The 230,686-nt window shown below is 71.8% G+C and carries 206 protein-coding genes, 1 tRNA gene, 1 other RNA gene and 1 pseudogene (1 of these 209 only partly in view); 74 read left to right on the top strand and 135 right to left on the bottom strand.

The window, feature by feature from the left end; all coding sequences use genetic code 11:
- Both fmt and ACIPEP_RS12515 read right to left on the bottom strand, forming a co-directional pair.
- Positions 1-131, bottom strand: the beginning of a protein-coding gene (gene fmt, locus ACIPEP_RS12520; protein ID WP_402717442.1) for a methionyl-tRNA formyltransferase. Its footprint begins 805 nt before the window's first position; the window shows 131 of its 936 coding nt (coding positions 1-131); the start codon lies at positions 129-131; its stop codon lies beyond the left edge, outside the window.
- A 58-nt stretch (positions 132-189) separates the two neighbouring features.
- A complete protein-coding gene (locus ACIPEP_RS12515; protein ID WP_402717441.1) occupies positions 190-3,186 on the bottom strand; it encodes a hypothetical protein in 2,997 nt (998 codons plus the stop codon).
- Between the two features lie 53 nt (positions 3,187-3,239).
- Between ACIPEP_RS12515 and ACIPEP_RS12510 the strand changes: the two genes are divergently transcribed.
- A complete protein-coding gene (locus ACIPEP_RS12510; protein ID WP_402717440.1) occupies positions 3,240-3,698 on the top strand; it encodes a DUF4383 domain-containing protein in 459 nt (152 codons plus the stop codon).
- Here ACIPEP_RS12510 and ACIPEP_RS12505 read toward each other — a convergent pair.
- The 16 genes from ACIPEP_RS12505 to ACIPEP_RS12430 form a co-directional block, all read right to left on the bottom strand.
- On the bottom strand, positions 3,685-4,902 hold the full coding sequence (locus ACIPEP_RS12505) for a glycine C-acetyltransferase (protein WP_402717439.1): 1,218 nt from the start codon (positions 4,900-4,902) through the stop codon (positions 3,685-3,687). The two genes, ACIPEP_RS12510 and ACIPEP_RS12505, sit on opposite strands and share 14 nt — an antisense overlap.
- On the bottom strand, positions 4,902-5,951 hold the full coding sequence (gene tdh, locus ACIPEP_RS12500) for an L-threonine 3-dehydrogenase (RefSeq protein WP_402717538.1): 1,050 nt from the start codon (positions 5,949-5,951) through the stop codon (positions 4,902-4,904). The genes ACIPEP_RS12505 and tdh overlap by 1 nt, the downstream gene beginning before the upstream one ends.
- 373 nt (positions 5,952-6,324) lie before the next feature.
- Positions 6,325-8,307 (bottom strand): primosomal protein N', encoded by a 1,983-nt coding sequence (locus tag ACIPEP_RS12495; RefSeq protein WP_402717438.1) that lies wholly within the window; start codon positions 8,305-8,307, stop codon positions 6,325-6,327.
- A 9-nt stretch (positions 8,308-8,316) separates the two neighbouring features.
- Positions 8,317-9,531: a methionine adenosyltransferase gene (gene metK / locus ACIPEP_RS12490; protein WP_070416247.1), complete on the bottom strand. Its 1,215-nt coding sequence runs from the start codon at positions 9,529-9,531 to the stop codon at positions 8,317-8,319.
- 5 nt (positions 9,532-9,536) lie between these two features.
- Positions 9,537-9,800, bottom strand: a complete 264-nt coding sequence (rpoZ, locus tag ACIPEP_RS12485) for a DNA-directed RNA polymerase subunit omega (protein ID WP_022906709.1) — start codon at positions 9,798-9,800, stop codon at positions 9,537-9,539.
- 35 nt (positions 9,801-9,835) lie between these two features.
- Positions 9,836-10,750 (bottom strand): guanylate kinase, encoded by a 915-nt coding sequence (gene gmk / locus ACIPEP_RS12480; RefSeq protein ID WP_070416248.1) that lies wholly within the window; start codon positions 10,748-10,750, stop codon positions 9,836-9,838.
- Complete coding sequence (gene pyrF, locus ACIPEP_RS12475; protein ID WP_402717437.1) at positions 10,747-11,631, bottom strand: orotidine-5'-phosphate decarboxylase; 885 nt, start codon at positions 11,629-11,631, stop codon at positions 10,747-10,749. The genes gmk and pyrF overlap by 4 nt, the downstream gene beginning before the upstream one ends.
- Entirely contained in the window at positions 11,628-14,906 is a 3,279-nt protein-coding gene (gene carB, locus ACIPEP_RS12470; protein ID WP_402717436.1) for a carbamoyl-phosphate synthase large subunit, read from the bottom strand. Before carB ends, pyrF begins: the two co-directional genes overlap by 4 nt.
- The gene (carA, locus tag ACIPEP_RS12465; RefSeq protein WP_402717435.1) at positions 14,906-16,105 is read right to left on the bottom strand and encodes a glutamine-hydrolyzing carbamoyl-phosphate synthase small subunit; all 1,200 of its coding nucleotides are present in this window, start codon (positions 16,103-16,105) and stop codon (positions 14,906-14,908) included. Before carA ends, carB begins: the two co-directional genes overlap by 1 nt.
- Positions 16,105-16,647: a hypothetical protein gene (locus ACIPEP_RS12460; protein WP_071303726.1), complete on the bottom strand. Its 543-nt coding sequence runs from the start codon at positions 16,645-16,647 to the stop codon at positions 16,105-16,107. Before ACIPEP_RS12460 ends, carA begins: the two co-directional genes overlap by 1 nt.
- Positions 16,644-18,002: a dihydroorotase gene (locus ACIPEP_RS12455; protein ID WP_402717434.1), complete on the bottom strand. Its 1,359-nt coding sequence runs from the start codon at positions 18,000-18,002 to the stop codon at positions 16,644-16,646. Before ACIPEP_RS12455 ends, ACIPEP_RS12460 begins: the two co-directional genes overlap by 4 nt.
- Positions 17,999-18,970 (bottom strand): aspartate carbamoyltransferase catalytic subunit, encoded by a 972-nt coding sequence (locus ACIPEP_RS12450; RefSeq protein WP_402717433.1) that lies wholly within the window; start codon positions 18,968-18,970, stop codon positions 17,999-18,001. Before ACIPEP_RS12450 ends, ACIPEP_RS12455 begins: the two co-directional genes overlap by 4 nt.
- A complete protein-coding gene (gene pyrR, locus ACIPEP_RS12445) occupies positions 18,967-19,611 on the bottom strand; it encodes a bifunctional pyr operon transcriptional regulator/uracil phosphoribosyltransferase PyrR (RefSeq protein WP_402717432.1) in 645 nt (214 codons plus the stop codon). The genes ACIPEP_RS12450 and pyrR overlap by 4 nt, the downstream gene beginning before the upstream one ends.
- A 24-nt stretch (positions 19,612-19,635) precedes the next feature.
- Positions 19,636-20,112 (bottom strand): transcription antitermination factor NusB, encoded by a 477-nt coding sequence (gene nusB / locus ACIPEP_RS12440; protein ID WP_309779675.1) that lies wholly within the window; start codon positions 20,110-20,112, stop codon positions 19,636-19,638.
- Between the two features lie 11 nt (positions 20,113-20,123).
- Entirely contained in the window at positions 20,124-20,687 is a 564-nt protein-coding gene (gene efp, locus ACIPEP_RS12435; protein ID WP_022906721.1) for an elongation factor P, read from the bottom strand.
- Positions 20,688-20,795: 108 nt separating this feature from the next.
- Positions 20,796-22,487 carry an AarF/ABC1/UbiB kinase family protein gene (locus tag ACIPEP_RS12430; RefSeq protein ID WP_092386991.1) on the bottom strand — a complete coding sequence of 564 codons (1,692 nt, stop codon included), beginning with the start codon at positions 22,485-22,487 and terminating at the stop codon, positions 20,796-20,798.
- 339 nt (positions 22,488-22,826) lie between these two features.
- On the opposite strand from ACIPEP_RS12430, the gene ACIPEP_RS12425 reads away from it, so the two are divergent.
- Positions 22,827-23,021, top strand: a complete 195-nt coding sequence (locus ACIPEP_RS12425) for a hypothetical protein (RefSeq protein ID WP_071303732.1) — start codon at positions 22,827-22,829, stop codon at positions 23,019-23,021.
- A 1-nt stretch (position 23,022) separates the two neighbouring features.
- On the opposite strand, the gene aroB is transcribed toward ACIPEP_RS12425, so the two are convergent.
- The 9 genes from aroB to ACIPEP_RS12380 form a co-directional block, all read right to left on the bottom strand.
- Positions 23,023-24,129: a 3-dehydroquinate synthase gene (gene aroB, locus ACIPEP_RS12420; RefSeq protein WP_261647009.1), complete on the bottom strand. Its 1,107-nt coding sequence runs from the start codon at positions 24,127-24,129 to the stop codon at positions 23,023-23,025.
- Entirely contained in the window at positions 24,126-24,713 is a 588-nt protein-coding gene (locus ACIPEP_RS12415) for a shikimate kinase (RefSeq protein WP_402717431.1), read from the bottom strand. The genes aroB and ACIPEP_RS12415 overlap by 4 nt, the downstream gene beginning before the upstream one ends.
- Positions 24,710-25,930 (bottom strand): chorismate synthase, encoded by a 1,221-nt coding sequence (aroC, locus tag ACIPEP_RS12410; protein WP_071296356.1) that lies wholly within the window; start codon positions 25,928-25,930, stop codon positions 24,710-24,712. The genes ACIPEP_RS12415 and aroC overlap by 4 nt, the downstream gene beginning before the upstream one ends.
- Positions 25,931-25,975: 45 nt before the next feature.
- On the bottom strand, positions 25,976-27,622 hold the full coding sequence (gene mltG, locus ACIPEP_RS12405) for an endolytic transglycosylase MltG (RefSeq protein ID WP_402717430.1): 1,647 nt from the start codon (positions 27,620-27,622) through the stop codon (positions 25,976-25,978).
- A 100-nt stretch (positions 27,623-27,722) separates the two neighbouring features.
- Positions 27,723-28,175 (bottom strand): Holliday junction resolvase RuvX, encoded by a 453-nt coding sequence (ruvX, locus tag ACIPEP_RS12400; protein WP_402717537.1) that lies wholly within the window; start codon positions 28,173-28,175, stop codon positions 27,723-27,725.
- A complete protein-coding gene (gene alaS / locus ACIPEP_RS12395) occupies positions 28,175-30,832 on the bottom strand; it encodes an alanine--tRNA ligase (protein ID WP_071303734.1) in 2,658 nt (885 codons plus the stop codon). Before alaS ends, ruvX begins: the two co-directional genes overlap by 1 nt.
- A 44-nt stretch (positions 30,833-30,876) precedes the next feature.
- The gene (locus tag ACIPEP_RS12390) at positions 30,877-31,059 is read right to left on the bottom strand and encodes a hypothetical protein (RefSeq protein ID WP_070416260.1); all 183 of its coding nucleotides are present in this window, start codon (positions 31,057-31,059) and stop codon (positions 30,877-30,879) included.
- 130 nt (positions 31,060-31,189) lie between these two features.
- Positions 31,190-31,819, bottom strand: coding sequence for a 30S ribosomal protein S4 (rpsD, locus tag ACIPEP_RS12385; protein WP_058726527.1), 630 nt, complete (start codon positions 31,817-31,819; stop codon positions 31,190-31,192).
- Between the two features lie 241 nt (positions 31,820-32,060).
- On the bottom strand, positions 32,061-33,437 hold the full coding sequence (locus ACIPEP_RS12380) for a replication-associated recombination protein A (RefSeq protein WP_031261054.1): 1,377 nt from the start codon (positions 33,435-33,437) through the stop codon (positions 32,061-32,063).
- 128 nt (positions 33,438-33,565) lie between these two features.
- Here ACIPEP_RS12380 and ACIPEP_RS12375 point away from each other — a divergent pair, with 128 nt between their 5' ends.
- A complete protein-coding gene (locus tag ACIPEP_RS12375) occupies positions 33,566-34,381 on the top strand; it encodes a peptidylprolyl isomerase (protein ID WP_070416261.1) in 816 nt (271 codons plus the stop codon).
- Positions 34,382-34,494: 113 nt separating this feature from the next.
- Positions 34,495-35,727: a DUF349 domain-containing protein gene (locus tag ACIPEP_RS12370; protein WP_175473779.1), complete on the top strand. Its 1,233-nt coding sequence runs from the start codon at positions 34,495-34,497 to the stop codon at positions 35,725-35,727.
- A 64-nt stretch (positions 35,728-35,791) separates the two neighbouring features.
- Here ACIPEP_RS12370 and ACIPEP_RS12365 read toward each other — a convergent pair whose 3' ends face one another.
- The 5 genes from ACIPEP_RS12365 to ACIPEP_RS12345 all read right to left on the bottom strand — a co-directional run bounded on the left by ACIPEP_RS12365 (position 35,792) and on the right by ACIPEP_RS12345 (position 39,064).
- Complete coding sequence (locus ACIPEP_RS12365) at positions 35,792-36,754, bottom strand: bifunctional riboflavin kinase/FAD synthetase (RefSeq protein WP_402717429.1); 963 nt, start codon at positions 36,752-36,754, stop codon at positions 35,792-35,794.
- An 8-nt stretch (positions 36,755-36,762) separates the two neighbouring features.
- On the bottom strand, positions 36,763-37,206 hold the full coding sequence (locus ACIPEP_RS12360; RefSeq protein ID WP_070416263.1) for a hypothetical protein: 444 nt from the start codon (positions 37,204-37,206) through the stop codon (positions 36,763-36,765).
- A gap of 79 nt (positions 37,207-37,285) precedes the next feature.
- On the bottom strand, positions 37,286-37,651 hold the full coding sequence (locus ACIPEP_RS12355; protein WP_070416264.1) for a hypothetical protein: 366 nt from the start codon (positions 37,649-37,651) through the stop codon (positions 37,286-37,288).
- Positions 37,648-38,589 (bottom strand): tRNA pseudouridine(55) synthase TruB, encoded by a 942-nt coding sequence (truB, locus tag ACIPEP_RS12350; protein ID WP_071296262.1) that lies wholly within the window; start codon positions 38,587-38,589, stop codon positions 37,648-37,650. Before truB ends, ACIPEP_RS12355 begins: the two co-directional genes overlap by 4 nt.
- 28 nt (positions 38,590-38,617) lie before the next feature.
- On the bottom strand, positions 38,618-39,064 hold the full coding sequence (locus ACIPEP_RS12345; protein ID WP_402717428.1) for a hypothetical protein: 447 nt from the start codon (positions 39,062-39,064) through the stop codon (positions 38,618-38,620).
- A gap of 52 nt (positions 39,065-39,116) precedes the next feature.
- Between ACIPEP_RS12345 and ACIPEP_RS12340 the strand changes: the two genes are divergently transcribed.
- Positions 39,117-40,028 carry an A/G-specific adenine glycosylase gene (locus ACIPEP_RS12340; RefSeq protein ID WP_071296260.1) on the top strand — a complete coding sequence of 304 codons (912 nt, stop codon included), beginning with the start codon at positions 39,117-39,119 and terminating at the stop codon, positions 40,026-40,028.
- A 9-nt stretch (positions 40,029-40,037) separates the two neighbouring features.
- Here the strand turns inward: ACIPEP_RS12340 and rbfA are convergent, their stop codons facing one another.
- From rbfA to ACIPEP_RS12280, 12 genes are all read right to left on the bottom strand, one after another.
- Positions 40,038-40,505: a 30S ribosome-binding factor RbfA gene (gene rbfA / locus ACIPEP_RS12335; protein ID WP_071296259.1), complete on the bottom strand. Its 468-nt coding sequence runs from the start codon at positions 40,503-40,505 to the stop codon at positions 40,038-40,040.
- A gap of 89 nt (positions 40,506-40,594) precedes the next feature.
- Positions 40,595-43,447, bottom strand: a complete 2,853-nt coding sequence (infB, locus tag ACIPEP_RS12330; RefSeq protein WP_071296258.1) for a translation initiation factor IF-2 — start codon at positions 43,445-43,447, stop codon at positions 40,595-40,597.
- A gap of 74 nt (positions 43,448-43,521) precedes the next feature.
- Positions 43,522-43,839 carry a YlxR family protein gene (locus tag ACIPEP_RS12325; protein ID WP_083294949.1) on the bottom strand — a complete coding sequence of 106 codons (318 nt, stop codon included), beginning with the start codon at positions 43,837-43,839 and terminating at the stop codon, positions 43,522-43,524.
- Between the two features lie 66 nt (positions 43,840-43,905).
- Positions 43,906-44,901 carry a transcription termination factor NusA gene (gene nusA / locus ACIPEP_RS12320; RefSeq protein ID WP_070416270.1) on the bottom strand — a complete coding sequence of 332 codons (996 nt, stop codon included), beginning with the start codon at positions 44,899-44,901 and terminating at the stop codon, positions 43,906-43,908.
- A gap of 173 nt (positions 44,902-45,074) precedes the next feature.
- Entirely contained in the window at positions 45,075-46,826 is a 1,752-nt protein-coding gene (locus ACIPEP_RS12315) for a proline--tRNA ligase (protein WP_402717427.1), read from the bottom strand.
- A 203-nt stretch (positions 46,827-47,029) separates the two neighbouring features.
- Positions 47,030-48,160 (bottom strand): flavodoxin-dependent (E)-4-hydroxy-3-methylbut-2-enyl-diphosphate synthase, encoded by a 1,131-nt coding sequence (gene ispG / locus ACIPEP_RS12310; RefSeq protein ID WP_070419067.1) that lies wholly within the window; start codon positions 48,158-48,160, stop codon positions 47,030-47,032.
- Positions 48,161-48,234: 74 nt separating this feature from the next.
- Positions 48,235-48,795 carry a cysteine hydrolase family protein gene (locus ACIPEP_RS12305; protein ID WP_261646935.1) on the bottom strand — a complete coding sequence of 187 codons (561 nt, stop codon included), beginning with the start codon at positions 48,793-48,795 and terminating at the stop codon, positions 48,235-48,237.
- The gene (locus ACIPEP_RS12300; RefSeq protein ID WP_092386971.1) at positions 48,792-50,237 is read right to left on the bottom strand and encodes a cytosine permease; all 1,446 of its coding nucleotides are present in this window, start codon (positions 50,235-50,237) and stop codon (positions 48,792-48,794) included. Before ACIPEP_RS12300 ends, ACIPEP_RS12305 begins: the two co-directional genes overlap by 4 nt.
- Positions 50,238-50,272: 35 nt before the next feature.
- The gene (locus ACIPEP_RS12295; RefSeq protein ID WP_175496072.1) at positions 50,273-51,607 is read right to left on the bottom strand and encodes an RIP metalloprotease; all 1,335 of its coding nucleotides are present in this window, start codon (positions 51,605-51,607) and stop codon (positions 50,273-50,275) included.
- Positions 51,608-51,734: 127 nt separating this feature from the next.
- Positions 51,735-52,820, bottom strand: a complete 1,086-nt coding sequence (gene dxr, locus ACIPEP_RS12290; RefSeq protein WP_402717426.1) for a 1-deoxy-D-xylulose-5-phosphate reductoisomerase — start codon at positions 52,818-52,820, stop codon at positions 51,735-51,737.
- A gap of 2 nt (positions 52,821-52,822) precedes the next feature.
- A complete protein-coding gene (locus ACIPEP_RS12285) occupies positions 52,823-53,794 on the bottom strand; it encodes an FKBP-type peptidyl-prolyl cis-trans isomerase (RefSeq protein ID WP_402717425.1) in 972 nt (323 codons plus the stop codon).
- 6 nt (positions 53,795-53,800) lie between these two features.
- On the bottom strand, positions 53,801-54,277 hold the full coding sequence (locus ACIPEP_RS12280; protein ID WP_402717424.1) for an OsmC family protein: 477 nt from the start codon (positions 54,275-54,277) through the stop codon (positions 53,801-53,803).
- A 33-nt stretch (positions 54,278-54,310) separates the two neighbouring features.
- Here ACIPEP_RS12280 and ACIPEP_RS12275 point away from each other — a divergent pair, with 33 nt between their 5' ends.
- Positions 54,311-55,303, top strand: a complete 993-nt coding sequence (locus tag ACIPEP_RS12275) for an asparaginase (protein WP_402717423.1) — start codon at positions 54,311-54,313, stop codon at positions 55,301-55,303.
- A 32-nt stretch (positions 55,304-55,335) separates the two neighbouring features.
- Here the strand turns inward: ACIPEP_RS12275 and ACIPEP_RS12270 are convergent, their stop codons facing one another.
- From ACIPEP_RS12270 to ACIPEP_RS12160, 23 genes and pseudogenes are all read right to left on the bottom strand, one after another.
- Entirely contained in the window at positions 55,336-56,106 is a 771-nt protein-coding gene (locus tag ACIPEP_RS12270; RefSeq protein ID WP_402717422.1) for a hypothetical protein, read from the bottom strand.
- Positions 56,107-56,204: 98 nt separating this feature from the next.
- The gene (locus ACIPEP_RS12265) at positions 56,205-57,971 is read right to left on the bottom strand and encodes an FHA domain-containing protein (RefSeq protein ID WP_402717536.1); all 1,767 of its coding nucleotides are present in this window, start codon (positions 57,969-57,971) and stop codon (positions 56,205-56,207) included.
- A gap of 3 nt (positions 57,972-57,974) precedes the next feature.
- Positions 57,975-58,043, bottom strand: a pseudogene (locus ACIPEP_RS12260) (zinc-ribbon domain-containing protein); the annotation flags it as partial.
- Complete coding sequence (locus ACIPEP_RS12255; protein WP_402717421.1) at positions 58,040-60,538, bottom strand: transglutaminaseTgpA domain-containing protein; 2,499 nt, start codon at positions 60,536-60,538, stop codon at positions 58,040-58,042. The pseudogene ACIPEP_RS12260 and the gene ACIPEP_RS12255, both read right to left, overlap by 4 nt.
- The gene (locus ACIPEP_RS12250) at positions 60,535-61,950 is read right to left on the bottom strand and encodes a DUF58 domain-containing protein (RefSeq protein ID WP_083294951.1); all 1,416 of its coding nucleotides are present in this window, start codon (positions 61,948-61,950) and stop codon (positions 60,535-60,537) included. Before ACIPEP_RS12250 ends, ACIPEP_RS12255 begins: the two co-directional genes overlap by 4 nt.
- A complete protein-coding gene (locus ACIPEP_RS12245) occupies positions 61,947-62,918 on the bottom strand; it encodes a MoxR family ATPase (protein ID WP_070416281.1) in 972 nt (323 codons plus the stop codon). The genes ACIPEP_RS12250 and ACIPEP_RS12245 overlap by 4 nt, the downstream gene beginning before the upstream one ends.
- Positions 62,919-63,016: 98 nt before the next feature.
- Entirely contained in the window at positions 63,017-68,869 is a 5,853-nt protein-coding gene (locus ACIPEP_RS12240; protein ID WP_402717420.1) for an Ig-like domain-containing protein, read from the bottom strand.
- The gene (locus ACIPEP_RS12235; RefSeq protein ID WP_071296246.1) at positions 68,866-70,278 is read right to left on the bottom strand and encodes a serine/threonine-protein kinase; all 1,413 of its coding nucleotides are present in this window, start codon (positions 70,276-70,278) and stop codon (positions 68,866-68,868) included. The genes ACIPEP_RS12240 and ACIPEP_RS12235 overlap by 4 nt, the downstream gene beginning before the upstream one ends.
- A 129-nt stretch (positions 70,279-70,407) precedes the next feature.
- Positions 70,408-71,229 carry a PP2C family serine/threonine-protein phosphatase gene (locus ACIPEP_RS12230; RefSeq protein WP_070416284.1) on the bottom strand — a complete coding sequence of 274 codons (822 nt, stop codon included), beginning with the start codon at positions 71,227-71,229 and terminating at the stop codon, positions 70,408-70,410.
- Positions 71,230-71,232: 3 nt separating this feature from the next.
- Positions 71,233-72,141, bottom strand: a complete 909-nt coding sequence (locus ACIPEP_RS12225) for a hypothetical protein (RefSeq protein ID WP_402717419.1) — start codon at positions 72,139-72,141, stop codon at positions 71,233-71,235.
- A gap of 54 nt (positions 72,142-72,195) precedes the next feature.
- Entirely contained in the window at positions 72,196-72,753 is a 558-nt protein-coding gene (locus ACIPEP_RS12220; protein WP_309779703.1) for a hypothetical protein, read from the bottom strand.
- A gap of 109 nt (positions 72,754-72,862) precedes the next feature.
- Positions 72,863-73,627: a YaaA family protein gene (locus ACIPEP_RS12215; RefSeq protein WP_402717535.1), complete on the bottom strand. Its 765-nt coding sequence runs from the start codon at positions 73,625-73,627 to the stop codon at positions 72,863-72,865.
- Between the two features lie 5 nt (positions 73,628-73,632).
- Entirely contained in the window at positions 73,633-73,896 is a 264-nt protein-coding gene (locus tag ACIPEP_RS12210) for a F0F1 ATP synthase subunit epsilon (RefSeq protein WP_022905458.1), read from the bottom strand.
- Position 73,897: 1 nt separating this feature from the next.
- Positions 73,898-75,352 (bottom strand): F0F1 ATP synthase subunit beta, encoded by a 1,455-nt coding sequence (atpD, locus tag ACIPEP_RS12205; protein WP_022905457.1) that lies wholly within the window; start codon positions 75,350-75,352, stop codon positions 73,898-73,900.
- Positions 75,353-75,399: 47 nt separating this feature from the next.
- The gene (locus ACIPEP_RS12200) at positions 75,400-76,302 is read right to left on the bottom strand and encodes a F0F1 ATP synthase subunit gamma (protein WP_071296243.1); all 903 of its coding nucleotides are present in this window, start codon (positions 76,300-76,302) and stop codon (positions 75,400-75,402) included.
- Positions 76,303-77,931, bottom strand: a complete 1,629-nt coding sequence (atpA, locus tag ACIPEP_RS12195; RefSeq protein WP_070416289.1) for a F0F1 ATP synthase subunit alpha — start codon at positions 77,929-77,931, stop codon at positions 76,303-76,305.
- Positions 77,932-78,038: 107 nt separating this feature from the next.
- The gene (locus tag ACIPEP_RS12190) at positions 78,039-78,833 is read right to left on the bottom strand and encodes a F0F1 ATP synthase subunit delta (protein ID WP_070416290.1); all 795 of its coding nucleotides are present in this window, start codon (positions 78,831-78,833) and stop codon (positions 78,039-78,041) included.
- Positions 78,834-78,835: 2 nt separating this feature from the next.
- Positions 78,836-79,399 carry a F0F1 ATP synthase subunit B gene (locus ACIPEP_RS12185; protein WP_070416291.1) on the bottom strand — a complete coding sequence of 188 codons (564 nt, stop codon included), beginning with the start codon at positions 79,397-79,399 and terminating at the stop codon, positions 78,836-78,838.
- 9 nt (positions 79,400-79,408) lie between these two features.
- Positions 79,409-79,645, bottom strand: a complete 237-nt coding sequence (gene atpE, locus ACIPEP_RS12180) for an ATP synthase F0 subunit C (RefSeq protein ID WP_070416292.1) — start codon at positions 79,643-79,645, stop codon at positions 79,409-79,411.
- Between the two features lie 67 nt (positions 79,646-79,712).
- Positions 79,713-80,573 carry a F0F1 ATP synthase subunit A gene (gene atpB, locus ACIPEP_RS12175; RefSeq protein ID WP_374115161.1) on the bottom strand — a complete coding sequence of 287 codons (861 nt, stop codon included), beginning with the start codon at positions 80,571-80,573 and terminating at the stop codon, positions 79,713-79,715.
- 104 nt (positions 80,574-80,677) lie between these two features.
- Complete coding sequence (locus tag ACIPEP_RS12170; RefSeq protein ID WP_229085036.1) at positions 80,678-81,157, bottom strand: hypothetical protein; 480 nt, start codon at positions 81,155-81,157, stop codon at positions 80,678-80,680.
- Positions 81,154-82,380 carry an MraY family glycosyltransferase gene (locus ACIPEP_RS12165; protein ID WP_070416293.1) on the bottom strand — a complete coding sequence of 409 codons (1,227 nt, stop codon included), beginning with the start codon at positions 82,378-82,380 and terminating at the stop codon, positions 81,154-81,156. The genes ACIPEP_RS12170 and ACIPEP_RS12165 overlap by 4 nt, the downstream gene beginning before the upstream one ends.
- Positions 82,377-83,051: an L-threonylcarbamoyladenylate synthase gene (locus tag ACIPEP_RS12160; protein ID WP_402717418.1), complete on the bottom strand. Its 675-nt coding sequence runs from the start codon at positions 83,049-83,051 to the stop codon at positions 82,377-82,379. Before ACIPEP_RS12160 ends, ACIPEP_RS12165 begins: the two co-directional genes overlap by 4 nt.
- A gap of 37 nt (positions 83,052-83,088) precedes the next feature.
- Between ACIPEP_RS12160 and ACIPEP_RS12155 the strand changes: the two genes are divergently transcribed.
- Complete coding sequence (locus ACIPEP_RS12155; RefSeq protein ID WP_402717417.1) at positions 83,089-83,778, top strand: HAD family hydrolase; 690 nt, start codon at positions 83,089-83,091, stop codon at positions 83,776-83,778.
- A 290-nt stretch (positions 83,779-84,068) separates the two neighbouring features.
- Here the strand turns inward: ACIPEP_RS12155 and prmC are convergent, their stop codons facing one another.
- From prmC to argS, 9 genes are all read right to left on the bottom strand, one after another.
- On the bottom strand, positions 84,069-84,956 hold the full coding sequence (gene prmC, locus ACIPEP_RS12150; protein WP_402717534.1) for a peptide chain release factor N(5)-glutamine methyltransferase: 888 nt from the start codon (positions 84,954-84,956) through the stop codon (positions 84,069-84,071).
- 20 nt (positions 84,957-84,976) lie between these two features.
- A complete protein-coding gene (prfA, locus tag ACIPEP_RS12145) occupies positions 84,977-86,059 on the bottom strand; it encodes a peptide chain release factor 1 (protein ID WP_070416296.1) in 1,083 nt (360 codons plus the stop codon).
- A gap of 3 nt (positions 86,060-86,062) precedes the next feature.
- Positions 86,063-88,279, bottom strand: a complete 2,217-nt coding sequence (rho, locus tag ACIPEP_RS12140; protein WP_402717416.1) for a transcription termination factor Rho — start codon at positions 88,277-88,279, stop codon at positions 86,063-86,065.
- A 161-nt stretch (positions 88,280-88,440) separates the two neighbouring features.
- Complete coding sequence (gene thrB / locus ACIPEP_RS12135; RefSeq protein ID WP_229085039.1) at positions 88,441-89,400, bottom strand: homoserine kinase; 960 nt, start codon at positions 89,398-89,400, stop codon at positions 88,441-88,443.
- A gap of 32 nt (positions 89,401-89,432) precedes the next feature.
- Positions 89,433-90,512, bottom strand: coding sequence for a threonine synthase (thrC, locus tag ACIPEP_RS12130; RefSeq protein ID WP_070416299.1), 1,080 nt, complete (start codon positions 90,510-90,512; stop codon positions 89,433-89,435).
- A 44-nt stretch (positions 90,513-90,556) separates the two neighbouring features.
- Positions 90,557-91,864: a homoserine dehydrogenase gene (locus ACIPEP_RS12125; RefSeq protein ID WP_071302517.1), complete on the bottom strand. Its 1,308-nt coding sequence runs from the start codon at positions 91,862-91,864 to the stop codon at positions 90,557-90,559.
- Between the two features lie 44 nt (positions 91,865-91,908).
- A complete protein-coding gene (lysA, locus tag ACIPEP_RS12120) occupies positions 91,909-93,312 on the bottom strand; it encodes a diaminopimelate decarboxylase (RefSeq protein ID WP_092386947.1) in 1,404 nt (467 codons plus the stop codon).
- A 58-nt stretch (positions 93,313-93,370) separates the two neighbouring features.
- A complete protein-coding gene (locus ACIPEP_RS12115; protein ID WP_402717415.1) occupies positions 93,371-94,126 on the bottom strand; it encodes an LmeA family phospholipid-binding protein in 756 nt (251 codons plus the stop codon).
- A 230-nt stretch (positions 94,127-94,356) separates the two neighbouring features.
- Positions 94,357-96,027 (bottom strand): arginine--tRNA ligase, encoded by a 1,671-nt coding sequence (argS, locus tag ACIPEP_RS12110; protein ID WP_402717414.1) that lies wholly within the window; start codon positions 96,025-96,027, stop codon positions 94,357-94,359.
- A gap of 59 nt (positions 96,028-96,086) precedes the next feature.
- Between argS and ACIPEP_RS12105 the strand changes: the two genes are divergently transcribed.
- From ACIPEP_RS12105 to ACIPEP_RS12085, 5 genes are all read left to right on the top strand, one after another.
- Complete coding sequence (locus ACIPEP_RS12105) at positions 96,087-96,662, top strand: hypothetical protein (RefSeq protein ID WP_402717413.1); 576 nt, start codon at positions 96,087-96,089, stop codon at positions 96,660-96,662.
- A gap of 111 nt (positions 96,663-96,773) precedes the next feature.
- Positions 96,774-96,845, top strand: a tRNA-Arg gene (locus ACIPEP_RS12100).
- 200 nt (positions 96,846-97,045) lie between these two features.
- Positions 97,046-98,041, top strand: coding sequence for a Gfo/Idh/MocA family protein (locus ACIPEP_RS12095; protein ID WP_402717412.1), 996 nt, complete (start codon positions 97,046-97,048; stop codon positions 98,039-98,041).
- A gap of 45 nt (positions 98,042-98,086) precedes the next feature.
- Positions 98,087-102,013, top strand: a complete 3,927-nt coding sequence (locus tag ACIPEP_RS12090) for a Pls/PosA family non-ribosomal peptide synthetase (RefSeq protein WP_402717411.1) — start codon at positions 98,087-98,089, stop codon at positions 102,011-102,013.
- A complete protein-coding gene (locus ACIPEP_RS12085) occupies positions 101,938-103,329 on the top strand; it encodes a M1 family metallopeptidase (RefSeq protein WP_402717410.1) in 1,392 nt (463 codons plus the stop codon). Before ACIPEP_RS12090 ends, ACIPEP_RS12085 begins: the two co-directional genes overlap by 76 nt.
- A 25-nt stretch (positions 103,330-103,354) precedes the next feature.
- Here the strand turns inward: ACIPEP_RS12085 and ACIPEP_RS12080 are convergent, their stop codons facing one another.
- Positions 103,355-103,651 (bottom strand): helix-turn-helix domain-containing protein, encoded by a 297-nt coding sequence (locus tag ACIPEP_RS12080; RefSeq protein ID WP_402717409.1) that lies wholly within the window; start codon positions 103,649-103,651, stop codon positions 103,355-103,357.
- Positions 103,652-103,696: 45 nt separating this feature from the next.
- Here ACIPEP_RS12080 and map point away from each other — a divergent pair, with 45 nt between their 5' ends.
- Positions 103,697-104,464, top strand: a complete 768-nt coding sequence (gene map / locus ACIPEP_RS12075) for a type I methionyl aminopeptidase (protein ID WP_402717408.1) — start codon at positions 103,697-103,699, stop codon at positions 104,462-104,464.
- Here the strand turns inward: map and ACIPEP_RS12070 are convergent.
- Positions 104,448-105,011 carry a 4'-phosphopantetheinyl transferase family protein gene (locus ACIPEP_RS12070; RefSeq protein ID WP_402717407.1) on the bottom strand — a complete coding sequence of 188 codons (564 nt, stop codon included), beginning with the start codon at positions 105,009-105,011 and terminating at the stop codon, positions 104,448-104,450. The genes map and ACIPEP_RS12070 overlap by 17 nt on opposite strands.
- Positions 105,012-105,035: 24 nt before the next feature.
- A complete protein-coding gene (locus ACIPEP_RS12065) occupies positions 105,036-105,239 on the bottom strand; it encodes a hypothetical protein (RefSeq protein WP_022905704.1) in 204 nt (67 codons plus the stop codon).
- Positions 105,240-105,513: 274 nt separating this feature from the next.
- On the opposite strand from ACIPEP_RS12065, the gene ACIPEP_RS12060 reads away from it, so the two are divergent.
- The 5 genes from ACIPEP_RS12060 to ACIPEP_RS12040 all read left to right on the top strand — a co-directional run bounded on the left by ACIPEP_RS12060 (position 105,514) and on the right by ACIPEP_RS12040 (position 110,957).
- Positions 105,514-107,457, top strand: a complete 1,944-nt coding sequence (locus ACIPEP_RS12060) for a TPM domain-containing protein (RefSeq protein WP_402717406.1) — start codon at positions 105,514-105,516, stop codon at positions 107,455-107,457.
- Positions 107,458-107,513: 56 nt separating this feature from the next.
- Positions 107,514-108,239, top strand: coding sequence for a PspA/IM30 family protein (locus ACIPEP_RS12055; RefSeq protein WP_070416310.1), 726 nt, complete (start codon positions 107,514-107,516; stop codon positions 108,237-108,239).
- 45 nt (positions 108,240-108,284) lie between these two features.
- Positions 108,285-109,106, top strand: coding sequence for an arginase family protein (locus ACIPEP_RS12050; protein WP_071296230.1), 822 nt, complete (start codon positions 108,285-108,287; stop codon positions 109,104-109,106).
- A gap of 88 nt (positions 109,107-109,194) precedes the next feature.
- The gene (locus tag ACIPEP_RS12045) at positions 109,195-110,598 is read left to right on the top strand and encodes an NAD(P)/FAD-dependent oxidoreductase (protein ID WP_071296229.1); all 1,404 of its coding nucleotides are present in this window, start codon (positions 109,195-109,197) and stop codon (positions 110,596-110,598) included.
- A gap of 2 nt (positions 110,599-110,600) precedes the next feature.
- Complete coding sequence (locus tag ACIPEP_RS12040; protein ID WP_175496070.1) at positions 110,601-110,957, top strand: Fe-S oxidoreductase; 357 nt, start codon at positions 110,601-110,603, stop codon at positions 110,955-110,957.
- Between the two features lie 476 nt (positions 110,958-111,433).
- Here ACIPEP_RS12040 and ACIPEP_RS12035 read toward each other — a convergent pair whose 3' ends face one another.
- Both ACIPEP_RS12035 and ACIPEP_RS12030 read right to left on the bottom strand, forming a co-directional pair.
- On the bottom strand, positions 111,434-112,261 hold the full coding sequence (locus tag ACIPEP_RS12035; protein ID WP_402717405.1) for an ABC transporter ATP-binding protein: 828 nt from the start codon (positions 112,259-112,261) through the stop codon (positions 111,434-111,436).
- On the bottom strand, positions 112,258-113,154 hold the full coding sequence (locus ACIPEP_RS12030) for a siderophore-interacting protein (RefSeq protein WP_336696577.1): 897 nt from the start codon (positions 113,152-113,154) through the stop codon (positions 112,258-112,260). Before ACIPEP_RS12030 ends, ACIPEP_RS12035 begins: the two co-directional genes overlap by 4 nt.
- 65 nt (positions 113,155-113,219) lie before the next feature.
- Here ACIPEP_RS12030 and ACIPEP_RS12025 point away from each other — a divergent pair, with 65 nt between their 5' ends.
- The 7 genes from ACIPEP_RS12025 (at position 113,220) to ACIPEP_RS11995 (ending at position 120,887) form a co-directional block, all read left to right on the top strand.
- The gene (locus ACIPEP_RS12025) at positions 113,220-114,167 is read left to right on the top strand and encodes an alpha/beta fold hydrolase (protein WP_402717404.1); all 948 of its coding nucleotides are present in this window, start codon (positions 113,220-113,222) and stop codon (positions 114,165-114,167) included.
- A 57-nt stretch (positions 114,168-114,224) separates the two neighbouring features.
- Complete coding sequence (locus ACIPEP_RS12020) at positions 114,225-115,760, top strand: ABC transporter substrate-binding protein (protein ID WP_402717403.1); 1,536 nt, start codon at positions 114,225-114,227, stop codon at positions 115,758-115,760.
- Positions 115,761-115,797: 37 nt separating this feature from the next.
- Positions 115,798-116,751, top strand: coding sequence for an ABC transporter permease (locus ACIPEP_RS12015; RefSeq protein WP_071296224.1), 954 nt, complete (start codon positions 115,798-115,800; stop codon positions 116,749-116,751).
- The gene (locus ACIPEP_RS12010; RefSeq protein ID WP_402717402.1) at positions 116,748-117,650 is read left to right on the top strand and encodes an ABC transporter permease; all 903 of its coding nucleotides are present in this window, start codon (positions 116,748-116,750) and stop codon (positions 117,648-117,650) included. The genes ACIPEP_RS12015 and ACIPEP_RS12010 overlap by 4 nt, the downstream gene beginning before the upstream one ends.
- Positions 117,647-118,465: an ABC transporter ATP-binding protein gene (locus tag ACIPEP_RS12005; protein ID WP_402717401.1), complete on the top strand. Its 819-nt coding sequence runs from the start codon at positions 117,647-117,649 to the stop codon at positions 118,463-118,465. Before ACIPEP_RS12010 ends, ACIPEP_RS12005 begins: the two co-directional genes overlap by 4 nt.
- Positions 118,462-119,244, top strand: a complete 783-nt coding sequence (locus ACIPEP_RS12000) for an ABC transporter ATP-binding protein (protein ID WP_402717400.1) — start codon at positions 118,462-118,464, stop codon at positions 119,242-119,244. The genes ACIPEP_RS12005 and ACIPEP_RS12000 overlap by 4 nt, the downstream gene beginning before the upstream one ends.
- 107 nt (positions 119,245-119,351) lie before the next feature.
- Positions 119,352-120,887, top strand: coding sequence for a hypothetical protein (locus ACIPEP_RS11995; RefSeq protein WP_083294954.1), 1,536 nt, complete (start codon positions 119,352-119,354; stop codon positions 120,885-120,887).
- A gap of 52 nt (positions 120,888-120,939) precedes the next feature.
- Here the strand turns inward: ACIPEP_RS11995 and ACIPEP_RS11990 are convergent, their stop codons facing one another.
- The 4 genes from ACIPEP_RS11990 to ACIPEP_RS11975 form a co-directional block, all read right to left on the bottom strand.
- The gene (locus ACIPEP_RS11990) at positions 120,940-121,608 is read right to left on the bottom strand and encodes a ThuA domain-containing protein (RefSeq protein WP_402717399.1); all 669 of its coding nucleotides are present in this window, start codon (positions 121,606-121,608) and stop codon (positions 120,940-120,942) included.
- Positions 121,605-123,473: a heparinase II/III family protein gene (locus tag ACIPEP_RS11985; protein ID WP_402717398.1), complete on the bottom strand. Its 1,869-nt coding sequence runs from the start codon at positions 123,471-123,473 to the stop codon at positions 121,605-121,607. The genes ACIPEP_RS11990 and ACIPEP_RS11985 overlap by 4 nt, the downstream gene beginning before the upstream one ends.
- Positions 123,474-123,487: 14 nt before the next feature.
- Positions 123,488-124,471, bottom strand: coding sequence for a hydroxyacid dehydrogenase (locus ACIPEP_RS11980; protein ID WP_071302536.1), 984 nt, complete (start codon positions 124,469-124,471; stop codon positions 123,488-123,490).
- Positions 124,472-124,647: 176 nt separating this feature from the next.
- The gene (locus ACIPEP_RS11975; protein ID WP_402717397.1) at positions 124,648-125,757 is read right to left on the bottom strand and encodes a substrate-binding domain-containing protein; all 1,110 of its coding nucleotides are present in this window, start codon (positions 125,755-125,757) and stop codon (positions 124,648-124,650) included.
- A gap of 132 nt (positions 125,758-125,889) precedes the next feature.
- Between ACIPEP_RS11975 and ACIPEP_RS11970 the strand changes: the two genes are divergently transcribed.
- From ACIPEP_RS11970 to ACIPEP_RS11960, 3 genes are read left to right on the top strand one after another with little or no spacing between them, the layout of a single operon-like run.
- Positions 125,890-126,873 (top strand): ABC transporter permease, encoded by a 984-nt coding sequence (locus tag ACIPEP_RS11970; protein WP_402717396.1) that lies wholly within the window; start codon positions 125,890-125,892, stop codon positions 126,871-126,873.
- A complete protein-coding gene (locus ACIPEP_RS11965; protein WP_071296218.1) occupies positions 126,870-127,763 on the top strand; it encodes a carbohydrate ABC transporter permease in 894 nt (297 codons plus the stop codon). The genes ACIPEP_RS11970 and ACIPEP_RS11965 overlap by 4 nt, the downstream gene beginning before the upstream one ends.
- 49 nt (positions 127,764-127,812) lie before the next feature.
- Positions 127,813-129,468: an extracellular solute-binding protein gene (locus ACIPEP_RS11960; protein ID WP_402717395.1), complete on the top strand. Its 1,656-nt coding sequence runs from the start codon at positions 127,813-127,815 to the stop codon at positions 129,466-129,468.
- A 28-nt stretch (positions 129,469-129,496) separates the two neighbouring features.
- On the opposite strand, the gene ACIPEP_RS11955 is transcribed toward ACIPEP_RS11960, so the two are convergent.
- Positions 129,497-130,942: an amidase gene (locus ACIPEP_RS11955; protein WP_402717394.1), complete on the bottom strand. Its 1,446-nt coding sequence runs from the start codon at positions 130,940-130,942 to the stop codon at positions 129,497-129,499.
- Between the two features lie 280 nt (positions 130,943-131,222).
- On the opposite strand from ACIPEP_RS11955, the gene ACIPEP_RS11950 reads away from it, so the two are divergent.
- From ACIPEP_RS11950 to ACIPEP_RS11935, 4 genes are all read left to right on the top strand, one after another.
- The gene (locus ACIPEP_RS11950) at positions 131,223-132,008 is read left to right on the top strand and encodes a glycoside hydrolase family 16 protein (protein WP_309779750.1); all 786 of its coding nucleotides are present in this window, start codon (positions 131,223-131,225) and stop codon (positions 132,006-132,008) included.
- A 152-nt stretch (positions 132,009-132,160) separates the two neighbouring features.
- Positions 132,161-133,129, top strand: a complete 969-nt coding sequence (locus ACIPEP_RS11945; protein ID WP_402717393.1) for a type II CAAX prenyl endopeptidase Rce1 family protein — start codon at positions 132,161-132,163, stop codon at positions 133,127-133,129.
- Positions 133,116-134,522: a sensor histidine kinase gene (locus ACIPEP_RS11940; RefSeq protein WP_402717392.1), complete on the top strand. Its 1,407-nt coding sequence runs from the start codon at positions 133,116-133,118 to the stop codon at positions 134,520-134,522. Before ACIPEP_RS11945 ends, ACIPEP_RS11940 begins: the two co-directional genes overlap by 14 nt.
- The gene (locus ACIPEP_RS11935) at positions 134,519-135,193 is read left to right on the top strand and encodes a response regulator (protein ID WP_402717391.1); all 675 of its coding nucleotides are present in this window, start codon (positions 134,519-134,521) and stop codon (positions 135,191-135,193) included. Before ACIPEP_RS11940 ends, ACIPEP_RS11935 begins: the two co-directional genes overlap by 4 nt.
- On the opposite strand, the gene ACIPEP_RS11930 is transcribed toward ACIPEP_RS11935, so the two are convergent.
- From ACIPEP_RS11930 to ACIPEP_RS11920, 3 genes are read right to left on the bottom strand one after another with little or no spacing between them, the layout of a single operon-like run.
- On the bottom strand, positions 135,190-135,798 hold the full coding sequence (locus ACIPEP_RS11930) for a dihydrofolate reductase family protein (protein ID WP_402717390.1): 609 nt from the start codon (positions 135,796-135,798) through the stop codon (positions 135,190-135,192). The genes ACIPEP_RS11935 and ACIPEP_RS11930 overlap by 4 nt on opposite strands.
- A 41-nt stretch (positions 135,799-135,839) precedes the next feature.
- Entirely contained in the window at positions 135,840-136,739 is a 900-nt protein-coding gene (locus ACIPEP_RS11925) for an NmrA family NAD(P)-binding protein (protein WP_402717389.1), read from the bottom strand.
- Positions 136,736-137,041, bottom strand: coding sequence for a hypothetical protein (locus ACIPEP_RS11920; RefSeq protein ID WP_092386890.1), 306 nt, complete (start codon positions 137,039-137,041; stop codon positions 136,736-136,738). The genes ACIPEP_RS11925 and ACIPEP_RS11920 overlap by 4 nt, the downstream gene beginning before the upstream one ends.
- A 455-nt stretch (positions 137,042-137,496) precedes the next feature.
- Between ACIPEP_RS11920 and ACIPEP_RS11915 the strand changes: the two genes are divergently transcribed.
- From ACIPEP_RS11915 to ACIPEP_RS11905, 3 genes are all read left to right on the top strand, one after another.
- Positions 137,497-137,667 (top strand): hypothetical protein, encoded by a 171-nt coding sequence (locus ACIPEP_RS11915; RefSeq protein ID WP_175475883.1) that lies wholly within the window; start codon positions 137,497-137,499, stop codon positions 137,665-137,667.
- A 970-nt stretch (positions 137,668-138,637) separates the two neighbouring features.
- Entirely contained in the window at positions 138,638-139,120 is a 483-nt protein-coding gene (locus tag ACIPEP_RS11910; protein ID WP_402717388.1) for a hypothetical protein, read from the top strand.
- 114 nt (positions 139,121-139,234) lie between these two features.
- Positions 139,235-139,780 (top strand): cysteine hydrolase family protein, encoded by a 546-nt coding sequence (locus tag ACIPEP_RS11905; RefSeq protein WP_402717387.1) that lies wholly within the window; start codon positions 139,235-139,237, stop codon positions 139,778-139,780.
- 8 nt (positions 139,781-139,788) lie between these two features.
- Here the strand turns inward: ACIPEP_RS11905 and ACIPEP_RS11900 are convergent, their stop codons facing one another.
- On the bottom strand, positions 139,789-140,700 hold the full coding sequence (locus ACIPEP_RS11900) for a phosphotransferase (RefSeq protein WP_402717386.1): 912 nt from the start codon (positions 140,698-140,700) through the stop codon (positions 139,789-139,791).
- A gap of 145 nt (positions 140,701-140,845) precedes the next feature.
- Here ACIPEP_RS11900 and ACIPEP_RS11895 point away from each other — a divergent pair, with 145 nt between their 5' ends.
- Positions 140,846-141,274, top strand: a complete 429-nt coding sequence (locus tag ACIPEP_RS11895; RefSeq protein ID WP_175473673.1) for a hypothetical protein — start codon at positions 140,846-140,848, stop codon at positions 141,272-141,274.
- 59 nt (positions 141,275-141,333) lie between these two features.
- Here the strand turns inward: ACIPEP_RS11895 and ACIPEP_RS11890 are convergent, their stop codons facing one another.
- Together ACIPEP_RS11890 and ACIPEP_RS11885 are read right to left on the bottom strand one after the other, a co-directional pair.
- Positions 141,334-142,416, bottom strand: a complete 1,083-nt coding sequence (locus tag ACIPEP_RS11890; RefSeq protein ID WP_402717385.1) for a hypothetical protein — start codon at positions 142,414-142,416, stop codon at positions 141,334-141,336.
- Between the two features lie 119 nt (positions 142,417-142,535).
- Positions 142,536-142,760: a cold-shock protein gene (locus ACIPEP_RS11885; RefSeq protein ID WP_402717384.1), complete on the bottom strand. Its 225-nt coding sequence runs from the start codon at positions 142,758-142,760 to the stop codon at positions 142,536-142,538.
- Positions 142,761-143,237: 477 nt separating this feature from the next.
- On the opposite strand from ACIPEP_RS11885, the gene ACIPEP_RS11880 reads away from it, so the two are divergent.
- Positions 143,238-143,459: a hypothetical protein gene (locus ACIPEP_RS11880; RefSeq protein WP_402717383.1), complete on the top strand. Its 222-nt coding sequence runs from the start codon at positions 143,238-143,240 to the stop codon at positions 143,457-143,459.
- Positions 143,460-143,580: 121 nt separating this feature from the next.
- On the opposite strand, the gene ACIPEP_RS11875 is transcribed toward ACIPEP_RS11880, so the two are convergent.
- Positions 143,581-143,985 carry a GNAT family N-acetyltransferase gene (locus tag ACIPEP_RS11875; RefSeq protein WP_402717382.1) on the bottom strand — a complete coding sequence of 135 codons (405 nt, stop codon included), beginning with the start codon at positions 143,983-143,985 and terminating at the stop codon, positions 143,581-143,583.
- Between the two features lie 100 nt (positions 143,986-144,085).
- On the opposite strand from ACIPEP_RS11875, the gene ACIPEP_RS11870 reads away from it, so the two are divergent.
- On the top strand, positions 144,086-144,673 hold the full coding sequence (locus ACIPEP_RS11870; RefSeq protein ID WP_402717381.1) for an acetyltransferase: 588 nt from the start codon (positions 144,086-144,088) through the stop codon (positions 144,671-144,673).
- A 123-nt stretch (positions 144,674-144,796) separates the two neighbouring features.
- On the opposite strand, the gene ACIPEP_RS11865 is transcribed toward ACIPEP_RS11870, so the two are convergent.
- The 4 genes from ACIPEP_RS11865 to ACIPEP_RS11850 form a co-directional block, all read right to left on the bottom strand.
- Positions 144,797-145,327, bottom strand: coding sequence for a glyoxalase superfamily protein (locus ACIPEP_RS11865; protein WP_402717380.1), 531 nt, complete (start codon positions 145,325-145,327; stop codon positions 144,797-144,799).
- Positions 145,328-145,577: 250 nt separating this feature from the next.
- Complete coding sequence (locus ACIPEP_RS11860; protein ID WP_402717379.1) at positions 145,578-146,600, bottom strand: S66 peptidase family protein; 1,023 nt, start codon at positions 146,598-146,600, stop codon at positions 145,578-145,580.
- Between the two features lie 2 nt (positions 146,601-146,602).
- On the bottom strand, positions 146,603-146,902 hold the full coding sequence (locus tag ACIPEP_RS11855) for a hypothetical protein (protein WP_229085629.1): 300 nt from the start codon (positions 146,900-146,902) through the stop codon (positions 146,603-146,605).
- A gap of 52 nt (positions 146,903-146,954) precedes the next feature.
- Positions 146,955-147,362, bottom strand: a complete 408-nt coding sequence (locus ACIPEP_RS11850; RefSeq protein ID WP_402717378.1) for an HIT family protein — start codon at positions 147,360-147,362, stop codon at positions 146,955-146,957.
- A 63-nt stretch (positions 147,363-147,425) separates the two neighbouring features.
- Between ACIPEP_RS11850 and ACIPEP_RS11845 the strand changes: the two genes are divergently transcribed.
- Genes ACIPEP_RS11845 through ACIPEP_RS11825 form a run of 5 tightly spaced genes read left to right on the top strand, consistent with a single transcriptional unit; the run spans position 147,426 to position 151,221 of the window.
- Positions 147,426-148,010, top strand: coding sequence for a DUF308 domain-containing protein (locus tag ACIPEP_RS11845; RefSeq protein WP_402717377.1), 585 nt, complete (start codon positions 147,426-147,428; stop codon positions 148,008-148,010).
- Positions 148,007-148,897 (top strand): universal stress protein, encoded by an 891-nt coding sequence (locus ACIPEP_RS11840; protein WP_402717376.1) that lies wholly within the window; start codon positions 148,007-148,009, stop codon positions 148,895-148,897. Before ACIPEP_RS11845 ends, ACIPEP_RS11840 begins: the two co-directional genes overlap by 4 nt.
- A gap of 25 nt (positions 148,898-148,922) precedes the next feature.
- Positions 148,923-149,690: a LamB/YcsF family protein gene (locus ACIPEP_RS11835; RefSeq protein WP_402717375.1), complete on the top strand. Its 768-nt coding sequence runs from the start codon at positions 148,923-148,925 to the stop codon at positions 149,688-149,690.
- Positions 149,687-150,340, top strand: a complete 654-nt coding sequence (locus tag ACIPEP_RS11830) for an allophanate hydrolase subunit 1 (protein ID WP_402717374.1) — start codon at positions 149,687-149,689, stop codon at positions 150,338-150,340. Before ACIPEP_RS11835 ends, ACIPEP_RS11830 begins: the two co-directional genes overlap by 4 nt.
- Complete coding sequence (locus ACIPEP_RS11825; protein ID WP_402717373.1) at positions 150,337-151,221, top strand: biotin-dependent carboxyltransferase family protein; 885 nt, start codon at positions 150,337-150,339, stop codon at positions 151,219-151,221. The genes ACIPEP_RS11830 and ACIPEP_RS11825 overlap by 4 nt, the downstream gene beginning before the upstream one ends.
- A gap of 1 nt (position 151,222) precedes the next feature.
- Here ACIPEP_RS11825 and ACIPEP_RS11820 read toward each other — a convergent pair whose 3' ends face one another.
- Positions 151,223-152,083 carry a hypothetical protein gene (locus ACIPEP_RS11820; RefSeq protein WP_402717372.1) on the bottom strand — a complete coding sequence of 287 codons (861 nt, stop codon included), beginning with the start codon at positions 152,081-152,083 and terminating at the stop codon, positions 151,223-151,225.
- Positions 152,080-152,640 (bottom strand): RNA polymerase sigma factor, encoded by a 561-nt coding sequence (locus tag ACIPEP_RS11815; RefSeq protein WP_402717371.1) that lies wholly within the window; start codon positions 152,638-152,640, stop codon positions 152,080-152,082. Before ACIPEP_RS11815 ends, ACIPEP_RS11820 begins: the two co-directional genes overlap by 4 nt.
- A gap of 119 nt (positions 152,641-152,759) precedes the next feature.
- Here ACIPEP_RS11815 and ACIPEP_RS11810 point away from each other — a divergent pair, with 119 nt between their 5' ends.
- From ACIPEP_RS11810 to ACIPEP_RS11800, 3 genes are all read left to right on the top strand, one after another.
- Positions 152,760-153,065: a putative quinol monooxygenase gene (locus ACIPEP_RS11810; protein WP_070416347.1), complete on the top strand. Its 306-nt coding sequence runs from the start codon at positions 152,760-152,762 to the stop codon at positions 153,063-153,065.
- 65 nt (positions 153,066-153,130) lie between these two features.
- A complete protein-coding gene (locus ACIPEP_RS11805; RefSeq protein WP_402717370.1) occupies positions 153,131-154,795 on the top strand; it encodes an ABC-F family ATP-binding cassette domain-containing protein in 1,665 nt (554 codons plus the stop codon).
- Positions 154,796-154,832: 37 nt separating this feature from the next.
- The gene (locus ACIPEP_RS11800; RefSeq protein ID WP_402717369.1) at positions 154,833-155,564 is read left to right on the top strand and encodes a 3-keto-5-aminohexanoate cleavage protein; all 732 of its coding nucleotides are present in this window, start codon (positions 154,833-154,835) and stop codon (positions 155,562-155,564) included.
- On the opposite strand, the gene ACIPEP_RS11795 is transcribed toward ACIPEP_RS11800, so the two are convergent.
- Both ACIPEP_RS11795 and ACIPEP_RS11790 read right to left on the bottom strand, forming a co-directional pair.
- Positions 155,536-156,015 carry a gluconokinase gene (locus tag ACIPEP_RS11795; RefSeq protein ID WP_309780442.1) on the bottom strand — a complete coding sequence of 160 codons (480 nt, stop codon included), beginning with the start codon at positions 156,013-156,015 and terminating at the stop codon, positions 155,536-155,538. The two genes, ACIPEP_RS11800 and ACIPEP_RS11795, sit on opposite strands and share 29 nt — an antisense overlap.
- Before the next feature lie 38 nt (positions 156,016-156,053).
- The gene (locus ACIPEP_RS11790) at positions 156,054-157,616 is read right to left on the bottom strand and encodes a GntP family permease (RefSeq protein ID WP_258027675.1); all 1,563 of its coding nucleotides are present in this window, start codon (positions 157,614-157,616) and stop codon (positions 156,054-156,056) included.
- A gap of 206 nt (positions 157,617-157,822) precedes the next feature.
- Here ACIPEP_RS11790 and ACIPEP_RS11785 point away from each other — a divergent pair, with 206 nt between their 5' ends.
- Positions 157,823-158,521: a FadR/GntR family transcriptional regulator gene (locus tag ACIPEP_RS11785; protein ID WP_402717368.1), complete on the top strand. Its 699-nt coding sequence runs from the start codon at positions 157,823-157,825 to the stop codon at positions 158,519-158,521.
- Between the two features lie 453 nt (positions 158,522-158,974).
- Here the strand turns inward: ACIPEP_RS11785 and ACIPEP_RS11780 are convergent, their stop codons facing one another.
- The 5 genes from ACIPEP_RS11780 to ACIPEP_RS11760 all read right to left on the bottom strand — a co-directional run bounded on the left by ACIPEP_RS11780 (position 158,975) and on the right by ACIPEP_RS11760 (position 162,402).
- Complete coding sequence (locus ACIPEP_RS11780; RefSeq protein WP_070416352.1) at positions 158,975-159,577, bottom strand: GNAT family N-acetyltransferase; 603 nt, start codon at positions 159,575-159,577, stop codon at positions 158,975-158,977.
- Between the two features lie 10 nt (positions 159,578-159,587).
- Positions 159,588-160,271 carry a uracil-DNA glycosylase gene (locus ACIPEP_RS11775; RefSeq protein ID WP_402717367.1) on the bottom strand — a complete coding sequence of 228 codons (684 nt, stop codon included), beginning with the start codon at positions 160,269-160,271 and terminating at the stop codon, positions 159,588-159,590.
- Between the two features lie 4 nt (positions 160,272-160,275).
- A complete protein-coding gene (locus tag ACIPEP_RS11770; RefSeq protein ID WP_402717366.1) occupies positions 160,276-160,995 on the bottom strand; it encodes a Type 1 glutamine amidotransferase-like domain-containing protein in 720 nt (239 codons plus the stop codon).
- The gene (locus ACIPEP_RS11765; protein WP_175473674.1) at positions 160,992-161,525 is read right to left on the bottom strand and encodes a phosphoribosyltransferase; all 534 of its coding nucleotides are present in this window, start codon (positions 161,523-161,525) and stop codon (positions 160,992-160,994) included. The genes ACIPEP_RS11770 and ACIPEP_RS11765 overlap by 4 nt, the downstream gene beginning before the upstream one ends.
- Before the next feature lie 100 nt (positions 161,526-161,625).
- Positions 161,626-162,402 (bottom strand): SDR family oxidoreductase, encoded by a 777-nt coding sequence (locus ACIPEP_RS11760; RefSeq protein ID WP_402717365.1) that lies wholly within the window; start codon positions 162,400-162,402, stop codon positions 161,626-161,628.
- A gap of 99 nt (positions 162,403-162,501) precedes the next feature.
- Between ACIPEP_RS11760 and ACIPEP_RS11755 the strand changes: the two genes are divergently transcribed.
- The 6 genes from ACIPEP_RS11755 (at position 162,502) to ACIPEP_RS11730 (ending at position 170,138) form a co-directional block, all read left to right on the top strand.
- Entirely contained in the window at positions 162,502-163,590 is a 1,089-nt protein-coding gene (locus ACIPEP_RS11755; protein ID WP_071302566.1) for an acyltransferase family protein, read from the top strand.
- Positions 163,591-163,859: 269 nt separating this feature from the next.
- On the top strand, positions 163,860-165,191 hold the full coding sequence (locus tag ACIPEP_RS11750) for a bifunctional o-acetylhomoserine/o-acetylserine sulfhydrylase (protein ID WP_071302567.1): 1,332 nt from the start codon (positions 163,860-163,862) through the stop codon (positions 165,189-165,191).
- Positions 165,192-165,524: 333 nt separating this feature from the next.
- Positions 165,525-166,727 (top strand): homoserine O-acetyltransferase, encoded by a 1,203-nt coding sequence (locus tag ACIPEP_RS11745; protein ID WP_092386807.1) that lies wholly within the window; start codon positions 165,525-165,527, stop codon positions 166,725-166,727.
- 148 nt (positions 166,728-166,875) lie between these two features.
- Positions 166,876-168,033 (top strand): sensor histidine kinase, encoded by a 1,158-nt coding sequence (locus tag ACIPEP_RS11740; RefSeq protein ID WP_071296181.1) that lies wholly within the window; start codon positions 166,876-166,878, stop codon positions 168,031-168,033.
- The gene (locus tag ACIPEP_RS11735) at positions 168,030-169,352 is read left to right on the top strand and encodes a hypothetical protein (protein ID WP_083294960.1); all 1,323 of its coding nucleotides are present in this window, start codon (positions 168,030-168,032) and stop codon (positions 169,350-169,352) included. The genes ACIPEP_RS11740 and ACIPEP_RS11735 overlap by 4 nt, the downstream gene beginning before the upstream one ends.
- A 114-nt stretch (positions 169,353-169,466) precedes the next feature.
- Positions 169,467-170,138, top strand: coding sequence for a response regulator transcription factor (locus ACIPEP_RS11730; RefSeq protein ID WP_070416359.1), 672 nt, complete (start codon positions 169,467-169,469; stop codon positions 170,136-170,138).
- Between the two features lie 186 nt (positions 170,139-170,324).
- On the opposite strand, the gene ACIPEP_RS11725 is transcribed toward ACIPEP_RS11730, so the two are convergent.
- The 4 genes from ACIPEP_RS11725 to ACIPEP_RS11710 form a co-directional block, all read right to left on the bottom strand.
- A complete protein-coding gene (locus tag ACIPEP_RS11725) occupies positions 170,325-171,590 on the bottom strand; it encodes an MFS transporter (protein WP_071296180.1) in 1,266 nt (421 codons plus the stop codon).
- A gap of 263 nt (positions 171,591-171,853) precedes the next feature.
- Positions 171,854-172,033, bottom strand: coding sequence for a hypothetical protein (locus ACIPEP_RS11720; protein ID WP_139199272.1), 180 nt, complete (start codon positions 172,031-172,033; stop codon positions 171,854-171,856).
- A gap of 94 nt (positions 172,034-172,127) precedes the next feature.
- On the bottom strand, positions 172,128-172,436 hold the full coding sequence (locus tag ACIPEP_RS11715) for a thiamine-binding protein (protein ID WP_070416362.1): 309 nt from the start codon (positions 172,434-172,436) through the stop codon (positions 172,128-172,130).
- Positions 172,433-173,710 (bottom strand): hypothetical protein, encoded by a 1,278-nt coding sequence (locus ACIPEP_RS11710; protein ID WP_402717364.1) that lies wholly within the window; start codon positions 173,708-173,710, stop codon positions 172,433-172,435. The genes ACIPEP_RS11715 and ACIPEP_RS11710 overlap by 4 nt, the downstream gene beginning before the upstream one ends.
- A gap of 64 nt (positions 173,711-173,774) precedes the next feature.
- Here ACIPEP_RS11710 and ACIPEP_RS11705 point away from each other — a divergent pair, with 64 nt between their 5' ends.
- Positions 173,775-174,485 (top strand): YceI family protein, encoded by a 711-nt coding sequence (locus ACIPEP_RS11705; RefSeq protein WP_083403459.1) that lies wholly within the window; start codon positions 173,775-173,777, stop codon positions 174,483-174,485.
- Between the two features lie 97 nt (positions 174,486-174,582).
- Here the strand turns inward: ACIPEP_RS11705 and ACIPEP_RS11700 are convergent, their stop codons facing one another.
- Positions 174,583-175,470 carry an NAD(P)H-hydrate dehydratase gene (locus ACIPEP_RS11700; protein WP_402717363.1) on the bottom strand — a complete coding sequence of 296 codons (888 nt, stop codon included), beginning with the start codon at positions 175,468-175,470 and terminating at the stop codon, positions 174,583-174,585.
- Here ACIPEP_RS11700 and ACIPEP_RS11695 point away from each other — a divergent pair.
- The 4 genes from ACIPEP_RS11695 to ACIPEP_RS11680 all read left to right on the top strand — a co-directional run bounded on the left by ACIPEP_RS11695 (position 175,469) and on the right by ACIPEP_RS11680 (position 179,749).
- Positions 175,469-176,110: an HAD family hydrolase gene (locus ACIPEP_RS11695; protein ID WP_402717362.1), complete on the top strand. Its 642-nt coding sequence runs from the start codon at positions 175,469-175,471 to the stop codon at positions 176,108-176,110. The two genes, ACIPEP_RS11700 and ACIPEP_RS11695, sit on opposite strands and share 2 nt — an antisense overlap.
- A complete protein-coding gene (locus tag ACIPEP_RS11690; protein ID WP_402717361.1) occupies positions 176,107-177,189 on the top strand; it encodes an NADH:flavin oxidoreductase/NADH oxidase in 1,083 nt (360 codons plus the stop codon). Before ACIPEP_RS11695 ends, ACIPEP_RS11690 begins: the two co-directional genes overlap by 4 nt.
- 146 nt (positions 177,190-177,335) lie before the next feature.
- Positions 177,336-178,715, top strand: a complete 1,380-nt coding sequence (locus ACIPEP_RS11685; protein WP_070416366.1) for a hemolysin family protein — start codon at positions 177,336-177,338, stop codon at positions 178,713-178,715.
- Positions 178,712-179,749, top strand: a complete 1,038-nt coding sequence (locus ACIPEP_RS11680) for a hemolysin family protein (protein ID WP_070416367.1) — start codon at positions 178,712-178,714, stop codon at positions 179,747-179,749. Before ACIPEP_RS11685 ends, ACIPEP_RS11680 begins: the two co-directional genes overlap by 4 nt.
- A 320-nt stretch (positions 179,750-180,069) precedes the next feature.
- Here ACIPEP_RS11680 and ACIPEP_RS11675 read toward each other — a convergent pair whose 3' ends face one another.
- Positions 180,070-181,509 (bottom strand): GuaB1 family IMP dehydrogenase-related protein, encoded by a 1,440-nt coding sequence (locus ACIPEP_RS11675; protein ID WP_070416368.1) that lies wholly within the window; start codon positions 181,507-181,509, stop codon positions 180,070-180,072.
- Positions 181,510-181,721: 212 nt separating this feature from the next.
- On the opposite strand from ACIPEP_RS11675, the gene ACIPEP_RS11670 reads away from it, so the two are divergent.
- Entirely contained in the window at positions 181,722-185,471 is a 3,750-nt protein-coding gene (locus tag ACIPEP_RS11670) for a multifunctional oxoglutarate decarboxylase/oxoglutarate dehydrogenase thiamine pyrophosphate-binding subunit/dihydrolipoyllysine-residue succinyltransferase subunit (protein WP_402717360.1), read from the top strand.
- Positions 185,472-185,490: 19 nt separating this feature from the next.
- Here the strand turns inward: ACIPEP_RS11670 and ACIPEP_RS11665 are convergent, their stop codons facing one another.
- From ACIPEP_RS11665 to ACIPEP_RS11655, 3 genes are read right to left on the bottom strand one after another with little or no spacing between them, the layout of a single operon-like run.
- Entirely contained in the window at positions 185,491-185,931 is a 441-nt protein-coding gene (locus ACIPEP_RS11665; protein WP_070416369.1) for a GNAT family N-acetyltransferase, read from the bottom strand.
- 52 nt (positions 185,932-185,983) lie between these two features.
- Positions 185,984-186,226 carry a zf-HC2 domain-containing protein gene (locus tag ACIPEP_RS11660; RefSeq protein WP_070416370.1) on the bottom strand — a complete coding sequence of 81 codons (243 nt, stop codon included), beginning with the start codon at positions 186,224-186,226 and terminating at the stop codon, positions 185,984-185,986.
- Complete coding sequence (locus tag ACIPEP_RS11655; RefSeq protein WP_402717359.1) at positions 186,223-187,044, bottom strand: sigma-70 family RNA polymerase sigma factor; 822 nt, start codon at positions 187,042-187,044, stop codon at positions 186,223-186,225. The genes ACIPEP_RS11660 and ACIPEP_RS11655 overlap by 4 nt, the downstream gene beginning before the upstream one ends.
- A 126-nt stretch (positions 187,045-187,170) precedes the next feature.
- On the opposite strand from ACIPEP_RS11655, the gene aroA reads away from it, so the two are divergent.
- The 9 genes from aroA (at position 187,171) to ACIPEP_RS11610 (ending at position 198,991) form a co-directional block, all read left to right on the top strand.
- Positions 187,171-188,532 carry a 3-phosphoshikimate 1-carboxyvinyltransferase gene (aroA, locus tag ACIPEP_RS11650; RefSeq protein WP_402717358.1) on the top strand — a complete coding sequence of 454 codons (1,362 nt, stop codon included), beginning with the start codon at positions 187,171-187,173 and terminating at the stop codon, positions 188,530-188,532.
- 4 nt (positions 188,533-188,536) lie between these two features.
- Positions 188,537-189,583: a ribosome small subunit-dependent GTPase A gene (gene rsgA / locus ACIPEP_RS11645; RefSeq protein WP_402717357.1), complete on the top strand. Its 1,047-nt coding sequence runs from the start codon at positions 188,537-188,539 to the stop codon at positions 189,581-189,583.
- A 279-nt stretch (positions 189,584-189,862) separates the two neighbouring features.
- Entirely contained in the window at positions 189,863-190,975 is a 1,113-nt protein-coding gene (locus tag ACIPEP_RS11640) for a hypothetical protein (RefSeq protein ID WP_402717356.1), read from the top strand.
- A gap of 20 nt (positions 190,976-190,995) precedes the next feature.
- Positions 190,996-191,778, top strand: a complete 783-nt coding sequence (locus ACIPEP_RS11635; protein WP_083294964.1) for an inositol monophosphatase family protein — start codon at positions 190,996-190,998, stop codon at positions 191,776-191,778.
- A gap of 663 nt (positions 191,779-192,441) precedes the next feature.
- Positions 192,442-195,138 carry a LuxR C-terminal-related transcriptional regulator gene (locus ACIPEP_RS11630; RefSeq protein WP_402717355.1) on the top strand — a complete coding sequence of 899 codons (2,697 nt, stop codon included), beginning with the start codon at positions 192,442-192,444 and terminating at the stop codon, positions 195,136-195,138.
- A gap of 417 nt (positions 195,139-195,555) precedes the next feature.
- A complete protein-coding gene (glmS, locus tag ACIPEP_RS11625; protein ID WP_309888822.1) occupies positions 195,556-197,370 on the top strand; it encodes a glutamine--fructose-6-phosphate transaminase (isomerizing) in 1,815 nt (604 codons plus the stop codon).
- A gap of 29 nt (positions 197,371-197,399) precedes the next feature.
- A complete protein-coding gene (locus tag ACIPEP_RS11620; protein WP_261647065.1) occupies positions 197,400-197,534 on the top strand; it encodes a hypothetical protein in 135 nt (44 codons plus the stop codon).
- On the top strand, positions 197,531-198,244 hold the full coding sequence (locus ACIPEP_RS11615; protein ID WP_402717354.1) for a M50 family metallopeptidase: 714 nt from the start codon (positions 197,531-197,533) through the stop codon (positions 198,242-198,244). Before ACIPEP_RS11620 ends, ACIPEP_RS11615 begins: the two co-directional genes overlap by 4 nt.
- A gap of 204 nt (positions 198,245-198,448) precedes the next feature.
- Positions 198,449-198,991, top strand: a complete 543-nt coding sequence (locus tag ACIPEP_RS11610) for an NUDIX domain-containing protein (RefSeq protein WP_402717353.1) — start codon at positions 198,449-198,451, stop codon at positions 198,989-198,991.
- 145 nt (positions 198,992-199,136) lie between these two features.
- Here the strand turns inward: ACIPEP_RS11610 and ACIPEP_RS11605 are convergent, their stop codons facing one another.
- Positions 199,137-200,351, bottom strand: coding sequence for an amidohydrolase family protein (locus ACIPEP_RS11605; protein ID WP_402717352.1), 1,215 nt, complete (start codon positions 200,349-200,351; stop codon positions 199,137-199,139).
- 125 nt (positions 200,352-200,476) lie between these two features.
- On the opposite strand from ACIPEP_RS11605, the gene ACIPEP_RS11600 reads away from it, so the two are divergent.
- Together ACIPEP_RS11600 and ACIPEP_RS11595 are read left to right on the top strand one after the other, a co-directional pair.
- Positions 200,477-201,868, top strand: coding sequence for an O-acetylhomoserine aminocarboxypropyltransferase/cysteine synthase family protein (locus tag ACIPEP_RS11600; protein WP_402717351.1), 1,392 nt, complete (start codon positions 200,477-200,479; stop codon positions 201,866-201,868).
- Positions 201,869-201,871: 3 nt separating this feature from the next.
- Positions 201,872-203,176 (top strand): LLM class flavin-dependent oxidoreductase, encoded by a 1,305-nt coding sequence (locus ACIPEP_RS11595; RefSeq protein ID WP_402717350.1) that lies wholly within the window; start codon positions 201,872-201,874, stop codon positions 203,174-203,176.
- A 25-nt stretch (positions 203,177-203,201) separates the two neighbouring features.
- On the opposite strand, the gene ACIPEP_RS11590 is transcribed toward ACIPEP_RS11595, so the two are convergent.
- From ACIPEP_RS11590 to ACIPEP_RS11555, 8 genes are all read right to left on the bottom strand, one after another.
- Positions 203,202-204,866: an APC family permease gene (locus ACIPEP_RS11590; protein ID WP_070416379.1), complete on the bottom strand. Its 1,665-nt coding sequence runs from the start codon at positions 204,864-204,866 to the stop codon at positions 203,202-203,204.
- Positions 204,867-204,992: 126 nt separating this feature from the next.
- The gene (locus tag ACIPEP_RS11585; RefSeq protein ID WP_402717349.1) at positions 204,993-205,760 is read right to left on the bottom strand and encodes a hypothetical protein; all 768 of its coding nucleotides are present in this window, start codon (positions 205,758-205,760) and stop codon (positions 204,993-204,995) included.
- A gap of 156 nt (positions 205,761-205,916) precedes the next feature.
- Positions 205,917-206,294: a transfer-messenger RNA gene (gene ssrA, locus ACIPEP_RS11580) on the bottom strand.
- A gap of 96 nt (positions 206,295-206,390) precedes the next feature.
- Positions 206,391-206,867: an SsrA-binding protein SmpB gene (gene smpB / locus ACIPEP_RS11575; RefSeq protein WP_022907777.1), complete on the bottom strand. Its 477-nt coding sequence runs from the start codon at positions 206,865-206,867 to the stop codon at positions 206,391-206,393.
- 205 nt (positions 206,868-207,072) lie between these two features.
- Complete coding sequence (gene ftsX / locus ACIPEP_RS11570; protein ID WP_070416381.1) at positions 207,073-207,987, bottom strand: permease-like cell division protein FtsX; 915 nt, start codon at positions 207,985-207,987, stop codon at positions 207,073-207,075.
- The gene (gene ftsE / locus ACIPEP_RS11565) at positions 207,984-208,739 is read right to left on the bottom strand and encodes a cell division ATP-binding protein FtsE (RefSeq protein ID WP_402717348.1); all 756 of its coding nucleotides are present in this window, start codon (positions 208,737-208,739) and stop codon (positions 207,984-207,986) included. The genes ftsX and ftsE overlap by 4 nt, the downstream gene beginning before the upstream one ends.
- 51 nt (positions 208,740-208,790) lie before the next feature.
- Positions 208,791-209,900, bottom strand: a complete 1,110-nt coding sequence (gene prfB / locus ACIPEP_RS11560; RefSeq protein WP_070419094.1) for a peptide chain release factor 2 — start codon at positions 209,898-209,900, stop codon at positions 208,791-208,793.
- A gap of 61 nt (positions 209,901-209,961) precedes the next feature.
- Positions 209,962-211,125: a cysteine desulfurase family protein gene (locus tag ACIPEP_RS11555; RefSeq protein WP_402717347.1), complete on the bottom strand. Its 1,164-nt coding sequence runs from the start codon at positions 211,123-211,125 to the stop codon at positions 209,962-209,964.
- A gap of 58 nt (positions 211,126-211,183) precedes the next feature.
- Here ACIPEP_RS11555 and ACIPEP_RS11550 point away from each other — a divergent pair, with 58 nt between their 5' ends.
- From ACIPEP_RS11550 to glgB, 3 genes are all read left to right on the top strand, one after another.
- Positions 211,184-213,202 carry a glycogen debranching protein gene (locus ACIPEP_RS11550; RefSeq protein WP_402717346.1) on the top strand — a complete coding sequence of 673 codons (2,019 nt, stop codon included), beginning with the start codon at positions 211,184-211,186 and terminating at the stop codon, positions 213,200-213,202.
- A gap of 141 nt (positions 213,203-213,343) precedes the next feature.
- Complete coding sequence (locus ACIPEP_RS11545; protein ID WP_402717345.1) at positions 213,344-215,344, top strand: maltotransferase domain-containing protein; 2,001 nt, start codon at positions 213,344-213,346, stop codon at positions 215,342-215,344.
- Positions 215,341-218,088 carry a 1,4-alpha-glucan branching protein GlgB gene (gene glgB, locus ACIPEP_RS11540; protein WP_402717344.1) on the top strand — a complete coding sequence of 916 codons (2,748 nt, stop codon included), beginning with the start codon at positions 215,341-215,343 and terminating at the stop codon, positions 218,086-218,088. The genes ACIPEP_RS11545 and glgB overlap by 4 nt, the downstream gene beginning before the upstream one ends.
- A 282-nt stretch (positions 218,089-218,370) precedes the next feature.
- Here the strand turns inward: glgB and ACIPEP_RS11535 are convergent, their stop codons facing one another.
- Together ACIPEP_RS11535 and ACIPEP_RS11530 are read right to left on the bottom strand one after the other, a co-directional pair.
- Positions 218,371-219,375 (bottom strand): tetratricopeptide repeat protein, encoded by a 1,005-nt coding sequence (locus ACIPEP_RS11535; RefSeq protein WP_402717343.1) that lies wholly within the window; start codon positions 219,373-219,375, stop codon positions 218,371-218,373.
- Positions 219,372-221,108, bottom strand: coding sequence for a hypothetical protein (locus tag ACIPEP_RS11530; RefSeq protein WP_402717342.1), 1,737 nt, complete (start codon positions 221,106-221,108; stop codon positions 219,372-219,374). Before ACIPEP_RS11530 ends, ACIPEP_RS11535 begins: the two co-directional genes overlap by 4 nt.
- Before the next feature lie 185 nt (positions 221,109-221,293).
- Between ACIPEP_RS11530 and ACIPEP_RS11525 the strand changes: the two genes are divergently transcribed.
- Positions 221,294-223,186, top strand: a complete 1,893-nt coding sequence (locus ACIPEP_RS11525; protein ID WP_402717341.1) for a hypothetical protein — start codon at positions 221,294-221,296, stop codon at positions 223,184-223,186.
- An 89-nt stretch (positions 223,187-223,275) separates the two neighbouring features.
- Here ACIPEP_RS11525 and ACIPEP_RS11520 read toward each other — a convergent pair whose 3' ends face one another.
- From ACIPEP_RS11520 to rpsB, 9 genes are all read right to left on the bottom strand, one after another.
- Positions 223,276-224,004: an alpha/beta hydrolase gene (locus tag ACIPEP_RS11520; RefSeq protein WP_402717340.1), complete on the bottom strand. Its 729-nt coding sequence runs from the start codon at positions 224,002-224,004 to the stop codon at positions 223,276-223,278.
- Positions 224,001-224,306 carry a hypothetical protein gene (locus ACIPEP_RS11515; RefSeq protein ID WP_402717339.1) on the bottom strand — a complete coding sequence of 102 codons (306 nt, stop codon included), beginning with the start codon at positions 224,304-224,306 and terminating at the stop codon, positions 224,001-224,003. Before ACIPEP_RS11515 ends, ACIPEP_RS11520 begins: the two co-directional genes overlap by 4 nt.
- 14 nt (positions 224,307-224,320) lie before the next feature.
- On the bottom strand, positions 224,321-225,313 hold the full coding sequence (locus tag ACIPEP_RS11510) for a transglycosylase SLT domain-containing protein (RefSeq protein WP_254790907.1): 993 nt from the start codon (positions 225,311-225,313) through the stop codon (positions 224,321-224,323).
- A 60-nt stretch (positions 225,314-225,373) separates the two neighbouring features.
- The gene (locus ACIPEP_RS11505) at positions 225,374-225,922 is read right to left on the bottom strand and encodes a DivIVA domain-containing protein (RefSeq protein ID WP_070419098.1); all 549 of its coding nucleotides are present in this window, start codon (positions 225,920-225,922) and stop codon (positions 225,374-225,376) included.
- 68 nt (positions 225,923-225,990) lie between these two features.
- The gene (locus ACIPEP_RS11500; RefSeq protein WP_175473642.1) at positions 225,991-226,983 is read right to left on the bottom strand and encodes a phosphatidate cytidylyltransferase; all 993 of its coding nucleotides are present in this window, start codon (positions 226,981-226,983) and stop codon (positions 225,991-225,993) included.
- Positions 226,983-227,537, bottom strand: a complete 555-nt coding sequence (frr, locus tag ACIPEP_RS11495; RefSeq protein WP_070416389.1) for a ribosome recycling factor — start codon at positions 227,535-227,537, stop codon at positions 226,983-226,985. The genes ACIPEP_RS11500 and frr overlap by 1 nt, the downstream gene beginning before the upstream one ends.
- 47 nt (positions 227,538-227,584) lie before the next feature.
- Entirely contained in the window at positions 227,585-228,304 is a 720-nt protein-coding gene (pyrH, locus tag ACIPEP_RS11490; RefSeq protein ID WP_070416390.1) for a UMP kinase, read from the bottom strand.
- Between the two features lie 153 nt (positions 228,305-228,457).
- The gene (tsf, locus tag ACIPEP_RS11485) at positions 228,458-229,285 is read right to left on the bottom strand and encodes a translation elongation factor Ts (protein WP_402717338.1); all 828 of its coding nucleotides are present in this window, start codon (positions 229,283-229,285) and stop codon (positions 228,458-228,460) included.
- An 81-nt stretch (positions 229,286-229,366) separates the two neighbouring features.
- Positions 229,367-230,299 (bottom strand): 30S ribosomal protein S2, encoded by a 933-nt coding sequence (gene rpsB, locus ACIPEP_RS11480; protein WP_402717337.1) that lies wholly within the window; start codon positions 230,297-230,299, stop codon positions 229,367-229,369.
- Between the last annotated feature and the right edge of the window lie 387 nt (positions 230,300-230,686).

The following is a 230,686-nucleotide window of genomic DNA, read 5'->3' as shown; positions in this document are numbered from 1 at the left end:
GTGAGGACGCGCTTCCGGCCCTGCGGGGTCGCCGGACGGGTGAGCACCGCGGCGATCTCGTGCTCGGACGCCGCGAGGCGGCGGAGGGTGGGGACGGCCGCAGCGGGGCTGCCGGCGACGACGAGACGCATGGGTTCGATCCTCCCATGTTCCCCACGTGCTCCGCGTCCGACGGCAGCTCGGATCGTGTCAGGACCACTGGTCGCGGAGCACCGGCGCGGCCGTGGCGGCACCCGACGTCCGGCGAGCACGGACCAGCAGCACGAGCGACTCCGGCGAGTCGATCTCGTGGAGGCGGCACGGACCGACCCGGCGGCTCCAGTCGGCGGCGAACGCCTCGGCATCGGCACGGCGACGTCCCACGGCCGCCGGCACGGCGAAGTACCGGTCGCCCGGGGTGACCGCGCGGGCCACGGCCAGTGCCACGACGAGCAACGGTGCCCGCCGCACGGTCGCGCGCTCGGTGCGGCTGACCTGCAGCAGGAAGCGCGGGGTCCGCACCGGGCCGAAGAACTCGGCGAGCGCGCCGGTGACGACGCGGCGGTCCTCGGGGCGTGCGCCGAGCACCTCCATCGTGAAGCTCTGCGGCACCTTCCCCGCCATCTGCGCGGTGACGCGGACGTCCCCCTCGCCGAACGCCGGGACCCGACCGGCCCGGTGCAGTGCGTCGACGACGACCCGGACGGCTCTGCGGTAGGCGCCGACGGTGCTGAACCGCTGGCGGAGGGCGAGGCCGAGCTGTCGGGCGACGGGCCAGACGAGCAGGACGGCGAGACCGATGACGACGAGGAGCCCGAGCACGCCGGGCACCGAGCCGAGCCGCCAGAGGGCGACGATGCCCCGAGCGGACTCGGCGAGCAGCCAGAGGACCGCGCCGAGGACGACGGCGAGCACGAACTCCGCGGTCGGTCCGGTGCGGAACGGCTGCGTCCGTGGTTCCTCGACGACGGTCGCCGTGCTCTCGCGGTCGGCGTAGGGCTCGCCCACGCGCCAGGCGGCCCAGCTGTCGGCCCGGGTGGGGAGTTCGGCGGCGATGGTCTCGTCGAGGGCCCGGACGGTCTGCCGCTCGTCCTTGGCGACGAGTCCGGCGAGCCGGCGGGCCTGTCCGTCGGTGAGCGCGATCGACGTGCCGCGGACCACCTGCGCAGAGTCCGAGCGGAGCAGTCCCCAGATCTGTTCGTGCTTCCGGCGCATCCGGGAGACGTCCGGGGCGGCGTCGAGCGGGACGTCGGCCGGGACGACGGCGGTGACGGTCCAGTTGTGGGCGACCTTGCGGGGCCACGCCGGGTCGAGGCGGAGCGTGCGACCGCGGAGCTGCTGGGTCGCCGACGAGGTCGCGACGGCGGTGAGGTCGATGAGCGTGTTCACGGCGGGGCAGTCCCAACCCTCGCCGAGGAGGCCACGGGTACCGACGACGAGTCGGGTGGTGCCGTCCGTGAGCAGGGCGGAGACGGCGGCCAGCACGGCGGCCGATCCGGCACCGGGGGTCTCGACGCTGAGCACGTGCGGGTCGTCGGGCACCGGCTCCGTGCTGCAGGTCGTGCCGAGGCGCTGCTCGAGTGCGGGGAGCAGGACGTCGGCGTCCCGGGTGGCGATCCGGAGGTGGCGTGCGGTGACGAGCACGGGGCGCAGCGGCACGGGGTGGTCCTCCGTCGCGACCGTGGCGAAGGTCCGGAGTGCGCCCGCGGCGGGGACGGCGCTCCCCCGGGTGTTGCCGTGGGTGGCGTGGTCGGTCACCACGACCGCCCGGACCCGGTCGGCGGCGTCCTGGGAGAGTTCGAGGTGGAGCAGGTCGACGACGGCGCGGTCCTTCGCGGCGGACGATGCGAGCACCGTGTCGATCGGGTCTCGGCTCCGTCGGACGCCGCGGTCGGTCAGGGTGAAGCCGAAGTCCACGATCGAGCGCTTGATGCGCTGCCACTGCTCCGCGCGGTCGGGGTCGGGCAGCAGTCGGTCGAGGGCGTAGCGGGCGAGGACCCGGATCCGCCCCTCGGCGTCGGGGGCGCGTCGGACGTCGTCGGGCAGGAGTGCGAGCAGCGGGTGGTCGGGGCGGAACTCGGCGAGGGTGCGTGCGGCGGCCTCGGCGACGGGGAAGTCGGCGGCGAAGGCTGCGGCGAGCCGTTCCTCGGCGGTGGCGGGCCGCGTGCCGGGGTCTGGTTCGGGGACCGCGCCGGTGCTGGTCTCCGGTTGCAGCGTCGTCTCGAGCCAGTCGATCCCGTCGGGTTCGGCGAGCGCCCCGCGGATCAGCGCGGCGAGTCGGCGTTCGTGGTCGCGCAGGAAGGCGAGCTCGTCCGGGGTCGGCTCGACGAACCAGACGTGGTCGCGGTAGGGCGCGAGGTTGCCCTCCTTCACGACGGCGGGTGTCGGCACTTCGTGGTCGACGTCGCCGAGCAGTGCAGTGTAGGTGTCGTGGGCGTCGCGGTCGTCGGTGGACGGCAGGGTCGCGGTCAGGCCGATGACGACCGGTTCGCGGCCGGACGCGCGGATGCGGCCGAGCAGGTAGGCGACCACCAACGCCCAGTGGTCGAGGAGGTGGTGGCACTCGTCGAGGACGACGGTCTCGACGCCGTGTGCCACGAGCCGGTCGACGAGTGCGCGGGCGTTCGGGTGCAGGGCCTCGGCGAGGCGCTCGGGGTCCTCGCGCGCGAGCCGCTTCCGGATCGCGCGCGAACGGCGACGGACGCCCTTCCGGAACGCTGCCGGGTTGCTGGTGCGGAGGTCGTCGATCCACCGTGCCGCGGCCGCGTCGTCCCGTCCCCCGTCGACGAGTTCGCGACGCCAGTCCGCGGTGGCGAGGTCGGTGAGCGGACTGCCGGTGTCGAGGACGGAGAGCATCTGGTAGGTCAGCGCGGTGAGGTCGCCGGGGCGGTCCGGGTCCTCGGACACCGTCGCGTCGCCGTGCAGGGCCGACGCCGATCGGGCCCACTGCGAGCGGATCGTCGCGGTCGGCGCGAGCACGAGGGCGCGCGCACCGTGGCGTCCGGCGAGGAGCAGCCCGAGCAGGGTCTTGCCGGCACCCGGCGGCGCGACGACGTGGACGGGGTCGCCGGGTTCGACCGGCACCCGGTCGAGGACGTCGCGTTGGTACGTGCGCAGCGTGCCCTGGTAGCGCCAGCTGGCGAGCGGGAGCGTGCGGGCCCCCGGGCGGTCGTTCGTGCGGTCGTTCGTGCGTTCCCCCGTCGTCACCGTCCGAGTCTCCCACGGGTACCGTCGCCAGCAGCCGAACGAGGAGGTTCCACATGTCCGACGTCACCACGTCCACCAACCGCTACGCGGGCTCGAGCATCCAGGCGATCGCACTCGTCGTCGGGGTCGTCTTCCTGCTCGTCGGGATCGCCGGGTTCGTCCCCGGGCTGACGACGGGCGACCTCGGCGGGGCGGGGCACGGCTCGATGGCGATGCTGCTCGGACTGTTCCAGGTGTCGGTGCTCCACAACGTCGTGCACCTGCTGTTCGGGGTCGTCGGACTGCTCGCGGCGCGGTACGCGACCGGGTCCCGCATGTACCTCGTGATCGGTGGCGTCGTCTACTTCGTGCTGTGGGTGTACGGGCTGTTCACCGCCGGACACGACTTCGGGGCGAACTTCGTGCCGCTGAACTGGGCGGACAACTGGCTGCACCTGGTGCTGGCGATCGGGATGGTGGCGCTCGGCGTGGTCTTCCCGCGCGAGCGCCACACCGCCGTCAGCGCGGGCTGACCGCGTCGCCGCTCGGACCCGCGGCCGCTCGCGCCGCCGCTCGCGCCTCGGTGAAGGCCGTCACGCACCGCCGGACCTGCTCCTCGGTGTGCGCCGCCGAGAGCTGCACCCGGATCCGTGCCCGGCCCTTCGGGACCACCGGGTAGCTGAACGCCGTCACGTAGATCCCGCGCCCCTGCATCTCGTCGGCGATCCGCGCGGTCAGGGCCGCGTCGTGGAACATCACCGGGACGATCGGGTGCTCCCCCGGCAACAGCTCGAACCCGGCGTCGGTCATGAGCGACCGGAAGCGTGCCGCGTTCGCCCGCAGCCGCTCGCGCGCGTCGTCCGACCGCTCGATGAGGTCGAGCGCTGCGACCGTCCCCGCGGCGATCACCGGCGCGAGCGAGTTCGAGAACAGGTACGGACGGGACCGCTGCCGCAGCAGGTCGACGATCTCCTGGCGGCTGGCGACGTACCCGCCGCTCGCACCCCCGAGTGCCTTGCCGAACGTGCCCGTGTACACGTCGACCCGGTCCGCGACGCCGCACAGCTCGGGCGTCCCCCGGCCGTGCTCGCCGACGAACCCGACGGCGTGCGAGTCGTCGACGATGACGAGGGCGTCGTACCGGTCCGCGAGGTCGCAGATCTCGGCGAGCGGGGCGATCGAGCCGTCCATCGAGAAGACGCCGTCGGTGACGATCGCGCGGAACCGGGCGTCCCCGGCGGCGACGAGCTGCGCCTCGAGGTCCTGCACGTCGCGGTTGCGGTACCGGTACCGCTGCGCCTTCGACAGCCGCACGCCGTCGATGATCGAGGCGTGGTTCAGCTCGTCCGAGATGATCGCGTCCTCCGGCCCGAGGAGCACCTCGAACAGGCCGCCGTTCGCGTCGAAGCACGACGAGTACAGGATCGTGGCCTCGGTGCCGAGGAACGCCGACACGCGACGCTCGAGGTCGAGGTGGAGGTCCTGCGTGCCGCAGATGAACCGGACGCTCGCCATGCCGTAGCCCCACCGGTCGAGGGCGTCCTTCGCCGCGTCGACGAGATCGGTGGAGTCGGCCAGCCCGAGGTAGTTGTTCGCGCAGAAGTTCAGCAGCGGAGCACCGTCCGCCTCGATCGCCGCACGCTGCGGACCGGCGATGCCGCGCTCCCGCTTCGTGAGCCCGGCGGCCTCGATGCCCGCCAGCTCGGCCGTCAGGTGGTCCTTGATCGCGCCGTACATCAGATCTCCGTCCAGTCGATGACGACCTTGCCGCCGTCCGCGCTCGCCGCCGCGGCGAACGCTGCCTCCCAGTCACGCGCCGCGAAGCGCCCCGAGACGATCGAGGCGATGCGGTCGCGCAGCACCTCGCTCGTCTGCAGCATCGAGCTCATGGTCTGCCACGTCTCGAACATCTCGCGGCCGTAGATGCCCTTGACCGTGAGCATGTGCGTCACGACCTTGCCCCAGTCGACCGCGATCTCGCCGGTCGGGAGTCCGAGCATGGCGATCCGCCCGCCGTGGTTCATGTTGTCGACCATCGCCGGGAGGGCGGTCGGCGCGCCGGACATCTCGAAGCCGACGTCGAACCCCTCGCGCATGCCGAGCTGCTCCTGCGCCGCCCGGATCGGGTCACCGGCGGCACCGACGTCGACGCCGAGGTCGGCGCCCATCGCCGTCGCCATCGCCAGGCGCTCCGCACTGAGGTCGGTGCCGACCACGAACCGGGCACCGGCGTGCCGAGCGACCGCGATCGCCATGAGGCCGATCGGCCCGCAGCCGGTGACGAGCACGTCCTCGCCGACGACGGGGGACGCGAGCGCCGTGTGCACCGCGTTGCCGAGCGGGTCGAACAGGGCGCCGACCTCGGGGTCGACGTCGGCGTGGTGCACCCACACGTTCGCGCCGGGCAGCGTCAGGTACTCCGCGAAGGCGCCGTCCCGCTGCACGCCGAGGCCCTTCGTGCGGATGCACATCTGGCGTCGGCCGGCCCGGCAGTTCCGGCACGTGCCGCACACGATGTGGCCCTCGCCGGAGACCCGGTCCCCCACCGCGACGTCACGCACGGCGGAGCCGACCTCGACCACCTCGCCGAAGAACTCGTGTCCGGGGACCAGCGGGGCCGTGACCGCCGAGGCCGCCCAGTCGTCCCACCGCCGGATGTGCAGGTCGGTCCCGCAGATCCCGGTGCGGAGGACCCGGATGAGGACCTCGTCCTCCGTCGGGACCGGTACCGGCCGCTCGGTCATGATCAGTCCCGGAGCAGCGTCCGGCTTGTACAGCGCCCTCATCGGCGTCATCCGCGTCACCTCGTCGTGCGTGATGTGTGTCGTCGGCGGCTCGTGACCGCCGTCGTCCACCCTGGCACAGGTCGCGCGCGCGGGCCGCGCATGTCGCATGCACGGCGTGGGCGCGGGCGCCCGGGCGGCCGGTGCGTGCGCATGCTTCGACGAAACACGCGTCGATCGAGCGGCGGAACGTCGGAACATGCGCACGCAGACGGTGCGTGCGCATGTGGCGACAGAACACGCGTCGATCGACGGGCGGAATGTCGGAACATGCGCGCGCGGGCAACGCGCGGCAGGCGGCACGCGGCAGGCGCCCTGGAGGCACGGCGCACGACCGGCGCGACGGCCCGCGCCCGGCAGCGCGCGGCCGGCCGGGTCAGACCTCGCTGAAGGGCTCCGCGTCGTCGAGCCGCACCCGGAGCGCCGGCGCCGCCCGACGTCGGTTCCCCCCGGGCAGCACCCGCCGCGTGGACGCGCGCCGGATCACCTCAGCCTTGAGGGTCGCCGCCACCTCGGCACCGTGCGCGTACGGGAAGCGCACGATCGCACGGACGGTGCCCGGGAGCGCGTCGTCCTCGACCGGCACCGGACCGAGCACGGCGCCGACCGTGAGACCGTCGAGCGCCTCGACCGCGGCCGTCACCGCCTCGTCCGTGCCCGTCAGCGTCGCGATCCGCACGGCCGGTGGGAAGTGCAGCTCGCGGCGGTCGGCGAGCTCGTCGTGCGCCGGACCGTCGAGCCGCCACAGCGCCATGGCCGTCGCGAGCTTCCCGCCGATGCCGACGAGGTACGCCTCGGCGCCCGGGGCTCCCTTGGCGGCGGCGTTCGTCCAGAAGCGCAGGACGTCCTCCTGCACGCGGAGCCCCTCGCGCGCGAGCATGCGCTCCCCGTCGAGCAGGAGCACGCACACGTACCCGCCCGGGACGCTCGGCTCGGCACCGCGGGTGGCGACCACGACCGAGGGGCGCGCCGGGACCTCGTCGAGCGGACGGGAGCCGTCGGCCACCACGATGCGGGTGCCCGGGAACGCCCGACCGAGCTCGTCCGCGGTGCGCTGCGCCCCCTGCCCGACCGGCTTCACCGTGCCGTTCCCGCACGTCGGGCAGCGGAACCCGACCGCCAGCGCGCCGCAGAACCGGCACTGCGGCGTCGCGCCCCGGTGCGGGCTGCCGAGCGGACCGCCGCAGATCCGGCAGTGCGCCCGCTCACCGCACTCGGCGCAGACGAGTCCGGTGCCGAACCCCGGACTGGCGACCTGCACGAGGACGGCTCCGTGCTGGCTGGCCTCGCGCGCGGCACGCCACGCCGAGCTCGGGATGCGGGCCTGTGCCGCGTACCCCTCGGCACCGGTCTGCTGGACGGTCGGGATGACCTTGGGTGTCTTCACCCGGTACGGCGTGACCTCCTGCAGCCAGTGCAGCTCGACGAGCCGTTGCACGTCGGTGCTCCGGGCGTGCGACAGGAACAGCAGCGCGGCCCCGGACTGCGCGGCCCGGACGAGGGCGACGTCCCGGGTGTGCACGTACGGGGCACGCGGCTCGATGAACGAGGCGTCCCCGTCGTCCCACATGGCGATGAGTCCGAGCTCGGTCGCGGGCGCGTACACCGCCGTGCGGTTGCCGATCGCGACGACCGCGTGGGTCCTCGCCTGCAGCAGGGCCTTCGCCCGCTGCCCGTTCGTCTGCTTGGCGTCGAACCGGACGACCCGTTCCGGCGGCAGCACCGCGAGGAGCGCACGCTCGAGGTCGGTGACGTCGCGGAAGTCCGGCACGGCGATCACGGCCGACTGCTCCGCGGCGACCGTGTGCGCCGCCGCCTGGGCGAGCGTGGCGGCCCATCCGGGGACCCAGACCGGCGCGTCGGCGGCACCGAGCGCTGTCGGGTGGGGGACGGCGGCGACCGCAGCGCGACCGTGGTCGGCGACCAGCGCCTCCAGGACGCCGTCGGCGTAGCCGGTGACGGGCGGCGGCTCGACCGCCGGCGGCGACCACGCGGTGTCGCGCGCCAGCCAGGCCTTCTCGGCACGGACCTGGCGCGTCGGCACGGCGAGCCGGAGCACGTCGGACGCCACCCCCGCGGCACGGTCGGCCACGGCGCGCGCGAGCGACCAGATCTCCGGCGCGAGCACCGGCACCGGGGAGACGACCGTCTCGATGGCACTGAGCTCACCCGGGTACTCACCCTCGGTGACGATCTCGACCACGTAGGCGTCGGACATGCGCGCACCGGTGCGGAGCGGCACCTTGACCCGCACCCCCGGCACGCAGTCATCCTCGAGCCCGTCCGGCACCCGGTAGTCGAACAGACGGTCCAACTGCGGGAGCGGCGAGTCGAGGACGACGCGCGCGACGGTGGTCACGCCGAGGCCTCAGACGGCAGCGGCGACGAGTCCTGCGGCGGCGCGGAGTTCCTCGACGCGGTCGAGCTGCTCCCAGGTGAACCCGGGGAGCTCGCGGCCGAAGTGCCCGTACGTCGCGGTCTTCGCGTAGATCGGACGGAGCAGGTCGAGGTCGCGGATGATCGCGGCCGGCCGGAGGTCGAAGACCTGCAGGATCGCGGCCTCGATCGTGGCGTCGTCGACGTGTCCGGTGCCGAACGACTCGACGTAGAGCCCGACGGGCTTCGCGCGGCCGATCGCGTAGGCGACCTGCACCTCGAGCCGGTCGGCGAGGCCCGCGGCGACCGCGTTCTTCGCGACCCAGCGCAGCGCGTAGGCGGCCGAGCGGTCGACCTTCGAGGGGTCCTTGCCGCTGAAGGCGCCGCCACCGTGGCGGGAGGCACCGCCGTAGGTGTCGACGATGACCTTGCGTCCGGTGAGGCCGGCGTCGCCCTGGGGGCCGCCGATCTCGAACCGGCCGGTCGGGTTCACGATGACGTCGACGTGCGACGAGTCGAGGTCGACCTGGGCGAGCACCGGACGGATCACGTGCTCGGTCACCGCGGCGGTGAGCTCGTCGAGCGTGACGGACGGCGAGTGCTGCGTGGAGAGCACGACGGTCTCGACGGTCTTCGGCACGACGCCGTCGTACCCGACCGTGACCTGGGTCTTGCCGTCGGGACGCAGGAACGACAGCTCGCCGGACTTGCGGACCGCGGCCAGTCGCTCGGCCAGGCGGTGCGCCAGCCAGATCGCGACCGGCATGTACTCGGGGGTCTCGTTCGTCGCGAAGCCGAACATGATGCCCTGGTCGCCGGCGCCCTGGCGGTCGAGCGGGTCCACGCCGGCACCGGAGCGCGCGTCGAGGGACTCGTCGACACCTTGGGCGATGTCGGGCGACTGCGCACCGATCGAGACCTCGACGCCGCAGGTGTGGCCGTCGAAGGAGACCTCGGACGAGTTGTAGCCGATGCCCGTGATGACGTCACGGACGAGCTTCGGGATCTCGACGTAGCCCGAGGTCGTGACCTCGCCGGCGACGTGCACGAGTCCGGTGGTGACCATCGTCTCCACCGCGACGCGTGCGTGCGGGTCGACGGTCAACAGCGCGTCGAGGATCGTGTCCGAGATCTGGTCGCAGATCTTGTCGGGGTGCCCCTCCGTCACCGACTCGGACGTGAAGAGGCGCAGGCTGCTGCTCGTCACCGCGGTCAGTCGGTGGGCTGCTGCTGCTTGGTGACGGTGAGCTTGTCCTCGTTGATCTCGTGCAGTGCGACGGACAGCGGCTTGTCGTCGATCGTCGAGTCGACCAGCGGGCCGACGTTGTCGAACAGCGAACCCTCGTGCAGGTCGGCGTAGTAGTCGTTGATCTGTCGCGCGCGCTTCGAGGCGAAGATGACGAGCGCGTACTTCGACTCCACCTTGGCGAGCAGGTCGTCGATGGGCGGGTCGATGATGCCCTGGGGGTTGGCCATGGTGTCTCCAGTCGACGGAACGGGGGGACGCCCGGTCAGGGCGCAGTGAACAAGTCTACGACCTCACGCGCCGCGGTGCCGACATCGGAGTTCACGATGCGCACGTCGAACTCGTCCTGGGCGGCGAGTTCGACCTTGGCGGTGTCGAGCCGGCGTGCCTGTTCCTCGGCCGATTCGGTGCCCCGGCCGATCAGCCGACGCACGAGTTCCTCCCACGACGGGGGCAGCAGGAAGACGAGCACCGCGTCGGGCATGGCGTCCCGGACCTGGCGTGCGCCCTGCAGGTCGATCTCGAGCATCACCTTGTCGCCGGCGTCGAGCGCGCGGTCGATCGGCGGCCGGGGCGTGCCGTACCGGTACGAGTTGTGGACGGTGGCCCACTCGAGGAGTTCGCGGTCGCGGATCATCCGGTCGAACTCGGCGTCGTCCACGAAGTAGTAGTGCACGCCGTCGACCTCGCCCGGACGGGGCTTGCGGGTCGTCGCCGACACGCTGAGGTTGACGTCCGGGTACTGCTCGCGGATGTACGCGCTGACCGTGCCCTTGCCGACCGCGGTGGGGCCGGCCAGGACGACGAGCTTCGACGACCCGCGCTTGCGACCGCGGGCCGCGAGCCAGTCGGCGAGCTCCGACCGCTGCCGGGTGCCGAGGCCGCCGAGGCGCTTCGACGGCGCGATCCGCAGCTCGCCCATGATCGACTCCGCCCGTGCCGGTCCGATGCCGGGGAGGCTCGTGAGCAGGTCCCGCACCCGCAGGGACTTCTCGGCCGGTGCGTCGGCGTCCGACCAGGCGGTGCGGGCGACCTCGAGTGCGGAGCGCTCCCCCGACGCGACGGCGGCCTTGACCGCGGCCCGGGCACGACGGGCGGCCACCGCAGCGGCAGCCGCGGCGACCCGGTCGACCTCGGGTGGGTTCCGGTGTGCGGGCAGGCCGTCGCGGTCCGTCGTCATGCGGCGGCCCCCAGCGCGGCGCGGATCCGGTCCGCACGGTCGGTCACGAGGGCGGCGACGCCGTCGGGACCGTCGGTGAGCAGACCGCGCGACTCGCTGACGAGCACCTGCTCGGCGCGGGCGCCGTACAGCGCGCGGAGGTCCTCGATGCGGGCGCCCTGGGCACCGAAGCCCGGGGCGAGGATCGGCGCGGTGCCGATGGTGTCCGCGTCGATGCCGAAGTCGTCGAGGTCGAGGGTCGCGCCGAGCACGAGCCCGACGTCGCCGAGGGGCTGGTCGCCGCCTCTCCGGTTGTCGTCTGCCACGTCCAAGACGATACCGGCAGCGACGCTCCGCCCCGAACGAGGTCCCTCGGCGAGCACCGCGGTCTGCAGCACGCGCGCCTCGGGGTTGCTCGTGGCGGCGAGCACGAAGACCCCGGCACCGTTCCGGCGCGCCACGTCGACCGTTCCCGCGAGGGAGCCGTAGCCGAGGTACGGCGACACCGTCATGGCGTCGGCGGCGAACGGACCGTCGCGGTCCAGCCACGCGAGCGCGTAGTCGTCCCCCGTCGACCCGATGTCGCCGCGCTTGACGTCGGCGACGACCAGGAGGCCCGCATCGCGTGCCCGACGGATCGTCGCGTCGAGCGCACGGTAGCCCGCCACCCCCGCGGCCTCGAAGAAGGCGATCTGCGGCTTCACGACCGCGGCGCGGCCGGCGGCCGCGTCGACCAGGGTCGCGCCGAACGCGGTCAGGCCCTGCTCGTCGCGGCCGAGCCCCCACGCCGCCAGGGTGGGGGCGTGGGGGTCGATGCCGACGCAGAGGGCGGAACGCGACCCGATGGCGGACGCGAGCCGGACGCCGAAGGAGGCCGCGCCTCCCGTGCCCGGGTCGCTCACCAGGTGTCGCGCTCGAGCGCGTAGTCCTGCAGGCTCCGCACGCTGTGCGGCGACCCGATCGTCTCGATCGCCGCGACCGCGGCCCCGAGCTGCGCGATGGTCGTGAACAGCGGCTTGTCCGCCGCGACCGTCGCCGCACGGATCTCGTACCCGTCCGCACGACCGGCAGCACCCGACGGCGTGTTGATGACGATGTCGACCTCGTTCCGGGCCAGCAGGTCGACGACGCTCTCGCCGCCCTCGCTGTACTTGCCGACGAGCGTGACCTCGATGCCGTTGCGGCGCAGGATCTCCGCCGTGCCCTCGGTCGCCGTGATCGTGAAGCCGAGCTGCTGCAGCCGGTGCACCGGGAGCACGATGGCGCGCTTGTCGGTGTCGGCGACGCTCACGAACACGGTGCCGCTCGTCGGCAGACCGCCGTACGCGGCTTCCTGCGACTTGAGGAACGCCCTCGGGAAGTCGCGGTCGATGCCCATGACCTCGCCGGTGGAACGCATCTCCGGGCTGAGCACCGAGTCGACGACCTGGCCGTCGTGGGTGCGGAACCGGCGGAAGGGCAGCACGGCCTCCTTCACGGCGATCGGAGACTGGATCGGCACGAACGCGCCGTCACGGGCGGGCAGGAGCCCCTCGGCGACGAGCGTGTCGATCGTCGTGCCGGTCATGATCCGCGACGCCGCCTTGGCCAGCGGGATGCCGAGCGCCTTCGAGACGAACGGGACCGTGCGGCTGGCGCGCGGGTTCGCCTCGAGGACGTAGAGCACGCCCGCGCCGATGGCGAACTGCACGTTGAGCAGGCCCTGGACGCCGATGCCGCGCGCGATCTTCTCGGTCGCGTCGACGACGCCCTGGATCTCGGCACGGCCGAGGCCGACCGGCGGCAGGGTGCAGGCCGAGTCGCCGGAGTGGATGCCGGCCTCTTCGAGGTGCTCCATGATCCCGCCGATGTAGAGCCGCTCGCCGTCGAAGAGCGCGTCGACGTCGATCTCCACCGCGTCGTCGAGGAAGCGGTCGACCAGCAGCGGGAGCTCCGGGCCGATGATCGCCTGATCGGCCATCCGGTCGAAGTAGTCCGCGAGCGACGGGGAGTCGTACAGGATCTCCATGCCGCGGCCGCCGAGCACGAAGGACGGGCGGACGAGGACGGGGTACCCGATCTCCTCGGCCACCGCGGTCGCGCTGGCGAGGTCGTGGGCGGTGCCGTTCCGGGGCGCGAGCAGGCCGGCGGCGTCGAGGATGGCGGAGAACTGGCCGCGCTCCTCGGCGGAGTCGATCGCGCTCGGGCTGGTGCCGAGGATCGGGATGCCCGCCGCCTCGAGCGGCTTCGCGAGCCCGAGGGCCGTCTGGCCGCCGAGCTGCACGACCACGCCGACGAGCTCGCCGGAGGCCGCCTCGGCCTCGATGACCTCGAGGACGTCCTCGGTGGTCAGCGGCTCGAAGTACAGGCGGTCCGAGGTGTCGTAGTCGGTCGAGACCGTCTCCGGGTTGCAGTTGATCATGATCGTCTCGAACCCGGCGGCACTCAGCGCGAAGGACGCGTGCACGCAGGAGTAGTCGAACTCGACGCCCTGCCCGATGCGGTTCGGACCGGAGCCGAGGATGACGACCTTCTTGCGGTCGCTCGGGGCGACCTCGGTCTCGGCGTCGTACGACGAGTAGTGGTACGGCGTGAGGGCCGGGAACTCGCCGGCACAGGTGTCGACGGTCTTGAACACCGGGCGGATGCCCTCGGCGTGACGGGCGTCACGGGCCTGCTGCTCGGTGATCCCGCGCAGCGACGCGATCTGCGCGTCGCTGAAGCCGTGCTCCTTGGCCCAGCGGAGGGTGTCGGCGTCGAGGGTCTCGGCGTTCTCGACCTCCAGAGCGACTTCGTTGATCAACACGATCTGGTCGATGAACCACGGGTCGATCTTCGTGGCCTCGAAGACCTCGTCGGCGGTGGCGCCCGCGACGAGCGCCTGCTGCACGGTGACGATGCGACCGTCGGTCGGGATCGTCGACTTCTGCAGCAGGGCGTCCTTGTCGAGCTCGGCCGCCGGGGTGTCCCAGTGGAACGACGAGCCGCGCTTCTCGAGCGAGCGGAGCGACTTCTGCAGCGCCGTCGCGTAGTTGCGGCCGATCGCCATCGCCTCGCCGACGCTCTTCATCGTCGTGGTGAGTGTGGCGTCCGCCGCGGGGAACTTCTCGAACGCGAACCGCGGGGTCTTCACGACCACGTAGTCGAGCGTCGGCTCGAAGCTGGCCGGGGTGACGCGGGTGATGTCGTTCTCGATCTCGTCGAGGCGGTACCCGATCGCGAGCTTCGCGGCGATCTTCGCGATCGGGAAGCCCGTCGCCTTCGACGCGAGCGCCGAGGAGCGGGAGACGCGCGGGTTCATCTCGATGACGATGACGCGGCCGTTCGACGGGTCGACGGCGAACTGGATGTTGCAGCCGCCGGTGTCGACGCCGACGCGACGGATGATGTCGATGCCGATGTCGCGCATGTTCTGGTACTCGCGGTCGGTCAGCGTCAGCGCGGGGGCGACGGTGATCGAGTCGCCGGTGTGGACGCCCACGGGGTCGACGTTCTCGATCGAGCAGATCACGACGGTGTTGTCGTAGTTGTCGCGCATCAGCTCGAGCTCGTACTCCTTCCAGCCGAGGATCGACTCCTCGAGCAGGACCTCGGTCGTCGGGCTGGACTGCAGCCCGTCGCCGACGAAGCGGACGAGTTCTTCCTCGTTGTAGGCGAAGCCGGAGCCGAGGCCGCCCATGGTGAAGGACGGACGGACGACGAGCGGGTAGCCGAGGTCCTGCGCGTACTCCTTCGCCTCTTCCAAGGTGTGCGCGATGTGGCTGCGCGCGACGTCGGCACCGGACTCAAGGACGAGCTCCTTGAAGAGCTGGCGGTCCTCACCGCGCTGGATGGCGTCGACCTTCGCGCCGATCAGCTCGACGCCGTACTTGTCGAGGATGCCCTCGGCGTCGAGCTTGATCGCGGCGTTCAGGGCGGTCTGGCCGCCGAGGGTCGGCAGCACGGCGTCCGGCTGCTCGATCTTGATGATCTCCTCGAGCGAGGCGCTCGTGATCGGCTCGATGTACGTCGCGTCGGCGAAGTCCGGGTCGGTCATGATCGTCGCCGGGTTCGGGTTGACGAGGATCACCCGGACGCCCTCGGCACGGAGGACGCGGCACGCCTGGGTGCCGGAGTAGTCGAACTCGGCGGCCTGCCCGATGACGATCGGGCCGGAGCCGATGACGAGGACGGAGTTGATGTCTGCGCGCTTCGGCATCAGTTGGCTTCCTTGGTGATGTCTGCTGCGGGGGTCGTGGCGTCGGCGGTCGCCGCGTCCAGCGGCTCCCCGTCGCGACGCTCGCGCACCAGGTCCGCGAACCGGTCGAAGAGGTACATGGAGTCGTGCGGGCCGGCCGCTGCCTCGGGGTGGTACTGCACGCTGAACGCGGGCACGTCGAGCGCGCGGAGGCCCTCGACCACCTGGTCGTTCAGGGAGTAGTGCGAGACCTCGACGCGACCGAAGCCGGCCGGCGACTCGACGACCTCGCCGAGGGGCGCGTCGACCGCGAAGCCGTGGTTCTGGCTCGTGATCTCGACCTTGCCGGTCACGGTGTCGAGCACCGGCTGGTTGATGCCGCGGTGCCCGAACGGGAGCTTGTAGGTACCGAACCCGAGGGCGCGTCCGAGCAGCTGGTTGCCGAAGCAGATGCCGAAGAACGGGCGCCCGGTCTTCAGGCTGCCCTGGAGCAGCTCGACCTGGGCGTCCGACGCGGCGGGGTCGCCGGGGCCGTTCGAGTAGAAGAGCGCGTCCGGCGCGAGGGCCTCGAGCTCGTCGGCGGTGATGTCCTGCGGCACGACGTGCACCTCGAAGCCGCGCTCGGCGAGGTACCGCGTGGTCGAGGCCTTCACACCCAGGTCGAGCACGGCAAGCGTGCCGATCTGCTCGCCGACCGCGGGGACCACGTAGGTCTCGGGCGTCGACACGATCGACGAGAAGCTCGCGCCCGCCATCGTGGCCTGCGCGCGGACCGCGTCGAGCTGCTCCGACTCGGACAGCGCGGCGTCGGCGCCGCTGAACACGCCGCCCTTCATGGCGCCCGCGTCGCGGATCCGGCGGGTGAGCGCCCGGGTGTCGATCCCGGAGATGCCGACGATGCCGTCGCGCACGAGGTGGTCGTCGAGCGACGCGTTCGCGCGGTGGTTCGACACGACGCGGCTGGGGTCGCGCACGACGTAGCCGGCGACCCAGATGCGACGGGACTCGGGGTCCTCGTCGTTCACACCCGTGTTGCCGATGTGCGGCGCGGTCTGCACCACGATCTGTCCGGCGTAGGAGGGGTCGGTGAGCGTCTCCTGGTACCCGGTCATGCCGGTCGCGAAGACCACCTCGCCGAGCGTGCGCCCGCGGGCGCCGTAGGCCCAGCCGTCGTACCGGGTGCCGTCCTCGAGGACCAGTACGGCCCGTTCGCGTGTCATCAGTTCGTCCCTTCGCCCGCGGTGTGCGGGTGTTCGTGCTTCGTCGACAGTCCCTGCAGGGCGGCCAGTGCTGCGCCGTCGCCCTCCGGGAACCGGAAGTAGGTGTCGAGGTCCGACGCACCTGCGGCGCCGGTCGCCGTCCATCGCAGACGGACCAGTCCCCCGGGCTCGACCACGCGGTCGATGGCCCACGTGGCGCGGTCGGCGCCGCGGACGGCGGAGGCTTCGATCCAGCGGTCCGGGGTGCCGGCGTGGTGGAGCACCACGCCGGTGTCGTGGACGGTCACGCCGCCGCGGCCCCGGAAGCCGAGTCCGCCAGCGGTGATCCGCTCGAGCGGTTGGTCGGCGCGGGTCGTCGCGACGGTGAAGCCGTCCCACGATCCGGCCGCCGGTCCGACGTCGGTCGGCACCGGGACGGGAGGCACGGATTCCGCCTGCTTCCTCGCCCGCGTCCGCCAGGTACGTGCCATGGCGACGAACAGCGCGACGACGAGGGCGAGGATGATCGCGCCTTCGAGCCAGCGCAGCGCGTCACCGCTCATGCCGTCGCCTCCGTCCGCGCGGCGCGCGCGTGTCCGGCGACCGTCTCGGCGTCGACGAGCTCCCCCGACAGGAGCGTCGGGTACCCGTGGTGGAAGGTCGCGACGACCCGGCCCGGGAGCCGCATGCCGAGGTACGGCGAGTTCTGCGACTGCCCGGCGAGGTCGGCGACGGAGAACTCGCGGACGGCCGCCGGGTCGTACAGGGTGATCTCGGCCGGTGCTCCCTCGGCGATCCGCTGCCCGTGCCCCTCGACCTGGCCGATGCGCGCGGGCGCCTCGGACAGGACGCGCGCGACGTCGGCCCAGTCGAGCCGGCCGTCGTCGACCACGGCGGCCTGCACGACGCTCAGCGCGGACTCGAGGCCGACCATGCCGTTCGCCGCCGCGGGCCACTCGCAGCACTTCGCCTCGGCCGTGTGCGGCGCGTGGTCGGTCGCGACGATGTCGATCGTGCCGTCGGCCAGGGCGGCCCGGAGCGCGTCGACGTCCTCGCGGGAGCGCAGCGGCGGGTTGACCTTGTACCGGGCGTCGTAGCCGGGAGCGCCGTCGTGCCCGGCGATGAGGTCCTCGGTCAGCACCAGGTGGTGCGGCGTGACCTCGGCGGTGACGTCGATGCCGCGGGACTTGGCCCAGCGGATCACCTCGACGCTGCCGGCGGTCGAGACGTGGCACACGTGCAGCCGGGCCCCGACGTGGTCGGCGAGCAGCACGTCGCGGGCGATGATCGCCTCTTCCGCGACCGCCGGCCAACCGGCGAGCCCGAGCTCCGACGACAGCCGACCCTCGTTCATCTGGGCGCCGATGGTCAGCCTCGGCTCCTGCGCGTGCTGCGCGAGCACCCCGCCGAAGCCCTTGATGTACTCGAGCGCCCGGCGCATGAGGAGCGGGTCGGACACGCACGAGCCGTCGTCCGAGAAGACCCGGACCTTCGCCCGGCTCGTCGCCATCGCGCCGATCTCGGACAGGTGGGTGCCCTGGAGTCCCTGGGAGACCGCGCCGATCGGGCGCACCGTGACGTACCCGGCGTCGTCGCCGAGTGCCTGCACCTGCTCGACCACCCCGGCGGTGTCCGCCACCGGCGACGAGTTCGCCATCGCGTTGACGGCGGTGAAGCCGCCCGCGGCCGCGGCACGCGAGCCGGTGAGGACCGTCTCCGACTCCTCGAAGCCGGGCTCGCGCAGGTGGGTGTGGAGGTCCACGAGACCGGGCAGGGCGATCAGACCGTCCGCGTCGACGACCGTGGCGCCGGCCGCGTCGAGACCGGAGCCGACCGCGGTGATGCGCCGCGCCTCCAGGCGGATGTCGGCACGCGTGCCGTCGACCAGCTGCGCGCCGCGGATGAGGTGGGCGGTCATGCGACGGTCTCCTTCGTTGCTGCGGTCGCTTCGGACCCGGTCAGGGCCAGGTAGAGCACGGCCATCCGGACCGACACGCCGTTCTCGACCTGCTCGACGACCGTCGAACGGGGGTCGTCGGCGGCGACGCCGGCGATCTCGAGCCCGCGGTTCATCGGGCCGGGGTGCATGATCAGCGTGCGCTCGTCGAGCCGGGCGAACCGGCTCGCCGTGAGGCCCCAGTGCCGGGTGTACTCGCGCGGGTTCGGGAAGAACGCGTCGTTCATCCGCTCCTGCTGGATGCGCAGGGTCATCACGACGTCCGGGTCCTCGGCGAGGGCGACGTCGAGGTCGTGGTGCACCGCGGCGCCGAACGGCGTGCTCGCGACCGGGAGCAGGGTCGGCGGCGCGGCGAACGTGACGCTCGCGCCGAGGGTCTGCAGGAGCCAGGCGTTGCTCCGAGCGACCCGGCTGTGCAGCACGTCGCCGACGATGAGCACACGGACCCCGTCGAGGCCCTGGCCCCGACTGCCGGCACCGTGCAGGCGCCGACGCATCGTGAACGCGTCGAGCAGGGCCTGCGTGGGGTGCTCGTGCGTGCCGTCACCGGCGTTGACGACCGGGACGTCGATCCAGTCGGCGTCGGCGAGGACCCGCGGCGCACCGGACGCGCCGTGGCGCATCACGATGCCGTCGATGCCCATCGCGCCGAGGGTCTGCACGGTGTCCTTGAGGGACTCGCCCTTGGAGACGCTCGAGCCCTTCGCCGCGAAGTTGAGGACGTCGGCGGAGAGGCGCTTGGCGGCCGCCTCGAACGAGATCCGGGTGCGCGTGGAGTCCTCGAAGAAGAGGTTCACGACGGTCTTGCCGCGCAGCGCGGGGAGCTTGCGGACCTCGCGCGTGTTGACCTCGGCCATCTCCTCGGCGACGTCGAGGATGTGGATCGCCTCGGTGCGGGAGAGGTCGGCGGTGGAGAGGAGGTGCTTCACGCTGCACCCCCGTCGCCCTGCTCGATGACGACCTCGTCGGTGCCGTCGGTCTCGGTCAGCCGGAGCGTCACCCGCTCGTCGGAGGCCGTCGGCAGGTTCTTGCCGACGTGGTCCGCGCGGATCGGGAGCTCGCGGTGGCCCCGGTCGACGAGCACGGCGAGCCGGACCGCCCGCGGGCGACCGATGCCCTGGAGCGCGTCGAGCGCCGCCCGGACCGTGCGACCGGAGTACAGGACGTCGTCGACGAGGACGACGACCTTGCCGTCGATGCCGCTCGCCGGGATGGTCGTCCGGTGCGGCGCGCGGCCGATGCCGTGGCCGAGGTCGTCCCGGTGCATCGTGACGTCGAGCGTGCCGACGCGGTGCGACCTGCTGGCGCCCGCGCCGGTCGCTGCCGGTTCGCTCGTCCGCTCGGGCTCGATGTCCGCCCACTCGGGCTCGATGTCCGCCAGGATGCGGTCGAGCCGCTCGGCCAGGACGGCACCCCGTGTCGGGATGCCCAGGAGCACGAGGTCCGAGGCACCGTGGTTGGCCTCGAGGATCTCGTGCGCGATGCGTGTCAGAGCACGCGTGATGTCGGAGTGCTGCAGGACCGTTCTGGTGCCCACGCCGACCTCCTTCCCCGCCTCACCGGACGGCATTAAAGGATGCTGACGTGGTCAACCCTACCGGGACTCCTGGTCCTCTGCGACCGTCCGACCGGACGGTGCACCGCTCGCCTTCTCGCCCGGTGCGCGGCCGCCGGCGACGGCCCCGAGCACACCGTTGACGAACCCGGCGGACTCCTCCGTCGAGAGCGACTGGGCCAGCTCGACCGCCTCGGCGATCGCGACCGCGTCGGGGACCTCGGGGTTGAACCGGAGCTCCCAGACGCCCATGCGCAGGATGCAGCGGTCGAGGACCGGCATGCGGGCGATGGACCAGCCCTGGGCGTGCTCGACGATCACGGCGTCGATCTCGTGGCGGGCGTCGTCGACACCCGTGACGATCTGGCGGGCGTAGTCCCAGCTGGAGGCACGCTCCGGCTGGTCGAGGTGCCGGACGGTCTCGGTCGCGAGGACGTCCGCGATCGGGAGCTCACGCACCTCGGCCACGTACAGCATGTCGAGGGCGCGCTTGCGGGCCTTCGAACGAGCACTCATACGGGCGTCGCCTAGGAGTTGACGCGGCCGAGGAAGCTGCCGTCGCGCGTGTCGATCTTCACCGTGGTGCCGCTCTCGAGGTAGAGCGGGACCTGGATGCGGTGGCCGGTCGCGATGATCGTCGCGTCCTTCGTGCCACCGGACGAGCGGTCGCCCTGCAGGCCGGGCTCGGTCTCGACCTCGGTCACGATCGACGTCGGGAGCTCGACGTAGAGCGGGTTGCCCTCGTTCATCGCGATGGTGACCATCGCGGACTCGAGCAGGTAGTTCTTCGCGTCGCCGACGACCGTCGCCGAGACCGGGATCTGGTCGTAGGTGTCGGTGTCCATGAACACGTAGGAGTCGCCGTCCTCGTAGAGGAACTGGTAGTCACGGCGGTCGACCGTCGCGGTGTCGATCTTCGCGCCCGCGTTGAAGGTGCGGTCGACGACCTTGCCCGACACGACGTTCTTCAGCTTGGTGCGGACGAACGCGCCGCCCTTGCCCGGCTTGACGTGCTGGAACTCGACGACCGACCAGAGCTGCCCGTCGATGATGAGAACGGCGCCGTTCTTGATGTCAGTGGTACTGGCCATGAGTCTTCGATGTCCCGTTCGATCGTGTTGTGAAGGTCTGCGGACCGCGCTGGGTCCCGGACGAGTGTAGCGGACGGGTCGTGGCGTCCCCGCGCAGTGCTCGTGCGGTCACTCTCGTCGTCGCGCGCGGATCGCGTCGACCGCCGCCCAGGCGAGCAGCACCACCGCCGCTCCCCCGAGCAGCGCTCCGGCCACCCCGGTCGAGATGACCGCCGTCGGCCGGGCCGGCAGCGCGAGGTACACGATCGACAGGATGCCGGCCCCGGCGCCGAGCAGCACGAGCAGCACCCGCCGGACCACCCCGTTCAGCGTCCGTCGGTCCCGCCGGTCCGCGAACAGCCGGATGTTGACCGACAGCTTGCCGGTCTCGATCGCCTCGCCGATGCGGTCCACCCGGCGCGGCAGCCGGCGTGCGGCCGTCACCGCGCCGAACAGCTCGCGCACCGCCACGTCCCGGAGCTTGCCCGGCCGCAGCTGGTCGCGGATCTGTTCGGAGGCGAGTCCGCGTGACTCCTCGAGCAGGTCGAACGAGGGGGCGAGCGTGCGCAGCGTCCCCTCGAAGATCGCCAGGGCGCGCGCGGCCGCGACGAAGTCCGGCGGCGCCTTCAACCGGTACCGCCCGAACACCGCGACGGCGTCGTCCACCGTGTCGACGCCGATCCGGGCACCCGGACCGAGCTCGTCCGCGACGAAGCGCGCGATGTCCCGGCGGAAGTCGGGTTCGTCCTGGGCGTCCCGGACCGGTGCCATCCGGAGCACCGCGTCGGCGATCCGCGACGTGTCGTCCTGGATGTACGCGGCGAGCAGCTCCTGCACGATGTCCCGCAGGCCGGGGTCGAGCCTGCCCACCGATCCGAAGTCGATGAGCGCCGGCCGGCCGTCGGGCAGCAGCAGGACGTTCCCGGGGTGGAGGTCACCGTGGTACACCCCGTCGAACACCACCTGCCGGAGGAACGCACGGAGGATCGACCGCATCGGCTGGTCGAGGTCGCGGTCGCTGCGCTCGGCCCGGATCGCGCTGAGGGTGTCCCCCTCGAGGAACTCCATCACGAGGACGCGCCGACCGGAGAGCTCCGGGTACGGGTCCGGGAAGCGCACCTCGTCGGGGCGGGCGCTCCGGCGCTGGGCAGCCCGCAGTGCCTCGAGGTTCCGGAGCTCCGAGCTGAAGTCGACCTGCCGCACGAGGTCGTCGGCGTACTGCTGGGCCACGTCCTGCACGCCGACCTGACGGGCCTCGACGGACCAGCGCGCCATGAACCGCACGACGCGGAGGGCGATGTCGACGTCGCGCCGCACGGCCTGGTCGATGCCGGGCCGCTGCACCTTGACGGCGACGCTCGTGCCGTCGGCGAGACGGGCTCGGTGGACCTGTGCGATCGATGCCGCGGCCACCGGGACCGGGTCGAAGGCCGCGAAGACCTCGTCCACGGGGGCGCCGAGTTCGCGTTCGAGCAGCGCTGCGACCTCGTCCGCGGGTGCCGGGGAGACGTTCCGCTGCAGGTGCGCGAGCCCCTCGGTCCACTCCTCGGGGAGCAGGTCGTCGCGGGTGGAGAGGAGCTGTCCCATCTTCACGAACCCGCCACCGGCCTCCTCGAGCGCACGGCGGAGGTGCTCGGCCTGGCTTCGGCGGAGGTCCGAGGTCGCCGGGTCGTGCGAGAAGTCCAGGCGCCGGAACGGGACGAGGCCGTGCCGGCGTGCGATCGACAGCAGCTCGGTGAACCGGCGGGCACGGGACCGGACGGTCCCGGGGTCGGTCGCGTCCGGTGTGGACAGGTCGCTCAGGCGTGGCGGGGTGGGCACGGTTCCAGTCTGCTCCCCCGCCCTGCGTGGTCGGTTCCTCCACAGCCTGGAGGCGCGGCTCGCCGTCCCCAGGTCGGCCGACGCCCGTCCTGCGGCCGCCTCCACTGCGTCAGGCTGCGGTCATGGAGACAGCACTCGTCACGGCGCTCATCGCCGCTGCCGCGGCGATCGTGGCCGCCGTCGCACCGAGACGCAATCTGAGTACGACATCTCGAGAACTGTGCTCGAGCGGTTGATGAACGTACCGTGGGCGCCGAAGCCCGACAGGAACCTCGCTCGACGGGCGCTTCGGCGGCACCGGTTCGAGCGAGTCCGTGACCGAGAACAGGACGCCGACTGATGCCGCTCTTCCGCCCGCTGCCCGACGCACCGCGATTCAAGATGGACGGCACCGACGAGGACGACGCGATCCTCGATGCCTGGGTGGACGGTGCCTCCCTCGCCGAGTGGTACGAGGTGGAACGGACCGGCATCGTCACCGTCTCGATGCGGGTGAAGTGGTGGTGGCGACGGACCCGCCGCGTCCTCCGCTGAGCTAGACCCCGACCTCCTGGTAGGCGGTGAAGAGCAGGTGGTCCTCGGGTCCCTCGAGCGTGACCGGCTTGCCGACACCGTCGAGGATGATGAACCGGAGCATGCCGGCGCGGGCCTTCTTGTCACGACGCATCGTGGCGAGGAGACCCTCCCAGCGGCCGATGCCGTAGGTCGTGGGCAGCTCGAGCGACTCGAGGATCGCGCGGTGCCGGTCCACCGTGGCGTCGTCGAGGTGTCCGGTGAGGCGCGCGAGCTCGGCGGCGAAGACCATCCCGACCGCGACGGCCGCTCCGTGTCGCCACTGGTACCGCTCGGCGTGCTCGATGGCATGCCCGAGGGTGTGCCCGTAGTTCAGGATCTCGCGGCGGCCCTGCTCGGTGAAGTCGTCCGAGACGACCTGCGCCTTGAGCTCGATCGCGAGCTCGACGACGCGACGGAACTCCGGCGTGGTCGGGTCGGTGACGCGGTCGACGTCGGCCTCGATGATGTCGAGGATCTCCGGGACGGCGATGAAGCCGGCCTTCACGATCTCGGCGAAGCCCGTGAGGATCTCGTTGCGGGGCAGCGTGGCGACGAGGTCGATGTCGGCGACGACCGCGCGGGGCGGGTAGAAGGCGCCGACGAGGTTCTTGCCCTCGTTGGTGTTGATGCCGGTCTTGCCGCCGACGCTGGCGTCCACCATGCCGAGCACGCTCGTGGGGATCGCGACGTACGGCACCCCGCGCAGCCAGGTCGCCGCGACGAACCCGGCGAGGTCGGTCACCGCACCGCCGCCGAGCCCGATGACGGCGTCGGTGCGGGTGAAGTCGGACTGCCCCATGATCTGCCAGCAGAAGGCGGCGACCTCGACGCGCTTGGCGCCCTCGGCGTCCGGGACCTCGGCGATGAGGGCCTCGAGGCCGGCGTCGACGAGCAGGTCGCGCAGCGCGTTCGCCCGGGCGCCGAGCGTCGGGGCGTGCACGATGAGGACCTTGGCGACACGGGGGCCGAGGAGCGCCGGCACCGAGCCGAGCAGGCCGTTGCCGACCGCCACGACGTAGCCGTCCGCGCCGCCGACGCGGATCTCGGTGGTGCCCTCGGGGAGGACGGACTGGGTCGGGTCGGTCACGCTGTTCCTTCGCTCGTGGGTGCACCGGTGCTGGCCGGAGGGGTCTCGTTGCGCAGCCACGCGACGACGTCGTCGACGACGCGCGACATCGGCCGGCGCGAGGTGTCGAACACCGCGTGCGCGAGCTCGGCGTAGGTCGCCGCTCGCGCGTCCATGATCGTCTGCCACGCGTCGATGCCGCCGTTCGCCAGGAGCGGGCGGTCGCTGCCGGCGATCCGGTCGGCGACGGCCTCGGGCGAGACGGTCAGCAGGACGATGCGCGCCCCGGCCATGGCCTCGCGCGTGGCGACGTGGGTGACGGCGCCGCCACCGACGGCGATGACGCCCCCGGTCGACAGCGCTGCCCGGACGGCTGCCGCCTCGAGTTCACGGAAGGCGGCCTCGCCACGGTCCGCGAAGATCCCGGGGATCGGACCGTGCTCGCGGACGATCACCCGGTCGGTGTCGGTGAACGGGACGCCGAGCGCCTTCGCCACGCGCTTGCCGACGCTGGACTTGCCGGCGCCCATCGGCCCGATGATGACCACCGGGGCTGCGGGACCGGCCGACGGCGACGCCGCCGCCGGCTCGGGTGTGTGCGTCACCAGGCCGAGGAGTGCTCGGCGGCCTCGGTGCTGCGGGTGCGCAGCGTCTCCGGGATCGACGCGAGGTACGCGTCGAGGTTCCGCTTCGTCTCGACGACGTTGTCGCCACCGAACTTCTCGAGCACGGCGTCGGCGAGGACGAGCGCGACCATGGCCTCGGCCACGACACCGGCGGCCGGCACGGCACAGACGTCGGAGCGCTGGTGGTGCGCCGAGGCGTCCTCACCCGTGGCCACGTCGATGGTGTGCAGCGCGTGCGGGACGGTCGCGATCGGCTTCATGCCGGCGCGGACGCGCAGCACGGTGCCCGTGGACATGCCACCCTCGGTGCCGCCGGCGCGGTCGGACGTGCGGTAGATCTCGCCGTCTTCGCGGAAGAGCTCGTCGTGCGCCTCGGACCCGCGGCGGGCAGCGGTCGCGAAGCCGTCGCCGACCTCGACGCCCTTGATCGCCTGGATGCCCATGATCGCCGCGGCGAGACGGGCGTCGAGCCGGCGGTCCCACTGCACGTGCGATCCGAGTCCGGGCGGGACGCCGTAGAACAGCACCTCGACGACGCCGCCGAGGGTGTCGCCGTCCTTCTTCGCGGCTTCGACCTCGGTCACCATGCGGGCGGAGGTCTCGGCGTCGAAGCACCGCAGCTGGTCGTCGTCGAGGCGGTCGACGTCGTCCGGCAGGGGCAGCGCGGTGCCGTCGGGGACGCGGACGGTGCCGACCTGCAGCGTGTGCGCGACCGATCGGATGCCGAGCTCGGCCAGGAAGGACTTCGCGACGGCGCCGAGCGCGACACGGGCCGCGGTCTCGCGCGCGCTCGCGCGTTCGAGGATCGGGCGGGCCTCGTCGAAGCCGTACTTCTGCATGCCGACGAGGTCGGCGTGGCCGGGACGCGGGCGGGTGAGCGGGGCGCTCCGACCACGGGAGAGGTCGGTCTGCTCGACGGGCTCGGGGTTCATGACCTCGACCCACTTCGGCCACTCGGTGTTGCCGATGCGGATCGCGATCGGGCTGCCGAGGGAGTAGCCGTGCCGGACGCCGCCGGAGACGTGCAGTTCGTCCTGCTCGAACTTCATGCGGGAGCCGCGGCCGTAGCCGAGCTTGCGTCGCGCGAGATCGGTACGGATGGACTCGAACGACACCGGGACACCCGCGGGCAGGCCCTCGAGCATCGCGATCAGTTCGGGTCCGTGGGACTCACCAGCAGTCAACCAACGAAGCATGGTGTCCATCTTCCCACAGCCCGGGCCCCGTGCGACGCCGCTCGACTACTGGTAGTCGGGGTGTGCCCGGAGCCACGCCTGGAACTGGTCGACGGCGACGAGGTGCTGCGCGTACGTGTCGGAGAACACCGTCTCGCCGGTCTCGAGGTTCACCGTCACGAAGTACAGCCACTTCCCCTGCGCCATGTTCGTGACGGCCTTGATCGCGATGTCGCCGGGGTTCGAGATCGGTGCCGGCGGCAGGCCGTCGTGCACGTAGGTGTTGTACTTGTTCGACGCGTCCTTGCGCTCGGCGTCGGTCGTCGTCACCCGGTGGGTGTTGCCCGTGCCGTAGGCGACCGTCGCGTCGGACTGCAGCGGCATGTCGATGTCGAGCCGGTTCTGGAACACCCGCGCGACCTTCGGGTAGTCGGCGGCGAGGCCGGCCTCCTTCTGCACGAGCGAGGCGAAGACGATCACGCGCTCCTGGTCGGCCTCGGCCACGCCTGCCGCCGAGAGGTGCTCCTTCATCGTGTCGACCATCGACTTGAAGTACTCCGTCGCGCTCCACCCCGGGTTGATCGGGTAGGTCGCCGGGAACAGCCAGCCCTCGAGCGTGGTCGTGTTCGCCGGCAGGTCGTACGCGGAGAGGTCCTTCGCCGCGGCGGAGACCTCGGCGGCGGAGAGTCCCGCCTTCGAGACCATGCCGGCCTCGATGTCCTTGAGCGCCGTGCCCTCGGGGATCACGATCGAGGCCTGGACGCGGTTGTCCTTGTCCTGCAGCGCCGCGAGGGCTGCCTTCGAGCTCATCTTCTTCTTGAGCGCGTACGACCCCGGCTGGAACTGGACGTCCGGCGAGGCGAGCAGGAGCTTGTAGAAGACCTTCGAGTCCTTCACGACACCGCTGCGCTGCAGGGTCGCGGCGACGTTCTCGCCGATGTCGCCCTGCTTGATGGTGATCGTCACCTTGCTGGTGCCGTCGCCGGAGTAGTCGTCGGGCTCCTGCGAACCGCTGATGGCGGCGACGAGCTGCTGGACCTTGGGGGCCGCGAAGGAGTACGCGGACACCCCGACCGCGAGGACCACCGCGACGATGACGATGCCCGCGATGAGCGGGCCGCGACGACGCTTCGGACGCGGCTCACGCGGGCCGCGTGGCGACCTGGAGGCGCCCCCACGTCCACCGCGACCGCCGCGTCCACCGTCTCCCGCGCCTCCGGGGCCGTTGCCGGGCTGGTCGGGACCACCTGCGCCGGCACCCGCGCCGGCGGCCGTGGCCGCGCCGGCGTCACCGCCGCGTGCCGCGGCACGAGCGTCGCCGTCGACGTGGAGTTCGCCGGTGAGGAGCGCGTGCACGTCCGGGTGCAGCTCGTCGGGTGACGACGCCACCGGGGCGTCCGCGGCGGCGGCGCGACGGTCGTCGTCGGCTCGGCCGGGGTCGGGACGGTCGGTGCTCGACCCGACCGCGTCGGTGCTGGGCGGGCTCGCGTCCGCGGGGCCCGCATCGGCGCGCGCCCGCGCGGCTTCGGCGGCGCGTGCTTCGCGTCGGGACATCGGTCGACCGGTCGCGTCCGGGGCGCCGTTCCGCGCACCGGTGGTCTCGCCCGCGTCACCGCGTGCGTCGGGGGTCTCCGCACGGTCGGAAGTCGTCTTCCGCCGCTCGGCGTCGTTGCCGGGCGCGATGATCGCGTTCCAGTCCAGGTCGTCTGCCAACGGTCCTCGGGTCTCTCGGTCGGGAACTCCGCCTGGGCTCGGGGTGCTGGGCGACGGTGTGGCAGCCGCGTTCAGGCGAGCACTGCGGTGGTCCGCAGTTTCAGGGGAGCGTGGCCCCGGGTGGGGCACTGGCCGCACGCTCGTGGTCGAGCGCGTGTTGCAGAATGATAACAGCGGCCGCTTGGTCGATCACGGCGCGGGACTTCTTCGTGTTCTTGCCGGCCTGGTGCAGGCCGCGCTGGGCCGTCACGGTCGAGAGTCGTTCGTCGACCAGGCGCACCCGACGGTGTTCCGCCAGGCGCCCGGCGAACTCCCGGGCGTCCGCCGTGGACGGGGTGTCCCCGCCCGACATCGAGAGCGGCAGCCCGACGACGATCTCGAGGACGTCGTACTCCTCCGCGATCTCGAGGATCCGCCGGACGTCCGTGGCGTCGTGCCGGGCGACGGTCTCGACGGGCGTCGCGAGGAGCCCGTCACGGTCGCACACGGCGACCCCGATCCGGGCGCGGCCGACGTCGACACCGAGCCGGCGCCCGGAACGGATCGCCACGATCAGGCCGCGAGCCGGTCGGTGACCGCGCGGAGGGCCGCCGGGAGCGCGGACGCGTCGGTGCCACCGCCCTGCGCGAGGTCCGGCTTGCCGCCGCCACCACCACCGAGGACGCCGGCGGCCTCCTTCGCGAGCGGTCCCGCCTGCACACCGGCGGCGCGGGCGGCGTCGTTCGTCGCGACGATGACCACCGGCTTGTCGTTGATGACCGCGCCGAGCACCACGACGGCGGCCCCGTCGCCGAGCTGGCTGCGGACACCGGTCGCGAGCGCGCGGAGGTCGTCACCGGACTGGAGTCCCTGGACGGACTCGGCCACGACGGTCGTCGCACCCACCGTCGTCGCTTGACGTGCGATCGCCGGGACGCGCTGCTGGAGGTTGGCGGACTCGAACTCGGCGACGCGCTTCTGCGCCGTCCGCAGGTCCTCCATCAGGGACTGCACACGGGTCGGCAGGTCCTCTCGGGGGGCCTTGAGTGCGCTCGACAGCTGGGACACGATGGTCCGCTCGACGGCGAGGTCGCGGAAGCCCTCGAGCCCGACGAGCGCCTCGACGCGGCGGTTGGTCGAACCGACGCTCGACTCCCCCACGAGGTTGACGAGCCCGACCTGGGCGCTGGACGCCACGTGCGTGCCACCGCAGAGCTCACGGGACCACGGGCCGCCGATGTCGACCATGCGGACCTCGGAGCCGTACTTCTCGCCGAACAGCGCCTGCGCGCCGAGCGACTTCGCCTCGTCGAGCGGGAGCACGCGCGTCGAGACCTCGAGGTCGGAGCGGATCGCGTTGTTCACGACCTCCTCGATCTCGGAACGGGTCTCGAGCGAGACCGGCTGCGACCACGAGAAGTCGAGCCGCATGTAGCCCGACTTGTTGTACGAGCCGGCCTGGAGTGCCTCCGGGCCGAGGATGTCGCGCAGTGCGGCGTTCACGAGGTGCGTCGCGGAGTGCGCCTGGGTCGCACCGCGGCGGTACTCGGCGTCGACCACGGTCGTCGCCGGCGCACCGACACCGACCTCGCCCGAGCGCACCTGGACCGTGTGGCTCCACAGACCGGCGACGGGACGCTGGACGTCGAGCACCTCGAGGTCGAAGCCGTTGCCGACGATCGAGCCCTGGTCGGCGTCCTGACCACCGGACTCGGCGTAGAGGGAGGTCTCGCCGAGGATGACCTCGGCGATGTCGCCCGCGACCGCACGGTCGACGCTCACGCCGCCCACGATGATGCCGAGGATGTTCGTCTCGGCCTCGAGCGCGTCGTAGCCGAGGAAGACGGTCTCGCCCTTCGCCCGGAACGCGCTGTAGACGCTGAGGTCGGCGAGTGCGGTCTTCTTGCTCTTGGCGTCCGCCTTCGCCCGCGCCCGCTGCTCGGACATCAGGGTCTCGAACGCGGACCGGTCGACCTGGACGCCGGCTTCCTCAGCCATCTCCATCGTGAGGTCGATCGGGAAGCCGAAGGTGTCGTGCAGCAGGAACGCCGTGTCCCCGCCGATCGCGGGCGCGCCGTCCTGCTTCGCGCGCTCGACCGCGACGTCGAGGATCGTCGTGCCCTGCGCGAGCGTGCGGAGGAAGGTCTCCTCTTCCGCGTAGGCGATGCGTGCGATGCGGTCGTAGTCGCTGCCGACCTCGGGGTAGGCGTCGCGCATGGCGTCGCGCGACGCGGGGAAGAGCCGGGGGAAGGTCGCACCCTCGACGCCGAGCAGGCGCATCGCGCGCACGGTGCGGCGGAGCAGGCGGCGGAGGATGTAGCCGCGGCCCTCGTTCGACGGGGAGACGCCGTCGGCGATGAGCATGAGCGCCGACCGGACGTGGTCCGCGATGACGCGCATGCGGACGTCGTCCTCGTGCACGGCGCCGTACCGACGACCGGAGATCGCCGCCGCCTCGTCGAGGACCGGGCGCACCTGGTCGATCTCGTACATGTTGTCGACGCCCTGCTTGATGAAGGCGACGCGCTCGAGCCCCATGCCGGTGTCGATGTTCTTGTTCGGCAGCTCGCCCGTGATCTCGAAGTCGTACTTCGAACGGACGTCGGCGATCTGGTACTGCATGAACACGAGGTTCCAGATCTCGACGTAGCGGTCGTCGTCGGTCGCCGGACCGCCGTCGATGCCGTACTCCGGACCGCGGTCGAAGAAGATCTCGGAGCAGGGCCCCGCCGGCCCGGGCTGCCCGGTCGACCAGTAGTTGGTGTCCTTGCCGAGCCGCTGGATCCGCTCGTCGGGGAGCGAGGAGTGCTGCTTCCAGAAGGCGATCGCCTCGTCGTCGTCCTCGTACACGGTGACCCAGAGGTCGTCGGGCGAGAAGCCGAGCCCACCGTCCGGCTCGGGCGTCGTCAGGAACTGCCAGGCGTACTCGATCGCCTGCTCCTTGAAGTAGTCGCCGAACGAGAAGTTGCCGTTCATCTGGAAGAACGTGCCGTGCCGCGGGGTCTTGCCGACCTCTTCGATGTCGTTCGTGCGGATGCACTTCTGGACACTCGTGGCGCGGGGGTACGGCGCGGGGACGAGCCCGGTCAGGTACGGGATGAACGGCACCATGCCGGCGACCGTGAACAGGAGCGAGGGGTCGTCCGAGACGAGCGAGGCGGACGGGACGACGGTGTGGCCGCGGTCACCGAAGAACTGGAGCCAACGGCGGCGGATCTCTGCGGTCTGCATGGTGCTTCCTGGTTTCAGGTCGTGTGCGTGGGAGGGGTCGTCGGTCAGACGTCGGTGCGGAGCTCGGCCTCGCGAGAGCGGTAGCCCTCGGCGACGGCACCACGGAAGGCTTCCGCGCGAGCGTTCACGTCGGCGAAGAACCGCGCGCCACCGGGGGTGTTCGCGACCTTGTGCGCGACGGCGAACCCGATGACGACGCCGACGGCGACGAAGAACAGCTGCTTCACGGTGCCTCTCCCTCTCGTGCACGCGAGCGGTGCGTGCCCAGACGATCTTACCGACGACACCGGCCACCGACGCCGAACGGCGGGCCGACCTCGTGAGAGGACGACCCGCCGTTCGGGTGTGATCAGTGGATCAGCGAGCTGCGTAGTACTCGACGACGAGCTGCACTTCACAGGTCACGGGGACCTCGGCACGCTTCGGGCGACGGACCAGGCGGGCCTGGAGCTTGTCGATCTCGACCTCGAGGTAGCCCGGGACCTTCGGCAGGACTTCCTGGTGCCCACCGGCGGCGGCGACCTGGAAGGGCTCGAGGGACTCGGAGCGCTGCTTCACGTGGATGAGCTGCCCCTCCTTCACGCGGAAGGACGGACGGTCGACGAGCTTGCCGTCGACCAGGATGTGACGGTGCACGATCAGCTGACGGGCCTGCGCGGTGGTGCGGGCGAAGCCGGCACGGAGCACGAGGGCGTCGAGGCGCTGCTCGAGGAGCTCGACCAGGTTCTCACCGGTCAGGCCCTTCGTCTTGCGGGCCTCTTCGAAGACGATGCGGAGCTGCTTCTCGCGGATGCCGTACTGGGCGCGCAGACGCTGCTTCTCACGGAGGCGGACGGCGTAGTCGCTGTCCGCACGACGGCGGGTGCGGCCGTGCTCACCGGGGCCGTAGGGGCGCTTCTCGAGGTAACGGGCCGCCTTCGGCGTCAGCGGGATGCCGAGCGCGCGCGAGAGGCGGGTCTTGCTGCGGGTACGTGACTTGGTAGACACAGGGTCCTTTTCTCTGTCTGAACTGAATGACTCGAGGGGATCCGTCCGACCGTGGGCAACGAGACACACGGAAGGGATCGGTCCCGACGACGGGATCCAGAGGGATGAGCCTGTGGGATCGGACGGCTACAGTCCGAACCTCTGCCCCCGTACCACCGGAGTGGCACTCTGTCCTCGACGCAGCCGTGCTCGAGGACCAGGACGTAGGCCCGGCAATGCTAGCAGGAACTCGGGGCGGCCACTACTCGCCGCGGGTGATCTTCCGGAGGCGCTCGAGTCGCGGCCCGACCTCGCGCTCGAAGCCGTTCGCCGTCGGGGTGTAGTACTCGGTGCCCTCGAGCGCGTCGGGCAGGTACTGCTGCTCGGCGACACCGTGCTCGGCGTCGTGCGAGTAGACGTAGCCCTTGCCGTGGCCGAGCCGCTTCGCGCCGGGGTAGTGGGCGTCGCGGAGGTGCATCGGCACGACCCCGAGCCGCCCGGCCTTGACGTCCGCGATCGCGGCGTTCACCCCGTTGTAGGCCGCGTTCGACTTCGGCGCGGTCGCCAGGTAGACGACCGCCTCGGCCAGGGGGATCCGGCCCTCGGGCATGCCGATGAGCTGGACGGCCTGTGCGGCCGCGACCGCGATGGGCAGGGCCTGGGGATCGGCCATGCCGATGTCCTCGGACGCCGAGATGATGATGCGACGGGCGATGAACCGCGGGTCCTCGCCCGCCTCGATCATGCGCGCCAGGTAGTGGAGTGCGGCGTCGACGTCGCTCCCCCGGACGGACTTGATGAACGCGCTGATGACGTCGTAGTGCTCGTCGCCCTGGCGGTCGTAGCGGAGCAGTGCCCGGTCGACCGCTGCGGCGACGGTGTCGGCGTCGACGACCGGGACGGTGTCGACGCCGTCGAGGGTTCCGTCCGCGTCGTCGTCGGCCTGCGCTGCGACGGCCGAGGACGCCGCGGCCTCGAGCGCGGTGAGTGCCCGACGGGCGTCGCCGGAGGACAGCCGCACGATGGCGCTGCGGGCCTCGTCGCCGAGGACGACCGATCCGCCGAGGCCCCGCGGGTCCTCGACCGCGCGGTCGACGAGCATGCCGAGGTCCTCGTCGGTGAGGGGCTTGAGCGTGAGCAGCAGGGAGCGGGACAGCAGCGGCGAGATGACCGAGAACGACGGGTTCTCGGTCGTCGCCGCGATGAGGATGACCCAGCCGTTCTCGACGCCGGGCAGCAGGGCGTCCTGCTGGGCCTTGCTGAAGCGGTGGATCTCGTCGAGGAAGAGGACCGTGGTCGAGCCGTAGAGGTCGCGGTGCGTGAGCGCCTTCTCCATGACCTCGCGCACGTCCTTCACGCCGGCGGTCACGGCCGACAGCTCGACGAACTCGCGACCGGACTGCCGCGCGATCGCCTGCGCCAGGGTCGTCTTGCCGGTGCCGGGCGGTCCCCACAGGATCACCGAGACGCCGCCGGGGTTCTCGCGCGTGCCCGTCGCGAGCTGCACGAGGGGGCTGCCGCGGCCGAGCAGGTGCTGCTGGCCGGCGACCTCGTCGAGGCTGGTCGGCCGCATCCGCACCGCGAGCGGGACGGACCCCTGCGCCAGCCCGGCGCGACCGCCGGTGGTGGGCGCGCGCATGCCCGAACGGTCCGCTGCCATGTGACCAATCGTAGGCCGACCCACCGACAGGGGCGTGCCTCCAGGCCTCCGACAGGGCCGTTTACAGTACGCTCGTCGCACACTCGACGAGAGGTACGACCAGCACCGTGGCACCGAAGAACCAGGCGCGTGACAACCGGGAGGCGCGCGAGCGCCTCCGCCTCTACACGGCACGGCAGGGCCTGCACGAACGGCAGCGGCGCCGCCGGGTGCGGGACAACGTCGTCGGCGCCGGTGTCCTCGTCCTCGTCGCGGCGTTGGCGACCGGTTCGCAGCTCGCCTTCGCCGGGTCGCAGGGTGGCGGGGCGGACGCGAGCGCGAGTGCCTCCGCGACCGCGACACCGACCCCGTCCGCGAGTGCCACCGCCGCGAACACGGGCGACGTCCCGAGCAAGTCCATCGCGAAGGACTCCACCTGGACCGGATCGCTCACCCTGAACAAGGACGTGAAGCTCGGCATCGAGCTGGACGGCGAGAAGGCACCCCAGGCCGCGAGCGTCGAGATCAAGCTCATCCAGGAGCAGTTCTACAACGGCACCACCTGCCACCGACTCGCCGACAGCACCGGGTTCGAGTTCCTGCAGTGCGGCTCCGCGAACGGCGACGGCACGGGTGACGCCGGCTTCCAGTACGGCCCGCTCGAGAACGTCCCGAGCGACGGCAAGTACACCAAGGGGACCATCGCGATCGCCCGCAGCTCGTCGGCGTACTCGCAGACCACGCAGTTCTTCATCGTCTACGGCGACACCACGCTGGACGGCTCCACCGGCGGCTACACCGTCGTCGGGAAGGTCACCAGCGGCCTCGACGAACTCGAGTCGAAGATCACGTCGAAGGGCATCTCCTCCGCCGGCAGCGACGGCACCGGCGAGCCGAAGGTGGCGACCACGATCACCGGCGCGACGATCGAGCAGGAGAAGTAGTCCACAGGCGCGCCGACCCGGCGGGTCGCAGATGCTCTCCGTGCAATAGGCTGACGACCTGACCGTGCCGACGGCGACGTCGGTGATGCACGACCACGATCGAGGCGAGACCTGTGGGACCTGACGAAGCAACGACCTGGGGGCGGGTCGACGAGAACGGGACGGTGTACGTCCGGTACGAGGACACCGAGAAAGCCGTCGGTGAGTACCCGGACGCGACACCCGACGAAGCCCTCGCCTACTTCGCGCGGAAGTACGCCGACCTCGAGGGGCAGGTGAAGATCGCCGAGCAGCGCGTCCAGCGTGGTGCCTCGGCGAACGACGTCGCCCGCACGGTGGAGCACCTGCAGGCCCTCGTGGCCGAGGCCCGCGTCGTCGGCGACCTCAAGTCGCTCGAGACCCGCGTCGCCGCCCTGACCGAGCAGCTCGGCTCCCTGACGAAGGAGCAGGCCGAGCAGGCACAGCAGGCCCTTGCGGACGCCCTGGCGCACCGCACCGCCCTGGTGGAAGAAGCCGAGGCCCTCGCCGCGGTCGACCCGGCACGGGCGCAGTGGAAGCAGATCACCGCGCAGCTCGACGACGTCTTCGCGCGGTGGCAGCAGCACCAGCACGACGGCCCGCGCATCCCCAAGAACGAGGCGAACGAGCTCTGGAAGCGTTTCCGCGCGGCCCGCTCGACCGTCGACCAGCACCGTCGCGCGTTCTACTCCGAGCTCGACGCGCAGCACCGCGACGCCCGCAACCGCAAGCAGGAGCTCGTCCAGCAGGCCGAGGCGCTCGCTCCCCGCGGCTCCGACGCGATCCCGGCGTACCGCGAACTGCTCGACGACTGGAAGGGCGCGGGGCGAGCCGGCAAGCGGCACGACGACGCACTCTGGGCGCGCTTCAAGGCCGCGGGTGACGTGCTGTTCGAGCAGCGCCACGCCGAAGCCGCTGCCGAGAACGTCGAGTACTCGGCCAACCTCGAAGCGAAGCAGGCCCTCCTGACCGAGGCCGAGCCGCTCCTGAAGGTCACCGACCGGGCTGCCGCACGCAAGACCCTCACGGGCATCCAGCGCCGGTGGGACGAGATCGGCAAGGTCCCCCGCGGCGACGTCCGGCGCATCGAGGACCGTCTCCGCGCGGTCGAGGACCATGTGCGCAGCCTCGAGGACGAGCACTGGAAGGCGTCCGACCCGGAGCGCAAGGCCCGTCAGACCGGTCTCGCGAGCCAGCTCGAGGACGCGATCGGCAAGCTCGAAGCGGAGCTCGCCGATGCCCAGGCCTCGGGCGATGCCCGCAAGATCAAGGACGCGCAGGAAGCGCTCGACGCCCGCAAGATCTGGCTCGACGCCCTCGGCGGCTGATCCGCCCAGTACGACGAAGCCCCCGCGACCGTTCGGTCGCGGGGGCTTCGTCGTCGGTACCTGGTCAGACGACGGCGGGGAGCCCCAGCAGCGTCCGGATGTCGCGGTCGTCCTGCCGCATCTGCTCGGCGAGCTCGTCCATCGAGTCGAACTTCACCATGCCCCGCACGTACGAGACGAACAGCACCGAGATCGTGTCGCCGTAGAGGTCGATGTCCACGTCGAGCAGGTGCGCCTCGATCTGCTTCGCCGGCACGCCCTCGAACGTCGGGTTGTTGCCGACCGAGACGGCAGCCGGGTACACCGTGCCGTCGTGCAGCACCCGTGCGGCGTAGACGCCGTCGGCGGGGACGAAGCCCTCGGACGCCGGGTCGAGGTTCGCCGTCGGGTAGCCCATCGCCCGACCGCGCTCGTTCCCGTGCACGACGACGCTCCGCACCGCGTGTTCACGGCCGAGCAGGCGCGCGGCCTCGGCGACGCGGCCGTCCCCGAGGAGCTCGCGGATCCACGTCGAGGACACCCGTCGCTCACCGTCCGGCCGGACGTCGTCGACCAGGTCGACGTCGTCGATGAGCTCGACGGTGAAGCCGTGCTGCTCCCCCAGCTCGCGCAGGAGGGCGACGTCGCCGGCGCCCTTCGCCCCGAACCGGAAGTCGCTGCCGACGAACACGAGCTGGGCGTGCAGGGTGTCGACGAGGATCTCGGACACGAAGGCCTCTGGAGCCTTCGACTGGAGCTCGTGGTCGAACCGGAGCAGCAGGGTGGCGTCGACCCCGACGTCGTCGAGCAGCTCGCGCCGCTGGGCGATGCTCGTCAGGGCGGGCGGCACCTTGCCCGGGTCGATCACGTCGAGCGGGTGGCGGTCGAACGTCACGACCGTGGACACGAGGCCGTGCTCGCGCGCCGCACGCTCGAGGTGCGCGATGACCGCACGGTGCCCGACGTGGACCCCGTCGAACTTCCCGATGGTGACCGCGCTCGGCCCGAAGCCCTGCGCCACGTCGGCGGTGTCGTCGTAGTACTGCACGTCGGTCCCTACTCGCCGGCCGGTACGGCGGACGGGGTCGTCTCGGTCGCGGTGGCGGTGCGGTGGTGCTTGCGGAGCCACCAGAGTCCGGCCACCGGCAGCACCAGCGGCGCGAAGGCGTAGCCCATGCCGTAGTACGACCAGATGGTGTCGTCGGGGAACAGCTGCCGGTCGAAGAGCGACAGCGTGCCGATCACGAGCACGCCGGTCATCTCGAAGACGATCGTGACGCAGGCCACGCGGTACCAGAACCGACCCGGCACGATGAGGGCGATCATCGCGACGATGTACACGACCGCGGCGACGGCGCTGAGGGTGTACGCGAACGGTGCGAACGAGAACTTCTCGATGATCTGCACGACGCTGCGTCCCGTCGCTGCGAGCGCGAGGATGCCGTAGACGGCGATGAGGACGCGGCCGATGCCGGTCGCGAGGGAGGATCTGGTCGCCATTGCACCGATTCTACCGACGGCGGGCGGCCACGATGACGCACCACGACGAACGCGCAGTCGTCGAGGGCGCGCGAGCGGGTCAGTTCAGGGCGAACCAGATCTGGTACATCCGGTAGACCATCACCGCGACGGTGAACGCACCGGCCCCGAGGACCACCGTGCTCCACTTCGTCCGGTCGATGAGCGCCCAGACGATGGTGGCCGGCGGGACGAGGAGCACCGAGACCGCGTACACGCCGAACTCGAGCGCGTTGCCGACCGGCGGGCTGCCCGTGGCCGGCAGGACGAGGGAGATCACACCCTGGGCGAGGAGCAGCAGCTCGATGAGCGCGAGCGACCCGACCGTGTAGTCGTTCGGCTTCCAACCGATGAACCCCACGACGACCGCGAAGAGCCCGGCGAGCACGGCGATGACGAGCTGCACCCACATGAACCACTCGATCACGCGCCCACCCCCGATGCCGTCGGGAAGTTGGTGATGACGCGCAGCAGTCCGCGTCGCACCGAGACGAGCCCGACGAGCCGGTCCCCCTCGGTGGCGACGGCCGCGACCGGGCCGTCGGTGTCCGGGTGGTCCGCCGCGACGCGCTTGCCGTCGGCGAGGTCCTTCGCCGCGGCCGGGTCGAGCGGCACGGACGGGAACAGGGTGCGGGCGACGTCGACCGGTCGGGCGAGTGCGGCCCGGACGTCGACCGACTCGTCCTCGAGGTCGATCGCGTCGTCGACGCTGAAGGGGCCGACCTCGGTGCGGCGGAGCGCGGTGAGGTGGGCGCCGGTGCCGAGTGCGGCGCCGACGTCACGCGCCAGCGCGCGCACGTAGGTGCCGGACGAGCACGACACGACGACGTCGAGGTCGATCACTGCCACGTCCTCGCCGTCGACCGAGACGACGCGGTCACCCCGGCCGGTGACGTCGAACCGCGACACCGTCACGGTCCGGGACTGCAGGACGACCGCTTCACCCTTGCGCGCGAGGTCGTAGGCGCGGCGGCCGTCGACCTTGATGGCGCTGACGGTCGACGGCACCTGCGAGATCTGTCCGCGCTGCGCGGCGACGGCCCGCTCGACCGCGGCCTCGGACACGTCCGCCGAGGACGTGCCCACGGCCGCGGTGGGGGTCCCGTCGGCGTCGTCCGAGTCGGTCGAGACCCCGAGACGGATCGTGGCGGTGTAGGTCTTGCCGAGTCCGACGAGGTGCGTCAGGAGCCGGGTCGACGGGCCGATCCCGAGCAGGAGCAGGCCGGTCGCCATCGGGTCGAGCGTGCCGGCGTGGCCGACCTTCTTCAGACCCAGCCGACGTCGGGCGATGGAGACGACCCGGTGGCTGGAGATCCCCTGCGGCTTGTCGACGAGGAGGATGCCGTCGGGCGCGGTTTCGAGCACCAGAGGAGATTACCAGCGCTCCGGCGACTCAGCAGGCGTCGTTCCACTCGCGACGCGGGTGCTCGGGCTCGGTGACGTCCAGCACCGCGGACGCGGCGATCTTGACGTCCGCGCGGCGCTCGAGGCGCCCGGACTCCTGCTCCACCCACAGCGACCAGCGCCAGAGTCGGTGGGCACCGTGTGCCAGCACCCCGTGTCCGTGCACCACGAGGATGCCGGGGCCCTCGCCGGTGGACCGGAACGGCGCGACGAGGTCGGCCCGCAACGCGTCAACGTCGCTCGACGGTGCGGCGGCGGCCATCGCGGACACCCCGTGCTGCTGGAAGCCGTCGACCAGCCCGGAGGCCACGCGTTCGAGGTCGACGCCGTCCTGTCCGTCGATGCCGACGACCGTCCGGTTCGTGCCGACCTGTGCGATCACCTCGGCCGCGATCGCGGCCATGGTGTCGGTCTCCTGGGGTGCCCAACGTGCCATGCACCCACCGTAGGCTGTCGTGGTGAACGCGAGTCGTGCCTCCAGTCCGAATGTGGACAACCCGACCCGTCCACAGGACGCGACCCGACGAACGGACATCGCGACGCCGCTCATCGCGTGGTTCCGCGCCGAGGCGCGCGACCTGCCGTGGCGGCGTCCCGGGTTCCCCGCGTGGGGCACGCTGGTCAGCGAGATCATGCTGCAGCAGACGCAGGTCGCGCGCGTCGTCCCCCGCCTGGAGGCATGGCTCACCCGCTGGCCGACGCCTGCGGACCTCGCGGCCTCACCCCCGGCGGACGCGGTGCGTGCCTGGGACCGGCTCGGCTACCCGAGACGGGCGCTCGCGCTGCACGCGGCCGCGACGGCGATCGCCGAGCAGCACGACAACGTGGTGCCCCGGGACGTGGACGCGCTGCTCGCGCTGCCCGGGATCGGGGACTACACGGCCCGAGCGGTCGCCGTGTTCGCGTACGGCGACCGGCACCCGGTCGTCGACGTGAACGTCCGGCGCGTCCTCGCCCGCGCCCTGCTCGGCCAGGGCGAACCGGGCCCCGCGAAGGCGAAGCAGGACCTCCCGCTGATGGAGTCGGTGCTGCCGGACGACCGTGACGACGCCGCAGCGACGAACGCCGCGGTGATGGAGCTCGGCGCGCTCGTCTGCGTCGCACGCTCCCCCGCGTGCGACGCGTGCCCGATCGCCGACCGCTGCGCGTGGCGGGCCGCCGGCTACCCGGAGCACGACGGCCCACGCGCGCCGAAGCAGGCGAAGTTCGCCGGCAGCGACCGGCAGGTGCGCGGGCTCATCATGGCGGAGCTCCGCGCGAGCGACGTCCCCGTCACGCGCGACGAGATCGAACCGGTGTGGCCCGATGCCGAGCAGCGGGACCGGGCGCTCGCGTCGCTCCTGCGCGACGGACTGGCCGTCGGGGACGACGCGAGCGGCTACCGGCTGCCCGAGGGCTGATCGGACGGGTCAGGCGCGCGCCGCGTCGGCGTCGTCCTCGTCCTCGTCCTCGTCCTCGTCCTCGTCGTGCTTGTACGGGTCGGCGTCGCCGGCGTAGGTCGCGCCGGCCGCGGCTGCACGGACCTGCTCGTCGCGCACCTGGGCCTGCACGAGCAGGTCCTCCATGTGCGCCGAGGTCTCCGGCAGGGCGTCGGCGATGAACTCGAGCGACGGGGTCAGACGAGCGGTGATGTTCTTGCCGACCTCGGACCGGAGCATCCCGGTCGCGGCCTTGAGCGCCGCGGCGGAGTCGGCACGCTCCTCGTCGGTGCCGTACACGGTGTAGAAGATCGACGCGTGCTGCAGGTCACCGGTCACACGGACGTCGGTGATCGTCACGAACCCGAGTCGCGGGTCGCGAAGGCCCTTGTCGAGTCGGCGTGCGACGACTTCCTTGATGCGGTCCGCCATCTTGCGTGCGCGCTGCGGATCGGCCATGGGTGCCTCCTGTGGAGATGTCTTGCTCTGGAACGGGGCTGGGCCCCGACCTCCCGTGAAGGAAGCCGGGGCCCAGGGTAGTCACGCGATCAGTCGCGCGGCTTCTCGACGAGCTCGGTGGTCTCGATCTCGTCGCCGATCTGGATGTCGTTGAACTTGCCCAGACCGATACCGGCTTCGAAGTCCGTGCGGACCTCGGTCACGTCGTCCTTGAAGCGACGCAGCGACTCGATGGCCAGACCATCGGCGAGCACCACGCCTTCGCGGATGACGCGCGCCTTGGCGTTGCGCGTGATCGTGCCGGAGCGGACGATGACACCCGCGATGTTGCCGAACTTCGAGGAACGGAACACCTCGCGGATCTCGGCGACACCCGACTGGACCTCTTCGTACTCGGGCTTGAGCATGCCCTTGAGGGACTGCTCGATGTCCTCGAGTGCGTTGTAGATGACCGAGTAGAAGCGCACGTCGATGCCTTCGCGCGCTGCACGCTCGCGGGCCTTGACGTCCGGGCGGACGTTGAAGCCGACGACGATCGCGTTGTCGATCGTGGCCAGGTCGATGTCCGACTCCGTGATCGCACCGACGCCGCGGTGCAGGATCCGGAGCTGGACGCTGTCGTCGACCTCGATGTCCAGGAGCGACTGCTCGAGTGCCTCGACGGCACCGGAGACGTCACCCTTGATGATGAGGTTGAGCGAGTCGACCTTGCCCTCTTCGAGTGCACGGGTGAAGTCCTCGAGCGAGATGCGCTTGCGGGCCTTGGCCAGCTGGGCGTTGCGCTCGGCGGCTTCACGCTTCTCGGCGATCTGACGTGCCGTGCGGTCCTCTTCGGTCACGAGGAACGTGTCACCGGCGCGGGGCACCGAGGACAGACCCTGCACCTGGACCGGACGGCTCGGCGTCGCGGCCTTGACCGCCACGCCGTTCTCGTCCGTCATCGCACGGACGCGGCCGTAGGCCGTCCCCGCCACGATGGCGTCGCCGACGTGCAGCGTCCCGGACTGGATGAGCACGGTCGCAACCGAACCACGGCCCTTGTCGAGGCGTGCTTCGATCGCCACACCGCGGGCGTCCTTGTCGGGGTTCGCACGCAGGTCGAGACCGGCGTCGGCCGTGAGCAGCACGGCGTCCAGGAGGTCCTGGATGCCGATGTTCTGACGAGCCGACACGTCGACGAACATGACGTCGCCGCCGTACTCCTCGGCCACCAGGTTGTACTCGGTGAGCTGCTGGCGGACCTTGGCCGGGTTCGCGCCTTCCTTGTCGATCTTGTTCACCGCGACCACGATCGGCACACCGGCCGACTGCGCGTGGTTCAGTGCCTCGATCGTCTGGGGCATGATGCCGTCGTCCGCCGCGACCACGAGGATCGCGATGTCCGTCACCTGGGCACCACGGGCACGCATGGCCGTGAAGGCCTCGTGACCCGGGGTGTCGATGAAGGTGATCGGGCGCTCGATGCCCTCGTGCTCGGTGACGATCTGGTACGCACCGATGTGCTGGGTGATGCCACCGGCTTCGCCCTCGACGACCTTCGAGTTGCGGATCGCGTCGAGCAGGCGGGTCTTGCCGTGGTCGACGTGACCCATGACGGTGACCACCGGGGGCCGCTGCTGCAGCACCGAGTCGTCCTCGTCGTCCAGCTCGGCTTCGAGGTCGATGTCGAAGCCCTCGAGGAGCTCCTTGTCCTCGTCTTCCGGCGAGACGATCTGGATCTTGTAGCCCAGCTCCTCGCCGAGGACCTCGAACGTGGCCTCGTCCAGCGACTCGGTCGCGGTCGCCATCTCACCGAGGTGGAACAGCACCGTCACCAGGTTGCCGGGGCTCGCGTCGATCTTGTCGGCGAAGTCCGAGATGCTCGCACCGCGACGCAGACGGACGACCGTGTTGCCGTCGCCACGAGGGACCTGCACACCGCCGAGCGACGGCGCCTGCCGCATCTCGTACTCGGCGCGCTTCGTCCGCTTCGACTTGCGGGCACGGCTCTTGCCGCCACCGCGACCGAACGCACCAGCGGTACCGCCACCGGGGCCACGACCGCGGCCACCGCCACCGGCGGGACGCGGGCCGCTGAAGGCCGGACGAGGGAAGCCGCCACCGGCACCACCGGCACCGCCCGGACGACCACCGGGGCCGCCACGACCGCCGCCACCCTGGCCCGGGCGCTGCCCGAAGCCGTTCGGACGGCCTGCCTGGCCGGGACCACCGGGACGCGGAGCGCCCGGACGGGGAGCACCCGGACGCGGCGGGGCCGGACGCGGGATGCCGTTGCCGCCACCGGCGCCGGCGGCGGGGCGTTGGCCCATGCCCTGGTTGGACGAGTACGGGTTGTTGCCCGGACGCGGCGGGCGCGAGCCCATGCCCTGGCTCGACGCGTAGGGGTTGTTGCCGGGACGTGCGCCCGGCTTCGGGCCACCCGGCTTGGGGCCGGCTGCGGCACCGGGCTTCGGTGCGCCGCCGGGCTTGACGGCGTCGTCCTTCGGCTCGGCTGCTGCGTCGGGGCCGGCGTCGCCGGACTTCTCGGCAGCGGCCTTCTCGGCAGCGGCGGCCTTGCGAGCAGCCTCGGCCTCGGCCTGTCGCTGGGCGACGGACTTCGGGGCGGCCGGCGTCGGCACGTCGGCGGCGGGCGCCTGCACCTCGGGCTCGGGCTCGGGGGTGGGTGCCGGACGGGCCGGACCCGGGCGGGGGCCGCCGGGCTTCGGTGCGCCCGACTTCGGCGCCGCGGTCTTGGCCGGCGCGCTCGGGGTCTGTGCCGCAGCGGGCTTCGACGCCGAGGCGCCGTCAGCCTGCAGCGCAGCACGGAGCTTGCGCGCGACGGGGGGTTCGACACTGGAGCTCGGGCCCTTGACGAACTCGCCGAGTTCCTTGAGCTTCTCCATTGCGGTCTTGCTGTCGACACCGAGTTCGGATGCGATCTCGTGTACGCGTGGTTTTGCCACTGTTCTCCTTCACGGGTCCCACCCCGTGGAGGGGCAGGACTCAATGGATGACGGGTCTCATTTCGAGCCGCTCATCAGTTGTCCATAAGCCGTTCAGCCTGTTCTGTCATGTCCTGGTCGCGTGCCTGTGGTTCGGGGCGCCGGAGCGCTTCGAGGTAGTCACGCACCGCGGACGTGTCCGGTTCATGATCGAGCCGGAGCGCCCGGCGGTACGCCTTGCGCTTGACGGCCTGATCATGTGCTTCGACGGTCGGGGTGAGCCACGCTCCCCGCCCCGGCATGACTGCCTTCGGGTCCGCCACGACACGACCGTCGCTCAGGGCGACGACACGGAGGAGGGAGGACCGGGGAGCACGACGGCGACTGCCGATGCATGTTCTGACGGGAACCACCTTACTCCTCCCTCTCGACGACCGCGATCCGGCACGCCCGGACCGGACGTGCCACGAGCGAAACCGTCAGTCCTCGCCGTCCAGGATCGAGTCCGGCTGGATGTCGATCCGGGCGCCCGTGAGCTTCGCGGCGAGGCGGGCGTTCTGCCCTTCCTTGCCGATCGCGAGCGACAGCTGGTAGTCCGGCACGAGGGCGCGGACGGCCTTCGTCGAGGCGTCGAGCACGAAGGCGCTCGTCACCTTGGCCGGCGACAGGGCGCTGGCCACGAACGACGCCAGGTCGGACGAGTAGTCGACGATGTCGATCTTCTCGGCGCCGAGCTCCGTCGTCACGGCACGGACGCGGGCACCGAGCTCGCCGATGCACGCACCCTTCGCGTTCACACCGGGCTCGTTCGCCTTGACCGCGATCTTCGTGCGGTGGCCGGCCTCGCGCGCGAGGGAGGTGATCTCCACGACGCCGGACGCGATTTCCGGGACCTCGAGGGCGAACAGCTTGCGGACCAGGCCGGGGTGGGTGCGCGAAACCGTGATCTGCGGACCCTTCATGCCGCGGCCGACGCTCGTCACGTAGACGCGCAGCCGTGCACCGTGCTTGTAGTCCTCGCCGGGCACCTGCTCCTCCGGCGGCAGGATCGCCTCGACCGTGCCGAGGTCGACGTGCACCATCTTCGGGTTCGGGCCCTGCTGGACGATGCCCGCGACGATGTCGCCTTCCTTGCCGCGGAACTCGCCGAGGATCTTGTCGTCGCCGATGTCGCGCAGGCGCTGGTTGATGACCTGCTTGGCGGCGAACGCGGCGATGCGACCGAAGTCGCTGGGCTGGTCGACGGCCTCGCCGATCACGGTGCCCTCGTCGTCGCGCTCGGGCACGTAGACCGAGACCTCGCCCGACTTGCGGTCGAGCTCGACGCGGACGTCCGCGTCGACGGGCTCCTCGTTCTCGGTGCGGTGCTTCTGGTACGCCGTCAGGATGGCCTGTTCGATGATCTGGACGAGTTCGTCGAACGGGATCTCCCGCTCACGCTCCATGAGTCGCAGGACTGCGAGATCGATCTTCACCGAGGGCCTCCGTATTCAGATGAGTCGCTCCCGCGGATGGAACCGCGCGGAAGTCGGCGACCAGACTACCGCACTGCGGGTCACGGACCCGGCCGGACGACGGACGGGAGGGACGGTGCCAGCTGGCACCGTGCCTCCCGTCCGCCGTGTCGTCACGTCGAGGACGTGACCCGCTAGATCGCGCGGACCGCCTCGAGCAGCTCGGCGACCGGCACGTCGCGGCGTTCGCCGCTCGCCCGGTTCCACAGCTCGACGACGCCGTCGGCGGCGCCGCGACCGGCGACGACGACGATCGGCATGCCGAGGAGTTCAGCGTCGCGCAGCTTCACGCCGGGCGAGACCTTCGGACGGTCGTCGTAGAGGACCTCGAACCGCTCACCCTCGAGCTCGGCGACGATCGACGTGGCCAGGTCGTAGGCGACCTCGTCCTTGCCGGTCGCGACGACGTGCACGTCGAACGGTGCGACGTTCTTCGGCCAGGCGAGGCCCTTCTCGTCGTTGTGCGCCTCGGCGAGGATCGCGAGGATGCGCGTCACGCCGATGCCGTACGAGCCCATCGTGACCGTGGCGAGCTTGCCGTTCTCGTCCTGCACCTTGAGGCCGAGCGCCTCGGCGTACTTGCGGCCGAGCTGGAAGACGTGGCCGATCTCCATGCCGCGCGCGGTCTCGAGCGGGCCGGAGCCGTCGGGGGCCGGGTCGCCGGCGCGGACGTCGGACACCTCGGCGACGCCGTCGGCCACGAAGTCACGACCGGCGACGAGGCCGGAGACGTGCACGCCGCGCTCGTTCGCGCCCGTGATCCACGCGGTGCCGTCGACCACGCGGGGGTCGACGAAGTAGCGGATGCCCGTCGTGCTCTCGGCACCGAGGACCTGCGGGCCGATGTAGCCCTTGACCAGGCTCTTGTGCTTGCGGAAGTCGTCGTCACCGGCGGGCTCGACCTCGGCCGGGGCGAAGGCCACCTCGGCGCGCTTCAGGTCGACGTCACGGTCACCGGGGAGCCCGACGACGACGATCTCGCGCGTGCCGTCGAGGTGCGTCAGGGCGAGCACGACGTTCTTCAGCGTGTCGGCGGCCGTCCAAGGGGCGCCCTCGCGCGGGGCGACCTCGTTCGCGTGCGCCACGAGCGTCTCGATCGTCGGGGTGTCCGACGCGGGCAGGAGCACGGGTTCGGGCTGCCCCTCGATCGGCAGGGCGTCCGGCACCGGGGTGACGTAGGCCTCGACGTTGGCCGCGTAGCCGCCGGCACTGCGGACGAAGGTGTCCTCGCCGACGCCGATCGGGTGCAGGAACTCCTCGGACTTCGACCCGCCCATCGCGCCGGCGTCCGCCTTGACGATGACGTACTCGAGACCGAGTCGGGCGAAGATCTTCTCGTAGGCGTCGCGCATGACCTGGTAGCTGCGCTCGAGGCCCTCGTCGGTGAGGTCGAACGAGTACGCGTCCTTCATGGTGAACTCGCGGCCGCGCAGGAGTCCGGCGCGGGGGCGTGCCTCGTCGCGGTACTTGTCCTGGATCTGGAACAGCGTGACGGGGAGGTCCTTGTACGAGCCGTAGAGGTCCTTCACCAGGAGCGCGAACATCTCCTCGTGCGTGGGCGCGAGCAGGTAGTCGGCGCCCTTGCGGTCCTGCAGGCGGAACATGCCGTCGCCGTACTCGGTCCAGCGGTTCGTCGCCTCGTACGGCTCGCGCGGCAGGAGCGCCGGGAGCAGGACCTCCTGCGCGCCGGCGGCGACCATCTCGTCGCGGATGATCGCCTCGATGCGGGCGCGGACCTTCAGACCGAGCGGCAACCACGCGAAGATCCCCGGGGACTGGCGACGGACGTAGCCGGCGCGGACGAGGAGCTTCGCGCTCGTCACCTCGGCGTCGGAGGGGTCGTCGCGGAGCGTACGGAGGAACAGATGCGAAAGCCGTGTGACCACGGGGCAAGCCTAGCGGCGCGTGGGAGTGGGTGCGGCGCGCGTCTGCGGTCGGGAGGCGCGGTGCGGGCTGGCACCGTGCCTCCCGTCCTGCGTCCGGTCCGGTGTGCGGCACTTCGTGAGCAGAAGAGGTCGGGTGCGTTCGCGCGACCCGACCTCTTCTGCTCACGAAAGCGCTGCGCGCGCCTGCGCGCGCCCGCGCGCGCCTACGACGTGACGACGAGCGGCTTGCCGGTGCCGGCCGCCGGCCCCATCTCGTCGGCGAGACGGTTCGCCTCGGTGATCAGGGTCTCGACGATCTCGGCTTCCGGAACCGTCTTGATGACCTCGCCCTTGACGAAGATCTGCCCCTTGCCGTTGCCGGACGCGACGCCGAGGTCGGCCTCACGCGCCTCGCCCGGGCCGTTCACGACACAGCCCATGACGGCGACGCGGAGCGGCACGGTCATGCCCTCGAGCCCCTTCGTCACGTCGTTCGCCAGCTGGTAGACGTCGACCTGGGCCCGGCCGCAGCTGGGGCACGAGACGATCTCGAGCTTGCGCTCGCGGAGGTTGAGCGACTGCAGGATCTGCAGGCCGACCTTGACCTCTTGCGCGGGCGGGGCGGAGAGGGACACGCGGATGGTGTCGCCGATGCCCTCGGCCAGCAGGATGCCGAACGCCGTGGCGCTCTTGATGGTGCCCTGGAACTCCGGGCCGGCCTCGGTCACGCCGAGGTGCAGCGGCCAGTCCCCCGCCGCGGCGAGCTGCCGGTAGGCCTTCACCATGACGATCGGGTCGTTGTGCTTGACCGAGATCTTGAAGTCGTGGAAGTCGTGCTCCTCGAACAGGGAGGCTTCCCACACGGCGGACTCGACGAGCGCCTCGGGCGTGGCCTTGCCGTACTTCTGCAGCAGGCTCGGCTCGAGGGAACCGGCGTTGACGCCGATGCGGAGCGAGACGCCGGCGTCCTTCGCGGCCTTGGCGATGGCGCCGACCTGGTCGTCGAACTTCCGGATGTTGCCCGGGTTCACGCGGACCGCGGCGCAGCCGGCGTCGATGGCCTGGAAGACGTACTTCGGCTGGAAGTGGATGTCGGCGATCACCGGGATCTGCGACTTCTTCGCGATGATCGGCAGCGCGTCGGCGTCGTCCTGGCTCGGCACCGCCACGCGGACGATGTCGCAACCGGACGCCGTGAGCTCGGCGATCTGCTGGAGGGTCGCGTTGATGTTCGTCGTCGGCGTCGTGGTCATCGACTGGACGGACACGGGCGCGTCGCCGCCCACGAGCACCTTGCCGACCCGGATCTGCCGGGACTTGCGGCGCGGGCTCAGAGTTTCGGGGACTTTCGGCAGACCGAGGTTCACTGCAGGCACGAGGTGCACTCTACGCGCTCCCGGTGACGCCCAGCCCCGCGCACGCGTGATGCTCAGATGACGGTGATGAGCGGCGCGTAGAGCCGCATCGCCGCGAGGGCGCGCTCGTGGTCCTCGTCGCTCGCCCCGGCGCACGCGTCCGCCACGACGGTCACCGTCGCGCCGGCGTCCGCGGCCGCCAGCGCGGTCGACAGGACGCAGCAGTCGGTGGACACCCCGACCAGGACGAGGTGCGGGTGGTCACCGGTGACGGCCTGGAGGCGCGTCCCCCACTTGCCGAAGGTCGTCTCGGTGACGACGGGGTCGCGTCGGTCCGCCGCGGCGGTCGCGAACGGTTCGGTCAGGTCCCAGAGCGGATCGGTGTGCGGCACGAGCGCGAACGACCAGTCCCGGTAGTAGGGCACCCAGGCACCCCGCGGGTGCTCCGGAGCGACGAAGCGGGTGAACACCGTGCGGCCGGTGAACCGCGGGAGCAGGCGCTCGATCCCGGCGGCGGCGTGGTCGAAGCGCCCGGTGGCCCAGGGGCTCTCGCCCGTGAAGACCTCCTGCATGTCGACGACGACGAGCCACGCGTCCTCCGGTACCCCGGCGACGGCGGCCTCGACCGCGCTCATGCCTGCTCCTGCCGGCGGACCGAGCCGCGGGCGAACAGCAGGGTGCCGAGGAACCCGACGACGAGCGCCACGAGCACCCCGAGGTTCGCGTACGCCCAAGCGCCGGTTCGCCCGCCGAGACCGAACGGCTCGAGCAGGTACCCCTGCCAGTTGAGCCAGGACGGCACGCCGTACGTGTTCGTCACCAGGCCCCAGCCGAGCGCGGTCCCCACGACGACGAGGCCGACGGCGAGCCAGCGCACGTCGCCGTACCGGCCACGGCGGTCCTCCAGCTCCCGCTCGGCGTACGGAGCCCGGCGGATCACGACGTCGGCGACGAAGATCCCGCACCACGCGGCGATCGGCACGCCGAGCGTCACGAGGAACGCCTGGAACGGCTGGATGAACGAGTCGGCGAAGAACACAACGTAGACGGCGCCCGCCACCATGAACACGCCGTCGACCCCGGCCGCGACGGGCCTCGGGATGCGGATGCCGGCGCTCAGCAGAGCCAGTCCGGAGCTGTAGATGTCGAGCACCGCACCGCCGACGAGTCCGAGGACCGCGACGAGGGCGAACGGGATGAGGAACCACACCGGCAGCACGGTCGTCAGCGCACCGATCGGGTCGGCGGCGATCGCCGTGTTGAGGTCCTTCGACGAGCCGGCGAGCAGGACGCCGAGCACGACGAGCACGATCGGCGCGAGCGCCCCGCCGAACGTGGTCCACCAGACGACCCCGCGGGTCGAGGCCGACCGTGGCAGGTAGCGCGAGTAGTCCGCGGCGGCGTTCACCCAACCGAGGCCGAACCCGGTCATCACGAGCACGAGGGCGCCGACGACGTTCTGCGCGCTCCCGGCCGGCAGCGCGGCGATCGCACCGAGGTCGATCGAGGGCAGCGCGAGCACCACGTAGACGATCGTCAGCACCGCGGTGATGACCGTGATCCACGTCTGCAGTCGCATGATCACGTCGAACCCGGCGATGCCCGCACCGACGACGAGTGCGGCGACGACCACGAGTGCGACGAGCTTCGTCAGGACGCCGCCGTCCCACCCGAGCTCCCGGAACACCGTCGACGTGGCCAGGACCGCCGCCGACGCGAGCGCGGTCTCCCACCCGACGGTGAGGATCCAGCTGAGGAACGCCGGCAGCCGGTTCCCCCGGACGCCGAACGCCGCGCGGCCGAGCACCATCGTCGGTGCCGAGCCCCGTTTGCCGGCGATGGCGACGATCCCGCACAGCAGGAACGAGAACGCGACCCCGATGACGGAGACGATCGTGGCCTGCCAGAAGGAGATGCCGAACCCGAGGACGAACGAGCCGTACGACAGGCCGAGCACAGAGATGTTCGCGGCGAACCACGGCCAGAAGAGGTCCCTCGGACGTCCCTTCCGGTCGGACTCGGCGATGACGTCGGTGCCCTGCCGCTCGACCGTGCGGACTTCCGGAGCTGTGCTCATGTGCGAAAGCGTAGTGCGCGGCCGAGACCTCGTCGCTACCCGAACAGGTTCACGGGGCGCACGATGTCGGCGTAGATGAGCAGGGCGCTCATGCCGGCGAGCAGGACCACGACGACCATCGTCAGCGGCATCGTCTTCGCGAGGTCGATCGGCCCCGGGTCCGCCTTGCCGACCAGCGTGAAGGAGCGGCGCTTCACGGCCTCCCACAGGGCGCCGGCGATGTGGCCGCCGTCCAGCGGCAGGAGCGGCACCATGTTCAGGACGAACAGGCCGATGTTCAGCGAGGCGAGCAGTCCGAGGATCGTGTACGCCTTGTCGACCACCGGCACGCCGCTCATCGACGAGACCTCGCCGATCGCGCGGCCGACGCCGACGACCGACACCGGGCTGTCCTGCGACCGCTCCTGCGAGCCGAACGCCGCGTTCCACACCGCGACGAGCCGCTGCGGCAGGTCGATGATGAGGTGCGCCGACGCCGAGATCTGCGCCCCGGTGGCCGGCAGCACCGCGGCCGGCGACTGCCGGACGAGCGACTGGCCGATGCTCACGCCGACGACGCCGACCTGCTGTGTCTTCGTGCTGCCGTCGTCGTTCTTCGCGACCGTGCCGTCGGCGGTGTAGACGTCCCGCGTGGCGGTCGTCGGCGTGATGTGCAGCGTCTTCTCGGCCCCGTCGCGGGACACCACGACGGTGACGTCCTCGCCGGCGGACCGCTGGAAGACCTCGGAGACCTGGGCGATCGTCGGGTCCTGCTTCCCGTCGACCGAGAGCACGACGTCGCCCGACCGGATGCCGGCCTGCTTCGCCGGCGACACGGCGTCCCCGGAGGTGCACGTCGTCGCCTGGCTCGTCGGCAGCACGCAGTCGACGCTCGACGTGAACGTGGTCGTCGGCGCACCGAACCCGACGAGCAGCACCCCGAACAGCACGATGCCGATCACGAGGTTCATCGCCGGACCGGCGACCATCACGATGATCCGCTTCCACGGGGTCAACCGGTAGAACGCACGCGAGTCGTCGCCGCCGGAGTCCGCGATCTGCTCGGCGCTCGCCTGCCGGGCGTCCTGCACGAAGGCGCCGTACATGCCCGTGTTCGTGATCGCACTCGGTCGCCCGGACGCCCGCGGCTTGAGCATGCCGACCATCGAGATGTAGCCGCCGAGCAGGATCGGGCGGATGCCGTACTCGGTCTCGCCCCGCCTGAACGACCAGATCGCCTTGCCGAAGCCCAGCGAGTACTGGGTCACCTTGACGTTGAACAGCTTCGCGAAGGACAGGTGCCCCAGCTCGTGGAGTCCGATCGAGACCAGCAGGCCGATGATGAAGACGACCACGCCGAGGACGAAGAGCAGGACGGTTTCGACGGTCACCGGGAAAGGGTACGGGACGGTTCCCATGACCGAGCCGAGCGCGCCCTGGGAGGTGCGCCGCGCCTCCTGGACCGCCCGGTCCGTCTGCTCCCGCAGCCGTGCTGACGGACGGGAGGCGCGACTCGCCTCAGCGGGAGAGCATGCGGTCGGCCGCGGTGCGCGCCCAGCGCTCCGCTGCCAGCACGCCCTCGAGGGAGGGCTCCCCCGCCGTGTGCTCGTCGACCACGCGCTCGACCGTGTCGACGATGTCGAGGAAACCGATCGCTCCCGCGTGGAACGCGGCCACGGCCTGCTCGTTCGCCGCGTTGAACACGGCCGGGAACGTCCCCCCGAGCTGCCCGACGCGCTTCGCGAGGGCGACCGCACCGAAGGCCTCGTCGTCGAGGGGCTCGAACGTCCAGGTGCTCGCCGACGTCCAGTCGAGCGGCACCCCGACGCCCGGGACCCGGTCGGGCCACGCGAGACCGAGGGCGATGGGCAGCCGCATGTCCGGCGGCGACGCCTGTGCGATCGTCGAGCCGTCGACGAACTCGACCATCGAGTGCACGATCGACTGCGCGTGCACCGTCACGTCGATGCGGTCGTAGGGGACGCCGAAGAGCAGGTGGGCCTCGATGACCTCGAGGCCCTTGTTGACGAGCGTCGCGGAGTTCGTCGTGACCACGAGGCCCATGTCCCACGTCGGGTGGGCGAGCGCCTCGGCCGGGGTGACGTCCGTGAGGTCCGCGCGCGAGCGCCCGCGGAACGGGCCGCCGCTCGCGGTGAGCACGAGCCGGCGGACCTCGTCCGTCGTGCCGGAGCGGAGCGCCTGGGCGATGGCGGAGTGCTCGCTGTCGACCGGGACGATCTGGCCGGGTGCCGCGGCGGCCTGCACGAGCGGGCCACCCACGATGAGGCTCTCCTTGTTCGCCAACGCCAGCGTGGCGCCGGACTCGAGCGCGGCCAGGGTGGGGCCGAGGCCGACCGACCCGGTGATGCCGTTGAGGACGACGTCGGCCTCGACGCTGCGGACCAGGCGTTCGGTGTCCGCGGCGCCGAACGCGGTGTCACGGACGCCGAAGCGTGCGGCCTGCTCGGCGACCACGGTGCGGTTGCTGCCGGCGGTGAGGCCGACGACCTCGAAGCGGTCGGGGTTGCGGGCGACGACGTCGAGTGCCTGGGTGCCGATCGAGCCGGTGCTGCCGAGGATCGCGATGCGCCGCTTCTGGCGCACGGTCAGCCCTTGGCGAGGATGTCGACGACGAAGACGAGCGTGGCGTTCTTCGGGATGCCCGAGCCCTCCTGCGGGTTCGCGCCGTAGCCGTCCTCCGGCGTGACGACGATGAGGACCTGCGAGCCGACCTTCTGGCCGACCAGCCCGGTCACGAAGCCCTTGATGAGCGAGCCCTCGGAGATGGTGAAGGTCGTCGGGACGCCCTTCGACCACGAGGAGTCGAACTCCTTGCCGGTGTCGTAGACGACGCCCTTGTACTGCACGAGCGCGGTGTCGCCGTCGGCGATCGTGTCGCCGGTGCCCTGCTTGATGACCTCGGGCGTGGTCTTCGACGGTGCCGCGACGCCCTCGGGGATGGTGATCTCCGGCTCGCCGTCCGCCTTGTCCTGCACGGTCGGGAGCTTCGGGTCCTGCTCCTGGGCCTTCCCGGTGGCCTTCGTCGGGGTCTGCGCCACGACGTCGGCGACGACGACGATCTCGCCGCCGGTGTTGAAGCCGAGCGCCGACGACTGACCGACCGCCGCGATGCGGTCACCGACCTTCGAGCACGCCAGGAGGGCGCCGAAGCCCGAACCGCCCACCGAGAGGACCTGCGGGTTGCCCTGGTCGAAGCCGACCGTGCCGAGCTTCTTCGCGTCCGACGCCTGGTACACGCTGTAGGAGACCTGCGCGTAGTCGCCCTCGTCCAGCGAGGCACCCTTGCCGCGTACGACCGTGCTCGCCTGGGGCTTGCTCGCGGTGAGGCCGCCCGTGAACTTCACCGTCGGTGCCGTGCTGCCGCCGAACGCGCCGGACACCCTGATCGCCTTCGACGCCGAACCCGGGTCGGGGCAGGACGTGATGGCTGCGGCGGTCGCGCTCGACGACGCACTCGGGGTGGCGGTCGAGTCGCTCGACCCGGATCCGGAGCACGCGGCGAGTCCCAGCACGACGGCGGGGACGAGGGCGATCGGGAGGAGACGCAGACGCTTCACGAGGACCTAGTCTGCCGCACGGACCTTGGTGTGCGGGACGTGGTGCACAGGAAAGGCCACCGAGCGTGCGATGAAGCAGAGGCTGTTCGCGGTGGCGTGGGCGGCCTCGGCGTCGGCGACGCGGTCCGCCTCGAGGATGGTGACCACCGGGCGCAGCGTCGCCTCGGTGAGCTCCCCGGAGCCGTCGCGGTTGAGGTTGAGGCTGGCCGTGGCGCGGTCCTCGTAGTCGACGACGGTGAAGCCCTCGGTCACGGCGACGTGGAGGTAGCTCAGCATGTGGCACTGGGCGAGGGACGCGACGACGAGCTCCTCGGGGTTCCAGCGGTCGCGGTCCCCGCGGAACGTCGGGTCGGCGGAGCCCTCGATGCCGTGCTTGCCCGCGGCGCTGACGTCGTGGTCGCGCCCGTAGTCGCGGTAGCCGCTCGTTCCGGTGCCGCGGTCGCCGGTCCAGTGGACGGAGACCTCGTAGGAGTGGTCGGACACGGTGGGCTCCTCGAAGATCAGTACGATTGCGGCATGACGGTGCTCTCCGACGTCCACACTGACCGCCATCCTCTCACCGCCGAGGGGTCCGTCGAACTGGCGGTCCTCGACCGCAACGGGTTCGACGAGAGCCGCCACGTCGGTGCCGGGGTCGTCGTCGCCGCGGACGGCACCGTGATCGACGCCGTCGGTGACGTGCAGGCCAGCGTCTACCCCCGCTCCACGATGAAGCCCTTCCAGGCGCTCGCGGTCCGTCGTGCCGGAGCCGTGTTCTCCGACGAGGAGCTCGTCCTCACCACCGCGAGCCACGCCGGCACCCCCGCGCACCAGGCCATCGCGCTGCACATGCTCGAGTCGTACGACCACGTCGAGTCGGACCTCGGCTGCCCGCCGGACATGCCGTTCGACCGCGCCACCGCCCGCACCATGACCGAGCCGAGGCGCCTCGCGATGAACTGCTCCGGCAAGCACGCGGGCATGCTCGCGGCGTGCCGGGTGAACGGCTGGGACGAGGAGACCTACCTCGAGATGGCGCACCCGCTGCAGCAGCGCGTCCGCGAGACCGTCGAGGAGTTCACCCACGAGACCGTCGACGTCGTCGGGACCGACGGGTGCGGGGCCCCGGTGTTCCCCCTGACGCTGGCCGGACTCGCCCGGGGCTTCGCCGGTGTCGTCGCGCGGGCCGAGTCCGACACGGCAGCGCTCACCGACGCGGTACTCGACCACCCGTGGGCCATCGACGGCATCGGACGGGCGAACACGGTGACGATCGAGCGACTCCGGGTGCTGGCGAAGCTCGGCGCCGAGGGCGTCATGGTGATGGGGCTGCCCGGTGGCGCAGCGGTCGCGGTCAAGACCCTCGACGGCGCGCAGCGGTCCGGGACGCTCGCGGCCCTCACGCTGCTCGAGCGCAACGGCATCCTGGACGCGGCGGGGGTCGCGGACGTCATGGCGGCCACGGGCGAGCAGGTGCTCGGCGGCGGGGTGCCGGTGGGGACGCTGCGGGCGGGGTCCGGGCTGCGCTGAGGGCGGGTTCGCGAGGTGGCCCTGTGCCGGGGTCATCCGGGTTCGTCCTGCAGTTGCGGCAGTGCCGGTGCCACGGGGGTACCCCGCCGTTCGTGCGGGTGTCGGACGGTGCATTCGTGGCGGGTGACCTCGACGGCGACGTCCCAGTGCCGGGGCAGGACGCTGAGGCCGGGTACGAGGACCACGGTCGTGCGGGTCGGTGGGCACGCCCGGTCCGGGCGGTCGGGGTTCGCTGCGTGGGCTGGGCGGTCGGGGTTCGCTGTGTGGGCTGGGCGGTCGACCACGACGGCGGCCGTGCCGGAGGGCATCGCCGGACAGTGATCGCTGCCCGCAGCCACCACCGCGCGCGCTTCGGCACCGCACGCGGCTCGGACCTCGTCGTCCGGACCGGCCGCGGCGCGGACCTGCGCCGCGACGGCCCGGAACACCGCCAGCGCGAGCACGCCGGACCCGATCACGACGATGTGGGGCCGCGAGCGGTCGTCGACGGAGAGCTCACGGCCGTTCGACGCCGTGCCGAGGACGATGGGCCGCCGGTGCGTCCCCGTCCCGACGGTCTCGTCCTCGGCGCCCGGCGGTCCGGACGACGTCGGCACCAGGACCGCCACGTCCGCCCCGCACTCGGCGCCGCGGGAGCGACGGACCCTGGTCGCGCGGACCACGAGGACGTCGAGCACCGCGCAACACCCCGCCGCTCCGAGGAGCACCGCGCGCGACGGCCACTCGACCGGCACGACGAGCCCCACCACGAGCAGCACCACCGCTGCGCCGACCAGGGTGCAGCGGGCGGTGAAGGGGGTCATGCCTCCAGAGCACCACACGACCCCGGGGCCACCGCCGCTCAGCCACCGAACTGTGGAGAGCGCTGACGATCACACCGTTGTGGAGGACTCCCCCGCCCTCACTGGACGAGGAAGAACTGCTCCCCGATGTCCACCCGCGCGCCGCGCTCGACCCGGTAGCGGCGGCCCGGCTCGCAGCGACGGATCGACCCGTCGATGTGCCGGACGACGGTCCCGTTGCCCGAGAACCGGTCGGACACCCACAGGTCGTCGCCGTCGCGCCCCAGCTCGAGGTGGGTCTTCGACACGGACTTGCCCGGGTCGTGGACGGTCAGCAGGTCGTCGAACCGTTCCCCGGGCTGGGGGCGCGGGAGTCGTCCGACGAGGCCGGTGCCGTGCACGCCGAAGCGCTCCCCGGTGCTGAAGTGCAGCACGAAGGGCGCGTGGGTCGGGGTCGCGGAGACGATGCGGGTCTCGTCGACGTCGTCCTCGAGGTCGCCGTCGGCGCTCGTCGGAGCGTCGGTCGTCGACGGAGCCGGGCGCGCGGCGCCGTCCACCCCGGGCAGCGGCGGCAGCGGCGCGGCCATCGGTACTCCGATCGCGCCGCTGTCCTGTGCTGAGGGTGCGGAGGACGGGACGGTCGCGGAACCGGGAGCGGGCGGGACGAAGGGTGTGCCGACGGCTGGTGACTCGGGCTCCGGGGCCGCGTGCAGACCGCGCGGTCGGGGCGGGGTGTCGCCGGCGGGTGCACCGTCGCCGCCACCGTTCACCCACGAGGGGAGGACACCGGCGGAGCCCTCGGCGCCGTCGTCGGCGACCGCAGGCTCCGGCAGCGCATCGCCGTCACGCACGACGTCCGGAGCAGCGTCGTCCGACACCTCGTCGACCTCGTCGTCGGTGACCTCGTCGTCCGGAGCGTCCGCCGCGTCGTCCGGAGCGTCAACCGCGTCGTCGGGAGTCTCGGCGGCGTCGTCCGCCGCCCAGTCGGGTCGGTCCATCGGGAGCGGCACGATGGGTCCGGTGAACGCCGCGGTCACGGCTGGCCGCACGGCGCCGCACTCGGCACAGAAGATGTCGTCGGGCTCGAGACGGTGCCCGCACACGTGGCACGTCGTCGCCTGCGAGCCCGGAGTGACCAGCGGCGCCGGTCGCGGCGGGCGTCGGTCGACCAAGGGCTCGACGACCGCGGTGTCACCGGGCTGCGGCGGAGAGACGACCGCGTCCGGAGCACCGGCGGTGTCGGGAGTCGCGTCCGCGGCGTCCGCAGCGGAGTCGTTCGCAGCCGTGGATCGTCCGACCCACCACGAGGGCCCGGACGGCGCCGGTGCAGCGGCCTGCTCTGCTGGCGGCGCCCAGCGCTGGGCGGCTGGGCGCTCGGCGATGCGGGTGACCTCGGGGTCCTCCCCCTCTGGCGACGAGTCGGACTTCGCGTCGGCGTCGGACGGGTACGCGTCCGGGTCGAGCGGCGGCTCGGGCGGCTGCGGGGTGAACGGCACCTCCGGCGCACGCGGAGCGATCGGCTCGTCGGTCTGGGACGGCTCCGACGGCTCCGCCGGACGGGCGGGCTCCGACGGGCCGACCCCACCCGGCTGCTGCCCGGACCAGTCGGTGAGCCCGGAGCCGCTCCCGTGCACGTGGCTCGGTGCCGTCCGGGGCGTGAAGTCGTCGGGACGCTCGACCGGTACGGCCGCGGGCTGCTGCTCGCCACCACGCTCCGCACCCGTCAGCCAGGCACGGGTCGCGGGGTCGAGGGTCGATTCGGGCAGCCAGGCCTCGGCCGCCGGGTCCTGGCGGCGTCCGTGCAGGTCCGGCTGCTGGAGCGGCGGCGGCGGCGCCTGCTCGACGGGGGGCGTCGCGACCGGGCGCCGACTCGCCGCAGCGGTCACGGCGCGTCCGCACTCACCGCAGAAGATGGCTCCGTCCGGGAGCGTCGATCCGCAGTGTTCGCATCTGATCACGTGTTCCGCCTGTCCTCACTCGGCCGTCCACGACGCTCGCCGGCCTGCACGCCATCGTAGTCGCGCCCCCCAGCGGCTCCCTGGCCACCTGTGGAGCGTCGGCCCCGGGCGGTCACCGCGGAGGCGACCGATGCCCGCGCAGACCGCGAGGCGTCGACGACGCGGAGCGAGCGCAGCGACACCGCCGCGCGGATCCGTTCCTTGCGGGTCCGACCGGCCCGCAGGCTCGTGATCGCGTCGTCCGTCGCCGACCACATCCGGTCGGCAGCGGTGCCGTCGGCCTCGCTCGGCCCGAAGACGGACCGGTCGGCCAACGCCGCGAGTCCGGTGCCGCCCTCCCCCGGAGCTCCCACGACGGCCTCGCGGCGGGTCGCCGCCCGAGCGACGTCGTGACCCCGGTCGACCAGGGCGTCGCGGTACTCGTCCCACGCCCCGACGATCCGGGCACGTGGCGTCGGGGCTCGGCGCCGGCGACGACGACGGATCCGCTTGAGCAGCACGATGACGCCGAACGGCAGCAGCACGAGCGCGGCGAGCCCCAGCACCCCGAGGGCCCACGGCAGCACGGCGAGCAGGATCTGCAACCAGAGCGGCTGCACCGGCGGCGTGTTGCGGTCGCTCTGCGGCGGCGCCTGCTGCGACTGGTCCTGCTGCTCGGCCGGGGGCGGCGGCACGACCGTCTCCGGGCGCGTGACCGGCTGCGGCGTCTGCTGCTGCTCGTCCGGGATCTCACGGACGGCGGGGTTCGGGTCGATCATGACCCACCCCCACTGCGCCGTGTCGACCTCGACCCGCGCGGTGACGTCGGACCCGCGGAACGTCGTCGTCCCGCCCGAGGTCGCGCTCCGGCCCGCTCCGCCGCCCGCGTCGCCGCCGGCGGTGAACCCCAGGACCACGCGCGCCGGGAAGCCGAGCTGGTCCGCCATCAGCGCCGCCGCGGCGGCGTACTGCTCCTGGTCGCCGATCATCAGCGGCGACGTCAGGAGTTCCTGGATGCGATCGGCACCGTGCCCGGAACGACTCGCTCGGTCGTCGCCGACGCCGTGGCTGACGTACCCGTTGCGCTTGAGCGCCTGCACCATCGCCACGAGCTTGGCGCCGTCGGTGTCGGCATCGCCGGCGTAGGTGTCCACGGTGTCCCGCACCGCGTCGGGGACCGACCGCGGCGTCGGCACCGAGGCCCTCCCCGGGCGTGCGGACGCGAGCTGCTCGTCCGTCGGTTGGTCCGGCACGACGGCGGTCAGGTCGTACCGGGTGCCGTCACCGACGCCACCGACGACCGCTCCGGTCGCGGTGGAGCCGTTGTAGAAGAACGCGCCGCGCTCCTTCTCGGCGCCGGACCCGGTGAACTCGACCCGTTCGAGGTCGCCCACCGTCGGCAGCCACACCCCGCTGTACCCGTCGACCCGGACACCGACGCGCACGGTCGTCCCCTCGACGCCCCGGACGTCGACCGAGGTCGGGACGCGCTCGAAGGTCCCGGACGCCGTCGATCCGTCCGACCCGCCGACGCGGTAGACGACCCCGTCGTAGGTGTCGAGCGTGGCGATCCGGACGAACCCGTTCTCCGGCAGCCCCGTGACCGTGAGCTGCGGCGTGTTCGACGCGGTGTCCTCCTCGTAGGCGCGGAAGCCGCTGAGCGGACTGACGTAGTCCCGCGGGTCGAACGGCTTCACCACGTCGGTCCGGGCGACGGTGCGGCCGACGGACGGCGGTGCGACGAGCCCCAGTCCGGTCGCGACGACCGCCGCGGCGACGATGGTCCCCGTCCCGACGAGCGCCGGCCGGATCACCGAACGCGCCACCGGCACCCGGGACCCGATGGTCGTCGCGACGGCCACGGCACGCCGTGCGTGCCGCACCGTCAGCGCCCACACCAGCGCGATCCCGGTGAGCGCGACGGCCGTCACGACCGACGTGTCGAGCCGACCGGGTCCGACGACCACACCGGCCGCGAAGACCACCAGCGCCGGGATGCTGGCGAGTTCCTGCCTGGAGGCGCGGGTCGCCACGCTCACGCCGGTCACCGTGGCGACGAGCAACGTCGCGAAGTACGGCACGAGCAACGACTCGTAGGAGCCGACCGGCAGGCTGATGGTCACCAGCTGCTTCCAGCCGAGGGCGACGCCGGCGAACAGGTCGACGAGTCCCTGGCCGGTCGGCAGGATCCCGTTCGCCTCGCCCGGCACCGCTGCCGGTACGCCGGTGAGGGCGAACGCCGCGACCGTGGCGACGGCGACGACCGCGGTCGGCAGCCGGAACACCGTGCCCAGGAGCGCGACGAGCGTGCCGAACACCACCGCGGTGACGGCGGCGACGATCATCGCGTCGTCGCGGTAGACGGGCCACCAGGCGACGCTCGCGACGGCGAGGACCAGCCACACGGCGAGCGTGCCACCCACGAGCCGGAAGGGCGAGAGGCGGCGAGCGACACGGCGGGCATCGCGCCGGACCGTCTTCCGTGCCCGGGTGTCCGGGCCCGCTGCGACGCTCATGCGGCCGACGCCGATCGGTGCAGCGCGTGGCGGAGGTCGTCGAGGTAGCCGATCGTCATCACCGTCAGGCCCGCCACACGCAGGAACCGGGGCTGGGCCTCGGGCTCGCAGATCACGGCGACGACCTCGACGCCGACCGGGAACCGCGTGGCGGCCAATCGCAGCGCCGGCAACTCGACCGTCGAGCCGACCACCAGGAAGGCCACGGAGATGCCCGCGGTGTCGGTGCCGACGATGCGCGCGACCTCGGCGATCGGCAGGCAGGCGTCGGCGAGTCCGACGGACGCGAAGTCGTCGAGCAGGCGGGTGGGCGTCACGGTGGGCAGCGGGTGCACGGCGTACACGGGGCGCTTGGCGAACTCCGGCGTCCGCTCCGACACCACCACGGTGACCTCGCGGCCGTCGCGGATCGCGCGTGCGCCGAGCGACGCTGCCGCGCTCACCGCGAGCTCGAACTCCTCGTCGTCGGCGAACTCCGCACGCGAGAGGCCGAGGGCGACCACGAGGTGCGACCGCCGGGTGTCCTCGAACTGCCGCACCATCAGCGCACCGGACTTCGCCGTGGACTTCCAGTGGATCGTGCGGGGATCGTCACCGGGCATGTACTCCCGGATGGCGTGGAAGGCGATGTCGGACGGCGACAGGTCGGTCGTCGCCTGCCCCTCGAGGTCCCGCACCAGGCCGGTGCTCGTCGACGGGATCGCGATCGTCCGCGGGTGCACGATGACCTGCTCCCGGGCCGTCCAGACGATCTCGCGCCGGACCAGGCCGACCGGGTCCGCTCGCACACCGGTCACCGGACCGACGTCGAGCACGCCGCGCCGGACCGTCGGCACCGGGACCTCGCGCTCGAACGTGCCGCGCGGGCCGATCGACGGGATCGCCACGTCCACCAGCCCGGACCCGACCGGCACCTCGACCGTCGTCGGGACCGAGGGGAACCGCACCGGGTTCTCCGCCGTGACCACCACGCCGGCGGCATCGCCCACCGCCACCCGGTGCTGCGGCAGGCGCATCCGGATCACGAGCCGAGAACGGCCGATGAGCGCGACCGCAGCGACGACGACGAGGAGCGCCCCCGCGAAGCCCACGACGACGACCTCGCGCAGGCCGAACCGGTAGCCGAGCACGAACGCGACCAGCGTGAGCGCCGCGACCGTCCACCCGAGGCCGGTGACCACGGACGAGACCTCTGCCCACCCACGCTTGACGAGCCTCCAGGCCGTCGACCAGGCCCTGGCGAGACCGACGACCGCGTCCGCTGCCACGCCGTCCCGGTCGCCCACCAGGCGCGTCCGGACGTTCGTGAGGCCGGCGACCGTCCCGGTGCGCTCGTAGGCCGTCGAGCCGCGACGCGACCGCGTCGAGGACGGACGGCGCGAGCGCGTCGAGACGGGCCGGCGGTCGGTCACGACCCGGCCCGGTCCGCCGGCGGCGGGGTCTCGACCAGCAGCTGTGCGATGACGCTCGTGGCGCTGACGCCGTCGAACTCCGCCTCGGCGTCGAGGACCAGGCGGTGCGCGAGGATCGGCACCGCGAGTGCCTTCACGTCGTCCGGCGTGACGTAGTGGCGCCCGGCCAACGCCGCGAAGACGCGGGAGGCGCGCATGAGGCCCATCGCACCGCGGACGCTGACGCCGAGCCGGACCTCGCTCGCCGAGCGGGTCGCGTCGACCAGTCGGGCCACGTAGTCGGCGATGACCGGGTCGACGTGGACCGAGCGCGCCAGCGTCGCCATCTCGGTGATCGTGGCCGCGGGCACGACACTCGCGAGCGGCACCGAACTCGACGGCGCCGACGACGTCTCGAGGATCTTCACCGTCGCGGCGTGGTCCGGGTACCCGATCGACGCCTTCATGAGGAAGCGGTCGAGCTGGGCCTCCGGCAGGCGGTACGTGCCGGCCTGCTCGACGGGGTTCTGGGTCGCGATCACCATGAACGGCGCCGCGAGTCGGTGGTTCACGCCGTCGACCGTGACGGCGGACTCCTCCATCGCCTCGAGCAGTGCCGACTGGGTCTTCGGGCTCGCACGGTTGATCTCGTCAGCCAGCACGATGTTCGAGAAGATCGGGCCCCGGTGGAAGTCGAACTCCTGGGTCTTCTGGTCGTAGACGCTGATGCCCGTGATGTCGCCCGGCAGCAGGTCCGGCGTGAACTGGATGCGGTTCGTCGAGCCCTGCACGCTCTGGGCCATCGCCCGCGCCAGGCTCGTCTTGCCCGTGCCGGGGACGTCCTCGAGCAGGAGGTGCCCCTCGCTGAGCATCGCCGTGACCGCGAGGCGGATCACGAACGTCTTCCCGAGGAGCACCTGCTCGACGTTGGTCACGATGCGGCCTGCGACGTCGGCGAACCAGGTGGCCTGCTCCGGGGTCATGCTCATGCGGTGTCGTTCCTCGTTCTCGGGGATGGTCAGTTGCCGTCGGGGGAAGTGATCGGGCGAGCGCTACTGGGCAGCGTAGGGCGTGTCCCGTGAGTTGCTCAGTTGCCCGCCGCGTTTCCGGAGTCAGCGGGCGCCGGAGCGACGGCCGCCAACGGTGAGTAGTCGCCGTTCGTCGTCAGCGTCCCGTTGTCGTTGAAGGTCACCTCTGCGCGGACTCGGACCGACTTCGCGGTGAAGAGCAGATCGTCCGGCGGCTGTGGAGCGGCAGCACCCGCGTCCCACGAGTCCGTCCGCGGGAAGCCGCTGCCGTCGTCGGTCGAGTACCAGTAGGCGGTGTACCGCACGGACACCGCCGAGGACGTCGGCCCGCTCACCGTGATCGGCTTGGTCAGCTGCGCGCTCGTCACCGAGGACGTCGCGTCGAGCGCGGCGATGTTCGCGGTGTACGAGGAGCCGTCGTCCGTCGTGCAGAAGTTCGAGCCGGGGCTCCCGCACGCGCGCAGTGTCATCGCGACCGCGACGTTCCGGGCACCGTCACCGGGCACCCCGCTCCACCGTTGTCCGGGCTGCAGCGTGATCGGAGCGCCGCCCACCTCCAGCTGGTAATGGTCGACCGGGGTCGTCGGAGCGGCGACGACCACGTCCGGGGTCGAGGAGCTGTCCGACGTGAGGAACACCGCAGGGGTCGAGGTACCCGAAGGACGTTCGTACGTCTGGGTGGTCGTCGTCTGCGCGTTGCAGAAGTAGCCGTTCCAGACGGTCACCGAGTAGGTCGCCGTCCCGCCGCCGACGCCGGAGTCACTCGCGGGACTCGTCTGGCCGAGCGAGCCTCGGGCGGTGCAGTCGCTCTGCGCGCCACGGAACGCGTTGTAGGAGCCGCTCGTCCCGCCGGCGAGGTCGGCGGCGCTCCACGTGACGGTGACCGACGACTTGCCGTCCCGGTCCGGGTTCTTCCCCGCCACGGCGGAGACGTTGGTCGGTTTGCCCGGCACGCCCACGGCGGAGCCGGTCGCCGAAGCCGAGTTCCACTGCACCACGGTCCCGTTGCGGTCGGCGCCGTTCCGGGCGGACACCGTCACCGTGTACTGCGCCCCGCTCTGCGCCCCCGTGAAGGACGTGTTCGTGGCCGTGCCCGTGCTGCGGGTCGTCGACAGGTCCGGCCCCTCGATCGAGACGACGTAGTTGTCCACGGCGCTGCCGTTGTTCGGCGCCGCGACCGCGTTCCAGGTCACGTCGAGCTGGTTCGGCGTGCTCTTGCTCGGGGTGACGCTGATGCCGGTGGGCGGCGCGGGGACGAAGTCGGCGCTGATCGGCGCGGAGTTCGCGGAGGCGGCCGAGTCGCCGACGGCGTTCGTGGCCACGACGGAGAACTGGTACGAGCCCTTCGGGTCGAGCCCCTTGATCGTGCAGACCGTCGCCGTACCGCAGTCCTTCGACACCCCGTTCGTACCCTGCAGTCGGTAGCCGGTGATGGGTGAGTTGTTCGCCTGCGGCGTCGACCACGTCAGTGTCGCCTGCCCGCCTTCGTACGAGCCGGTGCGGGTGGGGGCCCCCGGAGCGTCCGGAACGTCCTGCACCGAGATCGTCACGTCGCCCCACACGTACCGGTCCGGATCGTCGGTGGCGTCGGCGACCTGGTACTGCAGGTGCGTGTCGACGGGCTTCGCACTGTCGGAGACACTGACCTGCAGCCGCGACTTGTCGGCGCTCGGCGTGACGGTCACGCCGCCGGGAAGCCCACCGCCGAGGCCGCGGATGTTCACGACGCGCAACCGCTGGCCAGGGAACGGGTTCGTGGGCTGGTCGTTGGCGAGGACGTCGATCGTGGTCGTCTGGCCACGCTTCGTGACCGACTTGTCCGCCCCCGGCTGCACGAGCGGCCGCGTCGAGGCGACGACGTCGACGCTCACGACCCCGGACCGGCCGGCGTTGGCGTCGTCGGCGACCCCGATGCCGATCGAGGCGGTCGTGTTCTTCTTCGCGGTGTCGGCGACCTTGATCGTCAGGTTCTGCCCGCTGATCGTGGCGGTGGTGCCGTCGCTCGGCTTGCTGACGACGGAGTACTTGAGCTCGGGGAGGTCCTGCGGGTACGGGTAGTCGGTCAGCTTGCTGAGGTCGATCGTGCGCGACTCCCCCGGCTGCATGTCGACGGCGGAGCCGGTGAACGCCGGCGGCTGGTTGGACCGGGGCGTGACCTTGACCGGCAGCACGAGCGTCGCGACGCGTCCCTTGCCGCCGTTGGCGTTCGAGCCATCGGTGACCTCGAACGAGATGGAGGCGTTGCCGTAGTAGAGCTTCGACGAGGTGAACTGCAGCGTCGAGGAGTCGACGACGAGGCTCTGCCCGTTCGCGTGCGTCGCCTTCACCGTGCCGCGGTCGGTGATCTTCGCGGTCTGCCCGTTCGCGGTGACCACGTACTTCGACAGCGGGATCCGGACCGTCGCCTCACTCTTCACCGTGATGGCACCGGCGGTCCGGTTGACCTGCGGCAGGGCGTCGTCGAAGCCGGGCACGTGGATGAACCCGTAGGAGACGATGTCCGGGTGGTCGACGCGGGCGACCGAGAACGGGATCACCTGCGAGTCGTCGGAGAGCCGGACGACGATGCGCCCGTCGTCGGTGGTGCGGGCGTTGTCGCCGTAGCCGTCGACGACCCCGACCTTCAGGTCGGCCGTGGTCCCCTCGGCGAAGAAGACGTTCTCGAGGACGTCGACCGTGACGCTCTGCCGGTGCAGGATGTCCTGCAGGTCGAGCGTGGTGTCGTCGACCTCGGGCCGCAGCGGCTGGGCGTCGGGGTCGACCGTGACGGTGAGGAAGGCCGTGCTCGCCCCGCCGTTCTCGTTCGTCACCGTGTAGAGCACCGCGTAGTCGCCGTTCTTCGCGGTCTTCGGCGGTGTGACCCGGATCTGCTGCTTCTGCAGGATCTTGGCGGAGACCGACTCGGCGGTGGGCTCGGCCTTCGTGACGGTGAGCTGCCCACCCTCGGGGTCGGAGTCGTTCTGCAGGACCCGCACGGTCACCGAGCCGCCGGGCCGGATGGTCACGTGGTCGGCTTCGGCGACGGGGTTCGACGCCTGTTCCGCGCGGGGCGCGATGCCGACACGCACGGTGCCGGTCGCACGGGCGCCGAGCGCGTCGACGACCGTGTACGTGAACTCGTCGGTGCCGGCGGAGTAGTCGCCGGCCTCGTACGTCAGCGAGTCGGACGACACGTCGGCGACGGAGCCCTTGTCGGGGTTCGACGCGACACCGACGAGCTGCACCGAGTCACCGTCGGGGTCGATCCCGTTCAACGGGATGGACACCCGGACGGACTGCCCGGCCACGACCCGCGCGGTCACCGTCTGCGGGACGGGCGGGTTGTTCGTCGCGGCGTCCTGCTCGCGCACCGAGATCGAGACGGTCGCGTCGGCGTACTGGCCGTCGGGCCCGGCGACCCGGTACACGGCGGTGTAGTTGCCCGGGGTCTTCGGGGCGAGGTACCGCAGGTGGTCGCCCGAGACGAACAGCAGGCCACCGTCGCCGGGGACGTTCTGCACGAGGTCGGGCTGCAGCGTGAGCGGCTCCCCCTCGGGCTGGGTGTCGTTGTCGAGCACGTCGATGTTCGCCACGTCGCCGACCCGCACGGTCGCGGTGTCCGGCTGCGCCACGGGCGGCTGGATCCGGTCCGGCTTGGGGATCTCGACGACCGTGATCGTGCCGGTCGCCGAGGCGAGTCCGTTCGTCTCGGTGTAGCCGAAGGAGACCGGACCGTCGAGCGGCGCGGTGAGCGTGACCCGGACGGTGTGCTGGTCGAGGATGCTCGCCTCGACGCCGGAACCACGGCCCGGACCGTCGAGCGCGGTCACGAGCAGCACGCCGCCGGCCGGGTCGATGTCGGTGGCGGTGACGTCGGTGTCCTTCGTCGACAGGGTGTTGACGAACACGGTCTTCGGCGTCGTGATCGGCGCGGTCGAGGCGTCCGGCGGGGCGAGGATCGTGACGCGCACTATGCCGCTCGTCGTCTTCGTGCCGTCGGTCACGGTGTACTCGAGCTGGTGGTCCCCCGCGCCGGCGCCCTGCACGCGGAACGTGCCGGAGTCGTAGCTCGGGGTGACGGTGAGGCCGGTCGACGACGACACGCTCGTGAGCGTGACGGTGCCGTTCCCGCCGCGGACGTGGTCGAGCGGGTCCACCGTGAACGCCTTGCCCGCGTACCCCTGCACGGGGAACGGGTCGGCGTAGAGCGGCACGCTCCCCTGCTTCGCCACGTGGACCGTGACCGAGCCCCGACCGTCCGCACGCCCGTCGCTCACGACGAGCTGCACGGCGCGGTCACCGGTCCGCGCGCTCGCGTTCCGGTAGTCGAGCAGCCCGTCGGGCGTCGTCGACACGCGGTCCCCGTCGGCCGCGGTCGCCGACTTGAGGTACACCGGGTCGCCGTCGGGGTCGACCCAGTCGCCGAGCACGTTCGAGACGACGTGCCCGTTCTGCACGACGTCGGCCGAGGTGTCGCGGACCTGTCGGGGCGGGTCGTTCTCGGAGTCGGGGCGGACGGTCACCCGGACGGTGGCGGTGTCCGACCCGCCGTTGCCGTCCGTGATCGTGTACGGGAAGGAGACGGTCCCGGTGGCGCGGCCGGACAGCGTGATCTGGAGGCGCTGGCCGTCGCCGACGATCGCGACGTCGCCGACGGCGTCGTCGATCTTCCCGACCTCGCTCACGACGATCGGGTCGCCGTTCGGGTCGTAGTCGTTCAGCAGGACCGGGAGGCTCGTGGTGCGTCCCGGACGAGCGCCCAGGTCGTCGTCGACCGCCACCGGCGGCTTCTGGTCCTTCTCGACCTCGGGGTCGTCGTCGGACACCTGCTCCTGCTGCTGGTCCTCGTCCTTCTTGATGAGGTCGGCCCAGTTGTCGATGAGCTGTCCGCTCCGGTCGATCGCCCAGGAGCGCCCGCTCTGCGGGTCGTTCGCGACGACCGTCTCGCCGTTGTGCAGGATCTGCAGGTCCCCGGTGCCCGCGGTGCTCGCGAGTCGCTGCAGCCCGGACCCCTTGCAGGTGTCGATCGCCTGCCCGCCGGCCCACGCCGCGTACGTGCAGGAGCCGACGACCATCGGTCGTGCAGCACGACCGGAGACCTGCATCGCAGTGCTGCTGACGTCGCCGGATGCCGAGACACGGACGAGTCCGGCGGTGCCGGCGACGACGACCTCGGACGAGCTGTCCGTCGAGTGCTGCAGGGCGGGCGCACTGCCGACGCGGTCACCGAGGTCGACCGTGCGACCGTCCACCGACATCCGGCCCGAGCTGCGGTCGAGCACGGCGAGGTGGTCGCCGAAGGACGCGACCTGGAAGTCGTCGGCGCGGTCCATCTTCACCGTCCACCGCTTCGCGACCGTCGGCGTGGTGCCGACGTCGACGAGTGCGGCGGTGCCGGTCTTCGGCGAGTACACGGCGACGTGGTCGTCCGAGGCGTCGAAGACGGCGTCGGCGCCGAGCGTCAGGTCGGCCTTCGTCGACGCGTCGAACTCGCCGAGGTCCTTCGCCGGGGTCGCCCAGAGCTCGCCGGTGTCCCCGTTGCCGATGACCGCCGTGGAACCCGCGAAGAAGACCTGCGGCGTCCCGGCCGGCAGCGTGACCGGGTCGGCCACCGTGGCGTCGGCCACGTCGACCTTCGCGACCGTGCCCTTCGTCTCGTCGACGCTGTAGACCGTGGAGCCGCGCTGCAGGACGGACAGGTCGTCGCTCGCGGTCTCGACGGCGGTGTTGAGCTGCAGGACCCCGGTGTTCGCCCGGCCGACCGCACCGTACTCGGCGGACGGCACCCACACTGTGCCGTCACCGAGGTCGACCCGCTGCGTGTGGTACCCGGTCGACGCGATGGCCGCGGTGGCGACGACCGCGCCGACGACGACCGAGGCGCCGACCGTCACCGCTGCGGACCGGTGCTTGGCGAGGAACGCCCGGATCACCCGGCGCTCCCGATCGTGGCGCACTTCTGGGCGCTCGCGACCCCGGTCTTGCCGTCGCGGTTGACCGCGACGGCGATGCACTCCTCGTCGCCCTTCTGACCCGAGACGACGAAGCTGGTGCCGGTCTGCTGGCTCGCCGCACCGTTCGACGAGATGACGTAGGTGTCCCCCGTGCGCAGGCCCGGGTCGGCCCAGGTGAAGGTCACGGACGACGGGGACGGCTCGGCGCGCACGTCGGCGACCACCGGGATCGCGCCGGAGCCGAGGCGACCGATGACGAGCACGGTGGCGACGGCGAGTGCGGCGACCACCACGACCGCGATCGAGGTCGCCCAGACCAACGTCGACCGTGTGCGGCGGCGGGCGCGCGTGACGGAGCCGGTGCGGTGGACGGTGCCGACGCTCTGCGCTGCGGCCCCCGCCGATCCGCCCTGCAGCGCCTTGCGCGTGCGACGACGTGCACCCACGCGGGTGGGGGGCTGGAGCTCGCGGATCATCGTCCGGTCACCGTGCGGGGTCGGCGTCGCGACGGCCCACGCCTCGACCGCGACGTCCGCCGAGGTCTGCGGGATGCCGAGCTCGGCCTCGACCTGCTGGAACCCACGGACGAGCTCCATGACGGTGGACGGCCGACCGGCGACCTTGCGCGACATCGCGGATGCGAGCAGCCGCTCGAGCGACGGCGGGACGTCGGTCCGCCCGGTGGGCTTCACACCGCCCTTGTCGATGCGCCCCATGAGGTCGGCCGCGCCGTTCTTGCCGCCTCGGACCTCGAAGGGGCTCCGGCCCGCGAGCAGGGAGAAGACCGTCGCCGCCAGCGAGTAGACCTCGGACTGGATCGTGCCGCGGGACTCGTCGATGAGCACCTCGGGCGCGGACCACGGGATCGACATGCCGATCGGCTCGTCGGGGTCGGCCTCGCCGATGGTCGCCGCGATGCCGAAGTCGGACAGCACCGGGTTGCCGTACGCCGTGAGCAGGATGTTCGACGGCTTGATGTCGCGGTGCAGCACGCCTTCGCGGTGCGCGGTCTCGAGCGCGGATCCGATGCGGATGCCGATCGCGAGGACCTCGGACACGGGGATCGGCTCGCGGCGGTACCGCTCGCTGAGGGATGACGAGCAGAGCTCCATCACCAGGTACGGGCGGCCGTCGGAGGCCACGCTCGCCTGGAACACCGTGAGGATCGACGGGTGCGTGCTGAGTCGCGCCATCAGGTTCGCCTCGGCCTGGAACATCTGCCGGACGCGGTCGTCCACGACCTCGTCGAGCAGGACCTTCACGGCGACCTGCCGGCGCGGCATGTCCTGCTCGTAGAGGAAGACGTCCGCGAAGCCACCGGAACCGAGGACGTGCACGGGGCTGAAGCCCGCGATGACGGGCGGGGTGGACGGCAGGCGTCGCGCCATCGTCCCCTCCTCCCCGGCCGAGCGGCCAGCTCTCTCGTCACGGCCATGCCATTGTACGAACCGTGGGTGACCGACATTCCGCACACTGCGCGCAGCCCGAGGTCACCCGTCCCCCAGTTCGGGGGGCACTCAGTGCCGCGGCAGCGTGTCCTCCACGTCGCCGTCGTCCGGGGCGTCGTCCACCTGGAGGACGACGACCGTCACGTTGTCCCGACCGCCCGCGACGACCGCGTCGCCCACCAGACGCTCGGCGAGGTCCTGCGCCGCCGGCACGCGTGCGGCGATCCGGGCGATCCCGGCGTCGCCGAGTTCCTTCGTGAGCCCGTCCGAGCACACGATGTACCGGTCCCCCGCACGGAGCGGCAGGGTCCACCAGTCCGGCTCCGGCGGTTCGCCGAAGCCCACGGCCCGTGTGATCACGTTGCTGTCCGGGTGCCGCTCGGCATCCTCGGCCCGGAGGAGGCCGGCGTCGACCATCTCCTGCACGACCGAGTGGTCGACGGTGACGCGTCGGAGGACGCCGCCCTCGATCCGGTAGGTCCGGGAGTCGCCGACGTTGAAGACGAGCGCGGCCGGCTGTCCCTGCGCGGCGACGAGCGCGATGCCGGTGACGGTCGTCCCGGCGCCGATCGCGTTGCCGCCCGCTGCGCGCTCGATGTCGGCGGTGGCGAGCAGCAGCGCCCGCTGGATGGACTGCCGCGTCGTGAACGCGCTCTCCGTCGCCTGCTCGAGGCGGCGGACCACGGCATCGCTCGCACGGTCGCCCGCGAGGTGGCCGCCCATCCCGTCGGCGACGACGAAGAACGGCGCCCCGACGATGTAGCTGTCCTCGTTGTGGTCACGGCGCCGACCGACGTCGGTCGCGGCTCCCCACGAGAGCGTCAGGGTGGCGCCGTCGGCACCGGGGACGTCGATGGCGTGCGCAGTCGCTGCTCGGCCGAGTTCGGTCACGTTTCAGGATCGCTCTCTGGGGGTTCGGGGCGTGCCGGCGGGTGGGTCGGTCGGCCACGTGGGAAGGGGTGGGAGGTCCCTCGACGACGGTGCGACCCGCAGGTGTGGCGAGAGGACCTCGATCACGTTGCCGTCACCGATCTCGACAACCGTACCCGTCAGCACGACGTTCGACGCACCCGCCGGCATCCGGAACGGTGCCGACCCGGCGGGCCGCACGACGGTCCCGTTGGTGGACCGGAGGTCGTCGACCACGGCGGCTTCGCCCTCGGCGTGCAGCATCACGTGCGACGACGACACCTGGCCGCTCGACGACGGGACGGACACCAGTTCGGGAGCCGGACCGCGCAGGATCCGCGGCAGCGCGGGCCGCCGGCCGACGATGACGGGGTGGTCGAGTCGGATGACGCGGTCGCCGATCCGCACGGACGGCACCCTGGTCGTCGGTGCGGGGACGTCGGACGGGAGGCGCGGCTCGCCCCCGACGGGCGTCCCGCCCTGGGTGGTGGGGTGCGTCCGGGCCCCGACCACGGTGTCGTCGATCGAGCTGCCCTCCGGGCGCGGCGCGCGACCGGGCCGCAGCACCGTGTCGTCGAGGGAACCGGTCGCCGGAGCGACCCGCGCACCCGGCACGGGCGGCACCGGACGGATCACCGTGTCGTCGACGTCCTGCGCTTCCGAGACGCCGTGCACCACCGGCGCGGGCGGCAACGGCGGCACCGGACGGATCACCGTGTCGTCGGCCGAGTCGGTGGCCGGAGCGCCCGGGACTCGGAATGCGTCGGGGACAGGCGGGACCGGACGGATCACGGTGTCGCCCAACAGGTCGTCCACCGACGCGTGCACCGGTTCGTGGGACGCGGCGGCGCGGGGTCGACGGACGACCGTGTCGTCGATGTCGTCGTCGCGCACCCGAGCCCTCCAAGCGTGGTCGAGACAACCGTAGACGATCCTGTCCGCCGACCGTCATCCTCGGTCCCACGCGGGACCGCTCCCCGCCCGGACCGAGCGCAGCACCAGGCCCGCCAACGGATCGTCCGCCCGGGTGTCGAGGGCGTGCTGCGCCCGCGTCTGCGCCCGCGCGGCGGACCCGAGCGCCCAGGAGCACCACGCTGCGACGGCCAACGCCCCCGCGGCGCCGGCAGCCGAGTCGGCCGACGGGTCCTCCGCACGCCAGTGCCGCCAGGCATCGGCGCACCGGTCACCCGCGGTCCGGAGTCGCGCTCGGTCCGGCTCGGGACCGAACCCGCACAACGCCGGCGGTGTCGGATCGGAGAAGGGGTCGAAGGCGGTCACCGCGCGGGGTTCGATCGGCCCGGGCGCGGCGAGGAACCGGATCACCGCGAGCCGGGTCGACAGTGCCCCGCACGCCGTGACGACGGCGATCGACGCACCACGCGACGATGGTGCGTCGCCGGGCGCGACGAGGGCCGCGCAGGCGGCGGGGAGGGTGACGGCGGCCGCGATCTCGCGCGGGTAGCGCACTGCGGCGTCGGGGTGGCTTCGTGTCGTGACGGGGATCATGCACGTCATCGAAACGCACGCCGCGCCTCCTGGACCCGCCGTCGTGGGCACCTGTGGAACGCGACCCGCCTCACCCGTCCTGTGGAGGACGAGCGGGGCGGGACCGGGATCAGACCGTCGCGGGCTCGAGGCTCTCCGCGACGAGGTCCCACGAGCCGTCGTGCTCCTCGAGGACGACGCCGAGCGCGCGGGCCCAGTCGAGCAGCTCGGCCGTCGTCGTGACCGCCGCGCCCGTCCGGGCGAGGAGCGCGACCAGGCGGCCCTTCGCGGTCTTGTTCCAGTGGTTCAACGCCTTGCGCCGACCGGAACCGTCGACGCTCACGACGCGCGGGACGACCGCGCCGGCGACGGGCCCGAGTTGCCGGTACCCCTCGGAACGCAGGTCGAGCACGAGCCCGTCCGCCGTGTGCGCCGCGAGCACCCGCGCGGACGGCTCCGGCCAGTGCGACGCGAGCCGGACGGACCCGAGCCGCGAGTCGTGGGAGAGCCGGTAGGCCGGGATGCGATCGCCGCCGCGGACGGGGCCGAACATCGCGGACTGCACGACCACGTGCTCGAACCACCACGCACGCGTCGCAGCGTCCGCGTCGAGGGAGCCGAGCGGGTCGTAGAGCACACCCGTGTACCGGTCGATCGCCGGCATCGTGCCCGACGTGTCGAGCTCGAGGTTGCGGAACCGCTCCCCGATCGACTTCGGGCCGAGCTTCAGGGCCGTCCGGGCCGAGGACTCCTCGGAACTGACGGAACGGGCCGCGGTGATCACCGCGGCCCGTTCAGCAGCCAGTTCCGGGAACGACAGCGCACGCAGGTCGAGCGTGCGGTCCGTGTCCCCGCCCTCCCGCTTCGTCTCCGAAGGCGGGAGGAGGACGGTCAGTCCGGTCAGGACGCCAGCGCGGCCTGCCGCGCCACGATCGTGACCGTGTCGTGCTCGACCGACAGGAAGCCGTCCTCGGCGTCCGCCGCCACCGTCGAGCCGTCGGCTCGGGTGATGCGGACCTGTCCCTGCGCGAGGGTCGCGAGCAGCGGCTCGTGTCCCGCGAGGATACCGATCTGGCCCTCCGTCGTGCGAGCGACGACCATGGTGGCGTCGCCCGACCAGACCTCACGGTCGGCCGAGACGACGCTCACGGTGAGTGCCGCCATGTCAGCGGTTCTCCTTCTGGATCTGCGCCCACTTCTCTTCGACGTCGTTGATGCCACCGACGTTGAAGAAGGCCTGCACGGCCACGTGGTCGAACTCGCCGTCGGCGATGGCGCGGAAGGACTCGATGGTGTCCTTCAGCGGAACGGTCGAACCCTCGACGCCCGTGAACTTCTTCGCCATGTACGTGTTCTGCGAGAGGAACTGCTGGATACGACGAGCGCGCTCGACCGTGATCTTGTCCTCTTCGGAGAGCTCGTCGACACCGAGGATGGCGATGATCTCCTGCAGTTCCTTGTTCTTCTGGAGGATCTGCTTGACGCGCGTGGCCGTCTCGTAGTGGTCGGCACCCAGGTAACGGGGGTCCATGATCCGCGAGGTCGACGTCAGCGGGTCGATCGCCGGGTAGAGACCCTGCGAAGCGATCTCACGCGACAGCTCGGTCGTGGCGTCGAGGTGCGCGAACGTGGTCGCCGGCGCCGGGTCGGTGTAGTCGTCAGCCGGCACGTAGATCGCCTGCAGCGAGGTGATCGAGTGACCACGCGTCGAGGTGATGCGCTCCTGGAGCACACCCATCTCGTCGGCGAGGTTGGGCTGGTAGCCCACCGCGGACGGCATGCGACCGAGCAGCGTGGAGACCTCGGAGCCGGCCTGCGTGAAGCGGAAGATGTTGTCGATGAAGAGGAGCACGTCCTGCTTCTGGACATCGCGGAAGTACTCCGCCATCGTCAGCGCCGACAGGGCCACGCGCAGACGCGTTCCCGGCGGCTCGTCCATCTGGCCGAACACGAGGGCGGTCTTGTCGAAGACGCCCGCCTCTTCCATCTCGCCGATGAGGTCGTTGCCCTCACGGGTGCGCTCGCCGACACCGGCGAACACCGACACACCACCGTGGTCCTGCGCGACGCGCTGGATCATCTCCTGGATGAGGACCGTCTTGCCGACGCCCGCACCACCGAAGAGGCCGATCTTGCCACCCTGCACGTACGGGGTGAGGAGGTCGATCGACTTGATGCCGGTCTCGAACATGGAGGTCTTCGACTCGAGCTGGTCGAAGGCCGGGGCCTTGCGGTGGATCGGCCAGCGCTCGGTGATCTCGAGCTTCTCGTCGGTGTTGAGCACGTTGCCCAGCACGTCGAAGACCTTGCCCTTGGTGACGTCGCCGACGGGGACCGAGATCGGAGCGCCCGAGTCACGGACCTCCTGGCCACGGACCAGACCGTCGGTCGGCTTCAGGGAGATGGCGCGGACGAGGTCGTCGCCGAGGTGCTGCGCGACCTCGAGGCCGATCTCCTGCGACGAGTCACCGATGGTGATGGTCGTGAACAGGAGGTTGTACATCTCGGGGATGGCGTCGTGCGGGAACTCGATGTCGACGACGGGGCCCGTGACACGGGCGATCCGGCCGACACCGGGCGCCGACGACGTCTCGACCGCGGTGGTTGCGGTGTCGGTCATGGCTGGTGCCTTCCTGAGGGTGGGTAACTGTCCGCGAACGACGCGGACTACTTCTTCTTCGACGAGAGGGCGTCGGCGCCGCCGACGATCTCGGAGATCTGCTGGGTGATCTCGGCCTGTCGGGCGTTGTTCGCGAGACGCGTGAAGTCGCGGATGAGCGAGTCGGCGTTGTCGCTCGCCGCCTTCATCGCCTTCTGCCGGGCGGCGTGCTCGGAAGCAGCCGACTGCAGCATGGCGTTGAAGATGCGGCTCTCGATGTAGACCGGGAGCAGCGCGTCGAGCACCGCGTCAGCGTCCGGCTCGAACTCGTAGAGCGGGAGCGGCTCGTCGTTCGACGGCGCCTCGACCCCCTCGACGACCTCGAGCGGGAGCAGCCGGACGACCTGCGGCTCCTGCGTGGCGAGGCTCAGGAAGCGGTTGAAGACGATGTGGATCTCGTCCACGCCACCCTCGGCCGTGTCCTGCAGGAACTTCGCCACGACGGCGTCACCGATCGACTTCGCGGTCGAGAACTCCGGCTGGTCGGTGTTGCCGACCCACTGCTGCTCCGACGCGCGCTCACGGAACGCGAAGTACCCGACGGACTTGCGCCCGACCAGGTAGAACACGACGTCCTTGCCCTCGCTGCGGAGCAGGGAGGCGAGCTCCTCGCCCTGCTTGAGGACGTTCGTGCTGAACGCACCGTTCAGCCCGCGGTCCGACGTGAACAGCACGACGGCTGCACGCGTCGACGACTCCGGCTCGGTGGTCAGCACGTGGTCGACGTTCGAGAACGTCGCCACGGCCGACACCGCGCGCGTCACGGCCCGCGAGTACGGACCCGACGCGGCCATGCGGGCCTGCGCCTTCTGGATCCGCGACGCCGAGATCAACTCCATCGCGCGAGTGACCTTCTTCGTGGTCTTCGCGGACTTGATTCGCTGTCGGTAGACCCGGACCTGCGCTGCCATCTAGCGACGACCCTTGACGATCTGCTCCTGGTCGACGTCGTCGGCCGAGGCGGCCTCGAACTGCTCGGACCCGAGCGTCTTGCCGTCGCTCGTCTGGAAGCTCTTGGAGAACTCGTCGATCTGCTTGGTCATCTCGGCGACGGTGTCGTCGCTGAGCTGGTTCGTCTCGCGGAGCGTCGTCAGGACGTCCGAGTTGCGACGCAGGTGGTCGAGCAGCTCCGACTCGAAGCGCAGGACGTCGGCCACGGGGACCTCGTCGAGCTTGCCGTTCGTGCCGGCCCAGATCGAGACGACCTGCTCCTCGACCGGGTACGGCGAGTACTGCGGCTGCTTGAGGAGCTCGGTCAGACGGGCACCGCGCTCCAGCTGACGACGCGACGCCTGGTCGAGGTCGGACGCGAACATCGCGAAGGCCTCGAGCGAGCGGTACTGCGCGAGCTCGAGCTTGAGCGTGCCGGAGACCTTCTTGATCGACTTGACCTGCGCGTCACCACCGACGCGGGACACCGAGATGCCCACGTCGACGGCCGGACGCTGGTTCGCGTTGAACAGGTCCGACTGCAGGAAGATCTGGCCGTCGGTGATGGAGATGACGTTGGTCGGGATGTACGCCGAGACGTCGTTCGCCTTCGTCTCGATGATCGGGAGACCCGTCATCGAACCGGCGCCGAGCTCGTCGGACAGCTTTGCGCAACGCTCCAGCAGGCGGGAGTGCAGGTAGAAGACGTCACCCGGGTAGGCCTCGCGGCCCGGCGGACGACGCAGGAGGAGCGACACCGCACGGTAGGCCTCGGCCTGCTTCGACAGGTCGTCGAAGATGATCAGGACGTGCTTGCCCTGGTACATCCAGTGCTGGCCGATGGCCGAGCCGGTGTACGGGGCGAGGTACTTGAAGCCGGCCGGGTCGGAGGCCGGGGCGGCGACGATGGTGGTGTACTCCATCGCGCCGGCGTCCTCGAGCGCACCCTTGACGGAGGCGATCGTGGAGCCCTTCTGACCGATGGCGACGTAGATGCAGCGGACCTGCTTGTCCTCGTCGCCCGACTCCCAGTTGGCCTTCTGGTTGATGATCGTGTCGATCGCGATGGCCGTCTTGCCGGTCTGGCGGTCGCCGATGATCAGCTGACGCTGACCGCGGCCGACGGGGATCATCGCGTCGATGGCCTTGATGCCGGTCTGGAGCGGCTCGTGCACCGACTTGCGGGACATGACGCCGGGCGCCTGCAGCTCGAGGGCACGACGACCCTCGGCCGGGATCTCGCCGAGACCGTCGATCGGGGCGCCGAGCGGGTCGACGACGCGACCGAGGAAGCCGTCGCCGACGGGAGCCGAGAGGACCTCGCCCGTGCGGGTGACTTCCTGGCCCTCTTCGACACCGGCGAACTCGCCGAGCACGATGGCGCCGATCTCGTCCTCGTCGAGGTTCTGCGCGAGGCCGAGGGTGCCGTCCTCGAAGCGGATGAGCTCGTTCGCCATGACGCCGGGGAGGCCCTCGACGTGCGCGATGCCGTCGCCGGCGTCGATGACGTGCCCGACCTCGGCCGTGGAGGCCTTCGTCGGCTCGTAGTTCGAGACGAAGTCCTTCAGGGCATCACGGATCTCATCGGGGCTGATGGTGATGTCTGCCATGGGATTTTCCTTGTTGGTTTCCGGGGCCCTTCGGCTCCGAGAGGGTGACGCTGCCTGACTCGGCAGTTCCCGTTGTGGACTTGGGAGGAGCGGCTTCGACGGTACGCCTAGCCGGCGAGCTGGAGCCGGAGCTCCGAGAGCCGCGTGGACACGGTGCCGTCGATGACGTCGCCGCCGATCTGCACCCGGACCCCGCCGACGACCGAGGGGTCGACCACGTGGTTGATGCTGATGCCCTTGCCGTGCTGCTCCGCGAGGGCACGGGCGACGCGAGCCGCCTGGCCGTCCGTGAGCGGCGTCGCGGTGATGACCGTCGCGACGAGCTTGCCGGCCTGCTCGGCCACGATGCGCGAGGCGTCGCGGACGAGTTCACCGATGCGACGACCACGCGGCTGCTGCACCAGGTGCGACAGGATCACGATGGTCTGCTCCGATGCCTTGCCGCCGAGCAGCCGCTCGACGAGGGCGCTCTTCTCCGACGGGCTGCCGAGCTTGGTGCCCAGCGCCAGCTCGAGGTCGGCGTCCGAACGGACGGCGGTCTCGAAGGAGAACAGTTCGGCTTCGATCGGCGTGCCGGACGCTGCCGTGGCGGCGACGGCGCGGATGCCCGCGTCCTCGATGCCGACGAGCAGGTCCTGGTGCGAGGACCAGCGCGAGCCGGCCACCGCGGTCAGGACCGCACGCGTCGCGGCCGACTGGCCGGCGAAGACGCGGTCGAGGACCACCTTCTTGCCGGCCGGGTCGGCCGTCGGGTCGGACAGCAGACCGAGCAGCTGCGGCGCACCGGCGATCGCACGCCCTGCGGCGAGGATCTCGGCACCGGCGGCGAGGTCGGCCGCACCGCCGAGGTCGGCGAGCACCGCCCTCGTCGACGCCAGTGCTTCCCTGGTGGCGCTGCGCATGCTCAGCGCTCCCCGGCCGACGATGCCGACGAACCCTGCGAGGCTTCGAGGTCAGCGAGGAACCGGTCCACGACCGCGGTCGACTTGGCGTCGTCCTTGAGCGACTCCCCGATCACGCCGGAGGCGAGGTCGAGGGCGAGGGTGCCCACCTCGGTCCGGAGCGACTGGAGCGCGCTCTGACGCTCGGCCTCGATCTGGGCCTGCGCGTTGGCGGTGATGCGTGCTGCATCGGCCTGCGCCTGCTCGCGGAGCTCGTTGCCGATCGCGTTGGCGTCGGAACGGGCCTGCTCACGGATGCGCGATGCCTCGGCACGGGCCTCGGCGAGCTGCTTGTTGTACTCGTCGAGCGCGGCAGCGGCCTGCTCCTGAGCAGCCTCCGCCTTCTTGATGCCACCCTCGATGGCCTCGGTGCGCTCGTCGAGCATCTTCGTGATCCGCGGGATGATGACCCGCCAGAAGACCAGCAGGATGACGACGAACGCCACCGCGGACCACACGATGTCGTACAGCGGCGGTACGAGGGGATTGTGCGTCTCCTCGGCCGCGATGATGAGTGCGTTCTGCATCGAGAGGCCTTAGTTGGTGAAGATGAAGTACGTCGCGATACCGATGAAGGCGAGGGCCTCGGTGAAGGCGATACCGATGTACATGAGGGTCGTCAGGCGGCCCTGGAGCTCCGGCTGGCGAGCGACGGACTCGATCGTCTTGCCGACGACGATGCCCACGCCGATGGCCGGGCCGATCGCCGCGAGGCCGTAGCCCACCGTCGCGATGTTGCCGGAGATTTCCGCGAGAACGGTCGTTGCGTCCACGTGTTTTCCTTTCAGGATGCGGCCCGGCGGATGCCGTGCCGTATTGGGGGTCAGTTCAGGTCGTTGGTCAGTGCTCGTCAGCCAGCGCGAGCTGGATGTACACAGCGGTCAGCAGCATGAAGACGTACGCCTGCAGCAGCGCGACCAGGATCTCGAAGAAACTGAACGCGATGCCGAACGCGAGCGTCCCGACTCCGAACGCCTTGAAACCGAGCGAGGCGTCGAAGAAGAAGAACTGCGTGGCAGCGAAGAAGAGGACGAGCAGCAGGTGGCCGACGACCATGTTCATCAGGAGTCGCAGGGTCAGCGTCACCGGACGGAGCACGAAGGTCGAGACGAGCTCGATCGGCGTCACGATGATGTACAGGTACCACGGGACCCCAGGCGGGAACAGCGAGTTCCGGAGGAAGGTGCCCGGGTGCTTGCGCAGACCCGCGTAGATGAACGCCACGTAGGCGACGATCGCGAGGATCATCGGGTACGCGATACGGCTGGTGCCCTGCAGGTTGAGCCCCGGGATCAGACCCGTGAGGTTCAGGAACAGCACGGAGAAGAAGATCGTGGCCAGCAGCGGGAGGAACCGCTTGCCGTCCTTCTCACCCAGGTTGTCGAAGGTGTTCCGACGGACGACGTCGAACGCGTACTCGATGAGCGCCTGGCCGCGGCCGGGGACGAGCTTGAGCGAACGGGTCCCGATGATGCCGATCAGCAGCAGGACCGCGACGGCGATGAACCGGATGATGACGAGTCGGTCGATCTCGAAGGGCGTCCCGGCGAAGAAGATCGCATCCGGGAAGAACTCGTTGATCGACGGACCATGGAACTCGGCGGCCTTGCTGCTCCCCGCCGCAACGGTGTTACCCGCAGCGGTGAGGGACAGGGGAAGAGCGTGGGATAGCAGCGCTGTCTCCTGTGTCGGCGCGCGCACGCATGGCACGCGATGGTGGACGTTGTGGAGGCTCGTCCGCTCCGAGCAATGCTCCGGACGCGGACTCCGAGAAGCCTATCAGGTGCGAGAGGCTTCCCGGGCTCTCAGTTGCGGGGCGCGTCCTTCTCAGGAGACGCGGAGTCTCCGGGAAGGCTGACCCCGATCGGGATCCGGGCCTTCGCGACCGCGACCACGTCGATCACGAGCGAGCCGACGACACCGACGATGATCGCGATCGCGAGCACCGGGAAGTCCACCCAGGCGCGGTCGCGCAGCAGGACGAGCACGACGATGAACACGACGAACTTGAGCAGCCACGTGCCCATCACGATCCCGAAGAACGCGCCGGAGATCATCTGCCCCTTGGAGACGCGCAGCGCCACCAGCACGCTCACAGCGGTCAGCCCGAGGAACACGACGCTGAGGACGGCTCCGAGCAGGCCACCGGCGAGCCCGGGACCGCCGGCGACGAGCAGCCCGACGACTCCCCCGACGACGGCGAGTCCGACGGCCAGGAGCGCGCCCCAGGTGATGATGCGGCGGAACACCGGCCGGACGTGGTCGAGCGCGTTCGGTGCGGTCACGAGTTGTCTCCTGGGATCGAGCGGTCGTTGGCGGCCCGGTCGAGCGGGTCGAGGCTGGCGTCCACCACGGCGGTGGACCGGGTGGCGACCTGTGCGGCGAACTCGGCGCGTTTGCGGCCGAGCGGGGCGAAGGTGGCAACGGCGCAGACGATGAAGCCGACGGCGACGAAGACGACCACCCAGTACCAGTCCACGAAGAGGAACAGCAGGCAGCCGATCGCCACGGTGGCCGTCCACGCGTAGAAGATGAGCACGGCGTGGAAGTGCGAGTGCCCCATGTCCAGCAGGCGGTGGTGCAGGTGCTTCCGGTCGGCCGAGAACGGCGACTTGCCCGCACTGAGCCGACGCGTGACCGCGAGCCCGAAGTCGAGGATCGGCACGATGAGGATCGCGAACGGCAGCAGGATCGGGATGAACGCCGGCAGCAGCGCCTGGCGTGTCTGCACCGCAGCCGGGTCGATGTTGCCCGTGACCGAGACCGCGCTGGTGGCCATCAGGAAGCCCACGAGCAGGGCGCCGGCATCCCCCATGAAGAGCTTCGCGGGGTGCCAGTTGAGGATGAGGAAGCCGAAGCAGGCACCGACGAGCACGGCGGTGAGCAGTGACGGCAGGTTGAAGAAGAACTCCGTCTGCACGACCACGCGGTTGATGAAGAACGTGTAGAGGAAGAACACGCCGCCGGCGATGATCGCCACCCCGGCGACGAGGCCGTCGAGGCCGTCGATGAAGTTCACCGCGTTCATGACGAGCACCACCGCCAGCACGGTGAAGATCAGGCTCATGTAGGACGACCCGACCCCGAGGGTGTTGCCGATCGGCAGCGACACGATCGCCACGCCCTGCCAGGCGAGGATCCCCGCCGCGATGATCTGCCCCGCGAGCTTCGTCATCCAGTCGAGGTCCCAGATGTCGTCGGCGACGCCGAGGACCACGATGATGGTCGCTCCCCCGAGCACCGCCAGCACACGACCCGGCTCGGAGAACACCAACCGGAAGTAGTCGGTACCGGCGATCGACGGGAAGAGGAACCACGCCGCGAGCAGGGACACGATGACGCCGATGTACATCGCGATGCCGCCGAGCCGGGGCGTCGGCGTGCGGTGCACGTCCCGCTCACGGACCTTCGGGTACCACTTGTACTTCAGCCCCAGCTTCCAGACGATCCAGCTGACGCAGAAGCTCACCACGGCCGCGATGGCCCCGGCGAGCAGGTAGTACTTCATCCGACGAGGTCGGCTCCGACGACCCTGGTGATCTCCTCGTCCGGGATCACACCGTGGCGGACGATCCGGAGCTTGCCGCCGTCGGAGAGCCCCGTGGCGTCGACGATCGTCGAACCGGTCGACTCCGCGAACCCCTCGTGCGGCTCGAGCGAGCCCCCGTCGAGGTACACCGCGACGCTGTCGCCGAGCATCGCCTCGGCCTGGTCGGCGTCCATCGCGGCCGGGTCCCCCGTGGTGTTCGCCGAGGACACCGCGAGCGGACCGACCTCCTGCAGGAGTTCGAGCGCGATCCGCGAGTCCGGCATCCGGAGCGCCACGGTGCCCCGTGTCTCGCCGAGGTCCCAGTCGAGGGACGGCTGCGCACGGAGGATCACGGTGAGGCCGCCGGGCCAGAACTCATCGACGAGGTCGCGCACCTGCTGCGGGATGTCGCTCGCGAGTGCGTCCAGGGTCGGCGGTCCGGGGATGAGCACCGGCGGCGGCGACTGCCGGGTGCGTCCTTTCGCGTCGAGCAGTCGCTGGACGGCGGTCGCGCTGAAGGCGTCCGCGGCCACGCCGTAGACGGTGTCGGTGGGGACCACGACGAGCTCTCCGCGCCCGAGTGCGGCACGTGCGAGCCGCATCCCGGTCAGGAGCCCGTCGGAGTCGGTGCAGTCGTATCGGGATGCCATGACTCGACGATGATAGTGCGACACAATGGGTGGCATCGTGAACGAGTCCCCTGCGCCCCGCCTCCTGTTCCTCTTCGACATGGACGAGGTCCTCGTCCGGTACGACTGGCAGGTGCGGATGGCCGCACTCGCCGAGTTCACCGGGCACGAGTTCGCGGAGCTCCGTCGCCGCTGGTGGGACTGCGGCAACGAGCAGCGCGCTGAGGCCGGCGGGTACGCCGACGGCGACGAGTACCTCGCCGCCTTCGCCGAGGCCATGGGCTGCGACGTCCCCGAGACCGAGTGGGCGCGGATCCGCGGCGCCGCGATGACCGAGCTGCCCGACCGGATCGAGGCGGTGCGCGTCGCGAGCGAGCACGGTCGCGTCGGCCTCCTGACGAACAACGGGCCGCTGGCCGGCCGGTGGATCCACCGCTGGGCGCCGTCCCTCGCGCCCGTCTTCGGCGAGCACCTCGACACCACGAGCAACTTCGGGGCGCGCAAGCCCGAGCCGGAGGTCTACCGGCGCGCGCTCGAGCACCACGACGTGCCCGCCGAGCGCACGTTCTTCGCGGACGACATGCCGATCAACGTCGAGGGCGCGCAGAGTGTCGGCATCCACGCGGTGCTCGTCGAGGAGCACACCGACCTGCGCGAAGCCGTCCTCGCCTTCGTCGCGGAACAGCACGCCGCCGCGCCCGTCGCGGAGCAGCCAGACCGCGCGAACGTCCCATCACGCGTGCGGTAGGAAGCAGAAACGTGCGTACCGGGCAGGAACGAACGACCAGGTACGCGCGGAACGGCCCGCCATGCGCGGAACGGCACCGACTCACGGCGGCGGGCTGACCGGCGGAGGTGATCCGCGCCTCCGGGCCCGGACCGCTGCGCGATCCTTCCCATCACGCGTGCGGTAGGAAGCGGAATCGCGCCTACCGGGCAGGAACGGACGACCAGGTACGCGCGGAACCGCCCACCATGCGCGGAGCGGCCCACAGGACCACGCACGCACACCGCCCAGGAGGCGCGGCTCGACCCCGCCTAGCGCGTCGCCGTGGTCGTGCGGTCGCGTCCCGTCAGGTCGACGTGCGTCTCCGGGGAACGGAACCCCCGGCGCGCCAGGACCTCGCGCACGCCGGCGCCCTGCGGCTCGGCGTGCTCGATGACGAGGACTCCCCCGGGGACGAGCAGGCGCCACGCGGTGTCGGCCAGGGCACGCACCGCGTCGAGTCCGTCCGGACCGCCGTAGAGCGCCACGGCCGGGTCGTGGTCGCGGACCTCGGGGTCGATCGGCACCGCGTCGTCGGGCACGTACGGCGGGTTCGAGACGACGACCGACACCGTGCCGTCGAGCTCGGGCAGTGCGTCGGCGAGGTCGCCCTCGACGAGGCGGACCGTCCCGCCGTACGCGTCGATGTTGCGCCGCGTCCACGGGAGCGCCTCGGGCGACCGTTCGACCGCGTACACGACCGCGTTCGGCACCTCGGTGTCCATGGCGATGGCGATCGCACCGCTGCCGGACCCGAGGTCGACGGCGACCGGCGACGGCACGGGCACCGCGCGGAGTGCGTCGATGCCGAACTGCACGACGCCCTCGGTCTCGGGCCGCGGGACGAACACGCCGGGGCCGACGGCCAGGGTCAGCGCCCGGAAGTACGCCTCGCCGGTGATGTGCTGGAGCGGCTCGCGGGTGACGCGGCGGGCGACGGCGTGCCGGAAGCGCTCGACGTGCTCGGCGGCGATCGCGCCGCCGGTCATCGCCCGGGCCTGCACGGCGCCGCGCGAGGTGTCGGTCGCCCAGGCGAGCAACAGCTCGGCGTCCACCTGCGGGGTCGGGACGCCGGCCGCGTCGAACGCCGCGACCGCCTCGCGCAGGAGGCGGTCCGCGGCGAACGCGACGGGCGTGTCGGAGGCGGGTCGCGCCTCCAGGCCGTCCGAGGGGACGTCGCTCACGCGTCCTGGTCGCCGATGGCGGCCAGTCGTGCCTCTTCGTCCGCCTGGATGGCGGACTGGATGACAGGCTCGAGCGCACCGTTCATGACGCGGTCCAGGTCGTACGCCTTGTACCCGGTGCGGTGGTCCGCGATGCGGTTCTCCGGAAAGTTGTACGTACGGATGCGCTCCGAACGGTCCATGCCGCGGATCTGCGACTTGCGCGCGTCCGATGCGATGGCGTCGAGCTCCTCCTGCTGGCGCGCGAGGATGCGGGCACGCAGGACGCGCATGCCGGCCTCGCGGTTCTGCAGCTGCGACTTCTCGTTCTGCATCGCGACCGTGATGCCCGTGGGCAGGTGGGTGATGCGGACCGCGGAGTCCGTCGTGTTGACGGACTGTCCCCCGGGCCCGGAGGACCGGTAGACGTCGATCTTGAGGTCGTTCTGGTTGATCTGGACCTCTTCGGGCTCGTCGACCTCGGGGAAGACGAGGACACCGGTCGTCGAGGTGTGGATGCGCCCCTGCGACTCGGTCGCCGGCACACGCTGCACGCGGTGCACGCCGCCCTCGTACTTGAGGTGCGCCCAGACGCCCTGGGACGGATCGGTCGCGTTCGACTTGATCGCGACCTGGACGTCCTTGTAGCCACCGAGGTCGGACTCGGTGCGCTCGAGCATCTCGATCTTCCAGCCCTTGGACTCGGCGTAGTGCGAGTACATGCGCAGGAGGTCGGCCGCGAAGAGCGCCGATTCCTCGCCGCCCTCGCCGCCCTTGATCTCCATGATCACGTCGCGCCCGTCGTCGGGGTCGCGCGGGATGAGCAGCCGGCGGAGACGCTCCTGGCGCTCCGACAGCTGCTCCTCGAGCGCCGGGACCTCGTCCGCGAACGCCTCGTCCTCACGCGCGAGCTCCTGGGCGGCGGCGAGGTCGTCCCCCGCCGCCTTCCAGGACTCGTACGCGGACTTGATCTGGTTGAGCTCGGCGTACCGCCGGTTCACCTTCTTCGCCCGGGCCGCATCGGCGTGGAGCGCGGGGTCCGACAGCTGCTGCGTCAGGTCCTCGTGTTCCGCCAGCAGCCCTGCCACCGACTCGAACACGCGTTACTCCTGGTGACCGTTGTGGTGCCCACCGGTCGTGGGGACCGACTTCTGCACCTGGACCAGGAACTCGACGTTCGACTGCGTCTCCTTGAGGTTCCGCAGCACGATCTCGAGGGCCTGCTGCGGGTCGAGCCCGGCGAGGGCACGGCGCAGGCGCCACGTGATCTTGACCTCGTCGGCGGAGAGCAGCTGCTCCTCGCGACGGGTGCCGGACGCGTTGACGTCGACGGCCGGGAAGATCCGCTTGTCGGCCAGGTGACGGTTGAGGCGGAGCTCCATGTTGCCGGTGCCCTTGAACTCCTCGAAGATCACCTCGTCCATCTTCGACCCGGTCTCGACGAGCGCCGTCGCGAGGATGGTCAGCGAGCCGCCGTCCTCGATGTTGCGCGCGGCGCCGAAGAAGCGCTTCGGCGGGTAGAGGGCCGACGAGTCGACGCCACCGGAGAGCACGCGACCGGAGGCCGGCGTCGCCAGGTTGTAGGCGCGGCCCAGACGGGTGATCGAGTCGAGGAGCAGGACCACGTCGTGGCCGAGCTCGACCAGGCGCTTCGCACGCTCGATGGCGAGCTCGGCGACCGTGGTGTGGTCTTCTGCCGGACGGTCGAAGGTCGAGGCGATGACCTCGCCCTTCACCGTGCGCTGCATGTCGGTGACCTCTTCGGGCCGCTCGTCCACGAGGACGACCATGAGGTGCGCCTCGGGGTTGTTCTTGGCGATCGCGTTGGCGATGGCCTGCAGCACAACCGTCTTGCCGGCCTTCGGCGGGGAGACGATCAGGCCGCGCTGGCCCTTGCCGATCGGCGACACGAGGTCGATGATCCGCGTGCTGAGCTTCGACGGCTCGGTCTCGAGGCGGAGACGCTCGTTCGGGTACAGCGGGGTGAGGTCCTGGAAGTCGACGCGCGCGGCGGCCTCGTCAGCCGTCTGCCCGTTGACCGAGTCGACCTTCACGAGCGCGTTGTACTTCTGGCGGCTCTGCTGTTCGTTGTCGCGCGGCTGCTTGATCGCACCGACGACCGCGTCGCCCTTGCGCAGGTGGTACTTCTTCACCTGGCCGAGGGAGACGTAGACGTCGTTCGGGCCCGGCAGGTAGCCGGTCGTGCGCACGAAGGCGTAGTTGTCGAGGACGTCGAGGATGCCCGCGATCGGGATGAGGACGTCGTCCTCGGTGATCTCCGGCTCGAACTCGTCGTTCTGCCCGCCGCGGCCGCGCTTGCGGTCACGCTGGCGACGGCTGCGGCCGCCCTCGGTCTCGTCGGCGTTCTGCTGGGCCTGCTGCTGCTTCTGCTGACCCTGCTGGCCCTGCTGCTTCTGCTGGCCGTTCTGCTGCTGGCCGTTCTGCTTCTGCTCGTTCTTGTCGTCCTGCTGGGCGTTCTTCTGGTCGCCCTGCTGGCCCTGGCCGTTCTGGCCGTTCTGGCCGTTCTTCTGGGCCGCGTCGGTCTTCGGGGCGTTGTCGCGACCGTTCTGGTCGCCGCCCTGCTCGCCGTTCTCGGCGTTCTGGCCACGGCCACGACCGCGACCACGGCTGCGACGACCGCGACGCGAGCCGCCCTCGCCCTGCTGGTCGTTCTGGTCGCCCGACTCGGTGCCGTGCGCGGACTGCTCCTGCTGGTCGCCCGCGGCGTCCTGCTGGGCCGGCTGCTCGGCCTGGTCCGGCGTCTGCTCGGTGCGCTCGGCCTGCTGGCCGTTCTGCTGGTCGCGCTGCCCGCGGCCACGACGCTGGCCGCCGGTCTGCGCGGCTTCCTGGGCGTCCTTTTCGGCGCGGACCTGGTCGAGCCCGGCGAGGAGGTCCTCGGTGCCGGTCTGACCGTGGTTGGTGTGCTCGGCGGCCGAGGTCGGCGCCGCGCTCACGGTGCCGCCGGACGAGGCACGGCGCGAACGGCGGGCCCGCGAGGACGCCGGCTGCTCGGCCGGGGCCTCGGTGGCTGCCGGTGCGTCGGCGACGGCCTCAGCGGCGGGTGCTGCGGGTGCCTCGGTCGGCTCCGGCAGCGTCGGCTGCTCGGCCACGGGGGCCTCGACCGCGGGTGCGGCCGGCTCGGCGGGAGCGTCGTCCGTCACGGGACGCTTGTCCTCGATCGAGGCGATGAGGTCACCCTTGCGGAGCTTCGAGAGCCCCGTGATGCCGAGGGAGGAGGCGATGCGCTGGAGTTCCGGGAGCCGGAGGGCGCGCAGATCGCTGGGGATCTCCACCTGGGTGGAGTCGTTGACGTTCGTCAAGGTCGGTGTTTCCTTTCGAACCGCAGAACGCGGAGAGTTTCCACCGTCCCGGATGCACGGGTATGCATCGACCGCCGTTCAGACGACGGACCGGGATTCGGTGATCAGAAAGAGATTGCCCCCGCGCACCGGACCCAGCATGGCGAGGAAGTTCCTGCTGCCTACGCGGGTTCGGCTTGGAGCGCCGAGTGCGGCACCACTGTAGCACCACCGAGGTCGACGGCCAGCATGAGCGGCCGCCAGTCGGATTCCCCGTGTCGCGACACGAGGTCGGCCGCGGTGAGTCGCTGCGCGGGGTCGCTGCCGAGGACCAGGAGGCTCGGGCCGGCTCCGGAGACGACCGCCGCCAGGCCGTGCTGCCGCAGCAGGCCGATGAGGGCGTCGGTCTCCGGCATGGCGCTGGCACGGTAGGCCTGGTGCAACCGGTCCTCGGTCGCCGCCAGGAGCAGCTCGGGGCTCTGGATGAGCGCGGCGACGAGCAGGGCGGAGCGGGACACGTTGAACGCGGCGTCCTCGTGCGGGACGCTCGCCGGCTGCAGGGATCGCGCGAGCTTCGTCGAGAGCGTCGAGGTCGGCACGAAGACCACCGGCGAGACACCGCGGTGGACGAGCAGGCGCTTGTACGCCGGGCCCTCCGCGGTCATCCACGCGATGGTCAACCCGCCGAAGAGCGCCGGCGCGACGTTGTCGGGGTGCCCCTCCATCTCGGTCGCGAGCGTGAGCAGGGTCGAGGCGTCGAGGTCGACGACGCCTTCGAGCAACCCGCGCGCGGCCATCAGCCCGGCGACGATCGCGGCCGCCGAGGACCCCATGCCGCGGCCGTGCGGGATGGCGTTCACCGCGTGCAGCTCGAGGCCGGGCTGCTGTGCGACGCCGGCGTGCTCGAGCCCGCGGCGGACGGCGCGGACGACGAGGTTCGTGTCGTCGGTGGCGACCTCACCCGCGCCGACACCGTCGACCGTGACGGTCGCGCCGGGCTCGGGCCGGACCCGGACGACGACCTCGTCGTAGAGCGACAGGGCGAGGCCGAGGGAGTCGAACCCCGGTCCGAGGTTCGCGGAGGTCGCCGGGACCCGTACGCGGACCGCCCGTCCGGCCGGTACAGCGATCTGGGCGGTCATGCCCTCCCCCGGTCCGGACGAGCGGTCGGGGCTCACTCGGCGCCGACCAGTCCGAGCACGTCGGCGACCGACTTGGTGTCGACCGGGACGCTCGTCGGGGTGACCTCGCCGCCGTCCTGCGTGCGGAGGGCCCACTGCGGGTCCTTGAGGCCGTGGCCGGTCACCGTGATGACGACCTTCGCGCCCTTCGGCACGACGCCGGCGTCGGCACGCTCGAGGAGCCCGGCGACGCCGATGGCCGAGGCGGGCTCGACGAAGACGCCGACCTCGGCGGAGAGGATGCGGTGCGCGGCGAGGATCGCCTCGTCGGTGATGGCACCGAAGTAGCCGTCGGTCTCGTCACGGGCCTCGAGCGCGAACTCCCACGAGGCCGGGTTGCCGATGCGGATCGCGGACGCGATGGTGTCCGGGTTGCGGACGACCTCGCCGCGGACGATCGGGGCCGAGCCCGCGGCCTGGAAGCCGAACATGCGCGGGAGCCTGGACGACCGACCGGCGGCCACGTCCTCGCGGTAGCCGCGGGAGTACGCCGTGTAGTTGCCCGCGTTGCCGACCGGCAGGAAGTGGAAGTCGGGCGCGTCACCGAGGACGTCGACGACCTCGAACGCGGCGGTCTTCTGCCCCTCGATGCGGTCGTTGTTGACCGAGTTCACCAGGTGCACCGGGTAGTTCGCGGCGAGGTCGCGCGCGATGTCGAGGCAGTCGTCGAAGTTGCCCTGCACCTGCAGCAGCTGGGCGTCGTGGGCGACGGCCTGGCTGAGCTTGCCCATGGCGATCTTGCCCTCGGGCACGAGCACCGCGGCGGTGATGCCCGCGTGCGTGGCGTACGCGGCGGCGGAGGCGCTGGTGTTGCCGGTCGAGGCGCAGATGACGGCCTTCGCGCCGTGCTCGACGGCCTTCGAGATCGCCATGGTCATGCCGCGGTCCTTGAACGACCCGGTCGGGTTCATGCCCTCGAACTTGACGTAGACCTCGGCCCCCGTGCGCTCGGACAGGCGGCGCGCCGGGATGAGCGGGGTCCCGCCCTCACCGAGCGTGACGACGGGCGTCGCCTCGGTGACGTCGAGACGGTCGGCGTACTCGCGCAGGACACCCTGCCACTGGTGGGCCATGAGGCTCCCCTTCTTGTCGGTTCTGGAGTTCGGTCGGGCGCGGCTCAGGCGCCGACGACGCGGAGGACGCTCGTGACCTCGGCGACGACGTCCTCGTTGCGGAGGGCGACCACCGTCGCGGCGAGGTCGGACTCGCGCGCCAGGTGCGTGCCGATGACGAGGGTCGCGGTCGCGTCGGACCCGGTGGCGACGGTCTGCTCGACGGTCTCGACGCTGACGCCGTGCTTCGCGAGGACGCCGGCGACGGTCGACAGGACACCCGGGGCGTCCGTGACGTGCAGCGTGATCTGGTAGCGCGTGCGGACGGTGCCGATCGGGAACACCGGCAGCGCGGACTGGGTCGACTCGGCGATGCCGGGGCCACCGATGACGTGTCGGCGCGCGGCGGACACCAGGTCGCCGAGGACGGCCGAGGCGGTCTCGACCCCGCCGGCACCGGCGCCGTAGAACATCAGGTCGCCGGCGGCCTCGGCCTCGACGAACACGGCGTTCTTCGCCCCGTGCACGCTCGCGAGCGGGTGTGACTCCGGCACCAGGGCCGGGTACACGCGGGCGCTGACGCCCTCGGTGCCCTGCTCGTCGGTCAGGCGCTCGGCCGTCGCGAGGATCTTCACGACGTACCCGGCCTTGCGCGCGGCCCGGACCTGCTCGATCGTCACCGAGGTGATGCCCTCGCGGTGGACGGCGGCGAGCGGCACCGAGGTGTGGAACGCGAGCGACGCCAGGATCGCGGCCTTCTGCGCGGCGTCGTAGCCCTCGATGTCGGCGGTCGGGTCGGCCTCGGCGTACCCGAGCTCGGTGGCGGTCGCGAGGGCGTCCTCGAACGTCGAGCCCTCGCGGTCCATCAGGTCGAGGATGAAGTTGGTCGTGCCGTTGACGATGCCCATGATGCGCTCGATGCGGTCACCGGCGAGGGAGTCGTGCAGCGGTCGGATGATCGGGATCGCGCCGGCGACGGCGGCCTCGTAGTAGAGCTGTGCGCCCACCTGCTCGGCGACCGCGAAGAGCTCCGGGCCGTGGGTCGCCAGGAGGGCCTTGTTGCCGGTGACGACGTCGGCGCCGGACTGCAGCGCCTGGAGCACGAGCGTCCGTGCCGGCTCGATGCCGCCGATCAGCTCGACGACGATGTCCGCGCCGAGGATGAGCGACGCCGCGTCCGTCGTGAAGAGCTCCTTCGGCAGGTCGACGTCGCGCGGGGCGTCGAGGTCGCGCACCGCGATCCCGACGAGCTCGAGGCCGGCCCCGGCGCGCGAGGCGAGCTCGTCGCCGTGTTCGAGGAGCAGCCGCGCCACCTGGGAACCGACCGAGCCGGCTCCGAGCAGCGCGACGCGGACGTTGCGGTATTCGATCATCTGGTGCGGGTCCTGTTCGTGGGGAGTCGGGTCGTCCGAGGGGCTCAGGCCCCCGGGACCACCCCGGTGTCGCGGGCGAGGAGGTCGTCGATCGACTCGCCACGCACGAGGATACGGGGTACGCCGTCGGCGACCGCCACGACCGGCGGGCGTCCGACGTGGTTGTAGTTGCTCGCCAGGCTCCAGCAGTACGCACCGGTGGCGGCCACGGCGAGGAGGTCCCCGCGGTGCACGTCACCGGGCAGGTACTCGTCGTTCACCACGATGTCGCCGGACTCGCAGTGCTTCCCGACCACGCGGGTGAGGACCGCGGGGGCGTCGGACGTCCGGGCGAGCCGAGCCGTGTAGTCGGCGCCGTAGAGCGCGGGTCGGGCGTTGTCGCTCATGCCGCCGTCGACCGACACGTACGTCCGGGTGGCGGGCTCCTGCTCGTCGTCCGAGAGCGTCACGGGCTTGATGGTGCCGACGCGGTAGAGCGTGATGCCCGCGGGCCCGACGATGTACCGGCCGGGCTCGACCGCGATCTCGGGGACCGGGATGTCCCGCTCGGCGCAGGCCTCGGCCACGATGGTCGCGAGCGCGTCGGCGACGTCCTCCGGCTCGAACGCCGAGTCGGCCTCGGTGTAGTCGATGCCCCAGCCGCCGCCGAGGTTGAGCTCCGGCACCGGACCGGTCGCCACGAGCGTGGCGTGCACGTCCATCAGGCGACGCGCGGCCTCGCGGAAGCCGGACTCGTCGAAGATCTGCGAGCCGATGTGCGAGTGCAGGCCGACGAAGGCGAGCGAGGGCTCGGCGCGCACGGCCTCGGCAGCGGTGACGGCCTCGGTCAGGGGGATGCCGAACTTCTGGTCCTCGCGCGCGGTGGCGAGGTACTCGTGCGTCGACGCGTGCACCCCGCTGTTGATCCGGATGCGCACGCGCTGCACGACCCCGGCGTCGGCCGCGGCACGGGCGACGCGCTGCACTTCCTCGTGGCTGTCGAGGACGATGGTGCCGACGCCGACCTCGACCGCGCGGGCGATCTCGGCGTCCGACTTGTCGTTGCCGTGGAAGCCGAGCAGCGCCGGGTCGACTCCCCCGGCGAGGGCCACCGCGAGCTCGCCGCCGGTGCACACGTCGACGCGGAGGTCGGCCTCGACCATCCACGCCGCGACCTGCGTCGTCAGGAACGCCTTGCCGGCGTAGTAGACGTGCGCCCGGGTGCCGATCCGCTCGAACGCCTCGGTGAAGGCGTTCCGCACCCGCACCGCCCGGGACTGCACGTCGCGTTCGTCGACCACGTACAGCGGCGTGCCGAACTGCGCGACCAGGTCGGACGCGGCGATCCCGCCGACGACGAGCTCGCCGTCGTCGGTCCGGGTCGCGGAGGCGGGCCAGATCCGCGCGGTCAGCGCGGAGGCGTCCGTCGGGAACCGCAGGTGCTGCGGGGCAAGGGGGTTCTCGCTCACGGGACCCGATCCTACCGAGCCGAGCCGCGCCTCCCGGCCGTGTGACGCAGCCATGTGCTCAACCGCACGAACCGACCGTCTGCAGCCCCGCCTCGTTGAGCGGCAGCGAGTCGGCCGTGACGCGCACCGTCGCCTCGGAGGCGGTGACGTCGAGCGACCGCACGAGGAGCCCCGACGGCAGGAACTGCGCCGTGCAGACCTCGACGGGGACGTTCGTGACGCCCGGGATCGAGTCCACCTTGAGGCCGAGTGACGAGTTCGTGATCCGCACCGTCTTCGGCGTGATCGTGATGCCCTTGCCGTCGTCCTGCGCGGCGACGTCGCCCTTCGCCGCGTAGGTGATGTCGTAGCCGAGGACCGCCGTCTTGCCGGAGAGCTCTACGCCACCGTCGACCAGGCTGAGCCGGTCGAACAGCGGGCTGTACTTCGACAGGTCCTTCACGGACGCGGCCGCGAGCCGGACGTGGCCGTCGACGTCGCGCACGTCGCCCTTCCCGTCGACGGGCACGTCACGCGCGGTGACGTCGGCGGCGAGCGGGATGCCGTCGATCGTGAGCTTCTCGGAGGAGATCTCGACCTCGTCGAGCTGCCCGCCGATCAGCTGCGGGATGACGATGCCCTTCGCGTGCGCCTCGACCTCCCCGGTGGCGCCGGACGGCAGCGACTGCTCGACCTGCTGGGCGATGATGCGGTCGACGACCCCGCGGAGGACGAACTCGGCGATCACGACGAGCGCGGCGAGGACGACCACGACGACGATCAGCACGACGGGCCAACGACGGCGATTCCGGGGGGTCACGGTGGCGGCGGACATGCGTCCCACCTTGCCAGGTGGCCCCGGCAGCGAGCCTGGAGGCGCTACGTGCGCCCGGCGCGCCGGGCCCGGCGTGCGCCCGGCGCGCCGGCCGCGGCGTCCGCGCGGTCGCGCCGGCCGCGTGCGCCCAGCGCCCGCCGCACAACGAAAGTCGCCCCGAACCACGGCATTCCGCAGTTCGGGGCGACTTTGGTTGTGCGCAGCGCTCCGCGCCGGCCGGACGACGTCCGCTACATGCGCTCCGGCGCCGTCACGCCGAGCAGGCCCAGCCCGTTGCGGACGACCTGGCCGGTGGCGTCGTTCAGCCAGAGGCGCGTGCGGTGCAGGTCGGTCACGGCCTCGTCCCCGAGGGGCGTGACCCGGCAGGCGTCGTACCAGCGGTGGTAGAGCCCGGCGAGCTGCTCGATGTACCGCGCCACACGGTGCGGCTCGCGCAGCTCGGCAGCCTGGCGCACCACTCGCGGGTACTCCGCCAGGGCGCCGAGCAGGGCCCCCTCGGTGTCGTGCGTCAGGAGCGAGGCGTCGAAGGCCGACCGGTCCACCCCGGCGTTCGCGGCGTTGCGGGCCACGGACTGCGTGCGGGCGTGGGCGTACTGCACGTAGAAGACGGGGTTGTCGTTCGTGCGCTTCGTGAGCAGGTCGAGGTCGATGTCGATCGCGGTGTCGCTGGCGAACCGGACGAGCGAGTACCGGCCGGCGTCCACGCCCACGGCGTCGACGAGGTCCTCCATCGTGACGATCGTGCCGTTGCGCTTCGACATGCGCATCGGTTCGCCGTCCTTGAGCAGGTTGACCATCTGCCCGATGAGGATCTCGAGGTTCTTGCCCGGCTCGTCCCCGAACGCGGCGCACATCGCCATCATCCGGCCGACGTAGCCGTGGTGGTCCGCGCCGAGCATGATGAGGTTCCGCTCGAAGCCGCGCTCGCGCTTGTCGAGGTAGTACGCCAGGTCGCCGGCGATGTAGGCGGGCTCGCCGTCCGACTTGATGACGACGCGGTCGCGGTCGTCGCCGAAGTCGGTGGTCCGGAGCCACTCGGCACCCTCGGCCTCGTACATCACGCCCGCCGAGCGCAGTCGCTCGATGGCGCGCTCGACGGCCTTCGACTCGTGCAGGGCGTTCTCGTGGAAGTACACGTCGAAGTCGACGCCGAAGTCGTGCAGCGACGACTTGATGTCGGCGAACATGAAGTCGACGCCCTCGCGCCGGAAGAGCTCCTGCGCCTCGTCGCGCGGCAGGTCCTTCACGTCGACCGACGGGTCGAGCGTCGCGATCACGCGCGCCGCGATCTCGGCGATGTACGCGCCGCCGTAGCCGTCCTCGGGCGTGGGCTCACCGAGCGCCGACGCGACGAGGGAGCGGGCGAAGCGGTCGATCTGCGCGCCGTGGTCGTTGAAGTAGTACTCGCGGGTGACGAGGCCGCCCTGCGCCTGGAACACCCGCGCGAGGCTGTCGCCCACTGCAGCCCAGCGCACGCCCCCCATGTGGATCGGCCCGGTCGGGTTCGCGGACACGAACTCGAGGTTGATCCGCACGCCGTCGTACAGGTCGCCGTGCCCGAAGGACTCGCCGCCCTCGACGATCGTGCGCGCGATCTCGCCGGCAGCGGCGGCCTCGAGCGTGATGTTGATGAAGCCGGGGCCGGCGACGTCGACCGAGTCCACGCCGTCGAGCTCGGTCAGCTCGCCGGCGATCTCCGTCGCGAGCTCGCGCGGGTTCGTGCCGAGCCGCTTCGCGAGCTGCATCGCCGCGTTCGAGGCCCAGTCGCCGTGCGCGCGGTTCTTCGGACGTTCGAGTGCCGCGTGGGACTCCTCGACGGTCACGGTGTCGGACGCGCCTCGTCGCTCGACGATCCCGGTCAGGATCGACAGGTACGCGGCGGAGAGTTCGGCAGGAGTCACGAGGGTCGAGTCTACCGGGACGCACAGGTCCTCCCCGGTCGATGCACCATCATGTCGGGATGACCACCCGCAGCCGCGTCCGGGCGATCAGCGTCGCCCTCCTCACCGTGTCCGCGTCCGTCGCCCTGGTGGCGTGCTCCGGCGGCGGCTCGGACGGCGCCACGCCGAGCGCCACGGCGGGTCCGATCGGGAAACGGGTCGCACAGACGTGCACCGAGCTCCTGCCCGCCGACGCCCTGTCCGTCTACGGGAAGACGTTCACCCTCGACGACGACTTCACGCCGGAGAAGGGGACCCCGGCGGCGCGCATCGCCGAGCAGCGCGGCCGCGTGTGCCACTGGAGCGCGACCGACGACGCCTCGACGACGATCACGGTCGCCGTCGCCGACCTGCCTGAGAAGTCGCTCACGAACCTCAAGGACGCGCTCTACGAACGGGGCGGATCCGTGCCGACCTACCGGGTCGAGGGGTACTTCTCGCTCACCGACGGCGTCGGGCGCGCGGACGCCTTCGCCGACCCGTACTGGATCACCGCGACCTCCACCCTCTTCACCGAGCCCGGCGGCGCGCAGCCGGTCGTCGACGCGGTGCGGAGCATCGTGCAGCCGAGCGCGTCCGCGACGCCGGCCGGCTGACCCGACACGGGTCGGACGGGAGGCGCGGTGCGGGCCCGACCCGCGCCTCCCGTCACGACACGCGTGGTCTCGGACAGCCGTGCGGACCTGCTACGGTTGGTTCCACCCAGGGCCCCCATAGCTCAGGGGATAGAGCACTGCCCTCCGGAGGCAGGGGCGGAGGTTCGAATCCTCCTGGGGGCACAGGAAATACCCGCGGAAGCAGGCGACTTCGCTTCGCTCAGGCGGCTGCCCGCGATGTCGGCTTCGCCGACCTTCCCTCTGGGAGCAGTCGGGGCGGGGCCATCAGGGGCGCACAACGCGGTAGCGTCGGGCGCATGACGATGGTGTTTCCGGAACCTGGTGTTGCGCCGCTGCGAGGCGGGCCGAGGCTCGGGTGGGGCGTGATCGGTCCCGGCGAGATCGCGGGCGACTTCACGTCGACGCTCCACGCGAACTCCGACCAGCGCGTCGTCGCCGTCGGCTCCCGCTCCCCCGAACGCGCCGCCGCCTTCGCCCGGCGACACGGGATCCCCGGCGTGCACGGCTCGTACGAAGCCCTCGTCGCCGACCCCGCCGTCGACGTCGTCTACGTCGCCTCACCGCACCCGCAGCACCTCGGCCACGCGCTCCTCGCGATCGCCGCGGGCAAGCACGTCCTCGTCGAGAAGCCGATGACCACGTCGGAGGCGGACACCCGCACCCTCGCCGAGGCCGCCCGCAGCGCCGGGGTGTTCGCGATGGAGGCGATGTGGACCCGGTACCTCCCGGGGACCACCGTCGTCGCACGGCTCCTCGCGGACGGCGCCCTCGGCGACGTCCGGCTCGCGTCCGTCGACGTCGGCTGGCCGCACGACCCCGACCCCGCCGACCGCATGTTCGACCCCGCCGCCGGCGGCGGCGCCCTCCTCGATGCCGGTGTCTACGGGCACTGGTTCGCACGGTTCGCCACCGGCGCCCCGGTGACCAGCAGCACGACGGGAGCGGTCTCCGGACGCGGGGTGGACCTCCAGTCCGTCACCGTGTCGACGTCGGCCGGCGGCGCGCAGGCCGTGGTGACCACGACGATGACGGCGTGGACGCCCGGACTCGCGGTCATCGCGGGGAGCACGGCCACCGTGCGGTACACCGACCACTTCGTGTTCCCGGCGTCCTTCGCGCTGCACCACGGCGCGGAGGCGGCGCACTGGGAGGACGAGAGCGGCCTCCGTGGCAGACAGGGCCTCGTCTGGCAGACCGCGGCGCTCGCGCAGTACGTCGCCGAGGGGCGCACGGAGTCGCCGCTGCACTCGCTCGACGACTCGATCGGCCTCGCCGCGACGCTCGACGCGGCGCGGTCCGCGCTCGGTCCCCGGGCGGACGCCCCCGGTGTTTCCGAACGCGCCACGTCCACCCCCTAGGATCACGGGCCGGTCGACCCCGCACGCGACCGGGAAGAGGACTCGATGACCGCAGCCACCGGGAACCCGCAGCACGAACTCGCCCGGGGCGCCGACGCCCCGGCACCACGGACCCTGCTCGACGTCCTCACCGCGACCGCCGCCGAGCACCCCGACGCCACCGCGCTCGAGGACCCGGCCGGCACGATCGACTACGCGACGCTCGTGCGACTGGTGCACGAGCAGGCCGACGACCTCGCGCGACGCGGGGTCCGACGGGGCGACCGGGTGGGCGTCCGGATCCCGTCCGGCGGGCGCGACCTGTACGTGTCGATCCTCGCGGTCCTCGCGGCCGGTGCGGCGTACGTCCCGGTGGACGCCGACGACCCCGAGGAACGCGCCACGCTCGTGTTCGGCGAGGCCGGCGTCGTCGGCGTGATCGGAGTGGGCGGCGTCCTGCGTGACCGCGACGGCGCGGAACTCCCGGTGACCGACCCCGCGGCGAGCGCCGAGCTCCCCCGGCAGGACGACGACGCGTGGATCATCTTCACGTCCGGGTCGACCGGCGTGCCCAAGGGCGTCGCCGTGACGCACCGGTCCGCTGCGGCGTTCGTGGACGCCGAGGCGCGGATGTTCCTGCGGGCCGCGCCGATCGGTCCGGGCGACCGGGTGCTGGCGGGTCTGAGCGTGGCGTTCGACGCGTCGTGCGAGGAGATGTGGTTGGCGTGGGGCCACGGTGCGTGCCTGGTGCCGGCGCCGCGGTCGCTCGTGCGCACCGGGGTGGACCTGGGGCCGTGGCTCATCGCGCACGGGATCACGGTGGTGTCGACGGTGCCGACGCTCGCGGCGCTGTGGCCGGACGACGCGCTGGAGCAGGTGCGGTTGGTCATCTTCGGTGGTGAGGCCTGCCCGCCGGAGCTCGCTGCGCGGATCGCGAGCCGCGAGCGGGAGGTGTGGAACACGTACGGTCCGACCGAGGCGACGGTGGTGGCGTGCGGTGCCCTGCTCGACGGGAGCACGCCGATCCGGATCGGGTTGCCGTTGGACGGCTGGGACCTCGCGGTCGTGGACGCGGCGGGTGCCCGGGTGGAGCCGGGGGGCGTCGGGGAGCTCGTCATCGGCGGCGTCGGGCTCGGGCGGTACCTGGACCCGGCGAAGGACGCCGAGAAGTACGCGCCGTTCCCGGAGCTCGGGTGGGAGCGGGCGTACCGGAGCGGGGACCTGGTGCGGTACGACCCCGAGGGACTCGTGTTCCAGGGTCGTGCGGACGACCAGGTGAAGCTCGGCGGTCGTCGCATCGAGCTCGGGGAGATCGACGCGGCGCTGCAGGGCCTGCCGGACGTGGCCGGGGGTGCAGCCGTGGTGCAGCGGACGCCGGCGGGCAACCAGGTGCTGGTCGGGTACGTCGCGCCGGCCGCGGGTGCGACGGTGGACGTGGCGGCGGCGAACGCTCGGCTGCGTGAGGAGCTCCCGGCGGCGCTCGTGCCCCTGCTCGCAGTGGTGGACTCGCTGCCGACGCGGACCTCGGGCAAGGTCGACCGTGCCGCGCTCCCGTGGCCGTTGCCGGGGTCGTCGGACACGACGATGCTCCCGGACACGGTGGCGTGGATCGCCGAGCGGTGGTCCGCGATCCTCGGGGTGCCGGTGGCCAGCGTCGACGACGACTTCTTCGCGCACGGCGGGGGGTCGCTGACGGCGGCGCAGCTCGTGTCGGCGATCCGTGAGCGCTTCCCGACGACGACGGTGGCCGACGTGTACGACCACCCGCGGATCGGGGCGCTGGCGGACGCGCTCGACGACTCCGGCCCGGTGACGTCGGTGCCGCGTGACGTCCGGCCGGTCCCGCCGGCGACGGGTGTGGTGATGACGGTGCTCGGGCTGCCCCTGCAGGTGCTCCGTGGTCTGCGGGTGCTGACGTGGACGGCGCTCGTGGCGGCGGTGCTGCACGCGACGACGCTGCCGTCCGTCCCGGTCCTGCCCTGGCCGGCGCTCGTCGTGGCGCTCGTCCTGTTCGTCACCCCGGCGGGGAAGATGGCCGTGACGGTCGTCCTCGTCCGGGCCCTCCTCGTCGGGGTGCGTCCGGGTGACCACCCCCGTGGCGGGTCGGTGCACGTGCGGGTCTGGCTCGCGGAGCGGATCGCCGAGGCGGTGGACGGCCCCTCGACGGCCGGTGCGCCCTGGATCAGCTACTACGCCAGGGCCTTGGGCGCGACGATCGGCAAGGACGTGGACCTGCACGCGCTGCCGCCGGTGACCGGGATGCTGACGGTCGGCAAGCGGACGTCGATCGAGCCCGAGGTCGACCTCGCCGGACACTGGGTCGACGGCGACGTGTTCCGGCTCGGCCGGGTCCGGATCGACGCGGACGCCGTGGTGCACAGCCGGACGACGCTGCTGCCTGGTGCGCACGTGGGCGTCGGTGCCGAGGTGGAGGCCGGTTCCGCGGTCGCCGACCGGGTCCCCGACGGGGAGCGGTGGGCGGGGTCGCCGGCGGAACGCGTCGGGTCGGCTCGGCACGACCGGGAGGCGCGACCCCCGTCCCGACGCCGGTGGCTGCTGGCGTACGGGGCCGGGTCCCTGGCCGTGGCCGGGTTGCCGGTGATCGGTGTCGCCGCGGGGGTGGGGCTGGTGTGGCTCCTCGTCGGACCGGTCGCGTCCCTCCAGCGGGCCGTGCTGCTCGCGCTGGCGTGGGTACCGGTGGGGACGGTCGTCGCGGGGCTCGTGTACGCGGCACTCGTCGTGGCCGCGGTGCGGTTGCTCGGGATCGGTCTGCACGAGGGTCGGCACCCGGTGCGCTCCCGGATCGGCTGGCAGGTGTGGACGACCGAGCGGATCCTCGACGGCGCCCGGACGCTGCTGTTCCCGGTGTACGCGTCGCTCGTGACCCCGCTCTGGCTCCGGCTGCTCGGGGCGCGGGTGGGACGGAACACCGAGATCTCGACGGTCCTGCTCATCCCGGCGCTCACGCAGATCGCCTCGGGGGCGTTCCTCGCCGACGACACGATGGTGGCGACGTACGAGCTCGGCGGCGGTCGGGTGCGGATCGGTCGGTCGAAGGTGGGACGGCGGGCGTTCCTCGGCAACAGCGGGATGACGGGCGCCGGACGTTCGGTGCCGCGCGAGGCCCTGGTCGCGGTGCTGTCCGCCGTCCCGAAGAAGGCGAAGCGCGGATCGTCGTGGCTCGGCTCTCCCCCGGTGCGGCTCCGGCGCGCCACGGCGGAGTTCGACGAGGAGCGCACGTTCCGGCCGCCGCGGTCCCTCAAGGTCGCTCGAGGCTGCTGGGAACTCCTCCGCCTGGTCGCCCCGATGGTGTCCGCGGGGATCGCGCTCGGCGTGGTCGGCACGCTGCTCGCGCTCTGGACGGCCGTGGGCATCGGGTGGACGGTGCTGCTCGCCGGGCCGGTGCTCATCGTCGCCGGTGCCGTCGCAGCGGTGGTGTCGACGATCGCGAAGTGGTCCTTCGTCGGCCGGATCGACGCCCGCGAGCACCCGCTCTGGTCGTCGTTCGTGTGGCGGAACGAGGTGCAGGACACGTTCGTCGAGACGGTCGCCCGGCCGTGGTTCGCCGAGCAGGCGACGGGGACCCCGGCCCTCGCTGCGTGGCTCCGCAGTCTCGGGGCGACGATCGGCCGCGGCACCTGGCTCGAGACGTACTGGCTCCCGGAGGCCGACCTCGTGACGATCGGGTCCGGAGCCGCCGTGGCCCGCGGCACGGTCGTGCAGACGCACCTGTTCCACGACCGGGTGATGCAGCTCGACGAGGTCCGTCTCGACCCGGGCGCGACGCTCGGGCCGCACAGCGTGGTGCTGCCGGCGGCGGGCATCGGACCGGGCGCCACCGTCGGGCCGGCGTCCCTCGTGATGCGCGGCGAGCAGGTGCCCGGCGGGACGCACTGGTCCGGCAACCCGATCGCTCCGTGGACATCGGCGCCGCCGGTGCCGGCGCGGTCGTCCGTCGAGCACGTCGCCGTGGCAGACTCGACGGCACCGTGAAGCCCGCCTCGACGAACCCAGACGCCGACCCGTACACCCCGCACAGCGGCGACCGACGGTGGAGCACCCACCACTACGACCTCCGTCTGGAGTACCGCGTCGCGACGAACCGCCTCGACGGCACCGCGACGATCGCCGGCCGGGCGCACGAGGACCTCGACCGTGTCGTCCTCGACCTGCACGGCATGACGGTCGACCGGGTGGACGTCGACGGCAAGCGGGCGAAGAAGCACACGACCGCGACGCACAAGCTCACCGTGACCCCGGCCGAGCCCGTCGCCGCCGGCACGGAGTTCACCGTCCACGTGCGGTACCGCGGCACACCGCACCCGCTCCGCAGCCCGTGGGGCCAGATCGGCTGGGAGGAGCTGACCGACGGCGTCATCGTCGCCGCGCAGCCCACCGGCGCCCCGTCGTGGTTCCCGTGCAACGACCGACCGGACGACAAGGCCACCTACCGGTTCGAGATCACCGCCGAGGCCGCGTACGACGTCGTCGCGAACGGCGAGCTGCTCGGCAAGGAGCGCGCCCGCGCCGGCACGACGTGGACGTACGCCACGACCGAGCCGATGGCGACGTACCTCGCGACGGTGCAGATCGGGCGCTACCGCACGACGAAGCTCCGCGGCTCGGACACCCCCGTCACGCTGCACCACCCCGCCGACCTCGGCACGGCCGCGAAGACGGACTTCGGGCGGGTGCCGGACATGCTCGCCCTGTACGCGGACCGGTTCGGGCCGTACCCGTTCGCGTCGTACGGCGTCGTGGTGACCGACGACGAGCTCGAGATCCCGCTCGAGGCGCACGGCCTGGCGGTCTTCGGCCGGAACCACGTCGACGGCGAGCACGGCACCGACCGGCTCATCGCACACGAGCTCGCGCACCAGTGGTTCGGCAACTCGGTGACGGTCACCAGGTGGAAGGACATCTGGTTGCACGAGGGCTTCGCCTGCTACGCCGAGTGGCTCTGGTCGGAGCACCGCGGCGGCGAGTCGGCGGACACCCTCGCGGCGACGTACCGCGACGGGCTCCTGGAGCAGCCCGAGGACCTCGTCGTGGCCGACCCGGGCCCGAAGGACATGTTCGACGACCGGGTCTACAAGCGCGGCGCCCTGGCCCTGCACGCCGTCCGTCGGTCGGTCGGAGACGACGCGTTCTTCGCCGGGCTCCGGACGATCACCGAGCGACACCGGTACGGGTCGGTCGCACCGGAGGACGTGCACGCCGCGTTCGCCGACGCAGCCGGGACCGCCGTCGACGCGGTCCGGGCCGTGACGGCTCCCTGGCTCGACGAGCCCACCGTCCCCGAGCTGTAGGGAACCGCCGGCGGCGTCGCGCGCGTCAGCTCGCGGTCTCGACCAGGTCCGGGGCGCCGCCGACGTCGGCCGTATCCGGGGCGCCGTTCACTTCGGCCCACACCGCGTCGAGGGACAGCCCGACGACCCCGGCGACGGACGCGATCGTCGAGAACGCCGGCGTCGCGATGCGGCCGGTCTCGATCTTCCGCAGCGTCTCCGGCGAGATCCCGGCCCGCAGCGCCGTGTCGAGCATCGAGCGCTCCCCGCGGGCACGGCGGAGCAGCGCTCCGAGGCGCCGACCACGGGCGACCTCGGCGGGGCTGAGCGGGAGACGGACCATGTGCCCACACTAATACCGGTCTTCCAGTACCGGTATGATCATCCCATGATCGAGATCCTCACCCCGGCCGAGGTCGACCGGGCCCGCGCCACCGGAGCGCTCGTCGGCACGATCCTGCAGACCCTGCGCGAGCGCACCCGCGTCGGCACGAACCTGCTCGAGATCGACCGGTGGACGAAGGCGATGATCGAGGACGCCGGCGCCGAGTCCTGCTACGTCGACTACGCCCCGTCGTTCGGACGCGGGCCGTTCGGCCACCACGTGTGCACCGCCGTCAACGACGCCGTCCTGCACGGCCTCCCCCACGACCGGACCCTGCAGGACGGCGATCTGCTGACGCTCGACCTGGCCGTGTCACTCGACGGCATCGCCGCCGACGCCGCCGTCAGCTTCGCGGTCGGCACAGCGGACCCGGCCGACCTGGCCCTCATCGACGCCACCGAGCGCGCCCTCGCCGCAGCGATCGAGACCGCCGGCCCCGGGGTCCGCACGGGCGACCTGTCGCACGCCATCGGCACGGTGCTCGAGGGCGCCGGCTACCCCGTCAACGTCGAGTTCGGCGGCCACGGCATCGGCTCGACGATGCACCAGGACCCGCACGTGTCGAACACCGGGCGACCCGGACGCGGCTACACCCTCCGCCCCGGGCTGCTCCTCGCGCTCGAGCCGTGGGTGATGGCGGACACCGACGTGCTCGTCACCGACCCGGACGGCTGGACGCTCCGCAGTGCCACGGGAGCACGCACCGCGCACACCGAGCACACGGTGGCGATCACCGAGGACGGCGTCGAGGTCCTCACGCTCCCACGCTGACCGGAGCCCCGCCCGCCGCGACCGCGAGCACCACGTCGACCGCGGGGAACAGCACCGTGACCGGCTGCGACACCCCGTCCAGGACCGCCGTGCCCCTGCCCAGGTCGACGTCGACGCGGGTGGGGTCCACCCGGAGTCCACGGCCGTCACGCTTCAGGACGGCCTCCTTCACCGCCCAGCACGCAGCCCGGGCAGTGTCGTCGCCGGACCGGGCGAGCTCCCCGGGCGTGAACGCGTCGAGCCGGGCTGCCGCGACCCGCGACACGCGCTCGAGGTCGACGCCGATCCCGGGTGGTCCGACGGCCAGTGCGACGAGGTCGGTGGTCCGTGCGAGGCTCACGCCGACGGCGGAGCCGTCGACCTCGGCCCAGGGGCGGCCGTGGTCCGTCGCAGCGCAGTGCGGGCAGACGCGCCCCGCGCGCACGGCGGAGACGTCGACACCCGCCGCCGACGCGACGGCGGTGAGCAGCGCCTCCCGGTCCGCGTCAGGACTGCCGCCGGACCGCCGGATCGTCACCACGACGGTCTGGAGGCGCGGGAGACTCACGCAGGCGAGCCTACGTCGGGTGGTTCAGGCGTGGGTGAGCGCGATGAGCGCGACGTTCATCGTGCTGTAGAGCCCTTCGGACCGGGTCGCCTGGCGCACCCGTCCGCGGAGGACCTCGTAGCGGCCGTCGTGCTCGCGCACGAAGCCGATGACACCGCTCGCCGGCGTCGACACACGGTGGTAGCCGTCCTCGAGTGGGACGACCTCGGTGCTGGTTGTTCGTTCCATTGCAGTTCCCCTGTCTCGTTCGTCGTCGAACGCTCCCCGAGCATACCCCGGTCTGGGGTACAACACCTGCACAGGCCCGGGGTTCCACGAGGGTTCGCCCGGAGTCTGTCCGAGAGCTGCGCGGCGTGGATAGACTCCGGGCAACAGCGCTCCGGGGCGCGGTTCCGGGGGTACTCGGACCGTGACCACGGCGACGGACGGAGGACGGATGCGAGCGGTCCAGGGCGGATCGGCCACGGGCAGGACGAGGACCGACAGGGGGACGCCGGGGCTGGTGGGACGCATCGCTGCGGCACTCCTGGCCGTGTTCCTCGTGCTGGCGCCGGCGGCGACGGCGCGAGCGACCGCACCGGTCGACCTCGGTGGCGCGTACGTCCTCGACGAAGCCGACGTGCTCAGCTCCTCGCAGCAGTCCCGGATCGAGAACGCCGTGCAGCAGCTCTACACGGACACGAAGACCCAGCTCTACGTCGTCTTCGTCCCGACGTTCACGAACCCGTCGGACCACACCGAGTGGGGCGCCGCGACGATGTCGGCGAACCAGATCGACGCCGACGGCATCCTGCTGTCGGTCGCCGTCGACGACCGGAACTACGACGTCCAGCAGACGAACGAGACGAGCATCTCGGAGTCCGACGTCCAGTCCGCGGTGGACGACGACCTGCTGCCGGCCCTCAAGCAGAGCGACTGGTCCGGTGCCGCGCTGGCCTTCGCGAACGGCCTCGCCGACACCCAGGCGCCGCCGGACCTCACCTGGCTGTGGATCCTCCTCGCCGTCCTGGTCGTCGCGGTCGTCGTCGTGGTGCTCGTCATCCGGACGCGGAACAAGCGCCGGACGGCCGCCGCGACGAAGGCGCAGGAAGCGTCCCTCGCCGACCTCGAGCGGACCGCCGGTGGCGCCCTCGTGACGATCGACGACGAGCTGCGCACCGCCGAGCAAGAGGTCGGGTTCGCCACCGCGCAGTTCGGGGCCGACGCCGCGAAGCCCTTCGCCGAGGCGGTCGCCGCGGCGCAGCAAGCCGTGCGCAAGGCCTTCACGTTCCAGCAGCAGCTCGACGACGAGATCCCGGACTCCCCGCAGCAGCGCGCCGACTGGGCGAACCAGATCATCGCCATCTGCGAGCAGGCGCACGCCTCGATCGAGGAGCAGACGGAGTCGTTCGACAAGCTCCGCTCGCTCGAGGACGGCGTCGAGGAAGCCGCTGCCGCGCTCGCGCAGGCCGTCGCCACCGCCCCGGCATCGGTCCAGCAGGCGAGCGCCGCGCTGGACCGGGTCCGCTCGGCGTACACCGGCCGGACCCTCGCGACCGTGTCGGACAGCGTCGACCAGGCCGAGCAGGTCCTCGCCTACGCGACCGAACGGTCCCAGGCGGCCACCGCCGCGATCGCCGCGGGCGACAAGGGCGAGGCGGTCGTCGCCGTGCGCGACGCCCAGCACGCCCTCGCGCAGGTGCAGCAGCTCACGTCGAGCGCGAGCGCTGCCGAGGCGAGCTTCGCCGAGGCCACCGCACGCGCCGAAGCGATGCGCGTCGACATCGAGGGCGACGTCGCCGCGGCGCGCACCCTCACCGTCGGCGGACCGGAACTCGCCGCCGCGGTCACCCGTGCCGAGACCGTGCTGCGGCAGGGCTTCGACCCGAAGGACCCGATCACCGCGGTCGACGCCCTCACCAAGGCGAACACCGAGATCGACCAGGCCATCGCCGCGGCCCGTGGCGCCGAGGAACAGCAGCGTCGAGCATCCCGTGCGCTCGACGACGCGCTCCGCGACGCCCGGAACCGGATCAGCCAGGCGCGCGAGTTCATCTCCCTGCACCGCGGCGGGGTCGGACCGACGGCGCGGACGCGGCTGTCCGAGGCGCAACGAGCACTCGACGACGCCGTCCAGCTCGCCACGACGGACCCGGGGCAGGCGCTCCAGGCAGCGCGTGCGGCCGAGCAGTACGCGGCGGCCGCGATGGACGCCGCGAACGACGACATGGGCGGCTGGGGCGGTGGCGGCGGCTTCGGCGGCGGTGGCGGCAACGGCGCGCAGCTCGGCGGCCTCGTCACCGGCATCGTGCTCGGTGGCCTGCTCGGCGGACGCGGCGGCAGCTACGGCGGCGGCTCCTTCGGGGGTGGCGGCTTCGGCGGAGGCGGCGGCTTCGGGGGCGGCGGCGGCTTCGGCGGGGGCGGCGGAGGCGGCGGGGGCGGTTTCTCCGGCGGCGGCCGCTTCTAGCCCGGGCACCACAGACCAACAGCACCACACCAGTCCTTCCACGAAAGGGAACAGCAATGGCAAAGCAGACGATCTTCGGGCGGATCTCGACCCTCGTCCGGGCGAACATCAACCAGCTCATCGACGACGCCGAGGATCCCCAGAAGATGCTCGACCAGCTCGTGCGGGACTACACGAACAACATCGCGGACGCCAAGACGGCGATCGCGCAGACGATCGGCAACGTCCGACTGCTCGAGCAGGACCACGAGGAGGACAAGCGAGCAGCGGTGGAGTGGGGCCAGAAGGCCGCCAACGCCTCCTCCGCTGCGGACAAGTACCGCACCGAGGGCAAGACGGCCGAGGCGGACAAGTTCGACAACCTCGCCAAGATCGCGATCGGCAAGCAGATCGCGGCCGAGCAGGAGGTCAAGGACGCCGAGCCGAACCTCGCCTCGCAGAACGAGGCGGTGGAGAAGCTCAAGTCGGGCCTCGCCGGCATGGAGCAGAAGCTCGAGGAGCTCCGCTCGAAGCGCGACAACCTCGTCGCCCGGTCGAAGACGGCCGAGGCGCAGTCCAAGGTCAACGACGCGCTCGGCAACATCGACGTGCTCGACCCGACGAGCGACCTCGGCCGCTTCGAGGAGAAGGTGCGCCGCGAAGAGGCGAAGGTCCTCGGCCAGCAGGAGCTGCAGTCGTCGAGCCTCGACTCGCAGTTCGAGAGCCTCGAGGACGTGGGCAAGGACGCCGAGGTCGAGGCACGACTCGCCGCCCTGAAGTCCGGCGGTTCGTCGAGCATCTGACGCGCTCCTCGGACGACGCCGGACCCCGCCTGACAGACTGGCACGATGCAGTTCCTCGTGGTCGGTCAGTGGCAGGGTTCGGCGTCGTCCCGTGCGATGCGCCTCGGGGACGGAGCCGCAGCGATCGCGGCCGACCTCCCGCGCGCGTCAACCACCGTGGTCGACGTCCCGGCGGGCGCCGGCGATCGTCTCGAGACGGCCGTCGCCCGGTACACCTCGGTGCTCTCGGTGGCCGAACGCGTCGCCGAGGAGACCACGGTGTCGAGCGAGCCGGTCCTCGTCGTCGGCGGTGACGGTGCGAGCGTGCTCGGCGCCACGGTCGGGCTCGGACCGGACACCGCCTTCGTGCGGATCGCGGGGTCGAGCGGCTTCCGGGCACTCAACCGCGCCCAGCCCGTCGCCGCCGAGACCGCCGTGCTCCGCATCCTCGTGGACCGCCCCGACGACCTGTTCCCGGCCCTCCCGACCCTGGCGGCCTCGTCCGTCGTCGTCGCCGGGGTGCGCGGGGTCGAGGACGCCGAGGCAGGTGCCCTCGACCGTGCCGGGATCGTGCACCTCGACGTCGACGCCGCCACCCCGGACGCGATCGCGGCAGCGGTGGACGCCACCGGTGCCCAGGCGGTGTTCGTGCACGTCGACCTGGACGTCCTCGACCCGTCCGAGGTCGACGGGCTGCTCGAGCCCGTCCCGTTCGGGTTGGACGGCGCCGGACTCGTCGAGCGCATCCAGGCCGCCACGCGCGGACGACGGCTGGCGGGGGCGGCCCTCACCGGGTTCGCGCCGGTCGACCCGGACCGCGCGGTCGACGACCTCGGCGTCATCCTGCGTGCGGTCGGCGCACTGACGAGCGCGTCCCGCACCGTCTGACGGTACCGGCACTCCCCCGCGAACCCGTTCTCCACGGGTACGCACCGCGCCCGGCATGACCCATGCCGATCCGCGTACGCTCGGCGACATGACGGACTACGACCTCATCGTGATCGGCGCCGGCGCAGTCGGCGAGAACGTGGCGGACTACGCCAAGAAGCGCGGCCTGTCGGTCGCCATCGTGGAGGCCGAGCTCGTCGGCGGCGAGTGCTCCTACTGGGCGTGCATGCCGTCCAAGGCCCTGCTGCGCAGCGGGCACGCGCTCGCCGCGGCGAAGCGACTCGACGGTGCGAAGCAGGCGGTCACGGGCGACCTCGACGCGGCGCACGTGCTCGCCCGACGGAACTCCTTCACCTCGGACTGGAAGGACGACGGCCAGGTCTCGTGGCTCGAGTCCGCCGACATCGACCTCATCCGCGGCCACGCCCGGATCACCGGCGAGAAGACGATCGAGGTCGACGGCACGACGTACACGGCAGCCGCGGCGATCGCGGTCGTCACGGGCTCGCTGCACACCCTCCCCGACGTCCCGGGGCTGGCCGACGCGACGCCGTGGGGCACGCGTGAGGCCACCAGTGCGCAGACGGTGCCCGAGAGCCTGCTCGTCATCGGCGGCGGGGTCTCCGGCTCGGAGCTCGCGACCGCGTGGGCGTCCCTCGGGGCGAAGGTCACGCTCGTTGCACGGCACGGGCTGCTCGGCGGCATGGAGCCGTTCGCGGGAGAGCTCGTCGCCGACTCCCTCCGCGAGCTGGGCGTCGACGTCCGCACCGGCGTGAACCCCACCCGCGTCGACCGCGACGAGCACGGCCTCGTCACGACGACGCTCGACGACGGCTCGACGGTCATCACGAGCGAGGTCCTCGCCGCGACCGGACGCGCCGCGACCACGAAGGACCTCGGCCTCGAGTCCGTCGGGCTGACCGCGGGCGACTGGCTGCAGGTCGACGACACGATGCTCGTGCAGGGCACCGACTGGCTCTACGCCGTCGGCGACGTCAACCACCGCGTGCTCCTCACCCACCAGGGCAAGTACCAGGCGCGTGCCGCGGGCGAAGCGATCGCCGCCCGACACCAGGGCACGCCGCTGCACACCGAACCGTGGGGTGCGCACGTCGCCACCGCCGACCACGCTGCCGTCCCGCAGGTCACCTTCACCGACCCCGAGGTCGCGAGCGTCGGCCTGACCGAGGCCAAGGCCCGCGAGCAGGGGCTGAACGTCCGGGCGGTCGAGTACGAGCTCGGCAACGTCGCCGGCGCCTCGCTGCAGGCGGACGGCTACACCGGGCGGGCGAAGATGGTCGTCGACGAGGACCGCGGGGTCGTCGTCGGCGTGACCTTCGTCGGGCAGGACGTCGCCGAGATGCTGCACGCCGCGACGATCGCCGTCGTGGGCGAGGTGCCGGTCGACCGCCTCTGGCACGCCGTCCCCGCCTACCCGACGATGAACGAGATCTGGCTGCGACTGCTCGAGACCTACGGCCGCCCGGAGTAGCGGTGCGGAACCCCCTGCTCGACTCCCCCGTGTCCCGGGCGGGGTGGGCGTTCGCGACCGCGGTCGGCCTCGCCGTCGGCGTCCCGCTCTCCACCGGGAAGGTGCGGGTCGTCGACGGGCTGATCGTGTGCACCGGGCTGCCGCGGTGGGTGTTCCGCCGCGGTGGCACCTGCGTGGGGTCGGTCTACCTCACGCGGGACAACGACGGCGACCGGGTGCTCCGGCACGAGCGGGTGCACGTCGACCAGTGGCGGCGGTACGGGATGCTCATGCCGATCGTGTACGCGTTGGCCGGGCAGGATCCGCTGCGGAACCGGTTCGAGATCGAGGCCGGCCTCGAGGACGGCAACTACCGCTGACGCGCGGCGCCCGCCCCGAGCGGGCGAAATCCGTCCCGCCCAACGCCGGCGAGCAGCAGGTTCCGCCCGGTCGGCAGACGCGAGCGGCGTGTCGTACCCGCTCGGCTGACCGGCTCCGGCCCAACCCGGTCCGGCTCCGGCCCAACCCGTGCCGAGCGGGCGAAATCCGTCCCGTTCGGCGCCGGCGAGCAGCAGGTTCCGCCCGCTCGGAGTACGCGAGCGGCGTGTCGCGCCCGCCCGGGGAGCGCCCCGCCCGGAAGGAAGTGCATCCGAAGCCACCGCCGGACGGGAGGCTCGGCTCAAGCCCGCCCCGCGCCTCCCGTCCGACGGTCGCACCGCACCGGACGCGCCGCCCCGAGCGGGCAGAATACGTCCGGTTCGGCGCGGGCGAGCGGCAGGTTCCGCCCGGTCGGCAGACGCGAGCGGCGTGTCGTGCCCGCTCGCGGGCGCGCGGCGCGCCCCGGGCGCGCCGCGCGTCAGGCCGCGGGGCGCCGCGGCACCACGAGGGGCGTGCCCGTCTCGGGGTCGGCGACGACCACGCACGGCAGCCCGAACACGTCCTCGACGAGGTCGGCCGTCACCACCGACGCCGGCGGCCCCGACGCCACGATCGACCCGTCACGCATCGCGATCACGTGCGTGGCGTACCGCGCCGCCTGGTTGAGGTCGTGCAGCACCGCGACGACGGTCCGACCGGCCGCGTGCAACGCCGACGCCAGCTCGAGCACGTCGTACTGGTGCGCGATGTCCAGGAACGTGGTGGGCTCGTCGAGCAGGACGATGTCGGTCTCCTGCGCGAGCACCATCGCGATCCACACCCGCTGTCGCTGCCCGCCGGACAGCTCGTCCACGCTGCGGTCGGCGAGCGACACGGTCGACGTCTGCTCGAGCGCGGCCTGCACGGCCCGCCGGTCCGACCCCGACGAGGGGTGCAGCAGGTCCTGGTGCGGGAACCGCCCCCGGGACACCAGGTCGCGCACGGTGATGCCGTCCGGCGCGATCGGGGTCTGCGGGAGCATCCCGACGCGGCGCGCGACGGCCTTCGGGCGGAGGGACGAGATCGGCGACCCGTCGAGGTACACGGTGCCGGCGGTCGGCTTGAGCGTCCGCGCGAACGACTTCAGCAGCGTCGACTTGCCGCACGCGTTCGGTCCGACGATGACGGTGAGTTCACCGTCCGGGATGTCGACGTCGAGCGCGGACACCACGACCCGGTCGTCGTACGCGAGCGTCAGCCCACGGGCCCCGAGCGCGGTCGCCGGGACCGACGAGGCAGCCCAGGCGCCGTCGACGGAACCGGTCAATTCTCGGCCTTGCCGTGCCGCCAGTACCCCATGAACGCGACCTGCTTCCGATCGAGCCCGACACCGCGCACGAGGTGCCGACGGAGTTCCTTGACGCACCCGGCTTCGCCCGCGATCCACGCGTAGACGGGCCGCGGCTCGTCGCCGGCCGGGATGTCCCAGAGCACCTGCTCGTCGACGTCGACGTCCGCGAGCTCCCCCGCGTCGCCGCACGCCGGCCCCGCCGCGACGGTCGACGCCCACGCGTGCACCTGGTCGGTCATCCGGACGCCGTGCGAGGCGCCGTTCCGGGCGATCCAGCGGACCTCGACCCCGGCGGGCGCGGACACCGGCAGCCGATCGGCGTCGGTCGGGACCTCGATGAAGACGTGGCCGACGGTGGCGACGTCGAGCGCCTCGAGGATGGCGCAGATGGCCGGGGCGGCGGTCTCGTCGCCGGCGAGCAGGATCCGGTTCGCGGCGCCGGGGTCGAACTCGGCCGCACCGGTCGGGAGCTCCGCGGGCGACGACGGCACCGCCGGCCCGACGATGCGCAGTTCGTCGCCGACCCGGCACGCCGAGACCCAGCGCGAGGCGGGTCCGGTGTCGCCGTGCGCGACGAAGTCGATGTCGAGCTCACGGGCGTCCGGTCGGAAGGAGCGGACCGTGTAGGTGCGGAGCGGGTTCCGGACCGCGTCGGGCAGGGCACGCCAGGCGCCGTACCAGTCCTCGCCGTCGGGCAGGTCCGTGAAGCCGTGCCCGGGGATCGGCAGCACGATCTTGATGCGCTGGTCGAGGCCGACGGACGAGAACTCGGCGAGGGCGTCGCCCGTCAGGGTCACCCGGACGAAGTGCGGGGTGAGGGACGTGACGGCTGCCACGCGGACGGAGAAGACACGGTACCGGGCTGCCACGACGGCAAGTATGGCATGCCTTACCTAAGAGACCCAAGGGTCCGCACGGTGCGAGGATCGTCCCCGTGCCCGATGCCGACGACGAATTCGCAGACCTGGCCGACCTCGCCCACGCGAGCGGCGTGACGGCGCCGATGCGCGCCTCCAGGCAGGTGGTCCGCACCACCGACGGACAGGAGATCGCCGCGATCCGCTGGGACACGGCGGACGGCCAGGAGGCGCGGATCACCTACCTGCACGGGCTCGGCATCGACGCCCACAGCTTCGACCAGACCGCGCTCGCCGTCGGCGAGCCGGCGGTCGCCGTGGACCTGCCCGGCCACGGCCGGTCCGGGTGGCGCGACGACGCGGACTACGGGGCCGGCGCGACGGCACCGGGCGTGCTCGCGGCCCTCGACGCGCTCGGGGTCCGGCCGGGGATCGTCGTGGGACACTCCCTCGGCGCGATCCTCGCCGCCCGACTGGCGGCGACCGCACCGGAGCGCGTCACCGGACTCGTGCTCGTCGACATGTCGCCGGACTTCGCCCAGCGAGCCGTCGACCGGATCGCCCGCGCGCTCGAGGCCGAGGAGCCGTTCACGTCGCTCGAGCAGGTCGTCGACCGCGCCGTGGAGGCCCGCGTCGGCGACGACCGCGCGGTGCTCCTGCGCGAGGCCCGGCACACCACGCGACTCGGAGCCGACGGGCGGCTCGTGCGGCGCCACCACTTCCCGCACCTCCCCGCCGGACGCACCTCGTCGGTGGGGCGGTTCGCGGACGCGTGGCCGGACCTCGAGGCCCTCGACGTCCCGATCCTGCTCGTCCGCGGCGACCGCGGCTACGTTTCACCGAAGCTGCACGCGCAGTTCGCCGAGCGCCTGCCCGACGCCGAGATCGTCACGGTCGAGGCCCGGCACGCGGTGCAGAACCAGGCGCCCCTCGAACTGGCCACGGCGATCCGGGCATGGGCGGAACGTAACGGTTTGTTGCACCGGATCGAAGAACCGTCGCCGGAGCACCCCGGCCGCCGCTAACCTCGTGCAAGCGCGCGCGACGACCGTCGCCACCGCGCCGGAAGGAACCCACCACCCATGAGTCCGCTCCCCGCCCGCAGCACCTCCCGCCTCGGCCGCGCGGCCCTCGCCGCCACCGCGGTGGCCGTCGCCTCGGCCCTCGTGCTGACCGGCTGCTCCGGATCCTCGAACGAGGACGGCGGCACCGACGCCACCGTCCGCGTCGGTCTCGTCCTCGAACCGACGAGCCTCGACATCCGCACGCAGTCCGGTGCCGCACTCGACCAGGTGCTCATCGACAACGTCTACCAGGGGCTCGTCGGCCGCACGGCGGACGGCGACGTCCGCGACGTGCTGGCGTCGAAGCACGCGGTGTCGGACGACGGCCTGACGTACACGTTCACGCTGCGCGACGGCACCACGTTCCAGGACGGCAAGGACGTCACCGCGGCCGACGTCGTCTGGTCGCTGCAGCAGGTCAAGTCGAACGATTCGTACGTCGACTCCGCGCAGCTCGCGAACGTGACGTCGATCACCTCGCCGTCCTCCGGTGTGGTGGAGCTCAAGCTCGCCAAGCCCGACTCCGACCTGCTCTGGAACCTCACGGGGCGCGCCGGCCTCGTGCTCGAGAAGGCTGCGAAGAACGACCTGTCGGACACCGCCAACGGCACCGGTCCGTACGAGGTGTCGAGCTGGAAGCAGGGCGATTCGCTCACGTTCGAGCGGAACGCCGACTACTGGGGCACGAAGGCGAAGGTCGCCAAGGTCGTCTTCCGCTACATCACGCAGCCGTCCACCGCGGTGAACGCCATGGCGAACGGCGACCTCGACGTGCAGACCGCCGTCGACGGCACGCTCAAGAGCCAGCTGCAGAACAGCTCGGACATCTCGCTGCACACCGGCAAGACGACCGACAAGTACACGCTCGCGTTCAACGACCAGAAGGCACCCTTCACCGACAAGCGGGTGCGCCAGGCGATCCGTCAGGCGATCGACGCGAAGGCGATCATCAAGGCGATCGGCGGCACCGGCGTCGAGCAGGGCGGCCCGATCCCCGAGCTCGACCCCGGCTACCAGGACCTCACCGACATCGACGCGTACGACCCCGCGAACGCGAAGAAGCTCCTCGCCGAGGCCGGCCACCCGAAGCTCGACCTCACGCTGACGTACGCGAACATCTACTCGGCGACGATCGGCGACGTGCTGAAGTCGCAGCTCGCCGACGTCGGCATCACCCTGACGGTCAAGCGCGTCGACTTCGCCACCTGGCTGTCGCAGGTGTTCGAAGCACCGAAGAGCGGCACGCGCGACTTCGACCTGTCGATGGTGAACCACGTCGAGGCGCGCGACTTCGGCAACTGGGCGAACCCGGAGTACTACTTCGGCTACGACAACGCCGAGGTGCAGTCGCTCTACGCCGACTCGATCGCCGCGACGGACGAAGCCGCCAAGGTCGCCGACCTGCAGAAGGCGGCGCGGATCGTCAGCGAGGACGCCGCCGGCGAGTGGCTCTACACGGCGACGTCGATCACGGCGGTACGGAAGGGCGTCACGGGCTTCCCGTACGACGGCACGAACTCGCGCCTCGACCTGTCGAAGCTCGCCGTCAAGTGAAGCGGGCACGGACCACGGCTCCCGTAGCATCGGTGTCGTGACCCGGTTCCTCATCGGGCGGGTACTCCTGCTCGTCGTCGGCCTGCTCGTGGCCAGCGTGATCATCTTCGCGACGCTCCGGGTGCTGCCCGGCGACGTGGCGCAGATCGTCGCGGGCACCCAGGCGTCGCCGGCGCAGGTGGCCGAACTGCGCCAGCAGCTCGGGCTCGACCGACCGGTCGTCGTGCAGTACCTCGACTGGATCGGCGGGCTGTTCCGCGGCGACCTCGGGCGGTCCCTCGTCACCGACGGACGGGTCGCACCCGAGATCGCCCAGAAGCTCAGCGTCACGCTGCCGCTCGCGGCCATGTCGCTCGTCGCCGCGCTCGTCATCGGGGTGCCGCTCGGCGTGCTCGCGGCGGTGCTGCGGCGTCGCCCGGGCGGGGCCGTCATCGCCTTCGTGGCGCAGGCGGTCGCGGCGATCCCGATCGTCTGGGCCGGCATGCTCCTCGTGGCGCTGTTCGCCGTCACACTGCACTGGCTCCCGACGCAGGGCTTCCCGCTCGACGGGTGGGACGAACCCGGTCGGGCGTTCGCCGCGCTCGTGCTGCCCGCGCTGACGATCGGCGCCGTCGAGGGTGCGGTGATCCTGCGCTTCACCCGCTCGGCGACGCTCGGGGTGCTCGACGCCGACCACGTCCGCACGGCGGCTGCGATCGGGCTCACCCGGACGCAGGCGCTCGTCAAGCACGGGCTCCCGTCGGTGGCGCTGACCGTGCTGGCCGTGCTGGGCGTGCAGATCGCCGGGCTCCTGGTCGGGGCCGTCGTCGTCGAACAGCTCTTCTCGCTCCCCGGCGTCGGACGCATGCTCGTCACCGACGTCGGGCGTCGCGACATCACGAAGGTGCAGTCCGAGCTGCTCGTGCTCACCGGACTCGTGCTGCTCGTGGGCTTCGCGGTCGACGTCGTGCACCGCACGCTGGACCCCCGACAGCGCGAGGTGTCCGAGTGATCCGCCGTCTCCTCGCCCGGCCGACCGGGGTCTTCGCCGTGGTCGTCCTCGGCCTGCTCGTCGTCCTCGCCGTGGTGTCGCTCGTGTGGACGCCGCAGGATCCCTTCCGCGCCGACCCCTTCCACCAATGGGAGCCGCCGAGCCCCGCGCACTGGTTCGGCACCGACGCCTCCGGCCGGGACATCGCGAGCTACCTGCTCGCCGGTACCCGCACGACCGTGCTCGTCGCGGTGGGCTCCGGCGTGATCGCGAGCGTCGTCGGCATGGTCCTCACCGCGATCGGCTCGCTCACCGCGCGCTGGGTCCGCGAGGGCACGGCCGTCCTGCTCGACATCCTCGTGGCGTTCCCGACCCTCCTCACCGCGATGCTGCTCACCGCGATCGCCGGCGGGTCGCTCGGCGTCGTGATCGTCAGCGTCGGCCTGTCCTTCGGCGTCACGATCGCCCGGGTGGCCCGGGGGGAGATCCGCCGCATCGCCCGCAGCGACTACGTCACCGCCGCGCGAGCGTCGGGCGTGGGCGGTGCCGGGGTGCTGTTCCGCCACCTCGTGCCGAACGCGGCGCCGCTGTTCACCGTGCAGCTCTCGCTCGCGATGGCCACCGCGGTCCTCGCCGAGGCCGGGCTCTCGTACCTCGGGTACGGCGCCGGCTCGAACACGGCCTCGTGGGGCAGCATGCTCGCCGACCTGCAGACGTACATCGGCGTACACCCGTGGAGCGCCACCTGGCCCGGTGCGGCCATCGCACTGGTCGTCGCGGCACTGTCGCTGCTCGGCGACGCGGTCCGCGACGCGACGGACCCGCGCCTGACGACGAACGACCGCGCGGCCGGTGGTGGCGGACCCGCGCCCCGCACGCCGGACGACCCGGCCACGACGAACACGGGGGTGACCGCATGAGCGACGCGACCACTCCGGGCACCGCAGCCTCCGGGCTCGAGGTGCGGGGGTTGACGGTCCGCATCGACCGTCGGACGATCCTCGACGACGTGACGTTCACCGTGCCTCCTGGCCGCCGCGTCGGCGTGATCGGCGCGTCCGGGTCCGGCAAGTCGATGACCTCGCTCGCCCTGATGGGACTCGAGCCGACCGGAGCGACCGTCACCGGCAGCGTCCGGTTGGACGGCACCGAGCTCGTCGGCCTGCCCGACCGTGCGCGCGCCCGCCACCGCGGCGCCGGCATCGGGATGGTCTTCCAGGAACCCGGCACCGCGCTCGACCCGCTCCGCCGGGTCGGCGCGCAGATCGCCGAACCGCTGCGGCTGCACCGCGGACTCGACCGGCGTGCCGCAGCGGCTGCCGCGCTCGACCTCGCCGTCAGCGTGGGCCTGCCGGATCCGGAGTCGCTGCTGCGGCAGTACCCGCACCAGCTCTCGGGTGGGCAGCGCCAGCGGATCTGCATCGCGATGGCGATGGCCGGTCATCCGTCCTACCTCGTGGCCGACGAACCCACCACGGCGCTCGACGTCACGACCGAGGCGCGGATCCTCGAGCTGTTCGAGGGCCTCACCGCGGGCATGGTCTTCGTCACGCACGACCTCGCGGTGCTCGCCCGGATCGCGGACACGGCCGTCGTGCTCGACGCCGGCCGGGTCGTCGAACACGGGTCGGTCGCAGGACTCCTCGCGGCGCCGCAGCACCCCGCGACGGCCGCCCTCGTCGACGCCGCCCGCGCCACCGCCCGTCGTGCCCCTCGGACCGGAGGCTCCGCATGACCGACGTCCTGCACGCCCGCGACCTGCACCGCACCTACCGACTCCCCCGCCGCGGCCCGTTCGAACCCGGGCCCGTCCGGACCGCGGTGGACGGCGTCGACCTGACGGTCGCGTCCGGCGCACGCCTGGGGATCGTCGGCGAGTCCGGATCGGGCAAGTCGACGCTGGTGCGGCTGCTCGCCGGCCTGGAGGCGCCTTCCGCCGGCACCGTGACCGCCTCCGGTCGTCCGGTGGTGGCGTCCGGGTCCGCGGCCGCGATGCGCTGGTTCCGTCGCGAGACCGGGGTGGTCTTCCAGGACCCGTACGCCTCGCTCGACCCGCGGATGCGCGTGGGCGCGATCGTGGCCGAGCCGCTGCGGGCACTGCGGATCGACGGTTCGCACGACGCGCTCGTCCGGGACGTCCTGGAGCGGGTGGACCTCCCCGCCGACGTCGTCGACCGGTACCCGCACGAGTTCTCCGGCGGCCAACGGCAGCGCATCGCGATCGCCCGGGCCGTCGTGCACTCGCCGCGGATCCTGTTCGGGGACGAGCCGATGAGCGCCCTCGACGTGGTGGTCCGGGCCCGTGTGATCGAGCTGTTCCGGTCGCTCGCGGACGACCTCGGGCTGACGCTGGTGCTGGTGTCGCACGACATCGGCGTGGTGCAGCGGCTGTGCGACACGGTGGCGGTGATGTCCGCGGGGCGGATCGTCGAGCACGGGCCGGTGTCCCTGCTCGATGCGCCGGAGCACCCGGTGACCCGGGCCCTGGTGGAGGCTGCGCCCACGCTGCCGTAGCGCCGGCCGTGTGCGACTCCTGTTCGACTGGGCGGGAGTCCTTGCCCACTGTGCGGGACCCTCGGGAGCATCGACGTGCATCGATCGCTTCTCGAAGGGGAGAACGCATGAGCACGTCGAACGACATCACCAGACGGACGGCACTCGGTCTCGGCATCGTCGCCACCGCATCGGCCGCGAGCGGGGTCCTCGGACCGGGGCACGGCCGACCACACCTCGCCGCCACGGTCACGAAGGAGTTCGCGGCCGACACGACCACGCTGCTGAAGAACCCGCTCAACGGATGGGCGCTGTACGGCTCGTCCACCCCGGCGGCGGACTACTGGACGCAGTACGACGACGTCCCGCTGCCCGACGGCACCACGATCACCGTGTCCGACCACGCCTCGGTGCTGTACATGCGGGTGTCGTGGACGATCCTCGAACCGTCAGAGGGCGTCTACGGATGGGACACGAACGCTGCCTTCGCGGGCATCCTCGCCGAGGCCCGCCGTCGGGGACTCCGGCTGGCGTTCCGCGTGGTGGTCGACAGCCGCGACAAGGCGTCGAACTTCACGCCCGACTGGGTGCGGGCCGCGGGTGCCTCCGGGTACGAGACGCAGACCGGCAGCAAGACGGTCTGGTCGCCCTACCCGGACGACCCGGTGTTCCAGGCGAAGTACGCGGCGTTCGTCGCCGCCTTCGCCGCGCAGTACGACGACCCGGAGACGACGGACTTCATCGACGGGTACGGCCTCGGCAAGTGGGGCGAGGGACACTCGATGCTCTACCGGGACGCCGCGAACCGCGAGCCCGTGTTCGACTGGATCATCGACCTGTACCAGCGGCACTTCACCACGGTGCCGCTGGCGCTGAACTACCACCGGATGATCGGCGGCGGGAAGGACTGGGGTGCGCCGGACCCCGAGAGCGAACGGATGCTCGACGGCGCGTACGAGAAGGGGTACGTCCTCCGCCACGACGCCTTCGGGATGACCACCTACTACTCCGACTGGGAGAGGTCGATGGCAGCGAAGTGGCGGTACCGGCGCCCGATCATCATGGAGGGCGGGTGGGTCACCGCCCAGCACGACGTCACGCAGGACCCCCGCGGCTACGAGACGGTCGCCGACGTGCGGCAGGGCGAGTTCGACGACTCCGTCGAGGCCCACGTCAACATGATGGACTTCCGGAACGGCGAGACACTCTCGTGGTTCGCCGCCGAGACCGCCCCGCTCACGCAGCGCTTCGACGCCGAGGGCGGGTACCGGCTCTACCCGTCGAAGGTCGTCGCCCCGGACGCGCTCCGTGCCGGCGGTACCGCTGCGATCACCCACGAGTGGACGAACCTCGGGTGGGGCTTCCTGCCGACGAACCTCCCGGTCTGGAAGCACAAGTACAAGGCCGCGCTCGCGCTGCTCGGCGCGGACGGAACGCCCGTCCGGGTCGTCGTGGACGCGGCGTCCGAGCCCTCGGACTGGCTGCGGGGCACGCCCACCGCGTACTCGTACACGCCGTCGGTCGCCGGCGTCGCCCGCGGCTCCTACCGCTGGGGCGTCGCGATCGTGGACACGACCCGGTCGGACACCCCGGCGATCGCGCTCGCGGCGCAGGGGACGACGACGAACGGCTGGCTCGTCGTCGGGGACGTCACGGTCTCCTGAGCCGTCGTGACCGTTCCGGTTCGCGATCCCCCGCGATCGCGAACCGGAACGGTCACGAGCCGGACTCGGTCAGGAATCCCAGCGCCTGTGCGACCAGCCGGCGGTGATCCGGCGAGGCGTACGACGCCCCGGCGTGACCGAGGCCGTCGTAGACCGTGACGCCGCCGCCCGGACGCTCGTGCACCCAGACCAGCGGGTGTCGGACACCGTCGTGCTCGTGGTCGACCAGGACCCGGACCGCCGCCGAGACCCGCTGGTGGGAGTACCGCTCGTCGTCGAGCGAGAAGTCGCCGATGCCCGCCGTGACCGGGTGCTGGTCGTCGACCACGTGCACGGTGCACGGTCCGGACGGCGGGTGCATCGTCGTGCCGCGCACCCACACGCCGCCGAGGGCCCGTTCCCAGTCGTCGTCTCCGGCGAAGGACGTCGACGACACGTGCACGACGAGCATCGGCACGCGGCTCGCGAGCAGCCGACGGAACCCCGGGTCCGCTGCGGGCAACGGCACCGGCAGGCCGTCCCGCGGCAGGCCGAGGTCCACGACCACGAGCGACGGCAGCGGGCCGACCCCGAAGGACTCGAGCGTCCGGTCGACGTCCGACGACGATGACAGCCCGATCCCCACCTGGGCCGCGATCGCCGTCAGCGCCGCGGTCGTCTCGTCGAAGGGGTGCCAGGGGTCCGTCCACCGTCCGACCCCGCCGAGCAGCACCGCACTCACGCGGTGGCCCGGGTGATGCGGACGGTGTGCGACCCCGCGCGGGCGGGCTCGCGTTCGACGAGCAGGACCCGGTGCAGCGCCGCGCCCCAGGCCGCCCGCAGCTTCTCGTCGTCGAGCTCGCGTCGCTCCGTGCGCACCTCGAAGCGCGCGCCGTCGACCGCCACGTGTGCCGGCCCGACGTCCAGACCGCCGGGGGTCACCACCGGTTCGTGGAGCGTCAACAGCACGAGCGTCATGACACCCGGTTCCGCGAACGCCCACTCGTCCTGCAGCTCGACGACCTCGGCGGCCCGGTCGAGCGAGGCGATCCGCACCGCGCGCACCAGCCCGGACGACGCGGGGTACGCCGCGGTCAGGTCCGTGGACAGGGTCGCTCGGTCGCCGTCGTCGGCGAACTCGGTGCCCGTGGCCCGGAACGACTCCCCCTCGTGCTGCTCGACCCCGTTCGGCCACGGCACGCTGTGCCAGCTCGACCGCATGGTCCAGATGCCGTACCGGTGCTCGGGCAGGAACGTCTCACGGCGGTACACCCCGACACCGGCGTCCACGACGACGGGTTCGCCGTCGAGCGAGACGATGACGGACCCCGCGTCGTTGTGGTTGTGGCTGACGGCGTTGTGGCCGCCCTTCGCCGACAGGAAGAAGGCGTCGGAGCGGGCAACGGCCACCTCGGTGCCGGGCAGGTACAGCGACGTGGGCATGCCCGGCGCTGCGGGTCCGGCGTCCTGCCACCCCGGTGCCCGGAGCTCGGCGAGGGTGCGGCGGAAGAGCGCTGCGAGCTGCCCGTCGAACCGCAACGCGTGCCGGCGCCCCATCCACCGGGCGTGCTGCACGACCTCGTCGTCCCCGACGCGTGCACCGAACCGGGCCAACAGGTGCCAGTTCGCGTTCTCGGGCAGCACCGGCGACCCGTCGGAGTGGTTGACCTGGCGGTGGGCGTCGATCTGCATGCCCATCGGGAACCGTGCCGTGGCGGCCACCGGGTCCACCACGAACCCGTCGAAGGCCCCGTCGGTGAGCTGCTCGACGAGGTCGAGGGCCTCGAACAGCGTCGCACCGGCCCACCACCAGTAGGTCGCGCCCTCGTCGCAGCTGCCGTCGGCGTCGTACCCGGCCCGGAACCGGTCGAGGATGACGAGCGCGCGGTCGATCGTCGCCCCGAGTCGCCCGGCGTCGGGCTCCACCACGGCAGCACAGACGAGCACGTTCGACACGATCCACGGCGCCCAGTTGTTGGGCGGCCCGTCGACCCCGTGCCAGAAGTACTCCTCGCGTTCCCACGGGTCCAGGACGCGGCGGCGGACCTCGTGGTGCACGTGGGCGCGGATGCCCGGCGCTTCGCGTTCGAGCCGCTCACCGGCGATCGCGTCGATCGCCGCCAGCATGCCGCCGACGTACGCGTCCGACAGGTCGAGCACGTCCCGGCCCGGCACCGGCAGGAACGGCCGCTCGCCGCTCTCCGGCAGCGCGTAGTGCGACGGCAGGCACCACGCGCGCAGTTCGCAGATCCGCCAGACCTGGTCGGCGAGGACCGTCGCCCACTCGTCCTCGTCGGTCACCGCGAGCGCGAGCGCGGCCGAAGCGGCCGACTCGAGCAGGTTCCGCTGCGCGCGCTCGTACGGCTGCCGGTCGCCGTCCCGGCTGTAGCGCGCCCAGAGCGAGAGGGTCGGGAAGGCGACCGCGGCGGCGTCGCGACGGTCCCTCGCCACCGCGAGCAGCGCCTCCTGGTCCGCCGTCCCCACGTCGGCCCACGCGGCGCGGTCGGTGACGGGAGGCGCGGGTCGCCACGTCCTCGGTCGGAGCGCCCGGCGGGCGGTCGCGGTGAAGCGGTCGGTGAGGGTCTGGGCGTCGACGGTGACGGTCATGGGGGTTCCAGCGGTCAGGCCTGGACGGCGAAGCCGTCGGGGACGATGGGGTCGGTGAAGGCGCCGGTCGCGGCGAAGGCGATGGTCTCGCGCACCGCGTTCTCGGCGAGCCGGCGGAGCTCGTTGCCGAGTGAGCCCGCGATGTGGGGCGTGATGAAGGTGTTCGGCGTCGAGCGGAGGCGCGCGTCCGGCGGCAGGAGCTCGGGTTCGGTGACGTCGAGCACGGCGGCGAGGTCACCGCGGTCGAGTCGGTCGGCGAGGGCGTCCTGGTCGAGGATCGCGCCACGGGCGGTGTTCACGACGGTGGTCCCCGGGCGGAGCAGGCCGATGACGTGCCGGTCGATCATGCCCCGGGTGGACGGCAGCAGCGGCGCGTGCAGCGTGACGATGTCGCTCGTGACGGCGAGCGTGTCGAGGTCGACCACGGTGACACCGAGCAGCGTGGCCTCGTCGTCGTCGAGGTACGGGTCGCTGACGAGCACTCGGACGTCGTGTGCCCGGAGCCGCTCGATCACCGCACGGCCGACGCGGGAGGCACCGACCACGCCGACGGTGATGCCGTGCATACCGACGACCGGCCAGGACCCCTCGACGTCGACGGGCCCGGTGGCGGACCCGAGGGCGGCGGCGGTCGCGAAGGCGCGCTTGGCGGCGAGGACGATCATCGCGACCGTGAACTCGGCGACCGGCACGGCGTTCGCAGCGGCGCTCGAGGTCACCGCGATGCCCCGGGACCAGACGTCGTCGTCCACCACGGGTTTCACCGACCCGGCGGAGTGCGCCACGGCGCGCAGCCGCGGCATCCGGTCGAGGCGGCCCGCGTCGAGCTCCGGACTCCCCCACCCGGTCACGAGGACCTCGACCTCGGTGAGGAGCACGGCGTCACGCGGGTCGTCCGGGTCGAGCGGGCGGTCGGCGATGAGCCGGATCGCCTCGGAGGCGTGGAGTGCGGCGAGGTCCCCGTGGTCGAACACCCGCGCGAAGGTCGTCTCCGGCATCACGAACGCGACCGGTACGCGGCCTGTTCCGGGCGGGGGCACGGGTTCGGACACCCGCGGTACGGCGCGGTGCGTGCGGGGGTGTGACGTCATCGTCGGCGGCTCCTCGTAGGCGGTCGGCGATCACCATGCCAGCGCCGCGCGGTGTTCGATGTCAAGAACGGCCGCGCAAACGATCACGAAGCGAACACCGGCGCGACCGAGGACCCGCGCACGCTCAGCGTCGGCGTCAGGGTCATGTGCCGTCGGGCGAACCCGGTCTGCGCCGTGGCCGAGATCCGCTCGAAGCACATCGTCGCCGCGAACCGGCCGACGTCGTTCTTCGGTGGCGCCACCGCGGTGAGCGGGACCCCGGCGAGCGCGGCGACCTCGTCGTCGTAGGCCACCACGGAGAGGTCGCCCGGGATCGTCAGGCCCATCTCGGTGACGGTCTCGACGAACTCCACGGCGTAGTGGTCCGAGTGCACGAACACCGCGGTGGTGCCCGTGTCGATGCAGCGTCGGACGAACGCCCGTGTGGCCTCGCCGACCGCGTGCGTCTCGTCGATCACCTCGACGGGTGCGTCGGTGCCGAGGCCGAGCTGGCGGACGCTGCGCTCGTAGCCGGTGCGGAGCTGCGGGGTCGTCGGGGTCTCGAACACGGCCATGCCGATCTTCCGGTGCCCGAGCGACGCGAGGTGGCGGAGGGCGATCCCGGCCCCGGCCTCGTGGTCGCTCCGGACGGACTCGAGCTGCGTGCCGACGGGTGCCTCGGTGAGGGAGCGCTCGACGACGACCACGGGCATCGGTGCCCGGTCGAGGAGTTCGAGGGTGTCGACGGCGTCCGCGACGGTGGTCGTCACGAGGAGCCCGTCGACCCCGGCCGCGATGAGCCGTTCGACCTGCTGTCGTTCGCGGTCGGGGTCGTAGCGGGACACCCCGAGGACGACCCGTCCGCCGAGGGCCTCGGTGCGCTCGGCGACGCCCGCGACGATCTTCGGGAAGTAGTAGCCCGGGTCGGGGACGACGAGTCCGAGGGTGAACAGCGCGCCGGGTTCGGTCGCGGTCCGCGTGGTCGGCTCGGGTCGCGGTGCCGGACGGTGCGGTGCGCCGGCGGTGGGCAGTGTCTCGACCGACACCGCGCCGCCGTGCACACGTCGCACGAGTCCGCGGTCGGCGAGTTCGGACAGGTCGCGGCGCACCGTCATCGCCGAGATCCCTTCGCGCGCTGCGAAGTCCGAGGCGGACAGGCTGCCGTGGACACGGAGTTCAGCCAGGATCCGTTCCTGCCGTCTGGTCGGGTGCATCGTCGCTCCCATGTTCGTTTCGTGTGCGGGTGAATACGCCCGCTTGACCGTCATCATACGGACGTCCCAGGATGACGAAACCGCCACCGGAGGTCCGGCCGCGGACCCCAGCCACGTGAGCAAAGGAGCCACATGAGCGCGACGATGGTCGACCCGGGCACCGAGACGCGGACCCCACGGTCCGACGGCGTCCCGGTGGCCCGCAAGGTCCCGTTCACCGCGAGGTTGCGACGGGACTACCCGCTGCTGATCATGGTCGCGCCGGCGGTGGTCCTGCTCCTGCTGTTCGTGTACGTCCCGATGCTCGGGAACGTGATCGCGTTCATGGACTACCAGCCGAACATCCCGATCGCTCAGAGCCCCTGGGTCGGGTTGTCGAACTTCCAGGTGCTCTTCGCGGACCCGGACTTCTGGCGCGCGACGCTCAACACGCTGGAGATCACCTTCATCCAGCTGGTGCTGTTCTTCCCGGTGCCGATCGCCCTTGCGCTGCTCATCCACTCGCTGGTGTGGCCGTGGCTGCGGGCGACCGTGCAGTCGGTCCTCTACCTGCCGCACTTCCTGTCCTGGGTCATCGTCGTCGGGTTCTTCCAGCAGTCGCTCGGCTCGGGCGGTGTCGTGAACCACGCGCTCCGGCAACTCGACGCCGGCACGATCAGCGTGATGAGCGACCCGTCGACGTTCAAGCTGCTGCTGACGAGCCAGGTGATCTGGAAGGACGCCGGCTGGGGGACGATCATCTTCCTCGCGGCCCTCGCGGCGATCGACGACAACCTGTACGAGGCCGCCGCGATCGACGGCTCGGGTGCGTGGAGCCGGTTCTGGCACGTGACGCTGCCCGGCATCCGGCCGATCATCGTGTTGCTGCTCATCCTGCGGCTCGGCGAGGCGCTGTCCGTCGGCTTCGAGCAGATCATCCTGCAACGGAACGCCGTGGGGGCCGATGCCGCCGAAGTGCTCGACACCTACGTCTACTACCACGGCGTCGTCGACGGGAACTGGTCCACGGGCATCGCCGTCGGCCTGATCAAGGGCCTCGTCGGGTTCGTCCTCATCATGGCGGCGAACAAGGCCGCCCACATGCTCGGTGAGCAGGGAGTGTATTCGCGATCATGAGCACCATCGTCCGTCCGGTCTGGGCCGGGAAGCCGAAGCCCGTCGTCCTCGCACTGAAGGCCGTCGCGATCGTCCTGATCCTCGCGGTGGTGCTGTTCCCGTTCCTCATCGTCTTCTCGACGAGCGTGTCGAGCCAGGCCGACGTCACGGCCGCCGGCGGCTACGTCGTCTGGCCGCGCTCCTTCGACCTCTCCGCCTACGTGCAGATCCTGTCCGGCGGGGTCGTCACCCGCGCCGTGGTGGTCACGCTCCTGGTGACGATCGTCGGCACGGCGATCAGCCTCGCGTCGACCGTCCTCGCCGCCTGGGCGCTCAGCCGGCAGGGATCGCTCTTCCAGCGGCCGCTGCTGACGTTCGTCCTCATCACGTTCCTGTTCGCGCCGGGGATGATCCCGCTCTACCTGATGGTCAAGCAGCTCGGGCTCCTCGACAACTACTGGGCGCTGATCCTGCCGAGCGCGTTCAGCGTGTTCAACATGGTCGTCGTCCGCGGCTTCATGATGAGCATCCCGCAGGAGCTCATCGACAGCGCGAAGATCGACGGCGCCGGCGAGTTCCGCATCCTCTGGCAGATGGTGCTGCCGCTGTCGCGCGCGGTGATCGCCGTCGTCGGGCTGTTCTACGCGGTCGGGTACTGGAACGCGTTCTTCAACGCCCTGCTCTACCTGTCGGACTCGACGAAGTGGACGCTCCAGCTGGTGCTCCGGACGTACGTGCTGCAGGGATCGAGCCTGGTGTCCGGCGCCGGGTCGGACGCGACGATGCAGCCGCCGGCGGAGTCGATCCAGATGGCGGTGGTGATGATCGCGATCATCCCGATCCTCGCCGCCTACCCGCTCGTCCAGCGCCACCTCACCAAGGGCGTCCTGACCGGCGCCGTCAAGGGCTGACGCGGCCCCGCCGAACCACCCTCCACCCGAACGCTTCAAGGGAGAAGCCATGACCGACACGACCACCGCCGGCCTCAGCCGACGGACCCTCCTCTCCGGCGCCGCCTTCGGCCTCGTCGCGTTCAGCGCGGCGGGCGGCCTCGCCGGCTGCTCCTCCGGCGGCACCGCCGCGACCATCTCCGACACGGTCGCCGCGCTGCCGACGTACGTGCCGATCACGAAGGGTCCGAAGCCGGACCTGCCCGGCAACGACGTCGTGCAGCCCGTGTACTACTCGTACCCCCAGGACAGCGAACTCTTCACCTCGGTGACCGGGAAGGTGGCCGACGGGTCGAAGACGTCCGGGTTCGTCGTCACGTACACGGCACCACCGCCCGCCGACAACTCGTTCCTCGACTACATCGGTGGTCTGACGAACACCGAGTACGACCTGACGTTCGTCCCCGGCGACTCGTTCGACACGAAGTTCGCCACGATGACGGCGGGCAACGACATCCCGGACATCGTCGAGTTCCTCACCTTCGCGATGCCACCACGGTTCCCGCAGCTGCTCGACGCGAAGTTCTCGGACCTGTCGGAGTACCTGTCCGGCGACGCCGTGAAGGACTACCCGAACCTCGCGAACATCCCCACCGCCTCGTGGCGGAGTGCCCGCATCAACGGGAAGATCTACGGCGTCCCGGAGCACCGTCCGCCGTTCGGCTCGGTCATGGTCTGCCGCCCCGACCTCATCGAACAGCTCACCGGCGCAGCACCCGCGCCGAAGGACAAGGACGAGTTCACCGAGCTCTGCAGGGCGGTCACGGACACCAAGGCCGGCCGGTACGCGATCGCCGGTGGCGGTGGGTCGAGCGGCGTCGACTGGTCGTACGACTTCATCGGCGCGACCTTCGGCGTCCCGAACCAGTGGAAGCAGTCCTCGGGCGGGACGCTCACACACAAGAACGAGACCGGTGCCTGGCTCGAGATGCTCTCGTACATCAAGAAGCTCTGGAACCTCGGGGTCTACCACCCGGACACCCCGAGCCTCGAGAGCGCCAAGGCGAAGACGTACATCAACAACGGCACCGTGCTCATGCACCTCGACGGCATCTCGGCGCTGCTCGACGTCACCATGCCGAAGGGGATCGTGACCGGCGGCATCGTGCCGTTCGGTGCCGACGGCGGAAAGGGCGCGAACTACCAGGGCACGTCGAGCTTCTCGTTCGCCGCACTGAAGAAGACCACCCCGGCGAGGATCCGCTCCCAGCTCCGGCTGCTCGACTACCTGTCGGCACCGTTCGGCTCGCGCGAGGCCTTCACGCTCACCCACGGCAAGAAGAACGTGCACCACACCGGCAGCGGACCGGATGCGGTGCTCACGAAGACCGGCGAGCAGATGATCAACGCCAGCTCGCTGTACCGGCTCGCGGCGGGTCCGCAGGTGCTCAACACCGCGGTCCGGATCGACGAGCAGCTCCGCCAGTCGCACGCGTGGCAGGTCGCCACGCAGGACATGCTCGTGAAGAACCCGGTCGACGGCTTCTACTCCCCCTCGGCCACGTCCACGCAGTCGGCGAACCAGGCGTTCAACAGCGTCTGCAACGACTACGTGCTCGGTCGGACGAACCTCGCCGCCGTCAAGGCCGGGGTGAAGACGTGGACCGCTGCCGCAGGCGACAAGATGCGCAAGGAGTACAGCGAGGCGATGGAGAAGCAGGGCTGAGCCCTGGGCTCCGAAACCGAGCGCCCGGTCAGGCGGTCCAGGCCGCCGGGTGCCGCCGCTGCCAGCGGAGCCGTCGCTCGAGCTGCGCGCCGATCGCCAGGAGCACCCGTTCGCCACCGGGACGCCCGATGAGCTGCACGCCCATCGGCAGTCCCGCGCCGTCCGGGTGCTCCTCGTCCGTCACACCGACGGGCAGCGTGATCGCCGGCAGCCCGGCCACGTTCGCCATCGACGTCCACGGCGAGTAGGCGCACTGGTGGCGGAAGTCCTCCTCCGGGTCGGACCCGTACCAGCCGAGCGGCCGCGGCGTGAGCGCGAGGGTCGGCGTGAGGACGGCGTCGAACCGGTCGAACGCACCGATGAGCGCCGCCGAGAAGGTGTCGAGCGCCGTCATCGCGTCGAGCACCTGCGTGCCGGTCAGCGTGCGGCCGCGGTCGACGAGCCACGACACCAGGGGCGTCAACCCGGACAGGTCGATCCCGGGGACCATCGGCAGCCGGGCGGCGCTCGACTCCCACGCCACCCGGAACGCGTCGGCGTACGGCGCCCGGGGCATCCGGACGTCCTCGACGCCGTGCCCGACCTCGCCGAGCACCCGGACGGCGGTCTCGACGGCGGCGCGCGCCGCGGGGTCGACCACCACGTCGACGGTGTCGTCCCACGGGGAGCCCTCGAGCAGCCCGACGACGAAGCGCCCCTCGCCGCGGACGGCCGCGGCGGTGAACGGCCCCTCGCCGACGTCGGGCGTGACCAGCGCGTACGGGTGCGGCTCCGGGAGCCCGGTCGGCGCCACGAGCGCGTCGAGCAGCATGCCCGCGTCCGCGACGTTCCGCGTGATCGGCCCCGCCACCGACAGCCCGCCGACGCCCGAGCGCCCGGGCATCGACGGCACACGACCACGGCTCGGCTTCAGCCCCACCAACCCGGTCGCCGCCGCCGGGATCCGCACGGAGCCCCCACCGTCCGACCCCACCGCGGCCGGGAGGAGTCCGGCCGCGACCGCGACCGCCGCACCGCTCGACGATCCCCCGGGCGCGCGGCTCGTGTCGTACGGGTTCCGGGTCACGCCGGACCGGGTCTCCGACGACGAGGACATCCCGAACTCGGGCGACGCCGTCTTGCCGAGGCTCACCGCGCCGGCGGCGTCGAGCGCCGCGACGAGCGGGTGGTCGGCTGCCGCGGGGCGGTCGGGCAGACTCGTGGTCCCGTTCCGCGTGGCGACGCCGGCGCGGTCGTACAGGTCCTTGTCGGCGGACGGGAGGCCCCACAGCGGCCTCGACGTCGGCACCCGGTGGCCGAGGTGCTCGGCTCGGTCGCGTGCGGCGTCCGCGGTCACCGTCACGAAGGCGCCGAGACCGGGATCGAGCCGGGCGATCCTCGCCAGGTAGTGGTCGGTCACCTCGAGCGCGGTCGCCTCACCGCGTCGGATCCAGTCCCAGAGTTCCTGCGCGGCGAGGTGGTGGAGTTCGAACACCGCCTCAGCCTAGGTGTGACCGGAATCCTGAACATCCACTCAGTGACGCGTCCCCCGTTCGGGGGGCGGATCCGCGGCTGTCCCAGAGCATTGCTCATCCGATTTCCCTGGGGACTCCTCGGCGCGCGGGCAGTGAGCACGGGGTATGGTTCCGCGTCGCTCACGACCCGCAGGAGGACGCGAGCAGACGGTGATCAGGGACACCCGGAAGAAGGACATGGACAACAGGGAAACGAACCACACGACCAGGACCCGCACCAGGAGGCGAGTCACCGCAGGGATGGCACTCGTCGCGGCCGGTGCCGTCGTCATCGGACTCGCGCAGCAACCGAGCGCGTCCGAAGCGGCGACCACCTCGCTGACCAAGATGCCCACGGGCACGGTGGTGTCGAACGGTCGGACGTGGAAGCAGACGTACGCCGAGGACTTCTCCACCGCTGCACCGCGCGGCAGCGTCCTCAGCAAGTACCCGGGCCTCGGGGCCTACGACGGCTACCGCGACACGAGTGGCCGCGGGCTCTACGCACCGGACAAGGTGCTGAGCGTCAAGGACGGCAAGCTCGACTTCTGGGTGCACTCGGAGAACGGGCAGCCGCTCGTCGCCACGGTGCTGCCGGACGACTACCGCGCTCACACCACGGGTCGGGTGTCCATCCGCTACAAGACGACGGACACCCCGGGCTACAAGTTCGTCGGGATGCTGTGGCCGACGGACGACGACTGGAACAAGGGCGAGATCGACTGGCCCGAGGGTGACCTCGGCAGCACGGCTCGACCCGCGTCGGCGATCCCGGGATCGATGCGGAACGGGATGATGTCGTTCGACGGCAGCGTGCAGAAGCCGACCAAGTCGGCCCAGAGCAGCGGCTACCACGTGGCGACCACCGAGTGGGACCACGGCGTGGTCCGGTTCTACTGGAACAACTCGCTCGTGTCGGTCACCCGCAAGGCGGTCCCGACGGACCCGATGCGGGTCACGCTGCAGGCGGAGACCGCCATCGGCGGCTCCGTGCCGGCGTCCGCGAGCGGACACGTCGACATCGACTGGGTCTCGATCTGGGACTGACGGAGTGAGGGACTGGAGGCGCGGTGCCAGCTGGCACCGCGCCTCCAGTCCGTGGTCCTCGCGTCCACGTCCTTGCATCCTTCGGAGGAACCCCGCGGAGTGCGTCCCTTCGCCGGTCGTCCGTCGGACGCCCCGTTCGTAGCGTCGATGCCATGACGATCACCACCGAAGACCGGCACACCGCCCGCACCGGCACCGCCCGTCGGACCGGGGTCCGCGGGGTCATCACGCGGCACCCGCTGGCCTCCTTCGCCACCCTCGCCCTCGGCCTCAGCTGGCTGGCGTGGATCCCCTACATCTTGTCGCCGCACGGCCTCGGCGTCTGGGACCTCCACTTCCCCGAGTTCCTCGGCACGGCGCAGTTCACCGGCGTCCTGCCGGGAGCGTTGCTCGGCCCCCTCGGCGGTGCCTTCCTCGTGACGGCGATCGCCGACGGCCGCCCCGGACTCCGCCGCTGGGTCGGTCGGCTCTGGCACTGGCGGGTCGCCTGGTACTGGTACGCCCTCGCCCTCGTCGGCGTGCCCGCGATCATCGTCGCCACCGGGCTGCCCTTCGCCGGCGGCCAGGTGCAGGCGCCGAGTGCGCTCGCGCTGCTCGCCCTCGTTCCCGGACTCGTGGTGCAGCTCTTCTCCACCGGGCTGTCCGAGGAGCCCGGCTGGCGCGACTTCGCCCTGCCGCGACTGCAGGAGCGGTTCGGCCCGCTGGGCGCCGCCGCCGTGCTCGGTCCGCTGTGGGCGCTCTGGCATATGCCGCTCTACCTCAGCGACTGGGGCGGGTGGCCGGACGCGCACTGGACGGAGCCGGTCGTGTTCGCCCTGTTCACCATCACCTTCAACGTCGTGATGACGTGGGTGTTCAACCGCACCGGCGAGAGCCTGCCGGTCGCCCTCCTCCTGCACGTCGGCGTGAACAACACCATCTCGACGCTGTGGGCCGACATGTACCCGGGGATGACCGCCGGCACGATGATGCACGGCCTCGCGATCGTGTCGACCGTCGCGGCCCTCGTCCTGCTCGTGGTGACACGGGGGCGGCTCGGCTACCCCGGCGGCGGACGCGGCGGCAGCGGCCGCACCGGCGGCACGCCCCGACTCGTAGGATCGAACGATGGCACCCGCTGACGCGCCCGACCGACGCGACGAACGCGGCGTGCCCACTCCGCACGGACGTTGGACCGACCTGCTCGTCGCCGCCGGCACCGCCGTGGTCACGCTCGGACTCCTGCTCGGCCTGCCGCCACTCGACGCCATGGACCCGGACACCACGGACACGATGGGAGCAGGCCCCGGGTTCCCCGATGTCGGCGGGACCGCGTGGACCCTCCTCGCGATCACCCTGGTCGTCCAGTCGGCCCTGCTGCTCGGCGCCCGCCGGGCACCTCGCTCCGTGCTCCTCGGCGTCGGTGCGCTGCCGATCCTCCTGGCCCTCGTTTCGACGAGCGCCGCGTTCGGCCTCACCGCGCTGCCCGTCGTCGTGGCGGTCGTGCTCGCCACGCTCCGGGTCCCGCTCCCCCGCCTCTGGCCGGCCGTCGCGGGATCGGCGGCGCTCGTGGCGGTCGGCACGGGGATCACGTGGGCCCACGGCTCCGGCGCGATGCGGAGCGGCGTCGTGTCCGGGCTCGGCGCGTCGGCCGGGCAGGGCGTGCTGCAGGCCGTCGGTGCAGTCGGACTCCCCCTCGTGGTGACGCTCATCGTCCGATCCCGCCGCGAGCTCCGGGCCGCACGCCGGGCCGAGTCGGACGCCCGCACCGCAGCAGCCGACGCCCGCACCGCGGCAGCCGACGCCCGGACGGCCGAAGCGGCGGCCCTCGCCCGGGAGCAGGACGCCCGCGTCGAGGCGGCCGTCTCCCGCGAACGCGCCGCGATGGCCCGCGAGCTGCACGACATCGCGGCCCACCACCTGTCCGGGATCGCCCTGATGTCGGCCGTCATCGACCGGCAGATCGACACCGACCCGGACGGCGCGCACGAGGGTGTCCGGCAGGTTCGCGAGCAGAGCACGGCCGTCCTCGAGGACCTCCGCCGCCTCGTCGGACTCCTCCGCGACGACACCCCCGCCGAGACCGTGGTCGAGACCGTCGCCGGCATCGTCGACCTCGTCGAGGCCGCCCGCACGCGCAGCGCGGTCGAGCTCACCGTGCAGCCGGGCGACCACCCGCTGGCGGACGGCATCGGTCCGCTCACCCAGCTCGTCGCCTACCGCACCGTGCAGGAGGCCCTCGCCAACGTCGCGCTCCACGCCGCCGGCGCACCGTGCCGGGTGACCGTCGACGACCGCGATCCCGACCACCTGACGGTCCGCGTCGAGAACGGGGTGCCCACCGCACCGTCCGTCGGCAGCTCGCCGTCGGGTGGGAACGGACTGCGCGGCATGCGCGAGCGGGCAGAACTGGTCGGGGCGCGCCTCCAGGTCGGACCCACCGGTGACGGTGGCTGGACGGTCGAGCTGGTGACGGCTCGGGAGGCGCGACCCGACGCCGACACGTCGGCCGACGCGCCGGAGGTGGCCGGGTGATCCGCGTGCTGGTGGCGGACGACCAGCCGCTGGTCCGCGCCGGTGTCTCCGCCCTGCTGTCCGCAGAGCCCGACATCGAGGTCGTCGGGGTCGCCGCCGACGGCGGTGAGGCCCTCGCGCTCGCCCGGAGCACCCGGCCCGACGTCGCGTGCCTCGACATCCGGATGCCGGTGCGGAACGGCATCGAGGTCACACGCGAACTCTGCGCCCCCGGGGCCGACCCCGCGGTCCCGGTGCTCGTGCTCACCACGTTCGACCTCGACGACCTCGTGTTCGGTGCGCTCGAGGCGGGTGCGTCGGGCTTCCTCCTGAAGGACGCCGAGCCGGACGTGATCGTCGGGGCCGTGCGGCACGTCGCCGCCGGGAACGGCACCATCGACCAGGCGCTCACCCGTCGCGTGCTGCGCGAGTTCGTCGCGCGGCGGAGCCTGCAGCCGGTGTCGGGCGACCGGGCGGACGAGGTCCTCACTGCTCGCGAGCGGGACGTGCTCCTGCTGCTCGCCCAGGGGATGTCGAACGAGGAGATCGCCGCCGCGCTCGTCGTCGAGGTCTCCACGGTGAAGTCGCACCTCGCCCGGATGCTGCCGAAGCTGGGGGTGCGGTCGCGGCTGCAGGCCGTGGTGTGGGCGTACCAGAACCGGATCGTGACGGTGCCGGGGGCGAACGGTTAGCTGCGGCGGCGGTACCGGATGTGGGTCGTCAGCGGCGAGTGCAGGACCTCGACGGGCTCGAAGTCGAACGACTCGGCGCCGTCCGCGAAGATCCGCTCCCCGGAGCCCAGCAGCACCGGGGCGACGTCGAGCGTCAGTTCGTCGAGGACCCCGGCGGCGAGCGCCTGGCGGACCGTCGAGGCGCCGCCGGCGATGTCGACCCCGGCGTCACCGGCCGCCTCGATCGCGCGGGCGTAGGCGGCGTCGAAGCCGTCGGTGACGAAGTGGAAGGTCGTGCCGCCATCGAGTTCGATCGGGTCGTGCGCCGTGTGCGAGAGCACGAAGACGGGTGCGTGGTACGGCGGTTCGTCGCCCCACCAGCCCGTCCAGTCGTCGGGCCGCTCGGTGCTGGGCGGCCCGAACATGTTCTGGCCCATCACGTACGCGCCGCGGGGTCGCATGAGCCAGCCCGCTGCCGTGCGGTCCGCCTCGCCGACGTCGGCGCCGGGCATGTGCCAGGTGTGGAGTTCCCCGCCCCGGCGTCCGAGGGGTTGGTCGAGGCGCTGGTCGGGCCCGGCGACGAAGCCGTCGAGGGAGATCGACATGTGGCAGGTGGTGTCGGTCATCAGGTGCGCTTCCGTTCGAGGGCTCCGGCTCGGTCGTGGGTTCAGGCTCGGACGTGTTCTGCGAGCACGTCCTTCACCGTCGTCCAACCCTCTGCACCGTACCGCTCGTCGTCGACGTGACGCAGCGTGGCCTCGCCGCTGAACATGCTGACGAAGTACTGCATGCCCTGCCACGCCGGGAACGGCTCGTCGTCGCCGGCCTTCGACAGGCGTCGTCCCACCCGGGCCATCGCCGAGAGCGTCGACGCGGTCCCCGCCCACTGCAGTCGGAAGGGGGTGCCGGTGAGCCGGGACATCGTGTCGGCGATGCTCCGCGAGGTCACCCGGTCCCCCGCGACCTCGACGAAGCGCGGTGCACCCGGGTCGAGCGCGACGAGGGCGGTGGTGCGGGCGACGTCGTCCTTCGTGGTGAAGTCGAGCACCTGGTCGGCCGAGGACCAGTAGAGCACCCGCTGTCGGTCGAACAGGATGAGCGGCGCCTGCCCGGTGAGCATGTCCGTGAACGCGCCGTTCAGCACCGAGGTCGCTCGGATGCGTGCGGCGTCGACGTCGGCGGCGAACTCCCGGCGCAGCTCGAAGTTCCGGTTCGTCCCCGGGGTGATGGACCGGTAGTCGGCGGCGTAGTCGGACGGGATGAACCGTTCGACGCCGGCGGCCACCGCTGCCCGGAGCAGGGCGCGCTGCGCGTCGACGATGACCGAGCGCGTGCCGCTGACCGCGGACACCACGACCTCGGCCCCGGCGAGCGCCGACGTCAACGCTGCGTGGTCGCCGTAGTCCGCTCGGACCACCTCGACGTGGTCGTCGTCCTCGGTCGGTGCCGTCGCCGTGGACCCGGGGCGGGTCAGGACGCGGACGTGGGTGTCGTGCCTGCGGAGTGCCCGGACGATGCGTGCGCCGAGGTCACCGGTCGCGCCGGCGACGAGGACGGTGGTGGTCACGCCTTCTCGACGTCGGAGAAGAGCCCGGTGAAGGTCGCTCCGGTGGCGCCGAGCTGGCCGAAGAACGCGCCCGCTTCCTCGCCGGCGACGGCTGCGGACGCGTCGTCGTAGGAGTCGAAGTACAGGTCGAGCGTCCGGTGGGCCGGGGTGGGCGTGCCGTCCTCCTTCGGCCAGACCTTGCCGGCCTCGAGGCGGCGGAGCTGCGGCAGGGCGCCGGCTGCTTCCTCGAGTGCGGGGTACGCCTGCTCGAAGGCGGCGGGGTCGGTCGGGTTGTCGATGATGAGGGTGATCTTGGTCGTCATGGGGCCAGTGTTCTCCCTCGTCGCTGTCGCCGTCCGGAGGGGTCGGATCTCGTCGCTGCGCGCCCGCTCGTCGCCGTCGCGTTCGACTGGTCACCGGATGGTTCGGGGACGTTCCGGTCCGCGATGCGACGCCGACTCGTGCGGTACGGCTGGCCCGAGCGAGCCCTCGGTCGCCCGCCTCCGTGGCCGATCGGCTGACGAGCCGAGCTCGCAGGCCTGTGGCTGGACGCGGCGAGTGTCAGACGCCCACCTGCCCAGGCGGACCGCAGGCTGGCCGACCGGTGGAGCACCTCCCCCTCTCGGTGGATGCGCGGGCTCTCGCGCAGCTGTCAGGCTCCGACCGGCGCAACGCGTCACACCGATGAGGGGATCGAACGTGAACACGAGAACACACGCACTTCGACGCACGGCCTTCGTGAAGACCGCCCGGAACAACTGCAGTTGAGGTGCAACCGATGTTGCTGAAGTTCATCCCGATCCCGATCATCATCCTTGGCTTGATCGGTTTCCTCGCCGACATCAGTTGGTGGTTGCTCGCCATCCTCGGAGCCGCCTCGGCACTTGCCCTCATCGCCGGGGACGCCCTGATCGCTCGACGCAAGCGGCAGACGTCAGCACGCCGTTGAGACAACGAGAGCCCCAACACCCATCGGTGCTGGGGCTCTCGCTTCTCCACACCGCAGCGTTCTCAGCGTGACACTCATCACCAGAACACCCCGCCCCGCCCCGCCTCCCGAACACGCGTGCGGGAGAGGATCGGCTAACGGGGCGCGATGTGCGCGACTGCTCCCGGCCTTGCTCGGTAGCGTAGGAACGGTGCCCCGATCGAAGCTTGCATTGTCTCCGATGACTCAGCGTGAAACACGACTTTCTCGCGCGTGCGTCGCAACGACCGCGCATGTCTCCCAATGACGGTTGCTCTCGGGATCCTGGCGGTGGTGGTTTGTTTCGCGCTCATCGTCGTGCGCGCCACTCGATGGGGCAATGCCGCTCGTGATCGAGTTGAGGGAAAACCGCGGAAGCCCATCACTCCGGGGACCTGGGTCGTGTTCGGGATCGTCCTCGCTCTCGCGGCGACCTCGCTCGTTGTACAGCTTGTGAGCAACTAACGCTTTGCCATCGGCAGCGCGGGTCCGACAGAGAGGACCGGTCATGGACCCGTGGAACGGGGGCACCGACGTCTCGTTGAACGATCGGCTATCGAACGTCCCGTTCGTCGCTTCGCTGTCGCCACTCGCCGCCAGCGTAGTCAAGCGTGTACAGCCCACTGATCGTGAGTGGAGAGATCGCCAGGAACACGATCACTGAGTCGACGAGGAACAGGAGCGCAGCGACACCCAGGAGAACGACCCCTACGAGCACCAACGTCCACAGCGGGAGGCGTCGACCTGATCGCTGAAGAGTCGTCGTGTTGGTGAAGCCATCCGGAGGTGGCCGGTAGCGGATCGGCTTACGTGCCGCTCTGTGGTCAGAGCCACGAGGATCGGCCAAACTGGTCGGGTGCGTCTCGATACCGTACTGACCCAGGCGGACGTCCCCACCGTCCGAGCTGAGGTTGCTGCGCTCCGGCTCCCGGGACGTCGACTGGCGCGAGGCGTGACCACGCGACGCGACGGGCGCGAACGCCCCTCGCAGTTCCAAGCCCTCGTCGACGAGCGGAACAAGAGCTGGACGTTCGACCAGCAGGGGTATGCGCACCGCGACCGCTACGAGGACGGCGTCCTCCACACCGTTGACGGGTCTTCGGAAGTCAGCTTCGCTCGCAGCGGCACGGTTGCCTCTCCCGTCCGCCTGCTCACCCCTGAGTTGCTCCTCCTCTGGGGCTCACCCGCGAGCTACGCCCCGGTGCTCGTCCAGCGCGTCAGGGGTCATTGGCTGCTCTTCACGTTCGAGCACGAGCTCGACCCCGCACAACGCACGACGCTTGTCATCGACGAACGTGACGGAGTTGCATACCGCTCGTACGGAGTGGATCAGGTCACGGTGATCACCGAGCTCCGCATCTTGGAAGACGACGAGTCGATGCCTCCGCGTCCGCGCTTCCCGCGATTGCAGGAGTGGCCCCGGTTCGAGTACTGAGGCCATGCGCCTGTGGCGGCGACCGGTTGCGGATCAGATGTCGAGACCTTGCTCAGGGCCCCACGCTTGTCCGAACCGTCATCCGGATCGCACATGGGTGACAGGATGCTGGTCATGCCGACCATGAGTGCGCTTCTTGTCATCGATCTGCAGCGGGGCGTGATGAGGGACTGTTTCGACGCGGAAGGTGTGCTCGCGCGGACTGCCCGACTCGTTGATCGTGCCCGAGCAAGCGATGTGCCTGTCGTGTGGGTGCAGGATCACGACGACTTCGCGGAGGGGTCCGCAGACTGGCAACTGGCGGCGCCGCTGGAGCGGCGATCGAACGAGCCACTGGTGAAGAAGGAGTACCGGGACTCGTTCTCGGACACGGACCTCGACGAGGTCCTGGATCGCTTGGGCGTGCGGCATCTCGTCGTCGCGGGTGCGCAGAGCGACTACTGCATCCGGACGACGACCCAGGCCGCGGCCGCGCGCGGCTTCGACGTGACGCTGGTGTCCGACGCACACACGACGACGGACGCAGAGCACGACGGTGTCCGCATCAGTGGGGAGCAGATCATCGCCCACACGAACATGTACTTCGGCGGGCTCAGGTACCCCGGCCGGCACTACGCCGCCGAGCGACACGACCGAGTGGAATTCGCGCCCGGTCCCTGACGGATCGGCTACCGGATGAGCTCCTGGATCACGTCGAGGCCGTCGCGGCAGCGCTGGACGTACCCGGCGTACAGGTCCGCACGGTTGTCGAGCGCCCAGCGGGTCACGTCGACGAGGTGCAGAGCGGTCATCATCGCGAGTTCATCCCGCGCCCGGTCCGAGCCGAGACCGGCGGCTTCCACGAAGTCGGCGTACTCCTGCCGATCGACCGATTCGTCGATGAAGCACCACTCGAAGACCCGCCGAGCGTCGGTCCAAGGCGTTGGTCCGGTCTCGGCGCCGCCCCAGTCGATCAGGACGGGCGGGGCCTCCGGGCCGCGGGAGATGAGGTTGCGGGGCGCGAGGTCGCCGTGTGCCAGGCCGTGTTCGTAGGTCCCGCTGGCCAGGTGGGCGAACATGCGATCGACGACTGCTCGTTGCTCGTAGGCGCCGTCTTCGAAGAGCACGTCATCCGGCCCGAGGGAAGTGCGGTTGTAGTCGAGGTGCGCGGCCCACGCGGTGTGGAGGTCCTTCCCGAACCGGGAGTAGAGGGACAGTGGGGCGTCGTGCAGGGGCACCCTAGCGACCGTGCGGGCGTAGGCGCCGAGCCACGACCACGGCCGCAGTACCGCGCGGTCGTCAGGTGCGACGTAGGTCGACAACGAGAACGGAACCCCACCCTCCACTCCGTGAGCGAGAGGTTCGGCAGTGGCGATGCCCGTTCGGGCGGCAGCGTCCGCCGCCCAGGCCTCGACTGGGAACTCATCTGCACGGAGCGGATCGACCGGGTACCGGAGAACGACGGGGTTGCCTCCTGCGCGTTCGACGCGGAACGTGTGGTTGACCGTGCCGCCCGGGAGCGGTTCGAGACGTGTGGGCGTTCCACCGATGCTCCGCATCACCGCGCTGAGCCAGGCGTCGTCGACCATGGTGGTGTCCACCCTCCCATTGTGATGCGGATGGAGCCCGCAGCTGCGGGCCGAGCGGTCGTCCGCCCGCACTCCTCTGGGTGGCGGCTGAGCGCGAGACGGGGACGGCCAGCAAGATGGATCGGACCACGCGAGCGCGGCGGTCGGAGAGGACACCGTGACGAACGACATCAGCGATGCCGGACTGCAGGCAATGATCGACCGAGCCGGGCAGATCACCGCCGACGAGGCAGAGTCGCTCGACATCGCGTGGAAAGCCGACGAGGCGATCCTGCTGCCGGAACCGAGTGCCTCCCTCGCGATCCAGGGAGGCGCTGACGGGCGGATGGTCACGAACGCCGACCTCGTGGCCGCTTGGCAGCACGCGCTCGAGGCCGCTGGCGCAGCGGGACGCGTCGAGGAGATCGAGGCCGCGCAGGAGGCTGGACGCGCGGTGCGACACTCGGAGGCGCACCTCCGGGATCGTGCGGGCGCCGAGGAAGCAGTCCGATCCGCGGTGCTCGCGAGCGGCGTACGCGACCTCGTCTCGGACGACGAGTACGCCACGCTGACGGCCGTCTGGCGCAAGGTGCTCGGGGAGGTCTGACCCGTCGGCTGCTCGCGCTCCACCGAGAGCCTCACGCCGCCTGGTGTCGATCCGGCGGGTCAGGGGCGAGCGACGCCGCTGAAGTCCGGGGAGCCGTCCGGCGCCGCCGGCACCGGCGTCCCGTCGACGTAGCGCGGCCACGCGAGCGCGCGGGCACCATCCGGTCGACGTTCGTAGAGCAGACCGTCGCTGCCCGTGACCGTCAGCGCCGTTTCATGGGTCGTCGAAGCGCCGTCCGCTCGGGCCGACCGGGCCGCCTCAGCCGGAGGCACCTCGTGGTCGACGAGCCGCCCGGATGCCGCTGGAGGGACGGCAGGTCCGGGCACGCTCGTCCACTCGCCGACGGGCGGAACGGCTGCAGCGTGCCGCTCCGAGCCTGACGTCGCCGTGGGCTCCACCACCGGTGGCGTGGTGGAGGCCGCACCGTCCGGCGTCGAGGACGGTCGTGGCCACACGGCTGCGGACGGCTCGGAGGACCCACCCTGGCCCCCGCGGTCGTGGTCACGCGGTCTGAACAGCGCGTTGCTCAGCGGCACGACGACGGTTCCGAGTAAGTCGAGGATGACCACGACCCACACCAGTCGCCAGAAGCCGCGGGCGAGGGCGAGGTCGGGAGCGAGGAGGGGCACCGACAGCAGCAGGGCGAGCAGCGCGATCACCCCGACGGTCGCCTTCGCGACGAGCTGCAGCAGCGGGGTCGGGTACCGCCGGTGGATGACGAGGAGCAGGTGCACGTGCAGCAGCGCGAAGCGTGCGACGAACACGATGCCGATCCACTGCATGAACCGTTCGCCGACGAGCCAGATCCCGTCCCCTTCGAGGGGGTCGACCGGCACGATCCAGACCTTGGCCAAGCCGGTCACGAGCAAGTACAGCGAGACGACGATGCTCGCGAACGCGAACCTCCCGGACCGCCGCGACGACACGTCGGCGTCGTACCAGGACAGGAGCGCGAACACGACGACCACGACGACGGTCAGCAGGAGTTGCACGGCGACCCGGCCGAAGTCCCCGAGGAGCACCGCGACGATGCCGACCAGGCCGGCAGCGACGACGGCACCGATGATCGTCCGGAACACCAGTGGACGGACCTTCGCCCACCGTGGGTCGATCGTGCCCGTCACGACATCCGTGCTCGCCATGCGCGCCCTCCCTCACGTCGATGTCCCCGAACACTAGCGGCGCTCGACCGTCCGCACAGCACCGTGAACGGGGGCCGCTTCGTCCGCGCACGGCCGTCCGTTCGACCATCGGCCAGCGATCAGATCCCCGTGACGCTGTGCGCTCGGAAGAAGTACCCGTCCTGTCCGGCGGGGTAGGGCTCCACCTCGAACCGCACGGCCTGGCCGGGCCGCAGCGAGAGGAAGCCGGGACCATCCAGGACGGAGAAGTGCACGAACACGTCAGACTCGAGCGCTTCCGAACGGAGGGCGCCCCAGCCGTCGTCGTCACTCCACCGAATACAAACGCCTTCGACGACCTGCACGACCGCAACGTACCGCGTGGAGGCGTCCGGCTGCCGAACGGTTACCGAAGGTCAACCACAGCGGGATCCTCGGTCGAGGCCGTCCACGCCTGTGGGCGACCAATCGCTGCCCCGTCCGCTGGCGCGCGGGTCGGCGACCACGCTGCTGGTGACCTCCGACATCGCCCGCAGCGAAGTGAGGCCTACGGACCCGGCCCGGCTCGAACGGGCAGCCACCCTCGCCGTGCTGCGGGCAGGACGCACCCGTACCGGGTAGATGCGCCTTGGACGGGCTCGCGTGGAGCCTACAGCCACTCAGCGAGCAGTCGTTCTGGGTCCTGTCGGCGGGCATCTGTGCGAACTAGCGGTCGTCGTGACCGTCGTCGCGCTCTGTGCTCGCCCACGCGGACGAGCGGTAGCGGTCCGCCGAGCAGCTGACTCCAGCCCTTTCGACGACCGATCCGCTTGCACGACGACGGAGCGGGTAGCGTCCCCCTGGTGAGCACTCGGTGGATCGGGCTGGCGGCCGTGGTCTGCCTTGCTTGGGGCAGTGTCCTGCTCACGTTCCCCGAGCCGATCGCACGGTTCTCTCGGAAAGTGCAAGGCGAGTTCTGGGGAGGTCAGTTCACCCCGGAGTTGTCGAGGTTCATCGGGTGCGGTTTCGTGCTCGGCGGTGTGGTGGTGGCAGTGTCGCTGCTCGTGCACATCCTTCGTGGTTGAAGGAGCGCCTCTTCGGAGGAGCTCCCACCGAGCCAGGTTGGTCGTCCGAGCAGTCAGCTGTCGAGTGCGACGACCATGACGCCCCACGACGAGCACTTCACAAGACGACCGGGACACCGGATCAGCGCAGGTGCACGAGTCCAGCGCGCGTCGGGAGGAACCCGCAGGCCCCCTCGTAGAACGGCACCATGTCCTCGCCGTAGTCGACGAACAGCCATTCACAGCCGGCAGCACGGACCGCGTCCACCGCGAAGCGGACGACCGCGGTCCCGAGGCCCTGGTGCTGACGAGACGGATGCGTCTTCGTGTCGATGAGGAACGCGTGGTCGGCACCGTCCCACGCGACGTTCACGAATCCGACCAGGGCCCCGTGCGTGTCCCGGGCCGCGACCCAGCCGAGCGAGTGCGGGCGGACCCGATCCCACCAACCGGGCTCGGGCGTCCCTCCGTGCGCCGCGGTGAGGTCCACGAGCTCCTCGTCGCCGATGATCGAGCGCCAGGTCAGGGTCACGTCCAGGTGGTGCATCGTCCCAAGCTCCCACGAGGGAGTCGGCTGCACCAGGGGCGTCAGCATGGACCGGCGTCCGACCGACCACTCCCGGAGCGGCCGTGCGAGGATCGGAGCCGTGGGGGAAACGAGAGTGTTGCCAGCGGACGCGCCCGAGGTCGCGGAACTCGAAGCGCAGGGCTGGAGCGTCACCGCCCGGTCGTTCGGCGCCCAGCTCGACGCCGACCGGATCGACCGGCAGCGGCTGCAGTCGCTCGTGGACCGCACCGCCGGCATCGGGACGACGCGGCCCCTCGGTCCCGACGACGTCGACGCGGTCCTGCGGCTCGACGCGCTGACGGCCCACGACTACCCCGGCGGCGTCGCGACCCAGCACGAGCCGCTCGACCGCGGGGCAGCGACCCCGACGACGTCGAGGCCCGCGTTCGGCTCGGTCACGCCGGCCGGCGAACTCGTCGCGATGACGTTCGTCGACACGGACGGGCCCCACGCCGAGACCCACTTCACGGTCGTGCACCCCGGCCTGCGTGGCCGCGGGCTCGGACAGGCGGTCAAGGCTGCGTCGGTGCTCGCGTTGGCGGACGCGGGCACGACCCGGTTCCGCACCGGCGGTTCCGCGGAGAACACCGCGATCGCGGCGGCGAACGCCGCCCTCGGCTACGTCCGCGACGAGGAGTGGGTGACGCTCGAGCCGCGCCCGCGGTGAGGACGTGCGCACCGTCGGACGGGAGGCGCGGGTCGGGCCCGCACCGCGCCTCCCGTCCGTCAGACCAGCCGCTGGGCGATGCTGCCGACCGGTCCGTCGAGCACGGCCTCGTCCTGGTCCAGCTCAGCTCCGCGACGACGCGTTCGGTTCCCAGAACTGGAGCCGGTTGCCGAACGGGTCGATGACGAGCATCGTCCGTCCCCAATCGTTGGACTCCAGGCCGGGCCGGGATCGCGGATGCCGCTGCGCGAGCAGGACGTCCCGGTAGGCGGCGACGTCGTCGACGACGAGCATGACGGCCCCTCCCGGTGTGGCGTCACCGTGGTGCTCGGTCAGGTGCAGCACCTTGCCGTCGAGCGACACCTGCGCGTACACGGGGAGGTCCGGTTCGAAGCGGTGTTGCCATTCCCACTCGAACCCGAGATAGTCGCAGTAGAAGGCTCGGGCGACCGCGTGGTCGAACACCCGCAACACCGGGATGACCCTCGGCGCGCTGCGCTTCTCCGGGTCCTGCCGGTGGTGCAACGCGGCCAGGGTGTTCCAGTCACGGAGGCCTGCTGCGTGGGCGGCTGCTTCGAGCACCTTCGAGTGCGGGATGTCGGTACCGGTGCTGAGCTCGCGGGCGAGTCGCTTGGCTTCTTCGATCGTGATCACGATGTTCCAATCGCGCGAGGGCCTGGTTCCTGCGTTGCCAGGGATCGCGGAAGGATCGAGATCGACCTGAAGAGGATCGTTCGTCGGTGTTCACCGGATGCAGGGGCTGGCCACCGGAGCCGACGTCAGCCTACCTCCGGGCGTGCTACCGGTCGAGGGTCGCGGAGCGCACGGCGCTCCGGTCGTCCGGTCGGCGTACGCACCATCGGGCGGGAGGCGCGGGTCGGGCCCGCACCGCGCCTCCCGTCCGTCAGACCAAGCGCTGGGTGATGCTGCCGACCGGTCCGTCGAGCACGACGTCGGCGAGCGCGCCGTTCACCAGCGGCATCTGCGGCGGCTGGTGGCCGGTGTCGAAGTCGAGCACCACGGGGATGCCGAGGTCGCCGAGTGCGTGCCGGACGGCCTCGTCCTGGTCCAGCTGGGGCACCGCCGCTCCCTCGGTGCGCCCGATGAGGACGCCGTTCGCGTCGTCGAACCAGCTGGCGAGCCGCAGCGACGTGAGCATCCGCAACGCGGTGACCGCGTTCGACTCCGCGACCTCGAGGTACACGATCGTGCCCTCCGGCGCGTCCCGCCGGGCGAAGCCGGGGACGTCGCCGTAGGGGGTTCCGGCGAGCAGTGACACGGTCTCGAGGCACCCGCCGATGAGGCGTCCGCGGATCGCGACCTGGGACGCGCCGTCGAGGGCGCGCCAGCGGGTCGGGGTGTCGTAGGCGCCGTCGCGGTCGAGGACCTCGTCGGCCCAGGCGCCCCACGGGCGGCTGCGACGACGCGGGGCACTGCGCTGCTCGACCGTGCCGCCGGTTGGGAGCGCTGCGACGTCGGTCCAGCGGGCGAACTCGGCGGGGAGCTCGTACGGCTCGTCCATCAGGTTCGCACCGTGCAGGGTCGCGAGGCCCGTCATCGTCGTGAGCGGGAGGAGCAGGGTCGAGATGTCCGACCAGCCGGCGAACCAGGCGCGCGAGGCGGCGAGGGCGTGCCAGTCGACCGACCCGACGAGTTCGATGGCGAGCTCACCACCCCACGGCGGGAGGACGACGTCGGCGCTCCGGAACGCGTCGTGCAGGTCGGCGACGCGTTCGGCGGTGCTGGCCGGGACGAGCCCCGGGGTGGTGGCGTGCGGCCGCACGTGCACGCTGAGTCCGCGAGCCGTCAGGGCGTCCGCACCGTCCTGCAGTCGGCCGTGCAGGTGCTCGGGGACGCCCATCGACGGCGCGGGGACCTCGACGCGCCCGCCGGCGACGAGGGGCCTCGGGTAGGTGATGCCGGCCATGCTCAGGCGGGGGCCATCCGACCGGCGCCGACCGGCAGCGGTCCGGCGCGGTACACGAGCGACACGTCGGTCGCGGTCACGGTCCTGGTGGCTGCGCCGAAGCGCCACACGCGGTTGTAGAGGTAGACGCCGATCTCCGTGCCGCCGTCGTCCGGGACCGCCCACGTGCCGGTCCCCCACTGCGCCGGGTGCCCGACGCCGTCGATCGTCACGGTCGGTCGAGCGAACCAGGTGAGCATCGGGCGGGTGATCTCGAGTTCCACGCGACGCTTGGTCGTGCCGGACGGCTGTGTCGTTTCCACCGTCGCAGGATACGGGGCCGCCGCGCGCGACAGCCTGCCGGTCGGTCCGGACTCAGCCGTCGCGCATGTGTGCCGCGATCGCCGCGCGGTCGGCGGGGTCGAGCGGCGCCACCGGGTACCGGCTCGTGTCCTCGCGGAACTCGTACCCGTCCCCGGAGGCGCGCGGGATGACGTGCAGGTGTGCGTGGGGGACGCCCTGGTCGGCCGCGGGGCCGCTCGACATCACCAGGTTCGTCCCCTCGACGGCCGCGCCGAGCACCTGGCGCAGTGCACGGTCGGCGCGCTGGGCGACGAGGGCGAGCTCGGTGACCTCGCGGGTGTCGAGCGCGACGAGCTCGCCGCGGACGACGACCTCGAAGGAGTCGGCCGCGAGGGCGGCGCAGAAGTCGCAGTCGTGGTCGTCGGTCGTGCCCTCGACCGTACCGGGACGGATCGCGGTCGCCGGTTCCCGGACCGGCACACCGTCGAGGGGTGTAGGCCAGGAAACACCTTGCAGGGAAGGTCGGTGGACGCTGTGGACACCATGTCAGGGAACCGTGCTCCGCATCGACGGCTGCGGACGGCCGTCGCGGTCCTCGGCGCCGTCGCGCTCGCAGCGGGGATCGCGGCCTTGCTGCTCCCGCACGCGACGCTCGTCGCCGTGGTCTGGGTGTTCGGCATCTACCTGGTCGTCGCCGGGGGCACGCTCCTCGTGCGCGCCGTCCCGGGCGGGGCGCCGGCCTGGCGACGCGTTGCGCTGGTCGTCGTCGGCGTGCTCGTCGTCGTCGCGGGCGTCTTCGCCATCGTGCACCCGCCCGTCGGCGCTCGGTGGCTGGCATTCGCCATCGGGTTCGCGTGGCTGCTCGAGGGCATCACCCTGCTCTACGCGCCGGACACCGGCCACCGAGCGCTCACGGTCGTCGCGGCCGCACTGAGCTTCGTGAGCGGACTCGTCCTCATCACGCTGCCGGCACTCGGCGCGGTGTTCGTCGTCGCGGTGGTCGGCGGCGTCCTCATCGTCTCCGGCATCGTCCAGCTCGTCATCGCCTTCACGTGGGGGAACATCCCCGGCACGAGGAACACCGAGAAGACACAGAACACCGGGAACACAGGGAGCACGGGCACATGAGCACGGCAGCCATCGGACGCATCGTCGTCGGGTACGACGGATCGGAGCCGGCCGACGCCGCGCTCGAGCGCAGCCTCGGCCTCGCCGCACGACTCGGCAGCCCGGTCGAGGTCGTGACGTCCTGGCGGTGGCCGATCACCTGGAGCACCCTGCCGGTCGCGAACAGCTGGTCCCCCCTGCACGACGCCGAGGAGATCCGGCAGCAGGCCGTCGACCTCGTCGAGCGACACGGCCCGCTCCCCGTCGAGGTCACGACCCGCTCGGCGGAGGGCGGTACGCCGGAGGTGCTCCTCGACGCCGCGTCCGACGCCGGGCTGCTCGTCGTCGGCAGCCGCGGACGCGGTGGGTTCCGGGGGCTGCTGCTCGGCTCGGTGAGCGCCGCCTGCATCCAGCACGCGACGTGCCCCGTGCTCGTGGACCGGGGGCGAGCGGCGACCGGGACGGACGACAGCGGTGCGTCCGGTTCCGGCGGGGCCGTCGTGGTGGGCGTCGACGGCTCCCCGGAGTCCGGCCGCGCCCTGCGGTTCGCGATCACCCTGGCCCGCGGCCTCGGGCTCCCCGTCCGGACGATCACGACGTGGCAGTGGCCGGAGGCCCTCAACCGCGACGAACCCCCGTTCGACCACTGGTCCCCCGAGCAGGACGCCCTCGCGACCGCCTCCCCCGCGCTCGAGGCCGCCGAGGACCTCATCGACGACGACGTCGACGTCACGTCCGACCTCGTCGAGGGCCGCCCCGCCGAGGTCCTGCTCGACGCCAGCCGTGACGCCGCACTCCTCGTGCTCGGCAGTCGTGGCCTCGGTGGGTTCCGCGGGCTGCTCGTCGGCTCGGTCACCCAGGAGTGCGCACAGCACGCGTCCTGCCCGGTGGTGGTCCACCGTTCGTGACGGACCCCGCCGGTAGGTTGACAGCGTGACGACCATCGACCTCAACAGCGACCTCGGCGAGGGCTTCGGCGCCTGGACGATGGGCGACGACCGGGCGATGCTCGACGTGGTCTCGTCGGCGAACGTCGCCTGCGGGTTCCACGCCGGCGACCCCGCGATCATGCTCGACACCTGCCGCCTCGCCGCCGAGCGGGGCGTCGCGGTCGGGGCGCACGTCGCCTACCGCGACCTCGTCGGGTTCGGTCGTCGCGCGGTCGAGGTCACACCCGAGACGCTCTACGCCGACGTCGTCCACCAGCTCGGCGCCCTGCTCGCCACGGCCCGGGTCGCCGGCACCGCGGTGACGTACGTGAAGCCCCACGGCGCCCTGTACAACACCGCGTGCGCCGACCCGGTCCAGGCCGAGGTCGTCGCCCGCGCCACGGCCGACGTGGACCCGTCCCTCGCGGTCCTCGCGCTGCCGGACTCGGAGCTCCTCCGCGCAGCGGCCGCCCACGGACTCCGCGCCGTGTCCGAGGTCTTCGCCGACCGGGCGTACGAACCCGACGGGTCCCTCGTCCCGCGCAGCCGTCCGGGCGCCGTCCTGCACGACCCGACAGCGGTCGCCGACCGGGTCCTCCGGATGGTCACCAACGGCACCGTGACCGCAGTGGACGGCTCGGTCGTCCCGGTCCGGGCGGACTCGGTGTGCGTGCACGGCGACTCCCCCGACGCCGTCGCGATGGCCCGGGCGATCCGCGCGCTCCTCGACCAGCACGGGGTCGCGACCACCCCGTTCGCCCCCACACCGTGAGCGCGCCGGCCGAGCACGCCGGCCCCGCCCTCGACGTGCGTCGCGCGGGTACCCGCGCGGTGCTCGTGACCTTCGGCACGCTCGCCGAGGTCACCGCGTTCCGCGCCGGACTCGAGGCCGAACCCGTGCCGGGCGTGACCGAACTCGTGTCCGGCGCCCGCACGCTGCTCGTCCGCTTCGACCCGGAACGAACCGATCCCGCGCGACTCGCACCGCGCCTCCAGGCCGTCGAACCCGTCGTGCCCACCCGAGCCGACGTCGGCGAGGTGACCACGATCCCCGTCGTCTACGACGGCGAGGACCTCGACACCGTCGCCGCACTGGTCGGCACCACAGCCGCCCAGCTCGTCGCCTGGCACACCGGCCAGACCTGGACGAGCGCGTTCTGCGGCTTCGCACCCGGCTTCAGCTACCTCACCGGCACTTCCCCGTCGCTCGACCTGCCCCGACGCACCAGCGCCCGCACGTCCGTGCCCGCCGGCAGCGTCGCCCTCGCCGGCGAGTTCAGCGCCGTCTACCCGCGCGCGTCGCCCGGCGGCTGGCAGCTCATCGGCCGCACCGACGTCCCGATGTGGTCGCTCGACCGCGACCCGCCCGCGCTCGCGCCGGCCGGCACCCGGATCCGGTTCGTCGCCGCCGGCCGCGCATGAGCACCCTCACCGTCCTGCAGGTCGGCCCCGGCACGTCGACGCAGGACCTCGGCCGGCCCGGGTTCAGCGACACGGGCCTCGGCGCCGCGGGTGCCGCCGACCGCGGGGCCGCTGCACTCGCCAACCGGCTGGTCGGCAACCGTCCCGACGCGGCGGTCCTGGAGGCGCTGCTCGGCTCCGTCACGCTCCGCTCGGACGCGCACGTGGTCGCGTCCCTGACCGGCGCACCCTGCCCGGTGGCGGTCGAGGCCGCGGACGGCCGGGTCCGCGGCGGGGCCTGCTTCGAGGTCGTCACGCTCGCACCGGGTGACGTGCTCCGGGTCGGGACGGCCACCGCGGGACTGCGCACGTACCTCGCGGTCCGCGGAGGCCTCGCCGTCCAACCCGTGCTCGGCAGCCGCTCGTGGGACTCCCTCGCGCGCCTCGGTCCGCCTCCCGTCACGGTCGGGGACGTCCTGCCGATCGGGGGCGCCGCGGATGCCTGGCCGCTCGTCGACGCCGTCGCCCCGCCGCGCTGGTCACCACCGGGCGAGGCGGTCGTGCTCGACGTCACCGCCGGACCCCGCGACGACTGGTTCACCCCGGAGTGGCGGACGGTCCTGGCCGGCCAGGTCCACCACGTCACCCCCGACAGTGACCGGGTCGGCGTGCGGACCACCGCTGCCCGGCCGCTCGTCCGCGCCGTGACCCGCGAGCTGCCGAGCGAGGGCGTCGAGACCGGGTCGCTGCAGGTCCCGCCGACGGGCCACCCCGTCCTGTTCCTCGCCGACCACCCCGTCACGGGCGGCTACCCCGTCGTCGCGGTGCTCACCCCCGCGTCGGTCGACCGCGCCGCCCAGCTCCGACCGGGCGACGCGGTCCGCTTCCGCGTCCTCGACTGACTCAGCCGGCGTAGCGCGGATCGGACGCGGGGTCGTACGGCTGCCATCCCCACGAGTCGTCGTCCGACGACGGGGCGGGGTGCTCGTTCTGCCAGAGCGTGTCGACCGCGGACCACTCCGACGCGCTGCACCAGTCCAGCACGTACGCGTCGTGAGCCGTCGGCGCCACGAACAACGACGACCTCGGGATCCGGCCGAGCGACTCCCCCCGTGCGGTCATGCACCCCTGCAGGCGGTCGAAGGCCGCGAGGTACTCGCTCCGGGTGACGACGCCGTCCTCGGTCGCCTGGTCCTGCGCCGCGCTCGCCGCGGGCATCGGGGGTGTGCGCAGCCAGCCGTACGACAGCGTCCACCCGAGGTCCCCGTCCACGCTGAGCCGGATCCGGTGCCCGGCGATCTCCGACGCCGCGTACGAGCCCGTGACGTGCGACCCGGCGGCGCACGACGCTTTGCCCCCGTCGACCCCGGACCCGCGCTCGGTGATCTCGCCGCTCCCGGTGCGACACGTGGCGACCCAGGTGAACGTGTCGGCACGGGCGGGAGCGCGTCCGACCGAGATCGTCTCGTCCGACGACCCGACCCGCCCGACCGGGCTGCCGACGACCCGCAGGTACGTCGCGCCCGACCCTCCGACCACCGTCGCGGCCTGGCTCTGGGCCTCGAGGGCGGCCGGGTCCGGACTCGCCGCCGCGGTGATCGCACCACCGGCGGCGGCGCCACCGAGGACGCACACCACCGCTCCCGCGATCGTCGCCGCCCGCCACCGTCGACGCCGCCGAGGTGTGTGTTCGACCGTGTCGACGAGCAACGCCCGCAGTGCCCGGTCGCGGTCGTCGGTGTCCCTGTTCGTGGAGGTGCTCATGATCGTGCTCCGTTCCGTTCGACGGCCGGCTGTGTCGTGGGCCCGCTCGCGGTGAGTGCCGCGGCGAGCCGGGTCCGTGCGCGGGAGAGGCGCGACTTCACCGTTCCCGGCGCGATGCCGAGTGCAGCGGCGATCTCCCGCTCGCTGTAGCCCTCGAGGACCGACAGCGTGATGATCTCCTGGTCGCGTTGCCCGAGCTGCCGGAGCGCCCGGACGGCGTCCCCGTCATCGTCCCGGTCCGCGTGGTCGGGGACGGGTTCGGGTGGCGGCAACCGGTCGAGCGCGGCCCGGTACCGCCGGGCCGCACGGGTCTGGTTGCGGGCGACGTTCGTGGCCGTGACGAGCAGCCACGGCAGGAGCGACCCGTCGACCAGGCGGACCCGAGCCCGGTTCCGCCAGGCCTCGAGGAACACGATCGCGACCGAGTCGGCCGCGTCCGTGTCGACCGGCACGAGCCGCATGCAGTGTCGCTGCACCCGGTGGCGGTGCCGGTCGAACACCCGCCCGAACGCCTCGCCGTCACCCTCGAGCGCCATCGCCCAGTCCCCGCTGTCCATACCCTGCAGTGTCCGGGACGACCGGATCGGTTCCACCCCGCCGCACCGGTCGACGGCGAGTCCGGAACACCCCGCTGCCGGGTGCGGTTGCATCCGGCAACGACGACGAAAGGTGCACCATGTCGATGACCGTCCTGCTCGAGGTCCAGCTCCGGAGCGACCTCCCCACCGAGACCACCGAGGCCGCGATCCGCGAGACCCTCGCCCAGACCGGTGCGTTCGCCGGCAACGAGTCGCTCGAGGTCCTCGTCGACGACACCGACCCGTCACGGGTGGTCGTCGTCGAGCGCTGGACGACGCCTGAGGCCCACGACGCCTACGTCGCCTGGCGCGGCACGCCGGAGGGTGCGGCGAACGCCCTCGCCGCCGTCGTCGCCGCCCCGCCGGTCACCCGTCGGTTCGGTCGGACGATCACGCTCGACTGACGCGACACCGCTGACCCGGCCCCGCTCCGGTCGATGGTCCGCCGCGGGGATGGGACGATTGGGGCATGACCGCCACGCTCGTCGCCAAGGAACTCTCCGGCGGGTACGCCGCACGCACGCTCTTCGACTCCCTCGACCTCACCGTCGCTCCGGGGGACGTCATCGGCATCGTGGGGGTGAACGGCGCCGGCAAGTCGACCCTGCTCCGACTCCTCGCCGGGGTGGACGAGCCGCTGGCCGGCACCGTGTCGCTCGCACCGACGGACGCGTTCGTCGGCTTCCTGCCGCAGGAGCACGAACGCCTCGCGGGTGAGACCGTCGCCGCGTACATCGCCCGGCGGACCGGGTGCGCTGAAGCCACCGCGTCGATGGACGCCGCAGCCGCTGCGCTCGGCGACCCCGACGCCGGTGACGCCGCGGCGGACGCCTACTCGGCGGCGCTCGACCGCTGGCTCGCGGCAGGCGCGGCCGACCTCGACGACCGCATCCCCGTCGTGCTCGCCGACCTCGGCCTGGCCGTCGGGTCCGACGAGGACGGCGTCGGGCCGGAGTCGCTCATGACCGCGTTGTCCGGCGGGCAGGCAGCCCGCGTCGGGCTCGCCGCACTGCTGCTCTCGCGGTTCGACATCGTGCTGCTCGACGAACCGACGAACGACCTCGACCTGGACGGCCTCGACCGGCTGGAGGGCTTCGTCCGGGGCCTCCGCGGCGGTGTCGTGCTCGTCAGCCACGACCGCGAGTTCCTGGCGCGCTCGGTGACCGCCGTCCTCGAGCTCGACCTCGCGCAGTCCACCAACCGGCTCTTCGGCGGCGGGTACGACTCCTACCTCGAGGAGCGCGAGATCGCGCGGCAGCACAAGCGCGACGCGTACGAGGAGTACGCGTCCACCAAGGCCGACCTCGTGTCCCGAGCCCGGACCCAGCGCGAGTGGTCGAGCCAGGGCGTCCGGAACGCGATGCGGAAGAGTCCCGACAACGACAAGATCCGTCGTCGTGCCGCCTCCGAGTCGAGCGAGAAGCAGGCGCAGAAGGTCCGGCAGATGGAGTCCCGCATCGCCCGGCTGGACGAGGTCGAGGAGCCGCGCAAGGAGTGGCAGCTCGAGTTCACGATCGGCAGCGCGCCCCGGTCCTCGGCGGTCGTCGCGACCCTGTCCGACGCGACGTTCACCCAGGGCGACTTCACGCTCGGGCCGGTCTCCCTGCAGGTCGACGGCGGCGACCGCATCGGCATCACGGGTCCGAACGGTGCCGGCAAGTCCACGCTCCTCCGGGCGCTGCTCGGCAAGCAGGCGCCGACGACGGGCACGGCGTCGCTCGGGTCCAGTGTCGCGGTCGGCGAGATCGACCAGGCTCGCGCGGCCTTCACGGGTGACCAGCCGCTGGCCGACGCGTTCGAGGCGATCGTGCCCGAGTACACGACGGCCGACGTCCGGACCCTGCTCGCGAAGTTCGGGCTGAAGGCGGACCACGTCGGCCGTCCGGCGAACGCGCTCTCCCCCGGTGAGCGGACACGCGCCGGCCTCGCGCTCCTGCAGGCCCGCGGGGTGAACGTGCTCGTGCTCGACGAGCCCACGAACCACCTCGACCTCGCCGCGATCGAGCAGCTCGAACAGGCCCTCGACTCGTACGACGGCACCCTGCTCCTCGTCACCCACGACCGCCGCATGCTCGAGACCGTCCGCCTCGACCGGCAGTGGCGCGTCGAGGCCGGCCGCGTCACCGAGCCCTGACCCGCCCGGCCTCCCCCGTGATCCGTAGGCTCGGACCATGGTCGACCTGCAACTCGCGCTGAACGGGGACACCACCCACCCGGCGATGCCCCGGACCGCCGACGAGATCGCCCGGGACGCCGCGGCCTGCGTCGCCGCCGGCGCCACCCTGCTGCACCTGCACGCGTTCGACGACGACGGGGACGAGTCGCTCGCCGCCGGTCCGGTCGGCAGGATGCTGCGCGCGGTGCGGGCGGCGTGTCCGGGCATCCCGGTCAACGTCACGACGTTCGCGGCGATCGTGCCGGACCCGCGGGAACGCCTCGACCTCGTGTCGTCGTGGACCGAACTGCCCGACCTCGTCGCGGCGAACCAGGGCGAAGCGGGCATCGACGACGTGAGCGAGGTGCTCGCGCGGCGCGGCGTCGGCATCGAGGCGTGCTTGCTCAGTGGCTCCGACGCCGATCGGTTCGTCCGGGCCGGTCGCCACGAGCGGTTCGTCCGGGTGGTCGTCGAGCCCCTCCTGGAGGACGTCGACGACGCGCTCGCGCTCGACGCCGAGCTGGAGTCGATGCTCGACGCCGCCGGTGTCACGCTCCCCCAGCTCCACCACGGCATCGGCGCTGCGTCGTGGCAGGTCAGCCGACGTGCCCTCGCGCGCGGGCACGCGATCCGCACCGGCCTCGAGGACACCTCCGTGCTCGAGGACGGGACCGCGGCGACGTCGAACCGTCAGCTCGCCGCCGCCGCGGCCGCGATGGTCAGCGGCGGAGCGCCAGCCGCTCGATGACCTCGGCGCTCTCCTCCTGCGGGGTCCGGTCCGCCGCGACGGTGATGTGGGCCTCGTCGTCCTGCGGCGGCTCGAGGGTGGCGAGCTGGGACTGCAGGAGCGAGGTCGGCATGAAGTGCCCGGAGCGCTTCGACATCCGGTCCTCGATGAGGGACCCGTCGCCGGCGACGTGCACGAACACCACACCGGGAGCCCGGAGGACGTCGCGGTAGGAGCGCTTCAGCGCCGAGCAGGTCACCACGCCGGGGGTGCCACCGTCGAGGTGCGACCGGATCCACGCCGCGATCACGTCGAGCCAGGGCCAGCGGTCCTCGTCGGTCAGCGGGGTGCCGGCGTGCATCTTGTCGACGTTCGCCTGCGGGTGCATGGCGTCGCCCTCGGCGAAGTCCCACCCGAGCTGCTCGGCGACCATCGCGGCGACGGTCGACTTGCCCGATCCGGAGACCCCCATCACGACGAGGACGCGGGAGTCGAGTGCGGTGTCGTCGCTCAATGGATGAACACCCCCGCCAGCATGACCCCGGCGAGGCCGAACACCGAGATGAGGCACTCGAGCATCGTCCACGTCTTGAAGGTCTGCCCCACCGTGGTGTTGAGGTACCCCTTCACGAGCCAGAACCCGGCGTCGTTCACGTGCGACAGGAAGACCGACCCGGCGCCGATCGCGAGCACGAGCAGCGAGGTCATCGGCGAGGACAGGTCGTGCGCGATCGGCGCCATGATGCCCGCGGCCGTGACGGTGGCGACCGTGGCCGACCCGGTGGCGACGCGCACGAGGGCGGACACCACCCAGGCGACGAGCAGCACCGAGATGCCGGAGTCCTTCACGGCGTCGGCGATCACCCCGCCGATCCCGGTGTCGATGAGCACCTGCTTGAAGCCACCACCGGCGCCGACGATGAGCAGGACGCCCGCGACCGGCGGCAGGGCGCTCTCGAGGGACTTCGACACGGCGGAACGGTCCATGCCGCCGCCGATGGCGAAGAAGATCATCGCGTAGACGGCGGCGATGCCGATCGCGATCATCGGCGACCCGAGGAAGTCGAGCAGGCTGACCCACGAGCCCGAGGCGTCCGGGACGGTGGCCTCGCGGATGGCCTGCGCGAGCATCAGGACGACGGGCAGCAGGATGCCGACGAGCGCGACCGTGAAGGACGGGCTGCGCGGCTCGCTGATGACGCGGGTGAAGTCACTCTTGCCGTGGGGCAGGGATGCGGTGTCCTGCGTGGCGGGGCCGCGCCGCGCCTCCCGACCCGCGTGTGCCGGGTCGTCGCCGACGGGACCCGCGTCGGAACCGCGCGACCCGAACATGTCGGGCGCGGGGATGTCGACCCAGCGGGCCGCGAAGCGGGCGAAGACCGGACCAGCGAGGACGATGACGGGGATCGCGAGCACGATGCCGAACGCGAGCGTCGTGCCGAGGTTCGCACCGACCGTCGAGATGGCGACGAGCGGGCCGGGGTGCGGCGGCACGAACGCGTGCATCGTGGAGAGGCCGACGAGGGCGGGGACGGCGATCTTCATGATCGGGACGGAGCTGCGCTTCGCCACCAGGACGATGATCGGGATGAGCAGGACGAGGCCGACCTCGAAGAACATCGGCAGGCCGATGAGTGCCCCGATCAGGGCCATCGTCCACGGCAGCGCCGCCTTCGACGACCTCCGCACGAGGGTGTCGACCACGCGGTCGGCCGCACCGGAGTCGACGAGCATCTTGCCGAACATCGAGCCGAGGCCGACGAGGATGCCGACGCTCGTCATCGTCGCACCGAAGCCGTTGCCGAAGCTCGTCACCGCCTTGTCCGGAGCGAGACCCGCACCGATCCCGACGCCGAGCGCCCCGATCGTGAGCGCGATGAACGGGTGCACCTTCAGCCAGGTGATGAGGGCGATGATCACGACGATGCCGATGATCGCCGCGATGATCAGCTGCGCGACCGGCCCCGACGGGTCGACGGCTTCGGTGCCGGCTGGTTCCGCCGCCAGGACGGTGACCGCGTGGGCCGCGGCCGCGTGGACCGTGGCCGGATCGGCCGGGAGAGCGTGAGGCATCGGTGCCCCTTCCTGGAGCCGCTGCCGCGCGGCTCCGTCGCCTTCGTGTCGAGGACGGTCTGGCGTGCTGCGCGTCGACCGTCAATAATCTGATTAATCAGACTATACGACGATCCACCGCGCGGCATCCGCCCTCCGGGGCAGTCTGCCGATTCGATGGACACCGTGTCACGCGCCGTGCGTGCCGCGTACTGCACGGAGGAACGATGGCGACCGGCCGCGGACTGCACGCCCAGGTGCTCGAGACGCTCGGGCAGCGGATCGTCGACGGCGTGCTCGCCCCGGGCACCGTCGTCCGGCCCGAGGCCGTCGCGGCGGAGTTCGGCGTGTCGAGGTCGGTCGTCCGCGAGGCGCTGCGCGTCCTGCAGTCGCTCGGGCTCGTCGAACCCCGCCAGCGCGTCGGCACGCTGGTGCTCGACATCGCGTCGTGGGAGCTACTCGCGCCGACCGTGATCCGGTGGCGCGGCGCCTCGCCCTGGTACTTCGCCCAGCAGCGCGAACTGCTCGAGCTGCGCCTCGGCGTCGAGCCCGTCGCCGCATCGCTCACCGCGGGGACACCGGGTGCCGCAGCGGTACTCGCCGCCGCGACCGACATGATCGACGCCTGCGGTCGGGAGGACAGCCGCGCCTACCTCGAGGCCGACGTCCGCTTCCACCGAGCGCTCCTGACCGGTTCCGGCAACGCCGTCTTCGCACACTTCGCCGGGACCGTCGAGGCGCTGCTGCGGACCCGCACCTCGGAGTCGCGGGACACCATCACGCGCTGGACCCGCGATGCGGCGGCACGGCACGAGGCCGTCGGCTTGGCGCTCGTCGCGGGCGACGGCGGGGCCGCGTCGGCTGCGGCGCGCGAGCTGGTGCGGGTGACGCGGGACGAGTTCATCGCGGAGGCGCCGGCGTCCTGACCCGAGTCGCCGGGGTTCCCGGGGTCGCCGGGGTCGCCGGGGTCGCCGGGGTCGCACGACACGCCGTGTGCGCGCGCCGGGAGCGACCGATCGCGCGACCTCGCGTGCCCGAGACGCGACCGACGGACGGACTGGAGGCGCGGTGCGGGGCCGACCCGCGCCTCCCGTCCGACCGTGGCCGGGTCGCAGGACACGCCGCACGCTCTCCGCCGAGGTCGCACGACACGCCGCACGCGCGCGACGGGAGCGGCCGATCGCGCGACCTCGCGTGCCCGGGACGCGACCGACGGACGGACTGGAGGCGCGGTGCGGGGCCGACCCGCGCCTCCCGTCCGACCGTGGCCGGGTCGCAGGACACGCCGCACGTTCTCCGCCGAGGTCGCGCAACACGCCGCGCTCGCACGCCGGAAGCGGCCGATCGTGCGACCTCGACCTCGACCTCGGCCGCGCGCGCTACCCGCGCGCGAAGAGGCGCGGACCGCGCAGGCGCAGCCGCATCGTCACCGTGCCGAGCCACCGGTCGTACTTGTAGCCGACCTTCCCCATGCGGCCGACCTCCTCGAAGCCGAGCCGCTCGTGGAGCCGGATCGACGCCTCGGCCTGGCGGTCGGCGATGACGGCGACGACCTCGCGGACGCCGGCCGAACGGCACTCATCGATCAGCGCCTCCATCAGGGCGCGCCCGAGCCCCTTCCCGCCGGACGCGGCACCGAGGTAGATCGAGTCCTCGACGACGCGGTTCGAACGGTCGCGGGGGTTCCACGGGTCGACGAGCGCGTAGCCGAGCACCTGCCCGGAGGGGTTCTCGGCGACCAGGAACGGCAGACCCCGACGACGGATCTCGTCGTACCGACGCTTCCACGCGGCGAACGTGAACGCCGACGGGTCGAAGGTCACCGAGGAGTTCCGGACGTAGTGCGTGTGGATCTCGCGGACGTCGGGGAGGTCGCTGGGCTCGGCAGCGCGGATCGTGTAGGTGAACGCGGCTTCGGCGGGGACCGGGGCGCGCAGGTGTCGCGGCAGGACCCGCCGTCGCTGGTATTCCTCCTCGAGCACGGGTCCGAGCCTATGCCGCGGGCAGGGTCCAGTCGACCGGTTCGGCGCCCTGGGCGACGAGCAGCTCGTTCACCTGCGAGAAGGGGCGGCTGCCGAAGAACCCGCGCGAGGCGCTGAGCGGGCTCGGGTGGGCGGACGCGACGACCGGGGTGTCCCCGAGGAGCGGCCGGACGGAGGCTGCCTGCGCACCCCAGAGCACGGCGACGAGGGGCTTCCCGCGGGCGACGAGGGCACGGACGGCCTGGTCGGTGACGGCCTCCCAGCCCTTCCCGCGGTGGCTGCCGGCGGCTCCGGCCTCGACGGTGAGGACGCGGTTGAGCAGCAGGACGCCCTGGGCCGACCACGCCCGCAGGTCCCCGTGCGCCGGCGGCGTCACGCCGAGGTCGGCCTCGAGCTCGCGGTAGATGTTCGCCAGGCTGCGCGGGACGGGTCGCACGTGCGGGTCGACCGCGAACGAGAGGCCGATCGGGTGCCCGGGCGTCGGGTACGGGTCCTGTCCGACGACGAGGACCCGGACGTCGTCGAACTGCTCGGCGAAGGCGCGGAGGACGTGCTCCCCGGCCGGGAGGTACTGCCGACCGGCACCGGTCTCGGCACGGAGCCAGTCGCCCATCCGGTGGACGTCGTCCTCGACCGGGGCGAGGGCCTCGGCCCAGCCGGGGTCGACGAGGTCGGCGAGCGGTCGGGCCTGCACGGGGCTAGGCGCCCATCGTGGCGACGGCGACCGAGTCCTCGCCGGCGACGACGCGCCAGACGCTGCCGGTGCCGCGGACCTCGAGCGCGCCCTCGCCCACGACCAGCGTGGTGTCCTCGTCGATCGCCAGGCCCGCGGTCACGAACTCGGCCTCGGCGCTCGCGATGAGCCGGGCGAGCGTGCCGGCCTGGACGGCGTGCACGTCGATCGTCAGGTCGACCAGGCCGAGCCCCTCGCGGAGTTCGACCTCGTCGAGGCCCTCGGAGGCTTCCTCGGGGCAGATCTCGACGCCGCCGATGCGCCAGCCGCCGACGAGGGCACGATCGGCGGCGATCATCGCGCCGGCCGAGTAGCCGAGGTAGGGCAGGCCGTCGGAGACGAGCAAGCGGATCTGGTCGACGAGCGGGGCGACGGCGTCGAGGTAGTCCGGCGTGACCCCACCGCCGACCACGAGGGCGTCGACGTCGCTCAGGACCGTGGTGTCGAACACCTGGCCGGCAGCGATCTCGGTGACGAGGACCTCGGCCGTGCGCGGACCGGCGAGCACCTCGGCGATGTCGGCCGTGCTGGACGGGCTCGCACCGGACCCGTCGGCGACGGAGAGCAGGGCGATGCGCGGGACCGTGCGGCCGACGGCTGCGGAGCGGACCGTGGCCTCGGCGACGAAGGGCGCGGCGGCGTCCGAGGCGGCGAAGGGTCCGCCGCCGACGAGGTGGATGCTCACGACTCGGCCGTCACCGGGGCGAGGGCGCTCCACGGGAAGGTGATCCACCCGTCGACGCGACGCCAGACGTGGTCCGGCTCGAGCACGGTGCCGGGCTTGGAGTAGAGGCAGGCGCTGCGGACGTCGGCGCCGGCGTTCCGGATGATGTCGACCACCAGGCGCAGGGTGCGGCCGGAGTCCGACACGTCGTCGACGACGAGGACGCGCTTGCCGGCGAGGCTCGGGGCGTCGAGCGCCGGCGACAGGATGACCGGCTCCTCGAGGCGCTGCTCGACGTCGGTGTAGAACTCGACGTTGATCGAGCCGCACTCCTTGGTGCCGAGGGCGTAGGCGACCGCGCCGGCGATGATGAGCCCACCGCGGGCCACGGCGACGACGACCTCGGGTTCGAAGCCGGAGGACAGGACGTCCTTGGCGAGCAGGCGTGCTGCGTCACCGAACTCGAGCCATCCGAGCACCTCGGGCCCGCTCGTCACGGTCACGGTCGAGGGAGCCTGGGCGGGTGACCCGGATTCGCTGCTGATCGGCATCCGACAACGGTACCGGCACGGACCCCGCGCCCGCGACCCGCACGTGCGGCCCGGGCGCGTGCGGGTCGGGTGCGGGCCGGGTGCGCGGCACCCGCGGGGATCACACCCGCGGGGTCAGCTTCCCCCGCGCGAGCTTGTGCTGGGCCGACTGCGCCACCGGGCGGATCGTCACGAGGTCGAGGTTCACGTGCGCCGGCAGCTCGACCGCGTGCACGATCGCCTCGGCGACGTCCTCGGCCACGAGGGGCTCCGGCACGTCGTCGTAGACCGCCGCGGCCTTCTCCGCGTCGCCACGGAACCGGGTCAGGGCGAACTCGTCGGTCTTCACGAGGCCCGGCGCGATCTCGACGACCCGGATCGGCTCCCCGTTCAGCTCGAGCCGGAGCGCGGCCACGAGGGCGTGCTCGGCGAACTTCGCGGCGTTGTACCCGCCGCCGTTCTCGTACGCGACGTGCCCGGCCGTGCTCGTCACCGTGACGATGTCGGCGCTCCCGGCGGCCGCCGCACGCCGCCGGAGGTGCGGGAGCAACGCCGCGACGACCCGCTTCGTGCCGATCACGTTCACCTCGAACATGGCACGCCAGTCCTCGACGTCCGACTCCTCGACCGACGCGGACCCGAAGGCGCCGCCGGCGTTGTTCACGAGCACGTCCGCTCCCCCGAGCTCGTCGACACGGGCGGCCAGCGCCTCGACGTCGGAGGCGCTCGTGATGTCCGCCACGAGGACGTCGGCTCCGGTCGACCCGGCGAGCGCCTCCAGCTTCGAGGCACGGCGGGCGACGGCGAGCACGTCCCACCCGTGCGAGCGGAACAGTCGGACGGTCGCTGCTCCGATGCCCGAGCTCGCTCCGGTGACGACTGCGCGACGAGATGCCATGTGCTTCCTCCAGGGACGGGGTGGGACGTCGGGGACGTGTGGGATGTCCCGACAACCGTACCGATCCGGCAAGGTCACGATCGGGTAACGTGACGGGCGATGACGACGGACGCCGCCCCTCCCGCGCCCTCGGCGCCCGCCTCGCAGCTCGAGCCCGGACGTGCGAAGCGCCGTATCCCGATGTGGGACACGGCGCGGTTCCTGGCGGTCACGCTCGTGGTGATCGGCCATGCGATCCAGCGCCAGACGGCGGCGAGCGAGCACGCCCTCGCGCTGTACACCTTCATCTACGCGTTCCACATGCCGGCGTTCGGTGTCATCAGCGGGTACTTCTCCTCCGCCGACACCCCGACCGCGAAGCGCATGCGCCGGACGATCACGGACATCGTCGTGCCGTACATCATCATGCAGACGATCTGGACCGTCGTGCAGGCCCTGGTCGAGGGCGGGAAGAAGTTCAACCCGACGCAGCCGACCTGGACCCTCTGGTTCCTGCTCGCGCTGGGGATCTTCAAGCTGATCCTCCCGTACCTCGCGCAGCTCCGATGGCCGCTGTTCTGGGCCGTCGTGTTCAGCATCGGCGTCGGCTACTTCGACAACGTCGACTCCACGCTCTCCCTGTCGCGGGCGATCAGCCTCCTGCCGTTCTTCCTGCTCGGCTGGCAGGTGAAGCAGTGGGGCGTCTTCGACCGCTGGTACGAGGCTCCGCGGCGGGTCGTGGTCCGGGTGCGCATCGCGGCCGGTGCCGTGTTCGTGGCGTGGGCGGTGGCGTGTGCGATCTGGATCCCGCAGTTCAAGCAGTTCGACCTGCACCACTGGTTCTTCTACGACGACTCGTACTCGGGCCTCGGCGAGGACGCCTGGTGGGCCGGTGCGGTCCGCTTCGGGCTGATGCTGCTGGCGACCCTCCTCACCGCGTCGTTCCTGCTGCTCGTGCCCCGTCGGAACGTCTGGATCACGCAGTTCGGCGCGGCGACGATGTACGTGTACCTGCTGCACACGTTCGTGCTCTACCCGATCCGCGAGTCCGGGGTGCTCGCCGGGCAGCACTCGGCGTGGCCGTACGTCCTGCTCATGGTGGCGATCGCCTGCGCGGTGAGCCTGTTCCTCGCCCAGCCGTTCGTCCGCCGGGGGATGCGCTGGCTCCTCGAACCGAACGTGCGCTGGTTGTTCCGCCGCGAAGAGTGAGACTGCGCCCGCGCGTCCGTACTGTGCGAGCCTCCGCCCACGGTGCGAGGGAACGAGCGTCCCACGGCGCGCGGAACCTCGCACAGTGCGGCGCGGGCCAGGAGGCGCGGGTCGCCTCCGCCTCGGTCGTTACGTCCCGAGGCGGGCGCGCTGGTGCCGACGCGACCACCTGCGTACCGTGACGGGCGACGCACAGCCGCGCCGCGCCTCCTGGGCCGAGCGCTGGGCGACCCGACGACCCGACGACCGCCACCGGACAGGAGCACGAGATGACCCAGAACGACGCCGCCCAGTGGCGGTTCGAGACCACGCAGATCCACGCCGGCGCACAGCCCGACCCGACCACGGGGGCCCGCGCGACACCGATCTACAAGACGACCTCGTACGTCTTCGCGAACTCCGACGAGGCCCGTGACCTCTTCGCCCTGGCCAAGCCGGGCAACATCTACTCGCGCATCATGAACCCGACGAACGACGTCGTGGAGCAGCGGATCGCGGCGCTCGAGGGCGGCTCCGGGGCGCTCCTGGTGTCGAGCGGCCAGGCGGCGGAGACCTACGCGGTGCTCAACATCGCGGGCGCCGGGGACCACATCGTGTCCTCGTCGTCGATCTACGGCGGCACGTACAACCTGTTCAAGTACACGCTCGCGAAGCTCGGCATCGAGACCACGTTCGTCGAGGACCAGGACGACCTCGACGAGTGGCGCCGCGCGGTCCGACCGAACACGAAGCTGTTCTTCGCCGAGACGATCGGCAACCCGAGGATCAACGTGCTCGACATCACCGGTGTCAGCGAGGTCGCCCACGAGTCCGGCGTGCCGCTCATCGTCGACAACACGATCGCGACGCCGTACCTCATCCGTCCGTTCGAGCACGGTGCCGACATCGTCGTGCACTCGGCGACGAAGTTCCTCGGCGGGCACGGCACCGTCATCGGCGGGATCATCGTCGACTCCGGCAAGTTCGCGTGGTCGCAGCACCCGGACAAGTTCCCCGAGTTCAACACGCCGGACCCCTCGTACCACGGCGCGGTCTTCGCCGAGGCCGTCGGCAACGAGCTCGCCTACATCGTCAAGGCCCGGGTGCAGCTGCTCCGCGACCTCGGTGCGTCGAACTCGGCGGACACCGCGTTCGCGCTGCTGCAGGGCATCGAGACGCTGTCGCTCCGCATCGAGCGGCACGTGTCGAACGCGCAGGAGATCGCCGAGTGGCTCGACCGGCACCCGGACGTCGCGACCGTCGCCTACGCCGGGCTGCCGACCTCCCCCTGGTACGCCGCGGCGAACCGCTACGCGCCGAAGGGCGTCGGGGCCGTGCTGTCGTTCGAGCTCAAGGGCGGTGTGCCCGCCGGCAAGGCGTTCGTCGACAACCTGCAGCTGTTCTCGCACCTGGCGAACATCGGCGACGTGCGCTCCCTCGTCATCCACCCGGCGTCGACCACGCACTCGCAGCTCACCCCCGAGCAGCAGCTCACCACCGGGGTCACGCCGGGGCTGGTGCGGCTGTCGGTGGGGATCGAGAACGTCGAGGACCTCAAGGCCGACCTCGAGGCCGGGCTCGCCGCTGCCCGTGCGGTCGCGCAGGAGGGCCAGCGCGCGTAGCGGCCCCGGGCCCGGCGCGGGGGCTGTCGCGGACCCTCGCGCTCGATGCGTGTGCACCATGCGACGTCCCACGAGTCGATCGACTCGTGGGACGTCGTTGGTTGCGCACACATCCGGTGCGTGTGCATGGTGCGACGATCCACGCGTCGAACGACGAGTGCGATGTCGGAACATGCGCACGCACGCAGCCGCACCCGCACGCACGCCGCCGCACCCGCCCGCGCGCACGCACGCAGCCGCGACCACCCGCGACCCGCCGCAGTGGACCCGCGACGCGCCGGACGTGACGTAACACTGGCGGCCCGCGCCGCGCCTCCCGGCAGACTGGACCCGATGGACTGGCAGACGACCCCCGAGGACTCCGTGCCGTCCACCCTCGTGCCCGGAACCGAACTCGGCACGCTCGGCAAGCCTCCGGTGACCGGCGCCTGGCGCCCGGGCGACCACCCCGGCTCCCGGCACTTCGCGTCCCTCGGTGAGCAGTGGGTGCGGGGTGGACGCATCCCCGCCGTGCGCGTGGCGTACGAGACCTGGGGCACGCTCAACGCCGACCGCGACAACGCGGTCCTGGTGTTCCACGCGCTGACCGGCGACTCGCACGTCGCCGGAGCACCCGGTCCCGGCCACCGAACCGCGGGCTGGTGGGGCGACGTCGTCGGCCCCGGCCGGGCGATCGACACCGACCGGTGGTTCGTCGTCGCACCGAACATGCTCGGCGGCTGCCAGGGCACGACCGGGCCGTCGTCGGTGTCGCCGGACGGCCTCGAGTGGGGATCCCGCTTCCCGTTCGTCACCGTGCGCGACCAGGTGGCGGTGCAGGCGCAGCTGGCCGACCGGCTCGGCATCGACGTCTTCGCGGCCGTCGTCGGCGGGTCGATGGGCGGCATGCACGCGCTCGAGTTCGCCGTCACCCACCCTGCACGGGTGTCCCGGCTCGCGGTGCTGGCGAGCACGGCGCAGACCACCGCCGACCAGATCGCCGCGAACTCGCTGCAGCGCGCTGCGATCCAGATGGACCCGGCGTTCGCGGGCGGCGACTACTACGAGGCCGACGCCGGCGAGGGCCCCCACCGCGGGCTGGCGCTGGCTCGGCGGATGGCGTTGATGACCTACCGGGCGTCCGACGAGCTGAACGGCCGGTTCGCCCGCTCGTGGCAGAGCGACGTCTCTCCGCTCGGCGACGACGGCCGCTTCTCGGTCGAGAGCTACCTCGACTTCCACGGCAACAAGTTCACCCGTCGGTTCGACGCGAGCTCCTACGTCACGCTCACCCACGCGATGGACTCGCACGACGTCGGAGCCGGTCGGGGCGGGATCGCGGCGGCGCTGGCGCAGGTGACGGCCCGCACGCTCGTGGTCGGGGTGTCGAGCGACCGGCTGTTCCCGATCGAGGACCAGCACCGCATCGCGGCCGGCGTGCCGGACACCCTCGACGGTGACCGTGCGGCCGTGATCGAGAGCGAGTTCGGGCACGACGGGTTCCTGATCGAGCACGAGGCCGTGGGGGCGCACCTCCGGCGGCTCTTGGACGCATAACGCTTGCAATGACGATCGCGGCACCATCCGACACGGGATGGCGCGCCGAACACCCCCCAACGGGTGTCGCGCGTGGAATGATGGCGTGGTGCCCAGCCTGAACCAGGCTCGGTTTTCCCTCAGCCACACCGCCACGACCAGGACACCGATGGACTTCATCGCACAGGAACGCGACCGCTTGCTCCGGTCGACGACCCGTGTCGTCGGCATCGTCTGTGCCCTGGTGTCGGTCGTCGCGGTGATCTGCGCCCTCGCGGTCCCGGTCGTCCCGCTGCTCGGCGGGCTCGCCTGCATCGCGATCATGATCGCCGGCTTCCTGGTCTTCGGGTGGAACGGCTCGGTGTGGTGGACGGCGCTCATCCTCGCCTCGGGCCTCGGCGCGCTCGCACTCCTGCTGCTCGGCGTCGACGAGACGGCGCGTCCGATCATCGCCTCCGCGGTGGTGCCCCTCGCCGCCGGCAGCATCTCGGCACCGCTCATGTCCCAGCGCGGGAAGCCCGTGGGACTCGGGCTGACCATCGTCGCCGGGGCGGCCGTCGTCGTCGCGATCGTCTGGGCGAGCGGCAGCGTCCTCGCCGCCCCGGTCACCGGCGCGCTGCTCGGGTGGGTGCTCATCGCCGTCGTGACGATCTGGATCTCCCGGAGCATCCCCCGCGTCGCCCGCCGGATCTACAGCATAGGCACCGCGCACCGCGCCGAACGCCAGGCGAGCGAGACCGAGGCGCAGCGACGACAGGGTGCGCGGCTCCTGCACGACACCGTGCTCGCCACGCTGACCCTCCTCGCGCACTCCGGCGTGGGCGTCTCCGAGCAGGCGATGCGTGAGCAGGCCGCCGAGGACGCCCGGCTCCTCCGCCACCTCCGCCTCGGTGCGACGCCGCAGCCGCAGCAGTCCGGCGACTACTCGCTCACCCGCGAGGAAGAGTCCCCGCTCGGCCAGACCCTCGAGTCGGTCAAGCAGCGTTTCGGCCGCATGGGCCTCGAGGTGAGCTGGCACGGCACCGGGCAGGTCCTCCTGCCGTCGAACGTGCTCGACGCCTTCCTGCTCGCGCTCGGCGAGTGCCTCGAGAACGTCCGCCGCCACGCCGGCGTCGGCGAGGCGCACGTCACGATCGTGCACGACAACGAGATGGTCCGCGCGATGGTCACCGACTCCGGCGTCGGCTTCGACCTCACCCACGTCAGTGCCGAACGGCTCGGCTTCAAGGAGAGCGTGGTGAACCGCCTCCGCGAGGTCGGCGGCGACGCGAAGCTCTTCTCCGCGCCGGGATCCGGCACGACCGTCGTCCTGGAGGCACCCAGATGAGCCGCGTCCCCGAGGACACCATCAGCCGCGGCCTCCCCGGCGAGACCGTGCAGCCCGCTCCGCGGACCCGACGGGAGGCGCGGGAGCGGTACCGGGGCAGCGAACGTCGGCAGGCGCGCGGCCTCCCCTCCACCTCCACCGGCGCGCGCTCGCTGCGGCAGGCCGCCAAGCCCGGCGCCTCGCTCGGCGCCGGCTACCTCGGACTCGGCGCCGCGGTCCTCACCGGCATCGAAGCCGTCGCGGGGATCGTCTTCTTCCTCATCCGCTGGACGGAGTTCACCGACCCGTGGCTGCCCGCGGCGGCCTGGGCGCTCTACCTCGTCGCCGCCGTCGGGGTCGGGCTCAGCCTGCTCACCTACGGCGAACGACTGACCGGGCTCGCCTTCGCGCTGATCTGCGTCGTCCTCGGCTGCGTCGTGACGCTCGACTTCATCGGCATCTGGCCCGAGCACGACATCGCCCACTCGGCGTCCGCGTCCGTCGCCGCCGGCTTCGCGCTCCTGCCCGTCGCGACCCTGCGCCCGGCCCGCGAGGTCGCCGCCGCCATCGCCGTCCTCGGCCTCGCGTTCGTCGGGATGGCGGTCGCCTCGACGCCGATCACGAGCGACACCCTGCCCGCGATCGTGTCCACCGTGGCGCTCGTGACCGTCCCGCCGTCGATCGCGCTCTTCGTGGTGCACCGGTTCCGCCAGCTCGTGCAGCGTGAACTCGACCGGGTCCTCGTGCAGAGCAACGTGCAGGCACCGCAGTTCGCCGTGGGCATGCTCGCCTCCGACGAACTCGCCCGGCTCGACCTCGCCGCCGAGAAGCTCCTCGACGCCGTCGCCAACGGCAGCGACCCCCTGCCGCTCTCGGACGCGTCCGCCTCGGTCGCCGCCTCGCTCGCCACCGAGCTGCGCCTGCACCTCATCGAGGGCCGCCGCGAGACCTGGCTGTACCACGCGATCACGGAGTCCGACAACCTCGGCCGCTCCGTCAGCGTCGCGGATCCGCAGTCGCTCGCGGGCCACCTCTCCCCCGCGCAGCGCGACGGCCTGCTGCAGACGCTCTGGCAGATGGTCGGCGACGGCAAGCAGACCCAGGCCGGATCACCGGTCGTCTCCGTGACGCTCGGCCCCGTCGGCTCGGACGGGCACCCCGTCACCGACGAGACGATGGACGTCCCGGTCGTCTTCGAGTCGCGCGGTGTCCCCCGGCGTCGACTCGGCCCGACCGCATGGAGCGCCCTGCAGCGGATCGGCCCGTACCAGGACTCCGTCCGCGACGGCGTCCTGCACGTCGTCGCGCACTGCGTCGTCGACCGACATCCGTCGATGTAGTCGTCGCACGGAACCGGCTGGCCCGACTGCCGGACACCCTGACCAGCCTGCCCGTGCCCCGTGGTCCGTCCCCCTAGGATCGGCCCACGACCGCCCCCGAGAAAGGACGCCACCATGGCGACTCCAGAGGAACCGATCCGACTCGCACTCGTCGACGACCACAGGATGCTCCTCGGCGCGCTCACCGAGTGGATCCGGAACGCAGCCGACGACATCACGCTCGTCGCCGCCGTCACCACCTGGCCCGAGCTCCTCACGAGCCCGGCGTTCCCGGTCGACGTCGTGCTGCTCGACCTCGACCTCAAGGACTCGATCCCGGTCTCGTTGAAGATCTCGACGCTCAAGACTGCCGGTGTGAAGACCGTCGTGATGAGCACCTACTCGGAGCCGAACGTCGTCCGCGAGGCCCTCGCCTCCGGCGCCCTCGGCTACCTCGTGAAGAGCGAGGACGCCGAGATGATCGTCGAGGCCATCCGCTCCGCCCAGCGCGGCGAGCAGTACGTCTCCGCCGAGCTCGACCTGGCGATCAACAGCGGTGACGTCGGTGGCGTGCCGAAGCTCAGCGCCCAGGAGCGTCGCGTCATGGCGCTGTACGGCGGCGGCGAGCCGGTGAAGAGCGTCGCGTACCAGCTCGGCATCTCCGAGGAGACCGCGAAGAGCTACCTCAAGCGCATCCGCGAGAAGTACCGCGTCGCGGGCTTCGACGTCGGCACGAAGGTGGCGCTGCGGAAGCGCGCGATCACCGACGGCATCATCGTCCAGGACGGCAGCCCGCTGGGTCTGTAGCGCGCCGCGCGCCGCACGCGCCGCGCGCCGCACGCGTCGCGCCCCGCGCGCTTCGTGAGCAGAAGAGGTCGGGTCCCGTCACAGGACCCGACCTCTTCTGCTCACGATCGACGGTCCACCGCACCGTCGACGGACTGGAGGCGCGGTGCGGGGCCGCCCCGCGCCTCCTGGCCGGTGGGACCCGCGTCAGCCCAGCGGGACGGGCGCGGTGATCGGGCCGGTGGTCGGCGACGACGACCGGAGCGACGCACGGCGGGTGCTGCGGCGCTCGGCGCCGTAGCTCACCATGGTCATGAGGACACCGAGCAGCGCCAACACGATGCCGAGCCACCCCGGCGCCTTGAATCCGAACCCGGCCGCGATGACCGCGCCGCCCAGGGCCGCACCGATCGAGTTGCCGATGTTGAACGCCGAGTGGTTGAGCGCCGCCGCGATGGTCCGTGCGTCCCCGGCGACGTCCATCAGGCGGGACTGCACGGCCGGCGGGATCGCGGACGAGGTCGCACCGAGCAGGAACGCACCGAGGAAGACCCCCCACACCCACTGCGCGGTGAGGACGGTGACGAGCAGGGCGCCGATCAGCGCGAACATGCCGACGTAGATCGTGCGCTTGACGCTGTGGTCGGCCAGGTGCCCGCCGAGCACGCCGCCGATGACCATGCCGATGCCGACGACCACGAGGACGAGCGGCACGAACGACTCCGACAGCCCGGTGACGTTCTGCACGAGCGGCGAGATGTACGAGTAGACCGCGAAGAAGCCGCCGAAGCCGACGGCTCCGAGGCCCATGACCATCCAGACCTGCGGCACGCGGAACGCCCTGAGCTCGCGGCCGATCGTCGCGTGCTCGTCACGGGCGCTGCGCGGCACGAAGGCCCACACCGCGAGGAACGTCAGGGCGAACAGGACGGCGACGACGCCGTACGCGATGCGCCAGCTGGCGACCTGCCCGACCCAGGTGATCGCCGGGACGCCCACGACGTTCGCGACGGACAGGCCGAGCAGCACCATCGCGATGCCCTTGCCGCGCTTGCCAGGCCCCATGATGTCGCCCGCCACGATGGACGCGATGCCGAAGTACGCACCGTGCGGGAGTCCCGCGACGAACCTCGCCACGAGCACGAGGCCGAAGGACGGCAGGATCGCGCTCGCGACCGTCGCCAGGACGAACCCGACGAGCAGCACGAGGATCAGGCCCTTGCGCGGGAACTTCGCCGACATCGCCGCGATCGTGGGGGCACCGACGACGACACCGAGGGCGTACGCGCTCACGAGCCAGCCGGCGTGCGCGATCCCGGCGTCCGGGTCGAGGCCGTACTGGCGCGGCAGGAGTGCCTCGGCGATGTTCGGCAGGAGCCCCATCGCGACGAACTCGGTCGAACCGATGGCGAACCCGCCGAGGGCGAGGGCGATGAGCGCGAGTGCGCGACGCGCAGGCGTGAGCTGGGACATGGTGCCTGTTTCGGGACGGGAGGAGCGGGACGGGTTCCGGACATCGACTCGCGTGAGTCGGCTGGGACCGTCGGTGCGCGTGGTCACCGCACCGTGCCTCCGTCACGTCGACGTCGCTGACGGTGCGACCGGGGACGGGCGGAGGGTGGTCCTGGTTCAGCGGCGAACGTGGACGACCGGCCACCGAAAGCGACCGGTCTCAGCAGTGTAGACCGCTCCAAAGGCCGAACGGAAGTCGCCCGGCCGAATCGATTCGACCCGCGTCAGGCGGCGCGACGCTCCGGCTCCGCGTGGGCCGCGACGACGAGCCCCGGGAGTTCGTCACGGTGGACCCACCCGGCGCCGCACTCGGTGCAGCTCGCCCAGGCGGTGTCGCCGTGTTCGTCCGAGTCGATGACGACCGTCCGCAGGTCGCAGTCGGGGCACCAGCCGTCGTGCATCATCACGTGCTCCTCGTCGTCGTGCGGACGCGTTCCGTCCGACACCGACAGGACACACCCGACCACCGACATCCGTGGGAGGCGCTCGGCGTGTCGCTCAGTCGTCGAGCGCAGCCTCGAGCCGCTCGAGCTTGCCGTCGATCTCGCCGGTGTGCCCCGGGCGGATGTCGGCCTTGAGCACGAGGGACACCCGCGTGCCGTACGCCCCGACGGCCTCGGTGGCGCGCTTCACGACGTCCATGACCTCGTCCCACTCCCCCTCGACCTCGGTGAACATCGACGAGGTGCGGTTCGGCAACCCGCTCTCACGGACGATCCGCACGGCAGCCGCGACGGCGTCGTGCACGGACCCGTCCGAGCTCGCGGAGGGACCACCGGACGGGGCGACGGAGAACGCGACGATCATGCGTCCATCCTGCCCCCTGCCGGGACGACCGGCACAGCGGTGGCACGGGCCCGCACGCCGAGCCGGACGATCGCGACGACGCTCCAGACCAGCACCCCGACCTCGAGCGCGTTCCGGAGCGTGAGGACCACGAGCACCCAGGGCTGCACGGTGAGCACCTGGTCGTAGAACCCGGGGTAGATCACCTGCGTCAGCAGCGCCATCGGGATCGCGGCCACCGCGACGGGCAGGAGGCGCCTCGCGCTCGGACGACCGGCGACGAGCCCCCACACGATCGGCACGGCGAACCACCCGATGTACTGCGGCGACCCGACCTTGTTCGCGGCGACCAGCGCGGCCACCAGGAGCAGTGCCAGCAGCGGCGCGGCCTCGGCCCGGTGCGCGCCGCGGTGCACGGCCCAGAGCGCGAGCAGCACCCCACCGACGACGACCACGGCCATGAGCGGCGTCGACACCGCGGCTGCCGCGTGCGTCCCCGCGCCGGACACCTCGAACGTCAGGATCTGCTGGTCGTAGTAGACCGCGGCACCGGGGACGCCGAGCGCCGCCGCCCACATGAAGGGGGTCGCGAGGGGCGCCTCGATCTGCAGCGCACGGCCGCTCTGCTGCCCCACGAACGAGAACAGGTGCGCCGCTCCCCCGTAGAGGACGTCGACGAGGACGATGAGCGCCGTCAGCACGAGCGCACCGACGAGCACCCCGCGGCGGTGTCCACGGCGGAGCAGCAGGAGCACGCCCACGAGCGCCGCGGGCCACACCTTCGTCCACGCGCCTGCGGTGAACAGCGCCGAGGCGACGGCCGGCCGCGACGCGACGAAGGCCACCCCGACCAGGGCGAGGACGGTCGCGACGGTGTCGATGCGTCCGAGGCCGATCGGCCCGAGGGCGAGCAGGAAGGCGAGCCACCACCACACGACGCGCACGCCGAGCCCACGGAAGCGCCACAGGAACGCGCACGCGACGGCGTCGAGCACGACCATGAGCACGAGCCACCCGGTGCCGATCGACGTCACGCCCCCGACGGCGGCAGCGGCCATCGGGACGATCGCGAGGATCGGGTACACCCAGTCCTCGTCGATCCCGACCCAGAACCCGGACGCGTGCCCGGTCTCGATCCAGCGCCGGTAGGTGATCGTGACGTCGCCGAGCGGCAGGTTCGCCGACACGGAGGTCAGCCACCAGAGGACCGCGTGCACGGCGGCGAACGCCACGACGAACGCCGCGACCTCGGGCCACTGCGAACGCCACCGCGAACGCCACACCGTCCTCTGCACCGGACGAGCGTAGCGGCACGCCGGTCACAGGTTCCCCCGAGCATGACGTGTCACCGTTCCCCTCGTGACCTCCGACACCCCGCGCACGCGCCGCAGAGCCGTCATCTGGATCGCGGTCGTCGCCGCGGTCGTCGTCATCGGCGTCGTCGCCGCGATCGTCGGCACGAACCTGTACACGAGCAGCGAGAACGCCAAGGCCTCCGCCGCCCCGAGCGTCGCCGCGAGCCGCGCCCCGTCGACGCTCGACGCCGCGGACCTGTCCGGCGCCTGGACGGTCGGCGGGGACTCCGAGGCCGGGTACCGCGTCCACGAGGTCCTGAACGGCTCGGACGTCACCGTCACCGGGCGCACCGACAGCGTCACCGGCAGCGCGACCGTCGACGGCACCGCCATCACGAAGGCGACCATCACCGTGCAGGTCGCCGACATCGCCACGGACTCGGCCCAGCGCGACTCGTACTTCCGCGACTCGGCGCTCGACACGTCGGCGTTCCCCACCGCGACCTTCACGCTCACCGAGCCGATCGCGGACGCGGTCCCGTCCGGCTCGGGCACGACGAAGGTCGAGGCCACCGGGGACCTCACCCTGCACGGCGTCACGAAGTCGGTCGCCGCGACGCTCGAGGTCGGGCTGAACGGCGACGGCGTCGACGTCTCCGGCTCGATCCCGATCACCTTCTCGGACTTCGGCGTGCAGGCCCCGAGCCTCGGCTTCGTGCAGGTCGACGACGCGGGTGCGGTCGAGTTCCTCGTGCACGCGACCCCCGCGAGCTGACGCGCACGACGCGCGTCACGCCCCGGACGTGACCACCTGACGGCCAGGAGGCGCGGTGCGGGCCCGCACCGCGCCTCCCGTCCGTCGCCGCTCGCGGCTACCCCCGCGCGTCGCCCTCGACGACGAGGTCGCGCACCACGCCCGGCAGCCGCTCGACCAGCGCTGCCATCGTGAACGGCCCACCCCCGGACGCCCGTCGCGCCGCGATCCCGTGCACCACCGCAGCCGAGGCGGCCAGGTGCGCCAGGTCGGACGGCGACAGCGACGACCCGGCCGCCTCCGCCGCTCCCTGCCGAGCCGCCACGAGCGCCCCCAGCACCCCGCCGAGGACGTCGCCGGCGCCGGCGGCCGCGAGCCACGGTGTCGCCGACGAGGCCACGAGCCGCACCGACCCGTCGGGTGTCGCGACGTGCGTGGCGGACCCCTTCAGGAGCACGACGCTCCCGGTCTGTGCGGCTGCCCGGAGCGCGGCCGCGGCCGGGTCCTGCTCGACGGCCTCCCGCGACTCGTGCAGGACGCCGGCGAGTTCCCCCGCGTGCGGCGTCAGCACCGCCAGGGGCCCGAGCTCGACGAGCGGGATCGCCCCGGCGTCCACCACCACGGGGACCCCGTCGTCCGAGGCGTGCCGGAACCCGTCCGCCGTCACGTCGTCCAGGTCGTCGAGCGAGCCCGCGGAGATCCCGGAGCCGACGAGCCACGCCTGCACCCGTCCGACCCCCGCGACGACCTCGGGACGCCGCGCGAGCACGTGGTCCGACGCGCGGGAGGGTCCGGCGTACCGGACCATCCCGACGCCGGTGTGCACGGCGGCGTCGACGCCCAGCACGGCAGCGCCCGGGTACTGGTCGGAGCCGGTCGCGACGCCGAGGACACCCCGCCGGTACTTGGTGGAATCGCCGTGCGGGGCGGTGGTCCAGGCGGCGGCGTCGGTCGGGGCGAAGGGGACGAAGTCGTTCACGAGACGCCACGTTACGGTGGAGCGCATGAGCCTGTTCCTGCCCGGTCGTGTGGTGGTCTTCGACTACGGCGAGGTGATCAGCCGGACGCCGCACGCCTCGCGGGACGCCCTCGTCGCGGCGACCGGGGTGCCGGCGGACGAGCTCTTCCCCGTCTACCAGGAGCTCCGGCACGACCTGGACCGCGGCGACCTCTCCGTCGTGGACTACTGGCGCGCGATCGCCGAGCGCACCGGCCGGACGTGGCGCATCACCGACATCCACCGGTTCTGGGCGATCGACTTCACCGGCTGGTTCGAGGTCGAGCCGGAGACCCTCGCGATCGTCGAGGAGCTGCACGACGCCGGCACCCGGGTCGCCCTGCTGTCGAACGCCGGGTTCGACTTCGGTGACCCGTACCGCCGGTCCCCGATGGGGTCCCTGTTCGAGACCGTCGTGGTGAGCGCCGAGGAGCACGTCCTGAAGCCGGATGCCTCGATCTACCTGGACACGTGCGCGCGCCTGGGAATCGACGCCGCGCAGATGGTGTTCGTCGACAACAGGGCCGAGAACGCCGCCGGCGCGGAAGCGATCGGGGCGGTCGGCCACCACTACACGTCGTCCGCCGGACTCCGCGCGTTCCTGCAGGAGCTCGCGACCGGGGCGACCGCCGAGAAGGAGCCCGCGTGACGCACGCCCTGTTCGAACCGATCACCATCCGCGACCTGACCGTCCGCAACCGCATCTGGGTCTCCCCGATGTGCCAGTACTCGGTCGAGGCGCAGGACGGCGTGCCGACGCCGTGGCACCTCGTGCACCTCGGCGGCTTCGCCAAGGGCGGTGCCGGCGCGGTCGTGGTCGAGGCCACGGGCGTCGTGCCGGAGGGGCGGATCAGCCCGCAGGACCTCGGGCTGTGGAACGACGAGCAGCGCGACGCGTTCCGGCCGATCGTCGACTTCATCCACTCGCAGGGTGCCGCCGCGGGCGTCCAGCTCGCGCACGCCGGCCGCAAGGCGTCGACGTTCCGCCCGTGGGAGTCAACGCACGGCTCCGTGCCGGCGGACCAGGGCGGCTGGAACACCGTGGCACCGTCCGCGGTCGCCTTCGACGGGTACGCCGAGCCGCGCGAGCTCGCCACCGAGGACATCCGCGTGGTGGCCCTGGCGTTCGCCGCTGCCGCTCGACGTTCGGTCGAGGCCGGCTTCGACCTCGTCGAGATCCACGCCGCGCACGGCTACTTGCTGCACCAGTTCCTGTCGCCGTTGAGCAACCACCGGACCGACTCGTACGGCGGCTCGCTCGAGAACCGCGCCCGCGCCCTGCTCGAGGTGCTGGACGCCGTCCGTGCCGAGGTCGGCGAGGGCTTCCCGGTCGTCGTCCGCTTCTCGGCGACCGACTGGACCCCGGGCGGCCTGACGCTCGAGGAGACCACGCAGGTCGCGCGCTGGGCCGCCGAGCACGGTGCCGACCTCGCGGACGTCTCGACCGGTGGCAACGCCGCGAGCGCCCCGATCCCGGTCGGGCCTGGCTACCAGGTGCCCTTCGCCGACGCGATCAAGCGCGACGCCGGCATCGGCACGATCGCGGTCGGCATGATCTCGGAGGCGTTCCAGGCCGAGCAGATCCTGGCGACCGGCCAGGCGGACGTCGTCATGGTGGGCCGCGAGTTCCTGCGCGACCCGGGCTTCCCGCTCCGTGCCGCCGTCGAGCTCGGCGTCTCCGTGGACTACGAGCCGCAGCAGTACCACCGCGCACGCGTCACGGCGTAGGCCGTTCTGTACGTTCTCTCGGCTTGGCCGCCCGCCAGGCAGTACGATTGCCTCACTGTGGACGATCCCCCGAACAGTTCTTCGCCTCACTCATCCGCCGCTCACTCGGTGAGCTGCACTGCCTCGCGCCCTGCGGGAGGTGAATCATGAGTCCGATCGACATCGTCATGCTGATCGGCGGCATCCTGCTGACACTCGGCACCGGTGTCTTCGTCGCGTCCGAGTTCGCGCTGGTCAACCTCGACCGCGCCGACGTCGAGGCCCGACGAGACCGCGGTGAGACCGGCCTCGCACCTGTCATTGGTGCGTTGAAGGTCACCTCGACGCACCTCTCCAGCGCGCAGCTCGGCATCACGCTGACGACCCTGCTGACCGGCTACCTGCTCGAGCCGTCGATCGCGAAGCTGCTCGAAGCGCCGTTCCTCGCGATGCGGCTGCCCGAGGCGATCGTCGAGACCGTCGGCTCGATCGTGGCGCTCGTCATCGCGACCCTGCTGTCGATGATCCTCGGTGAGCTCGTGCCGAAGAACTTCGCGCTCGCGCTCCCCCTGCAGACCGCGAAGCTCGTCGTGCCGCTGCAGATCGCGTTCACCACGGTGTTCAAGCCGGCCGTCGCGGTGCTGAACGGCACCGCCAACGCCGTGCTCCGGGCGATGGGCATCGAGCCGCAAGAGGAACTGTCCGGTGCGCGCAGCGCCGAGGAGCTCACCTCGCTGCTGCGTCGGTCCGCGTCCGAGGGCTCCCTCGAGCAGGACACCGCGACGCTGCTGGAACGGACGATCTCGTTCTCCGAGCTGAGCGCCAGCGACGTGATGACCCCGCGCCCCCGGCTCTCCACGATCCGCGTGTCCGAGTCCGCCGACGACGTCATCGCGCTCGCCCGGAAGACCGGGTTCAGCCGCTTCCCCGTCATCGAGGAGGACGCGGACGACGTCGTCGGCATCGTGCACGTGAAGCAGGCCGTCGCCGTGCCCCGCGAGAAGCGCCCCGAGGTCCCCGTCGGCGCCCTCATGACCGACGCCGAGCGCGTCCCCGAGACCATGCCCGGCGACACGTTGCTCGCCGAGGTCCGCGGTCGCGGCTACCAGATGGTGATCGTCGTCGACGAGTACGGCGGCACCGCGGGGGTCGTGACGCTCGAGGACCTCATCGAGGAGATCGTCGGCGAGGTGTCCGACGAGCACGACCGTGCACGGATCGACGTCGTCCGGTCGCGCAACTGGCTGACGTTCCCGGGGCTCCTCCGCCCGGACGAGCTCGAGGACCGCGCCGGCGTGAAGGTCCCCGAGGACGGCCCGTACGAGACCGTCGGCGGGTTCATCATGTCGACCCTCGGACGGCTCCCGGCCGTCGGTGACGAGGTGCCGCTCGAGGACGGCGTGTTCCGCGTCGAACGCCTCGACGGGCGCCGCATCGACCGGATCCGCTGGACGCCCACACCGCCGGAGACCCCGGCGACCGGCATCATCATCCCGGCCACGAAGGCCACGGCCTCGAAGGCCTCTGCGAAGGGCGGCACCCGATGAGCTCCGATTGGTGGGGGATCTTCTGGCTCGTCGTCCTCCTGATGGGCAACGCCTACTTCGTCGCGGCCGAGTTCGCCGTCATCTCCGCACGCCGCTCCCAGATCGAGCCGCGCGCGGAAGAGGGCTCGCGCGCCGCACAGATGACGCTCTGGGCGATGGAGCACGCCACCCGCATGCTCGCCACCACCCAGCTCGGCATCACGGTGTGCTCGCTGCTCATCCTCAACGTCTCCGAGCCGGCGATCCACCACCTGCTCGAGGTCCCGCTGCACCTCACGGGCTGGAGCGTCGAGGTCATCGGCGTCGTGGCCTTCGTGTTCACGCTGCTGCTCGTGTCGTTCCTGCACGTGGTGTTCGGCGAGATGGTCCCGAAGAACATCTCGTTCTCGATGCCCGACCGTGCGGCGCTCCTCCTCGTGCCGACGCTCTGGTACATCGGCCACGGCCTGCACTGGGTCGTCGTCGGCCTGAACGAGGTCGCGAACGCCGTGCTCCGGCTCTTCCGGGTCGAGCCGAAGGACGAGGCCGTGAGCGCGTTCACCGTCGAGGAGGTCCAGACCATCGTCGAGCAGTCTCGCCGCGAGGGCACCCTCACCGACGACGGCAAGCTCGCCCTGGCATTCGAGTTCACCGAGAAGAAGGTCAAGGACGTCGCCGTGCCGATGGCCGAGCTCGTCACCCTCCCCGAGGACGCCACCCCGGGTGACGTCGAGCGGGCCGTGGCCCAGCGCGGGTTCTCGCGGTACGTGCTCGTGGCCGAGGACGGCTCCCCCACGGGCTACGTGCACGTGAAGGACGTCATCGACCTCCGACCGGACGAGTACGACGACCCGGTGCCGCCGAAGCGGATCCGGCAGCTCATCTCGCTGTACACGGAGATGGACCTCGAGGACGCCCTCGCGACGATGCGCGCCGCCGGTCGTCACGTGGCGCGGGCGTTCGACGCCGAGGGCCGGACGCTCGGTGTGCTCTTCCTCGAGGACATCCTCGAGGAGCTCGTCGGCACCGTCGAGGACGCGACCCGCCGGCGCTGACGCGCGCACCTGCGGACGGCGCCGCCCCTGCCGCCAAAGCGACAGCCTGCCGCCGAGCGGCACCGCCTCTGCCGCCAAAGCGACAGAACCCCGCGGGAACCCGGCGGCAGCCTGTCGCTTTCGCAGCCCGCGACGGACGGGAGGCGCAGATCCGGACCGGCACCGCGCCTCCCGTCCATCCGTAGCCGCGACCACCCCGCCAAACCGACAGAATGCCGCCGAGCGGCACCGCCTCTGCCGCCAAAGCGACAAAACCGCGCGGCACGACGGCGGCAGCCTGTCGCTTTCGCGAAAGAGTCGGCGGCGGCACCGCCCGCGCGCTACCAGCTGACGGGGAGCGGCTTGCCCTCCTCGTAGCCGGCGGCCGACTGGATGCCGACGAGCGCCCGCTCGGAGAACTCCGCGAGGGACGACGCCCCCGCGTACGTCGCCGAGCTGCGGACACCGGTGGTGATCATGTCGAGCAGGTCCTCGACGCTCGGCCGCTCCGGGTCGAGGTAGATCGTCGACGACGAGATCCCCTCGGCGAAGAGCGCCTTGCGGGCCCGCTCGTAGGGGTCGAGGCGCTCGAAGCGCTCCCGGACGGCCTTGGCACTGGCCATGCCCCAGCTCTCCTTGTACGCCTTGCCCGCGGCGTCACGGCGGAGGACTCCGGGCGCCTCGAGCGTGCCCGCGAACCACGAGCCGATCATCACGGCGGACGCGCCGGCGGCGAGGGCGAGCGCCACGTCGCGCGGGTACCGGACGCCGCCGTCGGCCCACACGTGCGCGCCGAGCGACCGGGCCGCGGCGGCGGTCTCGAGCACGGCGGAGAACTGCGGGCGACCGACGGCGGTCATCATGCGCGTGGTGCACATGGCGCCGGGTCCGACGCCGACCTTGATGATGGTCGCGCCGGCCTCGACGAGGTGGGCGACCGCGTCGGCGGTGACGACGTTGCCCGCGACGAGCGGGATGTCGAGGCCGAGGGCGGCGACGGTGCGGAGGGCGCGGAGCATGCCCTCCTGGTGGCCGTGCGCGGTGTCGAGGACGAGCACGTCGACGCCGGCGGCCGCGAGCGCCTGCGCCTTCGCGGCGACGTCGCCGTTGATGCCGATCGCGGCGGCGACCCGCAGGCGTCCGGACGCGTCGACGGCGGGCCGGTAGATGTCCGAGCGGATCGCGCTGGTCTGGCTGACCGTGCCGACGACCTTGCCGTGCCGCATGACCGGCGCGAAGTCGACCTCGGCCGCGGTCAACACGTCGTACACGTGCCGGGGCGTGCCGGCGTCCTCGGCGTCGATCGCGGTGGAGGCGCCGTGCAGCAGGTCGCCGAGCGTGGCGTCGGGACCCGCGTCGCCCAGGCGCCCGGCGGGGACACAGCCGAGGTACTCGCCGGCGGCGTCGCGGACGACCACGCCCCGTCCGGCGACGGGCAGGAGCTGCTCGAGGGCCTCGGCGACGGTGGTGTGCGCGCCCATGTCGTAGGCGGTGTCGAAGTCGACCGGCTGGTCCTTGACCCAGCGGATCGCGGCGTCGAGGTCCTGCAGGTGCATGTCCTGGGGCAGGACGCCCAGGCCGCCGCGTCGGGCGAGCGTCGCGGCGAGGCGCGGCCCGGTGACCGAGTTCATGTTGGCGCTGACGATCGGGATGGTCGCACCGGACCCGTCGTTCGCCGAGAGGTCCACGTCGAACCGGCTCGTCACCGCCGACCGGCTGGGGACGAGGAAGACGTCGGAGTAGGTCAGGTCGTGTGTCGGCCGCGTCTCGTAGAACCTCATGGGCCCCACTGTACGGCTCCGCAGGGTGGCCGGTCTGGGCGGCTCGGCACGCCTCCGGTGCGACACGCGCGACACCCGGTCGGGAGGCGCGACCCGCCTCCGCCTGACACCGAACGGTCATCTGCGAGCGGCTAGGCTTGGGACCTGTGCGAGGCAGGGTTGCCACGCACGACACACACGAGCATCTATCGACGGAGAGTGGGCGATCGGCTGTGTCGAGCCATCTGACCGGAACGGACGAGACCGCGGGCGAATTCGGGGCGAACGAGTGGCTCGTCGACGAGCTCTACGAGCAGTTCGTCACCGACAAGGAGTCCGTCGACAAGTCCTGGTGGCCGGTCCTCGAGAGCTACCACCGCACGCAGGGTGGTGACGCGTCCGCACCGGCTCCGTCCCCCTCCACCCCCGCTGCTCCGGCCGCCTCCGAGCAGCAGCAGTCCACGACCCAGCAGCCCGCGACCGGTGACGCCCCCGGCGAGGCGAAGTCCGGGCCGATCCAGGCGAAGACCACGTCGCGCCAGCCCACGCCGCAGCCGATCCCGGCCGAGGCCAACGACGAGGCCGACGACCACGAGGAGACCCACGAGGACGTGGCGACCCCGCTCCGGGGCATGGCGAAGACGCTCGCCTCGAACATGGACGCCTCGCTCACGGTCCCGACCGCGACGAGCGTGCGGACGATCCCGGCGAAGCTGATGATCGACAACCGCATCGTCGTGAACAACCACCTGCGTCGGGCCCGCGGCGGCAAGATCTCGTTCACGCACCTCATCGGGTGGGCGATGGTGCAGGCGCTCAAGGACTTCCCGAGTCAGAACGTCTTCTACGAGGAGCGCGACGGCAAGCCCTTCGTGGTGGCCCCCGCGCACGTCAACCTCGGCATCGCGATCGACGTCCCGAAGAAGGACGGCTCGCGCTCCCTGCTCGTCCCGAGCATCAAGCGCGCCGAGACCCTGACGTTCGGCCAGTTCCTCTCCGCCTACGAGGACCTCGTCAAACGTGCCCGTGACAACAAGCTCACGCCGGCCGACTTCCAGGGCACGACGATCTCGCTGACGAACCCGGGCGGCATCGGCACGGTCCACTCGGTGCCGCGCCTGACGAAGGGGCAGGGTGCCATCATCGGCGCCGGTGCCCTCGAGTACCCGGCGCAGTTCCAGGGCTCGGCGGCGAAGACCCTCGTCGAGCTCGGCATCGGCAAGACCATCACGCTGACGAGCACCTACGACCACCGCGTCATCCAGGGTGCGGGGTCGGGCGAGTACCTCAAGAAGGTGCACGAGCGGCTCATCGGCGAGCACGGCTTCTACGAGGGCATCTTCGCGGCGCTCCGGATCCCGTACAAGCCGATCCAGTGGGCGAACGACATCAACGTCGACCTCGCGCACCGGGTGAACAAGACGGCGCGTGTGCAGGAGCTCATCAACAGCTTCCGTGTCCGCGGGCACCTCATGGCGGACATCGACCCGCTCGAGTACCGGCAGCGCACCCACCCCGACCTCGAGATCGAGAGCCACGGGCTGACCTTCTGGGACCTCGACCGCGAGTTCGTCACCGGTGGGCTCGCCGGCACGACGAACGCCCCGCTGCGCGACGTGCTCGGGATCCTCCGCGACGCCTACTGCCGCACGGTCGGCATCGAGTACATGCACATCCAGGACCCGGAACAGCGTCGCTGGGTGCAGGCCCACATCGAGGTCCCGTACTCGAAGCCGTCGAAGGACGACCAGCTCCGGGTCCTCGGCAAGCTCAACGAAGCCGAGGCGTTCGAGACCTTCCTGCAGACGAAGTACGTCGGCCAGAAGCGCTTCTCGCTCGAGGGCGGCGAGTCCACCATCGCGTTCCTCGACTCGCTCATCCAGCGCGCGGCGACCGCCGGCCTCGAAGAGGTCGCGATCGGCATGGCCCACCGCGGGCGGCTCAACGTGCTGACGAACATCGCCGGCAAGACCTACGGCCAGATCTTCCGCGAGTTCGAGGGGTCGTCGCTCCCCGGCGCCGTCTCGGGCCAGGGTTCGGGTGACGTGAAGTACCACGTCGGCACCGAGGGCGTGTTCCGCGCCAGCGACGGCACCGCCATCCCGGTGACGATCGCCGCGAACCCGTCCCACCTCGAGGCCGTCGACGGCGTGCTCGAGGGCATCGTCCGCGCGAAGCAGGACCGGCAGGCCCCCGGCACGTTCGGCGTCCTGCCCGTGCTGGTCCACGGCGACGCCGCGATGGCCGGTCAGGGCGTCGTGGTCGAGACCCTGCAGATGTCGCAGCTGCGCGGCTACCGCACCGGCGGCACCGTGCACCTCGTGATCAACAACCAGGTCGGGTTCACCACCCCGCCGGAGTCGGCCCGCAGCTCGGTGTACTCCACCGACGTCGCGAAGACGATCCAGGCGCCGATCTTCCACGTGAACGGGGACGACCCCGAGGCCGTCGCCCGCGTCGCCGAGCTCGCCTTCGCCTACCGCGAGGAGTTCCACCGCGACGTCGTCATCGACCTCATCTGCTACCGCCGCCGCGGACACAACGAGGGCGACGACCCGTCGATGACGCAGCCGCTCATGTACAACCTCATCGAGGCGAAGCGCTCCGTCCGCACCCTCTACACCGAGGCCCTCGTCGGCCGCGGCGACATCACGCAAGAGGAGTACGACGAGGCGCACCGCGACTTCCAGGACCGCCTGGAACGCGCCTTCGCCGAGACGCACGAGGCGCAGACCGGCACGATCCCGGTCATCACGGTCGACGACGACGGCGCCGTGCAGGGCCTCGAACGACCGGCAGCGCAGCGCGACGACTCCGAGGTCGAGGTGCACGAGACCGCCGTGTCCGAGGAACTCGTCCGGGCCATCGGCGACGCGCACAGCAACCCGCCCGCGGGCTTCCAGGTGCACCCGAAGCTCCAGCAGCTCCTGTCCAAGCGCACCGACATGACCCGCAACGGCGGCGTCGACTGGGCGATGGCGGAGCTCATGGCCATCGGGTCGATCCTCGTCGAGGGCAAGCCGGTCCGGCTCGCCGGGCAGGACGCCCGCCGTGGCACCTTCGTGCAGCGCCAGGCCGTCTTCCACGACCGGGTGAACGGCCAGGAGTGGCTGCCCCTCGCGAACCTCACCGAGGACCAGGCCCGCCTGTACATCTACGACTCGCTGCTCAGCGAGTACGCGGCGATGGCGTTCGAGTACGGGTACTCGGTCGAGCGACCCGAAGCCCTCGTCCTGTGGGAGGCGCAGTTCGGCGACTTCGCGAACGGCGCCCAGACCGTCATCGACGAGTTCATCTCCTCCGCCGAGCAGAAGTGGGGACAGCGCTCGGGCCTCGTGCTCCTGCTCCCCCACGGCTACGAGGGCCAGGGACCGGACCACTCGTCGGCGCGCATCGAGCGGTACCTGCAGCTCTGCGCCGAGGACAACATGGTGGTGGCCCGGCCGTCGACCCCGGCGTCCTACTTCCACCTGCTGCGACGCCAGGCGTGGGAGCGGCCGCAGAAGCCGCTCATCGTGTTCTCCCCGAAGGCGATGCTGCGCCTCCGCCAGGCGACGAGCCCGGTGGACGCGTTCACGAGCGGCACCTTCTCCGAGGTCCTCGACGACGACCGCGTGACCGACAAGTCGGCGGTGCGCCGGGTGGTCCTGCACTCGGGCAAGGTGCACCACGACCTGCGCGCCGAGCTCGACAAGCGCGGCGCCACCGACGTCGCCCTCGTCCGGCTCGAGCAGCTCGCCCCGCTCCCCCTCGAGCAGATCCTCCAGGTGCTCGCGGGCTACCCGGGCGCCGACGTCGTGTGGGCGCAGGAAGAGCCGGAGAACCAGGGCGCCTGGCCGTTCGTGTGCATGAACCTGTCGCCGCACCTCGACGGTCGACCGCTGTCCGTCGCCGCCCGGCCGGCGAGTGCCGCGCCGGCCACGGGGTCGTCGAAGCGCTCCGCACAGGAAGCGACCGACGTCATCACGCGAGCGCTGGGCTGACGCCCGACGCCGGGGTGCGCTACGCGATCTTCGTGTAGCGCACCCCGGCGTCGTGGTACCCACGCTTCTGGTAGAACCGGTGCGCGCTGTCCGTGGCCGCAGCGCTGACGGCGCTGAGGCGACGTGCGCCCTGCTCGACCGCCCATGCTTCGAACGTGCCGATGAGCGCCGAACCGGTGCCGAGCCTCCTGGCCGACTCGTCGACCACCATCAGCAGCAGCTGCGCCGTCGGCTCGTCGCTCGCGTACGCCCACGTGACCTGCGCGCCGGCGACCGCGATCGCACGACCGTCGTCGTCCCGCACCACCCACGTCCGGTGGCCGGCCTCGGGCGTGAGCCGTTCGAGGCGGGCGCGCATGGCGGCGTCGTCGACCTCGTGGCCGAGCAGTCGGACGAGGGCGGCGACGTCGGCGACGTCCGTGTCGGACCAGGTGGTGATCGACTCGACGGAGAGGGTCATGCCCGCGACACTACCGACAGCCCCGTCCGTGTGACGACGGCTGCCAGGACGTTCAGTGCGTGGCCTGCTCCAGGCGGATGCGGGCGAGGATCTCGGTGCGGAGTTCCTCGGGTGCCGTCTCCTTGCACGCGCGACGGACCGTCTCGATGAGGACGACGCCGACGCGGTGCTCGGTCGTGCAGTCCTCGCAGTCGTCCATGTGCTCACGGATGTCCGCCGCGTCCTCGCGGCAGAGCTCCCCGTGCAGGAACTCCTCGAGCTCGGCCTTCGCCTTCGAGCAGTCGCAGCCGCTCATCGCGCTTCCTTCCCTTCGACGCGGCTCGACGCCGCGGCAACCTTCCGGCCTCGTCCGCGCATCGTCGCCGTCGACGCTGCGTCCGGGACGATGCCGGTCTCACGTGCGTGGTCGGCCAGGAGCCCGCGGAGGAGCCGGCGGCCACGGTGGAGGCGGCTCATGACCGTCCCCACGGGGGTCTTCATGATGTCGGCGATCTCCTGGTAGGAGAACCCCTCGACATCGGCGAAGTAGACGGCCATCCGGAAGTCCTCCGGGATGGCCTGCAGCGCGTCCTTCACGGCGGAGGACGGCAGGTGGTCGATGGCGTCGGCCTCGGCGGAGCGCGCCGAGATCGACTGCGTCACGCTCTCCGCGCCGCCGAGCTGCCAGTCCTCGAGCTCGTCGATCGTGCCCTGGTACGGGTTGCGCTGGTTCTTGCGGTACGTGTTGATGAACGTGTTCGTGAGGATGCGGTACAGCCAGGCCTTGAGGTTCGTGCCCTGCTTGAACTGGCGGAACGCGGCGAAGGCCTTGACGAAGGTCTCCTGCACGAGGTCGGACGCGTCGGCCGGGTTGCGGGTCATCCGCATCGCCGCGCCGTACAGCTGGTCCATGAAGGGCAGCGCCTGGTCCTCGAAGAGGGAGCGGAGCTCGGCCTCGGAGACGGTCTTCGCGTCGACGACATCGACCGCGCCGGCCTCGTCGTCGCTGGCCTCGTCCTCGCGGTCGCCGGCCTCGTCCTCGCGCAGTGCTGCTTCTTCGGACACCGCGTCGAGCTGCGCCTCGGTCTCCTCGACCAGGTCGTGCGGTGCTGCGTGCGGTTCGTCGGTCGTCATCGCCGTCGAGTCTAGGCCGACGGTGCTCCCGAGCGTCGTCGGCACGGCGGGCAGAGTCGTCCGCGGTCGTGCGAGTGTCGCTGTCGCCACTGATCCTCCCGGTGCGTTCAGTACCCTTGTGAACCGATGGCAGTCACGACGCATTCCCAGTCCCGGACCGAGCCCTGGATCGCCCCGCTCGCGCGGGGTCCGCTGCACGGCGACGTGTCGCTGCCCGGGTCGAAGTCGCTCACCAACCGCGAACTCGTGCTCGCCGCCCTCGCCGACGGTCCGTCGACCATCCGGCTGCCGCTGCACTCGCGCGACTCGGCGCTCATGGTCGAGGCGCTCCGGCAGCTCGGCGTCGGGATCGACGAGGTCCCGCCGGCGCCCGGTGCGACCGCGAACCCGTACGGCCCCGACCTCCGGATCACACCGGCGCCGATGCACGGCGACGTCCGGGTGGACTGCGGACTCGCCGGCACCGTGATGCGCTTCCTGCCGCCCCTCGCCGCCCTCGCGGTCGGGCCGGTCACAGTCGACGGCGACCCCTACGCGCGCAAGCGGCCGATGCACGCCATCATCCAGGCGCTCGTCGACCTCGGCGTGGACGTCACCGACGACGGCGGCGGCGCGATGCCGTTCTCGTTCACCGGCACCGGCTCGGTCCGCGGCGGATCGCTCTCGATCGACGCCTCGGCCTCGTCGCAGTTCGTCTCCGGGCTCCTGCTCTCCGCCCCGCGCTTCGACGAGGGCCTGCACCTCACGCACGTCGGCGAGCGCCTGCCGAGCATGCCGCACATCGAGATGACCGTCGCCGCCCTCCGTGCCCGCGGTGTCCGGGTCGACGAGCCCTCGGTCGGCGAGTGGGTCGTGCACCCCGGGCCGATCGCCGCCCGCGACGTCACCATCGAACCCGACCTGTCGAACGCCGCGCCGTTCGCCGTGGCGGCGCTCGTCGCCGGCGGCACCGTCCGCATCCGCACCTGGCCGACGGCGACGACCCAGGTCGGTGCCGACCTCGAGCGGCTCCTCCCCCTGTGGGGCGCGACCGTCACGCGGGACGGCGACGACCTCGTCTTCGACGGCGGCGTCGGGGTCCGGGGTGGCGCCTCCCTCCCGGGTCTCGAACTCGACCTCAGCCGCGGCGGCGAGCTCGCGCCTGCCCTGGTCGCGTTGGCGGCCCTGGCCGACGGCCCGTCCGAGATCACCGGGATCGGCCACCTGCGTGGGCACGAGACGGACCGTCTCGCCGCGCTCGCGTCGGACGTCAACCGTTCGGGAGGCGCGGTGCACGAACTCGACGACGGCCTGCGCATCGAGCCTGCCGCGCTCCACGGCGGCGACTGGGCCGCGTACGACGACCACCGGATGGCGACGGCCGGCGCGGTCGTGGGTCTCGTCGTCGACGGCGTCGCCGTCGACGACATCGGCTCGACCGCGAAGACGCTGCCGCAGTTCCCCGAGCTGTGGGCGTCCCTGGTCGCGACCGGGGACACGGGGGTCTGACGCGATGAGCTGGTGGGACGACGTCGACGGTGACGACTCCGACGCGGACGAGCCGTACGGGCAGTACGACGAGTCGAGCGTGCGGGTCCGCCCCAACCCGAAGGGCAACCGCCCCCGCACGAAGGTCCGTCCGACGTACGAGGACGCCCCCACGGGGTGGGTGACGAACGTCGACCGCGGGCGCTTCGGCGTGCTCGTCGGGGACCGGGTCATCACGGCCACGAAGGCCCGCGAGCTGGGGAAGAAGTCCGTCGTCACCGGCGACACGGTCCACCTAGCCGGCGACGTCTCCGGCGAACCGGGCTCCCTCGCGCGCATCGTGAAGGTCGCCGAGCGCACCACGCTGCTGCGCCGGAGCGCCGACGACACCGACGAGGTCGAGCGCGTCATCGTGGCGAACGCCGACCAGATGCTCATCGTCGTGGCCGCCGCCGACCCCGAGCCGCGCACCCGACTGATCGACCGGTACCTCGTGGCGGCGTTCGACGCCGGCCTCGACCCGATCCTCTGCATCACGAAGACCGACCTCGCCGATCCCTCCGAGTTCCTCGCGCACTTCGCCTGCCTCGACCTGCGCATCGTGACGAGCCGCTCCGACGACGTGCCGTTCGACGCCCTGCACGAGGTCCTCGACGACAAGGTGACCGTGACCGTCGGGCACTCGGGCGTCGGGAAGTCGACGCTCGTGAACGCGCTGACCGGGTCGTCCCGGGCCACCGGGGTCGTCAACTCGGTGACCGGTCGGGGACGGCACACCTCGTCGTCGTCGATCGCGCTGCAGGTGCGGGACGGCGGGTGGATCATCGACACCCCGGGTGTCCGGTCGTTCGGGCTCGGACACGTCGACCCGGCGAACGTCTTCCGTGCCTTCGCCTCGCACGCCGTGCCCGTTCGCGAGCCGGTGGACGGGATCCCCCTCTCCCAGGCGCACGACTGGGAGATCGTCGACCGGGTGCAGGCCGGCGAGCTCGGGTCGACCGGGGTCGAGCGGCTCGACTCGTTCCGGGCGCTGCTGACCGGCATGGGCGCCGAGGACCCGGGCACGGAGTAGCGCGGGGCGCCGACGCGCCTCGCGCCTCGCGCCTCGCGCCTCGCGCCTCGCGCAGTGTGCGAGGTTCCGCGCTCGGTGGGACGCCGGCGCCCTCCCACGGTGTGCGGAGGCTCGCACACTCCGGCGCCCGCACCGCACCGTGCGCGGCGGCACCCGGGTCGACAGGTGTGCACCGACGTTGTACAGTTGCCCTTCGTGTCTGAAGTTGCAAAGTACAACTTTGCGCCGACCCCCGCCGTCGACGCCCCGTCCTCCCCCATGACGACAACGACGTCGCACGTGCACACCACCTCCCCCCACACCCACTCGCATGCCGCTCCCCGTGCCTCCAGGGCCCCGCGTCAGCCGAACGGCCCGTCGACGCTCCGTCCGCAGAGCCTCGGTCGCACCCTGCTGAGCTTCGGCTCGCACATCCTCGTGCCCCTCTTCCTCGCGATCGGCATGGGTCTCGCCTACCTCGGCGCCTTCCACGCCCCGACGCCGCACGACCTCCCGGTCGGCATCGTCGGACAGGGTGCGGCGACCCAGGTGTTCGCGCAGACCGTCACGGACGAGTCGGACGGCGCCCTCGTCACCCACGTCGTGTCCTCCACCGCCGAGGCGGAGCGCCAGGTCCGTGACCGCGACCTCGCCGCCGTCTACGCACCGACCGCGACCGGCGCGACGCTCTACGTCTCGACCGCGGCGTCGGAGACCACGGCGACCGCGGCCCAGAAGATCTTCATGCCGATCGCCTACCGGTCGCACCTGCCCTTCACGGTGCAGGACGTCGTGCCCTCCGGCGACGAGGACACCACCGGACAGGGCCTGTTCTTCCTGCTCGTCGCCCTGAGCGTCGGCGGCTACGCGTCCGCGATCGCGGTGGCCGCCTTCGCCACCCGGCTGCGACCGCTGTGGACCGCCGTCACCGGCCTCGCGACGGCCGGAGTGGTCGCGGGCATCGGCATCCTCATCGCCGGTCCGCTGTACGGCATCATCACGACGAACCGGTGGGAGATCTTCCTGTTCGCCTGGATGTACGACGCGATCATCGTCGCGCTCGGGGTCGGCCTACACCCGCTGCTCGGCCGGTGGACGACGCCGATCCTCACGATGCTGTTCGTGATGCTGAACTTCACGTCGTCCGGTGGCATCTTCCAGCCGGCGTTCCAGCCGGGGTTCTTCGCCGGCCTCAACACGTTCTGGAGCGGTGCCGCCTGGCTGCAGGCAGCGCAGGACCTGCAGTACTTCCCGGGCGCCTCGCTCGGTCGGTCGTCGCTCGTGCTGGCGCTGTGGCTCGCCGCGGCCGTGCTGCTCTGCGTCGTCGTGCACGGTCTCGTCGCCCGCCGCGCCCGCATCGCCCGCGAGCGCGAGGTCACCGCCCTCGAGGAGGAAGAGGTCGTGGCGGCGTAGCCCCCGCTACGCTGGCGACCGTGGACCTCAGCGCCGACCTGGACTTCGCCCGCTCCCTCGCCGACACCGCCGACGCGATCAGCCTCGAGCGGTTCCGTGCCGCCGACCTGCACGTGTCGAAGAAGGCCGACAGCACGCACGTCACCGATGCCGACCAGGCGGTCGAACGAGCGCTCCGCGAGCGGCTGGGCGCCGAGCGTCCCGACGACGCCTTCCTCGGCGAGGAGACCACCGCCGACACCGGCGCCGAGGCCGTCAGCGAGGGCCACCGCCAATGGGTGGTCGACCCCATCGACGGCACCGCGAACTACCTCCGCGGCGTCCCGGTCTGGGCCACCCTCATCGCGCTCGCGGTGGACGGGCGCCCGGTCCTCGGCGTCGTGAGCGCACCCGCCCTCGGCAAGCGTTGGTGGGCGGCCGAGGGGCTCGGCGCGCACTCCTTCGACGGTCCCCTGCACGTCTCCGGCGTCGACTCGCTCGCCGAGGCCAGCCTGAGCTACAACAGCATCCAGCAGTGGGACGACGACGACCGCCTGGACGCCCTCGTGACGCTCTCCCGTCGGGTCTGGCGCACCCGGGCCTACGGCGACATGTGGTCGTACATGCTCGTGGCCGAGGGCGTCCTCGACGTCGCCGGCGAGCCCGACCTCAAGCCGTGGGACATGGCGGCGCTCGTGCCGATCGTCGAGGAGGCCGGTGGCCGGTTCACCTCGCTCGACGGCGATCCCGGCCCCTGGCACGGCAGCGCGCTCGCGACGAACGGACTCGTGCACGACGCCGTCGTCGAGGTCATCCGCCGCTGACGGCCCCGAACGCCCGGCGCGTGCAACTGTTGCACGCGCCGCGGTGCGACATCGTCGACGTCGTACGACCGCGGCCTCGTCGCAGTCCCGCGCGCGCAACCGTTGCGGCCGCGCGGAAGCGACACCATCGACGTCGGACGACATCGGCGTTGTCGTTCCGAGTCGGCACGAACACTCGACCGACGACCACCCCGCGGGTCGGCCCTGCGGCGGACACCGGCTGTACCCCGATTCTGTACCGCGGATCGCCGCAGCCGATCCCGGAACGCCCCCCGAGGGGGGCACGTGGCCCCCCGGACTGGGGACACCGCGGGTGGACATCGGATTGCGGAGACCGGCCATCCGAGCCAGAACCTGAGTTATCTTGCTTTCAGGCGACAGGTCAGGTGCCGCTTCGGAGTCCCTAGCTCCGAACGGGATGCCAGACCGGTCGTGCTTCGTCCGAAGACCCTAACCCGAGGGGTGATACAGACGATGACTTCATCGTTCCCGAGCGGAACCGAGTGCACCCTCACTCGTCATCCGCATTCCGTTTCCGACAGCTCCGGCACGCGTTCTTCCCTGCGTGCCCCACGTCCGGCTCTGCGCGCGGTCACCCGCCGTGCCTCCGACCGGTCCCTCTCCTCCGTTGCATCCGCTTCCGGGCCCGGAGGCCGGTGAGTCATGGCACTCACCGGTCGCCGTCTCGAGGTCGACCGGATCGCGACCCTCGCTGTACTCCCTCGTGAGTCCGCGATGGTCGTCGTCGGCGACCCTGGTTCCGGACGCAGCAGCGTCCTCGACGCGGTGTCCAACCGCGTCTCCCTCCCCGTCGTACGCGTCGGAGTGAACGGGAGTGAGTCCCACTGGCCCCTGGCCGGCGTGACCTCGCTCTTCACCGCACTCGACGATCCCCGTGCGACGGCCCACATCGCGCACCTCCTCCAGGGGAGCGCACCCGTCGACCGGCAGACGCCGGGGCTGGCGGCGGCGCACGACTTCCTCGACGCCGTGCACGCCCTCACCCTGCCGCCGACGCTCGTGCTGATCGACGACCTCGACCGCATGGACGTGGAGAGCCAGGAGCTCATCGCGTTCCTCGCGTCGCGGCTCGCCGGCACCGCACTGCGCGTCGTCGCCACGGTCCGCACCGTGCCGCCGGCGGGACCACTCGCGGCCCTGCCGACGCTCCGGATCGAACCGCTGCCCTCGGACGAAGCACTCGTGCTCGCCCGTGACATGGCTCCGGAAGAGGCGAACGAGGGTGTCCTCGCCGTCCTCGCCGAGGAGACCGGTGGCAACCCCGGCGCACTGCGCGAGCAGCTCGCCGTGCTCAGTCGCGAGCAGCTGAACGGCTCCGAGCCGCTCGTGCTGCCGCTCCGACCGACCCCGACCACCGAGGCCATCGCGGCCCTGGTGCTCGGTTCCGCAGCAGGACGCGATCTGGACGTCCTGGCGCGGTTGGCCCTCGTCCCCGTGGCGAAGACCACCGGTTGGGACCGCGACGAGCTCGACGACCTGGCACACGCCGGACTCACCACCGTCAAGGGGCAGACCGTCTCGGTCCGCGATCCCCTGGTCCGTTCCGCGCTGTACTGGCGGATGCCGGCACGGGACCGTCGGGCCGCGCACACGGAACTCGCCGCGGCGAGCGCCGAGTCCGACCCGCGTGCGGCCGCGTGGCACCGCAGCTTCGTCGACGACGTCCCGGACGTGGTCGCGCTGCTCCGTGCGGCCCGCTCGTACGTGGTGGACGGCAACGCCCAGGCCGCGGTCGTGCTCACCGAACGCGCTCTGCACATCGGTTCGGGGCACGAGGACGAGCACGCTGCGCTCCTCGGTGTCGCCGAGGCCCTGCTGGCGAACCGGCTGCTCGGCTTCGCCGCGCGGTACCTCGCCGCGATCCGGCCGTTCCGCTCCACAGCGGACGAGACCCGTCGGCTCCGTCTGTCGTACTCGGTGCAGTACCTCAGCGGCGACGCCGTGCACGCGGACGAGCTCCTCGTGCCGGTCGACCCCGAGAACGCCGCCGAGGCGGACGCGCTCGGTGGGCTCCTCGCGATGGTCGCGTGCTTCCGGGCCGAGGCCTGGGAGCTCGACCACGCCAGGGACCTCCTCGCCCGGGCCGAGCCGCTCAAGCGGTCCGCGTCGCAGCACACCCTGGAGATCACGGAGACCGCGCACGAGCTCATCGCCGCGGTCGACGGGACCCTCCCGGCCGACACGGCGCTGCACGACGGGCTCTCCACCACGACGCTGGTGGGCATGTCCGACCCCGCGCTGCTGCTCCTCGCCCACGCGTTGAGCATCGCCGAGCGGTACCGCAGCGCCCGCCGCGTGTTCGCCCTCGTCCTCGCCCGGGGACAGGAGGCCATGCCGGTCTGGACCGAGGCCGCCCGCTACCTGTCCGCCGAGAACGAGGTGCGCTCCGGGAACTTCCGGCAGGCGCTCCGCGCGATCGACGTGTGGGAAGCCGGATCGTCGGTGGTCGAGCGGCTCCGTGAGCCGTCCCGTGCCATCGCGCTCGCCTGGCGGCACTTCGCCGAGGGGCGCTCCCCCGAGGCACTCGAGGTCCTCGACCGGTGCCTCGCGCAGCGGTCCACGAACCGTCTGTGGGGTGCGACCGCCAAGCTGCACGCCCTGCGCGGTCGGGTCCTGCTGCTCGACGGTCGGCTCGACGAGGCCGCGGCCTCGCTCGAGGCGGCGGACGCCATCGGTCGCTCGCTGCGGAACCCGGCGGTGCTCCGGCACCTCGGCGACCTGGTGGAGGCGTACTCGCGCCTCGACCGGATCGACGACGCCCGGGCGATCGCCGCGCGGCTCGCGGCGGACCACCACGCCCGCCCGTCGCGCTGGGGCGCCCTCGTCCTGGCGCGGAGCCTCGCGCTCGTCGCGGACGACACCACCCGTGACACCGCGCGTCGCCGTGCACTGGAGCTGTTCCAGCCGCACGACTCGCAGTTCGAACGTGCTCGGACCTTCGCGGCGCTCGCTGCCGTGGGGACCCCGACGGAGCGTCCGCGCCTCGGTGCGGCCGCTGCGGCGGCGTACGAGGCGGCGGGGCTCCGGCGTCCGCTGGCCACCCCGGCCGCGACGGTCGCGATGCCGGTCTTCGGCTCGCCGACGTCGCTCCGGTCCGCGCCGGTGCTGTCCGCGCAGATGCCCGGGACGCCGCGCAGCGCGCCGGATGCCTCGGCGGTGCTCACCTCGCTCACCGCGGAGGAGCGCGCCGTCGTGCAGAAGGTGACGGAGGGGTACCGCAACCGCGAGATCGCCTCGTCGCTCTTCATGTCGCAGCGGACGGTGGAGCTGCGACTGACGCAGATCTACCGCAAGGTGGGAGCGCGCTCGCGTTCGCACCTGGTCGCGCTGCTCACGTAGTCGAGACGCGACCCACCACCGGACGGGAGGCGCGGTGCCAGCTGGCACCGCGCCTCCCGTTCGTCGTCGGTGCGGGCCTTGGATGCGGGTTGCGGGACTCCGCACGCCCTGTCCTCCGAACGGGGGACCGCTCGCGGTGAACCGCAAGAGCGGGCGACGACCGTTGCCGTGTCACCGACCGGCGGGTGATGCTTCTCGTGCACCGACCGCCGTGCTCCTCCGGGAGCCCGCCCGTGGTACCCCGTCCGGTACCCGAACCGTCGGCCCACGAACGCCGTCGTCCGTCCTCGCCTGATCCGAGGACGGGCGGCGGCCCGGGCCGGCGGACCGGACGCACGGCAGACCCGACGGCGGTCGGTGCCGCAAGGCTCCTCCCTCCCCCACCCGAGCTGCTCCTCCCACCCGAAGGGAAACCAGATGTGCGGCATCATCGCGGCCCGCGTCACCGACGACGCGTCCCCCTACCTGCTCGACGGACTCGAACGACTCGAGTACCGCGGGTACGACTCGGCGGGCATCGCCGTCCGGACCGCCCACGGCGGCACCGAGACCATCCGGTCCGTGTCGCGCGTCGGTGACCTGCGCACGCTCGTCGCCGCACGCTCCGGCGACGCGCTGACGGGGGTCGGCATCGGGCACACCCGGTGGGCGACGCACGGTGTGGTCCGCGAGGCGAACGCGCACCCGCACGCCGACTGCTCCGGCCGGATCAGCATCGTGCACAACGGCATCGTCGAGAACGCCGACCGGCTCCGTGCGACGCTCGAGCGCCAGGGCCACGTGTTCTCGTCGGACGTCGACTCCGAGGTCATCGCGCACCTCGTCGAGCGGGCGCTCGCGGTGGACCCGGACCTCATGCTCGCGGTGCAGATCGCGACCGCGCAGCTCGAGGGCTCGTGGGCGATCGTGGTGCTCGACGCCCGGGACGGCCGCATGGTCGTCGCCGCCGAGCGCTCCCCCCTCGTCGTCGCACGGTCCGCCCGCGGCGACTTCGTGGCGAGCGACATCGGGGCGATCGCCGAGTGGTGCGAGACCTTCGTGGCACTCCGCGACGGCGACGTCGTCGAACTCGGCGAGGCCTGGACGTGGTCGTCCTCCGGCGTCACGGTCCCCGTGCCCTTCCCGACGCCGTCCCCGTTCGCCGCGACCGCGCTCGACCTCGGCGACCACCCGGACCACATGGCGAAGGAGATCGAGGAGCAGCCCGAGGTCGTCGCCTCGATCCTCGACCGGGTCGCCCGCCGGGCCGCCGACGGCAGCATGTGGGTCGGCCTGGGGCTCCCCGGGTTCCACCGACTGGCGATCGTCGCGTGCGGCACCTCGCTCAACGCCGGGCAGGTGATCGCCACCGCGCTGCGCGGCATCGGCGGCGTGCCGACGGACATCGTCGTCGCGAGCGAGGCCGACCAGGCGGTGCTCGGCCCGGGCACGCTCGTGGTCGCCATCAGCCAGTCCGGCGAGACCGCCGACGTCCTCCGCGCGCTCGACCGCTTCGAGGACCGGCACCCGGTGCTCGCGCTCACGAACAACGTGCACTCGTCCCTGGCCCGCCGGGCGGACGCCGTGCTCGACTGCCACGCCGGCCCGGAGATCGGTGTCGCCGCGACGAAGACGTTCACCGCGCAGGTCGTCGTCGGCGTCGCCGCGGTGATCTCCGCGCTCGTCGCCTCGGGTCGGATCGACGGCGAACGCGCGGCCGCGCTCGTCGGCGAGCTCTCCGACCTCCCCGCCCGCATCGACCACGCCGCCGCGATCGCCGCCGACCGCATCCCGCTGCTCGTCTCGAGCGTCAAGGACGCGACCGGCTTCCTCTTCCTCGGCCGTGGCGCCGGGCTGCCCTACGCGGCCGAGGGCGCGCTCAAGCTCAAGGAGCTCAGCTACCGCTGGGCCGAGGCCTACCCGGCCGGCGAGCTGAAGCACGGCCCGCTCGCCCTCGTCGACGAGGGGACCCCGGTCGTCGTCATCGACCACGGCGACCACCGACTGCAGGCGAACATCGCCGAGGTCCGTGCCCGCGGCGGGTTCGTCATCACGATCGGCGGCGAGGGGTCGGACATCCCCGCACTCGGCCGTCGCATCGTCGGCGACCTCGCCTGGGGTCGCGCGACCGCACCGTGGGGTCCGCTCGAGGCCGTCGTCCCGCTGCAGATGCTCGCCCGCGAACTCGCGCTCCAGCTGGGGTGCGACGTGGACAAGCCGAGGAACCTCGCCAAGTCGGTGACGGTCGAATAGCCAGGCACACGCGCTTCAACCGCCTGACGGTGTTCCTCGCCGTCCTCACGGCGCTCGCCATCGTCGCGACGGTCATCGTGATCGCCGCGACGCTGGTGCCGTCGTTGCTCCCCCAGGGTCTTGCCGGGTTCGTCACGGACGGTGCTGCGATCCTGGTCCCTTGACCACCGCAGCCCCGCCCCTCGTCGTCGTCGCGCTCCTCGTGGGCGCGGTCCTGCCGTTCGTGCCGTTCGTCGGCCGGGTGGCGCGCATCGCCGCGACGATCGCGCACGAGGTCGGGCACGCCGTCGTCGTCGTGCCGTTCGGCGGACGCATCCAGCGCATCGAGCTGCACCCGGACGGCTCGGGCGAGGCCTGGGTCCAGCTCGGCCGGGTCCCCGGTGCGATCCGGTGGCTCGTGCGGATCGTCAACCTGTACGCCGGCTACAGCGCGCCGCTCTGGGCGGGCGTGCTGCTCGTGACCGGGGTGCTGCACGGGTCGAGGTGGGTGCCCGTCGTGGTCCTCGGCGTCGTCGGGCTCGTCGCGCTCGCGTTCGTGCGGAACTGGTTCGGGATCCTCGTGGTCCTCGGCTTCGACGCGCTCGCGCTCTGGGTCGCCCTGCGCCCGTCCGAGGCGACCGTGCTCGTGGTCGCCGCGGTCGGGGCGTTCTTCGTCGTGGACGGGCTGCGCTCGGTGGTGCAGGTCGCCCGGTGGCTCGCGACCGGGGCCCGTGTGCAGACCGACTTCCACATCGCCGCGGCCGAGATGCGGGTGCCGGCGTCGGTGTGGTTCGTGCTGTTCGTCGCGGTGAACGCCGCCGCGGTGTGGCTCGCGCGCGGTCCGCTGCTCGAGGTGTGGGCGACCGTCTCCGACGGCGTGCGCGCGCTGTTCTGACGCGGGCGGCGGTCCGCGGGCGGCGGGCGGCGGCGGCGCGCGGCAGGCGGCGGGCCGACTCGGAACGACATCGTCACTGTCGTACGACCTCGACGTCGTCGCACCCCCGCGCGCGCAACAGTTGCGCACGCGCGGCAACGACGAGCCCGCTGTCGTACGACATCGACGTTGTCGCAACCCCGCGCGCGCAACAACGCTGCGAGGATGACGACGATGCACCTCGACGACGTGACCACCGCCCTCGCCGCGACGACCGCTCCGCACCGCGACCGCTTCCTCGCGTTCGTGCGGACCCACGGCGACGCGGCACTCCGACGCGACGGCGGCCCGGAGCACCTCACCGCGTCGTGCTTCGTGTTCTCGCCCGACCTCGGGAGCGTGCTGCTGTGCCTGCACCGCAAGGGCCGGTTCTGGGTGCAGTTCGGTGGACACCTCGAACCGGGCGACAGCGACCTCGCCGAGGCCGCCCGTCGCGAGGCCCGCGAGGAGTCCGGCATCGCCGACCTCGACCTGCTCGACACCTCCGTGGCCGACCTCGACCGTCACGACCTGCACGGGGGCTTCGCCTGCGCCGCGCACTGGGACGTCGGCTTCGTCGCCGTGGTCGATCCCGCTCGGGCGACCACCGTCAGCGACGAGAGCGACGACGTCCGGTGGTTCGCCCTCGACGCACTGCCCGAGGGCCTCGCGCCCGGGCTGCCCGCACGCCTGGCCGCGGTGGTCGCCACGGTCGCGCACCGCGACTGACACCGGACGGGAGGCACGGGGCGGCGCCGACCCGCGCCTCCAGTCCGATGCGTGCGCACCTTGCGACGTGACACGCGTCGATCGACGGGTGCAGTGTCGCGATCGCCGCGCGAACCGCGCCGCGCGCCGCGCGCCGCCCGCCGCGCTACTCCCAGGGGTGCTGCGCCAGCTCCGCCGGGTCGATGACCCGCCCACCGGCCACCACGAGCGACCGCGGCACGCGGCGCACCAGCGCGTCCATCGGGTTCTCCGCGTCGACCAAGACGACGTCCGCGCGCGCACCGGCGACGATGTCGTGCTCCTCGTCCGTGACGAACCGTGCGCCGTCGCGCGACGCGATCTCGACCACCCGCACCAGGTCCTCGTCCCGCACCACCCCGCCGGCCCGCGCGTACTGCCACGCGATGCCGAGCAGGTCGCCGTCGCCGTAGGGGCTCCACAGGTCACGGATGCCGTCGGTGCCGAAGCCGAACCGCACCCCCGCGTCGTCGAACTCGTGCAGCGGCAGCTGCTTCATGCGCACCGGCGCGACCGTCGTCATCGTGACCCCGAGGCCCGCCATCCGGGCGAGCAGGTCGCGGCGCCGGACCGGGTCGACGTCGACGATCGCGAAGCCGTGCGCGACGTTGACCCTGCCGGGCGCGATGCCGAGCCGCTCGACGCGGTCGAGGACCAGGTCGAACGAGAACGCCCCGAGCTCGGCAGGCTCGTGCAGGTGGACGTCGATCCCGCACCCGGTGTCGGCGGCGATGTCGAACAGGCCGTCGAGGTGCCCGACGGGGTCGCGGTCGATGAGCGACGGGTCGAGGCCGCCGATGTGGTCCGCTCCGCCCTCCGCCGCACGGCGCAGCAGGTCGAGCACGCCGGGGCGCCGGAGCACCCCGTCCTGCGGGAACGCCACGATCGACAGCTCGACCGCGTCGTGGAGCGCGGCACCGGCGGCGCGGACCGCCTCGATGCCCCGGAGTCCGACGCCGAGGTCGACGTCCACGTGGGTGCGCACCCGGGTGGTGCCGGTGCGGAGCGACTCCCGCAGGACCCTGGTCGCGACGGCCTCGCCCGGGATCCCGAGGGCGTCACGTCGGGCGCGCTCGTGGGCGATCCGACCCTGGGTCCCGCCCTCGCCGCCGTACGACTCCCACGGGTGGCCCCACCAGCTCTTGTCGACGTGCGCGTGCGTGTTCACCAGCCCGGGGAGCGCGAGCTGCCCACGACCCTGCACCTCGGTCGCGCTGCCGGCCGGGACGGTGCCCGGGGGTGTGACCGCGGTGGTGCGGGAGCCGGTGACGACGACGTCGGCCCGTTCCCCTCCCCACGGTCGCACGTCGCGGATGATCAGGGTCGCGTCCTCGTCCACCATGCCCCCACCCTGCCAGTCCGGCCGCACCGGGTGTGCGCGGGACCCGCCGTAACGGAACGCCGCAAACGGGAACCGCGGAGGGAAGCCTGCGAGAGTACCGGCACGACGACGGCAGGAGGTGTCCCGTGACGGACGAGGCGCACGGTTTCGCGACCGAGCAGGTGCACGGCGGGTTCCAGCCCGACCAGGGCCACGGAGCGAGGGTCCCCGCGATCCACATGTCCTCGGGCTTCCTGTTCGACGACTTCGACCAGGCCCGCGACCGCTTCGCCGGGACCGATGACGGCTACACCTACACACGGCTCGGCAACCCCACGAACGCCGACGTCGAGCGCCGGGTCGCGCTGCTCGAGCGCGGCGTCGAGGCGATCCTGGTCGGCAGCGGGCAGGCCGCCGCCACCGTCGCGTTCCTCGGCATCCTGCAGGCCGGCGACCACGTCGTCGCGGCGCGCAGCATCTACGAGGGCACCAAGGGCCTGCTCGTGCAGAACCTCGGACGCCTCGGGATCGAGGTCGACTTCGTCGCGGACCAGCGCGACCTCGACGAGTGGGCGCGACTCGTCCGCCCGAACACGAAGGCCTTCTTCGCCGAGACGATCCCGAACCCGAAGAACGACGTCCTCGACATCACCGGCGTCGCCGACACCGCGCACCGTGCGGGTGTGCCGCTCATCGTCGACAACACCCTCGCGACGCCGTACCTCGTGCGTCCGGTCGACCACGGCGCCGACATCGTCGTCCACTCGGCGTCGAAGTTCCTCTCCGGCCACGGTGCCGGGCTCGGCGGCGTGGTCGTCGACGGCGGCACCTTCGACTGGTCGGCCTCCCCGGACCGCTGGGTGCACCTGACCAGCCCGGAACGGTCGCTCGGCGGCGAGAGCTACGTCGAGCGCTACGGCAGCCGCGCGTTCGTCGTCTTCGCACGCGACGTCGTCGCCTCGCGCATCGGCCCGACGCCCTCCCCCTTCAACTCCTTCCTGCTCCGCCAGGGCATCGAGACGCTGTCGCTGCGCGTGGAACGCCACAGCGCGAACGCGCTGGCTGTCGCGTCCTTCCTGGAGCAGCAGCCGGAGGTGACGAGCGTCGACTACGCGGGTCTCGCCTCCAGTCCGTTCCACGACCTCGCCCAGCGCTACCTGCCGCGCGGTGCCGGGTCCGTCTTCGCGTTCACGCTGGACGGCGGCGAAGCCGCCGCGCGGACCTTCATCGACAGCGTCCAGCTGTTCAGCCGGATGACCCACCTCGGTGACGTCCGCTCGCTGATCTTGCACCCCGCCACCACGACGCACGCCGGCAAGACCTCCCAGGAGCGCGCCGACCAGGGCATCGACGACGGCCTCATCCGCCTGTCGGTCGGCATCGAGGACGTCGCGGACCTGGTCCGCGACCTGTCGCGCGGGTTCGCCGCGTTGCGTGGCGCGGGGGTGGGTCAGGAGGCGCGGGTCGACTCCGACTCGGAGCTCGCCTCCCTCGAACACGCCGTTCCCGGCAACCACGTCATCGCGGAGGAACTCTAGGCAATGGCCGGACTGCAGCACTTCGGGTACTTCTTCTCGCGCGGGTTCGGCCCGCAGGCGTGGGGCCGGTCCGACTGGGACTGGGGGCACGACTGGACGAAGCCCGACCTGTACCAGCAGTCCGTCCGCGCCCTCGAGCAGGCCGGCATGGACCTCGTCATCGCCGAGGACGCGATCTCGCTCGGCAACCCGTCGACGCTCGACCTGCGGATCCGGCAGGCGTACGGCGGCCCGAAGCACGACCCGCTCCTGCTCGCGCCGTACCTGTTCGCCGCGACGTCGCACATCGGCATCGCCCCGACCGTGAACGCCGGGTTCACCCCGCCGTACCTCGCCGCACGGCAGTTCGCGACGCTCGCGCACCTCTCCGGCGACCGCTTCGGCGTCAACGTCGTGACGGACACCGGGAGCGCTCGGCACGCCGGGATCGCTCCGCTCCCGCACGACGCCGCGTACGACCGCGCCGAGGAGTGGTTGCAGCTCGTGCGGCGGCTCTGGCACTCGTGGGGCTCCGGGTACGTCGGGGACCGCTCCGACTGGCACTTCGCCGACGGCGACGCCCTCGACGCGTTCCACCACGAGGGTGCGTACTTCACCGCGGACGGCCCGCTCAACGCCCTCCCGCTCGACTCCGACCCGATCGTGGTCTCCCCCGGCGGCTCCGGCCGGGGGCTCGGGTTCGCCGGAACGCACTCGGACGTGCAACTCGCGCTCGCACCGCTGTCCGCGGCGGCCGTGCGGGACTACCGCGCGCGGGTGCTCTCCGCCGCGGCCGACGCCGGACGCACCGCGGACGCGCTGCGGATCCTGTTCGTGCTCAAGCCCGAGATCGTGTCGTCGGCGGCCGAGGCGGACCGCGTCGTCGCCGCCTCCCGGCACCCGTCCGACGACGACCTCCGCACCGCGGCGATCGCGTGGTCGAGCGACTCCGAGACGGACCTGCTCGCGCTCGACCTCGATGCGCCGATCCCGGCGGGGACGTTCGGCGACCACGTCTCGGCCGGAACGATCCGCGGCCTCGTCGGCGACACCCCCGACGCACCGCTGCGCACGCTCCTCGAACGCAAGGCCCGGAAGGGTCGGGTGTCCTCGCGCGAGGGCTTCGTCGGGACCGCCGACGAGTTCGCGGACTTCATCGAGGAGCTCGGCGCGGACGCCGACAACGACGGCATCATCTTCTCGGGCGACCTGCACCCGGCGCAGGTCTACCGGATGCTCGGCGACCTCGTGCCGGTGCTCCGGCGCCGTGGGCTCCTGCGACGGGAGTACGGCGCCGGAGGCATCCGGGAGAACCTGTTCGACTTCTGAGACCGCGCGCCCCGTGGCGCGGGTCCTAGTGGTGGACGGGCTCCACGACGCCGCTCTCCTCGACGTCGCGGACGTCCTCGGCGGTGCGGAGGATCTCGTCGCGGTCGGACGCCGAGTTGATCGCCCAGTAGTAGATCACCAGGGAGAACACCGCCACCACGACGATGTCGATCCACAGCGGGAACACCGGGTGCGTCAGCGGACCGAAGTCGCTGAGGAACACGATGAGCCCCATGCCGATCAGGTACGGCAGCAGCCACTGGGCCGCCTTCCAGTCCCAGCGCGGGCGGACGCTCGAGGCGCCGCGGAACACGTTGTTCAGGATGATCACCACGGCACCGATGAGGATCGCGACCCCGAGCTTCCAGTCGGTGTCCCACCCGGTCCAGAGGATGATGAGGTTCGCGACGACGAACGCGATCGGTGAGAGCAGCGTCGCGGCCGGCATCCGGTAGGGGCGCTCGACCTCGGGGATCCGCTTCCGGAACGCGCCGAGGGCCAACGGTGCACCCGCGTACATCAGGACGGACGCACTCGTGATGAGGCTGACCAGCCCCTGCCACGACGGGAACGGCGCGAAGCACGCGCACCCCACGACGAACGCCACGATGAGGCCGACCCAGGGCACGCCCTGCTTCGTCGTCCACTCGAAGGCCTTCGGGAAGTACCCGTTGCGGCTGAGCCCGTACGAGATGCGGCTCGTGGCCGTCACGTAGATGAGACCGGTGCCGGCGGGCGAGATGATCGCATCGATGAAGATGACCACGGCGAGCCAGGTGATGCCGGCCGCCATCGCGATGTCGGCGAACGGTCCGGTGTACTTCGTGAAGTCCGCGGTCGCCCACGAGCCCTGGATCGCGTCGGAGCGCAGGACGCCGAGGAACACGATCTGGAGCAGCAGGTAGATCACGAGCCCGATGAGCACCGAGCCGATGACGGCGCGCGGGATGTCGCGCTTCGGGTTCTTGGCCTCGCCGGCGAGCTGGTCCGCCTGCTCGAAGCCGAGGAACGCGAAGATGATGCCCGACGTCGACACCGCGGCGAGGATGCCCTTCGCGCCCTCGGGCATGAAGCCGTCCGCCGCGGTGAAGTTCGAGCCGTGGAACCCGCTGAACGCCAGGACGATGATGACCAGCAGGGGGATGGCGACCTTCCACCAGGTCGCCGCGGAGTTCGTGTTCGCGAGGATCTTCACGCTGAGCATGTTGATCACCGTGACGACGGCCATCAGGACGATCGCCACCGCGATCCCGGCGCCGGTCAGCAGCTGCTGGGTCTCCCCCTCGATGACCACGGTGTGCAGCCACGGGTGGGCGAACTGCCAGTGCTGCGCGTACTTGATCATCGCCTCGACCTCGATCGGGGCGACCGTCACGGACTGCAGCCACGAGAACCACCCGAAGGAGGCTCCGGCGATGCCGCCGAAGGCGATGTGGGGGAACCGCGCTGTTCCACCCGCGATCGGGAACATCCCGCCGAGCTCGGCGTGCACGAGTGCGAGGACGAGGATCGCCACGCCACCGATGAGCCACGAGATGATCGCGGCGGGCCCGGCGGTCTTCAGGGCCTCCTGCGAACCGAAGAGCCAGCCGGAGCCGATGATCGACCCCGTCGAGGCCCAGATGAGCCCGATGAAGCCGACGTTGCGCTTGAGGCCGGAGTCCGGCAGCGCCTGTGTCGTTGTAGCCACTGTTGCTCCTGTCGATGAGCGCCGCCCCTCGTACGGGGGCTGCGCTCATCGACTCTGGCACCGTGACAGCACTTTGGTCGGATTGTTTAACACAATGGAAACAAACGTGCTGTACAAGCCCTCAGGCTACTTCTTGTCGTGCTTCTTCTTGCTCTTCTTGTCCGACTTCTTCTTCTCGTCCTGCTTCTTGTCCGACTTCTTGTCGTGCTTCTTCTTCGCGTCCTGCTTCTTGCCGGACTTCTTCTTGTCGGACTTCTGCTTGCCCTTCTTGTCCGGCTCGGGCTCGGGCGACTCCACCCCGTCGACGGGTTCGACGACCACCGCGCTCCCCGTGTCGGCCAGGACGTCGACCTCGTGCTCCTCGAGCGTCGGCGCGAGGGCGTCCTCCACCCGCTCGACGACGATCGACGCGCCGTCCTCGGCGAGCCGGACGAGCGCCTGGGCCGCCCGGACGCGGGTCGTCGTCTTCCGGGCGAGCACGTCGGCGCGGGCACCCTCGAGGAAGGCACGGAGCGACCGTTCGACCACCGAACGACCTCGCGGCGCCGAACGGTCGAGGCGGTCGAGCTCACCGGCAACACCGGAGACGTCGTCCTCGACGTGCTCGTGCCGCACGGACTCGATGAGCGCGGCGATCGCGGCGGCCCCACGCTCGACCGCTGCGGATCGCTGGTCGAGCACGACGAGCATCTCGATCACCGAGCCGTACGTCACCGTCTCGAGGCGGACCGGCTCGGCCCCACGCCCGCGGATGACCAGCCGGGCGTCCGGCGTCGGCAGCCACGCGGCCAGCGCAGCGACGGTCGCGATCGAGGCCACCGCCCGCTCGTAGTCGGCGAGCACCACTCGCTCCTGCTCTCGCAGACGGACTCGGATCGCGATCTCCTGCACCACGTGGACCTCCCGTTCGTGGGCACGGGCGTGTTCCCGCGCCTGCTGCGGATCGTAGTCCTCGCAGGTGGCGGGACAGCGAACGCCCCGGCATCGTCCGGGGACGGTGTCGGGGCGTTCGGTGTGGCAGTGCGTGACAGCGGTGCGGCGTCCGGCGAATGGTGGAGATGGGGGGAATCGAACCCCCGTCCATCGCTGCAATTCGACGTCTTCTACGGGCGTATCCGGATGGTTCGTTCTGCTCGGCCCCGTCCTTTGCTACCGGCTTCTAGGACGACGGGCCCAGTCTCAGTGCAAGTCCCGCACGGCCCTGAGGCGCAACCGTGCAGCAAGTCCTCTGGATGACGCCGGAACTCAGGTTAGAAGACGATCACCTGGCCGACGGACTTCATGTGCTGGGCTGCTTACGCAGCGAGAGCGAAGTCAGTGCGCTTGGAATTGGCACTTGTTGTTTTCCACGGATCGTTGACGAGATGACCGTGGGTCCTCGGCCCGCTTCCCGTCGGCACACAGGCAATGTCGAAACCGATCATCCCCATGCGGGCCGGACGTGCGAACCGCTGTCACGCTCTTGAGTTGCCAATGCTCCGATCGGAGCAGTCCCTCAGTCTAGCCGACCGAGGTGCACCGGCGCTACTCGCCGACGCGGTTCCGGGTGCGCATGGCCCGCTCGGCCTCGCGCTTGTCCGTCTTCTCGCGCAGGGCCTGGCGCTTGTCGAACTCCCGCTTGCCCTTCGCGACCGCGATCTCCACCTTGGCCCGGCCGTCGTGGAAGTAGATCTGCAGCGGCACGAGCGTGTAGCCGCCCTGCGCCGTCTTGTGCGAGATCTTCACGATCTGCTGCTTGTGGAGGAGCAGCTTCCGCTTGCGCCGGGGAGCGTGGTTGTTCCACGTGCCCTCGGTGTACTCGGGGATGTGCACGGCGTCGAGCCAGGCTTCGCCGCCGTCGATGAAGGCGTACCCGTCGACGAGCGAGGCGCGCCCTTCGCGGAGGGACTTCACCTCGGTGCCGGACAACACCATGCCGGCCTCGTACGTGTCCTCGATCAGGTAGTCGTGACGCGCGCGACGGTTCGTCGCCACGATCTTCTCGCCGCGTTCCTTCGCCATGCGTGTCTCCTTCCGTGCGGTCGCTGCGGATGCGCAGCCCTACAGACTACCCAACACGCGGCGCCCACCGCACCTTCCCGGCGCGCCGCCCGCGCCGGGCCGGTGTCGGCCGCCGCCGAGACTCGGCCACGCGGACACTTTCGCGGCACCGGAGGCACGAAAGTGTCCGCCGGCCCGAGACTCGGCCAGCACGAGCGCCGGCGCGTCAGACCTTCAGGTAGCGGCGGATCGCGACGAAGGCGGACAGTCCCGCCAGCACGATGCCGATCACGATCACCGACGGCACCACGACGGCCGCGTCCCCCATGCCGATGAACGCCGTGCCCGAGAACCGCTGCGCGAGGTAGTTCCGCACGAAGAACCAGACCACCGCAGTGATCGCGCCACCGGCCAGGACGGCCCCGATGGCAGCGGCGATCACCCCCTCGAGCACGAAGGGTGTCTGGATGAACCGGTTCGACGCCCCCACCAGGCGCATGATGCCGAGCTCTCGCCGTCGACTGAACGCGGACAACCGGATGGTCGTCGCGATGAGCAGCACGGCGGCGACGAGCATGAGCGCCGCGATGCCGATCGCCGTGTACGACGAGGCGTTGAGCAGGTTGAAGATCGGTTGCAGGTACCCGCGCTGGTCGACCACGCTCTGGACGCCGGCGACCTTCGACAGGCTCTCGACGAGGACGTCCGCCTGCGACGGGTTCTTCAGGTTCACCCAGAACGTCTCGTTGAGGTACTCGGGCTTGACGAACTCCGTCGCCGGCGAGTCCTTGAACTGCTGCTTGAACCGGTCGTACGCCTGGTCCTGGTCCTCGTAGTACGTCTTCTCGATGTACGGCTTGAGCGTCGACGAGTCGAGCTGCTCCTGGACCTGCTTGCGCTGGTCGTCGGTGGCCTTGGCCCCCGTGCAGTTACCCGTGGTGTCGGTGTCGGTGCAGAGGTAGACCGCGACCTGCGCCCGGTCGTACCAGTACCCCTTCATCTGGTTGATCTGCATCTGGAGCAGGATCGCGGTGCCGACGAAGGTGAGCGAGATGAAGGTCACGAGGACGACGGACACGACCATGGACGCGTTGCGCCGCAGGCCCGAGCCGACCTCGGACATGACGAGCCCGAGCCTCATCGGATGATCCCCGGGATGGTCTGGATGCCGGTGGTGTTCGAGACGCCCGCGCGCTGGATCGGCACGGCCTGGGTCTGGTAGCCGCCGGACTGCTCGTCGCGCAGGATGGTCCCGTTCGAGAGCTCGATGACGCGGCGCTGCATCTGGTTGACGATGCTGGCGTCGTGGGTCGCCATGAGCACGGTGGTGCCTCCCTGGTTGATGCGTTCGAGGAGCGCCATGATGCCGGCAGAGGTCGTCGGGTCGAGGTTGCCGGTGGGCTCGTCGGCGAGGAGGATCGCCGGCTTGTTGACGACGGCGCGGGCGATCGCCACGCGCTGCTGCTCACCACCGGAGAGTTCGTGCGGCATGCGGGTCGCCTTGCCGGCGAGGCCCACGAGCTTCAGCACGTCGGTGACGGCCTCGCTGATGAAGCCCTTGCTCTTGCCGATCACCTGCAGCGAGAACGCGACGTTGTCGAACACGTTCTTGTTCGGCAGGAGCCGGAAGTCCTGGAAGACCACGCCGAGGTTGCGGCGGAAGTACGGGACCTTGCGCGACGACAGGGCGCCGAGCCGCTGCCCGAGCACGTGGATCTGCCCGCGCGACGGCTTATCCTCCTTCAGCACGAGGCGGAGGAAGCTGGACTTGCCGGACCCGGACGCGCCCACGAGGAAGACGAACTCCCCCTTGAGGATCTCGAGGGAGATGGCGTCGAGGGCGGGGCTCGGGTTGCCCGAGTACACCTTGGTGACCTGGTCGAATTTGATCATGACCGGATCAGGGTAGGTCGCGTCGCCCGGAAATCAACCGAGGCGCGCGGCTCAGGAATCGTCGGATTGCTTGCGCCAGCGGATGCCCGCGTTGATGAACCCGTCGAGGTCACCGTCGAACACGGCTGAGGGGTTGTTCACCTCGTGCTCGCTCCGCAGGTCCTTGACCATCTGGTACGGCGCCAGCACGTACGAGCGGATCTGGTCGCCCCAGCTCGCCGTGATGTTGCCGGCCAGTTCCTTCTTCTTCGCGTTCTCCTCTTCCTTCTTGAGGAGCAGGAGGCGCGACTGCAGCACGCGCATGGCGGCCGCACGGTTCTGGATCTGCGACTTCTCGTTCTGCATCGAGACGACGGTGCCGGTCGGGATGTGGGTCAGACGGACCGCGGAGTCCGTCGTGTTGACCGACTGCCCACCGGGGCCCGACGAGCGGAACACGTCGACGCGGATGTCGTTCTCGGGGATGTCGATCGACTCGGTCTCCGGCATGAGCGGGATGACCTCGACCGCGGCGAACGACGTCTGCCGCTTGCCCGCGGCGCCGAACGGCGACATCCGGACGAGGCGGTGCGTTCCGGCCTCGACCGACAGGGTGCCGAAGGCGTGCGGGGCGTCGACCTCGAACGTGGCGGACTTGATGCCCGCTTCTTCCGCGTAGGACGTGTCCATCACGGTGGTCTTGTAGCCGTGCTGCTCCGAGTAGCGGAGGTACATGCGCAGCAGCATCTCGGCGAAGTCCGCGGCGTCGACACCACCGGCACCGGCACGGATCGTGATGACCGCGGGTCGGTCGTCGTACTCGCCGTCGAGGAGCGTCTGCACCTCGAGGTCGCCCATCGTCTTCTGGATCGCCTTGAGCTCGGCGGCAGCTTCGTCGGCGGAGTCCTGGTCGTCGGCCTCGTTCGCCATCTCGACCAACACCTCGAGGTCGTCGATGCGGCGCTCGGTGTCGGTGATCTTCTTCAGCTCCGACTGCCGGTGCGAGAGCGCGCTCGTCACCTGCTGCGCGTGCTCGACGTCGTCCCAGAGGTCCTGGGCCCCGGCCTGCTCGCTGAGGTCGGCGATCTCACGCTGCAGGCGGTCGACGTCGACCACCGAGCGGATGTTGCCGAAGGTCTCGCGGAGGGCGGAGAGCTGCTCGGTGAAGTCCAGTTCGACCATGATCACCGATCCTACCGGTGCTTCCCAGCCCGGGAGGCGCGGCTCGGCCCCGGTGGACCGGTCAGCGCCCCAGGAGCGGTTCCCTCGACGCCATCCCCGCAGCTCCGGCGCGCGCCACCGCGTCCGGCAGCGCGGCGAGGAACGCGTCGACGTCGGCGTCGGTCGTGGTGTGCCCGAGCGTGATCCGGAGCGCACCGCGGGCGTCCTGCTCCGACAGCCCCATGGCGAGCAGGACGTGCGAGGCCTCGGGCACGCCGGCCTGGCACGCCGAGCCGGTCGACACCGCGACCCCGGCGGCGTCGAGCAGGAAGAGCAGCGAGTCCCCCTCGCAGCCCGGGAACGTGAAGTGCGCGTTGCCGGGGAGTCGGTCGACCGGGTCCCCCATCAGCACCGCGGACGGTACCGCTGCCCGGACCCCGGCGACGAGCCGGTCCCGCAGTGCCCGGACGTCCGCGTGCGGCATCGCGGCCGCGACCCCGAAGGCCGCCGCTGCCGGGGCGTCCTGCGTCCCGCTCCGCACCTGGCGCTGCTGCCCGCCCCCGTGGATGAGCGGCTCGACGGTCGCACGACGGCCGAGCACGAGCGCGCCGATGCCGACCGGGCCGCCGATCTTGTGCGCCGACACGCTCAACGCGTCGAGCCCGGAGGCGGCGAACGACACCGGTACCTGGCCGTACGCGGCGACCGCGTCGCTGTGGACGGGCACGCCCGCGGCGTGCGCGAGCTCGACGATCCGCGACACCGGCGCGATCGTGCCGACCTCGTTGTTCGCCCACAGGAACGTGACCAGGGCGACGTCCGAGGCGTCGGTGAGCCGCGCCTCCAGGGCCACCAGGTCGACGCGACCCTGTGCGTCCAACGGGACCACGTCGACGACCGCGCCCTCGTGGCGCTCGAGCCACTCGACGGTGTCGACCGTCGCGTGGTGCTCCCCGCCGGGGACGACGATGCGCGGGCGCGGACGGTCCTGCTGCCGCGCCCAGAACATGCCCTTCACGGCGAGATTGATGCTCTCGGTGCCGCCGGAGGTGAAGACGACCTCGACCGGGTCGGCGTCGAGCGAGGCGGCGACGGCGGCGCGGCCGTCCTCGAGCAGCATCTTCGCCTGCTGCCCCGCGCTGTGGATCGACGACGGGTTGCCGACGGTGCCGAGCGCGGCGGTGAACGCGGCGAGCGCCTCCGGCAGGATCGGCGTCGTCGCGGCGTGGTCGAGGTAGACCGGCATCTGCACCCCCTGAACGAGCGTTTCCAGGATACTCGTCGGTCCTCGTACCCTTGGTGCCATGCACGAGACGGCGATCGACGAGACCCCGGGGTTCCTCCTGACCGCCGACGTCCCGCGGTTCTCGGTGCGGTCGGCGACGGCGACGGCCGTGTCGGTCGTGGTCGACGGCCGCGGCACGTTCCCGCTGACGCGGTCCGGCGACGTCTGGACGGGTGCCGTGCCGGGAGTCGAACCCGGGGACACGTACCACCTGCTCGTGGACGGTCCCGCCGGTCCGCGCGACGAGTTCGACGCGGAGCGTCCGCTGCTCGACCCGTACGCCCGCGGGATCGTGCGCGGCGCCGGACCACGCTGGACGGGTGTCGTGGTCGACGTCGCGTTCGACTGGGGCGGGGTGGTCAAGCCGACGACGCCGCTCGACCGGGTCGTCGTGTACGAGGCGAACGTCCGGACCCTGACCGCGACGAACCCGGCCGTCCCGGAGGACCTCCGCGGCACGTACGCCGGCGTCGCCCACGAGAGCACCATCGCGCACCTGCACCGGATCGGCGTGACCACGCTCGAGCTGCTGCCCGTGCACGCCTTCGACACCGAACGGTGGCTGCGGGACGCCGGACGCGAGAACGCCTGGGGCTACAACACGCTCGGGTTCTTCGCGCCGCACGCCGCCCATGCCTCCCCCGGTGCACGGGCCGAGGGTGCCTCCGCGGTGCTGCGCGAGTTCAAGGGCATGGTCCGGCTCCTGCACGCCGCCGGGATCCAGGTCGTCCTCGACGTCGTCTACAACCACACCGCGGAAGAGGGCCTCGGCGGCCCGACGACCTCGCTCCGGGGCATCGACGGGGCGAACCGCTACCGGTGGACCGCCGACGGCGCCTCGTACTACGACACCACCGGCTGCGGGAACACCCTCGACACCTCGGTCGAGGCCACGGCCGACCTCATCGTCGACAGCCTGCGCTACTGGGCGCGCGAGGTGCAGGTCGACGGGTTCCGGTTCGACCTGATGGCGGCGCTCGGCCGCGACGCCGACCACGTGTTCGACCCGTCGCACCCGCTGCTCGAGCGGATCCGGAACCACCCGGACCTGCAGGACACCCTGGTCATCGCCGAACCGTGGGACGTCGGACCGGACGGGTGGAAGACGGGCTCGTTCGGCGCGCGGACGAGCGAGTGGAACGACGGCTTCCGGAACACCGTGCGGCAGTTCTGGCTCACCGACATCGCCGAGGAGCGACGCCACGGCGCCCCCGCCACCGGCATCGGCGCGCTCGCCGGGGCCCTGACCGGCTCGCGCCACCTCTTCGACACGGCACGCGGGCCGCTCGCCGGCATCAACTTCGTCACCGCCCACGACGGCTTCACCCTGCTCGACCTGGTGTCGTACGACGGCAAGCACAACGAGGCGAACGGCGAGGAGAACCGCGACGGCTCGAACGACAACCGCTCGTTCAACCACGGCATCGAGGGCGACACCGCCGACCGCGGCGTGCGGGCGGCGCGGGGCCGATCGATGCGGAACCTCGTCGCGACGCTCATGCTCTCCGCGGGCGTGCCGATGCTCACCGCCGGCGACGAGCGGAGCCGGACGCAGCACGGCAACAACAACGCCTACGTGGTGTCCGAGGACCTCACCCCGGTCGACTGGTCGGACGACGAGGACGCCGAGGCGATGACCGAGGCCGTCTCGGCACTCGCACGGCTCCGCGCCGCGCACCCCGCGCTCCGGCCGTCCCGGTTCGGCGTCGAGGGGCAGGAGACGCCCGGCGCGTCCCGGATGTCCTGGTACGGGCCCGACGGCCACCCGATGACGGCCGAGGGGTGGGACCAGCCGATCCACCGCGCGCTGCAGTACTTCGTCGAGTCGACGCCGGAGCACGAGCCGTTCGACCGCGTCCTCGTGGTGGTGCACGGCAGCGGGCGCACGCGGGACATGACGCTGCCCGTGCGCGAGGACGTGCTCGGGTACCGGCTCGCCTGGTCCAGCGAGAAGCACCGCGACCACGAGCGGCTCCGGCCCGCGGGTCAGGTCTTCACGGCGTACGGGCCGGGCATCCACGTGTTCGAGATCGCCTGACGGCGGCCCGTCCAGGAGGCGCGGGTCGGCTCCGGCACGACCGTCGCGCGGTGCTCCTCCACAGCGCCACGGCGCGCCCGGGTCTCCACGGACGGCACGTTCCGGGGAACGCGGAGGCGCTCGCCGGGTAGCGTCGGCTCCGTGGCCACTGCAGACCGACCCCGCCGACCGAAGATCGGGCGCATCCCGATCACCGAGCTCGCCCCCACGACGCCCAACGGGTTCCCCGGCAAGGCGTTCGACGGCGAGGTGATCACGTTCGGTGCGACCGTCTTCCGCGAAGGGCACGGGATCATCGGCGCCGACCTCGTCCTCGAACGACCGGACGGCGGCACCAGGACCGTCCCGATGGTGCTCGTCGCCCCGGGCACCGACCGCTACGAAGCGACCGTCCAGGTCGACCACACCGGCGTCTGGACGTGGCACGTCGAGTCCTACGCCGACGACTGGTCGTCCTGGCTGCACGGTGCCCGCCTGAAGATCGCCGCGGGCGTCGACACCGAGGCCACCCTGCTCGACGGGGCGGCGCTCCTCGACCGACTCGCCGACGAGACCGACTCCCCCGCCGCCACGCGTGCGGCGGCGCGCGTCCGCGACACCGACCTCGACCCGGCCGAACGACTCGCCGCCGTCGACGACCCGCGCATCACGGGCGAGGTCGAAGATGCGCCGCTCACCTCGCTCCGGACGCACTCGCCCACGCAGCTGCTCGACGTCGAGCGCACCCGCGCCGGTGTCGGCGCCTGGTACGAGTTCTTCCCCCGCAGCGAAGGCGCGAAGAAGAACCCCGACGGCTCGTGGAAGAGCGGCGACTTCCGCACCGCGGCACGACGGCTCCCGGGCGTCGCGCGCATGGGCTTCGACGTGGTGTACCTCCCGCCGATCCACCCCATCGGCACGACCGCGCGCAAGGGTCCGAACAACACGCTCACCCCCGGCCCGCACGACCCCGGCAGCCCGTGGGCCATCGGCGGCCCCGACGGCGGGCACGACGCCATCCACCCGGACCTCGGCACCGAGGACGACTTCCGCGACTTCGTCGAGACGGCGAAGAACACCGGGATGGAGGTCGCGCTCGACTTCGCCCTGCAGTGCTCGCCCGACCACCCCTGGGTCACCGAGCACCCCGAGTGGTTCACGGTCCGCGCGGACGGCTCCATCGCCACGGCCGAGAACCCGCCGAAGCGCTACCAGGACATCTACCCGATCCAGTTCGACACCGACCCCGAAGGGCTCGTCGCCGAGGTCCTGCGGGTCCTGCGCCACTGGATCGCCCTCGGCATCCGGATCTTCCGCGTGGACAACCCGCACACCAAGCCGCTCTGGTTCTGGGAGCGGGTCATCCGCGAGATCCGCGACGAGCACCCCGACACGGTGTTCCTCGCCGAGGCGTTCACGCGCCCGGCGATGATGCGCGCCCTCGCCGAGGTCGGGTTCCAGCAGTCGTACTCGTACTTCACGTGGCGGAACTCGAAGGACGAGATCGCCGACTACTTCGACGAGCTCTCGCACGAGACGAGCGCGTACCTGCGTCCGAACCTGTTCGTGAACACGCCCGACATCCTCACCGAGTACCTGCAGTTCGGCGGCCGCGCCGGGTACAAGATCCGTGCGGCGCTCGCGGCCACCGGTGCGCCGACGTGGGGCATGTACTCCGGGTACGAGCTGTTCGAGGACGTCGCACGCCCCGGCTCGGAAGAGAACATCGACAACGAGAAGTACGAGTACAAGCCGCGTGACTTCGCCCTGGCCGAGGCCGAGGGCGCGAGCCTGGCGCCGTACGTCACGATGCTCAACCGCTTCCGGCAGGCACACCCGGCGCTCCGCCAGCTCCGGAACCTGCACGTGCACGACGCCGAGGACCCGGCGATCGTCGTGTACTCCAAGCACCTGCCCGGACGGTTCATCCGCTCCGGGCGCGACGACACCGTGATCGTCGTCGCGAACGTCGACCCCCACTCGGCCCGTGAGACCACGGTCCACCTCGACCTCGCCGCCCTCGGCCTCGACCCGGAGCAGGCGTTCGACGTCCGCGACGTCGTGACCGGCCAGCGCTGGGTCTGGGGATCGTCGAACTACGTCCGCCTGGACGCGTTCCAAGAACCCGTGCACCTGCTCGTCGTGGAGGGACCCCACCGATGACCGACACCCACCCCGAGGACGACGCACCGACGGCAGCGCCGAACGACCGGGGGCAGGGGCCGAGCGTTCCGCCGGTGCCGCCGCCTCCGCCGCCCGTGCTGCCCCGCCGCATGCCGGCCGACACCCCGCGCCCGACGCACCCGGCACAGCACGTCGCACCGGAGCCGCCGGCAGCCGGAGGACCGCATCCGTCCGCCTCCCCGGAACCCGCGGCCCCCCGCTACGAGCCGCGTGTCTCGGCACCCGGCGAGGACCTGCCCGGTGCACCCCCGGCCCGACGGGAAGCGCCGGACCGCGACGTCGCCGAATCGGCCACGCTCGCCGGACACGCGTCCGACGCGGCCCACCCGCGGCACGTCACGGTCGAGGCGGTCGAGTCCGTCGAGCGGTCCGCGGCCGCCGGTGACGGCACGGGAGGCGCGACCGGCGTCACGACGTCGGCCGACACGGACGGCCCCGGCGACGGGGCGGACGCGCCGACCAGCGAAGGCGGCAGCCCGCTCGCCGCGACGAGCGAGGCGGGGTCGACCCGCGCCTCCCGTCCGACCGACACCACGCCGGAGGCGACCGGCCCGCGTCCCGCCCCCGTCGAGGAGTGGCTCCGCCAGCAGGTCGCCGAGGCCCGCTGGTCCCAGCCCCACGACGTCCTCGGACCGCACCCCGTCGACGGCGGCACGAGCGTCCGTGTGGTCCGCCACCTCGCGACCGCCGTGCGGATCGTCCGACCGGACGGGGACGACGTCGAGCTCACGCACGAGGGCGACGGCCTCTGGGCCGGCGCGACCCCCGGCGAGCTCGGACGGTACCGGGTCGAGGCCGACTACGACCCGGACCCGTCGACCGACAGCGACGACATCACCTGGACGACCGACGACGCCTACCGGTTCCCCCCGACGATCGGCGAACTCGACCTGCACCTCTTCGGCGAGGGCCGTGACGAGCAGCTGTGGCACCACCTCGGCGCGCACGTCACCACGGTCGACGGCGTGGACGGCGTCTCGTTCACGCTCTGGGCCCCGCGGGCGACCGCAGCCCGGGTGATCGGTGACTTCGAGGGCTGGGAAGGCCGCACCACCGCGATGCGTCGCCTGACCGACCTCGGTGTCTGGGAGCTGTTCTGGCCCGGCGCCCTCGTCGGTCAGCGGTACAAGTTCCAGCTCCTCACCGACTCCGGCTGGGTGGAGCGGGCCGACCCGTTCGCCCGGCGGACCGAGGTCCCTCCGCTGACCGCCTCCGTGATCGACGAGTCGCACCACGAGTGGTCCGACGGCGACGCGCAGTGGATGGAGCACCGGGCACGGACGACCACGCACGACCGTCCGATGAGCGTCTACGAGGTCCACCTCGGTTCGTGGCGTCCGGGGCTGTCCTACCGCGAGGTCGCCGACCAGCTCATCGGCCACGTCCAGTACACGGGCTTCACCCACGTGCAGTTCCTGCCGCTCGCCGAGCACCCCTTCGGCGGATCGTGGGGCTACCAGGTCACCGGCTACTACGCCCCGACTGCCCGGTTCGGCTCCCCCGATGACCTCCGGTACCTCGTCGACCGGCTGCACTCCGCCGGCATCGGCGTGATCATGGACTGGGTCCCCGGGCACTTCCCGAAGGACGAGTGGGCCCTGGCGAAGTTCGACGGCTACGCGCTGTTCGAGCACCCGGACCCCCGCCGTGGCGAGCAGCTCGACTGGGGCACCTACGTGTTCGACTTCGGTCAGCCGCAGGTCCGCAACTTCCTCGTCGCGAACGCGCTCTACTGGCTCGAGGAGTTCCACATCGACGGGCTCCGCGTGGACGCCGTCGCCTCGATGCTGTACCTCGACTACTCGCGCACCGAGTGGCTGCCGAACATCCACGGCGGGCGCGAGAACCTCGAGGCGATCTCCTTCCTGCAGGAGACGAACGCCACCGCGTACAAGCGCTACCCGGGCATCGTGATGATCGCCGAGGAGAGCACCTCGTGGCCGGGCGTCACGCAGCCGACCAGCGCGGGCGGTCTCGGGTTCGGCCAGAAGTGGAACATGGGCTGGATGCACGACACCCTGCAGTACATCGAGCGCGACCCGGCGTACCGCAGCTACCACCACGACGAGATCACGTTCTCGTTCGTGTACGCGTTCAGCGAGCAGTTCACCCTGCCGATCAGCCACGACGAGGTCGTGCACGGCAAGGGATCGCTCTACGGCAAGATGCCCGGCGACGAGTGGCAGAAGCTCGCGAACGTGCGGGCATACCTCGCGTTCATGTGGGCCCACCCCGGCAAGCAGCTGCTCTTCATGGGGCAGGAGTTCGCCCAGCCCAGCGAGTGGTCCGAGGCGCGCGGGCTGGACTGGTGGCTCCTCGACGACCCGGGGCACCGCGGTGTGCAGGACCTCGTGTCCTCGCTCAACCGGGTGTACCGCGAGACGCCGGCGCTCTGGACGCACGACGCCACGGCCGACGGCTTCGAGTGGATCGAGGGTGGCGACGCACCGCACTCGACGCTCGGGTTCCTGCGGAAGGACGGTGACGCCCGGCTCGCGGTGTTCGTGAACTTCTCCGGCGTGCCGGTCGAGCGACGCTTCGGGTTGCCGGCGGCCGGTGCCTGGCACGAGGTCCTCAACACCGATGCCGCGGAGTACGGCGGGTCGGGCGTGGGGAACCTCGGCGTGGTCACGGCCGAGGACACCCCGTGGGCGGGGCGTCCGGCGTCCGCGCACCTCGTGGTGCCGCCGCTCGGCGCGGTCTGGCTGAAGCTGGCGCGCTAGCCCCGCGCACATCGGACGGGAGCGTGCCCCGCTCAGCGGCGACGCGAAGCGTTGCGCGGGGCACGCCGACCGAGCCTGCGAGGGAGGAGTGCCGACTGGCACCGCGCCTCCCGTCCGTCGTGCGGTCGCGTCCCGGACGCGACCACGACCGCGGCGCAGGACCACGGTGTGGAACCACGAAACCGACGTCGAACCAGGGTGCGACCGTGGTTCGACGTCGGTTTCGTGGTTCGACGCTCGCGCTTGGCGCGCTTGGCGCGTCCCGCGCTGACGCGTCGGCGCTCAGTACAGCGCGCTCGCCAGACGCCGGCGCGCGGCGACCACGCGCGGGTCCTCGGTGCCGATCAGCTCGAAGTACTCGACGAGCCGCACACGGAGCGCCTCGCGCTCGTCCCCGAACACCGTCGGGACGAGGTCGAGCAGCCGGCCGAACGCGTCGTCGACGTGCCCGCCCGAGATGTCGAGGTCGGCGACCGCGAGCTGCGCCTGCACGTCGGAGGGCCCGGCGGCCGCAGCAGCACGGATGTCGTCCGCGGTGCGGCCGTTCAGCCGGTCGAGCAGCGACACCTGTGCGAGCCCGGCGACGGCCATCTGGTCGTGCGGGTCCTGCGCGATCGCGGTCTTGTACTCCTGGATCGCGGTGGCGTAGTCGCCCTGCTCGATCGCGTCGTACGCGGCCTGGTGGTGCGGCGGCAGCGGCTCCGGCTCGGGCTCGCCCTGCTCGACGGCGTCGGCCGCGGCCGCTCCGTCGACCGTGACGCGGCCGGATACACCGTTCTCTGCCGCTGCGGCGAGGACCTGCTCGTAGACGTCGCGGACCTGCGCCTCGGGCAGCGCTCCGACGAAGAGCCCGAGGGGGCGTCCGCCGATGAGCGCGGCCACGGTCGGGATCGACTGCGCCTGGAACGCCTGCACGAGCTGCGGGTTCGTGTCGGCGTCGACCTTGGCGAGCAGCACGCGGCCGTCGTACTCGGCGGTGAGCTGCTCGAGGATCGGCGAGAGCTGCTTGCACGGCCCACACCACTCGGCCCAGATGTCGACGATCACGGGGACGATCGTGGAGAGCTGCAGGACGTCCTGGAAGGTCTGGTCGGTGACGTCGAGGACGAGCGACGGGACGGTCAGGTCGGCACCGGTCTCGCTGCCGGGAGCACCTGCGGCGACGCCGGACCCGGGGCCGCCGGCAGCGGCCCCGCCGGGCTGGGGCGGCCGCTGGGCGCGGTCCACCAGGGACGACAGGTCGACGGCTCCGCGGAGACCGGACGGGGTCGGGGGGACGTTGGTCATTGCACCTCACTCGCTGCTGTCAGGCCCTGCGTGAACCCGAGCAGGACCACTTTGTCATCGGTGCCCACCGGGGGCACGTAGAAGAGCAGCTGCACGCCGTAGGTCGCGCTGATGCCCTTCGTGCTGGAGTCGACACCGGAGAGCGCCTTGACCGCGCCCTCGGTGTTCACCTCGGCGCCGGCCGCGGTGGGCGTGACCTTCTCGACCTCGTTCAGGTCGGCGGACACGAGCGCTCCGGCACCGTCCGTCGCGATCGCCACGGCGCTGTCGTCGGGGACCTCGGACGAGTACTCGATCTTCGCGGTGTCCGGCAGCGACTCGGACTTCTTGTCCTTGTAGGCCTTGCCGATGGTCGACCGGAGGCCGTCGCTGTCCGCCTGGAACAGCGACGCGTACGAGCTGTCCTTGTCCTTCGAGAGGATGTCGCCGTACGCCTTCGCGATCTCGTCGGGTGCGATGGCGAGCAGCTTCGTGTTCGACGCGAGCAGGGCGGCACCGATCGACGTGGGCGCGAGGCTCGGGATCTTCGCCGCGGCCTCGAGCGAGACGTCGTAGGCGACCTTGTAGTCGTCGCGGGCGGAGTCCTGCACGAGCGTCAGCGCCTGCGGGGCCGACTTCGCGTCGCAGTCCTCGGCGACGACCGCGAACACGGTGCGCGGCCACGAGTCGGTCTGCTGCGGCAGCGCCACGCACACCTGCTCCCCCGAGATCGTCGGCGGGGCGTCGACGTCCGAGTCCTTGCCGCGGATCGTGTAGTTCGCCGCGCGCAGGTCGAGGGCCGCACCGGTGAAGCGCTGCTCGGCGAGCTTCGCGTCGCGAGCGTCGTCGGCACGCTTGGCCACGTAGGCGACCCGCTGGACGATCCGGGTGATCTGCTGCTTCGTGGCGGCGGTCGGCTCGGTCTGCGCAGCCGTCCCGGTCGCCGTCGCGGTGGGCGTCGGGCTGGCCGCGGACGTCCCCTGCGGCCAGTAGTCGGACGAACAGCCGGCGAGACCGAGGGCCCCGACGAGCAGGACCGGGATCGCCACGAACGCCCGTCGGCCGCGACGACCGCGGACCGGTACCTGGGCGCCGGCGGCCGCGGCACGGCGCGAGGCACGCACGCGCGGCGGACGGGAGCCCCCGCTGCGGCGGCGCGGTCCGCGACCACGACGCTGGTGCACGAACGCCCAGACGAGCAGGACGATGCCGCCGACCAGGAACACGCCACCGGCGACGAGGAGCGGACCGACCGACGGCGTCGCGGTGTCGCGCGGCCACGTGACCGAGACGTCGCTCGGGGCCGCGGCCGTACCGTCGCCGACGATGATCACGCTGACGTCCTCGGGCAGACGGACCGTGAACTGTCCGGCACTGTCGTACTCCTGGTACCAGAGGTCGCTTCCCGCGGGGTCCGGCACGGTGGACTCGGACCCCGTCGTGCGGCCGACGAGCTTCGCCTGCTCGGCGTCGAACCGCATCGTCGTGTGCTTCGCGTCGCCGATCCAGGCGTCGACGTCGCTCGTCTTGCCGTAGGCCGCGAACACCTTGCCCGAGCCGGAGACGTTGATGCGCTGGTAGCCGGGGTTGGCGTTGAGCGTCGAGCCCGGGATCACGGTCACCGGGGCGGAGCTCTTCGAGGACGATGCCGCGACGAGCGACGACGGTGGCTCGAACACGGTCCGCTGGCCGACCGCGAGGGCGACGAGCAGCAGCCCGATGACGAAACTGACGATCGCCAGGACGAATCGCACGGATCTTCTCCCTACCGCGCCGGGGTGGGGGTGTCGGCGCGCGAATCAGCGCTCCAGGATAGCGAGGGAGTCTGGACGGCGCATCCCCCACCGCTGTCCGCGGTCACAGCCCACCGTCTCCGCACGCCACTACAATCGTGCCGGGCCTTCCCTGTGCCCTCCGCCGAGCACCCAGGAGCGAACACGTGGCGAACGACGAGGCAGAGTTCGGGACCGAGCTGCGTGGGTACCGCCGCGAAGACGTGGACCGCTCGCTGAACGATCTGCGCCGTGAGCTCATCAAGTCGAACAACGACCGGGCCGACGCCGCGAAGGAGATCCGCCTCCTGCAGGCGCGCGTCTCCGAGCTGCAGGGCGAGCTCGACGAGGCCGGCACCCCCACGTACAGCGGCCTCGGCACCCGTCTCGAGTCGACCCTCCGCGTCGCCGAGGAACAGTCCACGCGGCTCATCAGCCAGGCCGACATCGACGCGCAGCGGCTCCGTGCCTCGAGCCGTGCCGAGGCCGACCGCACCCTGCGCGAGGCACAGGACGAAGCCCGCGACACGCTCGAGGACGCCCGCACCCGGTCGACGAACGAGCTCACCCGTGCCCGCGCCGAGTCGGCCGACACCGTCGAACGTGCCCGCGCCGAGGCCGGGCTCCTGACGCAGGACGCCCGCAACGAGGCCGCCGCGATCCGCGGTGCCGCCGTGACCGAGGCGGCCGAGGTCCGCTCGGTCGCGATCCGCGAGACGAACGCGCTGCGCGCCCAGGTCGAGCACGAGGTCGCCGAGCTGCGCGAGATCACCCAGCGCGAGTCCGCCGAGGCCCGTCGCGCCGCCGCCGACCTCGACCGCGAGACCGAGCACCGCCGCAGCGTGTTCGAGGCCGACCACGCCCGCCGTGTCGAGGACCTCGACCGCGACGAGACCACCCGCCGCGACGCCCTCGAGCGCGAGATCGCCGAGGGTCGCGCCGCCTGGCACCGTGAACGCGACGACGAGCAGCAGGCCCACGCGCTCGAGCTCGAGACCGGACGCGCCGACCTCGCCGCCGAGGTCGACCGCCGTCGCGCCGAGCTCGACACCGAGCTCGCCGACCGCCGCCGTGTCCTCGACGAGGAGCTCGCGGCCGCCCGCGCCGAGTGGGACCGCGAGCTCGCCTCGGCCCGCGCCGCGCTCGAGCAGGAGATCGAGGCGGCACGAGCCCAGCTCCGCGTCGACGAGGAGCAGACCCGCACCGAGAACGCCCGGCTGGTGCAGGAGACCGCGGACCGCATCGCCCGTGAACTCGACGAGCACGCGACGCGCATCGAGCGGGAGCGCGCCGAGGCCGAGGCGGCCGCGGAACGCGCCGCCCGCGAGCACGAGAACGAACTCGCCGCCCGCCGCGAACGCGAGCACGCCGAGGTCGACACCGAGATCGCCGACCGCCGCACCGCCGAGCTCGGCGCGCTCGAGGCCGAGCGCACGGCACTCCGGCAGGAGATCGACACGGCCCGTGCCGACCTCACCCGCGAGCGCGACGAGGTCCGTGCCGAGATCGCCCGCGAACGCGACGAGGCCCGCACGACCCTCGAGTCGGAACTCGCCGCCCGACGTGACGACGCCGAGCAGGACTACCTGCAGAAGCACCACGACACCGTCACCGAGACGCAGAAGTACCTCGACGAGGCGAACCTGCAGCTCGCCGAGGCGACGCGCCGCGCGACCGAGGCACGCGAACGGGCCGAGCGCCTCCAGCAGGAGGCCGACGACCTCGAGCGCTCCAGCACCTCGGACGCGCAGGAGCACGCGCGCACGATCGTCGCGGACGCCCAGGACCGCGTGCACAAGATGATCGCCGACGCCGAGGAGCGCACCGCCGGCATCATCGCCGAGTCCGAGGACCGCCTCGCGGCCATCCGGACCGAACGCGACGCCGTCGCCGGCTACCTCGAGAACCTCCGCGGGGTCCTGACCAACGCGACCGGCCTGCTCGGCACGGCACCGTCGGTCGACGCCGCGGAGCCGGCCGAGCTCGTGATCGAGCCCGACGACGAGTCGGTCACCGACGACGCGACGGTCACCGACGACGAGGACGCGACCACGCGCTGAGCGTCGGCCGGTCCAGGAGGCGCGACCCGCGCCTCCTGGACCGGCCGGCGTCGTCGACGCGACCCGTTCCCCGCGACCCGGCCCGTCCGTCAGTCGGTGACGTGCGTCGGCAACGGTGCGCTGCCCGGCACGACGAGGTCCGCGATCGCGTCGAGCACGATCCGGACGTACTTCTCCCCCACCCAGAGGTGCTTCGCCCCCTCGACCGGGACGACACGGACGTTCGGCGCGATGGCGAACCGACGTGCCGCCTCGTCCGGCTGCAGGAAGTCGTCGTGCTCGGGGACGAGGGCCACGACGGGGACGGACACCTCCGCCCAGCGGGCGAGTTCGTCGTCGGTGGTGCGGTGCAGCGGCGGCGAGAGCAGGACGACACCGGCGACCCGGCCGGCCTCGACGTGCTCGAGCGCGTGCTTGAGGATCACCTCGGTGCCGAACGACCACCCGACGAGCCACGGTGTCGGCAGACCGCGGTGAACGACGTCCGTGACGGCGGCGCGCAGGTCGAACCCCTCGGAGACGCCGTCGCCGAAGACGCCCTCGGACGTGCCGCGCGGGGACGTCACCGAGCGGAAGTTGAAGCGGAGCACCGCGATGTCCGCGAGGGCCGGGAGCCGGGCCGCCGCCTTCTTCAGGACGTGCGAGTCCATGAAGCCGTGCGCGGTCGGCAGCGGGTGCAGCGTCACGATCGTGCCGCGAGCAGCGTGCTCGAGCGGCTCGGCGAGCTCACCGACCAGGGTGAGGTGGTCGTCCGTGACGAGCTCGATGTCGGTGCGTCGGGCCGGCAGCTCGGTGTTCGACCGGATCTCGGTGGTCATGCGATGCTCCAGCAGTGGTTGTGCCAGTGGCGGCGGGACGCCAGGTCGGCCTCGTCCCCGAGGACACCGTCGGCACGCCAGACGACGACGTGCGCCACGCCGGGCAGCACCGTGCCGCCGCAGCCCGGGCAGATGTACTCCTTCTGCGCCGAGGCGGCGGAGACGGGCTGCACGAGGTACTCACGGCCGCGGCGCACCTCGGTGCGCTTCCACGAGCTCATCATCCGGTCGAGACCGGTCGGCTCGTCGTCCTGCTCGGGACCGCGGCCCCGAGGGCGTCGCGGCCGGTTGCTCCGCGGCACCTGCGTTCAGCCGATCAGTACCAGTTGTTCGCGACGCTGTGGCCCCAGGCACCGCACGGCGTGCCGTAGACGCCGGAGATGTAGTTGAGGCCCCAGGTGATCTGCGTCGCCGGGTTCGTCTGCCAGTCGGCGCCGGCCGTGGCCATCTTGCTGCCGGGGAGCGCCTGCGGGATGCCGTAGGCACCGCTCGGGTTGTACGCGTTCACGCGCCAGCCCGACTCCTTGTTCCAGAGCGAGACGAGGCAGTTGTACTGGTCGGTCCCCCAGCCGCGCGCGGCCACCATCTCCTGCGCGATGGCCTGGGCGCTGCCCGGGTCCGGCGTCGCAGCGGTCGCCGCGAGGGTGTTCGAGGCGCTCACCGAGGCGGTCTCGTCCGTGGCGGTGTCCGCGTCGGCATCCGTGGTGTCGGTCTCGGTCTTCGGCTTCTCGACGACCTTGGGCTTCGGGAGCGTCACGCCGTACGCGTCACGGGAGACGTCGAACGCGGCGTATGTGCCGTGCGCCGTGTACTCCTGCGGGGCCGCCGGCGCCTTGACGAGCACCGGAGCGGAGACCGCTGCCTGGGCCACGTCGGGCTGCAGCGGGTTGAACAGCGAGCCGACGACGATGCCGGACACCGCGAAGAAGGACAGCACCGGCACTGCCGCACGCTTGCGCACGAAGGTGTTCATGCTCTGCGGGGACGACGACGGCTTCGCGGCTGCGGCGACGGCACGGGCACGACGCTGCTTGACGATGCGGGGGTCGGCAGGGGTGGCGGGCACCGCGTGGGCGACCGACGCCTGCGCGTCCGTCGTGTCCGACACGCGGTTCGCCGCGACCGACTTGGGGGCGACGGCCGGAGCGGTCGGCACCGATGCCGTGACCACCGTCGGGTTCGCCGGGAGGACCGAGTTCTCCGCCGTGCGGGTTCGGTTCAGTGCCGCGCGGCGCTCACCGGCGGCCGTGAGGCCGAGGTGCTCGCGGGTATCGCGGTCGGAGCTGATGTCTGCCGTGTGCCTGCCCATGAGTTCGACCAGGATAACGGAACGATCACGGAAAGCGAAGCACCCGCCACCAGCGCGTCGTCAGCGGACAGCGAGCATGACCTCGACGACGGCGTCGAGCAGCGCGTCGACCTGCGCTTCGCGGTAGCCGCCGTGCTTGGGTCGGAAGACGATCGAGCGGACCTCGGTCAGGCTGAGCGGCTTGCCGTCGCGGAAGTATCCCTCGAGCCGCTTCGCGAAGGCGTCGACGTCCTTCGGGTGGTACCCGGTGCCGAGGAAGCTGACGCGACCGAACCGCTGCCCGTCCGGACGCTCGAGACGCGCCACGACGTCGGAGGCCTTCGACCGGGCTTCGGCGTACCAGGCCTTCTGCCCGATGTCCGCGATCTCCCGCTCGCGCTCACGAGCCGCGAAGGCGTCCTCGAGCCGTTCGAGTGCGGCGTCGACGTGTGCGGTGGAGTAGCCGCCCTTGCGCATCGAGAAGGCGGTGGCCCGGATCTTCGCGGCCTCGATCGCCGGAGCGGTGTCGTTCGCCGTGTAGGCGCGGCGGGCGTCCTCGAGGAAGCGCTCGACCTCGTCGACGTCGTATCCGAGGGCGGAGCGGTCTGCGTTCGGGAAGGTGGTGGCCACGGCGACATTCTGCCAGGACCGGACCATGGTGTGACCTGGACGCGCTGGGGCGTGGGCCAGGGGTCCGTTCAGTGGTTGACGACGAGGTACAGCACGTAGGCGACGGCGGCGGACGGCAGGATGCTGTCGATGCGGTCGAGGAGTCCACCGTGCCCGGGCAGGAACGACGAGATGTCCTTGATGCCGAGGTCGCGCTTGATCATCGACTCGGTCAGGTCGCCGAGCGTGGCGGACCCGGAGATGAGCACGCCGAGGATGATGCCCGTCCACCAGGGCAGCCCGAGCATGAGCCACGAGACGAGGATGCCGACGATGATGCTGGCGGCGACCGAGCCGGCGAAGCCCTCCCACGTCTTCTTCGGGCTGATCCGGGGCGCCATCGGGTGCTTGCCGAGGTTGAGCCCGGTGGCGTACGCGCCGGTGTCGACCGCGACGACCACGAGGATGAAGCCGATCACCCAGAGCTGCCCGCTGGGCTGTGCCGCCAGCAGCACGACGCAGGCGCCGAGGAGCGTGATGTAGGCCTGCACGAACAAGCCGTTCGTGAGGTCCCGCACCACGTTCCCCGCGGCCGGCTTCGGACGCGCGATCGCGACCTCGACCAGGCGCCAGAGGCTGATGAACACGATGCCGCCGAGGAGCGTGAACAGCGCCGGGATCTGCCCGCCGATGAACGCCGCCGGCACGATCGCCACACTCACGATGACGCTCGGGATGCGCGGCACGTCGCGCCCGGCGAACCGCATGGCGCTCGCGAGCTCGTAGACACCGACGCCGAGCAGGAACGCTCCGACGACCATGAACGACGGCTTCCAGATGAGCAACGAGCCGAGCATCACGACCGCGAACGCCAGCGCGATCCCGATCGCGGCCGGCAGGTTGCGTCCGGTGCGTGCCGTCAGCGCCTCGTTGCGGGCGCCGAAGTCGGCCTTCCGCTGCCGGAGCTGCGCCTCGAAGTCGGTGCGTGCGGCTCGTGCGCGCGCGTCGAAGTCCTGACGCAGCCCCTTGGCGGAACGCTTCTCTGCTGTGGGGCGGTCACCGCCCTGGTCCGGACGGTGCATCAGACCTCGAGGAGTTCGGCTTCCTTCTTCTTCAGCGAGTCGTCGATCTGGTCGACGTGCTTCTTCGTCAGGGCTTCGAGGTCCTTGTCGCCACGGGAGATCTCGTCGTCGGAGATCTCGCCCTTCAGCGCGTCGAGGTCGTCCTTGGCCTTGCGGCGGATGTTGCGGATGACGACCTTGTGGTCCTCGCCCTTGCTCCGGACGAGCTTGACGAACTCCTTGCGGCGGTCCTGCGTGAGCTCCGGGATCGTCACGCGGACGATGTCACCGTCGTTCGTCGGGCTGGCGCCGAGGTTCGGGAACGTCGCGATCGCGCGCTCGATCTCCTTGAGCGCCGTCTTGTCGTACGGCGTCACGATGAGCGTGCGGGCCTCGGGGGTCTGCAGCGACGCGAGCTGCGCGAGCGGCGTCGGCGTGCCGTAGTACTCGACCGGGATCTTCTGGAAGAGCGCCGCGTTGATGCGGCCGGTGCGGACGGTCGAGAAGTCGTCCTTGGCGACCTCGACCGCCTTCGCCATCTTCTCGGTGGCTTCGGTCAGGACATCACTGATCACGGTGTTACTCCTTCGGTACTGGCGTCGAGTCTAGTCAGCGGACGGGGTCAGTTGCTGACCACCGTGCCGATGCGCTCGCCCCGGATCGCGGCGGCGACGTTGCCGTCGCCCTCCATGCCGAAGACGTGCATCGGCATGCCGTTGTCCATGCAGAGCGAGAACGCGGTGGCGTCGACGACCTTGAGGCCCTTCAGGAGCGCGTCCTGGTAGGTGACGTGGTGGAGCTTCTCCGCCGTGGCGTCCTTCTTGGGGTCCGCCGTGTAGACGCCGTCGACGCCGTTCTTGGCGACGAGGACCTCTTGCGCGTCGATCTCGAGGGCACGCTGCGCGGCGACCGTGTCGGTCGAGAAGTAGGGCAGGCCCGCCCCGGCACCGAAGATGACGATGCGCCCCTTCTCGAGGTGCCGCTCGGCGCGCCGCGGGATGTACGGCTCGGCGACCTGGGTCATGCTGATCGCCGACTGCACGCGCGTGGCGGCTCCGGCCTGCTCGAGGAAGTCCTGCAGCGCGAGGGCGTTCATGACCGTCCCGAGCATGCCCATGTAGTCGGCGCGTCCGCGGTCCATGCCCCGCTGGGAGAGCTCGGCGCCGCGGAAGAAGTTCCCGCCGCCGACGACGATCGCGACCTCGACCTCCTGCGCGGCGACCGCGATCTCCTTCGCGATCGTGCTGATGACGTCCGGGTTCACACCGAGCGAACCGGCACCGAACGCCTCCCCCGACAGCTTCAGCAGGACCCGGCGGCGTCCGGTCTTCTCGTTCGTCATGTGGTCGCACCCTTCGTCGAATGTCTCGTGGGAATCTACCCGGCCGCAGCCGGTCCGGCGGAGGCGGGTCGCGCCTCCAGTCGGTGCTCGCGCGTGTCGGCGCGCGAAAACGGGGCCCGGAACCTGGTGGTTCCGAGCCCCGTCACGGGTTCGTTACGCGCCGACCTTGACGCGGGCGAAGCCCTGGATCGTGATGCCGGCGTTCTCGGCGGCCTTCGCGACGGACAGCTTGTTGTCCTTCGCGTAGTCCTGGTCGAGGAGCGCGACCTGCTTGCGGTAGGCGTTGAGGCGACCCTCGACGATCTTCGGCAGGGCGGCCTCCGGCTTGCCCTCCTCGCGCGTGATCGCCTCGACGGTCGCGCGCTCCTTCTCGATCGCCTCGGCCGGGATCTCGTCCCGCGTGAGGTAGGTCGGGTTCGCGAACGCGACGTGCTGCGCGATGGAACGGGCCTCGGCCGCGTCGGAGCCCGAGTAGGCGATGACGACGGCGATCTGCGGCGGGAGGTCCTGGCTGGTCTTGTGCAGGTAGACCTCGAAGGCGTCGCCCTCGACACGGGTGACCGTGCGGAGCGCGAGCTTCTCACCGAGCGCGGCGGCGGCCTCGTCGATGACCTCGGCGACCGTCTTGCCGTCCAGCGGCGCGGCGTTGCCGGCCTCGACGTCGGTGGCACCGGCGGCGGCGACCGCGGCGACGACCTTGTCGGCGAGGGTGGTGAACTTCTCGTTCTTCGCGACGAAGTCGGTCTCGCTCGCGAGCTCGACGACGGTCGCCGCGCCACCGTCGGTCGACGCGACGACGACACCCTCGGAGGTCGCACGGTCGTCGCGCTTGGCGACGGCCTTCGCGCCCTTGATGCGGAGCAGCTCGACGGCCTTGTCGTAGTCGCCGTCGGCCTCGACGAGCGCGTTCTTCGCGTCCATCATGCCGGCCCCGAGGTCCTCGCGGAGCTTCTTCACGTCAGCAAGGCTGTAGTTGGCCATTGACTGGAGTCCTTTCTGGACTGAGCGTTTGTGGAGAGTGGAGCAGGGGCGCCGGACCGATCGGCCCGACGCCCCCGATGGTCACTCGGCGGGGGTGGTCTCCGCAGCGGCCTCGGCCTCGGCCGTCGGCTCTGCGTTCTTCGCGTCGTCGGCGATCGGCTCGCCGATCTCCTTCGCGGCGACCTGCGCGTCAGCGTCGTTCTCTTCGACCGGGGTCTCGGCCCCGGCGGCGGCGGTCGCAGCGGCCGGCGCGGCGGTCTCGCCACCGAGGAGCTCCTGCTCCCACTCGGCGAGGGGCTCGGCCGCAGCCTCGTCGTCGCCACCGTTGTGGCGGGTCTTCAGGCCCTCGGCCGCGGCGTCGGCGACGATGCGGGTGAGGAGACCGACGGAGCGGATCGCGTCGTCGTTGCCCGGGATCGGGTACGTGATCTCGTCGGGGTCGCAGTTGGTGTCGAGGATGCCGATGATCGGGATACCGAGCTTCTGCGCCTCGTCGACGGCGAGGTGCTCCTTCTTGGTGTCGACGATCCAGAGCGCGCTCGGGGTCCGCGTGAGGTTGCGGATACCACCGAGGGTCTTGTGGAGCTTGTCCAGCTCGCGCTTCTTGATGAGGAGCTCCTTCTTGGTGAAGCCCTTCGTCGTGTCGTCGAAGTCGATCTCCTCGAGCTCCTTCATGCGCGCGAGGCGCTTGGAGACCGTCTGGAAGTTCGTGAGCAGACCGCCGAGCCAACGCTGGTTGACGTAGGGCTGGCCGACGCGGGTCGCCTGCTCGGCGATGGAGCCCTGGGCCTGCTTCTTGGTGCCCACGAAGAGGATCGTGCCACCGTGCGCGACCGTCTCCTTGACGAAGTCATAAGCGCGGTCGATGAAGGCCAGCGACTGCTGCAGGTCGATGATGTGGATGCCGGAGCGCTCGGCGAGGATGAATCGCTTCACCTTCGGGTTCCACCGACGGGTCTGGTGTCCGAAGTGGACGCCGCTGTCGAGCAGCTGGCGGATGGTGACGACGGCCATGTGCCGTCCTCCTTCTGTCTTCTCGGCGCGCAGCCGTGCTCTCGCACGTCGCTGCGGACCTGTTGCGGTTGTGTCGATCACGACCGTCGGTCGTGGTCCCTGGTGCCCTGGCACGCGACCGCCCGCTCGTGAGAGCGAGACCGATGGTCGGGTGCCGCGCCGGTGACGGCGCTGTGGACACGCGAAGTCAGCGCGCCGGAGCGCACTGCTGAGGAGATGCTAGCAGACGGTGGACGCACAGGAGGGGGGGGGGGGGGGGGGGGGGCCCCCCCCCCCCCCCCCCGGGGGGGGGGGGGGGGGGGGGGGGGGGGGGGGGGGGGGGGGGGGGGGGGGGGGGGCCCCCCCCGGGGCGGGGGGGGCGGGCCCCCCCGGGGGGGGGGGCCCCGC

The organism is Curtobacterium sp. NPDC087082 (assembly GCF_044745045.1).
Lineage (GTDB): Bacteria > Actinomycetota > Actinomycetes > Actinomycetales > Microbacteriaceae > Curtobacterium.
This window is presented reverse-complemented; position numbering and strand designations above follow the sequence as displayed.

What these genes read in the sequence shown, in the direction of transcription:
- ACIPEP_RS12510 (WP_402717440.1), top strand. Translation starts at nt 3,240, where the DNA reads ATGTCCGACGTCACCACGTCCACCAACCGCTACGCGGGCTCGAGCATC.
- ACIPEP_RS12505 (WP_402717439.1), bottom strand. Translation starts at nt 4,902, where the DNA reads ATGTACGGCGCGATCAAGGACCACCTGACGGCCGAGCTGGCGGGCATC.
- tdh (WP_402717538.1), bottom strand. Translation starts at nt 5,951, where the DNA reads ATGAGGGCGCTGTACAAGCCGGACGCTGCTCCGGGACTGATCATGACC.
- rpoZ (WP_022906709.1), bottom strand. Translation starts at nt 9,800, where the DNA reads ATGGCCAACCCCCAGGGCATCATCGACCCGCCCATCGACGACCTGCTC.
- gmk (WP_070416248.1), bottom strand. Translation starts at nt 10,750, where the DNA reads ATGACGACGGACCGCGACGGCCTGCCCGCACACCGGAACCCACCCGAG.
- carB (WP_402717436.1), bottom strand. Translation starts at nt 14,906, where the DNA reads ATGCCGAAGCGCGCAGACATCAACTCCGTCCTCGTCATCGGCTCCGGC.
- carA (WP_402717435.1), bottom strand. Translation starts at nt 16,105, where the DNA reads ATGACACGCGAACGGGCCGTACTGGTCCTCGAGGACGGCACCCGGTAC.
- ACIPEP_RS12460 (WP_071303726.1), bottom strand. Translation starts at nt 16,647, where the DNA reads ATGAGCGGTGACGCGCTGCGCTGGCTCGAAGGCGCGATCATCCTCGCC.
- ACIPEP_RS12455 (WP_402717434.1), bottom strand. Translation starts at nt 18,002, where the DNA reads ATGACCGCCCACCTCATCCGCGGCGCGCAGCTGGTCGACGGCACGCGT.
- pyrR (WP_402717432.1), bottom strand. Translation starts at nt 19,611, where the DNA reads ATGCCGTCCGGTGAGGCGGGGAAGGAGGTCGGCGTGGGCACCAGAACG.
- nusB (WP_309779675.1), bottom strand. Translation starts at nt 20,112, where the DNA reads ATGAGTGCTCGTTCGAAGGCCCGCAAGCGCGCCCTCGACATGCTGTAC.
- efp (WP_022906721.1), bottom strand. Translation starts at nt 20,687, where the DNA reads ATGGCCAGTACCACTGACATCAAGAACGGCGCCGTTCTCATCATCGAC.
- ACIPEP_RS12425 (WP_071303732.1), top strand. Translation starts at nt 22,827, where the DNA reads ATGCCGCTCTTCCGCCCGCTGCCCGACGCACCGCGATTCAAGATGGAC.
- aroC (WP_071296356.1), bottom strand. Translation starts at nt 25,930, where the DNA reads ATGCTTCGTTGGTTGACTGCTGGTGAGTCCCACGGACCCGAACTGATC.
- alaS (WP_071303734.1), bottom strand. Translation starts at nt 30,832, where the DNA reads ATGCAGACCGCAGAGATCCGCCGCCGTTGGCTCCAGTTCTTCGGTGAC.
- ACIPEP_RS12380 (WP_031261054.1), bottom strand. Translation starts at nt 33,437, where the DNA reads ATGCGCGCGCCCACCACCGGCGGTCGCGCCGGGCTGGCGCAGGGGTCC.
- ACIPEP_RS12360 (WP_070416263.1), bottom strand. Translation starts at nt 37,206, where the DNA reads ATGGCGACCAGATCCTCCCTCGCGACCGGCATCGGCCGCGTCCTCATC.
- ACIPEP_RS12345 (WP_402717428.1), bottom strand. Translation starts at nt 39,064, where the DNA reads ATGGCACGTTGGGCACCCCAGGAGACCGACACCATGGCCGCGATCGCG.
- rbfA (WP_071296259.1), bottom strand. Translation starts at nt 40,505, where the DNA reads ATGGCCGATCCGCAGCGCGCACGCAAGATGGCGGACCGCATCAAGGAA.
- ACIPEP_RS12305 (WP_261646935.1), bottom strand. Translation starts at nt 48,795, where the DNA reads ATGAGCGCGGTCGAGGCCGCCGTCGCCGGGGTACCGGAGGACGCGTGG.
- ACIPEP_RS12300 (WP_092386971.1), bottom strand. Translation starts at nt 50,237, where the DNA reads ATGAGCACAGCTCCGGAAGTCCGCACGGTCGAGCGGCAGGGCACCGAC.
- ACIPEP_RS12275 (WP_402717423.1), top strand. Translation starts at nt 54,311, where the DNA reads ATGACGGTGCTCTCCGACGTCCACACTGACCGCCATCCTCTCACCGCC.
- ACIPEP_RS12270 (WP_402717422.1), bottom strand. Translation starts at nt 56,106, where the DNA reads ATGACCCCCTTCACCGCCCGCTGCACCCTGGTCGGCGCAGCGGTGGTG.
- ACIPEP_RS12255 (WP_402717421.1), bottom strand. Translation starts at nt 60,538, where the DNA reads ATGAGCGTCGCAGCGGGCCCGGACACCCGGGCACGGAAGACGGTCCGG.
- ACIPEP_RS12245 (WP_070416281.1), bottom strand. Translation starts at nt 62,918, where the DNA reads ATGAGCATGACCCCGGAGCAGGCCACCTGGTTCGCCGACGTCGCAGGC.
- ACIPEP_RS12235 (WP_071296246.1), bottom strand. Translation starts at nt 70,278, where the DNA reads ATGGCGCGACGCCTGCCGTCCACCCCGCCCGTCATCGCGGGCTTCAGC.
- ACIPEP_RS12220 (WP_309779703.1), bottom strand. Translation starts at nt 72,753, where the DNA reads ATGATCCCCGTCACGACACGAAGCCACCCCGACGCCGCAGTGCGCTAC.
- ACIPEP_RS12210 (WP_022905458.1), bottom strand. Translation starts at nt 73,896, where the DNA reads ATGGCGGCACTCACCGTGAGCGTCGTCTCGGCCGACCGTGAGGTCTGG.
- atpD (WP_022905457.1), bottom strand. Translation starts at nt 75,352, where the DNA reads ATGACCGACACCGCAACCACCGCGGTCGAGACGTCGTCGGCGCCCGGT.
- ACIPEP_RS12200 (WP_071296243.1), bottom strand. Translation starts at nt 76,302, where the DNA reads ATGGCAGCGCAGGTCCGGGTCTACCGACAGCGAATCAAGTCCGCGAAG.
- atpA (WP_070416289.1), bottom strand. Translation starts at nt 77,931, where the DNA reads ATGGCAGACATCACCATCAGCCCCGATGAGATCCGTGATGCCCTGAAG.
- ACIPEP_RS12190 (WP_070416290.1), bottom strand. Translation starts at nt 78,833, where the DNA reads ATGCGCAGCGCCACCAGGGAAGCACTGGCGTCGACGAGGGCGGTGCTC.
- ACIPEP_RS12185 (WP_070416291.1), bottom strand. Translation starts at nt 79,399, where the DNA reads ATGCAGAACGCACTCATCATCGCGGCCGAGGAGACGCACAATCCCCTC.
- ACIPEP_RS12165 (WP_070416293.1), bottom strand. Translation starts at nt 82,380, where the DNA reads ATGAAGTACTACCTGCTCGCCGGGGCCATCGCGGCCGTGGTGAGCTTC.
- ACIPEP_RS12160 (WP_402717418.1), bottom strand. Translation starts at nt 83,051, where the DNA reads ATGGCATCCCGATACGACTGCACCGACTCCGACGGGCTCCTGACCGGG.
- thrB (WP_229085039.1), bottom strand. Translation starts at nt 89,400, where the DNA reads ATGACCGCCCAGATCGCTGTACCGGCCGGACGGGCGGTCCGCGTACGG.
- thrC (WP_070416299.1), bottom strand. Translation starts at nt 90,512, where the DNA reads ATGGCCCACCAGTGGCAGGGTGTCCTGCGCGAGTACGCCGACCGTCTC.
- ACIPEP_RS12125 (WP_071302517.1), bottom strand. Translation starts at nt 91,864, where the DNA reads ATGATCGAATACCGCAACGTCCGCGTCGCGCTGCTCGGAGCCGGCTCG.
- ACIPEP_RS12115 (WP_402717415.1), bottom strand. Translation starts at nt 94,126, where the DNA reads ATGTCCGCCGCCACCGTGACCCCCCGGAATCGCCGTCGTTGGCCCGTC.
- ACIPEP_RS12105 (WP_402717413.1), top strand. Translation starts at nt 96,087, where the DNA reads ATGACCACCCGCAGCCGCGTCCGGGCGATCAGCGTCGCCCTCCTCACC.
- ACIPEP_RS12090 (WP_402717411.1), top strand. Translation starts at nt 98,087, where the DNA reads ATGACCGCAGCCACCGGGAACCCGCAGCACGAACTCGCCCGGGGCGCC.
- ACIPEP_RS12080 (WP_402717409.1), bottom strand. Translation starts at nt 103,651, where the DNA reads ATGGTCCGTCTCCCGCTCAGCCCCGCCGAGGTCGCCCGTGGTCGGCGC.
- map (WP_402717408.1), top strand. Translation starts at nt 103,697, where the DNA reads ATGATCGAGATCCTCACCCCGGCCGAGGTCGACCGGGCCCGCGCCACC.
- ACIPEP_RS12065 (WP_022905704.1), bottom strand. Translation starts at nt 105,239, where the DNA reads ATGGAACGAACAACCAGCACCGAGGTCGTCCCACTCGAGGACGGCTAC.
- ACIPEP_RS12055 (WP_070416310.1), top strand. Translation starts at nt 107,514, where the DNA reads ATGGCAAAGCAGACGATCTTCGGGCGGATCTCGACCCTCGTCCGGGCG.
- ACIPEP_RS12050 (WP_071296230.1), top strand. Translation starts at nt 108,285, where the DNA reads ATGCAGTTCCTCGTGGTCGGTCAGTGGCAGGGTTCGGCGTCGTCCCGT.
- ACIPEP_RS12045 (WP_071296229.1), top strand. Translation starts at nt 109,195, where the DNA reads ATGACGGACTACGACCTCATCGTGATCGGCGCCGGCGCAGTCGGCGAG.
- ACIPEP_RS12020 (WP_402717403.1), top strand. Translation starts at nt 114,225, where the DNA reads ATGAGTCCGCTCCCCGCCCGCAGCACCTCCCGCCTCGGCCGCGCGGCC.
- ACIPEP_RS12005 (WP_402717401.1), top strand. Translation starts at nt 117,647, where the DNA reads ATGAGCGACGCGACCACTCCGGGCACCGCAGCCTCCGGGCTCGAGGTG.
- ACIPEP_RS12000 (WP_402717400.1), top strand. Translation starts at nt 118,462, where the DNA reads ATGACCGACGTCCTGCACGCCCGCGACCTGCACCGCACCTACCGACTC.
- ACIPEP_RS11995 (WP_083294954.1), top strand. Translation starts at nt 119,352, where the DNA reads ATGAGCACGTCGAACGACATCACCAGACGGACGGCACTCGGTCTCGGC.
- ACIPEP_RS11985 (WP_402717398.1), bottom strand. Translation starts at nt 123,473, where the DNA reads ATGACCGTCACCGTCGACGCCCAGACCCTCACCGACCGCTTCACCGCG.
- ACIPEP_RS11980 (WP_071302536.1), bottom strand. Translation starts at nt 124,471, where the DNA reads ATGCCGGAGACGACCTTCGCGCGGGTGTTCGACCACGGGGACCTCGCC.
- ACIPEP_RS11975 (WP_402717397.1), bottom strand. Translation starts at nt 125,757, where the DNA reads ATGCACCCGACCAGACGGCAGGAACGGATCCTGGCTGAACTCCGTGTC.
- ACIPEP_RS11970 (WP_402717396.1), top strand. Translation starts at nt 125,890, where the DNA reads ATGAGCGCGACGATGGTCGACCCGGGCACCGAGACGCGGACCCCACGG.
- ACIPEP_RS11965 (WP_071296218.1), top strand. Translation starts at nt 126,870, where the DNA reads ATGAGCACCATCGTCCGTCCGGTCTGGGCCGGGAAGCCGAAGCCCGTC.
- ACIPEP_RS11960 (WP_402717395.1), top strand. Translation starts at nt 127,813, where the DNA reads ATGACCGACACGACCACCGCCGGCCTCAGCCGACGGACCCTCCTCTCC.
- ACIPEP_RS11950 (WP_309779750.1), top strand. Translation starts at nt 131,223, where the DNA reads ATGGCACTCGTCGCGGCCGGTGCCGTCGTCATCGGACTCGCGCAGCAA.
- ACIPEP_RS11945 (WP_402717393.1), top strand. Translation starts at nt 132,161, where the DNA reads ATGACGATCACCACCGAAGACCGGCACACCGCCCGCACCGGCACCGCC.
- ACIPEP_RS11940 (WP_402717392.1), top strand. Translation starts at nt 133,116, where the DNA reads ATGGCACCCGCTGACGCGCCCGACCGACGCGACGAACGCGGCGTGCCC.
- ACIPEP_RS11930 (WP_402717390.1), bottom strand. Translation starts at nt 135,798, where the DNA reads ATGACCGACACCACCTGCCACATGTCGATCTCCCTCGACGGCTTCGTC.
- ACIPEP_RS11920 (WP_092386890.1), bottom strand. Translation starts at nt 137,041, where the DNA reads ATGACGACCAAGATCACCCTCATCATCGACAACCCGACCGACCCCGCC.
- ACIPEP_RS11915 (WP_175475883.1), top strand. Translation starts at nt 137,497, where the DNA reads ATGTTGCTGAAGTTCATCCCGATCCCGATCATCATCCTTGGCTTGATC.
- ACIPEP_RS11905 (WP_402717387.1), top strand. Translation starts at nt 139,235, where the DNA reads ATGCCGACCATGAGTGCGCTTCTTGTCATCGATCTGCAGCGGGGCGTG.
- ACIPEP_RS11890 (WP_402717385.1), bottom strand. Translation starts at nt 142,416, where the DNA reads ATGGCGAGCACGGATGTCGTGACGGGCACGATCGACCCACGGTGGGCG.
- ACIPEP_RS11875 (WP_402717382.1), bottom strand. Translation starts at nt 143,985, where the DNA reads ATGCACCACCTGGACGTGACCCTGACCTGGCGCTCGATCATCGGCGAC.
- ACIPEP_RS11860 (WP_402717379.1), bottom strand. Translation starts at nt 146,600, where the DNA reads ATGGCCGGCATCACCTACCCGAGGCCCCTCGTCGCCGGCGGGCGCGTC.
- ACIPEP_RS11845 (WP_402717377.1), top strand. Translation starts at nt 147,426, where the DNA reads ATGTCAGGGAACCGTGCTCCGCATCGACGGCTGCGGACGGCCGTCGCG.
- ACIPEP_RS11840 (WP_402717376.1), top strand. Translation starts at nt 148,007, where the DNA reads ATGAGCACGGCAGCCATCGGACGCATCGTCGTCGGGTACGACGGATCG.
- ACIPEP_RS11825 (WP_402717373.1), top strand. Translation starts at nt 150,337, where the DNA reads ATGAGCACCCTCACCGTCCTGCAGGTCGGCCCCGGCACGTCGACGCAG.
- ACIPEP_RS11820 (WP_402717372.1), bottom strand. Translation starts at nt 152,083, where the DNA reads ATGAGCACCTCCACGAACAGGGACACCGACGACCGCGACCGGGCACTG.
- ACIPEP_RS11815 (WP_402717371.1), bottom strand. Translation starts at nt 152,640, where the DNA reads ATGGACAGCGGGGACTGGGCGATGGCGCTCGAGGGTGACGGCGAGGCG.
- ACIPEP_RS11810 (WP_070416347.1), top strand. Translation starts at nt 152,760, where the DNA reads ATGTCGATGACCGTCCTGCTCGAGGTCCAGCTCCGGAGCGACCTCCCC.
- ACIPEP_RS11805 (WP_402717370.1), top strand. Translation starts at nt 153,131, where the DNA reads ATGACCGCCACGCTCGTCGCCAAGGAACTCTCCGGCGGGTACGCCGCA.
- ACIPEP_RS11800 (WP_402717369.1), top strand. Translation starts at nt 154,833, where the DNA reads ATGGTCGACCTGCAACTCGCGCTGAACGGGGACACCACCCACCCGGCG.
- ACIPEP_RS11795 (WP_309780442.1), bottom strand. Translation starts at nt 156,015, where the DNA reads ATGGGGGTCTCCGGATCGGGCAAGTCGACCGTCGCCGCGATGGTCGCC.
- ACIPEP_RS11790 (WP_258027675.1), bottom strand. Translation starts at nt 157,616, where the DNA reads ATGCCTCACGCTCTCCCGGCCGATCCGGCCACGGTCCACGCGGCCGCG.
- ACIPEP_RS11785 (WP_402717368.1), top strand. Translation starts at nt 157,823, where the DNA reads ATGGCGACCGGCCGCGGACTGCACGCCCAGGTGCTCGAGACGCTCGGG.
- ACIPEP_RS11765 (WP_175473674.1), bottom strand. Translation starts at nt 161,525, where the DNA reads ATGCCGATCAGCAGCGAATCCGGGTCACCCGCCCAGGCTCCCTCGACC.
- ACIPEP_RS11760 (WP_402717365.1), bottom strand. Translation starts at nt 162,402, where the DNA reads ATGGCATCTCGTCGCGCAGTCGTCACCGGAGCGAGCTCGGGCATCGGA.
- ACIPEP_RS11755 (WP_071302566.1), top strand. Translation starts at nt 162,502, where the DNA reads ATGACGACGGACGCCGCCCCTCCCGCGCCCTCGGCGCCCGCCTCGCAG.
- ACIPEP_RS11750 (WP_071302567.1), top strand. Translation starts at nt 163,860, where the DNA reads ATGACCCAGAACGACGCCGCCCAGTGGCGGTTCGAGACCACGCAGATC.
- ACIPEP_RS11745 (WP_092386807.1), top strand. Translation starts at nt 165,525, where the DNA reads ATGGACTGGCAGACGACCCCCGAGGACTCCGTGCCGTCCACCCTCGTG.
- ACIPEP_RS11740 (WP_071296181.1), top strand. Translation starts at nt 166,876, where the DNA reads ATGGACTTCATCGCACAGGAACGCGACCGCTTGCTCCGGTCGACGACC.
- ACIPEP_RS11735 (WP_083294960.1), top strand. Translation starts at nt 168,030, where the DNA reads ATGAGCCGCGTCCCCGAGGACACCATCAGCCGCGGCCTCCCCGGCGAG.
- ACIPEP_RS11730 (WP_070416359.1), top strand. Translation starts at nt 169,467, where the DNA reads ATGGCGACTCCAGAGGAACCGATCCGACTCGCACTCGTCGACGACCAC.
- ACIPEP_RS11725 (WP_071296180.1), bottom strand. Translation starts at nt 171,590, where the DNA reads ATGTCCCAGCTCACGCCTGCGCGTCGCGCACTCGCGCTCATCGCCCTC.
- ACIPEP_RS11720 (WP_139199272.1), bottom strand. Translation starts at nt 172,033, where the DNA reads ATGATGCACGACGGCTGGTGCCCCGACTGCGACCTGCGGACGGTCGTC.
- ACIPEP_RS11715 (WP_070416362.1), bottom strand. Translation starts at nt 172,436, where the DNA reads ATGATCGTCGCGTTCTCCGTCGCCCCGTCCGGTGGTCCCTCCGCGAGC.
- ACIPEP_RS11695 (WP_402717362.1), top strand. Translation starts at nt 175,469, where the DNA reads ATGAGCCTGTTCCTGCCCGGTCGTGTGGTGGTCTTCGACTACGGCGAG.
- ACIPEP_RS11700 (WP_402717363.1), bottom strand. Translation starts at nt 175,470, where the DNA reads ATGCGCTCCACCGTAACGTGGCGTCTCGTGAACGACTTCGTCCCCTTC.
- ACIPEP_RS11685 (WP_070416366.1), top strand. Translation starts at nt 177,336, where the DNA reads ATGAGTCCGATCGACATCGTCATGCTGATCGGCGGCATCCTGCTGACA.
- ACIPEP_RS11680 (WP_070416367.1), top strand. Translation starts at nt 178,712, where the DNA reads ATGAGCTCCGATTGGTGGGGGATCTTCTGGCTCGTCGTCCTCCTGATG.
- ACIPEP_RS11675 (WP_070416368.1), bottom strand. Translation starts at nt 181,509, where the DNA reads ATGAGGTTCTACGAGACGCGGCCGACACACGACCTGACCTACTCCGAC.
- ACIPEP_RS11665 (WP_070416369.1), bottom strand. Translation starts at nt 185,931, where the DNA reads ATGACCCTCTCCGTCGAGTCGATCACCACCTGGTCCGACACGGACGTC.
- ACIPEP_RS11660 (WP_070416370.1), bottom strand. Translation starts at nt 186,226, where the DNA reads ATGAGCGGCTGCGACTGCTCGAAGGCGAAGGCCGAGCTCGAGGAGTTC.
- ACIPEP_RS11655 (WP_402717359.1), bottom strand. Translation starts at nt 187,044, where the DNA reads ATGACGACCGACGAACCGCACGCAGCACCGCACGACCTGGTCGAGGAG.
- aroA (WP_402717358.1), top strand. Translation starts at nt 187,171, where the DNA reads ATGGCAGTCACGACGCATTCCCAGTCCCGGACCGAGCCCTGGATCGCC.
- rsgA (WP_402717357.1), top strand. Translation starts at nt 188,537, where the DNA reads ATGAGCTGGTGGGACGACGTCGACGGTGACGACTCCGACGCGGACGAG.
- ACIPEP_RS11630 (WP_402717355.1), top strand. Translation starts at nt 192,442, where the DNA reads ATGGCACTCACCGGTCGCCGTCTCGAGGTCGACCGGATCGCGACCCTC.
- glmS (WP_309888822.1), top strand. Translation starts at nt 195,556, where the DNA reads ATGTGCGGCATCATCGCGGCCCGCGTCACCGACGACGCGTCCCCCTAC.
- ACIPEP_RS11610 (WP_402717353.1), top strand. Translation starts at nt 198,449, where the DNA reads ATGACGACGATGCACCTCGACGACGTGACCACCGCCCTCGCCGCGACG.
- ACIPEP_RS11605 (WP_402717352.1), bottom strand. Translation starts at nt 200,351, where the DNA reads ATGGTGGACGAGGACGCGACCCTGATCATCCGCGACGTGCGACCGTGG.
- ACIPEP_RS11595 (WP_402717350.1), top strand. Translation starts at nt 201,872, where the DNA reads ATGGCCGGACTGCAGCACTTCGGGTACTTCTTCTCGCGCGGGTTCGGC.
- smpB (WP_022907777.1), bottom strand. Translation starts at nt 206,867, where the DNA reads ATGGCGAAGGAACGCGGCGAGAAGATCGTGGCGACGAACCGTCGCGCG.
- ftsX (WP_070416381.1), bottom strand. Translation starts at nt 207,987, where the DNA reads ATGAGGCTCGGGCTCGTCATGTCCGAGGTCGGCTCGGGCCTGCGGCGC.
- ftsE (WP_402717348.1), bottom strand. Translation starts at nt 208,739, where the DNA reads ATGATCAAATTCGACCAGGTCACCAAGGTGTACTCGGGCAACCCGAGC.
- prfB (WP_070419094.1), bottom strand. Translation starts at nt 209,900, where the DNA reads ATGGTCGAACTGGACTTCACCGAGCAGCTCTCCGCCCTCCGCGAGACC.
- ACIPEP_RS11555 (WP_402717347.1), bottom strand. Translation starts at nt 211,125, where the DNA reads ATGCCGGTCTACCTCGACCACGCCGCGACGACGCCGATCCTGCCGGAG.
- ACIPEP_RS11550 (WP_402717346.1), top strand. Translation starts at nt 211,184, where the DNA reads ATGCACGAGACGGCGATCGACGAGACCCCGGGGTTCCTCCTGACCGCC.
- glgB (WP_402717344.1), top strand. Translation starts at nt 215,341, where the DNA reads ATGACCGACACCCACCCCGAGGACGACGCACCGACGGCAGCGCCGAAC.
- ACIPEP_RS11535 (WP_402717343.1), bottom strand. Translation starts at nt 219,375, where the DNA reads ATGACCAACGTCCCCCCGACCCCGTCCGGTCTCCGCGGAGCCGTCGAC.
- ACIPEP_RS11520 (WP_402717340.1), bottom strand. Translation starts at nt 224,004, where the DNA reads ATGACCACCGAGATCCGGTCGAACACCGAGCTGCCGGCCCGACGCACC.
- ACIPEP_RS11510 (WP_254790907.1), bottom strand. Translation starts at nt 225,313, where the DNA reads ATGGGCAGGCACACGGCAGACATCAGCTCCGACCGCGATACCCGCGAG.
- ACIPEP_RS11500 (WP_175473642.1), bottom strand. Translation starts at nt 226,983, where the DNA reads ATGCACCGTCCGGACCAGGGCGGTGACCGCCCCACAGCAGAGAAGCGT.
- pyrH (WP_070416390.1), bottom strand. Translation starts at nt 228,304, where the DNA reads ATGACGAACGAGAAGACCGGACGCCGCCGGGTCCTGCTGAAGCTGTCG.
- tsf (WP_402717338.1), bottom strand. Translation starts at nt 229,285, where the DNA reads ATGGCCAACTACAGCCTTGCTGACGTGAAGAAGCTCCGCGAGGACCTC.
- rpsB (WP_402717337.1), bottom strand. Translation starts at nt 230,299, where the DNA reads ATGGCCGTCGTCACCATCCGCCAGCTGCTCGACAGCGGCGTCCACTTC.